The following is a 206,983-nucleotide window of genomic DNA, read 5'->3' on the forward strand; positions in this document are numbered from 1 at the left end:
CCCGTCGAGCTGGAGGACCGGCACGGGCCGGTCGCCGTGTACGGCATCCCGTTCCTGGAGCCGGAGCCCGCGCGGCACGTGCTCGGGGTGCCGGAGAAGGGGCACGCGCCCGTGCTCGGCGAGGCGATGCGGCGCATTCGCGCCGACCTGGCATCGAGGGACTCGCGTTCCGTGGTGCTGGCGCACGCCTTCGTGACGGGCGGGGCACCGTCGGAGTCCGAGCGCACCATCGCCGTGGGCGGCGTTCAGGACGTGTCGATGCAGGTGTTCGCGGGCGTCGACTACGTGGCCCTCGGGCATCTGCACGGGCCGCAGACCCTGGCGGAGAACCTGCGGTACTCGGGAAGTCCGCTGGCGTACTCGTTCTCCGAGGCGCGGCACCGCAAGTCGGTGTGGCTGGTCGAGCTGGACGAGGGCGGGCTGGTCGGGGTGGAGCGGCGTGACCTGCCGGTGCCGCGGCAGCTGGCCGTGGTGAGCGGGACGCTGGCCGAGGTGCTGGAGGACCCGGCGCACACGCCGCTGGAGGACCACTTCCTGTCGGTCGTGCTGACGGACCACGTGCGGCCGATGGACGCGTTGCGGCAGTTGCAGAAGCGGTTCGAGCACGCGGTGCACGTGGAGTGGCGGCCCGAAAAGGGCCTGCAGCACGACATGACCTACGCGGACCGGGTGCGCGGCCGTTCCGACGAGGAAGTGGCGTGCTGCTTCGTGTCGGACGCCCGCGGCTCCGAGCCTTCCGAAGCGGAGAAGGCGTTGCTGCGCGAGGCGTTCGCGTCGGTGGCGAGGGAGCAGGAGCAATGAGACTGCACCGCCTGGAACTGACGGCGTTCGGGCCCTACCCGAAGCCCGAGGCCGTCGACTTCGACGAGCTGGGCGCGGACGGGCTGTTCCTGCTGCACGGCGACACGGGCGCGGGCAAGACGACGTTGCTCGACGCGGTGGCGTTCGCGTTGTTCGGGCGTGTGCCGGGTGCGCGCGGCGATGTGAAGAAGCTGCGGTGCGAGTACGCCGATCCCGAGGTGCCGACGGAGGTGTCGCTGGAGCTCACGGTGCAGTCGCGGCGCTTCCGGATCGTGCGCTCGCCGGAGTTCGACCGCCCCAAGAAGCGCGGTGGCGGTTTCACCACGCAACCCGCGAAGTGCACGCTGACCTGGCTCGAGGGCTGGGACGGCGAGGGCATCACCCGCATCGACGACGTGGCGCGCGCGGTCGAGGACATGCTGGGCATGTCGTACGAGCAGTTCTTCCAGGTCGTGCTGCTGCCGCAGGGCGAGTTCGCGAAGTTCCTGCGCTCGGACACGGCCGAACGCGAGGTGTTGCTGGAGAAGCTCTTCGGCACCGAGCGGTTCCTCGACGTGGAGAAGTGGTTCCGCGACCGGCGCGTCGTCGCGGGCCGGGTGCTGGAGGAGCGCCGCAAGGGTGCGAACGAGCTCATGCACCGCGTGGCGGAAGCCGCCGGTGGCGAGCCGTCCAGCGAGCCTGGCTGGCTGGAATCCGTGCTGGAGCGCCTTTCCGCCGCCGTGGCCGCGGCCGGTGCGCTGTCGGAGGAGACGGCGGGCCTGGCCGACGGCGCGGACGCGATGCTGGCCCAGGCCCGCGTGCAGGCCGAGCAGATCCGCCGCGTGCGCGAGGCCCGCGAGTTGCTGGCCCGCGTGGAGGCCGCCGACTCGGCGTCGTGGTTCGCCGAACGCGACGCAGCCCGCCGTGCGAGCCCGGTCGTGCCGGCGTTCGGTGAGATCGCGAAGCTCCAGCAGTCCTTCGAGTTCGCCGTCCGCGACGAGGCTCGCGCGCTGGAGTCGTTGGAGCGCTTGGGTTACACGGGGTCTTCGCTGCGGGAGGACGCCGAGCGCTACCGCGAGGAGGCGGGCGGCCTGGGCGAGCTGGCCGCCGAGGCCGAGCGCCAGCAGGCCGACGTGCGCCGGCTGTCGGTGCTGAAGAACTCCTCGCACCAGGTGGAACGCCGCCTGCTGGCGTTGAACGCCGAACTGGAGGTGCTGCCGGAACGCGTGGCCCAGTGCCGCCTCCAGCTGGACGCGGCCGCCGAAGCCTCGGCGCGCCTGGAGTCGCTGAAGACCCGCGCCGATGCCGCCCTGGCGTTGCCGGACGCTGTGGAAGCGTTGGAGCGCAGCAAGAAGGCGCTGCACGAGGCCATCGACGTCCACCAGAAGACGAAGGACGTCCTCCAGCAGGTCCGCCAGCAGCGCCTGGAGAACATGGCGATCGAACTGGCGGCCGCCCTGAAGCGCGGCAAGCCCTGTGCCGTCTGCGGTTCGCCCTCGCACCCGGCCCCCGCCCAGCCCATGCTCGGCGGCGTCGACGCGACCGCCGAGGAAGACGCGGCCCAGGAGGAACAGGTCGCCCTGAACCGCCGCAACGAGGCCGAGCGCGCCGCCCACGCCGCCGAACTGCGCATCCAGGCCTGCTGGGAAGCCCTGGGCTCGGACGAACCCGCCGCCGCCATCGCCGAGTACCGCACCGCGCTGGAACTGGCCCGCACCCGTTCGCAACGGCAGACCGAGTTCGTCGGCCTGGAGGCCAAGACCCGGGAGCTGGGCGCGGAGAAGGCCCAGGTGGAGCAGGACCTGGTGGGCCTGCGCACCGAGCACGCGTCGCTGGTCGGGGTCGTGGAGGAGCGCGGTGCCCGGCTGGACAAGGCCCGCGGCGAGCACGAGGACGTCCTGACCCGCCGCGACCACCTGCTGAGGCTGGCGAAAGCGTTGGTGGAGCTGGCCGACCGCCGTTCCGCCCGCGATGCAGCACGAGCCCGGGTCGAGGAACAGCAGGCCCAGGTCGCGGCGCTCGCCGCCGAGGCCGGCTTCGCCGACGTCGACTCCGCGCTGGCCGCGGCACGTCCCGCAGTCAAGTTGCAGGCCCTGGACGAACGCATCGCGACCTGGGAACGGGCCCGGGCCTCCGCGCTGGCGACGCTGGAGGAGCTGGCCGGGGTCGACCCGGACTCCGAGGTGGACCTGGGCGAGGTGACGGCGGCGGCGTCCTCCGCCCGTGCCGCGGCGTCCTCCGCCGCCACCGGCCTGGCACGTGCCCAGGCGGCGCTGGACCGGGTCGGCGAGCTGGCCGCGCGGCTGCGTGCCGAGTGGAAGTCGCTGGAGCCGCTGGAGGCCACCTACGCCGAGCTGGACGCGCTGACCGACGTGATCAACGGGCGAGGGCAGAACTCCAAGAAGATGACCCTGCGGTCCTACGTGCTGGCCGCGCGGCTGGAAGAGGTCGCGGTGGCCGCCTCCGCCCGGCTGCACCGGATGAGCCAGGGGCGGTACAGCTTCGTGCACTCCGACTCGGCCGGGGCTCGCGGGACCCGCGGCGGGCTGAACCTCGACGTGCTGGACGACTACTCGGGGCGGGCCCGGCCGGCCAAGACGTTGTCCGGCGGGGAGTCGTTCCTCGCTTCGCTGTCGCTCGCGCTGGGGCTGGCCGATGTGGTGGCCAACGAGACCGGTGGGGCGTTGCTGGACACCCTGTTCGTCGACGAGGGGTTCGGGACGTTGGACTCGGACACGCTGGACATCGTCATGAACACGTTGGACGAGTTGCGGGCTGGGGGACGGGTGGTGGGGTTGGTGTCGCATGTCGAGGAGTTGCGGCAGCGGATTCCCACTCGGTTGAGGGTGCGGAAGGCTCGGACGGGGTCGACGTTGGAGATGTCGCTGGGGTGACGGGTGCCGGGCGGCTGGCGCTGGGCGGGTTGGCGACGCGCGGGTCGGTTTGCGGGCGTTTGTCGCGTTCCAGCGGGGTGGTCGCCTGCCGTGCGGGCTGTCGCCTTGCGAGAGTTAGCGGGTTGGCACTGCGCGGGCCGGCTTGCGTTGGCCTGTCACGTCCCAGCGGGGTGGTCACCTGCCGTGCGAACGGTCGCCTTGCGAGGGGAGCCGGGCGGGCAGGACCGGGCCGGTGCCGGTCATCGCCGCTTCGCGACGATAGCGATTGGGGCTTGACCTTGAGCCTCTGGCGGGATGCTTCAACGGCCGGAAAAGGGCCGGGCTGAAAAGCGCCCGGCCGTGCCCATGAGGGGAGCATCCCGCCCACTCAAGGTCAAGCCCCAATCGCAGTGCGGTGGTCGCTTCATTACCGCTTGACCAGCAGGCCTAGGTTCACACGCCTCGGCTTCGCCATTGCGTTGAGCGGCAGGGTGGGCGGCAGGGTGGCTCGGCTTCGCCGTTGCCCTGTTGGCGCGCTGTCCTGTGTGGACGAGGTCGGCTGGCAGCTCTAACCTCGGCTCGTGCTGTCCCACGTGGAAGTCACCGCCCGTGTCACCGTCACCCCGGCTGCCCACTTCGTGTGGTCCAACCGGCTCGACTTCGTGCACGACTGCCTTGTCTGCCTGCGGGTCGGGCGCGTTGTGCAGTTGCAGCACGGCATGCCGTACGGGCTGTGCACCGGCAACGAGCATCCGGCTCCGGTGCGCGTCAGCGCGTTCGATGCCGCCGAGCACGGTGCCGAGCGGAGTTTGCGGTGCCGGATCACGTCGTGGTGGGCGCCGTTCAGCGATCCGACGGAGCCTGAGGTCCGGGCTTCGGAGCTGACCGCTGTGCCGTGGGTGCGGCTCAACTACCGCGTCGGGTGCCACACCTGCCGTGACGACGGGGTTGGCGAGTGGCTTGGCATCGAGGGGTACCTGGAGTCCGGCGCGGCTCCGGTGGCCAGTTCGTGTCCCAGGTGCGGGACCGAGCTGGTGTCCGCGGCGGCCGTGCCGGAGATCGATCTCGTCGGTTAGTTCTCGTGGGCCAGGAGCCAGCGCTTGACGTCGAGGCCCCAGCGGAAGCCGCCCAGGTTGCCGCCGATCCGGATCACGCGGTGGCAGGGGACGAAGAGGGCCACCGAGTTGCGGGCGCAGGCCGAGGCCGCTGCCCTGATCGCGGCCGGGCGGCCGGAGAGTTCGGCGTACTCGGAGTAGGTGACCGGTTCGCCTGCCTTGACCATGCGCAGGACGTCCCAGGCGTGCTGGAGGAACGGGCCCGACTTCTGGCGGACCTCGATCGTGTCGATCGCCGTCAGGTCGCCCTCGTGGTAGGCGATGGTCGCCTTGGTGACGTCGCCCAGGTCCGGGCGCGGGGTGATCTCGGACGGCATCAGGGTGGCGTGGATCTGGGGCGTCAGCAGGGCCAGGTCGGCGGTCCAGCCACTGGCGAGCACTGCTCCGTCCGGCGCGACGATCGCGGTGAACGGCCCCGCCGGGGTGTCCACAGTGGACGTGTGCGCGACGGTCATGATGTTGCTGCCTTCCTCGTCAGGTGTGCTCCGGCGTAGGAGCGCCACGGCCGCCAGTCGGGGCCGTGGGAAGCCAGGTGTCGTGAGGCTCGGGGGAGCACCAGTACGTCCGGTGCGCCCAGCACTCGCATGGCCACCTCGTCGGCCACCGCTGCGCCGGCCAAGGGGGTCAGTTCTTCGGTCAGGTCCTCGATCGAGCGGCCCACGTCCACGACGAGTCTGCCGCTCGCCAGCGCCTCGGTGACGGGGTGGTCCCCGGCCGCGTAGAGGTGGGTCAGGTTGCCGTCCGGGATCTGCAGCGGGACGCCGGTGAACGGGGCCACCAGCCGCAGCAGCGTCTCGGCGCCGTCGACGCTGCCCGCCACGCGGATGCCGGGCACCTCGCGGACCAGGGGACCGATGATCGGGTCGGCGCCCAGGAACTCGTCGACGGCCATCGGGTCGGCGTCGAGGTCCAGGAGGCGGCGGACGCGGGAGACGGCCGCGCCCAGGTCCCGCACGTCGGCGAGGCGCAGAGAGCACAGGACGTGGTCGGCCGGGAACGTCAGGCGGACCGTCGCCTCGCCGTGCGGGAGCGCCAGCGTCCGGGCGTAGGAGTCGGCCGTCACCTCCTCGACGCCGGGCAGCGCGTGCGCCCGGAAGTGGGCGAGCAGACCCGTGGCGTCGAACGGCGCCCGGTACGGCAGGCGCAGGACGATGCGGCCTGGAGTGCCGACGGGGGCCTTGCCGCGGCCTCGCATGTCGGACGGGGTCGAGGCGAACACCATGCGGATCGTGTCGTTGAACTGGCGCACCGACGCGAAGCCCGCGGCGAACGCGATGTCGGCGAACGGCAGTTCGGTCGTCTCGATCAGCAGCCGGGCGGCGTGGGCGCGGTGGGCGCGGGCCAGGGCCAGCGGACCGGCGCCCAGTTCGGCGGTCAGCACGCGGGTGAGGTGGCGTTCCGAGTAGCCGAGCTTGGAGGCCAGGCCCGTCACGCCGTCGCGTTCCACGATGCCGTCGCTGATCAGGCGCATCGCCCGGCCCGCCAGGTCCGCGCGGAGGTTCCACTCGGGGGAGCCGGGCACGGCGTCGGGCAGGCAGCGGCGGCAGGCGCGGAAGCCTGCCGACTGGGCCGCGGCGGCCGTGAGGAAGAACTGGCTGTTGCGGCGCTTCGGGGTCACCGCGGGGCACGACGGCCGGCAGTAGATGCCGGTCGTGCGGACCGCGTGGATGAAGCACCCGTCGAAGCGGGCGTCACGTGCGGAGCACACCCGGTACGCGTGTTCTTCGTCAATGACCATGCCATCGATCCTGCCAGCGGGAACGAGCAATGGCTCGCGGAAATCGGACACGACCGTCCCCTGCCGTAGACTCGCTCCCCGTGAGTTTGACCCTCGGTATCGTCGGCCTGCCCAACGTTGGCAAGTCCACCCTGTTCAACGCGCTCACGCGCAACGACGTGCTCGCCGCGAACTACCCGTTCGCGACGATCGAGCCGAACGTGGGCGTCGTGCCGCTGCCGGACGCGCGTCTCTCCAAGCTCGCCGAGATCTTCGGTTCCGAGCGCGAGGTGCCCGCCGTGGTGTCGTTCGTCGACATCGCCGGCATCGTCAAGGGCGCGTCGGAGGGAGAAGGCCTCGGCAACAAGTTCCTCGCGAACATCCGCGAAGCGAACGCGATCTGCCAGGTCATCCGCGTCTTCGACGACCCGGACGTCGTCCACGTCGACGGCCGCGTCGACCCGTCCAGCGACATCGAGACGATCAACACCGAGCTGATCCTCGCCGACCTCCAGACCCTCGAGAAGGCCATTCCGAGGATCGAGAAGGAGGCGCGGATGCAGAAGGACCGCCGCGCCGTCCTGGAGAACGCGAAGAAGGCCAAGGACATCCTCGACGCGGGCCGCACGCTGTTCGCGGCGCAGTCCGAAGTGGACGGTGAACTGCTGCGTGAGCTCTCCCTGCTCACCACCAAGCCGTTCCTCTACGTCTTCAACGCCGACGAGGGCGTGCTGACCGACGAGGCCCGCTTGAAGGAACTGCGCGAGATGGTCGCCCCGGCCGACGCCGTGTTCCTCGACGCCAAGGTCGAGTCGGAGCTGCTCGAGCTCGACGAGGAGTCGGCCCGCGAGCTGCTCGAGTCCATCGGCCAGCACGAGCCCGGCCTGCACTCGCTGGCCCGCGCCGGCTTCCACACCCTCGGCCTGCAGACCTACCTCACGGCGGGCCCGAAGGAGGCGCGCGCCTGGACGATCCCGCAGGGCGCCACCGCCCCGCAGGCCGCCGGCGTGATCCACACCGACTTCGAGAAGGGCTTCATCAAGGCCGAGGTCGTGTCGTTCGACGACCTGGTGGCCTCGGGCTCGAAGGCCGACGCGAAGGCGGCGGGCAAGGTCCGCATGGAGGGCAAGGACTACGTCATGAACGACGGCGACGTGGTGGAGTTCCGCTTCAACGTCTGATCGTCGCAGGTGCCGGACCTCTGGTGGTTCGGCACCTGCCGTGACGCATCGACGTGATGATCGCGATGAGACGCTCGCCCACCAGCGGATGACGACCTGCATCCAGACCTCGCGCGACGCCGCGCGTTCCAGTCCGCGCACCTAGACTCTCACCGTGTGAGAGTTGAGTACCGGGTTCTGGGGCCCCTCGAGGTACTGCTCGACGGGGAACCCGTGGCTGTCCCGGCGGGTCGCGGCCGGGTCCTGCTGGCCACGCTGTTGTTGCGCGCCAACCGCTTCGTCTCGGTGGACGAGCTGGTCGAACGGGTCTGGGAGGGCGCGCCGCCCGACCTCGACCGCGCGCACAAGACGCTGCAGACCGTGGTGATGCGGCTGCGTCAGGCACTGGGTGAGGCCAACTGCGTGCGGCACGAGCGCGGTGGGTACCTGGCCGAGATCGAGCCGGAGCAGCTCGACCTCAACAGGTTCCGCTCGCTGATCGAGCTGGGGGAGTTCGCTGGGGCGCTGGGGCTGTGGCGGGGGCCGGTGCTGGCGAACGTGGCTTCGGAGTCGTTGCACCGCGACGAGGTGCCGCTGATCGAGGAAGAGCGCCTCGCGGCGGTCGAGAAGCGGATCGAGGCCGATCTCGCGGACGGGCGGTCGGTGGAGCTCGTGCCGGAGTTGCAGGAGCTCACGCGGACGCACCCGTTGCGCGACCGGTTCTGGCACCAGCTCATGCTCGCGTTGTACCGCTCAGGGCGGCAGGCTGGGGCGCTGGCGGCCTATCGCCAGGTCAGCGAGATGCTCGCGGACGAGCTGGGGATCGATCCGGCGCCGGAGCTGAGCGCGCTGCACGACCAGATCCTGCGCGGTGAGGTGGCGCCGCAGGAGAAGCGGGTCACGCCCCGGCAGCTGCCGCCGGACCTCGCCACCTTCGCCGGGCGGGAGAAGGACGTCGAACGGCTGGCCGCGAGCGATGCGCGCGTCATCGTCATCTCCGGTACGGGCGGGGTCGGCAAGACTTCGCTCGCGGTGCACTGGGCGCACCGGGTCGCCGGGCGGTTCGAGGACGGGCAGATCTTCGTCAACCTGCGCGGGCAGGACGAGGTGCGCGCGATGACGCCGCAGGAAGCGTTGATGCTCGTGCTGAAGGGGCTGGGCGCCGAGAACGCCTCTGGCAGCCTGGACGAGCAGGTGGCGTTGTACCGGTCGCTCGTCGCGGACCGGAAGTTGTTGCTGCTGCTGGACAACGCGGCCAGCGCCGAGCAGGTGCGGCCCTTGCTGCCCGCGTCGGCCGGGGCGCTCACCGTCGTCACGAGCCGGGGTGACCTGCGCGGGCTGGCGCTCAACGACGCTGATCTCGTGCGGCTGCCGACGCTCACCGACGAGGGCGGCATGCGACTGCTGGAACGTGTGCTCGGCGCCGCGAGGGTGCGTGCGGTGAAGGAGGCCGCGGCGGCTCTGGTGCGGTTGTGCGGCGGGTTGCCGCTGGCGTTGCGCATCGCGGCCGCCGACCTGCGCGCCCAGGACGACATGAGCATCGCGGGCAAGGTCGCCCGGCTCGGCGAGGACCGGCTGGGCGAGCTGGAGGTGCCCGGTGATCCGGCGGCCGCGGTCGGCGTGGTGTTCGACCAGAGCTACGCCGCGCTGCCGGAGGACGTGCGGCTGGTGCTGCGCCGGCTCGGAGTGCTGCCCGGTGCCGACTTCACCGCGCACGACGCGGCCGCGATCTCCGGCCTGCCGGACGCGGGACGTCACCTGGACCAGCTCGTCTCCGTCCACCTCGTGGAACGCCGGGGCGACCGCTTCGGCCTGCACGACCTGCTGCGCGTGTACGCCAGGGAGAGGTGCGCGGGAGAAGAGGTCGACGAGGCCCTGGAAAGGCTCTACGACTTCTACCGCCGCATGACCGACGACGCGGGCGAGCTGCTGTTCCCCGACCAGCGCCGCTTCCCGCTCAGGACCACGACGACCCAGCTGCCCGACGTCGTGCTGAAGACGTCCGAAGAGGCGTTCGCGTGGATGGCCGCCGAGTACCCGAACCTGTTCTCGACGGTGGTGCTCGCGGCCGACCGCGGCGAGCACTGGCCCGCCCACCAGATCGGTGCCGTGCTCAGCGCGTACTGCTACGAGCTCAGCGACCTGACGAACTGGCAGCCGCTGTGCGAGATCCGGGATCGTTCCGCCCAGGCCTCCGGCGAAGACGACCTGATCGCCGACGCGAACCTGTCCCACGCGATCTTCCACATGTACCAGAGCAATCTCGAGCGGGCGCGGGAACTCACGGACGTGGCGCTCGAACTGAGCATCCGGACCGGCGGTCTGAAGGCGCAGGCGACCGCGCACACGCTCCTGGGCGGACTGGCCGGCAGGACCGGCGGCGACGGACTCCCCCACCAGCAACAGGCGCTGGCGATCCGCGAGCGGATGGGCGATCGGGAAGGTCAGGCGGTCGGCCTGCTCAACATCGCTGCGGCGCTGTTCCGGCGGCCCGACCTCCCCGGCACGGAGCAGGCGTTGCGCAGGGCTCTGGAGCTCGCCGGTTCGGCTGTCGTGAGGTTGCACGTGCACGCGTCGCTGGCCGGTGTCCTGACCGAGCTGGGCCGCTTACCGGAAGTGATCGAGAACCACGAGGCCCAGCAGGCGCTGCAGGCGGAACTGGGGAACCCCCAGCCGCTCACGATCGGCATCATCGCCGTGGCGAGGGCGAAGCTGTTGCTCGGGTTCGCGGACGAGGCGTTCGACATCGTGCTCGACGTGCTCGAAGGACTGCGGGCGCGGTCCAGCTTCGAGGAGCGGTGGGATGCCTGGGAGATGATGGCCGACCTGTTCGACCACAGCGGTGACCACGACGACGCGCTGGCCGCCGCGCGCATCCTGCTCGAAGCCGCCTCCCAGGCCGACGTTCCCCAGGACGTGGCCGAGGCCAATCACGTGGCCGCGCGGGCCTACCGCAACCTCGGCGACCTCGACCGGGCGGCGCACCACCTGGGCGAGATGCGCTCGGATTCCGGCGCCTCGATCGCGTTGTGCCTGGGTGACGAGCATGCGGAGCGCGCGTTGCTGCACCTCGCTCTGGGGGAGACGGAGGAGGCGTTGCGCCACGCGGAAGACGCCGTCGCCACGTGTCGTCGCTACCACCAGCGCTTCTACGAAGCACGGTCGCTCGAGGTGCTGGCCGCCGTGCGACGCGCTGCGGGAGACGTGGACGGTGCAGGGGAGGCGGAGACGCAGGCGGCCATCCTCTATCGGGAGTGTGGTGTGGCCGAACGCCAGCTGACCGCGCAGTGAGACCATCGCGCCGTACCGGAGCTGTGGCGGAGCCCCGCGCTCGAGGCGGTGGACATCTTCGAGGAGATGAAGGACTCGCGGGCCGCCGTGATGAGCGAGCTGGTTGCATCGGTGACGAATGTATGAAGCGAGGTTTGTACCGACCTCGGTGGGGTAGCCCTAGAACAGGATTCCCCACCTGGAGGTGTCATGATCGTCCTCGGACTGATCCTGCTCGTCGTCGGCTGGCTTGCTGGCATCAGCATCCTGACGACGCTTGGCGTGGTGTTGCTGGTGATCGGCGCGATTCTCGCCGTGTTGGGCGCGGTCGGCAAGCCGATCGGTGGCCGGGCGCACTACTTCTAATCGCCGTACCAAGACACCGTTCCTCCCCCTCGGAGACGGTAACGAAGAAGGGGCAACCTCCACATGGGAGGTTGCCCCTTCTTCATGTCTCACAACGGCTTTACACGTTGTTCTTGGCGCGTGCGGCAGCGGCGAACACTCCGAACGCGACCCCCAGCATGGCCAGAGCGGCGACAGCGGCAACTACAAGATCAACAGACATGATCAGAAAAACTCCCTCTTGCGATCTCTCCCGTCCTAATGACGCCGGGGTACCCCGTTTCGTTGCCTCGGGTAACGTTTTCGGGGTGAAACTCCGTGCTGTGGAAGCGCGTGTGCTCTCCGTAGCACCGTGGCTGCTCGCGTTGTCGGTCGCCGGGCACATGTTCATGGTCGCCTTCCAGGCGAAGATGACCATGATCGACCTGCTGGTGTACCGCAACGGATCGCCGCACCTGTTCTCCGGCGACCTCTACGAGTGGCGGCTCGACCAGTACGCGGACGTGTTCCCGCTCCCGTTCACCTACCCGCCGTTCGCGGCCGCGATCTTCACGCCGATGAGCTGGGTGCCGTGGGAGGCGTCACGCTGGATCTGGCAGCTGATCTGCCTGGGCTGCCTGTACTTCATCGTGCGCACCAGCCTGAAACTGCTGAAGCTGCAGGACCCGCGCCGCGCCATGATGTGGACCGCGCTGACGCTGTGGATCGAGCCGGTCCGCACCACGCTCAACTACGGCCAGATCAACCTGGTGCTGGTCGCGATCCTGATCGGCACGCTTGCCAGCGCGCGCAACTGGGTCGGAGGTGCCGGTGTGGGTTTCGCCGCCGGCATCAAGCTCACGCCCGCGATTTCGGGGCTGTACTTCCTGATCCAGCGGCGGTGGATGGCCGCTGTGTGGTCGTTCGTCGCTTTTGTCGCGGTGTACGGCATCGGCTGGGCCATCTCACCGTCCCAGTCGGACAAGTTCTGGTTCCAGCTGCTCGGTGACGCGAGTCGCGTCGGGCCCGTGGGCAGCGCGATCAACCAGTCACTGCGCGGTGCGCTGAGCCGCACGGTCGGTTACGACGTCAAGACGGGGCCGATCTACATCGTCGCCGTGCTCGTCGTGGCCGCGCTCACGTGGTTCGCGGTCAGCAGGACCAAGGACGCGCTGGCGTTGATCGTCAGCGTCCAGATGCTCGGCCTGCTGGTCTCGCCGATCTCGTGGAGCCACCACTGGGTGTGGATGGTGCCCGCCCTCCTGTGGTTGATCTACGAGGGCGGTCACCTGCTCTGCAAGATCACCGCCGGCCTGTGGGTCCTGCTGACCGGCGGCTACCTGATCTCTTTCCTGCTGCTCGCCCAGCCGAACATCTGGGACTTCCCGCGGCCCTGGTACTTCGTGCTGCTCGGCTGGGGCTATCCGGCCGCGGGCATGCTCACGCTGGTCGCGATCGGGCTGGAAGCCAGGCGTCAGGGCAACGAGCCGCGCCCGGCGGTCCAGCAGGTCCGTGAGCAGCGCATGTCTTGACCGAATCAGCTCATCGCGTCCAGGACCCCGTCGATCTCCTCGGCGAGGGACACGTCGAGCGCGGTGATTCCTCCCTTGTAGTGCGTGCTCAGGCGAAATGTCAGTGTCTTGTACCGGATGTCGATGTCCGGGTGGTGGTTGTCGTTCTCCGCGATCTCCGCGATCCGGTTCACGACCATGATCGCGTGGGAGAAGCTCGGCAGCTCCACGGTCCGGACCAGCGCCGCGTCCTGGGGGCACCAGGCGGGCAGCTTGGGCAGGATGTGGTCCAACTGATCGTCGCTCAACAGCTCGGCCATGTCCTGATCGTCCCACCACGTCACGTAGGCTGCGCGTTTACCACGGGAGTCCGGTGAAGCGCCGGGCTGAGAGGAGGGCTCGCAAGCCCTCGACCGTCCACCTGATCCGGGTCATACCGGCGTAGGGAGAGATCGCTGTGAGAAGGATTTGTGCTGTTTTCGCTGCTCTGGCGCTGACCGGTTGTTCGGCCGGCACGTCGACCGTGCCGCAGTCGCACGAGGTCACGCTGGTGACCCACGACTCGTTCGCGGTGAAGCCGGAGGTGCTGGAGGAGTTCCAGAAGTCCTCGGGCATCACCGTGAAGCAGGTCGCGAGCGGTGACGCGGGCGAACTGACGAACAAGCTGGTGCTCACCAAGGCCAACCCGATCGGCGACGTCGCCTTCGGCGTCGACTCGACGTTCGCCTCGCGGGCGCTCTCGGAAGGCGTGTTCGCCGAGTACGCCTCGCCGGAGGCCTCGAAGGGTGCCCAGCGCTACAAGGCCGACGACTCGAACCGCCTGCAGGCCGTCGACGTCGGTGACGTGTGCCTGAACATCGACCCGGCCAAGCTCGGCGGCGTCGAGCCCAAGTCGTACGACGACCTGATCGACCCGAAGTTCAAGGACAAGCTGGTCGTCGAGAACCCGGCCACGTCCTCGCCCGGTCTCGCGTTCCTGCTCGGCACGATCGCCGAGTACGGCGAGAACGGCTGGCAGGAGTACTGGACCAAGCTCAGGGCCAACGGCGTCAAGGTCGTGAGCGGCTGGGAAGAGGCCTACAACCAGGAGTTCTCCGCCACCAAGGGCGACCGGCCGATCGTCGTGTCCTACGCGTCGTCGCCGTCGGCCGAGGGCGGCAAGACCAAGGCGGTGCTGGACACCTGCTACCGCCAGGTCGAGTACGCGGGCGTGCTGTCCGGTGCCAAGAACCCCGAGGACGCGAAGAAGGTCCTCGACTTCCTGCTGGGCGAGAAGTTCCAGGCCCAGGTGGCCGAGCAGATGTACGTCTACCCGTCGCGTGAGGGTGTCGCGCTGCCCGAGTCGTGGGCCAAGGACGCGCCGTTGCCGCCGAACCCGCAGGCCCTGCCCGCGGACAAGGTGAAGGACAACCGCGAAGCGTGGGTCGAGCAGTGGCGCAAGCTCGTGCAGGGCTGAGTTCCCGCACGGGCTGGTCGGCGGCGGCACTGCTGCCGCTCGCCTTCCTCGCCCTCTTCTTCGCCTGGCCCGTGCTGGCGATCGTCTCGCTCGGGCTGCGCGAAGGTGGTGTGCTGCCGGCGCTCGCCGACAGCGACACCTGGGAACTGGTCGGCTTCACGCTGGGGCAGGCGCTGGCGTCGACGGTCGTGGCGGTCCTCGCCGGGATGCCGCTGGCGTTCGTGCTGGCGCGGTGCCGGATTCGCGGCCTCGGGCTGATCAGGGCCGCCGTGATGGTGCCGTTCGTGCTGCCGACCGTCGTGGTGGGCCTGGCCTTCCGGACGTTCTGGCCCGACGGCGGGGTGCTGCCGATCGTGCTGGCGAACGCGTTCTTCAACGTCGCCGTGGTCGCGCGGACCGTCGGCGGGCTGTGGGCGCACACGGATCGACGTGCCGAGGACGCGGCCCGGGCTCTGGGTGCTTCGCGGCCGCGGGCGTTCCTGTCGGTGGTGCTGCCCGCGCTGGCGCCGGCGATCGGGTCGGCCGCGGCGGTCGTGTTCCTGTTCTGCGCCACCAGTTTCGGTGTCGTGCTGGTGCTGGGCGGGTCGCGGTACCGGACGCTCGAGACCGAGATCTACCTGCGCACGGTCGAGCTGTTCGACCTGTCCGGGGCGGCGGCGTTGTCGTTGCTGCAGTTCGCCGCCGTGCTGGCGGTGCTGGTGCTGGGCGCGCTGGCCCGGCGCCGGCGGGAGACCGCGCTGGCGTTGCGGGACAGGGAAGAGCTGGCCCGACGGCCGTCCGGCGGAGAGTGGTACGTGGTGCTCGCCGCGTTCGCCGTCGTGGTGGCGTTGCTGACACCGGTCGTCGGGCTGGTGACGCGCTCACTGTCCACAAGGGACGGCTGGAGCTTCGCCGGGTACGTGGCGCTGAACACGCGCGGAGACCGCGGCACGTTGGCGGTCACCGGCATCGACGCCGCGGTGAACTCGCTGCGCACGGCCTTCGACGCGACCCTGGTGGCGCTGGTGGTCGGGGTGTTCTCGGCCGTCGTGCTGGTCGGGTTGCGGCGGTCGGGGGCCCGCTTCGCCGAGGTGCTGGACACCGCGCTGATGCTGCCGCTCGGCGTGTCCGCGGTGACGGTCGGCTTCGGGTACCTGATCACGATGGACGCCCTGCCGGGTGACTTCCGGACCTCGCCGCTGCTGGTGCCGCTGGCGCAGGCGCTGGTGGTGACGCCGTTGATCGTGCGGATGGTGCTGCCGGTGCTGAGGGCCGTCGACGAACGGCTGCGGCAGGCGGCGGCGACGCTGGGCGCCTCGCCGGTCCGGGTGTGGCGCGAGGTGGACCTGCCGCTGGTCGGGCGGTCCCTGGTGGCGGCGGCCGGGTTCGGGTTCGTCGTCGCGCTGGGGGAGTTCGGGGCCACGAGCTTCCTGGCCCGGCCGGACTCGCCGACGTTGCCGGTGGTGATCGCGCGGCTGATGTCGCGGCCGGGAGAGTTGAACAGCCAGATGGCCTACGCGGCTTGCGCGCTGCTGATGGTCGTGACGGTCGGGTGCGTGCTGCTGATCGAGCGGTTGCGCGTGCCGAGCAGCGGGGAGTTCTGATGGCGCTGGAACTGGACTCGATCACCGTCCGGTATGGACGGACGGCCGCGGTGTCGGACGTGTCGCTTTCGGTGGCGGACGGCGAGGTCGTGGCGCTGCTCGGACCGTCGGGGTGCGGCAAGTCGACGTTGCTGCGCACGGTGGCCGGGCTGGAGAAGCCCACGTCGGGGTCTGTCCGCTGGGACACGACCGATCTGGCCGGCGTCCCGGTGCACCGGCGCGAGTTCGGGCTGGTCTTCCAGGACGGGCAGCTGTTCCCGCACCGGACGGTCGCCGGGAACGTGGCGTTCGGCCTGCGGATGAAGAAGGTCGAGCGCGAGGCGCGAAACAAGCGCGTGCTGTCGCTGCTGGAACTGGTCGGGCTCGAGGGCTATGCCGATCGCCGGGTGACGCAGCTGTCCGGCGGCGAGCAGCAACGGGTGGCGCTCGCGCGGGCGTTGGCGCCGTCACCGCGGTTGTTGCTGCTGGACGAGCCGTTGTCGGCGCTGGACAGGGCGTTGCGCGAACAGCTCGCGGTCGACCTGGCGCGGCTGCTGCGGGAGGCCGCGACGACGGCTCTCGTCGTGACGCACGACCACGACGAGGCCTTCACGCTGGCCGACCGGGTGGCGATCATGTCGCGCGGCCGGATCGTGCAGGTCGGTCCGCCGGCCGAGGTGTGGTCCTCGCCGGTCGACGTGGAGACCGCGAAGTTCCTGGGCTGCAACAAGTTCGTGCCCGGCTCGTTCGTGGGGCTGGACGTCGAGCGGGTCGGGTTGCGGGCCACGGCGCTGCGGGTCGACTCCGACGGGCTGATCGAGGGCACCGTGGTGGAGCGGGTCCATCGGCGCGATCACGTGCGGCTGCTCGTGGAGATCGGTGGCGAGGAGTACGAGGCCGTGGGGCCGGTGTCCGTGGGAGACCGCGTGCGGCTCGCAATTGACTTGGACGGCGTCGCCCGCGTCGGGTAGTCATTGAGTCCTATGGGACTTCTCGAGGGGCGCGTCGCACTGGTCACCGGTGTGAGCAGGCGGCAGGGAATCGGTTACGCGATCGCGCAGCGGCTGGCCGGGCTGGGCGCGGATCTGTTCGTGCAGCACCACGTCGCACATGACGCCGAGCAACCGTGGGGCGCGGACTCGATCGAGGACGTGATCGCGGGCATCGGCGGTCGCGTCGAGCACCTCGGTGCCGATCTCGCTCTGCCCGATGCGCCCGACCAGCTGATGGCGGCCGCGGTCGAGGCTTACGGGCGCGTCGACGTGCTGGTGTGCAACCACGCGAGCAGCGGGCCCGACGGTGCGCTGGGCGAACTGGACGCGGAGAAGATCGACGCGCACTACGCGGTGAACACGCGGTCGTCGATCCTGTTGGCGCAAGCGTTTGCCCGGCAGCACGACGGGGCACCGGGCGGACGTGTCGTGTTCATGACGTCCGGGCAGAACCTCGGGCCGATGCCGGGTGAGATCGCCTACGCGGCCTCGAAGGGCGCGCTGGTGGGAGTCATGTCGACGCTGTCGCACCAGCTGATCAGGCAGGGGATCACCGTCAACGCGGTGAACCCCGGCCCGACCGACACCGGCTACGCCGGCGAGGAGACGAAGGAGTGGGTGCGCGAACGCATGCCACTCGGCCGCTGGGGTCAGCCGGACGACGCCGCCCGGCTGATCTCCTGGCTCTGCACCGACGACGCCGAGTGGATCACCGGTCAGGTGATCAACAGCGAGGGCGGGTTTCGCTAGTGGTGCGACTCGGAACGTTGGCGAGGTGATCCACGCTCAGCAGGGCGCCTCGCGGCACCACGATGCACCCGTCTGACCGCGAATTCCCCGGCAACCTTCCGAGCCACACCACTAATTAGCTGTCCTTCGTGACCAGGCGGATGGCCGCGAGGCCCGTGCCGATCAGCAGGTAGCAGCCGGCGAGCAGCGTGCTGTCGCCGATCTGCCCGAGCGGGATCGGATCGCGCATCACGTCGATCAGCCCGGGGAAGCCCGTCGTGATCAGGAACGGGTGCAGCCAGTCCAGCGACGAGAACTGCCCCAGCACCTGGAACACGATGATCGTCGTCATCGTCGCCGCCTGCACCACGAGCGGGTGCTCGGTGGTGGACGAGACGGCGAGGGCGACCGCGCCGATCGCCACCATCTGGAACGTCACCAGCAGGATGAACAAACCGATGCGCAGCATGCCCTCGGCGGTCGAGAGCGTGGTGCCGGACAGCGTCATCATGCCGTCGGTGCCGAGGAACGCCGTGCCCGCGATGATGCCGACAACGGCCATCAGCGTGACGGCGAACAGCGACATCGCGGTGAGGCCGAAGAGCTTCACGAACAGCAGCCGCACGCGTGACACCGGTGCGACCAGCAGGCCGCGCAACGTGCCGTGCTGGGCCTCGCCCGCGAGCCCGTCCGCCGCCCAGATGGACGCGACCAGCGGCAGCAACAGGTTGAGCGACAGGAACAACGTGAAGATCGGCACGACCATGCCGTTGCCCTGCAGGATCGCGCCGAGGCCCGGAGGCCCGCCGCCACCCTCACCCTCGTCGCTCGCGGTCCAGATGCCGAAGCTGATGAGGATCGGGACGAGGACCAGGCCGAACAACCCGATGAGGGTCCGCGGCCTGCGCAGCATCCAGCGCACCTCGGAGCCGAACTGGCGCGTGATCATCGGCGTCCCCCGTCCAGAGTGTCCACAGCGGACATTCCGCGCTCGGCCTCCTCGGCCTCGGTGAGCCGTGCGAACAGCTCCTCCAGACCGGTCTTCCAGCGCGTCGCCTCGAAGACGCGGGCGCCGCCCTGGACGAGCGTCTCGATGACCTGCGGCGCGCTCGTCCCGGCGAGCTCGACCCGGAGGCCCTCACCCAGCGGACGCGCGGAGATCTTGGCCTGCCGCAGGGCGCTCAGCGCCTTCTCGACGTCCGGGGTGATCACCTGGAGCGCCGAGCCGCCCGCCTGCAGCAGTTCGGTCAGCTCTCCCTGCGCCACCACGGTGCCGCGGTGCAGCACCGCGACGTGCGTGCAGGTGGCCTCGACCTCGCTCAGCAGGTGGCTGGAGACGAGGACGGTGCTGCCGGCCTCGTGCAGATCCGCGATGATCTTGCGGATCTCCCGCGTGCCGGCCGGGTCGAGGCCGTTGGTCGGCTCGTCGAGGACGACGAGCTTGCGCGGCACGAGCAACGCCGCGGCCAGGCCGAGACGTTGCTTCATGCCGAGCGAGTACCCCCGGTACCTGCGGTGGGCCGCCTGGGCGAGCCCGACGCGTTCGATGGCGTCCTCAACGGCCTGCTTGATCTCCTTGCGAGGCAGCAGAGGCTCGAACGCGGCACACCTGACGAGGTTCTCCCGTCCACTGAGGAACGGGTGGAACCCCGGACCCTCGACCAGCGCGCCCACGTGCGGCAGCGCCTGCTCGGCTCCCTCTGGCAGCGGCCTTCCGAGCAGTTCGATCTCCCCCTGCGTGGGGCGGACCAACCCGAGCAGCATCCGGATCGTGGTCGTCTTGCCGGACCCGTTGGGCCCGAGCATGCCGAGCACGGCACCTTCCGGCAGCTCGAGGTCGACGCGGTCCACGGCGACCGTGCTCCCGTACTCCTTGCGCAGCCCCTTGGTCCGCGCGGCGACAGCGGTCTTGCTGGGCGCTGTCACCGGCGCGCTGGTCGAGGTGGTCACTTCAGCTGTCCGATCGTGTCGAACAGGACCTGCTCGGGCACGGCACCCGCGGCCACACGGCCGTCGTCGGTGATCAGGATCGTGGCGACCTTCGTGGTGAAGACCTGACCGCTACCCCAGGCACCGCTGACCTTCTTGGTGAACTTGTCGACCAGGCCCTGAGCCTCGGCGGGAACCTGGGTCATGGCCTCGGCCGGAATGCGTGCGCCGACGACCGTGTCCCAGCCCGTGCCGAAGATCTGCGGGTCCTTGCCCTGCAACGCCTGCTCCAGGCCGAGCTCGTGGTCGCGGTCGCGGCCCTTCTGCTCCTTGGCCTCCGGCGTGGTGACCTTGGCCTGGGCCGGCGGCGTGAACTCGAAGAGCTTCGGGTCCTGCGCGCCGACGTTGATCTCGCGGAAGCCGACCGTGCCCGCGGGCTCGCTCGCGCCGTTGGTCAGAACGGCGACGCGCAACGGCATCTTCAGCTCGGCGTCGACCGCGATCCGCACCTCGCGGATCAGGGTCTTCTCGCTGGCCTTGGGGGTCAGCACGAGCTCGTAGGCGGCACGGTTCGCGACTCGCGCGGTGCCGTCGACGGTGATGTCGCTGAACTCCTTGGTCAGTCCGACGACCTCCTTGGCCGCGGTGGCCGGGTCGATCGCCTTGGACTTGTCCTCGTCCGGCTTCGGCTGGTCCGCCTTGTGCTCGGCCTTGGTGACCTCGTTGTCGGCGGAGTTCCAAGACCACGTGGTCTTGCCGTCGTTCACGATGGTCTGCTCGGACTGGCCGTTCGGCAGGGCGGCGCGGAACTTGCCGTTGCCGTCCGTCCAGATCCGCGCGCTGTGCTTGCCGTCGGCGAGCTGCGGGATCTCGGCGAGCGACGGCAGGCCGAGCTTGTTGTCGACCTCCACCGTTCCGCCGAACGCACCCGGCTTGCTCGTCAGCACCTGTTCGACGAGTGACTCCGCGGACACGTCCGGGAGTGACGGTGGCTGGCCCGCACCCGCTGGCATGGCGGCAAGGCTGAGCCCTGCCACACCGGTGATCACACCGGCCGCCGCAGCGGCCAGGGTCACCTTTCGCTTGTTCATCAGTGGTCCCCTCCTCCAAGGGCTTGTACCCATAGCTTGGTGGTGGGTTGCTGAGATGGTGCTGAGACTACTCCCACCTGCGGTTTTGTGCTTGTGTCGAGGTGCTTTCTGAGAGTCGGCTGAGATCTTGCGGGCAGCTGAGAGCCGCGCGCGGCATGCTGTGACCCGTGAAGCCTCGAGTGCTGGTCGTGGACGACGAAGTCGGCGTGCGCCGGGCGTTGGAGCGTGGCCTTTCGGCCGAGGGCATGGAGGTCGTCACGGCCTCCGACGGGCCCACGGCGTTGCGGGTCGCGTTGACCGGGGCCTTCGACGTGGTGCTGCTCGACATCATGCTGCCCGGGTTGTCGGGCTACCGCGTGCTGCAACGGATGCGCGCCGACGGCGTGCGCACGCCGGTGCTGATGGTGTCCGCCAAGGACGGGGAGGTCGACCAGGCGGACGGGCTGGACCTCGGCGCCGACGGGTACCTCGTCAAGCCGTTCAGCTTCGTCGTGCTGGTGGCCCAGGTCAGGGCGTTGCTGCGGCGGGGTGGCGGGGCGCGCCGGAGGCTGACGCTGGGGCACCTGGTGATCGACCGCGGACTGCGGGAGGTCAGCTGGGGCGGGCAGGACGTGTCGCTGTCGCCGCGCGAGTACGCGGTGCTCGACGTGCTGGCGTCGCGGGCGGGGTCCGTGGTCACCAAGGACGAACTGCTGCGGACCGTCTGGGGAGACGAGCAGGCCGCGACCAGGAACGCCGTCGAGGTCTACGTCGGTTATCTCCGGCGCAAGCTGGAAGCCGTGGGAGCCGGTGAGGTCGTGCGGACCATTCGCGGGCACGGGTACATCGCGTCCACTCCTGACCTGGACAACGCGCTGGGGAACAAGTGAGTCCTGGCTGGTGGTTGCGGCGCACGCTGCGCTTCCGCATCACCGTCGTGGCCACCGGGGTCGCGTTGCTGTGCCTGCTCGCGTTCACGGGTCTGGCGCCCGCGTTGATCGGACTGATCCAGATCACGGCGGTCGACCAGGCGCTGGAGAAGTCGCCGCCTCGAGTGCTCGACGTGGCCGGCGTGCCGGTGGACGGCAAGCCGCCGCTCCCGTTGACCACGCAGGACATCCGGGCCCTGCGGTCCGGGGAACCCGTGCTGCGGCTGGAGGGGGAGTCCGCGCTCCGGTTCCGGGGGCAGGTGGTGTTCTCCGGGGACGGGACACCCCGGCTGGAGGTCTACGCGAGCACGTTGCTCGGGTACGGCAAGGCCAACACGCTCGGCTCGCGCTGGCTGGCCGTCGCGGCGGTGCTGGTGGCCGGGCTGGTGGGGATCGCGACCTGGCTGTCGGTGCGCTCGTCGTTGCGGCCGGTCGAACGGATGCGGGTCGCGGCGGGGGAGCTGCCGCACGGCGAACGGCTGCCGGTGCCGCCGTCGCGCGACGAACTGCAGGCGCTGGCCGAGGCGCTGAACGCGTTGCTGGCCCGGCGCGACGAGGCCTCGGACCGGTTGCGGCGGTTCACCGGGGACGCGGCGCACGAGCTGAGGTCACCGGTCGCGTCCGTGCGGGCGCAGGCCGAGGTCGCGGTGGCGCACCCGGATCCCGACTTCTCCATCGAGGTGCTGGAGTCGGTGGTCGAGGAGTCGATCCGGCTCAGCGCGCTGGTGGAGTCGTTGCTGATCCTGGCCCGCGCGGACACGGCGGCGCCGCCGCGTGCCGAGGCCGTGGACCTGGTGCTGGAGGCCGAGGCGGCGATCTCCCGGCTGGACACGGAGCTGCTGGTGCGGCTGACCGCGCCGCCGTCGGCGTGCCTGGTGTCGGCCACGCGTTCCGAGGTCGAGCTGGTGCTGGACAACCTGCTGCGCAACGCCGCCCGGTACGCGTACTCGACGATCACGCTCACGCTGGTGCCGGTCGGCCGGGACGTGCGGTTGCTCGTGGACGACGACGGGCACGGCATCCCCGCCGAGCACCGGGCAAAGGTGTTCGACCGGTTCTACCGGGTGGAGGAGGACCGCGGTCGCCGGTCGGGCGGGTTCGGTCTCGGGCTGGCCCTGGTGTCGCACCTCGTGCAACGGCGGGGTGGAACGGTCCGTGCCGCGGAGTCACCTGCCGGTGGTGCGCGTTTGGAGATCCGCTGGCCGTCCTGGTAGCAAGCTCTGGTGCCAGAGTTGCGAGCGTCGGCGCTGGTCGACGCGCCTGTTCCCGTTGCCGCCGGTGCCCTGCTGGACACCTCGCTGATCACGGGGTTCGGAGTGCGGGCCCCAGGGCCGTTGCTGTGCCTGGGAGACGTGCTCACCGGGCCGTTCGGCGTGCGGTTGACGGTCACGCGGGCTGACCTGTCCGGCGTGTCCGCGGCCGGCGGCTTCCTGGAGCTGCACACGGACCTCGTGGCGACCGGCGCCGGGACGATGGTGGTCGACCGGGTCGCGTGGACCTCGGTGCGCGGCGTCGTCGGGCGGTTCGCGGACGTGGCGGTCGGGCGCGGGATGGCGTTGCGGGTGCTGGAGAAGCGCTCGGCGTTGCTCGCCCGGCGGTGCGAGGAGCTGCGGGCGGCCAGGGTCGTGGTGGGCGCGGCGATCGTCCGGGATGGACGGTTGCTGGCGCAGCAGCGTTCCTACCCGGAAAGCCATGCGGGGCAGTGGGAACTGCCCGGCGGACGGGTCGAGCCCGGCGAGAAGCCCGCGGACGCGCTGGTGCGCGAGTGCGTGGAAGAGCTGGGTGTTCCCGTTGTCGTCGGCGAGCAGGTCGGTCCGGACGTGCCGTTGAAGAAGGACCTGGTGCTGCGGATCTTCGCCGCGGAGCTCGCCGGCGGTGAACCGGAAGCGTTGGAGCACAACGCCGTCCGGTGGCTCACCGCCGGCGAGCTGCCCGGCCTGGACTGGCTGCCCGCCGATCGCGTGCTGGTGCCCGCCCTTCAGCAGCTCCTCAACTGAGCCCGGACAGGCGCAGGGCCGCGTTCAGCCGGTGCTGGGCGCGCTCACGGGACCGCTCCGCGCCGGCTGCCCTGATCCGGTCCAGCTCGGCGGGGTCGGCGAGGAGCTCCAGCGTGCGGTCGCGCACGGGACGGAGTTCCTCGATCACCGCTTCGGCCACGACGTTCTTGAGGTCGGAGAACCTGCTCGTGTAGTCCTCGGGCTCCTTGCCGGTGCAGGAGGCGAGGATCTCGGTCAGGTTCGCGATGCCCTCGGTGGACGAGACGGCCCTGCGCACCTTGCGCCGCACGAGGTCCGGGTCGTCGAGCACGAAGACGACCCCCGCCGAGTTCTGCGCCGACTTGTCCATCTTGCGGGCCGGGTCCGCGAGGTCCTTGATGCGCGCCCCCACCTTCGGCACCACCGCCGTCGGCACGATGAACGCGTCGCCGTAGGCGTGGTTGAACCGCCGGGCGAGTGCCCGTGCCAGTTCGACGTGCTGGAGCTGGTCCTCGCCGACCGGCACCTCCGCGGTGCCCTGCAGCAGGATGTCCGCGGCCATCAGCACCGGATAGGTGAGCAGGCTCAGCCGCACCGACTCGCGGCCGAGCGACTTCTCCTTGAACTGGATCATCCGCGCGGCCTCGCCGTACGTGCAGGTGCACTCCAGCACCCAGTTCAACGCCCCCAGCTCGCGGATCAGATCGCTCTGGACGCACACGCTCGCCGGGGCGATGCCGGACGCGATGAGCACCGCGAGCTGCTCCCGCGTCATGGATCGCAGCCGTTGCGGGTTGTGCGACGACGTCATCGCGTGCAGGTCGCTGATGAAGTAGACGTCCTCGTCGGTGCCCTCCCGGGCCCACGTGCGCAGCGCGCCGAGGTAGTTGCCCAGGTGCACCTGGCCGGAGGGCGTGATGGCCGAAAGCCGGATCATGATGTTGGTCCTCTCGTGAAGGACCGCCCGGACGACACGCACGAAAAAGCCGCCCGTCGCGGGCGGCTCGTGTGGCGTCAGTGGTGAACTCTGCGCACAGCTACTCCGGCCGCCTGAAAGCGGCCCGCCAGAAGGCGTTCATCGTGCGCACGATGGTGAGTATAGGTCTACCGTCAACGCATGTTCATCGTGCTGCTGAAGTACGCCGCGCCACTGGAACAGATCGACTACGCCCTCCCCGACCATCGAGCCTGGGTCGAGAAGCAGTACGAGCGAGGTCTCTTCCTCGCCTCGGGGCGTCAGGTGCCGAGGACGGGCGGCGTGATCATCACGCGGCCCATGCCCCGGGGCAAGCTCGAAGCGCTGCTCGCCACGGACCCGTGGGCCGAGCAGAAACTGGTGAAGTACGAGATCTGCGAGTTCGAGGCGACGCGAACGGCGCCCGAGCTCCTGAAGCTGAACGAGGCCGTGCTGCAGAGCTAGGCTCGTCCGGCCAGCCACTCGATCGCCGCGCTCAGCGCGTCCTCTGTGTCGACGAGCGTGTGCGGGGCGATCGGGGCGTTGCCGTACGTCCTTCCGGTGCGGTCCGCCATGAGCGCGGTCGTGATGGCGAGCCGCGCGCCGTCGGGCAGCCTGAACACCTCGTTCGCCGTCGCGTAGCCGGCTGTCGGTGCGCCGAAGGTCCTGGTGTCCTCCGCGCCCAGGAACGAGATCAGCACGGCCTCTCCCGAGCTCGCCGTGCCACCGTCGACGAGCACCGCCACCGGCTGGTTCCGCGCGCCTGGGACCCGGTGCCACCGGAACGCGGTCGTCCCGCCGTTGTAGACGTGGCCGCGCCTGATGCCCCAGCTCGTCTCGCCGTGCGGGCTGATGAACCGGCCCTTCTCGCCCTCGCCGAGCAGCGAGGCCACCACCGTCAGCATCGGGTGCATGTCACCGCCCTGGTTGCCACGCAGATCGACCACCCAACCGGTCGGTCGGCCCGCGATGAGCCCGCGCAGCATCTTCAGACCGGCGGTGACGTACGCCCTGCCGTTGCGCGTGTCGGTCTCCGGCAGAACCAACCATCCGGTTGCTTCGAGCAACCGACCGGTTGGTCGAAGCAACCGACCGGTTGGAACGGTGGGAGGCGGCGCAGAGGCTGCTCGCTGCGCCGTGACGAGGTGGGTGTGCGGGTTGCCAAGAGTGGCGATCACGTCACGGATCGCGTCGTAGGTGTCCTCTGGGGTGTTCGCGTCAGCAGTCGCGAGGTGAGCTTCGGCACGTAATGCGGGCCAGTCGGCCCCCGCGCTCTCGATCGAGTGACGCTGGAGGAGGCCTAGGGCCGCCTCGACGTACCCATGGACCTCGGGTGGTCTCAAGCGGCCTTCTTCAGGGCCTTCTTGGCTGCCTTCTCGGCCTTCTTCGCGGCCTTCTTCCTGGCCTTGTCACGTTCCTTGAGCAGGAACGGGACCGGGCAGCGCTTGCACTGGGGCTTCGACCGACAACACTTCTTCTTGAGCTTTTTGCCCACTGGTTGAACTCCACTCCGACACGTATCGCTAGAGTAGGTGAGGCTCACTTCACTGGCACTCTTGTGTGGTAATGGCGACGCAGCCGGTAGTATCAGCAACGGCCCTGCGCATCGAAGTGTCCGGCGCGAGCCCCTCCAACGCCTTCGAAGCTCATAGGAGTTCTGCGTGCCCACGGCCACCGCGTCTGTCCTTCAGACGCGAACTGACCTGCGAAATGTCGCGATCGTCGCGCACGTCGACCACGGTAAGACCACCTTGGTCGATGCAATGTTGCGCCAGTCCGGCGCCTTCTCCGCGCGTGCCGAGCTCGTCGACCGGGTCATGGACTCGGGCGAGCTCGAGCGGGAGAAGGGCATCACGATCCTCGCCAAGAACACGGCTGTGCGCAGGCACACGCCGGACGGCGACGTGATCATCAACGTGGTCGACACCCCCGGCCACGCCGACTTCGGCGGCGAGGTCGAGCGTGCGCTGTCGATGGTCGACGGTGTCGTCCTGCTGGTCGACGCGTCCGAGGGCCCGCTGCCCCAGACGCGCTTCGTCCTGCGCAAGACGCTCGCGGCCGGCCTGCCGGTGATCCTGCTGGTCAACAAGGTCGACCGCCCCGACGCCCGGATCTCCGAGGTCGTCGAGGAAGCCCACGACCTGCTGCTCGACCTCGCGACCGAGGTGGGCGCCGACGAGTCCGTGCTGGACCTGCCGGTCGTCTTCGCCTCGGCCCGCGCCGGTCGCGCGTCGCTGAACCAGCCCGAGGACGGCGGCCAGCCGGACGAGGAGAACCTGGACGTCCTGTTCCAGGTGCTGCTCGACCACATCCCCGCTCCTCACGTCGACGTCGACGGCCCGCTGCAGGCGCTCGTCACGAACCTCGACGCCTCGACGTTCCTCGGCCGCATCGCGCTGTGCCGCATCCACCGGGGCACGCTGCGCAAGGGCGAGACCGTCGCCTGGTGCCGTGAGGACGGCGAGCCGGTCAAGGTTCGCATCACCGAGCTCCTCATCGCCGAGGCGCTGGACCGCGTCCCGGCCGAGTTCGCCCGTGCGGGTGACCTGGTCGCCATCGCCGGCATCTCCGACATCACCATCGGCGACACGCTGGCCGACGCCGACAACCCCGAGGCGCTGCCCCGGATCACGGTCGACCAGCCGGCCATCTCGATGACCGTCGGTGTGAACACCTCGCCCCTGGCGGGTCGCAACGGCGGCACCAAGCTCACCGCCCGCGTGCTCAAGGCGCGTCTCGACGCCGAACTCGTCGGCAACGTGTCCGTGAAGGTGCTCCCGACCGAGCGCCCGGACACCTGGGAGGTGCAGGGCCGCGGCGAGCTGGCGCTGGCCATCCTGGTCGAGCAGATGCGCCGCGAGGGCTTCGAGCTGACCGTGGGCAAGCCCCAGGTCGTCACGCACACCGTCGACGGCAAGGTCCACGAGCCGTTCGAGCGCCTGTCCGTCGACTGCCCCGAGGAGCACCTCGGCGCCGTCACGCAGCTGCTGGCGAACCGCAAGGGCCGCATGGAGAACATGTCGGGCCACGGCACCGGCCGCATCAAGCTCGACTACGTGGTCCCGTCGCGAGGCCTCATCGGCTTCCGCACGGAGTTCCTCACCGAGACCCGCGGCACCGGCATCGCCAACGCCGTGTCCGAGGGCTACGGCCCGTGGGCGGGCGAGATCCGCACCCGCCACAACGGCTCCCTGGTCGCCGACCGCACCGGCTCCATCACCGCCTACGCGATGATCCAGCTGGCCGACCGCGGCACGTTCTTCGTGGAGCCGGGCGCCGACGCCTACGAGGGCATGGTCGTGGGCGAGAACCCGCGCGCCGAGGACCTCGACGTCAACATCACCCGCGAGAAGAAGCTCACGAACATGCGCTCCTCCACGGCAGACGTGATGGAGACCCTGGCCCGCCCCCGCAAGCTCTCGCTGGAGGAGGCGCTGGAGTTCTGCGCCTCCGACGAGTGCGTGGAGGTGGCCCCGGACGTCATCCGCGTCCGCAAGGTGACCCTGGACGCGAACCTGCGCGGCCGCGAGCGCTCGCGCCTCAAGCAGCGCGGCTAGTACCAGCGCTGACGTAACGCCTGACAGGGGCGGCCGGGCCGATGGGCTGGCCGCCCTTCGTCGTCTGCGGGGAACGCGCCGAGGCCCGCGACAGGCGCGCCGAAGGAGCGGTCTCAGGGGAGCTCGCCGGGGCACGGGACGGGGCATGCCGGAGGAGTGATCTCAGGGAACTCGCCGGGGCACCGGGCGAGGCGTGCCAGAGGAGTGGGTCTCAAGGGAGCTGGGCGGTGGCACGGGACAGGGTGCGCTGAAGGAGTGACCGGGGCCGGGCAGCGCGGGGCGAGGCGAGCGCCTGGCGGGCGAGGCCGAGATCGGGGGCCTCACGGATGACGGAAGCGGCAGGAGCCCAGGGTCGGTCACATTGGAATGGCGCGGAACCAGGAGCGGCCAGAAGGCGAGGCCCAGGCGTGGCGCGGCGAGACTCAAACCGCGCAGCAAGGGCAACGCCGAAGGCAAGCCACCCTGCCACCCAACGCAACGGCGGAGCCGAGGCGTCCCGCCCAGCGCACAGGGCAACGGCGAGCCGAGCCACCCTGCCACCCACGGCAATGGCGAAGCCGAGGCGTCCCTCCGTACGCGAAGGGCAATGGCGGAGCCGAGCCACCTGTCGCCAGCGGCAATGGCGAAGCCGAGGCGTGTGAACCTAGGCCTGCTGGTCAAGCGGTAATGAAGCGACCACCGCACTGCGATTGGGGCTTGACCTTGAGTGGGCGGGATGCTCCCCTCACGGGCACGGCCGGGCGCTTTTCAGCCCGGCCCTATTCCGGCCGTCTAAGCATCCCGCCAGAGGCTCAAGGTCAAGCCCCAATCGCTATCGTCGCGAAGCGGCGATGACCGGCACCGGCCCGGTACTGCCCGCCCAGCCACCCTCCCAAGGCGACCGTTCGCATGGCAGGTGACCACCCCGCTGGAACGCGACAGGCCAACGCAAGCCGACCCGCTCAGTGCCAACCCACCCACCGACGCAAGGCGACAGCCCGCAAGGCAGGCGACCACCCCGCTGGAACGCGACAAACGCCCGCAAGCCGACCCGCGCGCTGCCAACCCGCCAACTCCCGCAAGGTGACTTCTCGCACGGCAGGTGACCGCCCGCTGGAACCGCCACCAGCCAACGCAAGCCGACCCGCCCAGACACCCCAGCCGAACCCAGGCACCCAGCCCAACCCGGCCCCACCCCAGCACCAACCTGCCCCACCCCACCGAACCACTCGACCAGGTGAGCCGTACTACTCACCGGACGAGCAACCCGCCACAACCACCACACGTCTCTCAAAGTGGCGCGGGTGACAAAACCTGGGTTGCCCGAACGCCACCACCAACCTTCTGGCAATGTGAGGACCATGAGGCGACTCGGGGGAGTGCTTGCTGCTGCCGTCCTGTGCGGCACAGCTGCGGCGTGCACGAACGCGCCGCCTCCGCCCCTGGTGCCGAAGTCCGAGGCGCCCGTCATCACCACCACGGGGCCCAAGGTCACCGAGATCGTGGTCGGCGTGGACGACGTGGCCGGCGGTTACAACCCGCACGCCCTCGCCGCGCAGAGTCCCATCACGACCGCGTTGAGTTCGCTGCTGCTGCCGAGCCCGTTCAGGCCGGGCAACGACGGCGCGCCGCAGCTCGACCGGAACCTGATGGTGAGCGCGAAGGTCACCAAGGCCGAACCGTTCACCGTCACCTACACGATCCGCAAGGACGCCAGCTGGTCGGACAGCGCTCCGATCGCCGCCGAGGACTTCTACTACCTCTGGCAGCGTATGCGGGCCGAACCCGGTGTTGTGGATCCGGCGGGTTACCGGCTTGTCAACAACATCAGCGCTCGCGAGGGCGGCAAGGTCGTCGAGGTCACCTTCGGCAAGCCGTTCCCCGGGTGGCGGAGCCTCTTCTCGAACCTGTTGCCCGCGCACCTGCTCAAGGACGCGCCCGGTACGTGGTCGAACGTGCTCGCCACCGGCTTTCCCGCCACCGCGGGGCCTTTCCAGGTGCGCAGTCTCGACGAGCCGCGCGGCGAGGTCGTGCTCGAGCGCAGCGATCGGTACTGGGAGGTGCCGACCACGCTCGACCGGGTCGTCATCCGCAGGGCGACGCACAGCGCGATGGCCGAGTCACTGTCCAAAGGCGACAACCAGGCCGCGCTTCTGCGTGCGGACGCGGCGGACGTGAACCTGCTCAAGGAGATCGAGAAGGTCACCACGAAGCCCGTGCCGCGCAACGAGGTCGTGCAGGTGTTGTTGCGGCCGGCCAGCGAACGGCTCGCGGACGTCAAGACGCGCAAGGCGATCGTGGCCGCGCTCGACCGCGACGCGCTCATCGCGTCCGGGACGCAGAGCGGGCCCAGTGCCTCGTTCCGGGCCGACTCGTACGTGGTGCCGCCCAGTCGCGCCGGGTTCGTGAAGACGATCAACGGGAACACGCTCGACGCGGCGGCGAGCGAGCGGTTGCTGACCGAGGCCGGCTACTCGAAGGCCGGCACCGAGTGGCAGAAGGCGGGCAAGGCGCTCAAGCTCCGCATCGCCGCGCCGGAGAAGGTCGAGCCGTACGTCGGCATCGCGAACCGGATCAAGGTCCAGCTGAAGGAACGCGGGATCGACTCCGAGGTCGTCACGCCGACCGCCGAGGACCTCTTCAGCAAGCAGCTCACCCAGAAGGACATCGACATCGCCGTCGTGCCGCGGGTCGACGCGGGGGACACGGCGGCGGCGCTGGCGAGCGAGTTCGGGTGTGCCGGGGACGCTCCGGACGGGGCGACGCCCAGCCCGCAGAACGCCGCCGGCTTCTGCGACCCGGCGATCCAGGCCGACGTCGAGGCCGCGTTGAACGGCAAGGTCCTGGTGTCCGACGTGCTCGCCAGGGTCGAGCCGTTGATCGCCGCCCAGGCCGTTTCGGTGCCGTTGTTCCAGGTGGTCGACCTACTTGGTGTCCTTCCCACGGTTTCGGGCGTCGACACCGGGGCACCCCTGGCGGGCGTGCTCAGCGGAGCACCCGAATGGCGGCGTCTCGACAAGTAGTCGAGGGGCCTAAAACCGGTTGCGCGCTTCTTTTTCGCGTTGCTACGTTCGGCCGCCGTCGTTGACAGAATTTCGTGTGCCCGGTCAACGAACGCTTTCGCCCGGTAATCGGGCCATTGCGGCCTGCTACAACCTGTTTCCATTGGGTCACGATCCCCCTCCCAGGTAGTGACCGCCGCCTCAACGGGTTCTTACCGTGCTGCCCACGATGTGCCGGTTCGGGGCGCGTATGGCACATCACGGTTATGGGCGTGCTGGCCGACCAGGTCACGGCCGCCCAGTGCTAGGAGGGCACGTGTCGATGAGGAGAACCAAAGCACTTCCGGCGATCGCGCTGGTCGCCAGCGCGTCTCTCGTGCTGGGTGCCTGTGGTGGTGGCGGCGGTGGAGGCACCGACGCGAACGGTGGCGACTCCACCATCGCGGAGATGGCTGTCGCACGCGGCGAGTCCGCCGACGGCTACACCGCGCCGGACACCAAGCAGAGCGACCAGGTCGTGGTGTCGACGGACAAGGCGTTCACCGCGTACAACAACGCGACCGAGGACGCCAACCAGTCCTACAACACGTTCGCGCTGGTTCTCACGCAGCCGGGTGCGCACATCCTGAACGGCAACAACAAGTACAGCGTCAACAAGGACGTGATGGAGAGCGTCGAGGTCACCTCGAAGTCTCCGCAGGTCGTGACGTGGAAGCTGAAGAAGGGCGTCAGCTGGTCCGACGGCGAAGCCTGGGACTGCGACGACTTCTACATGGCGTGGTTCACGCAGAGCAACTCGTCCAAGAAGGCCGACGGCAGCAAGTACTTCAAGCCGGCCGGCAGCACCGGGTACGACCTGATGACCGGTGAATGCAAGGACGACCAGACGTTCGTCGGCACCTTCGCCGACCCGTACCCGGACTACATCGGCCTGTTCAACAACGACGTTCTCCCCGCGCACATCCTGGAGAAGAACGCCGGCATCGCCGACATCACCAAGCTCAACAAGGACAGCGCGGCCGCTGACATCCAGAAGGCAGCCGACTTCTGGAACGAGAAGTGGAACGGCTTCACCGCGGCGCTCATGCCGGGTGCGGGCCCCTACGTCCTGACGGCCTTCGAGCCGAACCAGTCGGTGACGCTGGAGCGCAACCCGAAGTGGGTCGGCAAGCCCGGTGGCCCGTCCAAGATCATCCTCAAGGCGGTCCCGGACCCCGTCGCGCAGGCGCAGGCGCTGGAGAACGGCGAGGTCGCCGTCAACTCCATGGCCCAGCCCGACGCGAACGCCGCGACGAAGCTGAAGGGTCTCAGCGCCCAGGGCGTCACGTTCGGCGCGGGCCCCGGCCTGTCGTTCGAGCACTTCGACATCCAGATGAAGAACCCGGTTCTCTCCAAGGAAGAGATCCGCAAGGCGTTCTTCATGTGCGTCAAGCGCCAGGACATCATCGACAAGCTGATCTCCGAGGTGCAGACCGACGCGAAGCCGCTCGGCAGCCTGATCTTCTTCCCGAAGGACGAGGGCTACAAGGACCTCTACGCCGAGAAGGCCAAGGGCGACCCGGCCGCGGCGAAGAAGATCCTCAGTGACGCGGGCTGGACGCAGGGTGCCGACGGCGTGTTCGCGAAGGACGGCGTGCGTGCCTCCTTCCGGATCAGCCACACCGACATCCCGCGGCGCAAGCAGACCGTCGAGCTGGTCCAGGGCCAGTGCAAGGAAGCCGGTATCGAGATCAAGGACGACACCGACCCGAACTTCCTCGACGAGCGCGTGAGCCAGGGTGACTACGACGTCGCGCTGTTCGCGTGGTCCGGTGGCCCGACCAAGAGCGACAAGAAGTCGATCTACGAGACGGGCGGCGGCCAGAACTGGCAGAACCTGACCGTCCCGGCTGCGGACGAAGCCTTCAAGTCGGCCGTGTCCCAGACGTCGATCGCGGACTCGCTCAAGTACTTCCAGAAGGCCGACGAGGAGATCTCGAACGCCTACGCATCGCTCCCGCTCTTCCAGATGCCGAACATGTGGGCCTTCAAGGGGCTCGACCGCGTGTACTTCCAGAGCTACTACGGCGCGCTTTGGAACGCCAACGAGTGGCAGACCAAGTAAATCGTCTTAGCTGAAGTGCGCAACGCCTGACCGGGCGGGGCCGGACCACGAGTCCGGCCCCGCCCGAGCCGGGTTGCCCCCTAGGAGCCCGCCGTGATCCGCTACATCATCCGACGGCTGCTGATCTCCATACCCATCCTGCTGATCGGCAGCTTCGCCTGTTACGTCCTCGTCGCCACCGCCGGAAACCCCCTCGCGGAAATGCGATTCCGGCCCGGCGTCACCGAAGCCGACCTCAAGGCCGCCGAGGTCGCCCTCGGTCTGGACAAGCCGGTCTTCGTCCGCTACTGGAACTGGCTCGCCGACTTCCTGTCCGGTGACTGGGGCCAGAGCATCGCCCTCGGTCAGGCCAAGACCGCCGTCTTCCCGGCTGTCACCGACGCGCTGTGGACCACCGGACGCCTCGTCATCGGCGCCGAGCTCCTGGCCCTCACACTGGGTGTCTCGGTCGGCGTGCTCGCCGCCGTGCGCCAGTACTCGATCTTCGACTACCTGGCCACCAGCACCGCGTTCCTCATGTTCTCGATGCCGATCTTCTGCGTCGCGGTCATCGTGAAGAACTACGGCATCCAGTTCAACAACGTCCTGGAGTCGATGGGGCTGGACCGCTGGCTCACCACCGCGGGCCCCCGGCCGGGAGGCTTCAGCGGCAGCTTCGGTGAAGTGATCTTCAAGTACACCGGCACGTTCCTGCTGCCGACGGTCGCGCTGATGCTGATCAGCTTCGCCGCCTACAGCCGGTTCGAACGCGCCTCCATGCTGGAGATCCTGCACTCGGACTTCGTGCGCACCGCGCGGGCGAAGGGCATCTCGCAGAGCCGCGTGATCTTCAAGCACGCGTTCCGCAACGCGCTCATCCCGGTGTCCACGCTGTTCTCGCTGAACTTCGGTGCCGTGCTGTCCGGCGCGATCATCACCGAGACCGTGTTCGGCTGGGCCGGCATGGGCACGCTGCTGGTCAACTCCGTGCGGCAGTTCGACCCGCCGATGCTGATGGGCTGGCTCGCCGTCACGGCGACCCTGATCGTGCTGTTCAACCTGATCGCCGACGTCGTGTACGGCATCCTCGACCCTAGGATTCGCCTTGGCTAACATCAACTTGGCGTCCGAGGGCGGCGTGGTGAACAGCGCTCCCGAGTCCGGTTCCCACGAGTTCGACGCCACCAAGACCCGCACGCAGGGCCAGCTCGTCCTGCGGCGCTTCCTGCGCCACCGGCTCGCGATGGTGAGCCTCGGCGTCTTCGTCTTCCTCGTGCTGTTCGCGTTCGTCGGCCCGTTCATCTGGACGTTCGACTACGAGGACGTGACCAGCAAGTCCTACCAGCCGATGAGCGGCACCCACCCGCTCGGCACCACCCAGGTCGGCAAGGACATGCTCGCGCTGCTCATGCGCGGCACGGCCTACTCGCTGCAGATCGCGTTGATCGTGGCCGCGCTGGCGACCGCGATCGGCGTGACCTTCGGTGCCCTGGCGGGATATCTGCGCGGCTTCATCGACACGGTGCTGATGCGCCTGGTCGACCTGCTGCTGATCATCCCGCAGATCGCGGTCGCCGCGATCGTCGTCAAGGGCTTCTCCGGCAGCTGGTACGTCGTCGCGCTGGTGCTCGCCGCGTTCGCGTGGATGTCGATCGCCCGCATCACCCGCGGTGAGACGCTTTCGCTGGCACAGCGCGAGTTCATCGAGGCGGCGCGGGCGTGTGGCGCCTCGACGCCGCGCATCATCTTCAAGCACCTCGTGCCGAACATGATCGGCAGCATCACGGTGAACGCCACGCTGGCGATCGCCGCCGCGGTGCTGACCGAGGCCGCGCTGTCGTTCCTGGGACTGGGCGTCCAGCCCCCGGACACGTCGCTCGGCGTGATCGTGCTCGAGAACTACGGGCAGTTCATGAACCGGCCGTGGCTGTTCTGGGGCCCGTTCATCGTGCTCGTGTCGCTCTCCCTGGCCGTCAACTTCATCGGTGACGGCCTGCGCGACGCGTTCGACCCGAGGCAGACGAAGGTGCGTGCCTGATGAGTGTTTCCGAACTGACGGAGGACTTCCTGCCCTCCGGCACCACCGCGCCGCTGCTCTCGGTCAAGGACCTGTCGGTCACCTTCCCGACCGACGACGGCGACGTCCGCGCCGTGCGCAACGTCTCGTTCGACCTCAACCCCGGCGACGTGCTGGGCATCGTCGGCGAGTCGGGCTCCGGCAAGTCGGTGTCCTCCATGGCGATCATGGGTCTGCTGCCCAAGAACGCGATCATCGAAGGCTCGATCCGCTACCGCGGTGAGGAGCTGAACGGTCGCACCTACAAGCAGATGCAACCGTTCCGCAGCAAGCACATCTCGATGATCTTCCAGGACCCGATGACGTCGCTGAACCCCGTCTACACCGTGGGGTGGCAGCTCGCCGAGACCTACCGCGCGCACCACGACGTCTCCAAGAAGGCGGCGTGGGCCAAGGCGGTGGAGGCGCTGGAACTGGTCGGCATCCCGCAGCCGGACAAGCGCGCGGCGCAGTACCCGCACGAGTTCTCCGGCGGCATGCGGCAGCGCGTGGTCATCGCGATGGCGATCATCAACGACCCCAGCGTGATCATCGCCGACGAGCCGACCACCGCGCTCGACGTGACGGTGCAGGCGCAGATCCTCGACACCATGCTCCGCCTGCAGGCCGAGACCGACGCGGCGATCGTGATGATCACGCACGACCTCGGCGTGGTCGCGGGCATGGTCAACCGCGTGCAGGTGATGTACGGCGGCACCGTGGTCGAGTCCGGCCCGGTCGACGACGTCTTCGAACGGCCGCGGATGCCCTACACGGTGGGACTTCTGGGATCGGTGCCGAACCCGGCCACCCTGGGCAAGCGGCTCACCCCGATCAAGGGCGCGCCGCCTTCCCTGGTGAACCTGCCGAGCGGCTGCTCGTTCTCGCCGCGCTGCCCGCTCGTCGCCGACGTGTGCCACGAGTGGGAACCGCTGCTGGAGGAGGCCGGCGCCGCGAACCACACGACGCGGTGCCACCGCTGGGAGCACCTGGCGACGATCGAGACGCCGCAGAGGCTGTTCCTGCACGACGAGATCGGCACGGTGGAGAACCCGGCCGCGTTCGCCGCGGCCAACCCCGACGAGTCGCTCGAAGTGACCGCCGTGCACGGGTCTTTGATCACCGACCTGAAAGACGAGGAGGCGAAGTGACCGCGCCACTGCTGGAGGTCACCGACCTCGTCAAGGAGTTCCCCGTGCGGGGCAAGGGGATCATCCCGCGCAACACCGGCACGGTGCAGGCCGTGTCCGGGGTGTCGTTCTCGCTGCAGGCCGGTGAGACGCTCGGCCTCGTCGGCGAGTCCGGCTGCGGCAAGTCCACCACCGGGCGCGCGATCCTGCAGCTGCACAAGCCGACCTCGGGCTCGGTGAAGTTCGAGGGTCGCGAGCTGACGTCCATGAGCAACAAGCAGTTGCGGCCGCTGCGCAAGGACATCCAGATCGTCTTCCAGGACCCGTACGCGTCGCTGAACCCCAAGTGGCAGGTCAACGACATCATCGCGGAACCCCTGGTGATCCACGGTGTCGAAGGCGGCGTGCAAAGGCGGGTCAACGAGCTGATGGAGCTCGTGGGCCTCAACCCCGAGCACCGCAGCCGTTACGCGCACGAGTTCTCCGGCGGTCAGCGGCAGCGCATCGGCATCGCCCGCGCCCTGGCGCTGAACCCGCGGTTCCTGGTGCTGGACGAGCCGGTGTCCGCTTTGGACGTCTCGGTGCAGGCCGGTGTCGTGAACCTGTTGGAGGAACTGCAGGAACGGCTCGGGCTCGCGTACCTGTTCGTCGCGCACGACCTCTCGGTGGTGCGGCACATCTCGGACCGGGTCGCGGTCATGTACCTCGGCAAGATCATCGAGATCGGCGAGCGCGAGGCCATCTACGGCAAGCCGATGCACCCGTACACGCAGGCGTTGTTGTCGGCCGTGCCGATGCCGGACCCGAAGGCGGAGCGCAAGCGCCAGCGGATCGTGCTGACCGGTGACGTGCCTTCGCCGGTCAACCCGCCGTCCGGATGCCGGTTCCGCACGCGGTGCTGGAAGGCGCAGGACATCTGCGCCACCGAGGAACCGAAGCTGGAAAGGCGTGGTGGGCCGGAAGGAACGTTGTCCGCGTGCCACTTCGCCGAGGAACGCGCGGTCGTTTAGGAGCGTGGTCTCGTGAGATGAGGGGAGCTTTCATAAACCTCAGGTTTATGAAAGCTCCCCTCATCAACCTTGGGAGGAGGGCCGCCTTACTCTTTTCCGGTGACGCTGACTGCCCCACCACGGTTGCTCTTCGTGCACGCCCACCCGGACGACGAGAGTCTCTGGACCGGCGGCACCATCGCGCGCTACGCCTCGGCCGGCGCGCACGTCACCGTCGTCACCTGCACGCTGGGCGAAGAGGGCGAGATCATCCCGCCCGCACTGGCGAACCTCGCCGCGGACGCCGCCGACCAGCTGGGTGGATATCGGGTGGGTGAGCTGAGATCAGCCTGCGCCGCACTCGGTGTGACGGACCACAGGTTCCTCGGCGGCATCGGCCGGTGGCGTGATTCCGGCATGGTCGACGTGCCGTCCAACGCCAAGCCGCGCGCGTTCGTCCAGGGATCGCTCGACGACCAGACCGCCCAGCTGGTCGAGATCCTGCGCGAGGTCAAGCCGCAGGTCGTCGTGAGCTACGACGCGTTCGGTGGTTACGGCCACCCGGACCACATCCGCGCGCACGAGATCACGGTCGCCGCGTGCGCCCAGGTCTCCGACGTCGAGCGGGTCTTCTACGCGGTGACGTCCCGCGACGCTACGAACGCCGGAGTAAAAGCTCTGGAGAACGTCCCCGAGGCGTTCCGGCTGCCCGAGCCGGGTGAGCTCCCGGTGACGCCGGATGAAGAGATCACAACGGTTGTCGACGTGTCGGAGCACCTGACGGCCAAGCGCCGCGCGTTGCGCGCACACTCGACGCAGGTCAGTGTGTGGGAGGGCGGGTACGCGCTGTCGAACAACATCGCGCAGCCGCTGGTCGGTGCCGAGTACTACGTGCTCGCCAAGGGCTCGCCGGAGGGTGCGGCCGCGGATCTGTTCGGAGGACTGGGTGACAGGTAGCTGGCGAGTCGTCTTCCTGCTGCTCCTGTGCGTCGAGGCAGCAGTGCTCGCCGTGCTCGAAACGATGTTCCTGCCCCTGCGCTTCGACGGCACGCTGCTGCCGGACCTGGGCGACTGGCCGTTCCCGATCATGATCCTCGTGGCCGGCGTCACGACGCCCCTGCTGGTCTCGTGGGCGGCCGGGATGTCCCAGCGGGTGCTGACCGCCGCGCTGCCGCTGCTGGTCTGGTTCTTCACGCTGATGGTGTTCGGCTACCTGGAGCCGGGCTCCAACAGCAGCACGCCCGTGTTGCTGTTGCAGGACTGGCGCGGGCTGTTGATGCTCGCCGCCGGCGCGTTCCCCGGCGCGGTGGCCGTGGGTGCCGTGATGGCGCGCAACGCGGCGAACCGGCCCGGCCTCTACGAGCCCGCCGGGATCCAGTAGCGGTAGCGGTGGTGCTCGGTGCAGCCGAGGTCCTCGTACAGCCTGATCGCCGGTTCGTTGTGCTCGGCCACCTGCAGCGCGCACGTCGTGGCGCCCTGCGCCAGGCCCCAGCCCGCGAGTTCGCCCATGAGCCGCCTCGCGAGGCCCTGACGGTGATGTGACGGCCGCACGGCCAGCCGGGCGACGTGCAGCACGTCCTCGACCACGGCGCCGCGCACGGCCGCGATCACGGTGCCGCCGTCGGTGATGCTCGCGAAGCAGACGCCGCTCCCGCTGCCGAGCACGTGCCGCTGTGCGGCGGACACCTCGGATCCGGCCGTCAGTTCCCACCATCCGGGAAGATCACGACTCTCGGCTTCGCCTTCCGCGAACTTCTCCAGCGGGCCGGTCATCACCAGTGACTCGGCGCCGCCCGGATGATCCAGATCGACGCGCCAGCCCGCGGCTTCGATCGCGGCCTCCGGCGGTGAGCCGTTGACCACATGCGCCGTGGGTTTGATGCCGTGCTCGCGGGCGAACGCTTGAGCGGCCCTCAACGCGTCCGGCACTGGCATGCCGGGATCGCCGCAGGTCAGCGTGCTGTTGGCGCGGCCGGTGAAGCCCGCGGCGGCACGCATCAACCAGTCTCCAAGCGGAACTTCTGCCAGGGCGGGCCATGCTCGCGCGCAGAGTGATTCCAGGTGATCCACGGTGTGCACGCGTCCATCCTGACTAGGTTGGGAAGAGATTTTCCGGGCAGGGGTTGTGACGTGGCACACCGTGCAGCTAAGGCAAGCCTGACCGGGTGATACTCGAACGTGCCGCGTACTCTCCGGCTTGCGCGGTGTGACCGATGAAGTTGGAGAGCGCAGTGACTTATGTGATCGCCCAGCCGTGCGTGGATCTGCTCGACAAGGCGTGCATCGAAGAGTGCCCCGTCGACTGCATCTACGAAGGCGACCGGATGCTCTACATCCACCCCGACGAGTGTGTGGACTGTGGCGCGTGCGAACCCGTGTGCCCGGTGGAAGCCATCTACTACGAGGACGACGTCCCCGACGAGTGGAAGGACTACACCAAGGCGAACGTCGACTTCTTCAACGAACTCGGCTCGCCCGGTGGCGCGTCGAAGGTCGGCAAGGTCAGCGCCGACCCGGAGTTCGTGAAGGCGCTCGCACCGCAGGCTGAGGGGCATTGATCATTTCACGCAGGGGCCCGGCGCTGCCGGACTTCCCGTGGGACCAGCTGGCAGGCCACGCCGCCAAGGCGCGCAAGCACCCCGGCGGCGTGGTCGACCTGTCGGTCGGCACCCCTGTCGACCCGGTTCCCGCGGTGATCCAGTCCGCGCTGTCGTCGGTCGCCGACGTTCCCGGCTACCCGACCACCCACGGCACTCCTGAGCTGCGCGCGGCCTTCGTCGCCGCGGTGGAGCGCCGGTACGGGATCGTCGGGGTCGGGGAAGCGGCGGTGCTGCCCACGATCGGCTCCAAGGAGCTCGTGGCGTGGCTGCCCACCCTGCTCGGCGTCGGACCGGGTGACGTCGTGGCCGTGCCCGCCGTCGCGTACCCCACCTACGAGGTGGGCGCGCTGATGGCGGGGGCCGAGGTCGTCCGCCTGGCCGACGGCGAACTGCCGCCCGCCGGCACGAAGCTGGTGTGGCTCAACTCGCCGTCGAACCCGACCGGGCGCGTGCTGTCGGCCGAGCAGCTGCGCGACGCGGTCGCCGCCGCCCGCGCGGTCGGCGCGGTCGTGGCGTCGGACGAGTGCTACCTGGCGCTGCCGTGGGACTCCTCGCCGGTGTCGGTGCTGCACCCGTCCGTCGTGGACTCGTTCGACGGCGTGCTCGCCGTGCACTCGCTGTCGAAGTCGTCGTCGCTCGCGGGCTACCGGGCCGGGTTCATCACCGGCGACCCGGAGCTGATCGCGGGCCTGCTGGAACTGCGCAAGCACGCCGGCATGATCGTGCCGCGGCCCGTGCAGGAAGCCATGCGCGCCGCCCTGGAGGACGACGCGCACGTGGCCGAGCAGCGGTCCCGGTACCTGGCCCGGCGGGAGATCCTCAAGCCCGCGCTGGAGGCGGCCGGGTTCACCGTGTCGCACTCGGAGGCCGGGCTCTACCTGTGGTCGTCCCGTGGCGAGGACGCCTGGGAGACGATCTCCTGGCTGGCCGACCGCGGCATCCTCGCGGCTCCGGGCACGTTCTACGGACCGGCGGGTGCGAAGCACGTGCGGGTCGCGCTCACGGCCACCGACGAACGCATCGGCGCGGCAGTCGAGCGTCTCAAGGCTTGAGAGCCGACCAGACCCTGCGGGTGAACTGGTTCGGTGGCACGGCGTCCGTGGTCAGCCGCACCGACGTGCTGATCTCCTCGCCGCTCAGGCCGAGGCCCAGCACGAGGTGCCAGTGCAGGTCCCACAGGTCGGCGAACGAGTCCAATTCCACGTCGGCGTCCGCGCTGACGTGCAGCACGGCCGGTTCCGCGACGCGCACGACGCGTTCGACCGCCCGCACGTCCCGCGTGTTGGTGCGGAAGCTGAACGCCAGGTCGACCGTCTCGCTGTCGAGCCCGTACGTCGCGTACGAGTGGCATCTGTGGTGCGGCAACGACAACGGCTGGTTCGTCTCCAGGTAGAGGTCGCCCTCGAACCGCAGCGTCGGCGAGTGCTGGCTCAGCGTCGCACGGGCGCTGACGAACTCCCAGCCGGGCATGTCCAGCTTGGGCACCAGCAGTTCCAGCACCTCGCTGCGCCGCGCGGAGCGGGTGCGCTCACCTGAGCGCCACGGGATCTCCCTGCTGTAGGGCTCTTTCTTCGTGACGAACACGTACGGCGCGTTGTCGGTCTGCAGGCTGAGGACGACGACCGTGCGGCCGCGCGCCCAGTCGAACGCGACGGTGGTCAGACCCGGTGCCACGCCGTCGAAGTGGCTCTCGACCCGGGGCCACCAGCTCGACAGCTCCTCGGCCAGCGCCCCTTTGACGTACCGGCCCTTCTCGTCGACGCCGACGATCCACATGGCCTCCGACCCGCGCGCGGCGTTGCACAGCGCCGCGATCTGGCGGGCCGCCTTGCCGTGGTCGATCGGCCACTGGGTCTTGAACTCCACGAAGGAGTCCTCGGACTGCGCCCCCTCCAGGGCACGCTCGATCGCGGCGCGAGCGTTCAACTCAAGTCGCTGTTTCAGCACGTGCACCTCCTAGAGTCGGCAAGGGCCCAGTCTGCCTGCGCAGACCGGGCCCCAGACACCGAGTTCGGCTTGCGCTCAGTCGTTGGCGTGCAGCGCCGCGTTGAGCTCGACGCCGGTGCCCTTCCGGGGCTTGACCTTCACCGCGCCGGTCACCGAGTCCCGGATGAACAGCAGGTTCGATTGTCCGCTCAGCGTGACCGCCTTGACGACCTCGCCGTCCGGCAGCGTCACCTTCGTGCCGGCGGTGACGTAGAGGCCCGCCTCGATCACGCAGTCGTCGCCGAGCGAGATGCCCAGACCGGCGTTCGCGCCGAGCAGGCAGCGCTCGCCGATGCTGATGACCTGCTTGCCACCACCGGACAGGGTGCCCATGATCGACGCGCCGCCGCCGACGTCCGAGCCGTCGCCGACCACGACGCCACCGGAGATGCGGCCCTCGACCATCGAGCTGCCGAGCGTGCCGGCGTTGAAGTTCACGAAGCCCTCGTGCATGACCGTGGTGCCGGACGCGAGGTGGGCGCCGAGGCGGACCCGGTCCGCGTCGCCGATGCGGACACCGGACGGGACGACGTAGTCGACCATGCGCGGGAACTTGTCGATGCTGAACACCGTCACCGGGCCACGGACGCGAAGGCGGGTGCGGGTCTGCTCGAAGCCGTCGACCGCGCACGGGCCGTGGTTCGTCCACACGACGTTCGTCAGCAGGCCGAACATGCCGTCGAGGTTCGCGCCGTGCGGCTTGATCAGGCGGTGGCTGAGCAGGTGCAGGCGCAGCCAGATGTCGTAGGTGGTCTCCGGGGCTGCTTCCAGGTCGATGGCGACCTTGACGCCGACGACCTCGACGCCGCGTTCCGGGTCCTCGCCGAGCAGCTTCGCGGCGGCCTCACCCAGGACCTCCGCGATCTCGGCGGAGGACACGCGGGCGACGCCCAGCTCCGCGGTCTCACCGAGGGCGGGGGACGGGTACCAGGTGTCGAGGACGGTGCCGTCCGGGGTCACAGTGGCCAGGCCGATGCCGTATGCGGTGCTCACAGGTGTCGAGCTTAGTCCGCTGGCCGGTCCGGCCACCGTCCGGCGGGGGAGGGCCGGCCGCCGCAAGATCAGTCCGGAACCTCCGCGCTGAAGTACAGCGAACCCAGGTCACCGCGGGTCGCGATGAGGGCCTCGTTGCACTTCGACTGACGCGCGTCGGTGCTGGACACGTTGTCGGCGCGGACCTCCGCGCACCGGTGCGCCTCGAAGTCGCCCACGGCCGTCATCAACCGGGGAAGGACCTCGCTGACGTCCTCCTGGACCTGCTTGCCCCGCAGCGACGTGTCGAGCGCCCGGGTCATGGTGCTGACGTCGTCGACCCACGCGGCGCAGTCGGCCGGGGTGAAGCTGTGCTGCGAGCCGCACGGCGCGGTGAACAACTCCCGGATCTGGCCGCACTGCCGGTCGCACGCGGCGGGAGCCTCGCCGCAGCCGGTGGTCATGAGCAGCAGGGAGATGACCAGGAGTGTGCGCTTGATCACGCACAGCACGGTATCGGCTGAACGGCTCAGCGCCCAAGCCGCCTGAGTAGGGTGAACCGCGTGTCCGACACCCTTGATCTGTTCGCCGACCCGATCGACCTGACGACCTCGCTGGTGGATGTGCGCAGCGTGTCCGGGGAGGAGGCGGAGATCGCGGACCTCGTGCAGCGGTCGCTGGAACTCAACGCACCCCACCTGGAGATCACCCGATCAGGGAACTCCGTGCTGGCCAGGACGACCCTCGGCCGGGGGCGCCGGGTGGTGCTCGCCGGGCACCTGGACACCGTGCCGATCAACCAGAACTTCCCGAGCCGCCGCGTGGGCGACGTCCTGCACGGCTGCGGCACCGTCGACATGAAGGGCGGCGACGCTGTCATGCTCGCGATCGCGGCCCTGAGCCACCAGGCGCGCCACGACCTCACGTTCGTCTTCTACGACTGCGAGGAGATCGAGGCCGAGCGCAACGGGCTCACCAGGATCCAGCGCGACCTCCCGGACTGGTTGCTGGGCGACCTCGCGATCGTGTGCGAGCCGTCCAACGGCACGGTCGAGGCGGGCTGCCAGGGCACGATGCGGATCGAGATCAGGACGTCCGGGAAGCGCGCCCACACCGCCAGGGCGTGGATGGGCCGCAACGCCATCCACGGCCTGGGCGAGGCGCTGCGCAGGCTGGAGGCCTACGTGCCGCGCCGGCCCGAGATCGACGGCTGCCACTACCACGAGGGCCTGCAGGCCGTGAAGGTCAGCGGCGGCGTCGCGGGCAACGTCGTGCCGGACGAGGCCGTGCTCACGGTCAACCACCGGTTCGCGCCGGACCGCACGGTGGAGCAGGCCGAGCAGCACCTCCGCGAGGTCTTCGAGGGCTTCGACGTCACCGTCACGGACCGCGCGGCCGGTGCGCTGCCGGGCCTGGGCGCCCCAGCGGCACAGGAGCTCGTGCTGGCCGCCGGTGGCACCCCGGTGGCGAAGCTGGGCTGGACGGACGTGGCGCGGTTCGCGGCGCTGGGCATGCCCGCGGTCAACTTCGGGCCGGGTGATCCGACGCTGGCGCACACCCGGGAGGAGAACGTGCCGGTCCGGCAGATCACCGAGTGTTTCGCCGTGCTTAAGCGGTTTTTGCTGGACTGATCACTAGAATCTCAGTGATGACGGAAGAGAAGAAGAACGGCGCCGTCGATGAGCGCCCGTCGGAGAAGCGTCGCGGCCCGGTCGTGGAGCGGCGTGACCGCAAGGACGACCGCACCACCACCACCGACCAGCGCCTGCTCGACTCCCGCGGCCCCTCGGACTGGGTGCACACCGACCCGTGGCGCGTGCTGCGGATCCAGGCCGAGTTCGTCGAGGGTTTCGGTGCGCTGGCCGAGGTGCCGAGCGCGGTGACGGTCTTCGGATCCGCGCGCACCGGCCGTGACCACCCGGAGTACCAGACCGGGCGCGAGCTGGGCGCGGCGCTGGCCGAGGCCGGGTTCGCGGCGATCACCGGTGGCGGTCCGGGCGCGATGGAGGCGGTCAACCGCGGTTGTTCGGAGGCCGGTGGTTTCTCGATCGGGCTCGGCATCGAGCTGCCGTTCGAGCAGGGCCTGAACCCGTGGGTCGACCTCGGCGTGAACTTCCGCTACTTCTTCGTGCGCAAGACGATGTTCATCAAGTACTCGCAGGCGTTCATCTGCCTGCCGGGTGGTTTCGGCACCCTCGACGAGCTGTTCGAGGCGCTGACCCTGGTGCAGACGAAGAAGGTCACGAAGTTCCCGGTCGTGCTGTTCGGAACCGAGTACTGGCAGGGCCTTTACGACTGGATCCAGAGCTCGGTGCTCCCAGGCGGCAAGGTCGGCGAGAAGGACCTCGCGCTGCTGCACCTCACCGACGACATCGACGACGCGGTGCGCGTGGTCAAGGACGCGCACAAGGCGTGGGCGGACTCGCACTGACGATCCGCGCCGAGCAAGGCCACGGCCCGCTGCCCCTGCGCGGTGGGCCGCGGCCACATCACCCGGCCGCGAGGTGCGCGCCGCCCAGCTCGTCCGGCACCTTCGAGCACGGAAGTGGAAATCTCAGACCGATGTACGTAGCTGTTTACTGCGGAAGCCTCGCCACCGTTCCCCAGAGTTATGTCGACCTCGCCGCGGAGGTCGGGCGCCAGATCGCGGCACGCGGCTGGCACCTCGTCTGGGGCGGCGGGCAGACGTCGATGATGGGCGCGGTGGCACGGGAGGCCAGGGCCGGCGGCGCCCACACCTACGGCGTCATCCCGAAGGGCCTCGCCACCAGGGAGATCGCCGACCGCGAGTCGACCGAGCTGCACGTCGTCGACACCATGCGCGAGCGCAAGAAGATGATGGACGACAAGGCGGACGCGTTCCTGACGCTGCCGGGCGGCATCGGCACCGCCGAGGAGTTCTTCGAGGTGTGGACGGCCGGCGTGCTCGGCATGCACGGCAAGCCCGTCGTGCTGCTCGACGTCGACGACCACTACAAGGGACTCGTCGAGTGGCTGACTCAGTTGCGGGACAAGGGTTTCGTCTCGCACGCCGCGCTGAAGTCGCTGATCGTCACGGACGACGTGTCAGTCGCCCTTGACGCTTGCGTCGTCTAGCCCCTTCGCCCGCGCCAGGAGCTGGGTCTCCGGCAGGAGGTCCGGCAGCGGGCGGTACGGCGTCGCCGTCACCTCGAACCGCTTGCCCGACACCACCCTGCCCTGCCAGGAACCCGCGATCTCGCCGTCGACCAGGATCGCCCCGCGCCGGCCGAGGATGCGGAAGATGTCCTTCTGCGCGGCCTTGTCCGGCAGCAGCAGGTCCCGGTCGCGCGCCTGGAGGTACGGGTCGGTCGGCGGCAGGAGCCTGACCTCCGGCGGTTCGGCGTCGGCGATCTCCACGTCCTCCGGCAGCCACGCCTTCTCACCCTCGACGGTCACCTCGACCAGGCCCTCCTTCGGCCACCGCTTCTTGACCTCACGGGTCGACGTGCCGAAGTAACCGGCCACTTCGGACGGTCGGGCGGGGCCGTGCAGCGTCAGGTACCGGTGCACCAGCTCGTCGAACCCCGCGGTCTTGCGCGGCACGCCCGGCCAGCCGTAGATGCGTTCGAACGTCACGGTCTTCTCCTCCGGGATGATCCGGAGACCCGCGGGCAGCGCGCCGAGGCGGAAGATCGGGTCGCTCACGTGCTCGGTCTGGCAACCCCGGCACGGTTCGATCGTCTGCTTGGGAGCCAACGGGGTCAGGGCCCTGCTCACCTCGCCCTTGGTCATCGGCTTCGTGACGATCGACCTCATCGCGGTGGCGATGTGGCGCAGCGACGCCACCATGTCGTCCACCTTCGGGCGTGCGGCGCGGGCGCGGGCGTCGGCGTCGCTCCACGGCCACAGCGCGCGGGCGAACGCCTTCAGCTCGCCGGCCCGGTGCAGGTGGGGAGCGCCCCGCACGGACCAGGTCACGGTGAAGTCTTCGGTCGACGGTGCGTCCAGCCGGGCGGCGAGACTCAGCAGGGCCGAGCCGGAGGTGTTGTCCTGGACGCCCAGGGAGAACACCGCCAGCTCGGTCGCGTCGCTGATCCGCCGGTCCAGTTCGTGCTGATGGATCCGGTGGAGGAGCACCTGTTTCCGGGTGAGGTCCACCCGGACATTCTTACGCCTTCGGAACCGTGAGGCTCGACGGTCCGAAGGTGACGGTTGAGCCACGCGTCGACTCCGTCAGATAACGCGGGTCCACCGTGTCGATCACCAGTGCGGTCCGGTTGCCCCAGCCGACGTTCCACACCGTCGGCTCCAGCTCCACGTCGAGCGTCTGCGTACGGCCCGCACCCGTCACCTTGATCGGCTTGTGCGTGATCAGCGCGCCGAGGCCCAGCGGCCCGACCTCGTACAGGTACGCGAACAACGTCGTCGTCTCCGCACTCGGTGTGACCTGGAGCTTGAGCTTCGGCGTGCCGGCGAGCGTCGCGCCCCTCGGGTACTGCGGCCCGCTCCACACGCCCGCGACGTTGCGGTCGACGAACGGCAGCGACACCCCGGTCGGGATGTTCAGGAACCCTTGCAGCGCACCGGAGAGCAGGATCGTGCCGCTGTCGGCGACGGTACCCTGGCCGGCGGCGATCTTCCTGCCGTCGAGCTGCACCGTGTCCGCGTTGCCGTTCGGCCAGGCGCCGAACTTCTTCCACTCGCCGCCGTTGTTGGGCTTGAGCTGCACCGGCTGTTCGGCGTCGATGCCGTTGGCCGTGCCCTTGACGTAGCGGTCGAACCAGCGGCCGACCGACTCCCAGATCTCGTTGGGCAGCCCCGCCGCGCCGAACAGCTCGGCGGTGGCGTGGTCGCCCGGCGAGAGCATGAGCCGCTTCGGGCCGGTCAGCTCGCCGTAGAAGTCCGCGATCTGGCCCGGCGCGAACATGCCGTCGTTCCAGGCGTTGCCGAGCATGACCGCGGTGCCGTTGGCGTTGATCTGGGCGATCTTGGACGCCGCCGAGCGTTCGGCGGAGATCGGCACGACCTCCCAGAACCTTCCGTCGCGGTAGGCGTCCTCGGCTTCGACGAGGACGGGTCCGGGACGCCCGGTGACCTTGCCCGCCGCGAGCAGGACCTCGACGGCCTGCTTGTTGACGGTGCTGTTCGGGTAGAGCGAGCGGGCCAGGTCGGTCCACGTGCTCAGCGCCGCCGCGGCCTTGATGCGCCGGTCGTTCGCCGCCGCCAGCAGGGACTGCCCGGCACCGTAGGAGATCCCGGCCGCGCCGACCTTGGTGCCGTCGGCGTGCGCGTTGGCGATCGCCCAGTCGATGACCTTGCTGACGTCACCGACGGTCTCGGGCCCGGCGACGTCGATCTGGCCGCCGGAGTCCCAGAAGCCGCGGCTGGTGTAGCTCACGACGACGTACCCGGACTGCTTGGCGAGCTTGGCGGCCGCGCCGACGTACTCGATGTTGGGGACCGCCCAGCTGGACGGCATGACGAGCAACGGGAACGGGCCGCTGCCCTGTCCGGTCGGCTCGACGACGAGGGCTTTCAGGACGGTGCCACCGACGCCGGGGATCGACCTGTACGAGATCTGGTGTCCGGGGACCACCGCGAGGGCGGCCGGAGCACCGAGCAGGGTTGAAAGGAGTACCAGGACTAAAACAAGTGACCGTCGCACTCTGGTCCTCCTTGACCATGACGTAGATCACACAGGGTTTGTTACTGCGGAGTAAAGCAGGTTCCTACTCGTGAGTAGCAAGGAGCTGTGAGCCAGCTCACTGTCTACGCTGGGTGGTGTGAACCGATTCCGCGTCACTGAGCTGCCGAAAGACCGCGTGCTGGTCGTTGCGCATCTGACCAGCGCGGACGCCCTGCAACAGGCGGTCGAGGCTGGCGCCGACGTCGTCGAGTTCGACGGCCAGCTGGCACTGCCGCCGCTGTTCGACACTGTGGACGTGGTGACGATCCCCGCCGGCGACGAGGACTTCACGCTCGCGGCTGCCACAGTGGCTGCGATGTCCGGAGCACGCGCCGTTCGTGCGTCCGACGTGCGGCAGGCGAGGAAGGTCGTGGAGATGGTCGCGAGCGTGATGGGCACCCGTCCGCCGGCCAGGGCGTTGCGGGCGCTCGCCTGATGCTGCCCTCCGTCGAAGCCTGGTTCGCCTCGCACACCTGGCAGCAGCCGTCCTGGACGCCGGCCGAGCTGGTCGCGTTGAAGCGCGGCCGGACGGTGTCGGTCGTGCTGCCCGCGCTGAACGAGGAGGAGACCGTCGGGGCCGTGGTCTCCGTGGTCCGGCCGTTGCTCGGGACGCTCGTGGACGAGCTGGTCGTGATGGACTCCGGTTCGACCGACCGGACGGTGGAGGTCGCCTCCGCCGCCGGGGCGCGGGTCGTGCTGCGCGAGGACGTCGTGCCGTGGCTTCCGCCGTTGCCGGGCAAGGGCGAGGTGCTGTGGCGGTCGCTGGCCGCGACCACCGGGGACCTGATCGTCTTCCTGGACTCCGACCTGGTCGACCCGGAGACCGCGTTCGTCACGGCGTTGCTGGGGCCGTTGCTGCTGGACGGCGGCGTGCACCTGGTGAAGGGGTTCTACCGGCGGCCGTTGCGGCTGGAGAGCTCCGGCGGCGGGCGGGTGACCGAGCTGGTGGCGCGGCCGCTGCTGAACACGTTGCGCCCCGAGCTCTCCGGTGTGGTGCAGCCACTCGGTGGCGAGTACGCGGCGACCCGGTCCTTCCTGGAGTCCGTGCCGTTCGCGGCCGGCTACGGCGTGGAGATCGGGCTGCTGCTCGACGTGCACCGGATGCACGGGCTTTCCGCGCTGGCCCAGGTGAACCTGGGCGTGCGCAAGCACCGGAACAGGTCGTTGCTGCAGCTCGGGGCGATGTCGTCGCAGATCATGCGAACGGCGCTGGCCCGCTGCGGTGTCGAGGCCGAATCCGGTCCGCTGACGCAGTTCGTGCAGGTCGGCGGCGAGTGGCTACCCGACTCGACCGACGTGCTCGTGGCCGATCGGCCCCCGATGACGCACGTGATCGAAAAGGGCTAGCTGCTCTTCGCGGTGGGTGACGACCAGGGCGGCGCCCTGGCAGTCGTCGAGGACCTTGCCGAGCACGCGGTCGGCCTGCTGCGGGTCGAGGCCCTCCGTGGGCTCGTCCAGGAGCAGGACCTCCGGGTTCGCCAGCACCGACCTGGTGAGGATCAGGCGCTGTCGCTGGCCTCCCGAGATCTCCTCACCGCGTTCGCCGACGACCCGGTCCCAGTCGAGGTCCAGTTCGGCGATCGCGGCTGCCCTGTCGAGTTCCTCCTGGGTGGCATCGGGTTTGGCCAGCAGGACGTTCGTGCGGACCGTGGTGTGGAAGACGTGGGCGTCGGCCAGCGCGCCCCTGCTCGGTTCGAGTTTTCGCGCGATGGCGTTGAGCAGCGTCGTCTTGCCCGAACCGCTCGGGCCGACGATCGCCGTTCTGCCGGTCAGTTCGAGGGCTTCGGGCTCGTGGGCCGGTTCCGGCTCGTCGGTGGGTTCCGGAGCGGGCCTGGTGAGGGCCGCGAGCGGGACGGTGATCTCGAACGTGGCGACGGCGGCCATGATCAGCCAGGCCGGTTCGTGCTGCGCGAGCATGAGCAGTGCCGCGCCGAACTGGACGGCGATCGCCAGCGGGGTCAGATCTCTCGTGCGTTCCTTCCGGGAGAGCTCCTTCGCGGTTCTGGTGGCGGCGCGGAGTCTTTCGTCGAACAGGCCGTAGGCGATGAGTTCTTCTTTGCTGTGGACCAGTTCGGTGGTTCGTTCGGTCAGCCTGGCGCGCAACGGGGTGAGGTCGCGCGGGTTGCGGACGGCGAGCCGGGGGAGCAGGGCGAGGTTGATCAGCAGACCGGCGACCAGTGGCAGCGAGAAACCCGAGGCGACCGCGACGACGGCGCCGACCAGGGCCGCGGTGATCCACGGGAGGGTGGCGCGCAGCCTGGTGTCGAGCTGCTGGTCGACGTTCGTGACGATGCGGGTCAGTGCCGTGCCGGACGGGACGTGCCTGCGGTGCGCGAGGTCGTCGTAGACCCGGCCGCGCAGTTCGACGGCCTCGCTGAGCACGGCTTTGTGGCTGGTCAGGCGTTCCAGGTAGCGCAGCGCGCCCTTGGCGAGCGCGAGCGTGCGGACCGCGACGATCGCCACGGTCAGCGCGTGCATCGGCGGGTGCTCGGCGGCGCGCATGATCAGCCAGGTCGCGGTCGCGGTGAGGCCGACGCCGGCGAGTTCGGCGAGCGTGCCGACTCCGATCGCGAGCTTCACACCTGCACCACCCTGTCGACCTCGCCGAGCAGTGCGGGCCGGTGCGCGACGATCACCGCGGTCCGGCCGCGGGTGAACTCACGGGTTGCTTGCAGCACAAGGGATTCCGTTTCCGCGTCGAGGTGTGCGGTCGGCTCGTCGAGCAGGAAGAGCCCTGCCTGACGCCGATCCAGGGCGTGGGCGAGCGCGACCCGCTGCTGCTCACCGGAGGAGAGGTTCGGCGGGACGAGCGTGGGCCGTTGCGGCACCCAGGACAGCGCTGCCAGCCACTGCCCGTGGTCGATGTCCCGCAGGTCGACGCCGCCGACGAGCACGCGGCCGTGGTCGGGCCGCACGAAACCCAGCAGCAGCCCGAGAATCGTGCTCTTGCCCGCGCCGCTCGGGCCGACCAGTGCGATCCGGTCGCCGGGGCGGATGCGCAGCGAGAAGTTCTTCAGGCTGCGGACGCTCACGTCGTCGAACACGATCTCGGCCTGAGCGAGGTCCGGCGGGACCTGGCCCGTGGCCTCCTGGTGCACCGGCACCTTGGCCAGGACCTCCCGGCCCTGAGCGCTCGCGTGGTACTGCGCTCCCGCGGCTCTGAGCGGCAGGAACGCCTCCGGGGCGAGGAAGAGCACGAGGAGCGCGGTGTGCAGCGCCACCCCGCCGCCGAGCAGCCTGAGGCCGACCGGCACGGCGACGAGCGCGACCGACATCGTGGCCACGAGTTCCAGCACGAACGCCGACAGGAACGCGACCCTGAGCGCCGACATCGTCTCGGTCAGGTGCCGCGCGGCCAGCGTGCGGACGGTCGTGGACTGCGCCTCGGCCCGCCCGAACGCCCGCAGCGTGCCGATTCCCTTGACCACGTCGAGGAAGTGCCCGCCGAGGGTGGCCAGCGCGTCCCACTGGCGGGCCGTCCGCTCACGGGTGTGGGCGCCGACCAGCGCACCGAAGATCGGGATCAACGGCAGCGTCACGAGGATCGTCAGGGCCGCGGTGAGGTCGGCGAACGCCAGCCTGATCACCACCGCGAGCGGCACGGCCACGGCCAGAACCTGTTGCGGCAGATACCCGACGACGTACGGCGTCACGTCGTGCACGCCCCGTGTGACCAGCGTGGCGACCTCACCGGCCTTGGTGCCGGGCGAGCGCAGGAACGCTTCCCGCAGCCGTGCCCGAGTCCGTTCGGCGGCCCGGTGCGCCCACTCGCGGTGCACCCACCACACCAGCACCCTTGCGCCGATGACCAGGCACAGCAGGAGAAGTCCCGTTCCTCCGCTCAGCACCGACGCCAGCAGTTCGGCCTGGGCCAGCACCAGGAACGGGATCGGGATCAGCGCGAGGAGATGGCGACGATCGACCATTGCACCAGCACCACCAGCGGGATGATCGGGATCGCGACCCACGCGAGCAGGCCGAGAGTGTCGTTGTGCGCCATCAGGCCGGTGACGTCGATCGAGCTGAACGCCAGCGGGATCGGCAGCGCGCAGAGCAGCGCGGTGACGGGGAAGAGCTTCCAGCGCCGCGTCTGGAACACCCAGCCGTGCACTGCGAACAGCACGGGCATGACGAGCGCCACCGGCCACGGGGCGTGCAGCAGGTGCGCCAGGAACAGGCCCCAGCCCACGGACACCATCAGCGCGCCCGTGAACACCAGCCACCACCAGAGCCGCAGCTGCACGGCCGCCATGAACAGCACCAGCCCGGCCAGGACCAGCGTGAAGGTGCTGTGCGCGCCGGACAGCAGTTCGCCTTCCAGCCGCGGGAAGGCCGCGAACAGGACTCCGATCGCGGCGACCAGCCACACCTCGTTGCCCAGGAAGAACGGGTTCATGCGTTGCAGAGCGACCTCGCGCCGGCGGAACGGCAGCAGCAACCCGGTGCCGTAGTCGAAGCCGGCCAACGCGAAGTAGCCGACGGTCAGCGTGCCGAGCACGACGAGCCAGAGGGTTTGCATCAGAGCGTCACCACCAACGGGGAAACAGGAGCGGGCGCCACGTCCGGACCGCGACGGACCGCGCGTGCGATCAACGCCCAGTCCACGCAGGCCAGCACCACGAACAGGGACGTGAACACGATGAGGGACAGCAGGATCTGGGAAGCGTCCACATGCGACACCGCGTCCTCGGTGCGCAACAGGCCGTAGACGATCCACGGCTGCCGCCCGATCTCCCGGAACATCCAGCCGAAGATGGCCGCGACGAAGGGGAACGGAATGCCGATCACCATGAGGTACAACGGAAAACGCATCCGGACCACGGCGTCCCTGATGAGCAACGGCAGCGTGAGCCAGCTGATCATCAGCAGGCCCATCCCGATGAGGATCATGAACCCGAGCGGCGCGCCGATCCACGGCGCCGCCTCGGTCTTGTCCGGCTGGTACCGGGCGATCACGGGGAACTGGGCGAACCCGGCGCCGATCAACGCCGGGGTGGCCAGCGCGGTGGTGACCACGCCCATCCGCAGCGAGCGCCGGAAGAAGTCGACCTCGGGCGTCCGCTTGATGAAGTGGTACGCCGAGATCCCGGTCATGAACACGCCGCCGGCCGTGATCGCCGCGAAGACCACGTGCGTCAGCGCCGAGGTGAAGGCCGGGTTGGTCAGCAACGCGCCGAAGTCGTCCAGCCGCAACACGTTCCCGTCGATCCGGTAGCCGACGGGGTTCTGCAGGAACCCGTTCGCCGCCATGATCCAGAACGCCGACGCGAACGCGGTCAGCGCCGTCAGGTACAGCAACGCGAGGTGCAGCCAGCGGTTGAGCCTGCCCCAGCCGAAGATCCAGAGTCCGAGGAACGTCGACTCCAGGAAGAACGCGATCAGCGTCTCCATCGCGAGCGGTGCGCCGAACACGTCACCGGCGTAGGTCGCGAGGCCGGACCAGTTCAGCCCGAACTGGAACTCCATCACGATGCCGGTGACGATCCCGAGCGCATAGTTGATCACGTAGATCCGGCCCCAGAACCGCGTCATCCGCTCGTGCACGGGCGCGCCGGTGATCGTGAACCTCGTCTGCATGATCACCAGCAGCGTCACGAGGCCCAGCGTGAGCAGCACGAACAGGAAGTGGAACGACGTGGTCGTCGCGAACTGGAGCCGGGCGAGGTCTGCTGCGCTCATGAGTAGGCACGGTATGTGTAGCGCACCTACTTATTAAGGCTCGAAAGCGCATCTCCGGGGGATCTCAGGGCTGACCCTGACCGAAGATCTCAGGGACCGTTCCCGGGGCGCACATCGGTAGAGTCGCTACGCATGAAGCCCGACGCGCTACGCGGCCACCTCGACGCGTTGCTGCTGGCCACGCTCGACGGCGAGCAGTTGCACGGCTACGCGATCATCGAAGCGTTGCAGCAGGGCAGCGGGGGTGCGCTGGACCTCCCGACGGGCACCGTCTACCCGGCGTTGCGCAGGCTCGAACGGGCCGGGCACGTCAGCAGCGACTGGAGCACCGTCGGCGGCCGCAAGCGCCGCACCTACAAGCTCACACAGGCGGGGCAGCGCGCGTTGAACGCCGAACGCGACGCGTGGCGCGAGTTCACGACGGTCATCGACGGGGTGCTGGGAGGTGGGGGCAAGTGGGCGCAGACGTGATGGACGTGGACGTGGTCGACCGGTACATGACCGAGCTCGGCTCACGGTTGCGGGGCTCGAACAAGCAGGTCCGCGAGCTGCTCACCGAGACCCGCGACAGCCTCGCCGACGCCACCGAGGCGCACCTGGACCGCGGGCTCACCGAGCGCGAGGCCCAGGAGCGCGCGGTCGAGGAGTTCGGGCCGGTGCGCGAGATCGCGAACGAGTACCAGGCGGAGCTGGCCGTCGCGTACGGCACGCGCACGCTCATCTGGCTCGCGATCGTGCTGCCGTTGATGCACATGGCGTGGGAGTACGGCCGGATGCTGCTCATCGGGCCGTGGCGGGACTTCGGCACGATGCCGCCTGACTGGTACCTGTTCATCGCCAAGGCCAACGACCTGACCAGCGGCATCGCGTCCGGTGTGGCGCTCGTGGCGTTGGTGCTCGGCCGGGTCCTCGCCCGCAAGTACGACACGAAGCTGCTGGCGAAGCTCGGCGCGACCATCGCGCTCGTGTCCGTCGGCGCCGTGCTGCTGGGCAACCTCTCGATCATCCTGGCGACCGCGCACTTCGACGCGTCACGGCTCGCGGAGTCGTTGCCGATGACCATCGCGAGCCTGATCACCTGGACCGTGATCGTCCGGCTCGGTCTGCTCGCTCGCCGCTGCCTGAGCTGTGCCACGATCGTCGTGTGACCAACGCCCTGATCTACCTGATCGTGATGATCGCCGTCGCGGCAGTGGTGTTCCTGCTCGCGGCGTTGGTGTTCGGGCGCGGCGAGGAGCTCGCGCCGCTGCCCCCCGGTGCGTCACCCACGCGGCTGCCGGCCGACGACATCACCGCGGAGAACATCCGCGAGCTGAAGTTCCAGCAGGTCTTCCGCGGCTACAAGATGACCGAGGTCGACTGGGCGTTGCAGCGGCTCGCGACCGAGGTCGAGACGCTGCGGGCGCGCGTGCGGGAGCTCGAGGAACTGGAGAGCAGTGACCACGGAGCTTGAGCTGACCGTTCAGGTCGCGGCGCCGCCGGACACGATCTTCCGGGCCGTGACCGACTGGGAACGTCAGTCGGAGTGGGTGTTCGGCACGCGCGTGTCCGTCGTCGAGGGCGACGGGAAGTCGGTCGGCAGCGAGATCGACGCCGTGACGTTCGGCGTCAGCGACCGCATGCGGATCACGCGCTGGGACCCGCCGCACGCCGTCGAGCTGCTGCACCTGGGCAAGATCGTCCGCGGCACCGCCGTGCTCGCCGTGCGCGGCAGCCGTTTCGTGTGGACCGAACGCCTCGACGTGCCGTTCTTCTACCCGTTGGTGAAGCCGCTCTTCGTGCTGATGCTGCGCCGTTCGCTGCAACGGTTCGCCCGGTTCGCGGAGGAGTACCGGTGATCACCCGCTGTCCCTGGGGTGACTCCACCCCGGACTACGCCGAGTACCACGACACCGAGTGGGGCGTGGAGCTGCACGGCACGCCCGAGCTCTACGAGCGGATGTCGCTGGAGGCGTTCCAGTCCGGCCTGTCGTGGATCACGATCCTGCGCAAGCGGCCGGCGTTCCGGGCGGCGTTCGGCGGCTTCGACCCGGTGCTGGTCGCGGAGTTCGGCCCCGCCGACGTCGAACGGCTGATGGCCGACGCGGGCATCGTCCGGAACCGGATGAAGATCGACGCCGCGATCCACAACGCGCGGGTGATCGTCTCGGAGGGCGTCGACCTGGACGCGCTGCTGTGGTCGTTCGCGCCCACCGGCCACGTGCGGCCCGCGACGTTCGCGGACGTGCCGGCGATCACGGACGAGTCCAAGGCGATGGCCAAGGAACTGAAGAAGCGCGGCTTCAAGTTCCTCGGCCCCACCACGTGCTACGCGCTGATGCAGGCGACCGGCATGGTCGACGACCACATCTCCACGTGCTTCCGCGCCGGTTGAGCGAAGGCCGTCAGCGCGACGGCCTCCACCCGCCGCTCACTTGCCGATGAACTTCGGGGCCCGCTTGTTCACGAACGCGTCGACCGCCTCGCGGTGGTCCTCGGTCGCGCCGCAGTCGGCCTGGGTGCGCCGCTCGGCCTCCAGCGCGTCCTCCAGGGTGCCGTCCGCGGCCACGGCCAGCGCTTCCTTGATCTTCGCGTAGGCCGTCGTCGGCCCGGCGGCGAGCTTCGCGGCCAGCAGGTGCGCGGTCGAGAGCAGTTCCTCGTCCGGCACGACCTGGTTGACCATGCCGACCCGCAGCGCCTCCTCGGCGCCGACGGGCTGGGCGAGCAGCATCATCTCCATCGCGCGGCCGTGGCCGATCAGCCGCGGCAACGTGTAGGACGCACCCGAGTCCGCCGTCAGGCCGACGTTCGCGAAGGCCATCAGGAACTTCGCCGACTTGCCCGCGATGCGCAGGTCCGCGGCGTAGGCGAACGACGCGCCCGCACCGGCCGCACTGCCGTTGACCGCGGCGATCACCGGCTTCGGCATGCCGATCAGCTCGCGCACGATGGGGTTGTAGTGCTTCTCGACGGTGTGCAGCGGCGCCGGATCACCGGCCTGCAGCAGGCTGATGTGCTCCTTGAGGTCCTGACCCGCGCAGAACGCCCTGCCCGCACCCGTGATCACCACCGCGCGCACCGACTCGTCCGCCGCCGCCTCCTTCAGCGCGGCGAGGAACGCCTCCTTCAGCGTGACGGTGAAGGCGTTGAACGACTCGGGGCGGTTGAACGTGAGCGTGCGCACACCATCGGCGTCGTCGACGAGGAGCTCGGACACTGGACCTCCATCAAGCAGTGGAAACGTTGCGGACCGGCCGCAGGCACTCGTCGACGAACCGACTCGTGCCCGGTGCCAGCCGCAGTGTCTGTTCGTCGAAGAACGACGCTGCCGCGTGCCCCGGCCAGTCCGGTGGCAACAGTTCAGCAGGAAGACCGGGATCGCGGAACAGGAACTTCCGCCACGCGTGCAGCAGCTGCTGCGAGGCCGCGAACGCCGCCGCGTCGTCCGTTTCGTCCACAACGGACACCTTCTCGTGCCACTGCGCGACGAACGCGGCGTAGTCACGGCCGAGTTCGGCCAGGTCCCAGGCCTTCGCCGCGAGCTCGGCGTCGCCACCGTCGTGTGAACCGTGAAAAGTTCGTGCCGCGACCTCCTCGGCGGCCAGCACGTCGGCCAGTTCCGGTGAGGGCCGGGGCGCGATCCACGTCACAGGGCCGAGCGCGCCGTAGCCGAGCAGCTGCAGCTCCGAGGCCAGGTGGTCGCGCGAGTCGCGGCCGGGCATCTCCTCCAGCACCACCACGTGCCAGCGACCGTCCCACGTGGACGGCCCGGTGCGGTAGATGCGGGCGGCGGCCTCGTCGAGCCTGCGTTCCCCGCGAGGTGTCATGGCGTATCCGGGCCCGTCAGGCAGCCGCGACGGCTGCAACCAGCCCTGCCGGACGGTGCGGGACACGGCCGTGCGGACGGCCGGCGCGGCGAAACCGAGGGGCTCGAGCAACCGGACGAGCGCGGCGATGGTGGCGGCGCCACCGCGTTCGCGGAGGTGGCCGCCGTAGACGTCGAAGAGCGCGGAACGGGCTCGCACCCGGCCCAGTCTGTCACGACACGAGCGGAGGTGCCCAAAGTGTTGCCTTGTCGTGAAAACAGGTGTTGATCAGGCACAAGTCAAGATCGACAACTGTCACCGGGACTCGCCAAAAGATCGGTTCGGTTTCGCCCCTGAGTCGCGATAGGGGAGAATGGAGCAGATCCGGCCTGGCCGGACGGGGAAGATGTTGACGGAGGGAGCACGCGATGGCGGCCATGAAGCCCCGGACCGGCGACGGTCCCCTCGAGGTCACCAAGGAGGGACGCGGCATCGTCATGCGCGTGCCGCTCGAGGGTGGTGGGCGCCTTGTCGTCGAGATGTCGGCGGACGAGGCCAGCGCCTTGGGCGACGCGCTGAGGGCCGCCGCCGGCTGAGGCACCCGGCGAGGAAGCAGTGTTGAGCCCCGGTTTCCACAGTGGAGACCGGGGCATCGCTTCGTTCTCGCACCAGGTGAGAATGAACGGTCGTTAATGCAATAGGGGAGGTCCAACCGTGGCGTCGACGGTGCCGTCAGTGCCAACCAAGCTCGTGGACGTCGAGGTGGCCACCACCACGCGCCGCAACGTTCCGGCGGTCGTGCTCGTGTCCACGGGACCTGAGCTGGGGCCGGGCGGCGACGGCATCGACGTCTCCGACCTGACCGGCAAGGCCGGCGAGGCGGTGCGGCACGACGAGACCTGGACGCTCGGTGTCGGCACCGGCACGCTCGCCGACTACCGCGCGGCGGGTGCGAGCCTCGTGCGCGCGCTGAGCGGCGAGGACGCGCCCAAGACCGCGGACGTCCTGCTCACCCCGGACTTCGACGCCGCCCAGGTGCGCGCGTTCGTGCTGGGCGCGGCGCTCGGCGGCTACCGCTTCAAGGTCACCGGCGAAGAAGCCCCGAAGCGAGTCGGCTCGTTGCGGCTGATCACGGCCGAAGACGGGTTCGAGGAGGTGCTGACGTCGGCCGCGCTGAAGGCCCACGCGCTCGCCACCGCGACGGCGCTGGCGCGTGATCTCGCCAACACGCCGTCCAACGTCAAGGACCCGCGCTGGCTCACCACGACCGCCGCCCGGCTGGCGGACAAGGTCGACGGGCTCAGCGCCACCGTGCGCGACGAGAAGTGGCTGGCGCAGCAGGGCTTCGGCGGCGTGCTGGCGGTCGGCGGCGGATCTGCCCGCCCGCCGCGGTTCCTGGAGCTCACGTACGGCACCACCGGCCCGCACCTGGTGTTCGTCGGCAAGGGCATCACGTTCGACACGGGCGGCATCTCGGTGAAGCCCGCGGACGGCATGCACCTCATGCGCACCGACATGGCGGGCGGTGGCGCGGTGATCGCCGCGCTGCTGGCCGTGGCGCGCCGGCGGCTGCCGGTCAGGGTCACCGGGCTCGTGCCGTGCGCGGAGAACCACGTGAGCGGCTCGTCGTACCGGCCGGGCGACGTCGTGCGCCACTACGGCGGCGCGACCACCGAGGTGCAGAACACCGACGCCGAGGGCCGCATGGTCCTGGCCGACGCGCTGGCGTACGCGGTGAAGAACCTGAAGCCCGACCTCGTCGTGGACGTGGCGACGCTGACCGGTGCCATGAAGGTCTCGCTCGGCCTGCGCACGGGCGGGGTGTTCAGCTCGTCCGACGAGCTCGCGGCCGAGATCGTCGAGGCCGGTGCCGGTGTCGGCGAGAAGTGGTGGCGGATGCCGCTGCTGGAGGAGCACGTGAGTGCGGTCGCCAGCGAGATCGCGGACTACAAGCAGTGCCCGCCCGGCCCCGGCGGCATCACGGCGGCGCTGTTCCTGCAGAAGTTCACGGGCGACGTGCCGTGGGCGCACCTCGACATCGCGGGCCCGGCGCGGTCGGAGAAGGTCTACGACGAGGTCGTCGCGGGAGCCACCGGCTTCGGCGCGCGAACGCTGGTCGAGCTGGCTGAAAAATATTCGCGTTAGTTCCTACGATCTGCCCATACGAGACGGCGACGTTCCACGGCATGATGTGAGCTCCTTCACACCGTCGTAGAGGAGCGCTCGTGTTACTCCGCCTGGCTCTCGCCGTCTCGTTGGTACTAACGGCCCTAAGTCCTGCCGCCGCGAGCACGCCTTGGTGGGAACCGGTGGCGCGGCCGGCGGTGGACTCGCAGATCAACGTGACCGGCGAGCCGTTCAAGGGCACCGACGGGCAGGGCAGGGTGCGCGGGTTCGTCGACGCGCACAACCACCTGATGACCCACGAGGGCTTCGGCGGCAAGCTGATCTGCGGCAAGCCGTTCTCCGAGCAGGGCATCGCGGACGCGCTCAAGGACTGCTCCGAGCACCACCCGGCGGGTCTGGGCGCGATCTTCGAGGCGATCGTGACGGGCGACTTCGACGGCCACGACCCGGTGGGCTGGCCGACGTTCAAGGACTGGCCCTCGCACACGACGGTCTCGCATCAGCAGAACTACTACGCCTGGCTGGAACGGGCGTGGCGCGGTGGTCAGCGCGTGCTGGTCCAGGACCTGACGAGCAACGCCACGCTGTGCGTCATCCACCCGTTCAAGGACAAGCCCTGCGACGAGATGCAGTCGGTCCGGTTGCAGGCCCAGCGCACCTACGAGCTGCAGGCGTTCGTCGACAGGCAGTTCGGTGGCGCGGGCAAGGGCTGGTTCCGCATCGTCACGTCGGCCGAGCAGGCCCGCGACGTGATCACGCGGGGCAAGCTCGCGGTGATCCTCGGCGTCGAGACCTCCGAGCTCTTCGGCTGCCGGACGTTCCTCGACATCCCGCTGTGCAACAGGGGTGACATCGACCGCGGCCTCGACGAGATGTACGCGCTCGGCGTGCGCAGCGCGTTCCTGTGCCACAAGTTCGACAACGCGCTGTGCGGCGTCCGGTTCGACTCGGGCACGCAGGGCGGCGTGATCAACGCCGGGCAGTTCCTGCGGACCGGCCAGTGGTGGCAGACCGAGCAGTGCAAGGGACCGCAGCAGGACAACCCGATCGGCACGGTCGGCCCGAACGCGCTGATCCCGGCTTCGGCCGTCGCGCCCGCGTACGACCCGGCGAAGCGGTGCAACGTGCGCGGCCTGACGTCGCTCGGCGAGTACGCGGTGCAGGGCATGATGCGCCGGCACATGATGATCGAGATCGACCACATGAGCGTGAAGGCCGCCGGTCGCACGCTGGACCTCGCGGCGCAGGCGAAGTTCCCCGGCATCGTCTCGAGCCACAGCTGGATGGACGCCCAGTGGACCGAGAAGGTCTACCAGCTCGGCGGGTTCGTGGCGGGCTACGAGAACAGCCCCGAGGGCTACGTCGCTCAGGCGGCCGCCGCGGAGCCGTTGCGGCGCAAGTACGACGTGGGCATCGGGTTCGGCTCCGACTACAACGGCGTCGGCTCGCACCCGGCACCGCAGACCGGCGTGACCTACCCGTTCCGCAGCTACCCGGACGGCCCGCTGGTCGACCGGCAGCGCACCGGCGAGCGCGTCTGGGACATCAACGTCGACGGCGGCGCGCACATCGGTCTCCTGCCGGACTGGGTCGAGAAGGTCCGTCAGGTCGGTGGCGACCAGCTGGTGCAGGACATGCTCAGCGGCGCCGAGTCGTACCTGCGGATGTGGTCGAGCACTCAGCGCTGGACGCCGTGAGTCCTGAGCGCGTGTTCGCGGAAGGCGCGGACGGCGGGCGGCAGCGGGTGGTCCTTCAGCCACGTCAGCCCGAAGATCCGGCCGGTGCGCGGGGTCAGCGGTAGCTCGCGCAGTCCGGGAGGTGGAGCGAACTCGGCGTGGGTCAGCAGCGCCACGCCGAGGCCCGCCGCCACCAGGCCGCGCACCGTCTCGATCTCCTGGCACTCGAAGACGTAGCGGGGCGTGAACCCGGCGGCCGCGCACATGTCGTCGGTGATCTGGCGCAGGCCGTAGCCGTGCTCCAGCGTGATCAGGTCCTCGCCCTCCAGGTCCCCGATCCGCACGGACCTCCTGGACTCCAGCCGGTGCCCTGCCGGCACCACGACGATCAGGGGCTGCTCGAACACGACCACCGACTCGAACTCGGGACCGACCGGCGGCGGGGCGACCAGCGCGAGGTCGATCTCGCCGCCGACGAGCTTGTCGATCACGGCCTGACGGGCGTTCTGGACCAGGCCGAACCGCACGTGCGGGTGCTCGGCGCGATAGCTGCGGACCAGCTCCGGCACGATCGCGCGGCCGAGCATGTGCAGGAAGCCCAGCACGACCCGGCCCTTCTCCGGGTCGAGCTCCTCCTCCACCTCGCGCAGACCCGGTTCCAGCGCGGCCAGCGACCGGGCCGCGGCCTCGGCCAGCAACCGGCCGGGGCGGGTCAGCCGGACCCGGCGGCCGGTCTTCACGAGCAGCGGCGCGCCGAGCTGGTCACCGAGCTCGGCGATCCAGCGGCTGACGGTCGGCTGGGGGAGCCCCAGGCGTTCTGCGACGCGAGTCACGTGCTCGTCGGCGGCAAGCGCTTTCAGCACCGCCAGCTTCGGTGCCAGCTCCAATTCGTCCACGGATCGATTCTGACGCATTTCCGTATTGGACGTATGGCTTAGCGTCAGTCGTGTGAACAGGTTGACCGCGGCCATCGCCGCTTCGGGGTTCGCGTGCTTCGCGTTGCTGTACACCCCGCAGCCGGTCATGCCGCAGATCGCCGCCGAGTACGGGCTGGGGCCGGGCAGCGCGTCGCTCGCCCTCTCCGCGGCGACGCTCGCGCTGGCCGTGGTGGTCGTGCCGATCGCGATGCTGTCCGAACGGCTCGGGCGTCGCCCGGTGATCGTGGTCAGCGTGCTGGTGGCGGCGTTGCTCGGGCTCGTGCTGCCGTTCGCGCCGAACTACGAGGTGTTCCTGGGCCTGCGGGTGTTGCAGGGCATTGCGGCGGCCGGGGTGCCCGCGGCGTCCATGGCCTACCTCGCGGACGCGCTGGACAAGAAGAAGCTCGGCGCCGCGATGGGCGCGATGATCGCCGGGAACAGCCTGGGCGGCATGTCGGGACGGCTCGTCACCGGGATGACCGCCGACTGGCTGGGGTGGCGCGGCTCGGTGCTGCTCGCCGGCGTGTTCGGGCTGGTCGCGGCCCTGATCGTGGTGTTCTTCCTGCCGAAGGCCCAGGCGATGCCGAAGCGCGCGCCCAGTGGCATGAAGGCGGCGTTGAAGGACCCGGTGCTGCTGTCGATGTACGCCGTCGCCGTGCTGCTCGTGGGCGCGTTCATCTCGTTCTACAACGTCGCCGGCTTCCAGCTCACCGGCCCGGCGTGGCTGGAGACGCTGGTGTTCCTCTTCTACGGCTTCGGCAGCACCGCGGCGGCGTTCGCGGGCAGGCTGGCTGACCGGTTCGGCCGCGGCAAGGTGCTGCTGCTGTGCATCGGCGTGCTGGCTCTCGGTGCCCTGGCGAGCCTGGTGTGGGTCCCGCTCGGCCTGGCGATCGTCACCGCCGGGTTCTTCGCGTCGCACACGACGGCGAGCGGCTGGGTGGCCGCCCGCGCTCCCGAACACGCCCGCGGCCAGGCGTCAGGGCTGTACCTGGCCGGGTTCTACGTGGGCAGCAGCGTCGGCGGGACGTCCGGCGCCACCGCGTACGAGGAGTGGGGCTGGGGAGGACTGGTGCTGGTGCTCCTGGGCTGGCTGGCCCTGGCGGCGATGCTGGTGGTGTGTTCGCAATCCTCGCCGGTTCATTCCGCGCCCAGTGGGGCATCTCGCGGCACCGCCCCCACGCCCCCATATGCCCGATATGAGGGCGTGGGGGCGGCACCGCGAGCTACCCGCCTGGACACGGAATGGACCGGCGAGCGTTAGCGAACACACCACCAGCTCAGAACTCCAGGGCGAGGGTGGCGCGCGAGTCGACCGGCGCGATGGTCGTCTTGCCGAGACGCGGCAGGTCCAGCAGCCCGTCGACCATGCCGACCGAGACCGAGCGGGTGTCCGCCGGGACCTCGACGACGATCGCGAACGGCAGCGGGCCGCCGTCGTAGCGCGCGCCGACCTGCCGGGCGGCCGAGCCGTCCGGCAGCGTGACGGTGATCAGGTCCTTGGTCAACAGGCCGCCCGCGGTGTCGGGCAGGTCGCCGGTCGCCTCGACCCGCACCTCCAGCAACGCCTTGTCGGGCGCGGAGATCGTGGCCACGTCGTACTGGCTCTCGCCGAGCTTGATCGGGCGCTGGCGGCCGAGCCTGATCCCGGTGATCTTCATGCCGAGCTCGCGGTCGCCGAAGCGGATCTTCTGCGTCTGCTCCGCGAACTGGGGTGGGGTGGCGGTGCGCCGCAGCACCTGCGGCGCGTTGTCGGAACGCTTGCCGGACGGGACCTCGGCGCGCTGTTCCAGCGACTTGGCGCCGAGCGTGCCGAGCGCGAGGTGCTCCGCGCCCTCCTGCGGGTCCGGCACGGTGTAGACGACGAAGACCGAGCCGGTGGCCGGCAGCCGGTCGGCCGGGAGGACCTGGCGCTTGCCCGGGACCTCCAGCGCGAGCTCGGACGGCTGCGGGGCGAACCCCTGCCAGTTGGTGCGGTGGAAACCGCTGTCCGTCTCGTTGAGCTTGTCGACCTTCATCCTCACCACGCGCAGCCGTGACCCGGCCTCGGCGCGCAGCGTGCCCTCCGAGGTGAACCAGATGTCCGGGTTCGCCCAGCCGGTCACGGCGGTGCTGAGCAGGTCGTCGCGCAGCTTGATGTCGGCGTCGCCCAGCCCGAGCTCGTGGTTCGAGCGCTTGCCGTCGTCGGGCAGCACGGCCAGGAAGTCGCGTCCGGCCGTCAGGTCCTGCTGCTTCGACGGGTCGAACTCCTTGCCGTCGGTGCGCACGAGCGTCCCGCCCGGCGTGCTGCGGTTGCCCTTCTCGGGCACCTGTGGCGACTGCACCTCGTAACGGACCTCGTCATCCGTCTTGGTGACTTCCTTGAGCGGCACGGGCACCCAGTCGGTGGTGGCGCCGGTGCCGGGGACCTGGACCGGTCCGCACCACAGCCGCTTGTCCACCTCGGACTCCAGGCCCGTCTTCGCGAACCAGCAGGTGACCGCGGCGGCGCCCGCCCGTGCCACGTAGCCGTACTCCAGCGTGTAGGCGAGCTGCGCCTCGGCGTTCGCCTGCAGTTCAGAGGCGTCGGCGAGCTTCTTGCCGTCCATGGTGAGCTGGACCGCGCCCGGTTGCGCGGCGGGAGCTGTGGCACATCCAGTCACTGCCAGGAGGACCGTCAGACCCAGCACCGCACAACGCACAGTCCTCGCGCCCCTCACCAGTTGAAACCGAAACGTCACTACTGGTTAAAGGCGGCCCTCACTCTTCCGGGTTGCCCCGGTCGAGTGTGGCTCAAATCACACTGCGATAGACCTCGACGGTTTGCTCCGCCATCGCGGACCACGAGAACTCCTGCTCAGCCCGCGTGCGCCCGGCGGCACCGAAGCGCTTCGCGCGCTCGGGGTCTGTGATCAGTTCGTTGATCGATTCCGCGAGCTGGCGTCGATATGTCGACAAATCGTGCTCGTCGTAGTGGACGAGAAGGCCCGTCTCGCCGTGCACGACGACCTCGGGGATGCCGCCGACGTCACTCGCGACGACCGCGGTGCCGCACGCCATCGCTTCCAGGTTCACGATGCCCAGCGGTTCGTAGACCGACGGGCACACGAACACCGCCGCGTGGCTCAGGATCTGCCGCACCTCGGCCGGCTGCAACATCTTCTGGATCCAGAAGACGCCCGACCGCGTCCGCGAGAGTTCGCTGACCGCCTGCTTGATCTCCTCGGCGATCTCCGGCGTGTCCGGTGCGCCCGCGCACAACACGATCTGCGCTTCGGGGTCGATCTGGTGCGCGGCGGCCACGAGGTGGCTCAAACCTTTTTGCCGGGTGATCCTTCCCACGAAGGCCACGATCGGCTTCGTGGGATCGATTCCACGGGTCGTCAGGGCGTCCGTTTCGGTGACCGGGTGGTACGCGTTGCTGTCGATTCCGTTGCGGACGACGTGCACCCGCGCCGGGTCGAGAGCGGGGTACGCGTCGAGCACGTCGGCCCTCATGCCCTCGCTCACGGCGATGACCGCGTCGGCGTGTTCGTACGCCGTCCGCTCCGCCCACGAGGAGATCCGGTACCCGCCGCCGAGCTGCTCGGCCTTCCACGGCCGGCGCGGTTCCAGCGAGTGCGCCGTCACCACGTGCGGGATGCCGTGCAGGAGTTTGCCCAGATGACCGCCCATGTTGGCGTACCACGTGTGCGAGTGGACCAGCGTGGCCGTGGAGATCGCCGAGGCCATCTCCAGGTCCACCGCGAGGGTCGAGAGAGCCGCGTTCGCCTGCTCCAGGCTGTGCGGGGCGTTGTGGGCCGTGGCGTCCGATCGGGGTGCACCGAAGCAGTGCACGTCGACGTCCACGAGTTCGCGGAGATGGGGCACGAGGAATCCCACGTGCACGCCAGCCCCGCCGTACACCTCTGGCGGATACTCCCGGGTCAACAGCGCTACTCGCACGCACCCACCGTAGATCACGGCGGTACCGGTTGGGACAAACCGCTTTGCGTCTGGTTCGGGAACGATCGCACGGATAGGGTCACATACCGTGAAGGGGCAGCCGCACGTTCTCGGAATTGTGCTTGCCGGTGGTGAAGGCAAGCGCCTGTGGCCACTGACGGCCGACCGCGCGAAACCGGCTGTGCCCTTCGGGGGCAACTACCGGCTGGTCGACTTCGTGCTGTCGAACCTGGTCAACGCCGGGCTCGCGAAGCTCTGCGTGCTGACGCAGTACAAGTCGCACTCGCTGGACCGCCACATCTCGACGACGTGGCGCCTGTCCAATGTGCTCGGTCAGTACGTGACACCGGTCCCGGCCCAGCAACGCCTGGGCCCCCGCTGGTACACGGGCTCGGCCGACGCGATCTTCCAGTCGCTCAACCTCGTCCACGACGAGAAGCCCGACCACGTGGTCATCTTCGGAGCCGACCACGTGTACCGGATGGACCCCGGCCAGATGATCTCGCAGCACGTCGAGTCGGGCGCGGCCGTGACCGTCGCCGGCATCCGCGTGCCCCGCAACGAGGCCAAGGCCTTCGGATGCATCGACTCCGACGCGTCGGGGAAGATCACCCGGTTCCTGGAGAAGCCGTCCGAGCCGCCGCACGTGCCGGACGACCCCGAGGTCACCTTCGCGTCGATGGGCAACTACGTCTTCACGACCGAGGCGTTGCTGGACGCCCTGCGCGGGGACGCGCTGAACCCCGACTCGGACCACGACATGGGTGGCGACATCATCCCCATGCTGGTGGACCGGGGGAAGGCGCACGTCTACGACTTCCAGGACAACGAGGTGCCCGGCGCCACCGACCGGGATCGCGGGTACTGGCGGGACGTCGGGACCATCGACGCCTACTACGACGCGCACATGGACTTGGTTTCGGTCCATCCGATCTTCAACCTGTACAACCAGTTGTGGCCTATTCGGACCGCCACTCCTCCCATGCCTCCGGCCAAGTTCATCGCCGGTGGGTCTGCTGAGGACTCCATGGTGGGGCCTGGGTCGATCATCTCCGGGAAGATCCACGGGTCGGTGATCTCGTCCGACGTGACCGTCGAGGTCGGGTCTGTCGTGCAGGGGTCCGTGTTGTTGCCCGGGGTTCGGATCGGCAAGGGTGCTGTGGTCCGGCGGGCTATTTTGGACAAGAACGTCGTGGTGCCTGATGGGGCATTGATCGGGGTTGACGCTCCTATGGATCGGGAGCGGTACACGGTTTCTGCTTCTGGGGTGACTGTGCTGGGGAAGGGTGTTCGGGCTTACTGATCTTGTCGGACCCTCTGAGTAGGTTGAGTTGTAGGGGGTCCCGGATCGGGGGGACGCCTGCGTCAGCGTGGTCACCTTGCGGGTGGTCGCCTTTGCCTGCCGCGACCTGGCGGGTGGGTCACCTTGCGGGCGGCCTGGTCGCGTTGCGTGCGTTTCCTGGGGGCTCTGCCCCCAGACCCCCGGCAATCTGATCGGGGGTGGCGCCGCCCGTAGGTGGATGGCACGCCTGTTGAGTTGGGCGGCTGCGCGTTGCTTTGAGGGTTGCGTTGGCGGTGGGGTCCCGTCACGAGCCGCACCAAGAGCGGGCCACATGCAGGTAGGGGTGTCAACTCGACGAAAAGCGTGTCGAGTTGACACCCCTACCTGCATGCAGCAAGAGCTGTGGCGCGACTCGTGACGGGACCCCACCGCCCTTGCCTTATGGAGAGACGGCTCGCCTGCGGCATCGCTTAAGGGTGGGCGGCTCGCCTTCGGCTTCGCGGGCTGTTCTGCTAGGGCCTGCGGGCTGCTACCAGTAGGCCGTCGCCCAGCGGGAGGATCACCGGCACCAGGCGGTCGTCCTCCTTCACGAGGCGCGCGATGTCGCGCATCGCCTGGGTCGAGTCGTCCCTCTTCGTGTGGTCCACGACGGCGCCGTGCCAGAGGACGTTGTCGAACGCGATCACGCCCCCTGGGCGCAGCATGCGGACGCCGTGTGCCAGGTACTGCGGGTACTCGGGCTTGTAGGCGTCCACGAAGACGAGGTCGTACGCCGCGTCGGTCAGGCGGGGGAGGACGTCCAGTGCCTTGCCCATGATCAGGCGAGTGCGGGACGGGGAGATGCCTGCTGCCGCGTAGGCCTCTCGGGCTGCCCGTTGGTGGTCGGAGGCCACGTCTATCGAGGTCAGGATGCCGGACTGGGGCATGCCCGCCAGGAGGTAGAGGCCGCTGGTGCCCGCTCCGGTGCCGATCTCGACCACCGCGCGGGCCTGGAGTGCGGTCGCGAGGAACCGCAGGGCGGCGCCTCCGCCCGCGCCGATGGGCACGCAGCCCAGTTCCTGGCCGCGTGCTCTTGCTGCCAGGTGCACGTCGTCCTCGGGGAGGTACTGCTCGACGTACTCCCGCAGGGCCGATTCCGTGGTCACGGTCTAGCAGGTTAGTGCCAACTGTGCCCAAAACGGGTGAACGTGGCCCGAACCGAAATTCTCAGGGTGCTCTCAGCCCACTCTCACGATCGTTTAAAGGGAGCAGGAGAAGGTACAGAGGCAAGAAGCCAGGCTCTAGTCGGGAACAAGCCGGACCCGTCGCCCGTTGAGCCGCATAAGGGTCGCCGGGCGGCCCACATGGAGGTGCCGAAACACCTGATGCGCACGCAGTCGAGTTCTCCGGAGGCCGTCGCGCCCATCGAGACGGCCGACTGGACGCCGCCCTCGTGGGACGCGATCGTCCGTGAACACGCGGACAGGGTCTACCGGCTCGCGTACCGCCTGACCGGCAACCAGCACGACGCCGAGGACCTGACGCAGGAGACGTTCATCCGCGTCTTCCGCTCCCTCGCGTCGTACAAGCCGGGCACCTTCGAGGGGTGGCTGCACCGCATCACCACCAACCTCTTCCTCGACATGGCTCGCCGGCGTAGCCGCGTGCGCATGGAGGCGCTGCCCGAGGACAACGACCGCCTCGAGGGTGACGACCTGTCCCCTGAGGAAATCTACGACGAGAACCACCTCGACCCCGACCTGCAGGCCGCGCTGGACGAGCTCCCGCCGGAGTTCCGCGCCGCGGTCGTGCTCTGTGACGTGGAAGGTCTCTCCTACGAGGAGATCGGCGCCACGCTCGGGGTGAAGATGGGTACCGTGAGGAGCAGGATCCATCGGGGCCGCCAGGCTCTGAAGGTCGCGCTCGAACGCCGTCGTCAAGAATCGTTGCTGGAGGACTCTGCATGACCGACCTCCGAGGTTGGGGCCTGCCTGAGCAGCATCTCTTGCCGGATGCCGTGGTCGCGTTCGTGGACGGGGAACTGTCCTCGACCGCGCACGAGCGCGCGTCCGCACATGTTCAGCGCTGTGGCTTCTGCGCATTCGAGACCTTCACGCAGCAGCAGGCGCGCGCGGCCGTGCGCACTGCCTCGGCGCCCACGGCGTCGGCGTCGCTGCTGGACAGGCTCGGTGCGATCCCTCAGGAGGTAGAGCTGCCGTCCGCTCCGGACGGGCTCGCGATCACCGAGGACGGTCAGTTCGTCGCGGTGCAGCGCACGGACAAGCCCGCGTTCGGTGCTGGGCCCGTGCTGGGGTCGTCCAGACCGCTGGGCAGCAACGGCTGGTTCAGCGGCCGTCGTGCCCGTCAGGGTGCCGGGGTCGTCGTCAGCGGCATGCTGCTGAGCGCACTCGCGTTCACCACGCCGGAGAACGACGCGCCCGCCCCCGCGGTGCCCGCTCCGCAGAACGCCGGCGCGGTCTTCGCGACCACCCCCTGACAGTCATTTCACTGCTCGTCAGGCACGCTGTAGTTCAGCACTCCTAGCAAAAATTCGGGGAGAGATGAGCCAGCAGTCGCCCAACGGCCAGACGTCCACACCCGTTTCCGGAGTGGACGACGGAGCGCATCGCAGGCTCCGGCCACGGCCCCTGGTGCAGCCGCCGGTCGACCCCGCGTACGCCACCGCCTTCGGCCGCCCGGACGGTGTCGCCGGGGCGTTCGCCTCGCGCGACGTGCCCGTGTCCCAGCTCCAGTCCGCGCCACCGCCTCCCGAGTCCCTCGTGACGGCGTTCGGCCGCCAGGGCTCGCAGGAGCTGTTGCAGCGGCCGCCGCAGCCCACGTCCGACCCGGATCCGGACATCGATCCGGTGTTCTGGGGCGACAAGCCCGCCGGTGACCCGTGGCGCGACCCGGCCTCCGGTGCCGTGATCGGCCCGCCCGCCGTCGGCGAGGACCCGCCGGGCGAACCCGAGCGCAAGCCGGGGCCCGGTCCCCAGCTGAGCGTTCCGGAACTCCTCTTCGGCCGCCGCGTGAAGCCGACGGCCCTGGCGCTGCTGCTCACGGTCGCGCTCGTGCTCGGTGCCGTCGGTGGCCTCGTCGGCTGGCTGATCGGCCGGGCGGGCAACCCCCTGACCGACTCGACGGTCACGCTGGCCGAGGTGTCGGAGGGCAAGGAACGCCCGGCGGGGTCGATCTCGGACATCGCCAAGCGCGTGACGCCCAGCGTCGTCTCGATCGAGTTCAAGGGCGCGAACGTCGCGGGCGTCGGCTCCGGTGTCGTCGTCGACGCCGGCGGCTACATCCTGACCAACGACCACGTCGTCGCCCCGGCCGCGCAGGACTCCTCGGCCAAGCTCAGCGCCGTCTTCACCGACGGCACTCGCGCCCAGGCCCGCGTGGTCGGCCGCGATCCGAAGACCGACCTCGCCGTCATCAAGGTCGAGGTCACCAACCCCACCGTCCTGCAGTTCGGCAACTCCGACGAACTCCAGGTCGGCGACAGCGTCATCGCCATCGGCTCGCCGTTGCAGCTGTCCAACACCGTCACCGAGGGCATCGTCTCCGCGCTGCACCGCCCGGTCACGGCGGCGGGCGAGAACGGCGGCCCCCAGGTCACCTACGACGCGATCCAGACCGACGCCGCCATCAACCCGGGCAACTCGGGCGGCGCGCTGGTCGACTCGCGCGGCGCCCTGATCGGCATCAACTCGTCGATTCGCACCGAGACCGGCGGTTCCGTCGGCCTCGGCTTCGCGATCTCCGGCAACCAGGCCCGCAAGATCAGCCAGGAGCTGATCCGCAGCGGCCAGGTCAAGCACGCGGACATGAACATCAACGTGAAGTCCGTGTCCGCCGAGACCTCCGAAGGCGCCCAGGTGCAGAACGTCCCCGCGGGAGGTGCCGCGGCTGCCGCCGGCATCCAGGAGGGCGACGTCATCACCAAGGTGGGCAACCGCATGGTCCGCAACGCCGCCGAACTGGTCGTGGCGGTCCGCGAGCACGAGATCGGCCAAACGGTGCAGGTCGTGCTGGCACGACAGGGCCGTGAGCTCAAACTAGACGTGACACTCAAGAGCGACTGACAAGTAGGCTGGGACCCGTGTTCGACAGCATCGGATGGGTAGAGATCCTCATCATCGTCATCGCGGGTCTCTTCATCCTGGGCCCCGAACGCCTGCCCTCGGCCGCGGCCTGGCTGGGCAAGACGGTGAGGCAGGTCCGCGAGTACGCGACCGGCGCGCGAGAACAGCTGAAGCAGGAGATGGGCCCGGAGTTCGAGTCACTCCGCAAGCCCCTCGAAGACCTGCGTGAACTGCGCAACTTCGACCCGAAGCGCGCGGTGACGAAGCACCTCTTCGACGACCCCGAGCCCACCACGAAGTCGAACGGCTACCCGACGCCGTCGACCCCGGCCGCGCCCGAACAGCGCCCGCTCGCACCGGGCGAGCGCCCGCCGTACGACCCGGACGCGACCTGACCTCGTTCTGAAACGCACGCGGGGCCCTTTCGTACTGACATGCAGTACGAAAGGGCCCCGCGTGCGTTCGAAGCGGGCGGTCAGCGGCCGGCTGGGGAGACGTTCAGGAGGCGGCCGGCCAGGCCGCGGGAGCGGACGGAGAGCTTCGTCGCCACCTCGGACAGGACCTTCGCGGCGGCCGAGTCCGGTACCGCCTGCACGATCGGCGTCCCGGAGTCACCGTTCTCCCGCAGCCGCGGGTCCAGCGGCACCTGACCGAGCAACGGCACGTCGGACCCGATGGCCTTGGTCAGCGACTCGGCGACGGCCTCGCCGCCACCGGTTCCGAAGACCTCCATGCGTGAACCGTCGGGCATCTCCAGCCACGACATGTTCTCGATGACCCCGGCCAGCCGCTGACGGGTCTGCAGGGCGATCGACCCGGCGCGCTCGGCCACCTCGGCGGCGGCCTGCTGCGGGGTCGTCACGACGAGGATCTCGGCGTTCGGCACGAGCTGGGCGACGGAGATCGCGATGTCGCCGGTGCCGGGCGGCAGGTCGATCAGCAGCACGTCCAGGTCGCCCCAGAACACGTCGGCCAGGAACTGCTGCAACGCGCGGTGCAGCATCGGCCCGCGCCACACGACCGGGGTGTTGCCCGGCGTGAACATGCCGATCGAGATGACCTTCACGCCGTGCGACTGCGGCGGCATGATCATCTTCTCGACCTGGGTGGGGCGGCCTTCGACGCCGAGCATGCGCGGGATGGAGTGGCCGTAGATGTCCGCGTCGACGATGCCGACCGACAGCCCGCGCGCGGCCATCGCCACGGCGAGGTTCACGGTCACGGACGACTTGCCGACGCCGCCCTTGCCGGACGCGACGCAGTACACGCGCGTCAGCGAGCCCGGCTGGGCGAACGGGATGACCGGCTCCTCGGCGCCGCCGCGCAGCGTCTTGCGGAGCTCGGTGCGCTGGGCGTCGCTCATCACGTCCAGGTCGACGCGCACGGACGAGACACCGTCCAGAGCCGTGACGGCCGCGGTGACGTCCTTGGTGATCTTGTCGCGCATCGGGCAGCCCGCGACGGTGAGGAAGATGCCGACCACGACGGCACCGTCCGCGCCGACCTCGACGTCCTTGACCATGCCGATCTCGGTGATCGGGCGGCGGATCTCGGGGTCCTGCACACCGGCGAGCGCCTTGCGGACGTCCTCGGTGGTGGGGAGGGGCTGTGTGGTGGTCACCGATCCATGCTACGTCCGGTTCGTGCCGGTCCTACCGGCCGGTCACTTTCCAGTACAGGGCCAGGTCGTAGTGGAGAGTGCGCTGTCCGTAACATCGACGCCCGTGCCGGAATCGGGTAGTTCCCGGTTGCCCACCCGTGTCGAGCTCGGGGTGTGGCGATCGTTCCTCCGCGCGCATGCACGGATCACGAGGGTCCTCGAGGCCGAACTGATTGCTGAGCAGCGCCTATCGCTCGCGGCGTACGACGTGCTGGTTCAACTGGCCGAGACGCCTTCCATGCGCATGCGCATGACTGAACTGGCCGATGCCGTCCTGCTGTCCCGGTCTGGCGTGACCCGGCTGGTGGACCGTTTGGAACGTGCCGGGCTTGTCGGGCGGGAACGCGCCGACGGTGACGGACGCGGCATCGTGGCCGTGCTCACACCGCTGGGCGCCGAACGCCTCCGCAGTGCCTCCGCAACCCACCTCGCCGGCGTCGCCGAGCACTTCGGGGAGAGCTTCGGCCCCGGTGAGCTCGAGGCGTTCGGCCGCACGTGCGACCGCCTCGCCGCGGACGACGTGTTCCCGTGACCGCATGATCACCGTGGTGGGACTCGTGCACGTCGAGGCTGGCCGCCTCCTCGTTGTGCGCTCACGCAACAAGAAGGCCTTCTACCTGCCCGGCGGCAAGATCGAGCCCGGCGAGACCCTCGAAGACGCCCTGGTGCGGGAGGTCTACGAAGAGCTCGGAGTCGAAGCCGGGCGTCCCCAGGTGCTCAAGCGCTACGTCGCCCCGGCCTACGGCGAGGGTGAGGGCGCGATGGTCGACATGACCTGCTTCACGGCCGACCTGAACGGCACACCGCGGCCGGCGGGCGAGATCGCCGAACTCACCTACGTGACGCGGGACGAGTACCGCGAGCACGCCGAGACCGCTCCCGCTATTCACGAGGTCCTGGACGACTTGGTCGCGAGCGGCCGGATCAGCGGGTGACCTGGATCAAGGACGGACCTTCTTGAGGTTGTTCTGCTCCTTCACCAGCTTCTCCAGCTCACCCCGGATGAAGTCACGCGTCGCCACCTCACCCAGGGCCAGCCGCACCGCCGCCAGCTCCCGCGCCAGGTACTCGGTGTCCGCCTTCGTCTGCGCGGCCCGCTTCCTGTCCTCCTCCAGCGACACCCGGTCCCGGTCGTCCTGCCGGTTCTGCGCGAGCAGGATCAGCGGCGCGGCGTAGGCGGCCTGCGTCGAGAACGCCAGGTTCAGCAGGATGAACGGGTACGGGTCCCACCGCAGGGACACCGCGACGAGGTTGAGCGTGATCCACGCGATCACGAGGAGCGTCTGCCAGAACAGGAACTTGCCGGTGCCGAGGAAACGCGCGAGCCGTTCGGAGAGCTGGCCGAAGGTGTCCGGGTCGATCGAGAACCGGAAGCCCCGCGGCCCGCGTGGCTGGTCGAGTCTGCGCCGAGGTGGCAGGTCAGGCATGGCTCAGTCCCGTCTCGCGCCAGTTGTCCGGCAGCAGGTGGTCCAGCACGTCGTCCACGGTGACGGCGCCGAGCAGGTGCTCGGTCTCGTCCAGCACCGGGGCGCACACCAGGTTGTAGGTCGCGAAGTAGCGCGTCACGTCGCTCAGCGAGGCGTTCGGCGACAGGTACGTCAGGTCCGTGTCGAGCACTCCGGCGACGAGGTCGAACGGTGGTTCGCGCAGCAGCCGCTGGATGTGCACGCAGCCCAGGTAGCGGCCGGTCGGTGTCGCGGAGGGGGAGCGGCAGACGAAGACCATCGACGCCAGCGCGGGCGTGAGGTCGGGATTTCGCACTCGTGCCAACGCTTCCGCGATCGTGGCGTCCGGGGTGAGGATGATCGGCTCGGGTGTCATCAGACCACCGGCCGTGTCGAACGAGTACTCCAGCAGCCGCCGGACCGGTTCGGACTCCTCGGGTTCCATCAGTTCCAGCAGGCGGTCCTTGGTGCCCTCGGACAGTTCGCTCAGCAGGTCCGCCGCGTCGTCCGGGTTCATCGCCTCCAGGATGTCCGCGGCGCGTTCCTCGTCCAGGTGCGACAGGATGTCCTTCTGGTCCTCTTCGGACAGTTCCTCGATGACGTCCGCGAGCCGTTCGTCGTCGAGCGCGTCCGCGACCTCGTGGCGGCGCTTGGCCGGCAGTTCGTGCAATGAGTGAGCCACGTCCGCCGCTCGCATGCCCTCGAAGACCGCGACGAGCTGCTGCGCGCCCTGCGGCTGGCCCGCGATCTCGTTCACGCTCAGGCCGACGACGTCCTCCCACCGCCACACCTGCACGGGGCCCTTGAGGCTGAACCGGCCGGTGCGCTCCCGGCCGGCGACGCGGACCATGCGCCAGTCGCGGGTGCGGGTCAGCTCCATCGCGGCGTCCACGACGACGGCCGTGGCGCCGTCCTCGACCGTGATCTTGGCGTCGAGCAGCTCGCCGATCACCAGCACCTCGTTGACGCGCTGGTGGAACGGCCGCAGGTTCACCGATCCGGTCGCGAGCGTCACGGCGTTCGGCTCGATCGAGGTGACGCGCAGCATCGGCACGAAGATCCGCCGGCGCGTCACCAGTTCGACGACCATGCCGAGCACGCGCGGCGGTTGCCGGTCGATGCGGAGACTGATCACGACGTCACGGGCCTTGCCTATCGGTTCACCATCGGGGCCGAAGACGGGAAGTCCGGCCAGCTGAGCGATGAAAACCCGGTTCACAGCCACCACATCACCAGGCTAGATCAGGCGCGGGCCGCCCACCCGGCGATGTGGGCGCAGATCACTGCGATGTCCTTCACGTCCTCTTCCAGGCACCAGATCCAGTTGGCGACGGCCCGGTGCAGCGTCCAGTCGCGCGCCTTCGCGACGTCCAGCTCGCCCGCGTCGCACAGCGCCAGGAACCGGTCGGTGAGCCCGCGGTGGCCGTCCAGCTCGTCATACCTGTTCCACAGCAACGGGATCATGCAGTACTCGGGATCACCGGCCAGCGGCTTCGGGTCGATCACCAGCCACGGCTCGCGGTCGCCGCGCAGCACGTTCTCGTAGTGCAGGTCCTCGTTGACCAGGGTCGTGCCCATCGGCCGGGTACCGGCCTCGCGGGCGGCGTCGAGCAGCTTCGCGGGGATCGCCGGGTGATCTCTCAACGCGCCGGAGACCCGCCGCATCCCTTCCGGCGCCTGGATTCCGCGATGGCGGCGCAGCAGTTCGCCGATCACCCCGACCGCCAGGTCGATCGGCTCGTCGTCGAGTGAGTGCTGGTCAAGGCGTTCCAGCAGCAACGCGCCGAGCTCGGCGTCGTGGTCCAGCAGCCGCACCGCGCCGTTGCCGTCGTAGAGCCGGAGCGCCACCGGTTCGTGCTGGGTCTCGTCGTCCACCCAGCTCAGTTTCAGCACCGCGGGGTGCCCGTCGGCCTGGCGGACCGGCAGCACGACGGCGCAGAACCCGTTCATCAGCGCGCCGTCCGGGGTGAGTTGCCAGCGCGCGCACGCCTTGGTGGCGAGTCTCGGCAGCTTCGCGACCCACTCGTCCGCACCGTCGCCGAGGCCTTCGCCGAAGCCGTCCGGAACGGTGATCATGCGCTGAACTCCAGCCGGTACACCGCTTCCCACTCCGGCTTGGTGTTGAGCCGGGCGGTACGCAGGGCCTGCGTCGTCTCGTCGTCGGGCTCGGTCAGGTGCGCGACGGCCTGGGCGTCGACGAGGTGCGAGTGCGTGCTGGGGGAGCGGACGGTGACCGTGACCTGCGCACCATCGGCCAGACCGGGCACGTCCTGCTCGGTGCCGCCGGTGATGACCCACAGCGCGTCGGCACGCCAATGCGCGTGCACGAGACGGGGACCGTGGCCTGGTGAGGTGATCCAGACGGCAGCGGCCTTCCGCAACGCCGCGTCAAGTACTCGAGTGATCTCCACCGGTTCAGCCTGCCAGTGTTGGATGGCCGCTGCTCCGCAGACGGCGGCGAGTTCGCCGGGAAGTCGGTCGTCCGGCCGAATCGCTCACGGCGGATTGGGCTTCGCCGAATCCGCCGTGAGCGGTTGACCGGACGACCGACGCGAACTCGCTTTGTGAAACGGGACTCAGCGAATATGCGCCCGGAGATGATGCGTGCCACTGTGGCGCTCATAGTTACCGGCCGGTACAAGGAGGTACTCCAGTGGTCGACCAGCAGCGTCCCCGTCGCTCGTGTCTGGCGGTCCCCGGCTCGAGCCAGAAGATGATCGACAAGGCGCGCACGCTGCCGGCGGACCAGGTGTTCCTGGATCTGGAAGACGCCTGCGCGCCGCTGGCCAAGCCCGATGCCCGCAAGACCATCGTCGCGTCGCTCAACGAGGGCGGCTGGGGCGACAAGGCCCGTGTCGTCCGCGTCAACGACTGGACGACGGAGTGGACCTACCGCGACGTCACCGAGGTCGTCGAAGGCGCCGGCGCGAACCTCGACTGCATCATGCTGCCGAAGGTCCAGACGCCCGAGCAGGTCGTCGCGCTCGACTTCCTGCTCACCCAGATCGAGAAGACGATGGGCTACGAGGTCGGCAAGATCGGCATCGAGGCCCAGATCGAGAACGCCCTGGGCCTCAACAACGTCAACGCGATCGCCACCGCGTCCCCGCGCGTCGAGACGATCATCTTCGGCCCGGCGGACTTCATGGCGTCGATCAACATGAAGTCGCTGGTCGTCGGCGAGCAGCCGCCCGGCTACGACGTCGGTGACGCCTACCACTACATCCTGATGCGGATCCTGATGGCCGCACGGGCCCACGACAAGCAGGCCATCGACGGTCCCTACCTGCAGATTCGCGACGTCGAGGGCTACAAGCGCGTCGCCGGCCGGTCCGCGGCGCTGGGCTTCGACGGCAAGTGGGTGCTGCACCCCGGCCAGATCGACGCGGCCAACGAGGTCTTCAGCCCGAAGCAGGACGACTACGACCACGCCGAGAACATCCTCGACGCGTACGAGTTCTACACGTCCGAGGCGGGCGGCAAGCGCGGCGCGGTGATGCTCGGCGACGAGATGATCGACGAGGCGTCGCGCAAGATGGCGTTGGTGATCTCCGGCAAGGGCCGTGCGGCGGGCATGTCCCGCGCGAACGTGTGGACGCCGCCGGAGGACTGATTCCGTTACGGATTGTGCGCTACTTCACCCCGAATGTCACTGGACGTGTTCGACCGTCACAGGTTGCATTCGAAACGGGTGAAGTGGCGCACAATCCGTCACCGAAGTTTGCGATCTTGCCCCTGGGTGGGGGCATGCTCTGGGGCATGTCACGTTCGAGTAACGGCAAGACGAGCAGACGGTTGCGACTCTTCAAACGTCGCGAGGACGACCTGCTCGAGCGCAGCTTCCGCAGCTGCCCCGGATGCGCTGCCGACGTCCACGTGTTCGCCGACGTCTGCCGCCACTGCGGCGGCACCCTGGAGATCGCCCTCGCGGGCTGAGTTCTCCCGCTAGTAGGTGCTGCTGTTCGCGGCCGCGATGATCGCGATGATGATGAACGCGAAGTAGAGCACCCATCCGACGATGACGAAGTAGCCCACGATCAGGCCGGCCATGGCCATGCCGTGCCCTTCCTCCTCGCCCCGCTTGATCTTTCCCATCGCGATGTGGCCGAAGATGACGCCGACGATCGCCGTGATGCCACACGTCACGAAACCCACGCAGGACAGGACCAGCGAGAGAATCGCGTTCTGCTGCGGCTTCGGCACGGGCGGCGGGTAGCCGTAGCCGTAGGGCTGCTGCTGGCCGTACGGGCCGGGCTGGCCGTAGGGCGGCTGCTGCTGGCCGTACGGGTCTCCCGGCTGCTTCGGGTTGTACGGGTCGTAGGTCATTGCGGGTCCCCCTAGAAGTGGTGAGGCGGGATCTTATGGTCCTGCCTCTCAGATCGTCGCGTGCGGGTACGCGAATACACCTGTCAGGGATGCTGTTTCGGTACAGCGGGCGCCCGCGTTGTTGCGGAGAGCACACCCCGGTCGCAAACGGGCGTTAACCGGTCCATACTCGCCGGTAACCAAAGCGTTGGAAGGGAAGTGCGATGGCGCGCCTCGCCCAGACCGCGGGTCTCACGGACATCCAGGAAGAAATCCTCGCGACCGTCCGCACGTTCGTGGACAAGGAGATCATTCCGCACGCCCAGACGCTGGAGCACGGCGACACGTACCCGACCGACATCGTCGAGGGCATGAAGGAGATGGGCCTCTTCGGCCTGACGATCCCCGAGGAGTACGGCGGCCTGGGCGAGTCCCTGCTGACCTACGCGCTCGTGGTCGAGCAGATCGCGCGCGGCTGGATGAGCGTCTCCGGTGTCATCAACACCCACTTCATCGTGGCGCACATGCTCAAGCAGCACGGGACGCCCGAGCAGAAGGAGAAGTACCTGCCGCGCATGGCCGCGGGCGAGGTGCGCGGGTCGTTCTCCATGTCCGAGCCCGAACTCGGCTCCGACGTCGCCGCGATCCGCACCCGCGCGGTCAAGGGCGAGTCGGGTTACACCATCAACGGCCAGAAGATGTGGCTGACGAACGGTGGCACGTCCAACCTCACCGCCGTGCTGGTGAAGACCGACGAGGGCGCCGAGAAGCCGCACCAGAACCTCACGACGTTCCTGGTCGAGAAGCCCGAGGGCTACGGCGAGGTCCTGCCGGGCCTCACCATCCCCGGCAAGATCGACAAGATGGGCTACAAGGGCGTCGACACCACCGAGATGGTGTTCGACGGCTTCGAGATCGCCGCGGACCAGGTGCTGGGCGGCGTCACCGGCCAGGGCTTCCGCCACATGATGGACGGCGTCGAGGTGGGCCGCGTGAACGTGGCCGCCCGTGCGTGCGGCATCGCGATCCGCGCCTTCGAGCTCGCGATCGAGTACTCCCAGCAGCGCAAGACGTTCGGCAAGGCCATCGCCGAGCACCAGGCCATCGCGTTCAAGCTCGCCGAGATGGCGACCAAGGTCGAGGCCGCGCACCTGATGATGGTCAACGCCGCGCGCCTCAAGGACTCGGGTCAGCGCAACGACGTCGAGGCCGGCATGGCGAAGCTCATCGCCTCCGAGTACTGCGCCGAGGTGACGCAGGAGTCGTTCCGCATTCACGGCGGTTACGGCTATTCGAAGGAATACGAAATCGAGCGCCTGATGCGCGAGGCGCCGTTCCTGCTGATCGGCGAGGGCACGTCGGAGATCCAGAAGACGATCATCTCGCGCGGCCTGCTCCGCGACTACCAGTCGCGCGGTTAGGGCGTTGACGTTCGCCCGTTAGGGGCCGATCTTTCACGGGACTGGCCCCTAACGGTTTGTGCCTGCGGGCCATAAGGTTCGCTCACTTTGAGCACAGATCTGACACTTCCCGGACCTGTGTCGCCGCCACACGTCGTCCGTCTTGAACTGGACACGTTCTCCGGCGTCGACCGTCCCGCGCTGGCCAAGTGGTTCGGCGCCCTGTTCACCGACCTGCTCGCACCCCTGTGCCCGGCCTCGGTCGAGGAGCTCGTGTCGGTGGCGCGCGACTACCACCCCTCCGACACAACGCCCTGGGGGCCGCCGGGATATGCCCGGCTGCTGCTCTCTTCGGGTGACTTCACCCTTTCGTCGTGGTCGGCCGCCCTGGCCGACCTGCCGTCGTTCCTGCGCGTGCAGCTGGTCCAGCTCGACTCCCAGGGCGTGCCCCTGGTCGATCACGGCTGGTCCGCGGAGATCCTGCTGAAGGACGACCCCGCGTTCCCGCACCAGGTCGTGGTCACGGCGTCGCGGTCGCTGTTCGGCGGCTGGATTTCCCATGCGGTGCAACAGGATTGGCTGTCCGCCCTCCGGTCGGGCGCCTCGCTGGTGCAGGCCAGCGGCGGCTGGATCACACTGGACCGCGTCGGCGTGCGGACCGCGCACGAGGTCGCCGTCGGCGTCGGCCTGGACGAATCCCTTTTCATGGCCGCGGAATTGGCGCGAGGTCCGCACTGGGCCACGTTGCTGGGGCCGCGTCAGGTCGCTGCTTTGGGTGGTGTGCAAGAGGTCTGCGGGACGGCGCCGTGTTTTTCCGTTGAGCACCTCGGCGGTGGTCGCATACTTTTGCAGCTGACGGAACACCTCGACGAGGTGCCGCCGGACGTGGTGCGCAAGCTGGCCGAGTTCCTCGGGCCGGTGCTGCACTGAGGGGGAGCCGTGCAACTCGGAGACCGGCCTCTGCCGTTCGTCGACCCGGTGCGCCGCCTCGCCATGCCTGCCGAAGCGCAACGCGCCTACCTGGAGGCCATCGGCACCGCGCCGTCGGCGGACGAGCTCGCGCTGGAGTTCGACGACGTCCTGCCCCAGCTGAGGAGCCTCGACGCCGAGGCCGTCGCGCTGGCCGAACGCATCGACGCCCTGCTCGAGGCCATGAGCGGTCCGAGTCCCGTCTGGCACGTCGACGCCCTGGCCGTCTCGCCGCGGTGGGCCTCGCTCCGCGCGCTGGCCGCCGAACTGCTGCGGCTGCTGCCGTGCGAAGGTCCGCGCCCGCTGGCGCCGTCCGAACGCGCCGTCCTCGAACGAATTCTCGCCGCGGACTTTCCCGGTGCCGCCGCTCTGCGCGCCCAGCTCGACCACCTTCGCGTCCTGAAGCCCTGGTCCGAGGCCTCGGCGAGCCTCGATCTCACGAATCAGGTGAGCTGATCGGCGAGATCCTGCTGTGGATCGCGGACGGCCGGCTGTCCGCGATCGAGTACGCCCAGGTGACCGACGAGCCGCCGACGAGGCTGCCGCGGGCGGAGCAGGTGACCGCGCGGCTCCGCTGACCAGCGGGATACGGCATCGTTTGGGACCCTGTGGCTCGTGAGGCCATCACCGAAAACCGAGGTGCTCGTCGCCGTGGACACCGCCCTGCGCCCAGCGGGCTTCGTCCGCCGCGGCCACGTCTGGCTCCAGGGACGCGGTGGCGGAGTCTCCGGCTGGCTGGGTTTCGGCATCGCGGGCGCGCTCGACCTGACCCCGCTGGCCGGTGTCTGCTTCCGCCACTACGACGAGGTCTGCCGCACCCTGGGCGTCGGAATCCCGACCACGCCGGTGGTGTCCGCGCCGCTCGGCCACCTGATGCCGGACAAGCCCGTCTGGAAGTGGACCTTCACCCCAGGCGGTGACCACGCTCCCGTCGCCGAGTCGCTGGTGGCCGCGTTCCTCAAGCACGGCAAGCCCTACATCGACAAGTACGCCAAGTGGGACACCCTGGCCCGCGAAATCGTCGCGAAGCCGGAGTCGTTGCTCGACTTCGATCGGGCGCGCAAGCTCGCGATCATCCACGTGCTCGGCGGGAACGCCGGTGCCGCCCGCGAGGCGTTGAAGAAGGAGACGGAACGGGTGGCGGACAGCCGGGACGCGTACGCGCGCTCGCACCGCGCGCTCGTGCACCGGTTCGAAATCGCGTTTCCCGGCTGACGGTCCGCGGTGATGATGTGCCGGTGAACGACTTGGTGATCGACGCGGCGCGCCGGTCCACGGCAGATCTGGTCGGGGCGCGGTGGCGGTGTGCCGGCCGTGCCTGCGATCTCGTCTGGCTGGGGTTCGGATCCGTCCTCGCACTGCCCGATCGCCGGGGCGGGACCCGCGAGATCGCCGAGTTCGCGCTGCACCTGCAGGGCCCGTGGCGGGTCTACGCCGGCGACGAACGCCTCGCCGGGGCCTCCGACATCTACCTGCCACCACCGGGCTGGACCGGTGACGGCGAGTTCGACTGGGACGTTCAGGGCGCCAACAGGTTCGACGTCCGGGCCGCGAAGCTGACCACGCACCTGGGCGGAGCAGAGGTCGTCGTGACGTCGGTCGAGCTGGACGCGGACGGAGATCTGACGGTGTTCCTCTCGGACGGTTTCCGGATCGAGGCGCGGTGCGGCGGTTCGGGAGGCGAGGACTGGCGGTTCTTCCGGCCCGGCAAAGACGACGACCACGTCGTCATGCCGCCCGAAGACTGAAACCGGCAAAACACCTGTAGGCGTATCGGCACGCCGTACGGGGCACTGGCAGGATGGAACGATCAGCGCGTCCGACAGAGGTGGTCCCCGTGACGAGTCCGTTCGCCAACCCGAACCGGCCCGGCGTCCCTCCCCGCCTGCCCACTCCGCCGACGGGGTGGCCGATCGGGTCGTACGCCACGTACGAGGAAGCACAGCGCGCGGTCGACTTCCTGGCCGTCGAGGACTTCACCGTGCAGGACGTCATGATCGTCGGTGTGGACCTGATGCTGGTCGAGCGCATCACCGGCAAGCTCACGTGGAGCCGGGTGCTCATGACCGGCGCGGCGAGCGGCGCGTGGTTCGGTCTGTTCGTCGGTCTGCTGCTGACGTTGTTCAGCCCGGAGCCCGGTGTCACCGTCGGGCCGGTGCTGACCGGTCTGATCACCGGTGTCTTCTTCGGCCTGGTGTTCGCGGCGGTCGGGTACGGGTCCGCGCGTGGCAAGCGGGACTTCCAGTCCGCGTCCCAGTTGGTCGCGAACCGGTATGACGTGCTCTGCCACCCGAAATCCGCGGAGAAGGGCCGTGACCTGCTCGCGAAGCTCGCGATGCGGCCGGTGAACCCGAGTTCTTAAGACTCCCATAAGGCCATTGGTTCTGAATCGTTGCTTCCCTTGGTTGCGGCTCGTGATCACCGGGCCTAGGTTCGGTTGACCGGTCCGCCCGGTGCGGCCGGTGGCACGACGAGGTGCCGGGCGCTGCGGTCTGGCTCCTCCGTGTAGTCGGGAAGGAGGCAGGGCCGATGGGTGCGACGAGGCGCTATCGACTCGCCGCCGGAGTGGGTGCCGCGATGCTCGCGGCAGGAACGCTCACGGCGTGCGGGTCTGGCGACCAAGGCATCACCGTCAACGTTTACAAGTATCCCCAGGAGAACTTCCAGGCCATCGTCGACAGCTGCAACGCGAAGGCCGGCGGGCGATACAACATCGTCTACAACAAGCTGCCGCGGGAGGCGGACGGTCAGCGCGAGCAGATGGTGCGCAGACTCGCGGCCGAGGACGACAGCATGGACGTCCTCGGGCTCGACGTCACGTGGACCGCGGAGCTGGCCAAGGCGGGCTGGATCAGGGAGTTCACCGGTTCGGTCAAGTCGCAGGTGGAGAGCGGCACGCTGAAGACGCCGCTCGACACGGCGACCTACGAGGGCAAGCTGTACGGGGCTCCGGACAACACCAACGTCCAGCTCCTGTGGTACCGCTCCGACCTCGTTCCCACGCCGCCGAAGACGTGGGACGAGATGATCTCCATGGCCGAGGCGCTGGTGGCGGAAGGGAAGCCCGGTCAGATCGTGGCGCAGGGAAAGCAGTACGAGGGACTCGTCGTGCTGTACAACACCCTGGTCAACTCCAACGGCGGCACCATCCTCGACGAGAACGGCACCAAGGCCATCGTCGACGCCAAGGCCGTGGAAGCGTTGGCGGCGTTGAAGAAGCTCGCCACGTCCAAGGCGATCGACCCGTCGTTCTCCAACGCGGCCGAGGACAACGCGCGCCTCGCCATGGAGGGTGGCAACGCGGCGTTCCAGCTCAACTGGCCGTACGTCTACGCGGCGGCGCAGAAGAAGCCGGACTTCGCGAAGAACTTCAAGTGGGCGCCGTACCCCACGGTCAGCGGTGAGAAGTCGAAGGTCACCGTCGGCGGGATCAACTACGCCGTCAGCAACTACACCACGCACCCGGACGAGTCGTTCGACGCGGTGTTGTGCTTGCGCGGCGCGGAAAGCCAGAAGCTCGCCGCGCTCAAGGACGGTGTGCCGCCGACCATCGAGGCCGTCTACGACGAGCCCGAGATGGCCGAGGCGTACCCGATGCGCGACGACATCAAGGAGACGTTGAAGAACGCGAGTGTGCGGCCGCGCACGCCCGCCTACCAGAACGTCTCGACGGTCATCTCCACGATCCTGTCGCCGCCCGCGAGCATCGACCCGCAGGCCACGGCGGACAGGCTGCGCAAGGAACTGCAGGACGCTCTCGACTCGAAGGGGGTGCTGCCGTGAGCCAGACGACGACAGAGGACACGGCGAAGACCGGGGCCACACCGGCTCCCGTCGCGCCCGGGAAGAAGGCGCTGAGCGAGGGCAAGAAGGCCGAGCGCAGGCTCGGCTGGCTGCTCTGCGCGCCCGCCGCGATCACCATGATCGCGGTGACCGGCTGGCCGATCCTCTACTCGCTGCTGCTGTCGATGCAGAGGTTCGACCTGAAGTTCCCGGACCGCACCGAGTGGATCTGGTTCGACAACTACGTCACCGTGCTCAGCAGCCCGTACTGGTGGAACGCGGTGTGGGTGACGGTGTTGCTCACCGTCGTCACCGTCGCGGTCGAGCTGGTGCTGGGCATGTCGCTCGCGCTGATCATGCACCGCGCGCTGGTCGGCCGCGGCATCGTCCGCACGACGACGCTGATCCCGTACGGCATCGTCACGGTCGTGGCCGCGTTCTCCTGGCGCTTCGCCTGGACGCCCGGCACCGGCTACCTCGCCGAGGCGCTCGGCGGCGATCCCGTGCTCACGGAGAAGATCCCGGCCCTGATGGTCGTGGGTCTCGCGGAGATCTGGAAGACCACGCCGTTCATGGCCCTGCTGCTGATGGCGGGCCTGGCGCTGGTGCCGGACGACCTGCTCAAGGCCGCCGCGATGGACGGCGCGAGCGGCTGGCAGCGGTTCATCAAGATCACCGTGCCGATCATGAAGCCGGCAATCCTGGTGGCGCTGCTGTTCCGCACGCTCGACGCGTTCCGCATCTTCGACAACCTCTTCGTGCTCACCGCGGGTTCGCAGGGCACGTCGTCGGTGTCGATGCTGACCTACAACAACCTCATCAAGGGCTTGAACCTCGGTATCGGATCCACGATGTCCGTGCTGATCTTCATCATGGTCGCGATCATCGCGTTCGTGTTCATCAAGCTCTTCGGCACCGCTGCCCCCGGCAGTGACGACGGGGGGAAGCGCTGATGGCTGGTATCGGAGGAGCCGAGACCACCGGCAAGAAGTGGGGCTGGGGCCTGCTCAACGCGGTGGTCGTGATCTACGCGCTGGTTCCGGTGCTGTGGATCGTGTCGTTGTCGTTCAAGTCGTCGAAGACGTTGGCGGACGGCAACTTCATCCCTCGCGAGTGGAGTCTCGAGAACTACCGGAACATCTTCTCGACGTCCGAGTTCACGCGGGCGCTGATCAACTCCATCGGCATCGCGATCATCGCGACCGCGATCGCCGTGGTGTTCGGCACGATGGCCGCCTACGCCATCGCGCGGCTCGACTTCCCCGGCAAGAACCTGCTGGTGGGCGTCTCGCTGCTGATCGCGATGTTCCCGCAGGTCTCGCTCGTGTCCCCGTTGTTCGAGATCGAGCGTTCGCTGGGTCTGTTCGACACGTGGCCGGGCCTGATCCTGCCGTACATCACGTTCGCGCTGCCGCTCGCGATCTACACCCTCTCGGCGTTCTTCCGCGAAATCCCGTGGGAGCTCGAGAAGGCGGCGAAGATGGACGGTGCGACGCCGGGGCAGGCGTTCCGCCGCGTCATCGCGCCGCTGGCCGCACCCGGTGTGTTCACGACGGCGATCCTGGTGTTCATCTTCTGCTGGAACGACTTCCTGTTCGCGATCTCGCTCACCTCGACCGAGCAGTCGCGGACCGTGCCGGTGGCGCTGTCCTTCTTCACCGGCAGTTCCCAGTTCGAGGACCCGGCCGGGTCGATCGCGGCGGCCGCCGTGGTCATCACGATCCCGATCATCCTCTTCGTGTTGTTCTTCCAGCGCCGGATCGTCGCCGGCCTGACCTCCGGCGCCGTCAAGGGGTGAGTTGACCAATGGCAGAGATCGTTCTGGACAAGGTGACCAAGCGGTATCCCGACGGCGCGTTGGCCGTGCAGGAGGTCAACCTGGAGATCGCCGACGGCGAGTTCATCATCCTGGTCGGGCCGTCCGGCTGCGGGAAGTCCACCACCCTCAACATGATCGCGGGTCTGGAGGACATCACCGACGGCGAGCTGCGCATCGGCGGGCAGCGCGTCAACGAGAAGGCGCCCAAGGACCGCGACATCGCGATGGTGTTCCAGTCCTACGCGCTCTACCCGCACATGACGGTGAAGGAGAACATGGCCTTCCCGTTGCGGCTGGCCAAGGTCGACAACGCCACGGTCGAGAAGAAGGTCAAGGAGGCCGCGGAGATCCTCGACCTCACGCAGCACCTCGACCGCAAACCGTCCAACCTGTCCGGTGGCCAGCGGCAGCGCGTGGCCATGGGGCGCGCGATCGTGCGCAACCCCAAGGCGTTCCTCATGGACGAACCGCTGTCCAACCTGGACGCCAAGCTGCGCGTGCAGATGCGCACCTCGGTGTCGCGCCTGCAGAAGCAGCTCGGCACGACCACGGTGTACGTGACGCACGACCAGACCGAGGCGATGACCCTCGGCGACAGGGTCGTCGTCATGCGCGGCGGTGTCGTGCAGCAGATCGGCGCGCCGCAGTTCCTCTACGACCAGCCGGCGAACCTGTTCGTCGCGGGGTTCATCGGCTCCCCGTCGATGAACTTCGTGCCGGCGACGCTGGAGAACGGCGCGCTGCGGTCGGTGATCGGCGACGTGACGCTGACGGACCGGGTGCGGCAGCTGGTCGAGGCCGCTGACGCGCCCCGCGAGGTGATCATGGGCATCCGCCCGGAACACTTCGAGGACGCGGCGCTGGTCGACGCGGCGGCGTTGTCGTCGGGCGGCAAGTTCACGCACCAGGTGGACGTGCTGGAGTCGATGGGCTCGGACAAGTACGCCTACTTCAACCTCACGGGCGAGCAGGCGGCCTCGGCGGAGCTCCAGGAGCTCGCGAAGGACGCGGGATCCGACGACGTGCCGGGTGACGGCATCCCGCTCGTGACCCGGTTGTCCTCCGCGTCCGAGGCGGTGGAGGGCGCGTCGGCGAACATCTGGTTCGACGCGGACAAGGTTCAGCTCTTCGATCCGTCCAACGGCAGGAACCTGACTTACACGGAACGGTGAATTCTCGTTTTACGGGCCGTCTTCCCCACTCGGGAAGGCGGCCCGTTTGTGTCACTCGATCGAGTGAGGGCGAAAGCCCTCGCGCACCTGGGACTGATTAGTCCCGCCCTATCTGCTCTGCCGAACTCGGTTCGCCATTGGGCGCTCGGCAGCGACATCTCATCGAAACGTGGTCTTCGCCTCTTCGGATCGTCCGCACGCTTGTCGAAGGCGGGTACAAGGACCACAGGGGGGTTCCCGTGAACCGCCGCCGAGTGAAAGAGAGCGTGCAATGGGGATCCTGGACGGAAAAGCGGTAGTCATCACGGGGGCGGGCCGAGGACTGGGCGAGGCCTACGCGATGCACGCTGCCCTCGCGGGCGCGTCGGTGGTGGTCAACGACAATGACAGCGACCTCGCGGAACGGGTCGCCGAGCACATCCGCGAGTTCGGCGGCCGCGCCGTGGCCTCGAACCACACGGTCGCGGACCCGAGCGAGGCGGCCAAGATCGTCGACCTGTGCGTGGACGAATTCGGCCGCGTCGACGGTCTGGTGAACAACGCGGGCCTGAACTACGAGACCGCACCGTGGGAAGACGACCCGGAGACCATCAAGCACGTGGTCGAGGTGAACGTCCTCGGCGTCATCTACACCGGAATCGCGGCGATGCGCGCGATGAGGGCCACCGGTGGCGGTTCCATCATCAACATTTCGTCCGGCGCGTCATTCGGTCAGCGCAAACTCGCCACCTATTCGGCGACCAAGGGCGCGGTGGCCTCGCTGAGCTACTCGTGGGCCCTCGACCTGGAGCCCGAAGGCATCCGCGTGAACGCCGTGTGCCCCGTCGCGCACACGCGGATGGTGTGGAAGTCGGAACGCTCCCTGCGCGCCATTCCGGCCGACCGCACGCCCGGCAAGGTGGCGCCGCTGGTGCTGTTCCTGCTCTCGGACCGCGCCGAGGGCATCACCGGCCAGGTCATCCGGTGCAACGGCAGGCAGCTGCACATCGTGGGTCAGCCGTACTTCAAGCAGCCGATCCTGGAGAGCGACAACTGGGACACCGCTTCGGTCGAGCGGGCGTTCACGGGCGTGCTGCAGGCTCACCTCGAACCGTACGGGTTGGAGAAGAGGATGCCTCCCCGGCTCCGTGAGCTGGTGGAGCCTTCGCAGACCGCCTGAGCGGGCGGGGGAGGCGTCTGGCGGCGCCTCTCCCGCCGGTCAACTGTGGACGGTCATGCTTGCCCCGCTGCCGTAGACCTCCATGAGCGCCAGGTAGCGGCGGAACCAGTGCACGCAGCCCGTCAAGATCGGCCTCCACCTGCGTCGTGGCCGGACTCCGCTTCGAGCGCGAGGCTCGGGAGAGGTTCCCGGAGTACCACCCGTTGCCGTTGTGGCCAGAGGCCGGCGGCTACCTCCCGTTCGGGGACTCGGCGTGGCTGAGCGGGCGGCTGAAGGTGGCGGGGCTGTACAGGTTCGACAAGGACGAGCCGGCGGAGGCCGCTACGTTCCGTGCGGTACGGCAGACGATCACGGACTGAGGTGTTCGGGTGACGTTTGCGCACGTCACACGGATGGCTGCCGAAATTGTCAGACCCTCCTGTCACCATCGGGACATGGCCGAGCGCAAACCCAGAGTCACCGACTGGAGACTCGTCGTGCAGTCCCGGTTGGACCGGGTCCGCGCGGATCTGGCTGCCCTCGGCCCGTCCGATCCGGTCGACCCCGAGGGGGACGTGTGGCGTCGCACCGCCGAGGCGCAGGCCGACGTGGTCGAGGCGATGCTCAACGCCCGCGAGCCGTGGTGGCGCATGCTGCCGTCGTGGTGGTCGGGCTGGCACATCGAACGTGCCTGGCGCGCCCTGCACGAGGCCGAGGTGGCCACGATCTCGGCCGAGCGCGGGTTCCTGGGGCGGCTGCCCGGGCTGCGGGCGCGGGTGGCGCAGTACCTGGACGAGGACGATCCGCGCCGCCGCGCCCTGGAGGCGTTGCGGCCGGGGGAGTTCACGCCCGCGGTCGAGCGCGCGATCGTGGTGGACGCGCTGCGGGCCGCCTACGACAACTCGGACTTCGCTCACGCCGGCTCGCGTGCGCTGCGCAACAAGCTGATCGCCGCATCGCTCGTGCTGTTCGTGATCAACACGGTTCTCGGCGTCGTCGGCATCGTGAAGCCCGGCATCATCCCGCTGTGCGTCGACCCGAAGGAGAACGCGCTGCCCATCGTCTGCCCCGGCGGCACGGTGAAGGCGTCCGGTGTGGACGTGTGGCTGGTGCAGGTGCTCGGGTCGTTCGGCGCGGTGCTGGCCGCCGTGGTGCTGCTCTTACGCCGCCGGCCATCGCTCTCGCCGTACGTGATGATCGGGTACCAGGCGCTGATCAAGATCATGCTCGGTGCGGCACTGGCGGTGGTCGGCATCCTGGCGCTGGGAGCGGGGGTCACCAGCGGGCTGATCGGCATCCCGTCCGCGGCTGCCCTGCTGCTGTGGGCGGTCATCTTCGGGTACGCGCAGCAGATCGGCACGCGGCTGCTCGACAAGTACACCGACGAGGTGCTGGACCAGGCGCGGCCGCTGCCGGACGCGGACGGGCCGAAGGTGGCGCCCCGGTGACCGTGCCGGAGCGGGTCAGCCGACCGTGCGCTGGTAGCTGATCAGCTCGTCGGTGCTCGCGCACCGGGTGAAGCCCGCCTTCTCCAGCACGCGGGCGGAGGCCGGGTTGGAAACCTCGACGTTGGCGTGGACGGTGTGCACGTCGTTCAGCCCCAGCGCGAACGCGGTCAGCGCGGCGGCCGCTTCCGAGGCGTAGCCGCGCCCCTGGCGTGAGGGCACCACGCCGTAACCGATCTCCACCCGGCCGTCGGAAGGAGGCCAGAACAGACCCAGGGACCCCACGACCTCGTCGGTCGACCGCTCGACGATCAGGCGATGGCCGAACGGCGAGAGCCAGTCCGGGTTCGAGGCGAGCAGTCCGGCGATCACCGTGTCGCCCTCCGCCGGGAAGTCGGCGGCCCACGCCGGTTGGCGTGCTTCCTCGACCACTGCCTTGACGTCGAGTTCGGACCACTGGCGCAGGATGAGACGTTCGGAGACAAGATCAGTCACGCGCGCACGCTAGCCACGCGGGCTGCGTCCGTGCGACTGACTTTCCTCCCGCACGGCGTTGATGACGTCGGCGTCCCATCGGTGCGTGCGGATCAGCCGGTACCGCTCTGCGGCGACCCACATGTACGCCTCGGTCTCGGTGCGGTCGCCGATCATGTCGGCCTGCCGCAGCATCGCCACGACCGGCTTGTACTCGTCGGCGTACCAGCGGCGCGCCACCTCGGAGCGGTCCAGGAACTGGCCGCTGTCCTGCATCAGCCGGAACCCCCACGCCTCGACGTGCTCGCCGAGCTGGGCGTAGTGCCACGGGTCGGACAGCACCACGGCGGCGCGGGCCTCGCCGCTCAGGGGGACGCGGTCGAGGAACAGGCGCCGGTAGTCCTTCACGATCAGGTCGCCGCGGTAGCGGATGCCGGACGAGTTGATCCGGGTGATCACCTGCGTCACGTACGCGTCGATCACCTCCAGGCCCATCGCGTGCGCCACCGACACGCGGTGGTGGCCGTCGATGATGAAGTGCAGCTCGCCGACCCGGTACACCTCGATCGGCGGCAGGCTCTCGCCGCGGCGCGCGGCCAGGGCCAGTCGTTGCCAGCGTTCCCGGACGCGGCCGGAGGTCGGGCGGAAGCGGCGGTCGAAGTCGCGGGTGCGGTCGACGCTGCCGACGATCGAGTCCAGGCGGATCGTCTGCAGGCCCAGGCGCTTCTCCGAGGCCATGCCCAGGGCGTCCACGACCTCGTGGAACGGCAGCATGATGTTCACGTCGTCGGGCTCGCGGCGCAGCCAGGCCGCGAGGCGCGACATCACCTGACGGCGGCGAGCGCGCAGGAAGTCGCTCTCGGCGTCGGCCACGGGGAAACCGGTGTCACGTCTCATCTCGACCTCCCGAGATCTCCAGCACCTTCTGCGGAACGACGTTGATCACGCGTGTGGCGCCCAACGAACGGTCTGGGCGCGGCACGCCGTGCGGATGAATGTGGCCGTGCAGCATGAACGAGGGCTGCAGCCGTGAGACAAGTCCGCGTAAACAGTCGAAACCGCGGTGCGGCCCGTCGGGTTCGTCGCCGCAGTCCAACGGCGGTGAGTGGGTCAGCAGCACGTCCACGCCACGTCCGTCCCGCAGCCTGCGCCACCCGGCCAGCCGGGACACCCGGCGGGCACGGCGGGCCTGCTGCCGTTCCGTCCACTGGTTCGGGCCCTTGTTGTAGCGGATCGAACCACCGAGACCGGCGATCCGCAGGCCGGCGACATCGACCACACGTTCGTCCGCGTTCACCGCACCGGCTGGTCCTGGCCACCGCACCGGCACGCCCGCCTTCGTCCACAGGCCGCGCACGTTCGAGTAGCCCGACAGGTCGGTGTCGTGGTTGCCGGGGACGAACACCAGCGGCTTGTCCAGGGCGTTGGCCAGGTGTTCCAGGTAGTCGAACGGCAGGTCACCCGCCGCGACGATCAGGTCGACGGCCGAGTGCTGGTGCACCTGATCGGTCCACAGCTGTTCGACCACCTCGTCCGCGACGGCCAGAATCCGAGCCATCCCAGCACTGTAATGAGGTCTTTCACCACATGACGGGTGGCGCGGCTGCCATTAGCGTGTTCACCGTGCTTGCCGAGCTGTTCGCCGCGGCCGCCCACGGATGCCGTGACCGCAGTCCGCTGACCCAGCGACTCCTCACCGACGCTGCCGACGACCTCCGGCAGGGCGGTGTCACGGCCAGGATCATGGCCGGTTCCGAACGCGACCGGGAGGGCACCGTGCCCGGGTTGCGGTTCGCGGGCGCCGTCCACCGGCTCGTGCTCGAAGGGCGCGCGCCCGGCCTCGCGAAGCACTACCCGTCCGTCGGCGGCCAGCCCCACCTGCCGACGCTGTGGGAGGACGCGCTGCCCGCTCTCGACGCGCACGCCGACGTCCTGAGGCAACGCGTCCTGGCCACGGTCGTGCAGACCAACGAACCCGGCCGCAGCGCGCCCCTCTACGGCGGTCTGATGGTCGCCGCGCAGGAGGCCGCGAAGGCCGCCGGGCGGCACGTGCCGTTCTGCGTGCGGCTGCTGGAGGTCGGCGCGAGCGGCGGGCTCAACCTGCGTCCGCACCACGTCGGCTACCAACTGGAGGACACGGTCCTCGGTGATCCGGACAGCCTCCTGGTCCTCGACCCGGAGTGGACCGGCAGGCCGTCCGCCGACCTGAGCCACCGGCTGCGCGTCGTCGGCAGGGCGGGCTGCGACCTCAACCCGGTCGATCTGTCCACAGAGGACGGACGGCTGCACCTGAGCTCGTTCGTCTGGCCGGATCAGCTGGAGAGGTGGAACCGACTGCGGGACGCGCTCGACCTCGCCGCCACCGACCCCGTCAGGGTCGACCGGTCGGCCGGTCCGGAGTGGCTGGCGAAACAGCTCGCCCGCGCCGAACGGGACGTGCTCACCGTCGTGTGGCATTCCGTGGTGTGGCAGTACGTCTCGCCCGCCGACCGGGCGATGGGCAGGGCCGTGCTGGCGGACGCGGCCGCGAAGGCGACACCCACGACACCGTTGGCACTGCTGGTCTTCGAGCCGCGCCGCACGGACGACGACTACCGGTTCGAGCTGCTGCTCAAGCTCTGGCCGGCCGGGATCTCGCTGAACCTCGGCCACGGCGCGGGCCACGGCACGCCGTTCACCTGGAACGTCACCCCTTGGGAGTGACGACCGGGTTCACCACGTACCGGCCGTCCCGCATCTCCACGGGCAGCCGGAACTCCGCGCGGGTGCCGTCGTGCGTGTACTCGACGACGATGGCGCCGTCGCGGTAGACGCCGCGGTCCACCTGCGCGGTCTGGAACTGGTCGGTGGTCGTCTTCGCGACGTCCTCGCCGCCGACCGCCAGCAACGGCTCCAGTTTGTGGAAGTCGTGTGCGCGCAACGCGTTCGTCACCTCGGTGGCGAGCTCGTCCGGTGACGCGGCACCCGGAGACGGCCAGATCGCGATGGACACGAAGACCATCGCGAGCCAGCCGATGGGGAACACCAGCAGCCAGAACCTGAGGTTCGTCAGCCGCGCGTACACGTCAGGGGGTTCCGCTGATCAGCACGAACACGGTGGTGATCCAGCAGAGCAGGAACGCGAGGATCCAGAAGCGGATGTTGGTGAGGATTCTGGTCATGACAGGGCCCTTCTACAACGAAAAATGCGGGCGAAACCGGGACTAGAGCCAGCGATTTCGGCGCAGTATTCGGTAGAGCGTCAGGCAGGCGATCAGGACCAGACTCATGATCAGCGGATAGCCGAACTTCCACTTCAGCTCGGGCATGTAGTCGAAGTTCATGCCGTACACACCGACGACCATGGTGGGCACGGAGATGATCGCGACCCACGAGGTGATCTTGCGCATGTCGGTGTTCTGCTGCAGCGTGATCTTCGCGAGCGTCGCGTCGACCAGCGTCGTCAGCAGTTCGTCGAACGCCGTGACGCGCTCGGACACCTCGGTGAGGTGGTCGTCGACGTCGCGGAAGAACGCGCGCACCTGCTCGGGGATGAGCGGCGTGTAGCCCTCCGCCAAGCGGCGCAACGGGTTCGCGAGCGGCATCACCGCGCGGCGCAGCTCCACGACCTCGCGCTTGAACATGTAGATCTGCTCCGCGCTCACCTCGGTGCGCGGCGCGAAGACCCGTTCCTCCATGCGGTCGATGTCGGCCTCGATGTGGTCGGTGACCTCGAGGTAGTTGTCGACGACCTGGTCGGCGATCGCGTGCATCACCGCGGACGGGCCGATCTCCAGGCGCTCCGGGTCGGCCTCCAGCACGTGCCGCAGCTTGGAGAGCCCGGAGTGGTTGCCGTGCCGCACGGTGATGACGAAGTCCTTGCCCAGGAACACCATGATCTCGCCGGACTCGACGATCTCGTTCGCGGTGTCAGGAGATTCGTTCGTCACGTAGCGGACGGTCTTGAACACCATGAAGAGCGTGTTGTCGTACCGCTCCAGCTTGGGGCGCTGGTGCGCGTGCACCGCGTCCTCGACCGCGAGTTCATGCAGGCCGAACGTCTCGGCGATGCCCTCGATCTGCTCGGCGTCCGGCTCGTGCAGTCCGATCCAGACGAACCCGTCCTTGCGCTTGCCGACCTCTTTGACGGCGTCGGTGTGCGTCCACCGGCCGGGCAAGCGCTTGCCGTCGACGTAGACCGCGCAGTCGACCACGTAGTGCGACACGGGTACGGCGATGCGCGGCGCAGGGCGCTGCTGGGCGCCGCGTCCGCGGATCGAGGGCAGGCTGGGCATGGTGAGTTCCTCCAGGGCCACACGTCGTCAAGTGCACGAAAAGCACGACGGGCGTCCTACCGGTGGGGACTCGGCGAACTAGAACGATCTAGCAGGCCACCTCGGTGAGGACGCGCTTGGTACTGGCAGGGTGGGGGTCCTTGCTCATTTAGGGGTCCTCACCTCCTCAGGGCGGAGTCTCTGGTGGTGGAAATCCTCACACACCGGTTGCCGAGGGTACTCCCTCCGCGTAAAGACTGTCTCCCCACCCAAGACAGATCTCGATCACACGTAGTTGGAGGCGCGGTGCAGTTCGGTCGGTACTACGAGGAGTTCGAGGTCGGAGCGGTCTACAAGCACTGGCCTGGCAAGACGGTGACGGAGTACGACGACCACCTGTTCTGCCTGCTCACGATGAATCACCACCCGCTCCACATGGACGTGAACTACGCGGAGAACACGACGGACTTCGGCAAGAACGTCGTCGTCGGCAACTACATCTACTCGTTGCTGCTGGGCATGTCCGTGCCCGACGTCTCCGGCAAGGCGATCGCCAACCTGGAGATCGAGTCGCTGCGGCACGTGAAGCCGACGTTCCACGGTGACACGATCTACGGTGAGACCGAGGTGCTCGACAAGACGCCGTCCAAGTCGAAGGACGACAGGGGCGTGGTCTACGTGGAGACTCGCGGCTACAAGCAGGACGGCACGGTCGTGTGCATCTTCAGGCGCAAGGTCATGGTGCCGAAGCAGTCCTACGGCGAGGCCCGCGGTGGCGAGCAGCCGGGGCGGCCGGAACCTGTGTCCAACTGATTGTGGGGTAGTGAAGTGACTTCTCTGGATCTGGCACAGCAACGCCTGCGCGCGTTCGCCGAGGAGGCCGCGGCGACCTCGCCGCTCTACGAGCACCTCGCGTCGCGTGCCGCCGCAGATCCGGAGGTCGCCGACCTGCTGACCGCCGCCAGCGAGGACAACGCCACGGGCGAGCTCCTGCTGGCGGCGGCGCACCGGCTGGTGCAGGCCGAGCCGTTCCACCAGCTCTCGAACTACTACCCGTCGCTCGGCGGGACGTACGGCGCGGACGAGAGCACCTGGCCGTTGTTCCGCGACTTCCTGCTGGAGCGCGGCGACCGAGTGCGTGCGCTGGTGTCCAGTCAGGTGATCCAGACCAACGAGGTGCGGCGCGCGGCCCTGCTCTACCCGGCCGTCGCGGCCGCGGCGAAGCAGGCGGGCGGGCCGATCGGGCTCGTCGAGGCCGCGACGACGGCCGGTCTGCTGCTCGGGCTCGACCAGTACTCGTACCGCTACCAGACCGCCGAGGCCGGCCAGCTCGTCGCCGGGCCGGCCAAGGCCGCGCTGGGACTGCACTGCTCGTTGGAGCTCGCACCCGGCGCCGCGCTGCCGAAGCTGCCCAAGACGGTCAAGGTGGCCGCGAAGGCGGGCATCGGGGTGGCGCCCGCCGATCTGGCCGACGAGGACGCCTACGCGTGGCTGGAGGCCTGCGTGTGGGCCGACCAGCCGGAGCGGCTGCGGCTGTTCGGAGTCGCGTGCGGGGTGCTGCGCAAGAACCCGCCGCGCCTGGTGACCGGTGACCCGGTCGCGGACCTCGCCAAGGTGGTCGAGCCCATCGACGCTCCGCTCGTCGTCATCACGAGCGGGTCCGGCCTCGACCTCGTGCCCGCCTTGTCGGCTTTGGGCAGACCTGTCTGGTGGGCCGCTCACGAGGCCGGTGAGCTGCGCCTCATCCGTGTCGGTGAGTCAGGCGTGGAGACGACCACCCTGGCGACCACCGAGGCCCACGGGCAACGTCTTGTTTGGCGTTGAACGCCCGCCCCTAACGCGTGAACCCTGATCAGGCCCTAGGCAGGCAGTTCCAGCCGGAGAGCGCTTCCACGAGCCCTTCGGTGGTCGGAAGTGTGTCCAAGGTCGCACGGTCGACCCAAGCGACATCCGATGCGTCGTCCCCCGCTCGGAGCACACCCGACGTGACCTGGCATTCGTAGTCGAAGATCAGGAAAACCCCGTTCGGGGCCGGTCGCTCCACGTGGCCGACGAGGCGGCCGACGGTGACGGAGAGTCCGGTCTCCTCGGCTACTTCCCTAGTCACAGCCGCCTCATCCGTCTCATCCGGCTCCACTCGCCCGCCCGGTACCGACCACAGGCCCTCACCAGGCGGATTAGCGCGTCGTACGAGCAGTAGTCGCCCGTTCGAGTCATGAACCACGGCTCCGACGCAACGGATCGTGCGCTTGCTGCTGGGCGTCACGATCACGAAGCGTAGTCACACCGGATCGGCGGTGCTGTGCGCTACCCCGGCTGCGGTACAAATCTCCCAAGGTGCCGAATCGTGCTGTACAACGGTCACGAACGGCGCCAAACGGGTGCGACGCGGACGGGGTGGACACCGTGAACTTGAAGAAGATTCTCACTTTCGCTGGAATCGCCTTGCTGTTGTTCTTCCTGATCGCGGAGCCTCAGCAGGCGGCTCAACTCGTGCAGAACATCCTCAACTCGCTGCGAACCGCGGCCGAGGCACTGATCACGTTCGTGCGCTCCGTCTTCTAGTCTGGTAGCAGTCACCTACCGGGTGGCGGGAGCAGGTCAGACAGGGCACTGCCTGGTACCAGGAAAGGCTGGTAGCGCATGTTCGCACCACGTGATCCGGACGACTACCTGCTCCCGAGCGAGCGTCGGGTCATCCGTGTGCGCAGGCACTGGTCCTACCTGATCTGGGACGTCCTGGAGGCGGCGGCGCTGCTCGCCGGCTTCATGATGATCTCGTACCTGCTCCCGGCGGACGCGGCCGTGATCCAGAACGTGCTGTGGTACGGGGCGCTGCTCGTGCTGCTGCGCGTCTCCTACTTCATCATCGAGTGGTGGGTGGAGCGCATCGTCGTCACCGACAAGCGCTTCATGCTGACGTCGGGCGTCTTCGAGACCAAGGTCGCGATGATGCCCGTCACCAAGGTCACCGACCTCACCTACGAGCGCACCGTGGGCGGACGCATGTTCGGCTACGGCACGCTCATCGTGGAGTCGGCGGGTCAGATCCAGGCGCTGAACCGCCTGGAGTACCTGCCGAACCCCGAAGAGGTCTACGACGCCATCTCGGAGCTGACCTTCGGCGACAAGAAGGCACAGGCCGAGCGGTTCTCGATGATCAAGGCCCAGCGCGCCGCGCGCGGGAAGAAGATGGTCCCGTAACACGGGTCGTTCGCCACGTCGTCCACACTGGACGACGTGGTCATCGATCTGCACACCCATTCGTCCGAGTCCGACGGCACCGACAGCCCCGCAGACCTGATGAGGGCGGCGTCCCTCGCGGGACTCGACGCGGTGGCGATCACCGACCACGACACGGCGGCCGGGTGGGCCGAGGCCGAGGCGGCGCTGCCGTCCGGCTTGAAGCTGGTGCGCGGCGCCGAGCTGTCGTGCTCCTCGGCCGACGGCTACGGCCACACCATCACCGTTCATCTGCTGGCGTACCTGTACGACCCGACGCACGCCATGCTGATGAAGGAGCAGTCGCGCCTGCGTGAGGAACGGCGGACGCGGCTGCAGAAGATGGCCGAGATGATGCAGGCCGACGGCTTCCCGATCGACCCGGTCGACCTGATGTCCCGCCTGCCGTTCGACGCGCCGGCCGGACGCCCGCACCTCGCCCAGGCGCTGATCCGCGCCGGGGTGGTGACCTCGGTCGACGAGGCGTTCGCGACGTTCCTGACCGGCGGCCAGTACTACGTCGGCCGCACCGACACCCCCGTCGAGCGCGCGATCGAGATGATCACCGAGGCCGGCGGCGTCACCGTGCTCGCCCACCCCTTCGCCCGCTCCCGCGGCCCCGTCGTGGCGCCCTCCGTCGTGCGTGCGCTGGCCGAAGCGGGCCTCTTCGGCGTCGAGGTGGACCACCCGGACCACGACCAGGAGACGCGGCGGTCGCTGCGAACGCTGGCGGACTCGCTGGGCCTGATCGTCACCGGGTCGAGTGACTACCACGGCACGAACAAGACGGTCCGGCTCGGCGCGGAGACGACGGCACCGGAGATGCTGGATGCTCTGGCCGAGAGGGCGACAGGCTGCAAGATCCTCGTCGGATAGGGCGGTGCTCCCGTGTTCAACCTGCGGCTCTTCATCGAGGCCTCGATCACGCTGCTGGTGATCATGGACCCGCCCGGGACCGTGCCGGTCTTCCTCGGGCTGGTCGGCCGCAAGTCGCGCGAGGCCCGCAAGCAGGCGGCGCGGCAGGGCGTGCTGGTGTCGTTCCTGGTGATCACGCTGTTCGCGGTGGCCGGCAACTCGATCCTGGCGTACATGCACATCGGCATTCCGGCCCTGCAGGGCGCGGGCGGACTGCTGCTGTTGCTGATCGCGCTCGACCTGCTGACGGGCAAGGGCGCGACCAACCACCCCGAGGTCGAGGACGTGAACATCGCCCTGGTGCCGCTGGGGACACCGCTGCTGGCAGGGCCCGGTGCCATCGCCGCGACGATCGTGTTCGTGCGTCAGGCGAACGGCGACTGGGGCTCCTACCTCGCGCTGGCCGCGGCGATCGTGGCCGTGCACCTCGTGCTGCTGGGGACGCTGCGGTCCGCCGGCCTGCTGATCAAGGTGTTCAAGGAGAGCGGGATCCTGCTGATGGCCAAGATCGCCGGTCTGCTGCTGGCCGCGATCGCCGTGCAGCTCGTCGCCTCGTCCGTGCAGGGCTTCATCTCGTCCGGGGTCTAGCGCTCGATGTGGGCCTTGTCCCCGTCGATGATGATCGGGCGCTCGATCAGGCTCGGGTTGGCGACCATGTGCGCGATCCACTTCGCGCGGTCGTGTTCGAGCAGCTTCGGGTAGGCGGCTTCCTTGGTGCGCGCGATCTCCCACGGCTCCTTGCCGAGCAGCGTGAGGACGTGGTCGAGCTCTTCAGCTGACGGGGCGTCGTCCAGGTAGCGGCGTTCGGTGTACTCGATGCCCTCGTCGTCGAGGCGTTGCTTGGCGGCGCGGCTCTTGGAACAGCGCGGGTTGTGCCAGATCTCCATGCGGTTCATTTTCTGTCAGGGGTGCTGAGTAACTTGGTTGGGGTGGAACAACTCGGCTTCGACTTCGGCACCGCGGCACCCCGCAAGCTCGTGCGCGTCACGCCCGCGAAGCTGTCCACTTGGACGAGCTGTCCGCGCCGCTTCCGGATGACATACCTGGACAGGCCCTCACCTCCGCGGGGTGGCGCCTGGGCGCACAACACCCTCGGCGCCGTCGTGCACAACGCCCTGAAGGCCCTGTTCGACCTGCCGCCCGACCGCCGCACCCCGGACCAGGCCGTCGCACTGCTGAACCGGCAGTGGAAGTCCGAAGGCTTCCGCGACGTCGACCAGGCCGCCGAGTACCGCACGCGAGCCCAGGGCTGGATCCACGACTACGTGACGTCGCTGGACGTCGACTTCGAACCGCTGGGCGTGGAGCGCTGGGTGTCGTCGCCGACCGACCGCATCGTGGCCGAGGGCCGGGTCGACCGCATCGACTACCGCGACGGCGAGCTCGTCATCGTCGACTACAAGACCGGCCGTCACGTCCTGACCTCGGACGACGCCCGCGGGTCGCAAGCGCTTGCCCTGTACGCCCTCGCGGCCCGGCGCACGCTGCGCAAGCCGTGCCGCCGGGTCGAGCTGCACCACCTGCCGTCGGGGTCGATCGCGGAGTGGGAGCACACGGAGGAGTCGCTGGCCCGGCACGTCCGGCGGGCGGAGGAGGCCGCGGACGAGATCGACCTGGCCACGGAGACGCTGAAGGCCGGTGGCGATCAGGAGGTCCTGTTCCCGCCGGTGACCGGGCGGCAGTGCCAGTGGTGCGACTTCCGGCGGAGCTGTCCGGAGGGCCAGGAGGCGGCGCCTTCCCTGGATCCCTGGGCGTTGCTGGCGCCGTAGCCTGTGGGACCGAAAGGATGCCTGGAGTGCAGCTTTCGCCGTACACGGCCGTCGGGGTGTCCGGGTCATGACTGCCCGCGCACCCCTGGACCCGTAGGGTGGCTGGAGTGGACGTGGAAGCAGCGAAGCGACCGTCGCGGACCTACGGATTCCTGCGCGCCGTGAGCGGAGTGCTCGCGGTGGGCATGGTGCTGCTCGCTTTGGGGAACATCGGCGTCCAGTTCTACGCGAACTCCCGTGATCTGCCTGGACCTGGGACGTTGTCCGTCGTCGCGCACGTGGTGGCGGCGTTGCTCGTGGTCGGCGCGCAGATCGTGGCGGACCGGTACGCGGACTGGAAAGCGCCGGTCGCGTCGCTGGCGGTGTTGGTCGTGAGCGCCGCGACGCTGTGGACGTTCTGGTGGGCCTGACCCGATGGGGACGGGTGGTCAGGCGGTCGCGGCGTCGCTGTGGATGAGGCCGATGCGCAGGGCCGTCATCAGGGCCTGGGAGCGGTTGGAGACGCCCAGCTTCTCGTAGAGGCGTGAGACGTAGGTCTTGGCCGTCGACGGCGAGACGAACAGGGTGCGCGCGATCGTCGTGATCGGCACGGCCGTGCACCGGCTGCCGGACGTGCTGACGCTGCCCGCGTACCCGCTGGTGCTGCTCCTGCTCACGGTGGCCGCGCTGACCGGCGGCACGTTCGGCGCGCTCGGCAGGGCGGTGCTCGGCGGGCTCGCGTTCGTCTACCGCGTGCTGGAGTTCGTCAACCCGGCCGGGATGGGCTTCGGCGACGTGAAGCTGTCCGGCGTCATCGGCATGGCGCTCGGCTGGCCGGTGCTGCTGTTCGGCGCGGCCTTCGCGTTCATCCTGTCGGCGGTCGTGTCGCTGGTGCTGTTGCTGCTGCGGAAGGTCACGCTCAAGAGCGCGTTGCCCTTCGGGCCGTTCATGTTGCTGGGCGCGTTCGCCGCGGTTCTGGTGTCCTGACGTCAGGAACTCAGCCAGGCCCGCCACGTCGGCAGCAGCGTGGCGATGAGGTCCAGCGGTGCCTCGGTGTTCGGCGAGTGCATCACGCCGGGCAGCACGGCGAAGTCCGCGTCCAGCCGCTCCGCCATGTCGCGCTGGGCGGCGGGCGTCCACGCGTCGTCAGCGTCGCCGCACACCACCAGGCAGGGCGTGCCGGACGAACGCAGTGCGCGCGCGAGCTTCGCCACCTGGTCCGGTTCGTGGCGCAGGCCGTTGCCCATGCCGAGCAACGCCGCTGCCTGCGACTTGAGGAACCTGGTGCGGTAGAAGTCCTTCAGCTCCTGCGGGAGCACCGCGTACGCCGGGTTCTGCTGCGCCCGCAGCTCGTTCAGCCGCTGGGTGCCCTCGACGCCCTGCTCGGCCAGCACGTGCTCGCCGACCTCCAGCACCGTGCGGCGATCTCCCGCGGGCAGCTCGGACGGGCCCGAGGACATCAGCGTGAGCCCCGCGATCGGGGCCCCCGCGAACACCGCCGCCCGTGCCACCAGACCGCCGTAGGAGTGGCCGAGCAGCAACACCTTGCGGCCGTCCGCCGCGATCTTCCCGATCAGCTCGGCGAGCACCGACCCCAGCGGACCCGGCCGGTACAGCGCCTCGTCGTCCGGGCCCGGTGAGTCCTGCTGGCCCGGCAGGTCGATCGCGACGACCTCGAAACCCGCGTCCGCGATCGGGTCGATCATCGGCGCGAAGTCCTCTTTGGAGCCCGTGTAGCCCGGTACGAGCAGCACGGTCGTGCGCATCGCGTCGTCGCCCATCGCGGGCGCGCGCAGCGCCGCGATCGTGCCGTAGCGGCCCGGGAGGTCGACGCGTTGCGCCCGGTGGGGGCTGATCTGCGAGTGCACGGACTGAACTATCGCAGCGCGACCAGGGTTTCGCCACGCTGCTCGAGGACGACGGGACCGGCTGTGGCGAGTTGCACGGGGCCCGTGTGGCCCTCTCGGTTCAGCCTGATCGTGCCCACGACGGCACCGGTGGCCTGCTCGTACACCCGCAGGCCCTCCTTCACCGGGATGACCGCGCGGCCCGCGAGCGTCGTACCGGCGCCCAGCGCGCCCTCGGCGGTCCACAGTGGAGTGAGCGTCTCCAGCGACAGCGCGACCGTGCGCGAACCGGTGAACCAGAAGGCGTTCGTCTTCGTCGTGAAGACGCGTGCCACGTGGTTCGGCGGGTCGGTGAAGTCGGCGTCGGGGACGTCGAGCGGCGCTTCGCCGACCTGGTTGCCGGTCTCCGCGTCGAAGATCAGCAACCGGCTCGGGCCCGGTGCGGCCACCGCGACGAGCTTCTCGGTGACGGCCACGACCTGCACGTTCTTCGCGCCGGTGAGAGGGCTGCCGAACACCTTCGGCTCGTCGGACTTGTCCGGGTTCGGCTTGAGGATCGTCACCCGGTCCGACGCGTCGTCGGGGCAGCGTTCGACCATCGCGAACCTGCCGGAGGTGACGGCGACCGACCCGTACGTGCAGCCGACCCTCGGCTGCTTGTTCGGGTTCACGATCGCGCGCAGAGCGCCGTACTCGAGCGAACGCACCAGGTCGTCGCGCCGGTAGACCTCGACGAACTTCGACCCGGTGGTGATCAGGTGCGAACCCTCGTTGAGCAGTGCCGTGCCCGGTTCCGCGTCGCCGTTGCGCTGTGCCCGCCGCTCGCCGGTGATGCCGTCGAGCGAGGTGAGCTCGGAGCAGTTCGTGCCCTTGGAGTACAGGGCCATCGCCCGGCCCCAGCCCGTGCTCACGACGCACAGCGGCAGGTCGCGCTTGTACGTCCACCGCACGTCACCCGTCAGGGGGTCGCGCCCGTTGACCTCGCCGCCGTCGCCGGTCACGACCGTCGACGGCTTCTCCTCGCCGGTGTCCTTCAACGCGGTCTGCACGACCACGGGGGACAGCGAGGCGCCGCTCTTCGCCCGCCACACCTCGGCGAGCGACGGCGGGAGCGTGGCCACTTCGGGCAGTTGCTCCCACGTCGACGGCCCGGTGACCGACGTCGTGGCGCGAGCATCGCTGAACGCCCAGGTCAGCACGGACGCCGTGACCGACACCACCGCGATCAGGGCGATCGCGATGAAGTCGGCGCGGGTGCGCCAGGACCGGGCGGGCGGACGTTCTGCGACGGGTGCGGCCTCGTGTGCGGGCTCGTCGAGAACGTCCTCGACATCCGTGACGTCGGAACCGGGGGACGACATGTGATCAGTCTGCCGAAGGAGCGGCCTGTTCGGCAGAGCTTCGGCGACGCCGACGCCTGCGCGGCTTGTCCGAGCCGGACTTCTCGGCGGCTTCGGGGCTCGCCTGCGTCTGCTCGCCCTCCTGCGTCACGCCGGCGCGGCTGCGCGTGCGCGAGCGGGACCGCTTCGGCCTGGTCTCCTCGCTCGGCTCCGGCGCCTGCTCGGCACCGGCGGGGGAGGAGCCGGTACGACGACTGCCGCTGCTGCTGGTACTGCTGCTGCGGCGCTTGCGCTTGCCCGTGTCGAGCTTCTCCTCCTCTTCGGCGTCGAGGCCCGCGCGGGTGCGGTGGCTCAGCGGCAACCGGCCCGTGGAACCGGACGGAATGCCCAGGTCGGCGTACAGGTGGTCCGACGTGGAGTACGTCTCGACCGGCAACGGCTGGCCGAGACCCAGCATGTCGTTGAGAGACTTCCAGCGGTGCGTCTCGTCCCAGTCGACGAACGTGACGGCGACACCCGTGCGGCCTGCACGGCCCGTGCGGCCGATGCGGTGCACGTACGTCTTCTCGTCCTCGGGGCACTGGTAGTTGATGACGTGCGTCACGTCGTCGATGTCGATGCCGCGCGCGGCGACGTCGGTGGCGACCAGCACGTCGACCTTGCCGGCGCGGAACGCCCGCAGCGCCTTCTCGCGCGCGCCCTGACCCAGGTCGCCGTGGACGGCGGCCGCGGCGAACCCGCGCTCGGTCAGGTCGTCGGCGACCTTCTGCGCGGTCCGCTTGGTCCGCGCGAAGACCATCGTGAGACCCCGGTCGCGGGCCTGCAGCGCGCGGGCCAGCATCTCCGGCTTGTCCATCGAGTGCGCCCGGTAGACGAACTGCGAGGTGTTCTCGTGCGTCTGGCCGGCGTCGTTCTCCTCGGCACGGATGTGCGTCGGCTGGTTCAGGAACGTGCGGGCCAGCGTGATGATCGGGCCCGGCATGGTCGCCGAGAACAGCATCGTCTGACGCTCGTCCGGAACCATGTTCAGGATGCGCTCGATGTCGGGCAGGAAGCCCAGGTCGAGCATCTCGTCGGCCTCGTCCAGCACCAGCATGCGGACCTTGCCGAGCACCAGGTGGCGCTGTTCGGCCAGGTCGAGCAGGCGGCCGGGCGTGCCGATGATGACGTCGGCGCCCTTGCGGAGCTGCGCGATCTGCCGCTCGTACGGGATGCCGCCGTAGATGGCGGCGACCTTCACACCGAGGTGGCGCGACGCGTCGGTGAGGTCGTGCGAGACCTGGAGACACAGCTCACGGGTGGGCACGACCACAAGGGCCTGCGGGGTGCCGTCGCCGGGCAGGTCGACGCGGTGCAGCAGCGGCACGCCGAAACCGAGGGTCTTGCCCATGCCGGTGCGCGCCTGGCCGATGAGGTCGTCACCGGCGAGAGCGATGGGGAGCGTCAGCTCCTGGATGGCGAACGTGCGCTCGATGCCGGCTTCGCCGAGCGCCTTGACGATCTCTTCACGCACGCCGAGCTCGGCGAACGTGGGGGATTCGGACTGCACCGGGGCGTCTGCCAGCAACGGGTGCGACGTGTCTTCCTCGGGAACTCCGGCCTCGCTGTGCTCCAGGGCAACCGGGTCCAGATGTGCTTCTACTTCAGCGGTCAGGGTGATCAGCCTCTCTCGTACCAAGCGCGTACGAGCCCTGGCCGGGCCTCTCGACCGCGCTCGATGAGCAGCTGCGGGAAAGGTGTACGCGCACCATTCTGGCGCCTGCCCAAGAAAAAATTGGGCCACTGCGTGGTCGTCACACTCGTCACGCCGGGCGTCCGCCCCCATTCTACCTGGCAAGACACTTTTGACCACCTAGCGCGCACTAGAGTTCGGTCTCATGGGTGTTGCAGAGGGTGTTGTCGATCTTCTGGGAGCGCTTGCATATGGCGAGCTCTCGGCTTTCGACCGGATGACGGAGGACTCGCGCACGGCGCCGACTTTGGCGGGACGTGCCGCTCTCGCGCAGATGGCCGCGGCCGAGATCGGCCACTTCACACTGCTGCAGAAGCACCTGGCCGCCGAGGGCATCACCGTCGAGGACGCGATGACGCCGTTCGTGAAGGGTTTCGACGCGTTCCACGAGTCGACGAGCCCCAAGTCGTGGCTCGAGTCGCTCGTGAAGGCGTACGTCGGCGACGGGCTCGCGGCCGACTTCTACCGCGAGATCGCGGAGTGGCTGGACGCGCCCACCAAGGAGCTGGTGCTCCACGTGCTCGCCGACACGGGTCACTCGGCGTTCGCTGAACGCGAAGTCCTCGCCGCCGTCGAGTCCGATCCGCGGGTGCGCGACCGGCTCGCGCTGTGGGGCCGGCGGCTGCTCGGAGAAGCGTTGACGCAGGCCCAGTACGTGGTGGCGGAGCGGGACGGCCTCTCCGAGCTCATCATCCGGGGCTCCGGCGACCTCGCCGGGATCGGTCAGCTGTTCCGCCGCCTTCAGCAGTCGCACGCGCGGCGCATGACGCAGCTGGGTCTGGGCTAGTGCGGCGACCACTAACCGCCGACAGGTGATTCCCGCTGGTCAGACGGGTGCATCGCGGTGTCGGCTCCCGCTCCTCATATCGGGCATATGGGGAGCGGGGCTCGACACCGCGAGGTGCCCTGCTGAACACCGGGAGCGCCTGTCGGTGATTGTGGTCGCCGCACTGGGTAGGCTCGGCCGTAGATTTTTCTCTTGAGCACGGAGGTCAGCGTGGAGGTCAGGATCGGCGTCGCGGACAGCGGACGCGAACTCGTCGTGACCAGTGAGCTCAACCCGTCCGAGGTCGAGACTCTGGTTTCGGACGCGGTGTCCGGCAAGTCCAGCGTGCTGTCGCTGGTGGACGTCAAGGGTGCGCGGTTCGTCGTGCCCGCTGGCCGCGTCGCGTACGTGGAGATCGGCCCGCAGGACTCGCGCAAGGTCGGGTTCGGCGCCTGAGTCGTCAGCACTGAGAAGGGCCCCGGTCATCACGACCGGGGCCCTTCTCGTTGCGCGGTCTAGTGCTCGACCGGCTCTTCGATCTTGTACGGCGGAGTGGAGATGCCACCGACCCGGTAACGGCCCCACGGGTCGGGGTCGGTGAGAGTCCCCTCCGCCTCACCGGTGGGGGTGCGCAGCAGTGCGGTCCGCGCGCCTGCCTCGACCCGGCTCGTGACGTCGTCGTTCTTCTTGATCCGGCCGTACCAGTGGTAGCGGCCGTCGATCGGCTGGAAGTAGCCCCGCAGTTCGGCCTCGACCGCGACTTCTTCTTCTCCGAAGACGAGGGTGGCGTCGCCGCGGTAGCCCTCTTCGTCGTGCTCGTGCTCGCTCATCAGTCCACCAATCGCAGAGGGGAGAGGGGCTTTGCGGGGTCTGCCTGGACGCCCGCCGAGCGCAGCAGCCCGTCGATGGCGTGCCAGATCAGCGTGGCGAGGTACTCGCTGAGGTTCGCGCGGGACATGGTCTGGCGGTCGAGCCACCAGTCACCCGCGTTCTGCACCATGCCGACGAGCGCGTGCGCCCACGGCTCGGCGCCGCCGGAGTCCATCTCGAAGGAACGCAGGTAGTCGCCCAGGATCCGGGCCAGCGTCGACGCGATGAGGTTCTTGTCCTCGGCGACGACGTCCTTCTCGACCGGGCGGTCCACGAAGGACCCCTTGACCACGAACCGGTAGAGGTTCGGGTTCTCCTCGATCACCGACAGGTAGGCGTCGACGATCCCCAGGATGCGGCCGCGGATCGGGCCGTCGGCGATCAGCGCCGGACCCATCCGGTCCATCAGCAGTTCGGTGGCCTTCTGGCCCACTGCCAGGTACAGGTCGGACTTGTCGGTGAAGTGCCGGTAGAGGACGGGCTTGCTGACGCCGGCCTCCGCGGCCACGTCGTCCATGCCGACGTCCGGGCCCTTCTTGGCCACGGCGGCGATCGTGGCCTCCACGAACTCCGCCCTGCGCTGCTCGCGATGACCCTTCCACCGCTCACGTCGCGCATCCGGCCCCTTGACAGTACGTGCCATGTGACGCACGCTACCAGAAGTAACCGTTACCTCAAGTAACACCTACCGGGGAGGGCAACCGATGAGGGTCGCCGATCGGGAGAAGACAGCGGAGCGGCTTCTCAAGTCGTCCGCCGAGAAGTTCTACGACCCCGAGGTGGACATCGACTGGTCCGCACCTCTGGTCGACGGTCTCTTCTACATCCCTGAAAAGCGCATTTCGCTCTACGGCACGCCTCTCTACGACTCGCTCTCGCAGGAGCAGCGCATCGAGCTGTCGAAGCACGAGCTGGCGTCGATCGCGTCCGTCGGCCTGTGGTTCGAGCTGCTGCTCATGCAGATGCTCGTGAAGGTCGTCTACAACACCGACCCGACCACGCGGCACGCCCAGTACGCGCTGACCGAGGTCGCCGACGAGTGCCGTCACTCGACGATGTTCGCGCGCCTGGTCGAACGGATCGGCTGCCCGGCGTACGGGCCCACTCGGCACACGCACCGCCTGGGCAAGCTGCTGCCGATCATCGGCTACGGCCCCGCCATGTACGGGTCGATCCTGGTCGCGGAGGAGATCCTCGACCGGCTGCAGCGCGAGGCGATGACCGACGACACCATCCAGCCGCTCGTGCGGATGGTGAACCGCATCCACGTGCTGGAAGAGGCCCGGCACGTGCGGTTCGCGCGTGAGGAGCTGCTGCGCGGCATGTCGGAGCTGAAGAGCTACGAGATGCCGTACCAGAAGTGGCTGGTCGGGTACGTGTCGATGATGATCACGCGCGCGATCATCAACCCCGCCGCGTACGCCGCCGTCGGGCTGGACGTGCGCGAGGCCCACCGCCAGGCGCTGGCCAACGAGCGGTTCCAGGAGATGATCCGCTGGGCCGGCGAGCGGATCATGACGTTCCTGGACGAGGCCGGGCTCGTGGGAAGGCCGGGGATGCGCTCATGGCGTCGCTCGTTCTTGATCGGCTGAACGTCGTCACGTCGGGGCCTTCGTCCTCCGACGTGACCGCGGTGCTGCTGCACGGGTGGACCATGGACCTGACCACCTGGGACCGCGTCGCCGCCGCGCTGCCCGGCCGGGTGGTCCGGTACGACGTGCGCGGTCACGGCGGGTCCTCGGGCGCGGGGACGATCTCGGAGCTGGCCGACGACCTGGCCGCCGTGCTGGAGGAATGCGTTCCGTCCGGGCGGATCGTGCTCGCCGGCCACTCGCTGGGCGGCATGACGATCATGGCGCTGGCCGAGCAGCGGCCCGAGCTGTTCGAACGGGTGTCCGGGGTGGCGTTGATCGCCACGTCGTGCGGGAACCTGCCCCAGCAGCTGTGGGTGGAGCGGCTCGCCGGGCGATGGCTGGCCGGACGGCCCAAGGTCGGGTTCGGCCGCGTGATCGCGCCGGGGCTGCGGATGACGTTCGGGCGGCGGCCCCGGTGGGCCGACGTGCGCGCGGCCGCGGCGATGGCGGGGAACACGACCGGTGAGGCGTTCGTCGGGATCCGCGAGGAACTGACGCTGCACCAGCGGCGGGAAGCGCTGGCGGTGCTGGCGGACATCCCCACGGTCGTGATGGCCGGGTCTTGGGACGTGCTCACGCCGATGCGGCACTCGCGGGTGCTGGCCGAGGCGTTGCCGGGCGCGCAGTTCGTGATCTACCCGAAGACCGGGCACATGCTGCCGCTGGAACGGTCCGAGGACGTGGCGAGACGAATAGCCGCGCTGATGTGAGATGAGGGGAGCTTTCATGAACCTGAGGTTTATGAAAGCTCCCCTCATCGAGTTCAGTGCTGGAGCGGGAAACCGCCACCGATGCCGCGCCAGGCCAGGTTGGAGATCAGCGCCACGGCGTCTTCCTTGGGCACGCGGCGGTTGTCCGCGAGCCACGACCGCGCCGTGACCTGAGACAGCCCGACCAGGCCGACGGCCAGCAGGCGAGCCCGCTCTTCGTCGAGGCCCGCGTCCGCGGTGATGGTGTCGGTGATCGCGTCCACGGAGTCGGTGGTCGCGCGTTCCACGGCCGACTGCACGGCCGGTTCGGAGCGCAGGTCCGACTCGAACACCATGCGGAACGCCTGGCCCTCGCCGTCCACGAAGTCGTAGAACGCGGCCACGGCGGCGCGGACGCGGAGCTTGTTGTCCGTGGTGGAACCGATGGCGGTGCGCACGCGGCCGACCAGCTCGTCCACATGGGACTCGAGGAGCGCCATGTAGAGCTCCAGCTTGCCCGGGAAGTGTTGGTACAGCACCGGCTTGGACACGCCTGCACGCTCGGCGATCTCGTCCATCGCCGCGGCGTGGTAGCCGTTGGCGACGAACACGTCCTGCGCCGCTGCCAGCAGTTGCGCGCGGCGGGCGGTGCGCGGCAGTCGAACGCCCCTGCCTGCGGGTGCGCTCTGCGCCGTCTCCGTCATGGTGCCTCCAGCACGAGTGATCCGGCCGTCGGACAGGGATTGCCAGACCGAGGCTGAGCGCAACCTTACTCGCTGGTAGCCGACTTCCGGGAACCATCTTGCCGTTCTTTCCCGCATCCTGGTCCGGTGAGCACCTTGATTCCCGCCCCGTTGTCCACGGTCGCGCTGCCGCCGCTGGACAAGTCTCAGACGCCGTGGCCCGGCCGGTTCCAGCAGGTCGACGACCACGAGGTGCACGTCAGGATCACGCCGGGGGACGGCCCTCCGGCCGTGTACGTGCACGGGCTCGGCGGGTCCGCGACGAACTGGACGGACCTGGCGGCCCAGCTGCGGCAACACGTCCGCGGGTACTCGATCGACCTGCCCGGATTCGGGCGGTCGGAACCGATTCCCGGCTACGACTTCAGTCTCGCCACGCACGCCCGCACGGTGATCAAGTATTTGGAAACGCTCTCACAGCCCGCGCACCTGTTCGGCAACTCCATGGGTGGCGCGATCTCGGTCATGGTGGCGGCCAGCAGGCCGGATCTGGTGAGGACGCTCACGCTCGTCTCGCCGGCCGTGCCCGATCTGCGGCCCCGCCTCGACCGCATGTCCGACCCGCGGATGGCGCTCGCCGTCCTGCCGGTCGTCGGGGCCAAGGTGCGTCGCGAGCTCGCGAAGCTGTCCGCGCACCAGCGCACGCGGCAGATGCTGGAGCTGTGCTTCGCCGACCCGAGCGTGGTGCCCGACCACCGCATCGAGGAGTCGATCAAGGAGAACGAGGAGCGCGCCCGGCAGCAGTGGGCGGGGCAGGCGCTCAACCGCAGCACGTTCGGCCTGATGCAGAGCTGGCTCACGCCCGGCCCGAAGTCGCTGTGGCGGCTGCTGCCCCTGGTCAAGGCACCCACGCTGGTGCTCTGGGGCGAGAACGACCGGCTCGTCAGCGTGCGGAAGGGGCCGCGGACGGCACGTCTGCTGCCCAAGGGGCGCCTGCTGGTGCTCCCCAAGACCGGTCATGTCGCCCAGATGGAGCGGCCGGCCACCGTGGCGAGGGCCGTTCTGGGCATGTGGGAGGCGGTCGACCGACACTCATGGTGATGAACGACGGCCATACGGGGGGTGTGGGACCCTGGAGCACGTGAATCGCGCCCCCGAGCGAGGACGTACTGCTCCGCCCGCTGACCGCTACCGTCGCGGCGAGCGCCGGACCAGCGCGGAACCGCTCGCGGCCGCCTGGGAACCGGAGGCCACCCAGGCCCTGCGAAGGCCGCGCAAGCGTCGTGGTGTGAAGAAGCTCGTCGCCAACTACGGCTGGCGGATCTACGCGATCCCGGTCCTGCTCGTGCTGACGGCTCTGGTCGTGCTCGACACGGTGCAGCCGAAGTCGTCCGTGACCGGCGACGGCGGCAGCACGAACGCCGCCGAGACGCCCGTGAGCACGCCGGAGGCGCCCGCGTCCGAGCTGCCGGCCAAGAAGCCCGACCTGAAGATCCCGACCGCCGAGCTGCCGGCCGGTCCGGACTTCTCGCAGGACGGCGTCGGCACGTTCAAGGTGATCGCGGGCAGCGGTCCGCGCGTCGGCGAGGCCAACGCGCCGAAGTTCCGCAAGTACGCGATCGCCGTCGAGGACGGCGTGAAGCCCGCCGACTTCAACGACGACCCGGCCGCGTTCGCGCGCACGATCGACGGAATCCTGTCGGACCCGCGCAGCTGGATCGGCACCAAGCAGGTCGCGCTGCAGCGGGTCGAGGCGAACCAGAACCCGGACTTCATCGTGGCGCTGACCACGACGAAGACGACCCACACGCTGTGCGGCAAGGAGATCCCGTTCGAGACCTCCTGCTGGAACCCGGGCACCAAGCGCGTGATCATCAACGTCGCCCGCTGGGTGCGCGGCGCCATGGTCTACGGGCCTGACCTGGCCGGATACCGCACGTACGTGATCAACCACGAGGTCGGTCACGCCCTGGGCAGCGGCCACGCGGCCTGCGCCGAGAACGGCGCGCCCGCCCCCGTGATGATGCAGCAGACGTTCGGCGTCTCGAACGACTTCGTCTCGCAGCTCAACGCGGGCCAGGACGTGGTGCCGGCCGACGGCAAGGTGTGCACGCCGAACGCGTTTCCCGCAGGCTGAGACGGCTTTCCAACGGGGAAGAGTCGAGGCAGGGTAGACGTTGTCTCGGACACGGAGACATTCGTCGAGGAGGACCAGCATGGCGCTTCCGCCGCTCGTTGAGCCAGCCGCGGAGCTGACCAAGGAAGAAGTCGCGCGCTACAGCCGCCACTTGATCATCCCGGACGTCGGGGTGGACGGGCAGAAGCGGCTGAAGAACGCGAAGGTGCTCGTCGTCGGCGCGGGCGGCCTCGGCAGCCCGGCACTGCTGTACCTGGCCGCGGCCGGGGTCGGCACGCTCGGCGTCGTCGACTTCGACGTCGTGGACGAGTCCAACCTGCAACGCCAGGTGATCCACGGCCAGTCCGACGTCGGCCGCCCGAAGGCGGAGTCGGCGCGCGACTCGGTCGCCGAGATCAACCCGTTCGTCAAGGTGATCCTGCACCAGACGCACCTCAACTCCGAGAACGCGCTGGAGATCTTCCGCGACTACGACCTGATCCTCGACGGCACCGACAACTTCGCCACCAGGTACCTGGTGAACGACGCCGCGGTGCTGCTGGGCAAGCCGTACGTGTGGGGTTCGATCTTCCGGTTCGAGGGCCAGGTCAGCGTCTTCTGGGAGGACGCCCCGAACGGCCAGGGCCTCAACTACCGCGACCTCTACCCGGAGCCGCCGCCTCCCGGCATGGTCCCGTCGTGCGCCGAGGGCGGCGTGCTGGGCGTGCTGTGCGCGTCGATCGGCTCGATCATGGTGACCGAGGCGATCAAGCTGCTCACGGGCATCGGCGACCCGCTGCTGGGCCGCCTGATGGTCTACGACGCGCTGGAGATGTCCTACCGGACCATCAAGATCCGCAAGGACCCGGAGTCGCCGAAGATCACCGAGCTGATCGACTACGAGGCGTTCTGCGGGGTCGTGTCCACGGACGCGCAGCAGGCCGCCGCGGGCAACACGATCACGCCTCTGGAGCTCAAGCACAAGCAGGAGTCCGGTGAGGACTTCCTGCTGGTGGACGTGCGCGAGCCGCACGAGTACGAGATCGTCAAGATCCCGGGCTCGGTGCTGATCCCCAAGGACAAGATCCTGTCCGGGGAGGCGTTCTCGGAGCTGCCGCAGGACAAGCCGCTGGTGCTGCACTGCAAGTCCGGCGCTCGTTCCGCGGAGGCGCTCGCGGCGCTGCACAAGGCGGGCTTCAAGGACGCCGTGCACGTCGGCGGCGGCGTGCTGGCCTGGGCCCGCGAGGTCGACCCGAGCCTGCCGACCTACTAGCGAGACTGGCCGTACTGGCGAGACCAGCGATTCGTAGCAGAAACCGCGGGTCTTCGTCAGGCGAGTCACGGTGACCGCGAGTTTCGCGCTCGTCGTCCGGTCGCCCCTTCGTGGTGGGTTCGGCGAAGCCCAATCCACCACGAAGCGGTGGCCGGACGACCAGCTCCTCGGCGAAACGCGCCGCGTGAGCGCAGCGAACGCCAACAAACACGGTAGCGTGCCTGACCGTGACCAGGTCCCCCGAACCGCCCCCAGCGCACGTGCGTGCGGCGTTCGGGGCACGTGACGCCGAGCCGGAGCTCATCGACGGTGGTCCCGCCTGGCATTGCGGTGACGCCACGATCAGACCGTCTCCCCGGCCCGCCGAGGCCACCTGGATCGCCAAGACCCTCGACGGCCTGGACGTGCCGCACCTGCGCATCGGCAGACCGCTGCGGTCCACGGACGGCAGATACGTCGTCGGCGGCTGGTCCGCCACGAAGTTCCTCGCCGGCCGGGCCGAGGCGCGGCACGACGAGGTCATCGCCGTCGCCCAGCGCCTGCACCAGGCCACGGCCGAGCTGCCCAAACCCCGTTTCCTGGACGCCCGCACGGACGTGTTCGCGGTCGCGGACCGCAAGGCGTGGGACGAGGAGGACGTGCCGCTCGAGGCCGACCTCGGCGGGCGGCTGTTCGACCTGCTGAAGGAACTGCGCAAGCCGATCAACCTGAAGCCGCAGGTCGTGCACGGTGACCTGTTCGGCAACGTGCTGTTCGCGGGCAACGCGCCGCCGGCCGTCATCGACTTCACCGCCTACTGGCGTCCCGCCGAGTGGGCCGCCGCCGTGATCGCGGTCGACGCCGTGGCGTGGGGTGGCGCGGACTCCGGGTTGTTCCACCGGTGGAGCCACCAGGCCGAGTGGGAGCAGGCGCTGGTGCGCGCCACGCTGTTCCGGCTGGCCGTGCACGCGCTGCACCCGTTGTCAACACCACAGTCCTTTGCGGGCTTGGAACGTGCTGCTCACCACGTCACCGCACTGCTCTGAGCGGGTCATTTTCCACCGATGAAACATTGCGGAGCATCGGGTTAACGCGAGCTTCTTAGCGTCAGCGGCGTGACCCATTGCCCCTACTGCGCGCTGCAGTGCTCCATGAGCGTCATCGACGGCCAGGTGACACCTGGTCCCGGTGGGCTGTGCCAGAAGGGCTGGACGGCAGGGGAGCTGCTGCGCCATCCCGGCCGCCTCACCACGCCTCTTCTGCACGGTCAGCCGGTGTCGTGGGACGAGGCCCTCGACTTCGTGGCCGCACGGATCACCTCCTGCGAACCCGACGAGGTCGCCGTGTTCGGCGGCGGCGGGCTGACGAACGAGAAGGCCTACGCGCTCGGCAAGTTCGCGCGCGTCGCCCTGAAGACCTCGCAGATCGACTACAACGGCCGGTTCTGCATGTCGTCGGCCGCCGCCGCGGGCAACAAGGCGTTCGGGCTGGACCGCGGCCTGCCGTTCCCCCTGACGGACCTCCGCGGCGCCGACACCGTGCTGCTGGCGGGCTCGAACCCGGCCGAGACGATGCCGCCGTTCCTGCGGCACCTCGAAGGCGCACGGCTGATCGTCATCGACCCGCGGCGCACACCGACCGCCGAGCGCGCGACGTTGCACCTGCAGCCCGCGCCGGGCACGGACCTGGCGCTGGCACTGGGACTGCTGCACACCGCGGTCATCGAGGGCGTGATCGACAAGGAGTACGTCAACTCCCGGACCACGGGTTTCGACGAGGCCTGGCGGGTGGCGGCCGCGTGGTGGCCCGAGCGCGCCGAACGCGTGACGGGCGTGTCCGCCGCCGACCAGCGCGCCGCCGTGCACATGCTGGCCGGGCGGTCGTACGTGCTGACCGGGCGCGGCACCGAGCAGCACGCGTCCGGCACCGACAACGTCTCGGCGTGGATCAACCTGGCTCTGGCGCTGGGACTTCCCGGCCGGGCGGGCTCCGGTTACGGCTGCCTGACCGGGCAGGGCAACGGTCAGGGCGGGCGGGAGCACGGCCAGAAGGCCGACCAGCTGCCCGGCTACCGCAAGATCGACGATCCCGTCGCGCGGCAGCACATCATGGACGTCTGGGACGTGTCGTGGCTGCCCGGCCCCGGGCGCAGCGCGTACGAGCTGCTGGTCGCGGAAGACATCAAGGCGATGCTGGTGTTCGGCAGCAACCCGGTGGTGTCGGCGCCGCGGGCGTCCGGGGTGGTCGACCGGTTCAAGGCGCTGGACCTGCTGGTGGTGGCGGACTTCGTGATGTCGGAGACCGCCGCGATGGCCGACGTCGTGTTCCCGGTGACGCAGTGGGCCGAGGAAGACGGCACGATGACCAACCTCGAAGGCCGGATCATCAGGCGCCGCAAGGCACTGGACCCTCCGCCCGGGGTGCGCAGCGACCTGGAGCTGTTGCAGGGCCTCGCTTCGCGGCTCGGAGTGGGCGAGAAGTTCCCGGTGGCACCGGTCGAGGTCTTCGAGGAGCTGCGGCGCGCGTCGGCCGGCGGCCTCTCCGACTACTCCGGCATCACCTACGAGCGGCTGGAGTCCGAGCAGCTGCACTGGCCGGTGCCGTCGGTGGACCATCCCGGCACCCCGAGGCTCTTCCTCGACCGGTTCGCGCACCCGGACGGCCTGGCGCGGTTCATCCCGGTCGACCACCGCGGCCCCGCCGAGCCGCCGGACGAGGAGTTCCCGTTGCAGGCCACCACCGGCCGCGTCCTGCAGCACTACCAGTCGGGAGCGCAGACGCGGCTGATCGGCGAGCTGATGAAGGCAGTCCCCGAGATGTACGTCGAGGTCCACCCCGACACGGCTTCGCGGGCGGGCCTCGCTTCCGGCGAGTCCGCACACGTCGTGTCCAGGCGGGGAACGGTGACGGCGGTCGTGCGGTGCGTGCCGAGCATGCGCGCCGACGCGGTGTTCCTGCCGTTCCACTTCCCCGGTGACGGGCGGGCGAACCTGCTCACCAACCCCGCGCTCGATCCCACGAGCCGGATGCCCGAGTTCAAGGTCTGCGCGGTTCGATTGGAGCGGGCATGAGGCGAGTCGTGATCGTCGGGTACGGCATGGCAGGTGCGCGGCTGGCGGACGAACTGCGCCGCCGGGACGCCGACATCTCCATCACCGTCGTGGGTGCGGAACCGCACGCCGCGTACAACCGCGTGCTGCTGTCGACGGTGGTGGCGGGCACGATGACGCCCCAGTCGACGCGGCTGCACGACGACAGGTGGGCGGAGGAGCACGACATCACGCTGCTCCTGAACCACGAGGTCACCGAGATCGACCAAGCCGCCCGCACTGTCACCGTCCGCACGCGGGGTCCTTTCGTACTGCATGACAGTACGAAAGGTCCCCGCGTGCGGATCCAGTACGACGCGTTGGTGCTTGCGACGGGTAGTACGCCGTGGGTGCCTCCTGCCGAAGGGCTGGTGGAGGACGGCAAGCTCGCCCCCGGCGTCGTCGCGTTCCGCACCCTGGACGACTGCGCCGAGATCGAGGCCAAGGCGGACAGGGGCATGCCCGTCGCCGTCCTCGGCGGCGGCCTGCTCGGCATCGAGGCCGCCCGCGGCCTGGCCGGACGCGGCTGCCTGGTCACCGTCGTCCACCCCGTCGGCCACCTCATGGAACGTCAGCTCGACGCCGGCGCCGGTGGCGTGCTCGCCCGCACGCTCGGCAAGCTCGGCATCGAGTTCCGCCTGAACTCGCTGGCCACCAAGTACCTGCCCGGCGACGGCCTGATCCTCGACGACGGCACGCACGTCCCCGCCGAACTCGTCGTGGTCTCCGCCGGCGTGCGCGCCGAGACCTCGCTGGCGGTGCGGGCAGGCCTGACCGTCGACCGCGGCATCGTCGTGGACGACGCGCTGCGCACCAGCGACCCGCGCATCCACGCGATCGGCGACTGCGCCCAGCACCCCGGCACGGTGTCGGGTCTGGTGCAGCCCGCGTGGGACCAGGCCACCGTGCTCGCGGACCGCCTGACCGGCGCGGACCCGGCTGCCCGGTACCTGGGCACTTCGGTCGTCACGCGGTTGAAGGCGCGCGACGTCGACCTCGCGGCGCTGGGTGACGTGCACACCGACGTGGACTGCCCGGACTCGGAGGTCCTGTGCTTCCAGGAACCTTCGCGCGGCCGGTACGCCAAGCTCGTGCTGCGCGACGACCGGGTGACGGGCGCGATCGTGCTCGGTGCGCCGGACGCGGCCGCCACGATCACCCAGCTCTACGACCGCGGCATCCCCGCGCCGACCGACCGCCTGGCGTTGCTGCTGGGGCGCGCGCTGCCCGCCGAGGCCGCGTCACCGGCCGATCTGCCGTCCAGCGCGGTGATCTGCCGCTGCAACACCGTCTCCAAGGGACAGATCGTGTCGGCCTGGCGCGCGGGCGCCGAGTCGCTGCCGCAACTCGCGGAGGCCACCCGCGCGACCACGGGCTGTGGTGGCTGCAAGGACGCGGTGTGCGGGCTGCTCGACTGGCTCGGGGCCTCACAGCCCGCCCCGGCCTGATGTGCGGCGGAGTTGCCTTCGCCGTCACCGCCCAGAACGCCTCGGTAATGCGAGGTTCCTAGTTTTTGCGGCAACGCCGACCCCGCGGAGGACTTCAAGATGAGCTGGATCGACCACTGGGAGCCGGAGAAGCCCGAGTTCTGGGAGAACAAGGGCAAGCGGATCGCTCGCAAGAACCTGGTGTTCTCCATTCTCGCGGAGAACCTCGGGTTCAGCGTCTGGGTGCTGATGAGCATCGTCGTCGTCAGCCTGGGCTCGGTCGGCTTCGACTTCACCGTCGGCCAGCAGTTCTGGCTGCTGATCGTGCCGAACCTGATCGGCGCGGTGCTGCGGGTGCCCTACACGTTCGCGGTGCCGAAGTTCGGCGGCCGTCTGTGGACGACGATCAGCGCCGGGTTGCTGCTGATCCCGTGCACGATGCTGGCCTACGCCGTGTCGACGCCGGGCACGCCGTACTGGTTCTTCCTGCTCACCTCGGCCGCGATGGGGCTGGGCGGCGGCAACTTCTCGTCCTCGATGGCGAACATCTCGTTCTTCTACCCGGAGGGCAAGAAGGGCCTGGCGCTCGGCATGAACGCCGCCGGCGGCAACCTCGGCGTCGCGAGCACTCAGCTCCTCGTGCCCGTCGTCATCACCATCGGCACCGGGATCCACCTCGCCTACGCCGCGCTGATCTGGATGCCGTTCATCGTGGTCGCCACGGCCTGCGCGTGGTTCTTCATGAACAGTCTGACGCAGGCCAAGCCGGACGGGACCTCGTACCGGCTGGCGATGTCGAACATGCACACCTGGGTCATGTCGTTCCTGTACATCGGCACGTTCGGATCGTTCATCGGGTTCTCGTTCGCGTTCCCGTCGCTGATCAAGATCAGTTTCGTCGAGCACCAGGGCTGGGTGCCGCTCGCGTTCATCGGTGCGCTGATCGGCTCGGTGGCCCGTCCGCTCGGTGGGTGGCTGGCCGACCGGATCGGCGGGGCCAAGGTGACGCTCGCGACGTTCCTGGGGCTCGGCGCCGGCACCATCGGCGTGATCGTCAGCGTGGACTCGCACAACTTCGCGCTGTTCTTCGGCTCGTTCATCGCGCTGTTCGTGCTGGGTGGTGTGGGCAACGGCTCGACGTACCGGATGATCCCGGCGATCTTCCGCACCCAGTCCGACGACGACAAGTCCGCGAAGCGCCAGGCCGCCGCCGTCGTCGGCATCGCGGGTGCGATCGGCGCCGCCGGTGGTGTGCTGGTGAACCTGGTCTTCAAGTTCTCGCTCGAGGGTTCGAAGACCTTGACGCCCGCCCTGACCGCGTTCCTGGTCTTCTACGGGCTCTGCGTGGGCACCACGTGGTGGTTCTACCTGCGGCGCAACGTGTTCGCGACGCGTCCGTCGCTCGCCTACGCGGGCGTGTGACGCACATCGCCTGAACTGCGGAGAGAGTTTCCTTTAACACCCGCGAAATACCGCGGACCTTGGGATGACACGCCGCCCGGTGAGCATACCGGGCGGAAGGAGGAATGCCCGATGACCCAGACTCTGGTCGTAGTTGGCAACGGCATGGTCGGCCACCGGCTCGTCGAGATCCTTCGTGACTCGTCCTGGCGGATCGTGGTTTTCGGCGAGGAGTCCCGTCCCGCCTACGACCGCGTCGCGCTGTCGTCCTATGTGGACAGCTGGACCTTCGCGGACCTGGAGCTGCCCGCGCTGAGCGGCTGCGAGCTCCGGCTCGGCGAGAAGGCCGTGTCCGTGGACCGCGCCCGCAAGGTCGTCGTGGGCGCCTCGGGTGTCGAGGTCTCCTACGACGCCCTGGTGCTGGCCACCGGCTCGGTGCCGTTCGTGCCGCCGGTGCCCGGCCGTGACCTGCCCGGCTGCCACGTCTACCGCACGGTCGACGACCTGGACGAGATCCGGGCGACGGTCGAGGCCGCTGACCGGCCCGGCCGGCGTTCCGGCATGGTGCTCGGCGGTGGCCTGCTCGGTCTGGAGGCCGCCAACGCGTTGCGCGGCATGGGAGTCTCGCCGCACGTCGTGGAACTGGCGCCGCGGCTGATGCCGATCCAGGTCGACGAAGGTGGTGCCGGGCTGCTGAAGCGGCTCGTCGAGAAGCTCGACCTGACCGTGCACACCGGGACGTCCGCCTCCTCGATCGAACGCGACGGGTCGCGGTTGATCGCGAAGCTGGCCAGCGGCCTCGAGCTCGACCTGGACGTCGTGGTGTTCAGCGCGGGCATCCGGCCGCGCACCGACCTGGACCTGGGGCTGGAGCTGGGGCCGCGCGGCGGTTACCTGGTCGACGCGGCCTGCCGCACCGCCGACCCGCACGTCTTCGCGATCGGTGAGTGCGCCGCCGTCGAGGGCGTCACGTACGGCCTGGTGGCCCCCGGCTACTCGATGGCCGAGGTGGTCGCCGACCAGCTCTCCGGTGGTGCGAAGGTGTTCCCCGGCGCCGACGTGTCGACGAAGCTGAAGCTGCTCGGGGTGGACGTGGCGTCGTTCGGCGACGCGCACGCCCAGACCGAGGGCGCGCTGGAAGTCGTGGTGAACAACGCCGTCGCCGGCACCTACAGCAAGCTCGTGGTGTCGGACGACGCCCGCATCCTGCTCGGTGGCGTGCTCGTCGGCGACGCGTCGTCGTACCTGTCGCTGCGGCCGTTGGTGGGCAAGGAGGTTCCGGCCGCGTTGCTGCAGCCGGGCGGGGCCGTCGACGTGGAGATGCCCGCCGACGCGCAGGTCTGCTCCTGTTACGCGGTGACCAAGCAGACGATCACCGACGCGATCCAGCACGGTGTCGCGTGCGACGTGGCCGAGCTGAAGGCGTGCACCAAGGCCGGTACCGGCTGCGGCTCGTGCGTGCCGATGCTGAAGAAGCTGCTGACCGAGTGCGGTGTCGAGCAGTCCAAGGCGCTGTGCGAGCACTTCACCTACTCCCGCGCGGAGCTCTTCGAGATCGTCCAGGCGACTCAGGTGACGACGTTCTCGGCGCTGATCGAGAAGCACGGCACCGGACGTGGTTGCGACATCTGCAAGCCCGCGGTGGCCTCGATCCTCGCGTCGCTGGGCAACGGGCACATCCTGGGCGAGACGCAGGTCTCGTTGCAGGACACCAACGACAGGTTCCTGGCGAACCTGCAGCGCAACGGCACCTACTCGGTCGTGCCGCGCATCCCCGGCGGCGAGATCACGCCGGAGAAGCTGATCGTCATCGGCGAGGTGGCCCGCGACTACGGCCTGTACACGAAGATCACCGGCGGACAGCGCATCGACATGTTCGGCGCCACCGTCGACCAGCTCCCGGAGATCTGGCGCAGATTGGTCGACGCGGGCTTCGAGTCCGGGCACGCGTACGGCAAGTCGTTGCGCACGGTGAAGTCCTGCGTCGGCACGACGTGGTGCCGTTACGGCGTGCAGGACTCCGTCGGCCTCGCCATCGAGCTGGAACTGCGCTACCGGGGCCTGCGGTCGCCGCACAAGCTCAAGTCGGCCGTCTCCGGCTGCGCCCGCGAGTGCGCCGAGGCGCGCAGCAAGGACTTCGGCATCATCGCCACGGAGAACGGCTGGAACCTCTACGTCGCGGGCAACGGCGGGTTCACGCCGCGGCACGCCGACCTGCTCGTGTCGGATGTGGACACCGAGACGCTGATCCGCGTGATCGACCGGTTCCTGATGTTCTACATCCGCACGGCTGACCGGTTGCAGCGCACCGCCGCGTGGCTGGAAGGGCTCGACGGCGGCCTCGACCACCTGCGCGAGGTGATCGTCGACGACAAGCTCGGCATCTGCGACGAACTGGAGGCCGCGATGGAGTCGCACGTCTCCGACTACGCCGACGAGTGGCGTGGAGTGCTGGAGGACCCGGAGAAGCTGGCGAGGTTCACGTCGTTCGTGAACGCGCCGGGCGTCCCCGACCCCACGATCTCGTTCCGCGCTGAACGCGGTCAGCGCGTCCCCGTGTCCCTGGGCATCCCGGAGGTCGTCAGATGATCGTCTGTGACTTTGACGTGTTGCGGCCGGAACAAGGTGTCGCCGCGTTGCGGCCCGACGGCTCGCAGGTCGCGGTGTTCCTGACCGCGGACGGCACCGTGCACGCACTCGACAACATCGACCCGTTCAGCGGCGCCGCGGTGCTGTCGCGCGGCATCGTGGGCGACCGCGGCGGCGTGCCCGTCGTGGTGTCACCTGTCTACAAGCAGGCGTTCGAGCTGGCGACCGGCAAGTGCCTGGACGAACCCTCCGTCTCCGTTGCGGTGCATCAAGTCCGCGTGCGTGACGGTGTTGTGGAGCTGACATGACAGGTCCGCTGGCGGGCTTCACGATCGGCGTCACCGCGGCCCGCCGGGCCGACGAGCTCATCGCGATGCTGGAACGCAAGGGCGCCTCGGTGCTGCACGGTCCGGCCTTGCGGATCGTGCCGCTGCCCGACGACGCGACCCTGCACGCCGCCACGCTGGAACTCGTGTCGTCACCCGTGGACGTCGTCGTCGCGACCACCGCGATCGGCTTCCGCGGGTGGTTCGAGGCCGCCGAGGGATGGGGCCTCGCCGCGCGTCTGCACCGTGCGCTGGAAGGCGCCGTGGTCCTGCCACGCGGCCCGAAGGCCAAGGGTGCGGTCCGCGCGGCCGGCCTGGTCGAGGCCTGGTCGCCTGAGTCCGAGTCGAACGCCGAGCTGCTGCAGTACCTGCTGCGGATGGGCGTGTCCGGCAAGCGGGTCGCCGTTCAGCTGCACGGCGAGCCGTTGCCGGACTTCGTGAACACCCTGGAGGCCGCCGGGGCTCTCGTCGTCGAGATCCCGGTCTACCGGTGGGAGCCGCCGGCGGATCTGGGGCCGTTGCAGCGGTTGATCGACGCCGTCCTGGCCGGGCAGGTGGACGCCCTGACGTTCACCTCGGCGCCTGCGGCTTCTTCTGTGCTGCGCACGGCTCCGGACTTCGGGGCGCTGGTTTCGTGTTTGCGGCGCGATGTTCTGGTCGTCGGTGTCGGCGCGATCACCGCGGGGCCGTTGGTGGCCGCCGGGATCCCCGTCGTGCAGCCCGCCCGGTCGCGGATCGGGTCGATGGTGCGGGAGTTGGCGGTGGAGCTGCCTTCACGGGCGTTGCGGTTGCGGATCGCCTCTCGTGACATGGAGATGCGCGCACAGGCCGTGGTGATCGACGGCGAGCTGCGCCCTGTCGCGCCGGCTCCCATGGCCGTGCTGCGGACTCTGGTGGCCGCTCGTGGCCGGGTGGTGTCGCGTCAGGACCTGTTGGCGGCTCTGCCTTCCGGTGGGGAGGAGCACGCCGTCGAGACGGCGATCGGACGGTTGCGGACCGCCCTGGGGTCGCCGCAGATGGTGTGCACGGTCGTGAAGCGTGGTTACCGGCTAGCGATGGAGCCTGCATGAAACTGGTGTTGGCGTTCCACGGGACGCGTGATCCACGTGGGGTTGTGGTGTGCTCGGAGATCGCCGCTGCGGTTCAGACGTCGGTCGACTTGCCCGTTGAGGTCGCGTATGCGGATGTGCGACAGCCGGACGTCCGGTCTGTTGTGGACGGTCCCTGTGTCGTGGTGCCGGTCTTCTTGGCCGCCGGGTATCACGTCCGGGTGGACATCCCCGAGCAGATCGGGCGCCGGTCTGATGTCGTGCTGACTTCGCCGGTCGGGTTGGACGCGGTACCGGCGGTTCGGGATCGGTTGCGGGAGGCAGGTTTCCGCCGCCGCGACGCAGTTGTGCTCGCCGCGGCGGGTTCTTCCGATGCTCGGGCTTTGGCCACCGTTCGGCAGGCTGCGGCTTTGCTCGGGGCTTCTGCCGTTGGGTATGTGGCTACCGCTACGCCTCGTGTTCCCGATGTGGTGGCTGGGTTGGTGGCGCGGGGGCGGTGGGTGGCTGTTGCTTCCTGGCTGCTGGCGCCCGGGGTGTTCCACGGGTCGCTTGCGGATTGTGGGGCGGATGTCGTGGCTGAGCCGATCGGGGCGCATCCGCTTGTTGTGGATGTGGTGCTGAGGAAGTACTTCGAGGCTCGGGCTGTGTTGTTGCGGTCTGCTTGAGGGCGTGCGGCGCGGGTCGGCTTGCTTGTGTTTGTCGCGTTCCAGCGGGGCGGGTCGCGTTCCTGGGTTCGGTCGCCTTGCGAGGGTGGTGGAGCAGGTCGTGACGAAGGGCGGGGTTGCGATTGGGGTTTGACCTTGAGCCTCTGGCGGGATGCTGGACGGCCGGAATAGGGCCGGGCTGAAAAGCGCCCGGCCGTGCCCGTGAGGGGAGCATCCCGCTCCCTCAAGGTAAAGCCCCAATCGCCGTGAGCGGGGTGCACCGCTACCCGGCAGCCCTAGGTTCGGACGGCTCGCTTCGCATCGCCACGCCAGGACTCGTACGTGGTCGCCTGCCATGCGTGCCGCTACCAGAGGCCGGGTACCTCGTCGGCCTCCTTGCGGGCGTCCTCCCAGCGGTACTCCCGCAGGTTCACCTTGCCGTCGAGGTTCGGAACACCCTCCTCGTGCAGCATCTGGAGTTGGGTGTCGCGGAGGTGCGGCGCGCAGGTGCCGTCGGCCTTGAGGACCCGTTGCCACGGCAGGTCGTTGCCGTCCTCGTTGAGGATGCGGCCGACCAGCCGTGGCGACGGGGCCTTGGCGAGATCTGCGATGTCGCCGTAGGTGGCGACTCGTCCGCGTGGGATGGCCTTGATCAAGTCGCGGACTCGCTCGTGGATCTCTTCGTCCATGCGCCGAGTCTAGCTAGATGCCCTTGGACCACTGGGCGACGGCGGCGTGGTAGTCGGGGGCGTTCGGGGCGTAGTTGATGGAGTGGCCGTAGCCGTTGAGGATGTAGGTGTCCAGGCGCGGGGCCGCGGGGAAGAACGGGGCCTCGTCCGCCTTCAGGGCGGCGGGGGAGGAGCAGTCGCTGCCCATCAGCGGGACGCCGGAGCTGCAGAAGTGGGTGTCGTTGCCCACGACGATGAAGACCGGGACGTTGATCCTGCGCGAGATCGGGATGATCACCGTGTTGAGCAGGATGGTGTCCACGGCCTCGGTCGCGGAGAAGACGTCCTTGGTGGCCTCGTCGAACGAGATCGAGCCCGGGATCAGCGGGCCCGGTTTGTGGAACGAGTTGTAGCGGGTGTTCGGCATCGTGGTGAGGTAGCCGAGGTCCAGGCCCGCCGGGATCATGTTGGCGAGCACGGGGACGACGGTTATGTAGTTCATCTTGTGCGTGAAGCCGGTGACCAGGACGCCGTCGACGTCGCGGTGGGTGCCTGCCTCGATCATCGCCATCGCGGAGCCGATGGAGTGGCCCGCGACGATCACCTTGCGGAAGCGCGGCTTCAGGGTCGTGATGACCTGGTGGACCGCGCTGGCCTGGGTCGAGGCGGTGATCAGGGCGCTCAGCGGCTTGGAACTCTTGCCGGTGCCCAGGCGGTCCAGCGCGAGGGTGGCGAAGCCCGCCTTGTTCTGGGACTGGGTGAACGAGCGGGTCGACGGCTCGAAGCCGACGTCCCAGTACGTCCTGTCGTAGGTACCGCCCGGGATCAGGACCTGCACGGTCGTCGCGCCCGTGGGGACGCACAGCCTGCCCGCCACGGTCTCCTGCGAGGTGACCAGCGGGGTCAGGCCGATGCGCACGGGATACGTGACGTCCTGGCACGCCGTGGCGGCGGAGGCCGGCGGCGGGGCTAACAGGGTTCCGGTGGCGAGCAGCGCGATGGCGCACAGCCGGCGGAAACGCATGGGGGAACTACCTCCAACTAGTTGCGGGGGACGGCTCTCATGAGCAGGCCGTTCGGGTACGGCGCGGACGTGAACTTCACGCGCGCCGGACGGGTCGGGACGAGGCGCCACTTCGCCGCGATGGTCGCGAGCGTGATGACGATCTCGGTCTGGGCGAAGGTGTTGCCGAGGCACTGGCGGTTGCCGCCGCCGAACGGGATGAACGCGCCGCGCGGCAGGCCGGCGGCGAACTCGGGCGTCCAGCGATCGGGCCGGAAACGTTCCGGTGACGGGAAGTAGCGCTCGTCGTGGTGCAGCGCGTGCGGGCTGACGATCACCTCGGCGCCGGCGGGCAGGGTGACCTCGCCCAGCTGGACCTCGGTGAGCGTCCGGCGCATCACGAACCAGATCGGGTACTTCCGCAGCGTTTCCTGCACGATCTGCGTGGTGTAGGTGAGCGACCCGACGTCGGCGAACGTCACCGGGCGGTCGCCCACGACCGAGTCGACCTCGGCGTGCAGCCGGCGTTCGACCTCCGGGTCGTTACCCGTCTCGTAGAGCGCCCAGGCCAGCGCGATCGCCGTGGTCTCGATGCCCGCGGTGAGCAGGGTCAGGACCTCGTCGTAGGTCTGCTGGTTCGTCATGCCGACGCCGTCCTCCTGCGCCAGCAGCAGCATGGACAGGACGTCGCCGTTGTCGGTGCCGTCCGCGCGCCAGCTCTCGATCACTTGCAGCACAACGGCTTTCATGCGCGCGATGGCCGCGTCGAACTCCCGGTTGCCCGGCAGCGGGAGCTTCTCCACGAACGACGGGGACAGCGCGCGGATCATGCCCTGCTGGATGACCGTGAAGATGGACCGGCGGACCTCCTCGACCGCGCGTTTGCCGATCTCCGTCGAGAAGAGCGTCTCGCCGACGATGGTGACCGCGAGCTCCTGCATGTCGTCCTCGATGACGCGGACCTCGCCGGGGCGCCACCGCGCAGCCAGCGCAGCAGCAGCACGAGCCATCGTCGAGGCATAGGCTTCAATCCGTTCCCGATGGAATGCCGGTTGCATCATCCGGCGCTGGCGCAGGTGGTACTCGCCGTTCGACAGCAGCAGCCCCGTGCCCAGGTACGGCTGGAACTTGTCGAACATGGCGCCCTTGCGGAACTTCGATCCTTGCGACACAAGCACTTCGTGAGTCAGCGAAGGACTCGTGACGAAGTGCGCGTGCAGTGGGCCGAGGTCGAGACGCACGACGTCGCCGTGTTCGTGCAGCGCGTCGGTGAACTTGGCGCGTTGCGTGAGCATCGACGGGGTGTGTCCGAGCAACGGCCAGCGGTGGGGAGCCACCGGGACGGGCATTCGGACTCCTGGGGAGTTGGGCCGAATGGGGATGGACCACCCTAGGAGCCGTTTGGGGGAAGACGACAGTGCCTGAACGGGTGGTTCCTCGTCACTCTGATGGTTCAGTGCGGGTGGCGCTCGGGTGACTAAGCTCGTGCGTCTTCCCCGAACCGCCACGAACCGAAGAGGTGTTCCCCGTGGCAGAACCCCAGAGCTGGGTGCCGCTCGGCATCGACACGAACGTGCCGAGCATGGCCCGCGTCTACGACTACATCCTGGGCGGCGCTCACAACTTCGCCGCCGACCGGCAGGTCGGATCGCAGATCGAGAAGCTGGTGCCAGGCCTGCCCAGCGTCGCCAGGCTCAACCGCCGGTTCCTCGGTCGCGCGGTGAACTTCCTGATGGACCAGGGAATTCGCCAGTTCCTCGACATCGGTTCCGGGATCCCGACCGTCGCGAACGTGCACGAGGTCGCCCAGGAACGCGACCCGGCCGCGCGCGTCGTCTACGTCGACAAGGACCCGGTCGCCGTCGCGCACAGTGAACTCATGTTGGCTGACAACAAGAACGCCGCCGTCGTGCAGGCCGACATGCGCGACCCGGAGGTCGTGCTGTCGAGTCCCGAGGTGAAGCGGCTGCTGCGCTTCGACGAACCGGTGGGGCTGTTGATGCTGCTCATGATGCACTGGGTGCCCGACGAGGACAGCCCCGGCAAGCTCGTCGCCCACTACCGCGACGCACTGCCCGCCGGCAGCTTCATCGTGATGACGCACGTGGCCAAGGACCAGATCGACGACACCGTCGACCAGGCCGCCGAGGTCGTCAACCGCAGCAAGAGCGCCGACCAGATGCACATGCGCAACCACGCGCAGGTCAGCGCGTTGTTCGACGGCTTCTCCCTGGTGGAACCCGGTCTCGTCGGGTGCGGGGAGTGGCGTCCGGACGGACCCGGCGACTTCGCCGACGAGGCGTCCATGAACATGTTCTTGTACGCTGGGGTCGGTCGTAAGGACTGAAACCACGCTGTAGTGTCGGAGGATCACACGGTTGGCGCAACGGGCACCGACTGCCGGTAGGTAAACTGCCGGGCACTCTCCAACCCATACAGGGCAACGGGAATGACGAAACCGAGCCGAAGACCCGATGCCGCTCCACCCGAGGACACCGCCGCCGTCCGTGCGCGAGAAGCCTTGTCGCGCAAGTGGAGCTACCTGCTCAGCAGCGTTGTCGTAGTCGCGCTGAGCCGAGACGAGCTGGACGCCGAACTGGGCGCTCAGCTCGACGCATTGTGCGCGGCACTGCACAGCGAACCGTTCGACCCTGCTCCGTTCGAGGAGGTCGGCGAACGGCTCGTCGCTCTCGGCTACGTCAACGAGCCCGGCCTCAAGCGCACGGTCGACGTGCTCGGCAAGGGCCTGCTGACGCTGGAGGAGTTCCGTTCGAGCGACCAGCACACGGTCCGCGTCGTGGGCGGCATCGGCGCGCTGACGTGCGGCTTCACCGCGGCACGGGCCCGCGCGATCCTGGACCAGCAGGAGAGCATGCAGCGCTCGCTGCTCAAGGCCGCCCACGACGCGCAACGGGATCAGCGGCAGAGCGAGGCGAAGTTCGAGGGCATCGCGTCCTCGTCCACCAACGGCGTCCTGATCGTCGGCCTCGACGGCCGCCTCGCCTGGGGCAACGAGTCGATCAGCGTGATCATCGGATGTCCGCCGGAGCCCGGCACCCGTCTCGTCGAGCTCATCGCACCGAACTCGATCGTGGTGTTCCGCGAGATGATGGAACGGGTGCTGTCCGAGCGCGGTGAGTTCGAGCGAGAACCGATGCAGCTCGTGCGCGCTGACGGCGAGTTCGCCAAGGTGACGCTCACGGCGTCATTGCTGCGCGACGACGAAGGCAAGGCCAGCCATGTCCTCGTGATGGTGGACGACGACACGGAACTTGCCTTGTTGCAGGGAGAACTGCGCAGGCAGTCGCTGCACGACGTGCTGACCGGGCTGCCGAACAGGCAGTTCTTCACCACCCACCTCGAAACCGTGCTGCGCAGGGCCGATCCCGAGCTCGGCGTCACCGTCTTCCACCTCGACCTCGACGCGTTCGGCCTGGTGTGCAACAGCCTCGGCGCGCGGGTCGGCGAACACCTGCTCCAGCACGTCGCGCGCAGGCTGCGGGCCGTGATGTCGCACGAGAACGCCATGATCGCGCGGTTCGACGGCGACGAGTTCGGCATCGTCGTGGAGAACACGGCGCTCACGCCGGACGTCGCGACCACGATGGCGACCATCAACGCCGACCTGGGCGAACCGACCTATGTGGACGATCACGGTCTCGCCGTGTCGGTGAGCGCGGGCGTCGTGCACAGGCCGTCGCCCGACGTCGACCCGATCGAGCTGCTGCGCACGGCCGACCTGGCGTTGCGGCAGGCCAAGCGCGACCGCCGCGGGCAGTGGGAGTTGTTCCACACCAACGAGGACACCGCCGGCCGCCGTGACGCGGCGCTGGCCGTGGTGATGCCGGGAGCGTGGGAGCAGGGCGACATCGGCGTCGTCTACCGGCCCGTCCGCGACCTGGCGACCGGCGACCTGGCCGGCGTCGAGGCGCTGCTGCACTGGGACCTGTCCGACCGCTGCGCCGCACTCGCGGACGAGAGCGGGCTCATCCTGCCGATGGGCGAGTGGCTGATCAGGATCGCCGCCGGCCAGGCGCAGTGGTGGCGGCAGCGCGGCGAGCTCGACCAGCAGTTCGGCGTGCGGCTCACGCACCACCAGTCGACGGACGCGGACCTGGTGTCACGGGTGTCCAAGGTGCTGGAGGAGACCGGGATGCCGGCCGCCCGGCTGACGTTGACCATGCCGGTCGGCGTGCTGGGCGTGGCCGACGCGGCGGGCAACCTGAGCACCCTCGCGGACATGGGCATCAGGATCGCCCTCGACGACTTCGGGCTCGGACCGCGTGATCTGGCCTGGCTCTCGGCGCTGCCGGTGGTGTCCGTGCTGGTGCCGAAGGACCTGGTGCACAGGCAAGATCCGCGCTCCGTCACGTTGATTCCGGCCGTGCACGACCTGGGCGTGAACCTCTGCGTGGACGGGATCGAGTCCGCCGAGCAGGAGAAGTGGTGGCGTGAAGCGGGCGCCGACCTCGCGATCGGCGCCCACTACGGCTCCCCGCTGGACGCGGGCGAGTTCCTGCGAAAGCTGAGCTAAAGGCCGCGCTGCCACCGGATGACGGCCGAGTGGTAGCCGGTGGCAGCCTTCGTGTCGAAGTTGAAGACGTGCCCGTACCCGTTGACGACGAAGCCGTCGACCCGCGGTGCCTTGGGGTAGAACGGTTTCTCGGAGGCGACCAGTGCCTGGGCCGAGGAGCAGTCGGCGCCGAGCGGCGGGGTTCCGCAGAAGTAGTCGGCCGAAGTCTGGACGGTCATCACCGGCACGTCGATGAGAGCGCTCACCGGCAGCACCAGGTTCGACATCAGCGCGGTGGTGACGAACTCGCCCGCCGAGACGACGTCCTTCGTGGCCTCGTCGAGGTCGATCACGGTGGGGACGTTCGGGCCGGGCGCGTGGAACATGTCGTACCGGGTGCCCGGTGCCGTCGTCAGGTAGCCGACGTCGAGGCCGCGCAGGCTCAGCTTCGGGTCGATCAGCGCGGGGATCAGGTTCGTCAGTGCCGGCACGGCCCTGATGTAGTCCCACTGGTGCGTCATGCCGGTGACCAGGACGCCGTCGACGTCGCGGTACCTGCCCGCCTCGGCCATCGCGATGGCGGAGCCGATCGAGTGCCCGCCGACGAGCACCTTGGCGAAGCGGGGGCGCAGTTTCTGGATGACCTGGTGCACCGCCTCGGCCTGGTTGGGCACGTCGACGAGGATGCTCAGCGGCTTCGTGCTCTTGCCGGAACCGATCCGGTCCACGGCCATGGTGGCGATGCCCGCCCTGTTCATCGCGCGGGTGACCGAACGGGTCTCGCCTTCCACCGGGATGTCCCAGTAACCGCTGGTGTAGGTGCCACCGGGAACGAGCACCTGGACGGTCTTCGCCCCCTGCGGGACGCACAGCCTGCCGTACATCGTCTGCCTGATGAGGCCGAACTGAACGGGCGTGTACACGTCCTCGCAGGTCGTCGCGGCAGCGCTGGCCGGCGCGGGAACCGGCAGGAGGGCAGCGAGCAGCACGGCGGCACAGAGCCGGCGGAAACGCATGGGGGAACAACCTCCAGCTAGCGGGGGACGACCTTCATCATCAGGTCGTTGGGGTAGGCCGCGTTCGTGAACTTGGTGCGCACGGGCCGGTCGGGGACCAGCCGGTAGCGCGCGCAGACCGTCGCCACCACGATGGCGATCTCGGTCAGCGCGAAGTGGTTTCCGATGCACTGGTGGATGCCGCCGCCGAACGGCACGAACGCGCCCTTCGGCAGCTGCTTGGCGCGTTCGGGCGTCCAGCGGTCCGGGTCGAAGCGCTCGGGGTCCGGGAAGTTCGCGGGGTCGTGGTGCATCGTGTGCGGGCTGAGGATCACCTCGGTGCCCGCGGGCAGGACGGCGCCGCCGAGCTCGACCTCCACGGCCGTGCGGCGCATGACGAGCCAGAGCGGGTACTTCCGCAGGACCTCGGTCGCCACCTGGCCGACGTAGGTCAGCTTCGGCACGTCGTCGATGGTCACCGCGCGGCCGGCCAGCACCTCGCTGACCTCCGCCACGACCCGCCGTTCCACCTCGGGGTTGTCGGCGATCTCGTGGAAGATCCAGGCCAGCGCCAGCGCGGTCGTCTCGATGCCCGCCGTCAGCAGCGTGATGACCTCGTCGAAGACCTGTTCGCCGGTCATCGGTTCGCCGGTCTCGGCGTCCCTGGCCATCAGCAACGTCGACAGCAGGTCGCCGTGGTCGGTGTCGTCGCCACGACGGCTCTCGATCACCTCGTGCACGATGGCGCGCATCCGGGCGATGGCCTCGTCGAACTCGCGGTTGGCCGGGATGGGCAGCTTCTCGACGAACCCCGGTGAGAGGGCCCGCAGGATGCCGTTCCTGATGATCACGAAGACGGACCGGCGTGCCTCGGCGATCGCCTTCTCGCCGATCCCGGTGGAGAAGAGGGCCTCACCGACGATCGTGACGGCGAGGCCCTGCATGTCGGCCTCCAGCTGCCGCACCTCGCCGGGCCGCCAGCTCTCCAGCAGGTCGAGCGTCGCGCGGAGCATGGTGTTCGCGTAACCGGCGATCCGGTCGCGGTGGAACGCCGGCTGCATCATGCGGCGCTGGCGCAGGTGGAAGGCTCCGCTCGACACCGCGAGCCCGTTGCCGACGAACGGCCGGAACTTGTCGTACATCCGGCCTTTGTGGAACTTCGGCGCGTCGGTGACCAGCACCTGATGGGTCAACTCCGGGCTGGCGACGAAATAGGTGCGCATCGGCCCGAGATGTACTTCGACCAGATCGCCCTGGTCGCGTAGATTCCCGGTGAATGCGAATCTTTTCCTGAGCATAGGCAACGAATGCCCGAGAAATGGCAGCCTGCCGGGTGCCACCGGGACGGACATCATCGCTCCTCGTGAGGGGAAAAGAGATCGGGTCACCCTATGAGTCGTTCAGTCGAGAGTGACAGAGCCCGATCGGGTGGAGTCCGTTCACGCTTGCGGCCTAGTCGCTCGCACTTCGTGCCTGACTAAGCTAGTGCGTCCGCAACCTGAAGAGGTGGGTAGTCGTGTCCGACGTGCAGAACTGGGTTCCGCAGAGCGTCGACGTCTCCGTGCCGAGCGCGGCGCGCGTCTACGACTACCTGCTCGGGGGTGCGCACAACTTCGCGGTCGACCGCCTGATGGGCGACAAGGCCGAGCAGATGATGCCGAACTCCCGCAGCGCGGCCAGGCTCAACAGGGCTTTCCTGCGTCGCGCGGTGCGCTTCATGACCGACCAGGGCGTGCGCCAGTTCCTGGACATCGGCTCGGGCATCCCGACCGTGGCCAACGTGCACGAGGTCGCTCAGGAGGAAGACCCGTCGTGCCGCGTCGTGTACGTGGACCGCGATCCCGTCGCCGTCGCGCACGGTGAGCTGATCGTCGCGGGCAACGACCGCGTCGGCGTGCTGCAGGCCGACATGCGCGACCCGGACAGCATCCTGGACAGCGGCGAGGTGAACCGGCTGCTGGACTTCGACCAGCCGATCGGCCTGCTGATGCTGTTCATGGTCCACTGGGTGCCGGACGAGGCGGACCCGCAGAGCCTGCTCAAGCGCTACCGCGAGGCGCTGCCCAGCGGGAGCTACCTCGCGATCTCGCACATGGCGGGCGACCACGTCAACGACGACGCCAGGTCGGTCACCGACAGGATGGCCAAGGCGGGCGGCGGCGACGTCACCTATCGCGACCGCGCCCAGGTCGAGTCGTTCTTCGGGGATTTCGAACTGGTCGAGCCCGGACTCGTCAAATTCGCCGAATGGCGGCCTTCCGGTCCCGGTGACGTCTCCGATGATCCAGCGGTGAACAAGATCGCGTTCGCCGGGGTCGGCTGGAAGTCATAATCATCGATGGTGTGATGTCGATTCACGCGACCGGTTGAGGCGGGGCCGACTCTGCGTGGGTAAACTGCCGGACCTCAGAGCCATTGCGAGGCGGCCACCCGAATGTCCGATCCGAGCCGAATACCAGACGGAACGCCTTCGCCTCAGGACAATGCGAAGGCGCGGACGACGCTCGCCCGCAAATGGTCGTATCGCCTGCTCGGAGCAGTGGCGATCCCCCTGGGCCGAGATGATCTCGACGCGGAGCTGGGCATCCGGCTGGACGCGTTGTGCGCGATGCTGCACGAGGAACCGTTCGCGACCGCCTCGATCGAGGCGGCCGGCGCCGACCTGGCGACGCTGGGTCATCTGGGCCGGATCGGGCTGCGGTGCACCACCGAGGTCCTCGGCAAGGGCCTGCTCGCGCTGCCGGAGTTCCAGCCCGTCGAGCGGTACGCGGAACGGATCGCGCTCGCGATGGGCGCGCTCGGCGCCGGTTTCACCGCGGCGAACACGGAGTCCGTGCTGGCGCAGCAGGAGAGCATGCAGCGGTCGTTGCTCAAGGCGGTCCGCGACGCGAACTGGAACCTCAGGGAGAGCCAGGCCCGCTTCGACGAGGTCGTCACGTCGTCCACCAACGGTGTGCTGATCGTCGACCTCGAGGGCCGGCTGCTCCAGGTGAACGCGGCCACCGGCCAGATCCTCGGGCGCACCTCCGAAGAACTCACCGGTGTGCCGTTGCTCGACCTGATCGAGCCCACCTACGTCGAGGTGCTGCGCGACGCGATGACCGACCTCGCCGCCGGCACCACCGAGCGCTTCCGGCAGTCGCAGCGGGTGCTGCGCGAGGACGGTGACTCCGCGCCGGTGACGCTGGCCGCGTCGCTGCTGCGCGGTGCCGACGACAAGCCCATGCACTTCGTCGTCGTGATCGAGGACGGCACCGAACTGGCGCTGCTGCAGAACGAGCTCAGGCGGCAGTCGCTGCACGACGTGCTGACCGGGCTGCCGAACCGCCAGTTCTTCACCACCCAGCTGGAGATCGCGCTGCGCAAGGCCGATCCCGAGCACGGCATCACCGTCTTCCACCTCGACCTCGACGCGTTCGGCATGCTGCGCGACAGCTTCGGCGGCCGGGTCGTCGAGCGGTACCTGCAGCACGTCACCGGCCGGCTGCAGACGTTGCTGGCGGGCGAGAAGGTCATGATCGCCCGGTTCGGCGGCGACGAGTTCGGCGTCCTGCTGGAGAACACGGCGACGACGCCGGGCATCGACGCGATCATGAAAGGCATCAACGACGACCTGATGCTCGAACCGACCTTCTTGGACGGTCACGGGGTGTCGGCGTCGATGAGCGCGGGCGTCGTGCACCGGCCGGGCCCCGACGCCGAACCGCTCGACGTGCTGCGCTCGGCGGAACGGTCGTTGCGGCGCGCCAAGAAGGGCAGGCGCGGGCAGTGGGAGCTGTACCACGCCGGTCAGGACGCCGAGGAGCTCCGGGACGACGCGCTGGCCGTGGAGATGCCGGCCGCGTGGGAGAACGGTGAGATCTCCGTGCGGTACCGGCCGGTCGTGCGGCTCGCGGACGGCGCGGTCAGCGGTGTCGAGGCGGAGTTCCACTGGGACAGCCCGGAATCCGGCGTGCTGAACCACGACCGGTGCGCGTACCTGGCCGAGCAGACCGGCCTGATCCTGCCGCTCGGCGGGTGGCTGCTGAAGGTCGCCGGTGGCCAGTCGGCGTGGTGGCGGCAGCGCGGGCAGCTGGACAGGACGCTGGCCGTGCGGCTCACCGCGCACCAGTCGTCCGACGCGGACCTGGTCTCGCGGGTGGTGGAGGTGCTCGACCAGATCGGGGTGCCCGCCGACAAGCTGATGATCAGCATGCCCGGCGGCGTGCTGTCCGTGGCCGACGCGGCGGACAACCTCGCGGTGCTGGCCCGCATGGGCGTGCTGACGGCGATCGACGACTTCGGGATGGGGCCGCTGGACTTCGGGCTGCTCGCGTCCGAACTGCCGGTGCGCGCGGTGCGGGTCGCGCCCGGCCTGGTGGCGAGCCGCTCTCCGTACGTGGCGGCGCTGCTGCCGTTGTTGCGGGAGCGGGGTGTGGCGGTCGCCGTGGAGGGGATCGACAGCGCCGAGCAGGCCGAGTGGTGGCGTGCCGCCGGAGCGGACTTCGCGACGGGCGACCACTTAGGGGTGGCGCGGGAGCCGGGCGAGTTCCTGGAGACGCTGGAACCCCGGTGACCGGGCGGGGTCGGGGTCACGTCCGGCCACCGGAGGAGTTTTCTAGCCGGTGAACTTCGCCAGGGCCTTGGTGAACTCGTAGGTCTGCTGGTTGATGCCGCTGCACGAGGAGCTCATCGCCCCGCAGTTGCCGCGGTCCCGGTTCACGGCCCAGAACGACACGCGCGCCAGGTGCTTGGAGTTGGACCAGGCCACGATGTCGCGGAAGTTCTGAGGGGTGACGGTCTCGCCGGTGTCGGTCTTGCCGTTCATCGACGACAGGCCGCTGCGCCGGTACGCCGCGTCGTCGGTGAGGCCGTACGTCGACTTGACGTGGTTCTTCAGGCCGTCGACCGCGCTCCTGGTGTACGCGAACATGTCCCCGCCGCTGCCCCAGTCGAACGGCATGACCGCCCACGTGTCGATCGGCGCGCCGAGCTCCTTGGCGCGCGTGATCAGGCGCTTGCCCCACGAGTTCGGGCCGGTGCGGTCGGTCGGCATGGTGATGACCGTCTTCACACCGGGGTTGTTCTGCTTGATGATCTTCAATGCCCCGAGGACGCGGTCCTGCGTGGTGTTGTTCTCGAACTCGGCGGCCTCGATGTCGATGTCGATCGCCTTGAGCGCGTAGGCGTCGATCACCTTCTGGTAGGCGCCGGCGAGCGCGGCCGGTGAGCTGCAGAACTGACCGAGCTTGTTGCCGGACCAGCCGCCGATCGACGGCACGGCGTCACCGCCGGCCGCGCGGATCGAGTTGATCAGGGTCTTGTCCGGCCCGGTCAGCGAGCGGGAGCCGTCCCACTTCGGGTTGCACGTGCCGTCGCTGAGGATGAACGCGAGGGTGAACGCCTTGATGCCCGTCTGCTGCATGACTGTGGCGGGGTTGGGCTGACCGCCCCACTGGTAGAGGTAGGGCGCCGCGAGCACGGGGTCGACGGCCGCCTGTGCGGTCGTGGGCAGCATGATCGCCGCGCACGTGGCAGCGACTGCGCCGACGAGGAACCGCTTCATCAGTCCTCCAAGACTGCTCGGTCCAGGGCGGCGGAGCTGGCAGTGAGGGGGCTCACATCGTCTTCAAAAGTGGACTAGACCATCGCTATCTGTCAAGAAGGTAGACGGAATCGGCAGTGATTCGCCCGGCGCCGTTTCGGCCCTGGTCCGGCGGGCTCTGACGATCTTGTCGGTGCCGCGTGGTGCAATCGAGTCGTGGCACTTGCACCCCAGCTGGTCCGCCGGAAGCCGGAGACGCGCCCGCGTCCCCGGTGGGACGCCGCTGCCCAGCGGGTCTTCGAGCTCGAAGGCTTCGTCCGCGTGCTCGGCGGACCCGGCACCGGCAAGACGACGCTGCTCGCCGAGTTGGCTGCGCACGTCGTGCTGGAGCACGGGGCCGATCCGGAGAACGTGCTCGTGCTCACGGCGAACAGGCGCGCGTCGGTGGCGTTGCGCGCGCAGATCACGCAGCTGCTGACGGGCCGGTTGTCGGCGATCCGCGAGCCGTTGGTGCGGACCGTGCACTCCTACGCGTTCGCGGTGCTGCGCAACCAGGCGGTGCTGCTCGGCGAGCCGCCGCCGCGGTTGCTGTCCGGGCCGGACCAGGACGCGATGGTCCGCGAACTGCTCGCCGGTGACGTGGAGCTGGGCGCGCTGAAGTGGCCGGAGCGGTTGCGGCCCGCGCTGGAACTGCCGGGGTTCGCGCACGAGCTGCGGGATCTGCTGCTGCGCGCGGCGGAACGCGGGCTCGGGCCGGAGGACCTGATCGAACTCGGCGAGCAGCACGGGCGCGACGAATGGGTTGCGGCCGGGCGGTTCGGGGCGCAGTACGAGGCGGTGAACCTGCTGTCCGGGATGGACTCCGCGACGGCGTACGCCCCCGCCTACGACGCGGCCGAGCTGGTGTCGTCGGCCTACGCGGCGTTCGTGAACGACGAGGACCTGCTGTTCGGCGAACGGCGGCGCGTGCGGTACCTGCTGGTCGACGACGCGCAGCACCTCGATCCCATGCAGTACTCGCTGATCCGCTCGCTCGGGTCGGGCGCGGCGCGGTTCGTGCTGGCCGGCGATCCGGACCAGGCGATCTTCACGTTCCGCGGCGCCGATCCGGAGATCCTGCGCGACGCCGGCGGCGAGACGGTCGTGCTGCGGCAGTCGCACCGGATGATGCCCGAGGTCCGCGACGCGGTGGCCAGGCTGGCGGCCCGCCTGCCCGGTGCCTCTCCTGCCCGCAAGGTCGATCCGGTCGACGGCGAGGGCTCCGTGCAGGTGCGGTTGCTCGCGTCGTCCGCGCAGGAGGCGACGTGGGTGGCCGATCAGCTGCGGCGTTCGCACCTGGCCGACGAGGTGCCGTGGTCGCAGATGGCCGTGGTGGTGCGGTCGGCGACGTTGTCCCTGCCGGTGTTGCAACGGGCCCTGCTCGCCGCCGGCGTGCCGGTGTCCGTCGCGTCGGACGAGTTGCCGTTGGCACAGCAGCCTTCCGTGCGTCCGTTGCTCGCTCTCGTTCGTGCCGCCGCCTCACCGGGTTCGCTGGACGAGGACACGGCGGCGATGCTGCTGTCCTCCTCGTACGGTGGCGCGGATCCGTTGGCGCTGCGGCGGTTGCGGCGTGGTCTGCGGCGCCTGGAGATGGCCGCGGGCGGGGACAGGCCGAGCGGCGACCTGCTGGTCGAGGTCGTGGAGACCGGGGACAGGCTGGCCGCGCTGGAGGACGCGGAGTCGTTGCCCGCGCGGCGGATCGGGCACCTGCTGGCGCTGGCGCGCAAGGCGATCGAGGCGGGGAAGTCCGTCGAGGTCGTGCTGTGGGAGCTGTGGACGGCGACAGGTCTGCAGGAGCGCTGGGTGGCGCAGTCCGCCCGGCGCGGGCTGCTCGGCATGCAGGCGGACCGCGACCTCGACGCGATCGTGGCGTTGTTCGAGGCGGCCGCGAAGTACGTCGACCGGTTGCCGGGGTCCGGGGTCGCCGGGTTCGCGGACTACCTGGAGTCGCAACGGATCGTCGGCGACACGCTGGCCGCCTCCGCCCCGACCGGTGAGGCGGTGTCCGTGCTGACGGCCCACTCGGCCGCCGGGCGCGAGTGGGAGGTCGTCGCGGTGCCGGGCGTCCAGGAGGGCAGCTGGCCGGACCTGCGGCTGCGCGGCACGGTGCTCGGCGTCGAACGCATGGTGGACGTGCTGGCCGGGCTGGAGCCCTCGGTGTCGGCGGTGGCGCCGATCCTGGCGGAGGAACGCCGGCTGCTGCTGGTCGCCGCTTCCCGCGCGCGGTCGAAGCTGCTGATCAGCGCCGTGCGGGGGGAGGACGAGCAGCCGTCGCGGTTCCTCGACGAGATCGAGTCGTCCGCTGAGGACGAACGGAAGCTGCACCGGCCGCAACGCGGTCTGGTGCTGGGCGAACTGGTCGGCGAGCTGCGCCGGGTCGTGTGCTCGGACTCCGAGGACCCGGACCGGCGTGCGCGTGCCGCCGAGCAGCTGGCCCGGCTGGCGGAGGCGGGTGTGCCCGGTGCGCACCCGGAGTCCTGGTACGGCCTCGCGGAGGTGTCCGTCGACGCTCCACTGTGGACCGAGGAGCAGAAGGTCAGCGTGACGCCGTCGACCATCGAGGTGATCACGAAGTGCCCGTTGCGCTGGGTCGTCGAGCGGCACGGCGGGCAGGACCCGGCGGAGCTCGCCTCGGTGACGGGCACGCTCGTCCACGCGCTGGCGCAGGCGGCGTCGTCCGGTGCGGACGCGGAACAGCTCAGGGCGAAACTCGACGAGGCGTGGGCCGCCGTGGACGCCGGCGCCCCGTGGTTCTCCCGCCGCGAACGCCTGCGGGTGGAGAAGATGCTCGACACGTTCCTCGCGTGGCTGGCCATGAGCCGCAGCCAGCTCACGCAGGTCGCCGTCGAGGAGGAGATGGTCGTCGACGTCCCGAAACGCGACGGCGGGCCGTGGCTGCAGGTCAGGGGCCGGGTCGACCGTCTCGAAAAGGACGAGGACGGCCGCCCGGTCGTGATCGACCTCAAGACCGGCAAGAGCCCGGTGTCGCGCGAGGCGTCGCAGGAACACCCGCAGCTGGCCGTCTACCAGCTGGCATCGTCGCTGGGCGGCTTCACCCACATCGGACTCGGAACCGAGCCAGGCGGTGCCCGCCTGCTCTACGTGGCGAAGGAGGACAAGAAGACAGGAGCCGTCGAACGCACCCAGGCGCCGCTGGACGAGCAGGGCGTGCAGGCGTGGCTGGAGGTCGTGCAGGGCGCCGCGGAGTCCGTGCTCGGGCCGAACTACACGGCGCGGGAGAACGCGGACTGCGACCGTTGCCCGGCTCGCACGACGTGCCCGGTCCACCCGTCCGGCCGGCAGGTCAGCGAGTAAGTACTGTTGACCTGCGTGTTTCATGCGCTCGAACTGTCGGCGAACACACCGTCCCGGGTGGTGCGGACGCGTCCGGCCCGGGTAGGAAGATGTACTGGTGACCGTCAGCCCGTTTGAGATCGCTGAGGCGCTCGGGCTGAACAAGCCGACCCCCGAGCAGGCCGAGGTGATCGCCGCACCAGCGCAGCCCGCGCTGGTCATCGCGGGCGCCGGAGCAGGCAAGACCGAGACCATGGCCGCGCGCGTGGTGTGGCTGGTGGCGAACGGGCTCGTGCTGCCCGACCGCGTGCTCGGCCTGACGTTCACGCGCAAGGCCGCGCGTCAGCTCGCGGACCGGGTGCGTGCCCGGCTGCGCAGGCTGGCCGGATCGTCCCTCCTGGACGATCTCGACCCCAGCGGCGAGCGCAAGATGGCTGTGCTGACCGGCGAGCCCGTGGTGCTGACGTACCACGCCTACGCGGGCCGCCTGGTGACCGAGCACGGGCTCCGGTTGCCGGTGGAGCCCGGCGTGCGGCTGCTGACGCAGACGGCGTCGTGGCAGCTCGCGCACCGGGTGGTGTCGACGTGGGCTCGCGACCTGGACACGGACAAGGTGCCGGCGACGATCACCGGATACCTGCTGTCCCTGGCCGGGGAACTGGGCGAGCACCTGGTGACACCTGAGGCGTTGGAAGCGCACGCCCTGGAGTTCTGCGCGCTGGTCGAGAACGCGCCGCGGGCACCTCGCCAGCGGGACGCGTTGCCGGAGAAGTTGCGGGAGATCGTTGCGGCGCAACGGCTGCGGATCGCGATGCTGCCGTTGCTGGACGCGTACCAGCAGCGCAAGCGCAAGGAAGCCGCGCTGGACTTCGCGGACCAGATGTCGCTGGCCGCACAGCTGGCCGCTTTCGACGAGGTGTCCACCGGGGAACGCGAGCGGTACGGCGCCGTTCTGCTGGACGAGTACCAGGACACCGGGCACGCGCAGCGCGTGCTGCTGCGGTCGTTGTTCGGCGAGGGCAAGCCGATGCCCGTGACATCCGTGGGCGACCCGGCGCAGGCCATCTACGGCTGGCGTGGAGCGTCGGCCGCGAACCTGCCGCGCTTCGCCGACGACTTCCCGCCGACGAAGAAGTTCGGGCTGCTCACCAGTTTCCGCAACCCGCCCGAGGTCCTCGAACTCGCCAACGCCGTGTCGTTGCCGTTGCGGGAAGCCGGACTGGACGTCGAGGAGCTGCGCGCGAGGCCCGGCGCCGGACCGGGTGACGTCCGGCTCGCCCTGCACACCGACATCCGCCAGGAGCTGGACTGGATGGCGGACAACGTTGCGGCGCAATGGGAAGCGCACCTCGACACCGAGGGCGTGCCGCCGACCGCGGCCGTGCTGGTGCGCCGCCGTTCGGACATGGCCGCCATCGCCGCGGCCCTGCGCGAACGCGGCCTGCCGGTCGAGGTCGTCGGCCTCGGTGGCCTGCTGGACGAACCCGAGGTGCGCGACCTGGTGTCGGCCCTGAGGGTGCTGGTCGACCCGTTGGCGGGCACCGCCGCCGCCCGCCTCCTGACCGGTTCGCGCTGGCGCCTGGCGGCCGTCGACCTGGCCGCGCTGTGGTCCCGGGCCCGCGACCTGGCGGGCGTCGCACCACGACAGTCCGTTGTGGACGACCCACTCCTCGTGCTGGCGGACGCGTTGCCCGGCGAACACGCCGAACAGGCAGGCCTCGCCGACGCCCTGGACGACCCCGGAGACCCGGACGCCTACTCCACCGACGGCTACCGGCGCATCCGGCGGCTCGGCGGCGAACTCGCGGCGTTGCGGCGCAGGCTCGACCAGCCGCTGCCCGAACTAGTGGCCGACGTCGAACGCACCCTGCTGCTGGACATCGAGTCGATGTCCCGCCCCGGCATGGTCGGCCGCGCCCACCTCGACGCCTTCGCCGACGTCGTGACCGACTTCGCCGCCGCCTCCCCGTCCGCCACGCTCCCGTCACTGCTCGACTACCTCTACACGGCCGAGCACGCCGAAGACGGCCTGGAACCCGGCGAGGTCGAGGTCTCCGAAGACCGCGTGCAGATCCTCACCGTCCACTCGGCGAAGGGCCTGGAGTGGCACATCGTCGCGCTGCCGCACCTGGTCCGCGACGTGTTCCCGGGCCGCAAGAAGTCCTCGTGCTGGCTCAAGTCCGTGACCGAACTGCCGGCCCCGCTGCGCGGCGACGCGGCCGACCTGCCCACGTTGAAGCTCTCCGCCGGCTACAACCGCAAGGAGGTAGACGAGGCCCTCACGATCCACGCCGAGGAGTTCGAGGAACGCCGCCTGGTCGAAGAACGCCGCCTCTTCTACGTGGGCGTGACCCGAGCCGAACACAGCCTGCTGATGTCGGGCCACTGGTGGGCCGAGGCAGGCGACAAGCCCAAGGGCCCGTCGATCTTCCTGCAGGAGATGCACGAGGTCCTGCAACGCGACAACCCGCCAGGCGACATCTCCTGCTGGGCGCCAGAACCGGAAGCGGACACCCCGAACCCACTGGCAGAGGACGTGAAGTCCTCGATCTGGCCGGCAGACCCCCTGGGCAAACGCCGCGATGCCGTAGTAGAGGGCGCCCAGATGGTCCTGGCCGCCCTGGATGCCCTGCGCAACGCCCCACCAGCGCCGTTGCCACTGATCTTCGAAGAGCCCCCGGCCGAGCTCATCGACGAGGACTACCCGCCCCCCACCGACGAGCCCCCGGACGACGACTTCCCGCCAGAGCCAGAACCACTCCCGGACGACGTGGTCCCAGACGACCCCGAAATGCCCCTCGACGACGACCCAGAAGGCTGGGCAAAGGACGTAGACGTCCTGCTGGCCGAACGCGCCGCCTCCCAGAACCGCCGGGAACAGGTGGCCCTCCCAGACCACCTCTCGGTCTCACAACTAGTAGAACTCGCCAAGGACCCAGACCTGCTGGCCCGCCGCCTGCGCCGCCCACTCCCGTTCCCCCCGAACCCACTGGCCCGCAGAGGCACGGCCTTCCACACATGGCTGGAAAACCGCTTCGGCGCCACCCGCCTCCTGGACATAGACGACCTCCCAGGTGCAGGCGACGCAGACGCGTCCCCGGACGCGGACCTGGACCGCCTGAAGGAGTCGTTCCTGGCCAGCGCCTGGGCAGACCGCACCCCGCACGACGTGGAGGTGCCGTTCGAGGCGGAGTTCGACGGCATCTCGGTCCGCGGCCGCATGGACGCGGTGTACCGAGACCCCGACGGCTGGACAGTCGTGGACTGGAAGACAGGCGCCGTCCCGGACGCCGAGGCCCTGCCGGCCCTGTCCGTACAGCTCGCGGCGTACCGGCTGGCGTGGGCGGCCCTGGTCGGGGCTCCGCTGGAGCAGGTGCGGGCCGCGTTCCACTACGTGCGGCACGACCACACGGTGAGGCCGGCGGACCTGCTGGACGAGCAGGGCCTGAAGGACCTGATCCGCTCGGTGCAGAGCACCTGATCTGCTCGGTGCAGTGGCGTCAGGTCCGCGCGCGAGGGCAGCAGCGGCCGTCGGCCTCGACGTGGCGGCTCTGCGGACGACTCGGCCTACGGCCCGGCTCAGCCCTGCGGCCCGGCTCAGCCCTGCGGCCCGGCTCAGCCCTACGGCCCGGCTCAGCCCTACGGCCCGACTCAGCCTGCGACCGGTTCGGCCCTGCGGGGACCAGGCTCAGCCCTGCGGGCTGCCCGCAGGCGCGTGCGAAGCCTTCAACACCCGCTCATACAGAACCTCAAGCAGCCACCGCCCGAACAACGAAGGCCCGAACTCAGGCGACCGGTCCTCCGGCGGCACCATCAGCTCGGCCACGCTGTCATCGCCCACGACGACACCGATCCCGTAGTAGTCGAGCTCGATGAACGACCAGGCCTGAGACTCATCGGTGCGGGGAAGCATCACCGCGCAAGGCGCCAGAGTCAGCAGGGTGCCGCAAGACTGGAGCGCACGGTCCGTAGTGGACTCACTCACCAGCACGCCGACCAGTTCCACGGCGGCCACGGGGAGCCGGTCGTGCACTTCCGGCTCGAACCACGAGCGGAACCACGACGGGTCGGCTCGCGGGGGCCAGCCGTTCGAGGTTCTCCACTCGTGCACGTCGGGCAGCAAACGCACTACCGCGGACACCTGCTGGCCCAGGACGGCGACGTCGGGAACGACGACTCCGCCCCAGCCGAGTGCGGTCGCGGCGCGCTGAAGGAGCGTTTGCACAGGGCGCATCCTAAGGTTCCTCGCGCAGAAAATGACAGCGTTTGCGGGATACTTGGTTAAGGATTACCCAGGGTGGTCATGGTGAGGCTTTCGCCACTTTCCAGGCCCATGCGACAAGTGGGATCTGCAGTGGCAGGCGGCCGTAGGCGATGGCGCGGGCTTTGGGCGACTTGTCCCGGAAATCCAGAGCCATTTTCACGTTCGCTGGGAACACGGCCACGAACAGCGCGGTGGCCGCGAATGCGCCCAGGCGGCGTGTTCTGGGCACCGCTACGGCCAGGGACACGGCCAGTTCGGCGGCACCTGACGCGTACGTCCACTGCCTCGGGGTGCCGGGCAGCGCGCGGGGGACGATCGCGTCGTAGTACTTCGGCCTGGTGAAGTGGGTTGCTCCGGCCAGGCCTAGCAGAGCGGCGAGCGCCAGCGCCGACCGCGCTCGGGAACGGGTTGGTTCCATGGCGTCACCCTGTCATGCCTACGCCGCGTAGGCGAGACGGGGCTGGCCTATTCTCCACGGCCGTGGCAGGTGATTCTCGTCATTCCGAACGCCCTGAACGCACCGAACGCGCCGCTGTCGCCGCGCTGACCGATTCCTTCGTGGCCGGGCTCTGCGAGTGGATCAGGATTCCGAGCATCGGGGTCGACCCCGCGCACCACGCTGACGTGCGGAGATCCGCCGAGTGGCTGGCGAACGAGCTGCGGCGGGACGGCTGGCCGGAGGTCGCGGTCTGGGGCGACGGGCCGGCGTTGCCCGCCGTGTTCGCGTGCTGGCCCGCGAGTGATCCGGACGCGCCCACCGTGCTCGTCTACGGGCATCACGACGTGCAGCCGGTCGATCCGGTGCAACGCTGGGAGCATCCGCCGTTCGAGCCCGTGATCAGCGGCGATGAGATCAGGGGGCGCGGTGCCAGTGATGACAAGGGGCAGGTCGCGATGCACCTGCTCGCGGTCAAAGCTCATCTCGCGGCCACCGGGCAGAATGCGCCGAGCGTCACGCTGAAACTCTTCGTCGAAGGCGAGGAGGAATCGGGATCACCGCATCTGCGAAAGCTGCTCGAAGATCACGAAGCCGAACTCGGTTGTGATCTTGTGGTGTTCACCGACACGGCATTGCACGAACGGGACGCGCCTACGGTCACCACTGGGCAAAGGGGTGTTCTCGGCGCGGAAATCACGTTCGAGGGCGGCACGGACGATGTGCATTCCGGACGCGCGGGCGGTGCGATTCCGAACCCGGCGACGGCGCTCGCGAAACTGATCGCCGCGCTGCACGACGACGACAACAGGGTGCGGCTCGACGGCTTCTACGACGACGTCCTGGAACCGTCCACAAAGGAGCGTGAGGACTACGCCGCGTTGCCGTTCGACGAGCAGAAGTGGCTCCAGGGCAACGGTGGTGGTGCCCAGGCGACGCACGGCGAGACCGGCTACAGCACGCTCGAACGGATCTGGGTGCGGCCCACCGCCGAGGTCAACGGCATCAGCAGCGGCTACACCGGCCCCGGCCTGAAGACGATCATCCCCGCGAGCGCCACGGCGAAGATCAGCTTCCGGCTCGTGCCCGACCAGCACCCGGAGAAGGTCGCGCAGCAGCTCAGCGAGTTCGTCGCCGCGCACACCCCGCCGGGCATCAGGGCGCGGGTCGGTTTCCGGGGCGAGGGGGTGCCGCCGTACGCGATCAGCCCCGACGATCCCGCCAACGCCGCGGTCAAGCAGGCCCTGGAACTGGCGTTCGACCAGCCCGTCAGGTTCGCGCGGGCCGGTGGATCCGGGCCCGCGGCGGTGCTCCGGCAACGACTGGGGGTGCCCCTCGTCTACCTCGGCGCGACCTTGCCGGATGATCGCGTCCACGCGCCGAACGAGCGCGTAGTGGTGCCGTTGCTCCTCAAAGGCGCGGAGGCGGCTGCTCACCTGTGGCGGATGCTCGCCCAAGCGGAGATCGCGAAGAGGTTGTCCCGATGAGCCTGTCTGATGAAGCGTCGCACTCGCTCGTCGGCGTGATCAGGATGCCGGACAAGGTCGAGAGCCCTGTCCGCGCGATCCTGAAGCGCGTCATCGGCGCGATGGCGGCGCTGCTGCTCGCGGTGATGATCGTCTACCTGGACCGCGACGGCTATCGCGACGTGAACGAGGATGGCGTCTCACTGCTCGACGCGTTCTACTACGCGACGGTGTCTCTCTCGACGACCGGCTACGGCGACATCACGCCCGCGTCGTCGTCGGCCCGTCTGGTCAACGTTCTGGTCATCACGCCGTTGCGGGTCCTGTTCCTGATCGTGCTGGTCGGCACGACACTCGAAGTTCTCACGGAGCGCTCCCGTCAGGCGTTGCGCATTCAAAAGTGGAGGCGGGTTGTGCGGGACCACGTGGTGGTCGTCGGTTACGGCACGAAGGGGCGCTCGGCGGTCGCGGCGCTGCTCGGTGACGGTGTCGACCCCGGCTCGATCGTCGTCGTCGACACCGTGCAGGAGTCGCTGGACGCGGCGTCCGCCAAGGGGCTGGTGGTCGTGCACGGGTCCGGTACGCGCAACGACGTGCTGAGGGTCGCCGGTGCGGCCCGTGCGCGCGCGATCGTCGTCGCGCCGAACCGGGACGACACAGCGGTGCTGGTGACGTTGACCGCCCGCGAACTCGCCCCCAAGGCGCAGATCGTGGCGTCGGTGCGGGAACGGGAGAACGAGCACCTGCTCAAGCAGTCCGGTGCCGACTCGGTGGTCGTGTCGTCCGAGACGGCCGGTCGCCTGCTCGGCATGGCCACCGCGACGCCGTCCGTCGTGGCGATGGTGGAGGACCTGCTCACGCCCGACGCGGGGCTCGCGATCGCCGAGCGGGACGTCGAGAAGAACGAGATCGGCGGATCGCCGCGGCACCTGCCCGACATCGTGCTGGGCGTGGTGCGGGGCGGGACGCTGTACCGGGTGGACGCTCCGGAGGCCGACGCGATCGAGCCGGGAGACCGGCTGCTCTACGTCAAGAAGGTGACTCCGCCCGGCGAGGAGTAGACATCACGGCCGGTGCGCGCAGCGGCGCGTAGCGGAAGAGGAACGCGTAGAAGCCGCCCGCCAGCGCTGCCATGCACAGCAGCAGCGCGGTGAGGCGGCGCCCGACCGGGAGTCCGACGGGCAGTGAGGCGGCGGACGACACCATCTCGCCGCCGGTGTTGACGATCTCGACGGTCTCGCCCTTGGTGTGACCGCAGCCGTCGAGTTTGGCCTGCTTCTTCTCGCCGCCGGCGTCCCACTCGACGGTGTCCATGCCCTTGCCGCAAGAGCCGCTTTCGACGACTGTCGCGGTCACGGGTCTAGGGGGTTCCTCGTCGCCCAACACCCTGGCGGGCACCAAGAGCGCGACCGCGACCCCGATCCCGACCAGTCCGACGACCAGCAGGATGAACACCCATCTGTCCGGGCTTCGCGGAACCGCCACACTGCGATGTTCGCAGACGCGGCGGCCCGCGTGGAGCCCAGGTTTACTTCGGCAGCTGACGCAGCTGCTCGACCTTGATGGTCCTGCCGTCGGTCACCGAGCCGCTCACGGTGACGAGGTCGCCGTTCTTGGGCTTCTCGGTCACCGAGGACAGGTCCAGCGGCGTCTGCAGGCCGTCGACCTGGATCAACGTGGCGTTGTCGCCGTTGACGTCCTTGACGGTGCCACGCGCCTGGGCCTTCGCCAGCGCCACGTTCAGCGCCTTGCCGTCCTTCACGCGCACGGTCACGCGCTGGTCGGCCTTGAGCCCGGCGAGATCGCCCCCGCGCAGCTTGGTGGAACCGTCGGTGGTCAACGACACCTCGCTGCCGTCGTCCTTGGTGATCGTGAGCTTGCCGGTCTCGACCGACTTGACCCGGCCGACGACGAGCGTGCTGTCCTTGAGCTTGGTCTTGTCCGGACGGCCGGGCTTGCCCGGGCCGCCCGGTGCGCCGAGATGGCGCTCCGCGAACGCCGCGTTCGGTGGGCGGTCGGGGCCCTCGGCCGCCGTCGCGACCGCGATGCCGCCGACCGTGAGGCCGACGGCCGCGACGATGGCGCCGGCCCACGCTGATTTCTTCGACATGCGCACCAGCGTGCGCGCGCATGCTGAGCGCAAGCTGAAGGCGAGTCGCCCGAAGTCCCGATGATCAGCAGAATGGTGAGGTGTCCGCCAGGGTGTTGGTGATCGAGGACGCCGAGGCGATCGGCGCCGCGGTGTCGTCCGCGCTGCGTGAGTCCGGGTACGACGTGCAGCACCGCCTGGACGGGCGCCAGCTGGAGGCCGACCTCGGTCGCTTCCGCCCCGACCTGGTCGTGCTCGACGTGATGCTGCCCGGTCGCGACGGCTTCCAGTTGCTCGAGGTCATCCGCCGCTCGTCCGGCGCCGGCGTGGTCATGCTGACCGCGCGCGACGGCGTGCCGGACCGGCTGCGCGGGCTTTCCGGCGGCGCCGACGACTACGTGGGCAAGCCGTTCGTGCTGGCGGAGCTCGTGGCACGGGTATCGGCGGTGCTGCGCCGCCTCGGCCGCACGCCGTCGACCGTGCAGGTCGGCGACCTGGTCGTGGACGCCGACGCCGGTGTCGTCATGCGCGCCGACCGGCCGATCGACCTGACCGCGACCGAACTGCGGCTGCTGGTGTACCTGGCGGCCCAGCGCGGCCGCGTCGTGTCCAAGACTCAGATCCTCACGGCCGTGTGGGGCTATGAGGACTACGACCCCAACCTGGTCGAGGTCCACGTCAGCGCCGTGCGCCGCAAGATCGAGGAGCACGGCACGAGGCTCGTCCACACCGTTCGCGGCCTTGGGTACGTGCTGCGGGCCGAGGAATGAACCTCCGCACGGTCTCGTTGCGCCGGCGGGTGGCGATGTCCGTGCTGCTCGTGCTGTTCCTGGTGCTCGTGGCACTGGTGATCTCGGTCGACCGGACGTTCGCCGGGCAGTCCTCCAAGGACGTCGACGGCGTGCTGAACAACGCCGGGGCGCGTGCGGTGGAGATGCTGAAGAACGGCAGGCGCCCGGCCGAGGTCGTCGGCGTGCTGACGAAGCGGAACATCCACGTCACCATCGAGCTGCCCAACGGCACGACCATCGGCAGCGCGCCCGAAGAGGGGCAGTTCGAGCGCCAGGTCCGCAACGTCCAGCGCAACAAGGTCACCCTCTACGCCGACACCGAGGCGATCTCGCAGGCCCAGCACAGGCTGCGGAAACTGCTGCTGATCCTGGGACTCGCGGCGATAGGCATCACCGGCGTGCTGATCTTCGTGGTGGTGCGCAAGGCGCTGGCACCGCTGGACGCCATGACGTCGCTGGCCCAGGCCATCGCCGCCGGGCACCGCGGCGGGCGGCTCAACCCGTCCAGGACCGACACCGAGCTGGGACGGACCGCCGCCGCGTTCGACGGCATGCTCGACTCGCTGGAGGGCTCTGAGCAGCGCACACGGCGGTTCGTCGCCGACGCGGCACACGAGCTGCGCACGCCGATCACCGGCGTGCAGGCCGTGGCCGAGGCGCTCGTGCAGGCCCCCGTCGACTCACCCGACCGGGACCAGATGTCGTTCCTGCTGGTCAGGGAGGCCAGAAGGGCCGGACGGCTGGTGGACGACCTGCTCGCGCTCGCCCAGCTCGACGCCGGGTACGAGATGCAGCGCGAGTCGGTGGACCTGCTGGGACTGGCCCAGGCCGAGGTCGCGCGGACCCGGTTCGTCGCGCCCGACTTCGACATCGCCGCGGAGGGCGTCCCGGTCGCCGTGGTCGGGGACGGGCAACGGCTCGCGCAGGTGCTGGCCAACCTGGTCGACAACGCCCGGCAGGCGACCGGTCCACAGGGGACCGTCCGGATCCGGGTCGACCTCACGGGGTTCACCGTGTCCGACGACGGGCCGGGCGTGCCCGAGGCCGAACGCGAGCGGATCTTCGACCGGCTGGTGCGGCTCGACGACGCCCGCGACCGGCGCTCCGGTGGATCCGGGCTGGGCCTGGCCATCGCCCGGGGCGTGGTCCGGGCGCACGGCGGAGACCTGACCTGCGAACCCTCCGACCAGGGCGCGGTGTTCCGCGTGGTGCTGCCCTCTGTGAATCCGGTCGCCGAGCCGAGCCGCGTTTGATTCCATCGGCGTGTGGACGTGGACGTGGTGGTGCAGTGGGTGAGGACCGAGTGGACCAAGCAGTCCCGCGGTGAGCCCGGCGCGACCCGGCGCAACGCCGTGCCGGTCGGGTTCGTGCTGCCGCACCTGAAGCCCGCCGTGCACGAGGTGCGCCTGCTCGAGTGGGAGGACTTCGCACCCGTGTGGTCGAAGGAGAGCGACGAGATCGACCGGCTCGTGCTCACCCTCCGCGAGGACGACGACGTGCTGTCCGTGCAGCTGCAGGACACCATGCACGCGACACCACGGCGGTGGAACCGGCCTTCCCCGGTCCGGCTGGTGCGCGGCGAGTGGGTCCGGTGGCAGCTCAACCACCGCTGGCAGCGGCCACGCGACGGCGGTTACAACTACCTGCTGACCACGCTCAACCTGGCGTACGGCTCACCGAGTGACGCGAAGGTGTTCCTCGGAACGCCCACGCGTCACGTCGACGAGCAGACCTACCTGCGTTAACCGACCTGGGCCGCAGACGCCGTGAAGGTGTTGCAGGCGTCCGTCGAGTTCGCCTTGAAGCCCGCGGCCGCCCACTGCGCCTGGTTCTTGGCGGAACCGTGCGCGTTGTTCTCGGGCTTCTCCTCGATCGCGAACTGGAAGTCCTCCTGCGCCTGCCGCGCGAGGCCCGCCGTCAGCGAACCGCGCCCCGCCGCCGAGCTCAGGAACATGCCCGCGAAGCAGTTCGCCTGCAGCTCGATCCGCCGCGACATCTCCAGGCCCGCCGGGGTCTTCTCACCCGCGTCGGTGATCTTCAGGTCCGCTGCCCGCAGCAGGCCCGTCAGCGCCTGGACGTGGTGGCCGTACTCGTGCGACAGCGTGGCCAGGTGCGTCGCCGGGGCGTCGCCACCGCCGTTGTCCCGCAGCCGTGCCGTCGGCATGTAGATCGTGCGGTTGCGGCCGCAGTAGTAGGCCACCGCGTGGTCGGACTCCGGGGCCTCGCCGCACGGGCCGTCCTTCAGCACCGGCGAGGCGTCCAGCGCCGGCTTGTCGAACGGCAGGTTCGCCGCCGTCAGCAGAGGGCCCCAGGCGGTGTCCAGGCACTCGACTCCGGCCGCGTAGTAGGCGGCCAGCTGGCCGTCGGTGGTGCCGAACGGCGGCAACGCGCAGGTCACCGGGGTCAGCGAGACCGGCTTCACCAGCAACGGGTGGTCGGCCAGGCGGAAGACGGCCCGCGGGCGGATCGCGGTCGACGGCTCCGTCGGGGGAGTCGAGGCCGGGCGCGAACCGGCCAGGGCGTGGCCGGTGACGACTCTGGGACGGCTGAGTTGACCGATTCCGAGGACGAACGCGACCACCAGCACGAACACTCCCGCGAGCAGGACCGGGTTGTTCTTGGCTGGTCGGGTCACGTTCTCCCCTTCCTAGGAGACGGCGCCTGGATCGGCTGCCCAGGTGTTGCAGTCGGACGCCTTGTTCGACTTGTAACCGCGGTCGACCCAGATCGCGTTGTTCTGCGGGGTGCCGTGGTCCTTCGTCGGGTAGATGTCGTAGTCACCCCGGTTGCCCGCGTCGGTCAGGGCCACCCGGATCACCTCGATCGGAATCGCGCCGTGCGACAACGGGGCCAGCGACATGCCTCCGAAGCACGTCGCCTGCAGCTCCATCCGGCGGTTCAGGTCGAGGCCCTTCGGAGTATCCCACCCGCCCGCGTCGTACTGCGCGCGGTCCGAGGCTTTCAGCATCCCGGTGAGCCACTGGATGTGGTGGCCGTACTCGTGGGCGAGCTGGCCCAGGTACTTGCCGGGGTGGTTCGGGTTGTTCGGGTTGCGCTCGGCGGCGTACGCGTTCGCCGTCCAGTAGATGCCGCCCTGGCAGTACCGCGCCGTCTGGTCCGGGCGGACCGTGCCGCACGGGTACTGCGCGGTCTCGGTGATGACGTGCAGCTCGACCGGCTGGTACGGCAGGTTCGCGGCGTTCAGCGCGGGCTTCCACATGCTCTCGATGCACGGCAGCGCGGCGCGCAGGAAGCGGTCCTGGCCGGCCGGGGAGTAGTCCATCGGCGGCAGCGCGCAGCCCGAGATCGTGTTCGCGCCGAAGCCCGGCTTGAGGAACGGGTGGTCCGCCAGCGCGTAGACGGCCTTCGGACCGGCCGGGGTCGCCGGGGCGGACGGGATGCGCGACGCCGAGGCGCGCGGCGCGCTGCTCGTCGTCAGCGGGGCCTCGGTCGTGGTCGGGAGGGTGAACGTCGGGCTGTACGTCGTGTAGTTCGAGTAGCCCGCGTCCTCGACCTTCTTGCTCAGGGTCGCCGCGAAGACGCCGACCGCGCCGAGGCCGAGGACCACGACACCGCCCAGGATCAGGGCGATCATCGGGCCGTTGCTCCTGCGGCGCGGCGGCATCGGCGGGTACGGGCCGTAGCCCGGAGGCGGGCCCCACGACGGCTGCGGCGGCGGCATGACCTGGCCGGGAGGCGGTGGCGGGCCGTAGTAGCCGGGCGGCGGGCCCTGCGGCGGCATTCCGTACGGAGAAGGCGGGCCCTGTGGCGGACGCTGCCCGAGCGGTGCGGGCATCGGTGGCGGGCCGACCGGGCGAGGCGGCGGCCAGTTGCCCGGTGGCGGTGGTTGCGTCATCGCCTGAGGTCCCCCCAATGGTCATCCTGGGTCGGGTACGAGCATAGGCGGACCGGGATCACGCGTCCCCCGACCGGGCTAACGCGTCCCGCCCACCTCCATGGGACGCGTGGGCCGGGGGATCGGTTCACGAGACGTCCGCGGAGCTCGCCGCCCAGGTGTTGCACGCGTTGATCTTGTTCTGCTTGTGGCCGTGCATCACCCAGCGGTCGTTGTTCGGCGCGCTGCCGTGGTCCGGCCTGCGGTTGTAGTCACCGCGCTTGCCCGCGTCGCTCAGACCGGTGTTCACGACCTCCATCGGCACGACGTTCTTGTGCGAGAACGGAGCCAGCGTCATGCCGCCGAGGCAGGTGGCCTGCAGCTCCAGCCTGCGGTTGAGCTCCAGGCCCTTCGGGGTGTCGAAGCCGCCGACGTCGTACTGGGCCTGGTCGGCGGCGCGCAGCATGCCGGTCAGCCACTGCACGTGGTGGCCGTACTCGTGGCTGAGCTGACCGAGGTAGACCCCGGGGTGCCGGACCGTCGAGCCGCCCTCGTTCGCGTAGAAGTCGCCGGGCCAGTAGATGACGCCGCGGCAGAACATCGCCGTCGTGTTGTTCTGCCGCGAACCGCACGGCGTCTGCGTGGTGCCGGTGAACACCTGCAGCTCGGCCGGCTGGTACGGCAGGTTGGCGGCCTTGAGCGCCGGCTGCCACGCCTTCTCGATGCACGGCAGCGCGGCTTCGAGGAACCGCTTCTCGCCCGCGGGGCTGTATTCCATCCGCGGCAACGGGCACGAGTCGAAGTCGTTCGCGCCGATGTTGGTGCTGAAGATCGGGTGGTCGGCGAGCTTGTAGATCGCCTTCGGGCCCACCGGGGTCTGCTGCGTGCTCGGCGCGCGGGTCGACGAGGTGCGCGTGGACGTCGTCGTGGTGGTCGTTGTCGTCGTGGTCGACGTGTAGGTGTAGGTCGGGCTGTAGGTCGTGTAGTTCGAGTAGCCCGTGTCCTTCACCTTGTTGCTCAACACCGCCGAGAAGACACCGATCGCGCCCAGGCCGAGGACGACGACACCGCCGAGGACGAGCGCCAGGACCGGCCCGCTGTTGCTCCTGCGAGGTGGCGCCATCGGGTAGGGCGGTGGTGCGAACGCGCCGGGGTGCGGGTGGCCCCACGTCGGTCGCGGGGGAGGCATCACCGGACGCGGCGGCGGCAGCGGCAGGTGGCCGGGTGGCGGGCCGTAAGGAGGAGGCGAGCCCATGGGCGGGCCGTGAGGAGTACGCGGTCCCATCGGCGGTGGCGGGCCTGCCGGAGGCCGGCTTCCCGGCGGCGGACCGTACGGAGGAGGCGGTCCCATCGGCGGGCGCGGAGGTCCCTGAACGGGGCGGGGAGGCATCGGCGGCCCGTACGGCGGTGCGGCGGGCACGGGCGGCGGGCCCACCGGGCGCGGCGGCGGCCGATTGCCTGGCGGCGGTGGTTGTGTCATCGCCGAAGATCCCCCAGATGGCGTCTGTTCGAAAGTCCGCCGGAGCATATGAGGACTCCGCTATTGTCCGCAGCCGTGTTGAAGAACTGGGGTGCGGCGATCTTCGTCGCTGTCGCGCTGACGTCCGTCACGTCTTTCGGGACGGCGGCCGGCGCGCTCGCGCAGCCGCTCCCCGGCACCGTCAGCACCGAGGTGCGGATGAAGCTGGAGCGCGACGCCCGGCTCTCCGTCACCGAGACCGTCCAGGTGCCCGACGGCAAGACCGTCAAGCGCACCGTCCCCTTGCGACTCGCGGCCGGCAACGACCTGGAGCGCCAGTACCAGGTCACCGACGCCAAGGTCGAGGGCAAGGGCAGCACCTCCACCGACGACGACAGCTTCTCCGTCACCCTCGAGGGCGGCCAGTCCACGCTGACCTACACGGTCGTCGGCGCCGTCGCCCCCGTCGGTGACGCGCTGGAGGTCCGCTGGCAGGTCGCGGGCGGCTGGGACACCGAGCTCGACAAGGTCGCCGTCTCCTTCTCCGCACCCGACTCCCCGACGTCGGTCAACTGCCTGGCGGGCCCGGTCGGTTCGTCGCAGCCGTGCACGAGCGCGGACCTCGCGGACGGCAAGGGCGTGCGCGCGCAGGAGATCAAGCTCGGCGCCGGTGAACGCGTCGACGTCGCGATCGGACTGTCCGCCGGGGTCGTGCCCCCCAACGCCGTCGTGGTCGAGCAGTCCGGTCTCGCGGCCGCGTTCGCGCTCACGCCGGCCAGCGGTGCCGCGCTCGGCGGGCTGCTGGTGCTGCTGCTCGGCGGCGTCGCGCTGCTGTGGTACCTGCGCGGCCGGGACGCGGCGGCGCTCGCCAGCGAGGTCGGCGCGGTCTCCGTGCTGGTCCGCGACCAGGACGACAGGGTCGCCTTCGCCTCTCCGGACGGCGTGCTGCCCGGCCAGGTCGGCACCGTCGTCGACGAGCACGTGGACGTCGTCGACGTGACCGCCACGGTCATCGACCTCGCCGTCCGCAACTACCTGTGGATCACGGAGACCGACAACCACGACTGGCAGATCGTGCGCCGCAACCCGCTGGACGACTCGTTGTCCGGCTACGAGAAGGCCGTCTGCGAGGCGCTGCTGCCCCAGGGCGCGGACGCGGTGAGCGTGTCGTCGCTGCGCGGCCGGCAGATCGACCTCGCGCAGGTCCGCGACCGGCTCTACGCCGACGTCGTGGAGAAGCGCTGGTTCGTGCGCCGCCCGGACGCCGAGCGGAACCTGTTCTGGTGGGCTGGAATCGTGATCGCGGTGCTCGGCGTGGCCGCCACGGTCGTGCTGGCGCTGACGATCGGCAACGCGCTGTTCGGGCTCGTCGTCGCGGCCGGCGGGGTCGCGCTGGCGTTCGGCGCGCGGTCGATGCCCGCCCGCACCAAGCGCGGCAGCGAGTTGCTGGAGCACGTCCGCGGCCTGCGCGGCTACCTCGCCGGGGTGACGCCGGACGACGTCCCCGAGGCCGACCGCGAGCTCGTGTTCTCCCGCTCACTGCCGTACGCGGTGGTGCTCGGCGAGACCGAGCGCTGGATCGGCACGTTCGGTCAGCAGGACCTCTACTGGTACGGCAACTCGGGAACCGGCTCGGACTTCCGGCGCAGCTTCCCGGCGTTCCTCGGGGCTCTCGACGGCGTGCTCGCCCAGGCGGGCCACCTGCGATCGCTCCGGACGCCGAACCCGTAGGCTTGCGCCATGGCCTCACCCGAACTGCACAGGTTCACGTTGCCCAACGGCCTGCGGGTGGTGCTCGCCCCCGACGCCAGCGCACCGGTCGTCGGCGTCAGCGTGCACTACGACGTCGGCTTCCGTTCCGAGCCGGAGGGGCGCACCGGGTTCGCGCACCTGTTCGAGCACCTGATGTTCCAGGGCAGCGAGAGCCTGGAGAAGCTCGCCCACTTCCGGCACGTGCAGTCGTCGGGCGGCACGTTCAACGGGTCCACACACCCGGACTACACCGACTACTACCAGGTGCTGCCGTCCGCGGCCCTGGAGCGGGCGCTGTTCCTCGAAGCGGACCGCATGCGCGCGCCGAAGCTCACCGAGGAGAACCTCCGCAACCAGATCGACGTGGTGAAGGAGGAGATCCGGCTCAACGTGCTGAACCGCCCGTACGGCGGGTTCCCCTGGATCCTCCTGCCCGCGGTGCTGTTCAAGACGTTCGCCAACGCGCACAACGGCTACGGCGACTTCGTCGACCTGGAGAGCGCGACGGTCGACGACTGCGCGGAGTTCTTCGACACCTACTACAGCCCGGCGAACGCGGTGCTGACGGTGGCGGGCGACCTCGACGTCGAGACCACGAAGACGTTGGTGGAGAAGCACTTCGGTGACGTGCCCGCGCGGCCGCGCCCGGAGCGCCCCTCCTTCGCCGAGCCCGCCCCGCAGGGTGAGGTGCGGCACGAGCACGGCGACGCGCTGGCCCCGTTGCCCGCGATCGCGATCGGCTACCGCGTGCCCGACCCGGTCACCGACATCGACGGCTACCTCTCGTACCTCGTCCTCGCCGGCGTGCTGGCGGACGGCGACGGCTCGCGCCTGCAGCAGCGCCTCGTGCACCGCGAGGGCATCGTGATCGACCTGAACGCCGGCTGCGGCCTGTTCGGCCCGCTCGAGGCCCGCGACCCCGACACGTTCAGCATCACCGCGATCCACGCCGCCGAGGTCTCCGCCGACCAGGTCGTCGCGGCCATCGACGAGGAACTGCAGAAGCTCGCGCAGGAGCCGCCGTCGGCCGAGGAGCTCGCGAAGGTCACCGCCCGCTGGGCGTCGACCATGCACAAGGAGCACGACCGGCTCACGAACCGCACGCTGGGCCTCGGCTCGGCGGAGCTGCTGTTCGGCCGCGCCGAGCTGATCTACGAACTGCCGGAGCGGATCGCCTCGGTGACCGTCGACGAGGTGTCGGCCGCGGCCAAGGCGCTGCGTCCCGACTCCCGCGCCCTTCTCTTCGTCAAGCCCACCGGAGGAGCTCAGTGACCGCCGCCAAGACCCATCGCTCGGCAGACGAGATCGGCCGCACCGAGGCCGGTCCCCGTCCGCTGCCGGAGCTGGGATCGCAGAAGGTGGCCGCTGAGCTGTCCACTGTGGACACCACGCTGCCGAACGGCCTGCGCGTCATCGCCGTGCGCCGCGCCACCGTGCCGATGGTCGAGGTGCGGCTGCGCGTCCCGTTCGCGGACCCGGCCGGCACCAGCGTCGGCTCCCAGCACGCCGCGGTGGCCGAGATCCTCGCGAACACCGTGCTGACGGGCACCGAGAAGCGTTCGCGCGTGCAGATCGACACCGAGCTCGCGCTGGTCGGCGGTGAGCTCGACGCCGTGGTCGACCCGGAGCGCCTGAGCTTCACCGGCAACGCCCTGGCCTCGGGCCTCGGCACGGTGCTGGAGGTGCTGGCCGACGTCCTGACGGGTGCCTCCTACCCGGCGGAGGAGCTGGAGCGCGAGGGCGCCCGCCTGGTCGAGCGCATCACGATCGCCCGCTCGCAGCCGAGCGTCATCGCGCGCGAGGCGTTGCAGAAGGTCCTGTACGGCGACCACCCGTACGCCAAGGAGATGCCGGAGGCCGACGAGGTCGCCGCCGTCACCCGCGACGACGTGGTGGCGTTGCACGCCAAGGCCCTGCTGCCGCGCGGCTCGGTCCTCGTCGTCGTCGGCGACGTCGAGCCGGCCGACGCCGTGGCCCAGATCGGCGAGGCGCTGGCGGCCTGGCAGGGCGACGGCGAGGCCGTCCAGCTGCCGCCGCTGCCGCAGGTGTCCGGTGGCGACCTGGTGCTCGTGCACCGCGCCGGTGCCGTGCAGTCGCAGATCCGCCTCGCGGCGCAGGCGATCCCGCGCACCGACGAGCGCTACCCGGCGCTGCAGCTCGCGAACCTGGTCTACGGCGGGTTCTTCTCGTCGCGCCTGGTCGAGAACATCCGCGAGGACAAGGGCTACACCTACAGCGCCCGGTCGCACCCCGAGTTCACCGTGCACGGCGCGACGTTGCTGATCGACGCCGACACGGCCTCGGACGTGACGGCGGCGGCCCTGCTGGAGACCCGCTACGAACTGGCGCGCCTCGGTCTCGTGCCGCCGTCGGAGTCCGAAGTGGACACCGCGCGCAGCTACGCCGTCGGCACGCTGCTCACCAGCACGTCCTCGCAGGGCGGCCTGGCGTCGTTCCTGGTGAACCTCGTCGCACTGGGCCTCGGCCTCGACTGGCTGGTCGCGCACCCGCAGCGCCTCGCGGCCGTCACGCCGGAGCAGGTGGCCGCGGCCGCGCTCGAGTTCTTCGCTCCCGGCAACTTCACCGGCGTGCTCGTCGGTGACGCCGACCTGCTCAAGCCGAAGCTGGCCGCGTTGGGTGGAGTCTCGTTCCAGTGACATTCGAACTAGTCGGTCTGCCCGCGTTGTCGCGGTTCTCGATCGACCGGTCCGAGCCGTTGCGCGGCGACGACGAGAAGCTCGCCGCGCTCTGGCCCAAGGCCCGGATGATCGTCGTCGACACGCGCGGCCGCACGCTGGTCGCCGATCGCGGTACGCGGCTGGCCGACCGGCCGGCCCTCGAGTTCGGCGACCAGCCGCCCGTGAACGCCGTCCTGCTCGGTGAGCAGGACGGCGTGGCCTGGTTCGCCGTGCTGATGCCCGCCGAGGACGACGAGGCCGTGCCGGCGAGCCGCGCCTGGGGCCCGCCGGAGCTCACGGACGAACCGCAGTGGCTCGACCTGCGGCAGGCCGGTGCGACCCTCGACGACATGTCGGCCGGGCTGTTCACCACGGCCGCCGCGCTGTTCCAGTGGCACCGCCTCGGCAAGTACTGCGCCAAGTGCGGGGCCAGGACGGTGCTGGAGAAGTCCGGCTGGACGTCGGTCTGTTCCGGCTGCGGCCGGGAGGAGTACCCGCGCACCGACGCGGCGGTGATCTGCCTCGTGCACGACGGTGCCGACCAGGTCCTCGTCGCCCGCGGGCCGGAGTGGCCGGAGGGCCGGTTCTCCGTGCTGGCCGGGTTCGTCGAGGCCGGCGAGTCGCTGGAAGCCTGCGTGGCGCGGGAGATCGGCGAGGAGGTCGGCGTCTCGGTGCGGGACATCCGGTACCTCGGGTCCCAGCCCTGGCCGTTCCCGCGGTCGTTGATGATCGGGTTCGAGGCCGTGGCCGATCCCGCCGAGCCGTTGCGGCTCGCCGAGGGCGAGATCGCCGAGGCCAAGTGGGTGTCGCGGGCCGACGTCCGCAAGGCGATCGAGGAGCCGGGCAGCGTTCCCGGGCTCGGCCTCGCCGGTGGTGCGTCGATCGCGTTCCGGATGCTGCAGAGCTGGTCTGGGGTCACTTCAAAGGAGTGACGGCAGCACGTGCTCCTCGGTGACCATCAGGCCCGTCGTGGCCATGGTCCCGGCGAGGTCGGGGTCCCAGCTCGCGGTCTCCGGACGGCTGTTCAGCGTCGGCAGTTCGACGCCCCGCGCGATCAGCGTGGCCACCGCCTCGCGGTAGTCGGCCGCCGACATGCGCCACGCCGTTCCGCCGGTCCAGGCGAGCACCTCGTTCACCGTGCGGATGCCGTCGGGCGTGAAGTCGTTGTGGCACCGGACGGTCCTGCCGTCGAGGTGGTGCCTGGCCTGCGGGGTCAGGCCGTCCGGGAGCACCACCAATGGGCCGGGCACACCGGATTCGAGCAGACGGGGCGACCGGACGACGGTGACCGCCGCGGCGTCGAGGGTGTCGTGGAGCGTCAGGTAGCCCTGCGACGTGAGGACGGGACCGCTGTAGGCGTCGGGCAGGACCCCGGCGCGTTCCCAGTCGGTGCCGGCCAGCCGCAGGGCCTTGCCGACGATGCGGGCCAGCGGACGGCCGTCGTCCAAGTCGTTGCCCGCCAAGGCGAACCGCGTGGTCCACTGCCTTGGCTCAGGGCTGAGTTTCGCGAGAATCGCCGCGGCCTGGTTCGCGATCATCGGCAACGCGGGCTGCGGGATCTTGCCGTACCTGCGGACGTGCTCGATCCACGCGGCGGCCCACGGCCGCGACAGCAGACCGTGCTCGCGCAACGCGAACCTGAGCACGGCGTCCGCCGTCGAGGACTCCTCGGCCGTCGACAGGCCGACCGGCTTGCCGTGCACCGATTCGAGGACCTCGGGCAGTGAGCTCCCGTGCGCGCGGATGTGTTCGTCCAGGCGCGCCAGCGAGATCTGCCGACGGGCCGGGTGGGCGATCGGCTTGCGCAGGAGTTCACCCAGGACGGTGGCGGTGCGCGCGTCCTCGACGCGGAAGCTGAACGCCGACCGGCCGCCGCCCTCCATCGTCTCGCGGGCGAGACGCCAGAACTCCGCGAGCTCGGGCTGGTCCATGTTCACGGCACCACCCTAGTTTCCTGATTCACCGTGCACCGATGCCGGTTCTCGGTACCGTGCGTGACGGGGAGGACGCGCTATGACACAGGGTATGAACCTTTTCGGGGGCGATCCGGCCGAGGTCGAGCGGGGTTTGGACGAGTGGGTGGCGGGGTTCGAGCAGAAGGCCGCGCGCTACCAGGAGCTCCAGCACGAGGTCGACGACGTGCGGATCAGCGAGACCAGTCCGAACGGCGCGGTCACGGTGACCATCGACGCGAGCGGGGTGCTGGTGGACGCCAAGTTCACCGACCGCGTCCTCAACACGTCTCCCGACGAACTCGGCCGTCAGCTGCTCATGGCCGTGAACCAGGCGAAGGCGAAGATCGCCGGCCGGGTGCGAGAGGTGGCCGGGCAGGTCGTCGGCGACGAGGCGGGCAACCGGATCACCGGGTACTACGAGCAGAAGTTCGGCGCCGCGCCCGAGCAGCAACCGCCTGCCCGCCGTGCGGACGACGACGAGGACTACGGCACGGTCTACCGCTGACGATCCGGGGGGGGGGAAAACACCATGGCCGGTTTCGAGGTCGCTCCCGCTGATCTGCGGGCGCACGCCGACAAGGTCGATCGCCACGCGGCCACCGCGGGACAGGCGATCGACGCCGCGAACAACGCGATGTCCGACGACACCTACGGAGTGCTCTGCCAGTTCCTGCCGCCGTTGTTCAACGAGCTGGAGGAGACGGCTCGTCAGGCGTTGCGGGCCTGCCAGGAGGGACTCAAGTCGACTGCCGAGAACCTGCGTGCCACCGCGACGCACTACGAGACACGTGAAAGCGACGTGGGCCAGAAGTTCAAGGGCATCCGATGACAGGCAACCCGCTGATCTCGCCGGAAGAGGACTCGACCGAGTGGTACACCGGCATCGGGATCGCCGAGTCGATCAGCGATCTGGTGCAGGGCATCACGAGCGGCAACTGGGTCGACATCGGTCTCGGCGTGGCTACTACGGGGTTGGAGGCGCTCAGCCTCTACATGGACCCGATCGGTTCGGTGGCGTCGAACCTGATCTCGTTCGTCATCGAGCACGTGGGGCCGCTGCAGGAGGTCCTCGACGAGCTGGCCGGCAATGCGGACGGCGTCGCGGCGCAGGCCCGGACGTGGAACAACGTCGCCAAGGCTGTCGGACAGGTGAAGACCGAGTACGAGCGCGAGGCCGTCCAGGACACGGCGGGCTGGACGGGCAAAGCCGGTGACGCTTACCGCAGGCGCGCCGCGGACACCGCGGCGTTGCTCGGCGGCGCGGCCGAGGCTTCCGGCGGCATCGCCGGCGCGGTCGAGATGGCGGGGGTGCTCGTCGGCGTCGTGCGGGAGACCGTGCGTGACCTGATCGCCGACCTCGTCGGACGCTGCGTGGTGTGGGCGATCGAGGCGTTGACGGTGGTCGGCGCGCCTCTGGTGGCGGCACAGGCAGCGACGGCGGCCGCGAAGTGGGCGGCCCGCATCGCCCAGATCATCAAGCAGCTCCTGCGGGCGTTCGAGAAGCTCAAGCCGTTGCTGAAGCGGCTCGGTGAACTGCTCGCGCAGATCCGGAAGAAGATGGACGAGTTCTCCGGTCGCAACGGAGGCGGGAGTGAGCCGCCGAAGAACCCGGACGACCCGCCCGGCACAGGTGGCCATCCCGACCACACGCCGCCGTCCGGCGAGCCGGATCCCGACGCCACACCGGACGGGCATCCGACGAAGATCCCGGACAAGGAGGCGCCCGAGAACAAGCGGGCGCTGCAGCGCGAGAACGAGTCGGCCACCACGCTCGCCCAGGCCGGGTACAAGGTGGAGCAGAATCCGTCCGTGCCGGGTGACAAGAACCCCGACTACCGCATCGAGGGCAGGGTCTTCGACAACGTCGCCCCGAACACCGACAGGCCGCGCAACGTCGCCGACCGGATCCTGCGCAAGGTGGAGGAGGGGCAGACAGAACGGGTCGTGGTCAACCTGGCCGACAGCAACGTCAGCGTCGACGCGTTGCGCGCCCAGCTGCGCGACTGGCCGATCGAACGGCTGAAGGAAGCCATCGTGATCGACAAGAATGGCAACGTGATCCACATCTACCCGTAGCGAGGAAGAACAGATGGCCCTCTCGTACAGCCTCGACATCGCGACCACGCTGCCGGCGGACCAGGTCGCGCGCCGGCTGCCGGTGTTGCCGGGCGATCCGGAGGTCACGCTGGGGCAGCTCCTCGAGGGCGTGGCCGTTGCCGAGGGCACGTGGGTCCGGGTCGGCCGGACCGAACCCCGTCCGGGGAGCGTCATCGAGTCCGACCTCGGGTTCACGCCGACGGTCTGGGTCGCGTTCCGGTTGTCCAAGGAGAACGACATCACCCGGCAGCTCGACGACGTGGTCCGGCGGACGGTCGAGGTGCTCGACCAAGTTCCCGGCGACGCGGTGCTGCACTTCGACTACGAGGTCGTGTGGCTGGTCCGCCGCGGCGGCGAGCTGCGCCTGAACGACCGCGACGACATCTGGACGCCGCCGCGGCTCGCCTCGGTGGGGCAGCGTCCTCACCGCCGTGGCACACCATCGTTCAGCTAGTGGCCTTCTAGGGATCGACCCGGTCCAGGCCCGCGCCGTCCCACGTGGTCTGCGTGCACGCGACGCCCCGACCGTTCTTGGGCCGCAGCACGTCGAAGATGTGCATGCGCGGGATCTTGTCCGACACGCCCCAGCCGCTCGGCCAGGTGATCACCCAGTCCATGTCGAGGTCGACCAGCAGGCCCAGCATCCGCGCGATGGTCGGGTCGTCGAGACGCTCGAACGCCTCGTCGAGCAGCACCAGGCGCAGCGGGTCGAACTCGTCGCTGACCGCGTCGTAGAAGCTCGCCGCGGCCGCGAACAGCGTCACGTACGAGATCAGGCGGGTCTCGCCCGACGAGAGCTGCCTGAGCCGCCGTTCGCGCGGGTTGCCGTCCGGGCCAGTGTCGGCGACGGTGACGGTGAACTGGTGCCACGTGCGGTAGTCGAGGGCGCGCGACAGGATCTCGGCGTAGCCGCCGGAGTGGGTGTCGCGCTCGTTCTCGATGCGTTCGGTGAAGACGCGGCGCAGCGTGGCGTCCTGCTCGGGCGTGCGTTCGCCGAACGGCAGCCGTACCAGCGCAAGCGCTTGCCGCGTCGAGTCGTCGAGGGCGCTGGACGACTTCCAGGCCAGCTTGACGTGCACGCCCTGGCTGGACCGGGCCTGGCCGAGCACCTCGTTCATGCGCTTGGTCAGGTCCTCGGCGACGGTGATCTGGCCGCGCAGCCACTCGGCCAGGTCGCGGATCAGGTAGTCGGCGAAGATGCCCTGGTACCGCTCGTCGAGGAACCCGCGCTGCTCGGCCAGCTTCGTGGTGACCTGGCGGGCGGCGACGGCGACGGGCTTCGCGCCCTCCTCGCCGGTCACGGTGACGGTGAGCAGGCCCGCGTGCTGTTCGGCGGCGATGTCGTGGCTGCCGGCCAGTGAGGTCTGCAACGCCTGGAGCTTCGCGATCACGGTGGCTTCGGTGCCGCCGCGCCGGTCCGGGGTCTCGGCGATGGCCTGGCGCACCAGGGCTTCCTCGGGGACCTCGGGGAAGGCGGCGGCCAGCAGGCCGGGGGCGCGGACGGTCGCCCGGAAGTTCCCCGCAGCCCGTTCGAGCGCCTCGGAGGCGTCGATCACCTGCGCGGAGTTGTTCTCCAGCAACGCTTCCAGCTTCGCGGCCTGCTCGCGCGCGGTGGTGATGCCCTCCCGCACGCCCTTGAGGTCCGTGCGCATCTTCTTGCGCGACTTCTCCAGCTGCGTGAGCTGCTCGCTGATCTCCTTGGCCTCACCGCCGACCGCGTCGGTCAGCTCGGCCAGCGTTCCGGCCTGGGCCGCGTGGTCGACGCAGCGGGCGTCGGCGTCGGCCTCCGCGGTCTGCCGGTCGGCGACGGCCTCGTGGTAGCGGTGCGAGGCGTCGGTGAGGTCGGAGATCGTGCCCTGGCAGCGCCTCTTCACCGCGTCACCGAGCAGGTCGGCGGTCCGCCGGGCCTCCGCGGCCGCGGCCTGGGCCTGGCGCAGCGCCTCGGTGTCGGACGGCAGGTCGGCGTCGCCCGCCTGCCGGGTCAGCTCGCTGCGCGCGGCCTCCAGCCGGGAGTTGGCGTTCTCCAGGGCCTCCCGCAGTTCGAACGTGCGCTGCTGGGCCCGTGCGGCCGACTCCTCGGCGGCCTGGACGCGGGTGTGCTTCGCGATCAGCTCGCCGTCGCCGGGGAACGCCGCGAGGTGCGCCTCCCAGGTGGCGACGTGCTCGTGGGCGCGGGCCAGTTCGTCCTCGGCGGTGCCGAGGCGGGCGCGGAGGTCGGCGAGCTCCTCCTCCAGGGCGGCGATGCGGCGGCCGCGGGCGGCTTCCCGCGCGCCCGCGCCGATGAACTCGGCCTCGGGCTTGGTCCAGCGGCCGGTCAGCACGCCCGTGCGCCAGTCGCCGGTGGTGGTCATGTCGTCCAGCGACACCGCTTTCAGCAGGTCGGCGACGAAGGACTCCGGCACCGGCGAGCCCTCGACGGCCGGCACGAGGTAGTCGGCCAGCGAACGGCCGTCGACGGCGGGCCTCGGGACGGCCAGGACGTCGCTCAGGTCGGCGTCGGCCGGGGTCACCCAGGCGTCCAGCAGGCCACTCGCCTGCAACGCCGCTTCGAGTCCGGCCCGTTCGTCGTCGGTCAGCGCCGGCACGAAGTCGACCAGCCGGTAGAAGGGCGCTCCAGCAGCGGAATCGCGGTTCGCCGACGTGTACTGGCCGGGCACCGGCACGCGCTCGTTGCCCGAACGCAGGCCGACGAGCTCCTCGTCGAGCGTGTCGAGCCTCGCCCGCAGTTCGGCGCGCTGCTGGGTGAACGCGTGCGCGGCGTCGCGAGCCGCCTGCACGAGCGGTGCCGCCCACTCGCGGGCGGTCGTGCTCAGCGTCCTCGCGGCGGCCGGATCGGCGGTCTGCGGCAGCTTCAGGGCCTCGGCGGGGCGTTCGTCGAGCAACGGGCCGCTCGACGTCCACACCTCGACCTGCTCCAGCCAGGCCTGCACGACCTCGGCCAGCTCCTGCATCTCCTGGTTGCGCAACGAGGTCGCTTCGGTCGCGCCGAGCTGGGCGTCGCGGGCCTTCTGCCGCAACGACTCCACCTCGCGCTGCTGCGCGTCCAGGGCCAGCGCCTGCTCGTGCAGGGCCAGGGCGAGCGCACCCCGTTGACGCGCAAGGGAAGCGATGCCCGAAGTCTGGTCGATCACGGACGTCAGCGCGGCCAGCACGTCCTCGGTCGCGGCGGCCGGGGGGACGCGGCGTTCGATCGGCAGCGGCCCGGCCTCGGGGTCAGGCTTGGCCCGCACCGAAGCCGTGGTCACGCCTGCCTCGGCGGCCGGGACCTGCGGCACGTCCGGCGCGAGGTCCGGGTCCATGCCCGCGAGACGCAGGTTCTCGCGCAACGGCTCGCTCAGCGCGTCGGCGGCCTGGAGGTCCTCCGCGAGGCGGCGCAGCAGACGCAGCACGTTGTCGACGGCCGCCTCTTCCTGGGCGCGCTGGCGGTGGGCCGTCTCGAGGGCGGCGACGGCGGAGGAACGCTTCTCCGCCACCAGGTTCTCGCGCGTCTTGAGGTCCTGCAGATCGCGGAACGCCGGCAGTTCCTTCAGCGCCGCGATGGTCTCCTCGGCCTGCTGCTCGCCGGTCTCCATGTCGGCCAGCGCCTGCTCGGCCGCCGCGCGCTCCATCCGCGTGAGGTCCAGCTCCTGCGTGAGCTTCGCCTGCTCGCGCCGCAGCTTCGCCACCGACTTCTCGGCGGCCTCCAGCCGTTCGGCGGCGGACCGCAGCCCACCGAACGCGTAGTCGCTGTAGGTCTTGAGGAACGTGCCGAGCGCACTGTCCGCGGAGGACAGTCGCACGATGTTCTCGCGGATCGACTCCAGGTCGTCGAACGACGTTGCGAGCTGCTCGACCATCGCCTGGTCCAGCGGCGGCAGGGCGTCGCTCAGGATCTGTTCGAGCTGGCCCTCCAGCACCTTCAGGCCGACGTCCGGGTTGCGCAGCGTCCGTTGCAGGTGCAGCAGGTCGCCATAACGCGCGGCCGGCACGCCGTAGACGGTCTCGGCGATCTTCGCGCGGAACGCCGGCTCCTCGAACATGCAGTCCGCGCCGATGAGGTCCCGCAGCTGCGCCGGGCCGTGCGGAACGCGTTCCGGGCCCGCGAGCTGCAGTTCCGTGCCGACGCGCAACGGCGTGACGAACCGCCACGAGTCCGTGATGGCCTGCGAGGTCTTGGACGCCTTCACGCCCAGGCCGCACGTCAGGTACTCGTTGCCCGAGTGGTCGGCGGCCTCGCGGATCAGCTCCACCCACGTGTAGCCGATGCGGTTCGGGCCGCCGTCGTAGTCGTCCAGCATGAGGCGCCGCAGGCTGACCGTGTCGAAGCCCTTGGAACCGACCTGGCGCAGGTCGCCGTCCAGGCACAGCGGGAGCAGCAGCTCCAGCGTGCGGGACTTGCCGGACCCGTTGGTGCCCTGGAAGATCGCGCGGCCACCGGAGAAGTCGAACGTCTGCTCGGTGTACTGCCAGATGTTGACCACGCCGCCGCGGTGCAGCCGCCACCTGCTCATGAAACGTTCTCCTCGTCGAACAGGGACCAGCTCGGTACTTCGGGCACCACAACGGGTTCCGGTTGTCGTTCTCGTTCCGGGTCGCCGTCGGGGGACGGCAGCCAGCGGTGCGCGGCCGCGCTGATCGACCACGAGCCGTCGTCCGTCCGCGCCGCCAAGCCCATGCGGCGCAGGAGTTCCGTCACCTCGGCGACCAGCCGGTCGAGGTCGTCGGTGAACTGCTTCGACCACGCCGCGGGGTAGTCCTCGACCAGACCGGCGCAGACCTCGCGGAGGCGTTCGACGGTGACGACGTGCCGTGCGGGCGCGTCCTCCTCCTCGCCGTCGAGCAACTCGGGCAGCGCCAGCAGCGTGATGCGCGCGACCGTGGAAACTCCGGGGAACGACAGGTCGGTCAGGAAGTCCTCGGGGTCGGCGGCGAGCACGCCCTCGACCCGGCACTCGGTGTGCAGGCCGAAAGCCTGCTCCAGCAACGCGGTCTCCTTGCGCTGGTTGCGGCGCAGCCACTCCGCCTGCTCGGGCGGCAGGTCCGCGTAGAGCACCAGCGGCGTCTCGACCAGCCTGCGCCGCACCGCGTGCTCGACGCCGCGCGGACCGGGGCGTGCCGCCAGTTCGACGAGGTGGGCGGGGCTCTGGGCCTCGCCGACCGGGCCCGTCACGAGCTGGCCGAGCAGGTCGGTGTCGATCGTGATCAACGCTTCCTGGGGCAGGACGTCCTGGGCGACCGAACCCTCGGTCTCGTGCAGCACGCCGAGCGAGACGAGGTGGCGCAGGGCCGCGGTGAGCGCACGTCGTTCGGTGACGTCGTCCGGTGCGTCGATGCCCGCTTCGGCCGCGGCGGAACGGATGTCGGCGACCAGGCGGGACAGCAACGTCTGCCGGCCGATGCCGGTGAGGACCGCGAGCGTCAGCGCCAGGTAGGCGTAACCGCGGGGGGACATGCTGAGCACGCCGCGCGTGTCGTCGTTGCCGGGACCGGACTTGTACAGGCGCGCGAACCGGCGTTCCACGACCAGCCGGTAGCCGAGCAGCCCCGCGAACAGGTCCTGGAGGGTCGCGCGGTGCCGGTAGACGAGGCTGAGCAGCTCGCCGTCCGGGCCGTCGGTGCGCAGCATTGGCCGGCGCAGCAACGTTCGCGCGCACCGCACCACGTTCGCGGCGTCGATGTCGGAGAGGTTGTCCAAGTGGTTCATCGCTTCAGTGCCACCGTCGCGTCGTGCAGGGTGAGCGTCCCGGCGGCCGACCGGATCTGGGTCGTCGTACCCCGGGCGATCTCCAGTTTGAGGCCGCGCACGGGGTCGCTGGCCGAGCCGCTGTCGTTCGGGGAGTCGCGCTGGGCCATCGCGAGCGTCAGCAGCTCGCAGAAGACCTCCAACGCGCCGTGCGTGAGCGTGGTGTTCTCCAGGTTTCCGGCGGCGTTGGTGAGCTCGGCGACGTGCCTCGCGCGGATCTCGTCCGCCTCGCGTGCCTCCGCCAGCAGCGACTGCTCGGTCATCGGGTCGTCGAGGATCCTGGACGGCCTGCCGCGCCCGCCCCGGTCACCCCGGGTCCGGACGCTCACGGTGACGTCGCAGACCGGGCCGTCGCGCCACGGCGTGCGCTCGTTGTCCGAGTCGTGCTCGGGCGCGGGGGAGAGGTGGCGGGCGCTGTAGAGACCGAACGCGGAGGCGTAGATCTCGTGGGCCTCCTCCCTGGTCGCGTTGTCGAACCAGCTCGCGAGCTTGAGCAGTTCGGCGCGGCGGCCGGGCAGCAGTCCTCCACCGGACGTCGCGCGCTTCACGCTGGCCAGGAGACTGCCGATGGCGCGCGCCGTGGCCTCGCGCAGGGCCGTGACCTGGCTCGGGCGGCCGGGACGGTCGACGAACCAGTCCGTCAGCTCCTGCCAGTCCTCCGGTGTCCGCCCGCGGGCGCGTTCGACGTTGTGGCCGAGGTCGGTGCCGAGCAGCCGCAGCAGTTCGGTGCGGGCCTTCGTGAGCCCGGCCAGGGCCTCCGCGATCGGGGGCGTGTACTTCAGGACGTCCTCGACGACCCGCTGGATGTACTCGACGAGCAGGTTCCGGAAGCCCGCGATCTCCTCGGGCGCCAGGTGGTTCCTCGTGACGACCTGGCCGAGGTAGGCGTAGAAGTCGCGGACCGTCGCGGCGAGTTCGGCGTGCTGCAGGAACAGCGTCGTGACGCGTTCGGCCAGCAGCTCCCTGGTCCTGTCGCCCTCGTTGAGCAGGGCGACGGACAGCGTTCCGCCCAGCTCGTTGAGGCCGCGTTCGATCGCGGGGAGCAGTTCGCGGGAGACCTCGCGGGCACCCTCCGGGACCCGGAGCAGCTCGTCGACGTCGCGCTGGACGCGGACGGCCAGCTTGGAGACCTGGTAGCGCACGCTGCCGTGCTGGAACTCGGCGATGCTGGCCGCGACGACCTCACGCCGGCCCTGGACCAGGTTGCCCCACTCGACGAGCTGCTTGAGGCGGTTGATGACGTTCTCGATGCGGCTCTCGCCCTGCTCGACGCGGCCCTCGCGCTCCTGCCCGGCCAGCGCCCCCGCGACCTCGCCCGCGCTCAGATCCGCCAGCAGCGTGGAGGTGAACAGCCGCATGATCGCCAGGTACGTGCGCTGGTGATCGCGCGCGTCCAGATAGGCGTACAGCTTCAACCGCTTGTGCTCCACGACCGGCCACCCTAATGCGCGCGCTCGTCCGACGCGGCGCTACCGTGCCTTCGACGAGCTGGGGAGGATGCCTTGGGTGCGGGGCGCGCGTTGGGGTTGTTGCTGGGCGTGGCCGCGGACGCGGTGTTCGGTGATCCACGCCGATTTCACCCGGTAGCGGCATTCGGGTCGTCCGCCGCGGCCCTGGAAAAGCGGCTGTACGCCGACTCGCAGGCCGCCGGGACCGTCTACTCCGCCGTGCTGGTCGGCGGGACCGCGGCTCTGGGCGTGGCGGTCGAACGGGCCTCGCGCAAGCACTGGCTGCTGCAGACGGCGGCCACGGCGCTGGCGACCTGGACGGTGCTCGGCGGCAACTCGCTGGCCACCGAGGGCACGTCGATGGGCCGGGAACTGGCCGACGGAGACCTCGACGCGGCCCGCAAGCGGCTGCCGAGCCTGTGCGGCCGCGACGCGACCCGGCTGGACACCACGGGCCTGGCGCGCGCGACCGTGGAGTCCGTGGCCGAGAACACCTCGGACGCCGTCGTTGCGCCGCTGTTCTGGGGAGCGGTGGCCGGTGTGCCCGGCCTGCTGGGCTACCGCGCGGCCAACACCCTGGACGCCATGGTCGGCCACAAGTCCCCGCGCCACCTGCGGTTCGGCTGGGCCTCGGCCCGCCTGGACGACCTGCTGAACCTGGTGCCGTCGCGCCTCGCCGCCCTGCTGACGGTCGGCGGCGCACCGGTCGTCGGCGGCTCGGCCTCCCAGGCGCTGGAGACCTGGCGCCGCGACGCGTCAGCGCACCCGTCGCCCAACGCGGGCCAGGTGGAGGCGGCCTTCGCGGGCGCCCTGGAGATCAGGCTGGGCGGCCGCACCGTCTACTCGCACGGCGTGGAAGAGCGCCCCGTCCTCGGCCACGGCCGCAGCCCGGACTCAGGTCACGTGACGCGTGCCGTGGAGCTGTCCCGGGTCGTGGGCTTCGGCGCCGGCCTCGTCAGCGCCGTCATCGCCCTCTTCCGCAAGTAGCTCGGCGATCGACTTCTTCTTTTTCCTGCCCTCGTAGAGCACGCCACCCGGCCGCGCCTCGCGGATCGTGAAGTACAGCCAGCCGCCGACCGCCATCACGCCGAACGCGATCCACTGCAGCGCGTAGGAGAAGTACGGCCCGGACTCGAGCCGGGGCAGCGGCAGCGTGTCCAGCGCACCGGGCTGCTTCTCGATCAGCTGGTAGTAGCCGGGCTCGATGCCCGGCCCGACCGCGTTGTTGTTGATCGAGTAGATCTGCTTGCGGCCGTCCTGCTCGAACGCGGGCTGGTCGTTCGACTCGTTGGGCCTGGCGAGCCCGATGAGCGTGACCTCGCCGGTGGGAGGCGCGTCGAAGTCCGGCGGTTTGATGCCGTTGACCGGCCGCACGTACCCGCGGTCGATCAGGACCTTGTGGCCCGTGGTGGTCTCGAACGGCGTGATGACCTCGAACGCCGCCTCGCCCTGGACGGTGCGCAGCCGTGCGAGCGCTTCCAGTTCCGGCAGGTAACGGCCCTTGATCTCGACCTTCTGCCACTCGTCGTGCTTCGCGCCGAACGGGGCGGGGTCGCTCTTCAGCGACTTGGTGATGGCGGAGTTCTGCTCCTGGCGTTCGTCGTTGCGGCCGAACTGCCACGGCGACAGGAGGTAGATGCAGGCACCCGCGAACACCCAGACGGCCAGGGTCAGCGCCAGCCAGCCCGGCTTGAGGAGGAACTTGAACCGCACGTCCTCACGGTAGATGCGTGAGCTGGACCTCGTGGAACTGGGTCACGAACCCCTCGCCCTCCGGGCTCGCCGCCATGATCCCCACCTTGACCTCCACACCGGGCGGGAAGTACGCCTTGCGCAGCACGTCCACCGGCTCCTGCCCGTCGGTCCCGTACCGCACCCAGACGGCGTCACCCTTGCGTTCGGCACTGACGGTGAACCGCTCGAACGGCTCCACGAGCGCCAGGTTCCAGTCCGAGAAACCCCGCGTCACCACCGTGCTGGCCTGCAGTTTCCCGTCGAACACCTCGACCCCGGCCTTGATCCAGTTCTCACCGTCGGCCAGCAGCCCCACGCCGGCGTGGTCGTACTGCGCCGCGTACTCGCCGCTGAAGGTGGCGGTGATGGTGAAGTCGCCGGTGAGGCTCATGCCGTAGAGGTGTCCGTTGTCGCGGATCACGCCGTTTCCGGTGAGGCGCCAGAAGTCGCTGCTCGGGTCGGCGTGCACGGTCAGCGGCGTGGCCGACCACTTCTGCGGCTCGTTGAGCCACGTCCAGGCGGTGAAGTCCATGAACGTCATCCTCGCAAAGCGGCTCGTGCCGCGGCCACCGCCTGCGAGCGGTATCCGCCGCCGAACAGCACGGCGTGCACGAGCAGCGGGAACAGCTGGTGCAACGGCACGCGTGCCTGCCAGCCGTCGGTCAGGGGCGCGACCTCCTGGTAGGCGCCGAGCACGTGGTCGAGGAACGGGCAGCCGAAGAGCTGGAGCATCGCGAGGTCACTTTCCCGGTGGCCGCCGTGAGCCGCCGGGTCGATGAGCCACACCTGGCCGTCGGCGCCCCACAGCACGTTGCCGCTCCACAGGTCGCCGTGCAGCCGTGCGGGAGGTTCCGGCGGACCGGCGAGTTCGCTGATCCGCGAGCACACCTCGCCGACGTCGATGCCCGCCTGCCGCGCGTACGGTTCGATCCGCTGTGACGCGAACCACTCCGGCCACTCCGGCGCGGGCTCGTTGACCATCTCGGCCAGGCCGATCGTGGCCTCGCGCGGGCCGCCAGGAGGTGGGCAGCCGAACGCCGGGGCTCCCGCGAGGTGCAGGGCGGCCAGCCGGCGGCCGAAGGTCACGGCCGCCTGAAGATTCGGCTCACCGGCCGGGATCTCGTCGATCACCAGCGTGCCCTCGGAAGCGCTGTGCACGGAGGGGATCGGCGGGCCGCCGTCGACGCGCAGCCACCGCAGGCCGGCCGCCTCTGCGGCGGTGGCACGGGAGGACTGGTGCTTCGTCCTCAGAGCCGCTCGCGGACCCACGCGACCAGCCCCGGCATCGCCGCCTCGACCATCACCAGCACCTCGGTGAACCCGGCGTCGTCGCCGTAGTACGGATCCGGCACGTCCACGTCGTCTGCGTCCGGGTCGAACGAACGGAGCAGCCGCACGCGGCCGGGATCCACCATCCGGCGCAACGCGCGGGCGTGACCGGAGTCGAGCGCGACCAGCAGATCCGCGTCCAGGTGTTCGGCACCGACCTGCGCGGCCACGTGGTCGACGGGATATCCGTTGTCCGCCAACGTCTTCAACGAGCGCGGGTCGGCCGGGTCGCCGACGTGCCACCCGCCGGTGCCGGCACTGGACACCTGGACCTTCGAGGACAATCCTTCTCGGGACAGCCATTCTCGGAACACGAGCGCTGCCACGGGGGACCGGCATATGTTGCCGGTGCAGACGAACGAGACGTGCATGTCGCGCAGCCTATGTGGTGCCGCCGCACGGTAACGCTCAACCGCTGTCGCAAGATGTACGGACAAACGACATGGAGGCCGCCCATGCAGACAGGTACCGACGTGCCCCCGCAACGGGAGATCATCGGGTGCACCGACGCCCTCGGGCGCCGTCGTGCGTTCGAGGTGTACCTCAACGAGAAGGGTCGCGTCTGCTTCCGCACCCCGCCCGGTGAGTCCGCGCAGCTCGACGCGTTCCAGCTGGACGAGCTGATCAGCCACCTCACCGAGCTCCGCCGCTACATGCAGTGACGCGCCCGTCTGAGCCGGTCGCCTAGAATTCCGGCGATGACCAGCCCAGATCTGCGCCACCACGGTGACGTCGACGCCGCACCAGGCCTCGCCGACTTCGCCGTCAACGTGCGGGTGCCGCACCCGCCCGATTGGCTGCGCGAACGGCTGGCCGCGGCGCTCGGCGACCTCGGGCGTTACCCCTCGAAACTCGCCGAAGAACGTGCTCGTGAGGCCGTCGCACGCCGGCACGGGCGCTCTCCGGACGAGGTTCTGCTGCTCAACGGTGCCGCTGAGGGCTTCGCGCTGCTGCCGAAGCTCGCGCCGCGCCGTGCCGCGATCGTCCACCCCGGGTTCACCGAACCCGAGGTGGCCTTTCGCGATGCCGGAATTCCGGTCGACCACGTGCTGCTCGACGGCGACTTCCGCCTTCGCGACGTGACCTCGGACGCCGACCTCACCGTCATCGGCAACCCCACGAACCCGACGTCCGTGCTGCACGAGGCCGCCGCGCTCAAGGCGTTGCCCGGCCGGGTGGTCGTCGACGAGGCGTTCATGGACGCCGTCCCCGGCGAGCCCGAGTCGCTCGCGCACGACCCCGGCGTGCTGGTGCTGCGCAGCCTGACCAAGACCTGGGGTCTCGCGGGCCTGCGCGCCGGCTACTTCCTCGGTGACCCGGAGACCCTCGCAAGGCTCGCGCACGGCCGTCCGCACTGGCCGGTGGGCAGCCTCACACTGGAAGCGATCACGGCGTGCTGCGAACCGGAGGCGCTGGAGCAGTCCGCGCGGTTCGCGCTGGAGGCCCAGCAGTACGCGGCGCACGCGTTGGAGCAGCTCCAAGACCTCGTCGTCGTTGCGCCGAAGGGGCCGTTCCTGCTGATCAGGGCACCCAGGGGCGCGCGGCGGGCGTTGCGGGACAAGGGGATCGCGGTGCGCCGTTGCGACACGTTCCCGGGGCTCGATGACACGTACCTGCGCGTGGCGATCCGGCCGCCGGAGGAGTTCGCGGTGTTCGTGGACGCGTTGCGCGTCGTGATGGAGGAACTGGCGTGAAGCTCGCCGACGTGATCGCGGTCCTGGAGTCCGCGTATCCGCCGAAGACCGCCGAGAAGTGGGACGCGGTCGGCCTGGTCTGCGGTGATCCGCAGGAGGAGGTCACCAGGGTCCTGGTCTGCGTCGACCCGACGTCGTCCACTGTGGACGAGGCGGTCGAACGGGGCGCACAGCTCGTGCTCGCGCACCACCCGCTGCTCCTCAAGGGCGTCAACGGTGTTCCGGCCGACGACCCCAAGGGGGCGTTGGTGCACAAGCTGATCCGCAACGGCGCCGCCCTGTACTGCGCGCACACCAACGCCGATTCGGCGTTGCCAGGTGTCTCGGACGCGCTCGCGAAGGCCATCGGGCTGACGGTCACCGGTCCGCTCGAGGCCGCGCTGACGGAGGACACGGGCCTCGGCCGCATCGGCGAGCTCGCGCAGCCCGAGCCGCTCAGGGCGTTCGCCCAGCGGGTGGCCGCCGCGCTGCCCGCCACCGTGCAGGGCGTGCGGGCCGCGGGAGATCCGGAAGGCCTGATCAGGCGGGTCGCGGTGTGCGGCGGGGCGGGCGACAGCTTCCTGGACGCGGTCAAGCGCGCGGGCGTCGACGCCTACGTGACGGCGGACCTGCGCCACCACCCCGCGAGCGAGCACATCGAGTCGGGCGGGCCCGCGTTGGTCGACGTCGCGCACTGGGCCAGCGAGTGGCCGTGGTGCGAGCAGGCGGCGGAGATCCTGCGGGCTGCCTTCGGCGGTAGGGTCGACGTACTCGTCTCCACCCGCCGGACCGACCCGTGGACCGTCGGTGCGACGAGCACAGCAGTAGGAGGACTTGCGTGAAAGCCGATCCCGCAGTGCAGCGAAGGCTGCTCGACCTGGCCGCGGTCGACGCCGAACTGGCGCGTGTCACCCACCGCCGCCGCACGCTGCCCGAGATCGCGGAGATCGCGGAGGCCGAGCAGCAGGTGCGCGCCAAGCAGGACGCGCTGGTGGCCGTCGAGACGGCGCTCACCGACCTCGACCGCGACGTGAAGCGCCAGGAGACCGAGATCGACCAGGTCCGCGCCCGTGGTGAGCGCGACCGCAAGCTGTTGCAGTCAGGTTCGGTCGGCGCCAAGCAGCTCACCGACCTCGAACACGAGCTGGCCACCATCCAGCGCCGCCAGGGCATCCTCGAGGACGACCTGCTGGAGCTGATGGAGCGCCGCGAGGCCGTCGACGCCGACGCCTCCTTCGCCCGCGTGGAACTGGACAAGGCCCGCGCGACCCTGACAGACGCCGCGGGCCGCCGCGACCAGGCCCTCGCCGACCTGGAGGCGACCGAGACCCGCCGCACCGCCGACCGTTCGACGATGGCCAAGGGCATCCCGGACGACCTGCTGAAGCTCTACGACCGCCAGCGCGAGCAGCGCGGCATCGGCGCCGCGCCGTTCCAGTCGCGCCGGTGCGGGGCGTGCCGGATCGAGCTGGACAGCGGCGCGGTGTCGAAGCTGAAGGAAGCGGCGCCGGACGAGATCGTGCGCTGCGAGGAGTGCGGCACGATCCTGGTCCGCATCGGGGAGCCCAAGGCCTGAAGCTCAAGAGCACGAAAAAGGGGCTGCCCAGGCGGGCAGCCCCTTTCAGTTCGGCACTACTTGGGCAGTTGTTGCTTGGTCGCCTTGGCGGGGGCCGTCCTCCTCGACTTCTCCATCGAGGTCGCCGCGTCCGCGGACATGGCGAAGCTCGTGTCGGAGGAGTACGGGTCTGCGTCGATCAGGACGAACTGACCGTCACCGGTGTTGCCGAAGATCCGCTGCTCGCCGGTCGTGCTCGCCGCGAACGTCACGTCGAACGGTGACTCCCACCCCTGGTAGGCCCACATCTGCCAGGTCGTGGAGCCCGGCGCCGTCTGGCCACCTCGGTGGATCTGGCCGTTGGTGGTGCGGGCGGCGACCTCGACGATGTTGAACTTGTTCAACACAGCCTCAGGGGTGCCGGTGAACTGGAGCGCACCGCTGATGTCGGCCCAGCCCGTGAAGCCCGACGCGCCTTCCTTCTGTGTGTAGAGCTTGTTGTTGGTGGCGCGGACCACCAACTGCACCTTGCCGTCGGAGAAGACGACGGCGGCGGGAGCACCGGCGGCGGTGATGCCGGAGGCCACCCGGGCCGGGCTCAGTACACCGTTGACGAACTTCTTGACCGCGACCACGTTGGTGACGCTGGTGTAGGCGATCTCGAAGCCGTCACCGGACGGAACGATCGTCATCTCGCCGGTCATGTTGTAGGCGTTGAGTGGGGTGGCCTGAAGCCACGGCTTGAACTCACCGTTGATCCCGAACTGCTCGGAGTACCACAACTTGTTGTTGCCGTCGACGGCGAACGCGGTGAGCAGCTTGTTGTTGCCGCGCACCAAGATCGGCGACGTGTTGAGTGCGCCGTTGAGCGCCTTTGTCGACCACACGTTCGGGTTGGCCGCGGGCGGTTCGGTGAACGAGGTCACCTGGGCGTTGGTGCCCCGCGCCATGACGACAACCTTGTTGTCCTCGCGCTGGGCAAGGGTCGCGCGGCCGGTGTAACCGGTGCTGGACAGGGGGTTGAACGTGAGGTGCTCGCCGTCGGGGATCGTCTGGTAAGCGTGGTGCACCGTGCCGTTCTCGTCGGCGTAGGCGATCTCGAACCGCGACTTCTGCGCGTTGTAGATCATCTCAGCCTTGTCGACCGCCGGGGCGGGCGTCTGCGGAGGTGTGATCCTGTCGGGGTTCTTGAGCTTGCAGGAGTCCACGTCGACCATCAGCTGCTGGAGGTCGTGCCACCAAGCGATGTACTCCTTCCACGAGTTCTCCGCGCCGTTCGCCCAGGTCTTCGCGGCGTTGTCGTAGCGGTACCAGAAGACGTCGGGACCGCTGCGCCCGATGATCACGTCGCCGCCGGCCGAGAGGATCTGCTGGTAGCCGTTCCAACCGGTGCCCAGGTTGCGCCCGTACTCGATCCACCGCTTGTTCTTGTAGTCGTAGTGGAAGCGGAACAGCGTGCCGTCGCCGATGTTCGGGTCACGGGCGTAGAGCACGCCGTCACCACCGGCGAAGACCTGGTCATACTTGCCCCAGCCGTCGTCGATGACCGCCTGGGTCCAGGTCTCGGCGAGCTCGTTGTAGATGCTGTGCTCGAGCTGGCCGTTGGCGAGCGCGGCGTAGAAGTGGTTGTTGGTGTCGACCGTGATCCGGTTGATGTACCGGGGGTCGGTCCAGCCGGTCCAGCCGCTCGCGATCTGCTTGCTGACGCCGCCCTTGTCCCAGCCGATGCCTTCGATCCAGCGGTGCCGGTGGACGTTGCCGTCCGCCATGATCAGGTACTTGTAGCCGTCGGCGCCGGCGGCTTCAGCCTGCAGCTGAGCGTTCGTAACATCCCGAAGTACAAACGGTAGAGGATCATGGACAACGCAGCCGATCGCCTGACGGAGATCGTCCCGCCGCCGGCACCGGCCGGGACAGCGGTGGACTGGGAGGAGGCCGCCCGCGCACTGCGGACGGCCCTGCCCACCGACTACGTCCAACTGATCGAGCGCTACGGAGGCGGTCAGTTCGACGAGTACTTGTGGCTGTTGGAGCCCGCGTCTGACAGCGTCTACGACCTTGCCGAGATAGCGGAGGAGCGGGAGGACGCGCTCGAGTATCTCTGGAACATGGGAGAGGCGAAACCTGCACTACTCGACACGCCGGGCGTGCGAGCGATCGCGTGGGGTTCAACCGACAACGGCGAGTACCTCTACTGGCTGGCACGGCCGGACAGCACCCCTGACCAGTGGACGGTTCTGGTCAACGAGGCGCGTGGCGAGGAGTGGGAGCACTTCGAGATGGGATGCGCGGAGTTCCTCGTCGCGACGCTGTCCGGTGAGGTGCGCTCGGACCTGCTCTGGTCACGATATCCGGCTGACCCGCACACGTTCCGCCCGAGCAGGCTGATCCAACAAGACTGAGCACCACAGAATGGTGCACAGAGGCCGGTCGAAGATATTCGCAGTTAATGGCAAGTTCCAGAGTTGGAACTTGAGAAGCTAGAAGACCCTGATGAGCACTACAGTCGTCAGGTCGGTCCTCCACCTGACGACTGCTAGTGGGTGTTTCGCCGATATGTGATCGGTGATGTCGCCTCCATACATGTGAATGGTGGGTCGGGTCCTTGACCCCGACCCACCATTCTCATTCGGCGCCGCGGCGCAGCCGCAACGCCGACACCAAGAAGAAGACGCCGCCGATCGCCGCATACCCGGCGAGGTTGCTCAACGTCTCCCCTCCCGCCCCGGCCTGCAGGATGAACGACGTGCCGGCGAGGGTGGAAATACCGCCGCTGAGAATCATCGGCCACTGCCCGCCGAGGCTCCGCCGCACCACCCCAACGGCCAGCTGAGCCACCCCGGACACCGCGGCCCAAGCCCCCCACACCAGCAGAACCGCCGGAATCCCGGACGTGACAGCGAACGCCAGTCCGGCCGCCGCAAGCGTGCTGACGGCGATGTTGGCGTAGAGCGCGAGAGAAGCTCCGCCGCGCGAGGTCCGGCTGTCGACCACGATCGCGGCCACGTCGAAGAGCGGGTAGAGCACCAGCAACGTGCCGCTGACCGGCCCGATCTCCGTCGCGGTGAGGAACAGCAGCACCGCCCACACGACCGCGAACCCGAAGCGGACGAGGTAAAGCGTGCGGAGGGCGGGGGCGAGACCTGCGGGACGCTGCGTCAATGCTCACGAGGGTGTCCTTGAGATAGGGAGAACGTTCTTTCTACTTCGACACTGTCAGCCCGTCCGCGCACCTGTCAAGACCGAACGTTCTCTCTGCTAGCGTCGGAAGGGTGACCCGCACCGTGTCCGACGCCAGGAACCGCCTGCTGGGAACGGCCAGCCGGCTGTTCTACTCGGAGGGACTGCACTCCGTCGGGGTCGACCGCATCCTCGCCGAGGCGAAGGTGACCCGCGCGACGATGTACCGCCACTTCGCCGGCAAGGAGGACCTCGTCCTCGCCTACCTGGCCGAGGCCGACAAGGCGACCCGCCACAACGTCGAGGCGGGCGTGGCAGCGGCGGCGGACGACGCGGACGCCGTGCGTTCCGTCGCGAGGGGGATCGCCGCGCACATCCGCCTGGAGGAGTTCCGCGGTTGCGCGTTCCTCAACGCCGCGGCGGAGTACGCCGATCCCGAACATCCCGTGCACCAGGCGGTTCTGGCGCACCGCCAATGGTTCCTCGACACCGTCACAGCCCTGCTCGCCCGCGTCGGCGACGCTCCCGCGGAGCGCGACGGCAGGCACTTCGTGATGCTGCGCGACGGCGCGATGGCGGCGGGCTGCCTCTCGGATCCAGGCCCGATCGGCGACACGCTCCTCGAAGCGGTGGAAGGCATTCTCCGAGCACGCGGTTGAATCACTTGAGAACTGGGGAACATCGGTGACCAACTCCGTGACGCCGGCCGACTTCACGACACCCGGTCGAACCCTGGGTCGTGGTGGCGCACGACGGCGACCACTTGGTGCGGAAGCAGGTGTCGGCGCTTGAGCCGGGCGGCGTCGTACGGCGCCTCGACGCTGGTCCGGGAATCCGACGGGCGCCTTCTCGTCTGCTCGCAGCCCGAGTGAACCTGCGGCCGCGGGGCGTCAGCGGCTCATCGGGACGTTGGCCTCCAGCCAGGGCACGATCGCGGAGATGAAGCCGTCCGGGCTCGTCATGGGGCGGCCGTTCATGGTGGCGACCAGGTGCTCGACGCCGAACAGCGCGTCCCAGGTTCGGGCGCGCCGGTAGACGTCGGCAGGCACGGCGCGACGGACGTTGTCCCAGCCGTGCCAGGCCATCAGCGCCGCGTCGATGGCGGGGTCGGCGGGCATGGCCATGTCCCAGTCGAGGACACCGAGCAGCCTCCCGTCCGCCGACCAGTGCACGTTCGAACCGCTGAGATCGCCGTGCACCAACGCATCGGGCACGGGCTCGAGGGCCAGGCAGGCGTCCAGGCGCCTGGCCCTCGGACCGCCAGCGAGCGGGCAGACGGGGAAGGATCTCCTCGGCGATGATCCACGACCACGACGGACCCTGCGCCCGGTCGTCCAGGACCTCCAGCAAGGAATCCGTCAACGGCACCGAGTGCACGGCCGCGAGCACCTCGGCGATTTGTGACGGATCGCCGTCACCCCAGGGCAGGGCGGCGCCTCCGACCCACGACACGGCGACGGCGGCCTGATCGCCGAACGTGGTCACGGGCGTGAGGGGCTCCGGCACCTGGAACGGCAGGCCGGCGGAAGCCAGTCGCCGCAATACCTCCACGCTGCGGGGCATCGAGGCGGCGGCCAGCGGCCTCTTGCTGACCCGGACGGCGGCGACACCTGGGATCAGCAGCACGCGGTGGATGTTGCCGTCGGGGGCTGTGAAGGCGTCGTCCAGGCGTGTGCCGGGCAGCAGGGCGGACGCGATCTCCAGCAGGTCCGGGGCAGCCTTGATCATGTCCGGAACCTACAACCGATCGCAGAGGAGCTTCACATGGGCGAGTTCGTGGCGGCTTCCGCATTCAAGACCGAGGACACGGCCGCCGTACTGGCCGCAGCCGGTGGCTTCGCCGAGGCACACTCCTGGCCCGCTGTGCCAGTCGCGGACGCGGACCCTGCGACCGCGGACGAGGTGCGGATCTTCCCGGCGACGAACGGCTGGACCGTCGTCCTTTGGCCGAGCTACTTCACAGAAGTGGCAGCCGCGGAACACATGAGCCGTGCTTTGTCCGTCCTGGCCAGCACGGCGCGCATCTACGACGGCGACTACTGGACGCATTCGCTGCTGCGCGACGGCGTGACGCTCGACCGGTTCGCCTCGATGCCGGACTACTTCACCGACGACGCGGACGAGGTCGCCCGCCTCAGCGCCGAGTACGCAGGCCGGCCTGAGGTGATCGCCGATGCCACCGGCAGTCCGGTCGAGCAGGTCGCCCCGTACCTCCTCCGTGTCGGGGAGGACAGCGATGACGACGTCGAACCCGCCAGCGTGAAGGCCTTCCCGGAGGACGAGTTCGAGTTGGACTCGCCGTGGGTGTTCGTCGACTTCTGGCGCCGGTTCGGTCCGCACTACCCGGAAGACCTGTCGACGTGCGCGGCGCGGCTCCGCCTGGCTCCTGGATGGCTGGACAAGCTGCCGACCGGCGATCCAGAGCTCTGAACCGACGTCTGCTCGCCGATCTCGTGACCGGCTCAGCGGGTGGCCACCACGCGTGCCCGATACCTGACCGTCCGAGTTCAGGTATTTCGGCCCGGTGGTTCGGGTCGTCTGCGGCGAGCACGGTCGCCGCAGCCGTGTTCCGCTGGCTGATCGGCGATTACAGGAGGTACGTCATGTCCGGTCTGCTGGTCAAGAGTTTCAACAAGCCCGAGGAGTCCCGGCCCTTCGAGCAGAGCACGGGCCATCTCGACCTGATCAATTCCGAGGCCGGCACCGTCGGCCGCGCGGTGTTCGAGCCGGGCTGGCACTGGGCCGAGCACGTGAAGCCCATAGCCGGCACCGACAGCTGCCAGGTGGCCCACAAGGGCTACGTCGTGTCCGGCCGGATGAAGATCGTCATGGATGACGGCGAGGAGGCCGAGATCGGCTCGGGTGACTTCATGATGGCCGCGCCGGGTCATGACGCGTGGACGGTCGGTGACGAAGCCTGCGTCATCGTCGACTGGCAGGGCATGGACGACTACGCCAAGCGGTGATCCCGGGCGGAGGTGTGACGGGGAAGCGGGCTGGAACTCTCCGGCGTTGCAGCCCGCTCGACCGGATTCGGCGGCCCGGCGACCGGGCCGGGGTCTAGTACTTCGGACGGATCTGTCCTGGTGCCGGCTCTCGTACGATGACGACGTGTTCGCCCTTATGCGGTCGGTGTGGGATGAGCCCCGGCCGGTGCGTGCGGCGGCGCGGCTGTGGTGGGACTGGGCGCTGGTCGCCCTGCTCCTGCCGGTTGCGGTGCTCGAGACGGTGCTGCGGCCGGAGCTGAGCGCGCGGGTCGGCTCGCTGGTCCTGGCCGTGGGGCTGCTGCCGCTGTTGTTGCTGCGCCGGAGCAGGCCGCTGCTCGCGGTCGGTGTCGTGTTCGGCGTGACCGCGGTCGCCTCGCTGGTCTTCTGGGGCGAGCCCGGCCTCAACGTGATGATCTACCTGGTGCTCTTCCCGTTCTCGCTGTTCCGGTGGGGTTCCGGGCGTGAGGCGGTGATCGGGCTGGCGATCATGCTCGGCAAGGTCGGGCTGTCCGCGGCGCTCGGCTTCCTCAGCGCGGGAGAGGCGGTGGCCGGCAGCGCTGTTCTTGGGACGGCGTGCGCTCTCGGTGCCGCGGTGCGCTACCGGGCACGGGCGCGGGCACGCGAGCTCGACCAGGTCAAGCTGCTGGAACGGGAACGGCTGGCACGGGACCTGCACGACACGGTGGCGCACCACGTGTCGGCGATGGCGATCCGGGCCCAGGCGGGCCTCGCGACGGCGGCGTCACGGCCGGAGGCGGCGATCGAGGCGCTCGGCCTGATCGAATCGGAGGCCTCCCGGGCGCTCACCGAGATGCGCACGATGGTGCGAGCCCTGCGCCACGACGAGCCCGCGGACCTGGCACCCAGCCCGACCGTCGCCGACATCGAACGGCTCGCGAGCCCCGGCCGGCCAGGACCTGAGGTCGACGTGCGGATCGACGGGGCCGTCGAGGACCTCCCGAAATCGGTGGGAACCGCGATCTACCGGCTCACCCAGGAATCGGTCACCAACGCCCGGCGGCACGCCCGGCACGCCACCCGCATCGAGGTGCGGGTCACCGTCGGCGACTCGTCCGTCCGCCTTCGGGTGAGCGACGACGGCGACACCGGTCACCTCCGCGGCACCTCGGCGCAGGGACACGGGCTGATCGGCATGACGGAACGCGCCGGCCTGCTCGGCGGCCGTTGCGAGGCGGGCCCGAACCCCGGCCGCGGCTGGACCGTGACCGCCGTGCTGCCGCTCACCGGGTCGGCCGCATGAGCGTCCGGGTCGTGGTCGCGGACGACCAGGAGATCGTCCGCACAGGACTCTCGATGATCCTCGACGCCCAGCCGGACGTCGAGGTCGTCGGCCAGGCGCCGGACGGGACCCAGGCCGTGGAACTGGCCCGCCGGCTGCGGCCGGACGTGTGCCTCTTCGACATCCGCATGCCCGGGATCGACGGCATCGAGGCCACTCGCCTGCTCGCCGGGCCCGGCGTCGCCGACCCGCTCGCGGTCGTCGTGATCACCACGTTCGACCTGGACGAGTACGTCTACGCCGCGCTGCGTGCGGGCGCCAGGGGGTTCCTGCTCAAGGACGCCGGCACCGCCCTGCTCACCCAGGCCGTGCACGCCGCGGCCTCTGGCGACGCCCTGATCGCCCCCAGCGTCACCGCCCGGTTGATCGAGGCCTTCGCGGACACCGGGCCCGCCGGCCGCGCCGGGCAGCCGATCGATCCGCTCACCGAACGGGAGGAGCAGGTCCTCGCCGCCGTCGCGGGCGGGCGCACCAACAGTGAGATCGCCAAGGACCTCCACATCGCGCTCAGCACGGTCAAGAGCCACATCGCCAGCCTGATGGCCAAGATCGGTGCCAGGAACCGCGTCGAGATCGCGATCTGGGCCTACGAGACCAAGCGCGTCCGGAGCGGACTTCGGCGTCAGTAGCCGAAAGTACGACGAGCGAGTCGGACCATCGGCCAGGACGATCGCGGCCCTTGTGCCGATGAGGTGACACCGCCGCACGAGCCACGATCTGGTGCATGACCTCCTCCGCCAAGCTGGACAAGCTCATCCCGGCCGCGATCATCCTGTTCAGCGTCATCCCGGTGCTCGGTGGAGCCCTCCGGCTGGCCGAGCTGGGGGGCGGTGCGGAGATCACACCGGACAACGCGCGGTTCTTCGCCTCACCCGTGCCCGTGGTGCTGCACGCCATCACCGTCAGCGTGTACTCCCTCCTGGGTGCGTTCCAGTTCGCTCCCGGCTTCCGCCGCCGCAGACGGGGATGGCACCGGGCGGCAGGAAGACTTTTGGTCCTTTGTGGACTCTTCGGTGCGCTGTCCGGCCTGTGGATGACGGTGTTCTACCCCAAACCCGCTGACGTGGGCGCTCTGCTCACCGGCATCCGGCTGGTGTTCGGCTCGGCATGGGCGCTGTTCATCGTCCTCGGATTCGTCGCCATCCGCCGCCGGGACGTCGCCGGGCACCGCGCCTGGATGATCCGCGGTTTCGCGATCGGGCTCGGCGCCGCCACCCAGGCGGTGACGCTGACCGCGTGGCACGTGGCCGTCGGCGAGCCCGACCGGCTCAGCAACGCGGCGCTGATGCTCGCCGCCTGGCTCATCAACCTCGCCGTCGCGGAGTGGATCATCCGCCGCCCGGCGTCACCGACCCGTCCGGTTCGCGCCGGACTCGCTCTCGAGGAGACCCGATGAAGGCAGTCGTCCAGGACCGGTACGGATCGCCGGACGTGCTGGAGTTCCGCGACGTGGAGCCACCGGCGGCCTCCGGCAACGAGGTGCTCGTACGGGTGCACGCGGCGTCGGTCAACGCGTACGACTGGCACATGATGCGCGGAGACCCCTACCTGGCCAGGCTCACCGGGCTCGGAGTCACCGCTCCCAAAAGGAAGATCCGCGGCCGCGACTTCGCGGGCAGGGTGGAGGCGGTGGGCAGGGACGTGCGGCGTTTCCGGCCCGGTGACGAGGTGTACGGCGACCTCGGTGCCGCCGACGGGGCGTTCGCCGAGTACGTGTGCGTGTCCGAGGACCTCGTCGAGACCAAGCCCGCCACCCTGACGTTCGAGCAGGCCGCCGCGGTACCACTGGCCGGGCACACCGCGTTGAAGGGACTGCGAGACGTCGGAAACCTCCAGCCGGGACAGCACGTCCTGGTCAACGGAGCGTCCGGAGGCGTGGGCACGTTCGCCGTGCAGATCGCGAACTCCATGGGCGCCACGGTGACCGGCGTGTGCCGCACGAGGAACGTCGAGCTGGTGTCGTCGCTCGGCGCGGACCACGTCATCGACTACACGAAGGACGACTTCACCAGGAACGGCACGCGCTACGACCTCGTCCTCGACCTGGTCGGCAACCACTCGCTGACCGCGTTGCGGCGCGCGCTCACGCCCGGCGGGACGATCGTGCTGTCCGGCGGGGGAGTGTTCAGCGGCGGCAGCTTCGTCGGGCCGATGTGGCTGATGATCAGGGCGAAGCTGCTGGCCCCGTTCGTCCGGGACCGGCTGCTGGTGCTCACCACGACGGTCGACCGGGAGATCCTCACGGCGCTGCGGCACCTAGCCGAGTCGGGAGGCTTCACGCCGGTCGTCGACCGCACCTACTCCCTGGACGAGGTGCCCGACGCCGTCCGCTACGTGGAGACCGAACACGCCCGCGCGAAGGTCGTCATCACCGTGTGATCGGTGTCCGAGCACAGGCCGGCGGCGTGCGCGTCACAGGGTGAGGAGGACCTTGCCTCGGGCGTGGCCGCCCTGGACGTGGGCGTGTGCGTCGCTGGCCTTGTCCAGCGGGTACCCGCCAGCACCCGCGGGGTGTAGGCGCCGGTCTCCCCGAGCCGGGAGGCGTCCTCGACGGTGAGGACGTGCGGGTCGCCGAACTCGTGGAAACGAACTGCACGCATGGCGGTCTGCCTTTCGGCCGAAGGGATTCCCCCAGCTGAGCGGCAACCAGTGCGACCCCGGACGCGACTTCCGGCGCGTCAGCTGCGGGTCAGGCCGTGCCGCAGCCGGCGATCCACCTCGGTTCCCGTGCCACGACCGTGGAGAGGAAGGGCCGGTCCGTGCAGGGGCCTCGCCCGGCCGCGAGGACGTCCGCCCTGAGCTCCTGGAGGTAGAGGGCGCCGGGAATCAGGTCCACGAGCTCCTCCCGGCAGAGCGAGCACCTCGTGCAGTGCTGCCGGAACTCGTGGGTCTCTTCGGCGGTGAGCAGGCCGAGGAGGTAACTGCCGGCGGACAAAGCGTGCGGACAGGCGTCGGTCACGGGCCTTCCTCCACTTCTGGGCGGCGGAAAAGGGGTGGACGAGCGGCGGCGTCGGTCACAGGCCGCCGCCCGTCCGGAACGGGCGACCCGGTGAGGGGGCAGTCGGGTCGCCCGCATGTCGTGGCGCGTCAGCGGTTCGAGCGGGTGGGTTTGCCGGGCGCGTGGTCGGACTTGCCGGGCTTCTCGCCGAGCAGGTCGGCGCAGAAGCCGGGCACCCGTTCGGCGCCGCCCGCGGCCGTGATCAAGGCGCTGAACGCCGGGTTGTCGTGCGACTTGCCGTGTTCCGAGCCCGCCCCCGCCGTGTAGGCCTGGCACAGACCCTTGAGCGACGGCGAGGGAGAGGCGCTGTTGTCGGGCTTCTGCTCCGGTCCCTTCGACGTCGCGGCGGTGGTGGCGGACGTCGTGCTGACGACGGTCGTCGTACCGGCGGGCGTGGTGGGTTCCTCCCGCTGCTGACCGGGCAACGTGCCCGCCGCGGCGGCGAGCGCGATGCCGCCGGCGGTCAGCGCCGCGACACCGGCGATCTTCACAGCGAGCAGGTTCGCCAGTGCGGCCTTGAGCATCCGGGGTCTCCATCGCTGAGGGGCGGGAGCGAGACGAGCGTCGCGGAACGCCGCCATGGCGGCCTGCTCACCGGCCAGCTCCTGGTCGCGGGCAGGCGCACCCGCCGCCGCGAGCAGGTCGCTCAGCCGGTCGTGTCCGGCGACCGGCAGCTGACCGGGCGCAGTGCGCAGCAGCTGCTCCGCGGTGCGCCGGTCGATGCGACGGGATCGGTGGGTGCTCATCTCATGTCCTTCAGCGTCAGGGCCCGATTTTTTGTCACTCCGACGATGTCGGCCCTGGTGGGGGCGTTGCGGCGAGGTGCTCGGCCAAGGCGCGCAGACCGCGGTGCGCCGCGGTGCGCACAGCCCCGGCCCGCTTGCCGAGCACCTTGGCCGCGGCCTTCGCGTCCAGGCCGACGACCACCCGCAACAGCACGGCCTCGGCCTGGTCCCGCGGCAGCCCGGCGATCAGGGCCAGCGCGGCGTCGGTGGCCGCGGAGTCCAGCGCCGCCTGAGCGGTGTCCTCCGGCCCAGCGGGCTCGGCGACGTCCTCGACGGTTCCGTGCACGACCGGCCGGCGCTGCTGCCGGCGGAGGTGGTCCATCGCGCGGTTGCGGGCGATCGTGGTCGCCCACCCGCGGAACCCGTCGAGGTCCCCGCGAAACGATCCCAGGTCCCGCGCGATCTGCAGCCAGGCGTCGGACGCCACGTCCTCGGCATCAGCTCCGACCAGCACCTGGAGGTACCGCAGCAGCTTCGGCTGGATGTCCCGGTAGAGGGCGCGGAAGGCGTCCTCGTCGCCCCGTCGCGCGGCCGCGAGGACCGTTTCCCCAGAGGAGTTTCCGCGATCCGCGCGGCGCATCGACCACGCGACACCGGAGATCTCACCGCTGTCGCCGAACCTCGCCGCACTCTGCACGCGCGGCATCCTGAACGACTATTCGCCCGATGCCAAGTCTGCGCCATCCGGGCGGAGGCGTGCGCGTCCACTGTGGATCGTCCGCTCCGCGCAGGTCAGCGAGTGCACTCGGATCGAGCGGACGTACGACAAAGCAAAAGAGGCCGCCTTATCGGCGACCTCATTGCTTGATCATTTTCAGTGTCCGAGGGGGGACTTGAACCCCCACGCCCTTTCGGGCACTAGCACCTCAAGCTAGCGCGTCTGCCATTCCGCCACCCAGACTGATGTGAACAGAATACAGGGCGTCCGGAGGCACCTGAACGCGGGGCTACGATCGGCCCGTGAAGGTGATCGTCGAGGCTGATGGCGGCTCGCGGGGCAACCCCGGTCCGGCCGGGTACGGCGCGGTCGTGCGCGACAAGCTCAGCGGTGAGACGCTGGCCGAGCGCAAGGGGTTCATCGGCGTCGCGACCAACAACGTGGCCGAGTACCAGGGGCTGATCGCCGGGCTCAGGGCGGCCAGGGAGCTGAACGCCGAGACCGTCGACGTGCGGATGGACTCCAAGCTCGTCGTCGAGCAGATGTCCGGGCGCTGGAAGATCAAGCACCCCTCGATGCAGCCGCTCGCGCGGGAGGCGCAGGAGGTCGCGCGCGACTTCCAGAAAGTCGTGTACGAGTGGATCCCGCGTGAGCGCAACCGGCAGGCGGACAGGCTCGCGAACGAGGCCATGGACGACGAGGCCAAACCCCAACAGCCACAAGGCCCGCAAGAGCCCCAAGCAGCCGAAGGTGCGAAGCAGCCGCACTGGAGTGGCGCGGCGGGCGAGCCCACGCGGCTGATCCTGCTGCGGCACGGGCAGACGAGGCTGTCGGTCGACCGGCGCTACTCGGGGCGGGGCGATCACCCGTTGACGGAGCTCGGGCTGGAGCAGGCGGAGAAGGCCGCGGCACGACTGTCCAAGACGGACGGCATCGCGGGCATCATCTCGTCGCCGCTGCAGAGGGCGCAGCAGACCGCCCAGAAACTCGCGGACAAGGTCGGGCTCGAGGTCGTCACGCACCAGGGGCTCATCGAGACGGACTTCGGCACGTGGGAGGGGCTGACGTTCGCCGAGGCGAGCAAGCAGGACCCCGAGGTGCATCGCAGGTGGCTGGGCGACACGTCCGTGAAGCCGCCGAACGGCGAGAGCTTCGACGAGGTGCACGCACGGGTTCGCAAGGCGCGCACGGACATCATCGCGCGGTACGGCGGCAAGACGCTGGTGCTGGTCAGCCACGTGACGCCGATCAAGACGATGCTCCGGCAGGCGCTGGACGTGGGGCCGCAGTTCCTGTTCCGGATGCACCTCGACCTCACCGGGGTGTCGATCGCCGAGTTCTACCCGGACGGGCACGCGTCGGTGAAGCTCGTCAACGACACCTCGCACCTCGGCTGAGGTCAGCGCGACGAGGAACGGTGCGCCACCAGCAGGATCGTCAGTGCGGCGAGGCCGGCACCGCCGATCACCAGGACATCGATGCTCGGGCCGGCCGTCATGTCGTGGCCGCGGGCGTTGCGCATCTCCTCCTCGGTCCAGCCCGCGCCGGGTGAGCCGGACGGCACCGTGGTCGACCTCACCTGGGTCGAGGCCGTCTTCTCCTGGCTGCTGAACAGCAGGAACGCGCCCGCGGCCAGCGCTGCGGCCGCCACGGCCAACGCGATGTGGAGCGGTCTCATCGGTCCTCCCCGGAGCAGTGTCCCAGGGAGGAGCAAGTGTCAGCTGACCTTGCGCAGCCGCGGCGTCAGCGCCGTGGTGAACCGGTCGGTCGCGGCTTCCAGCGCCGCTGCCGCGCCGGGCGTTCCGACGTTCCGGTCCAGCACGAACTCGCCGCGCACGACCTGGTCCGCGCCCTTGGCCGCGAGCAACGGGTGCAGGGCGTAGTCCATCGCGACCAGGAAACCCTGGCTGCCGCCCGTCGCCAGCGGCAGCACCGCCCGCCCGCGCAACGCCTTCTTCGGCAGCAGGTCGAGCAACGCCTTCACCAGCCCGCTGTACGCCGCGCGGTACACCGGCGAGGCGACCACGAGGCCGTCCGCGGCCAGCACCCCGCTCACGGCCGCGGCGATCTGCGGATCCCGCAGGTCCTCGGTGAGCAGCGACAACGTGGGCAGGGAGCGCACGTCGAGCAACGACACGCGGTGCCCGGCGGCCCGCAGCTGTTCCTCCACGAACGACACGACGACACCGGTAGGCGCGGAGTGGGACGGCGCACCGGAGATGATCAGCAGATCGGACATGACAAGGCACTCCCTGAGTTCGCGGCTACGAAGAACGCACTCAGAGGCGGCAACACAGGCTTGCTGCCACGCGGCCGTAGTCGACGTGGCGACGTCGTGTCATGGCTGAAGTCAACCAACGTCCGCACCGGTGGACAACCGGTTCCAGTCGCTGGGATATCCTCGGAGAGCGGATGAGTCGGCAGGGCGGCCGCGGCAGGAGACTGTCGAGGAAAGTCCGGACTCCACAGGGCAGGGTGGTTGTTAACGGCAACCAGGGGTGACCCTCGGGACAGTGCCACAGAGAACAGACCGCCTCGGCGAAAGCCGCGGTAAGGGTGAAACGGTGGTGTAAGAGACCACCAGCGCCCCAGGTGACTGGGGCGGCTAGGTAAACCCCACCCGGAGCAAGGCCAAGAGGGCACCGGATCGCGAGTGATGGTGCTGCGCGAGCGTTCGAGGGCTGCCCGCCCGATGCTCGCGGGTAGGCCGCTAGAGCCTGTCGGCAACGGCAGGCCCAGATGGATGGCCGCCGACTGGGACCTTGGTCCCATGAACAGGATCCGGCTTACATGCCGGCTCATCCGCCTGTATGCATGAAGTCATGCTCTCGCATCTGGAATGTGCCCGTTGCGGCCGCGAACACGACGCCGACGCGGTCCAGAACCTCTGCCGCGAGTGCGCCTCGCCGCTGCTGGCCCGCTACGACCTCACGCGCGTGGCCCGCCCGACGACCGAGAACTCGCTGTGGCGCTACCGCGACGTCCTCCCGGTCCGCGACCCGGACCCGGCGTTCAGCCTCGGCGAGGGCATGACGCCGCTCGTGCCGTTGCCCGCGCTGAGCCGGGCACTGGACGCGACCGTGCTCATGAAGGACGAGTCGCTCGTCCCGACCGGCTCGTTCAAGGCCCGTGGAGCGGCCGTCGGCGTGGCGCGGGCGAAGGAACTCGGCATCGAGGGCATCAAGATGCCGACCAACGGCAACGCGGGTGCGGCCTGGGCCCTGTACGCGGCCCGCGCCGGCATCCGCAGCGTCATCGCGATGCCCGAGGACGCCCCGCTGATCACCCGCGAGGAGGTCGAGGCGAGCGGCGCCGAACTGCGGATCGTGCCGGGCACCATCGCCGACGCCGGCAAGGCCATCGCGGACGTCGACCTCTTCGACGCCTCCACGCTCCGCGAGCCGTACCGCATCGAGGGCAAGAAGACGATGGGCTACGAGATCGTCGAGCAGCTCGGCTGGCGCGTCCCCGACGTGATCGTCTACCCGACCGGCGGCGGGGTCGGCCTGATCGGGATTCACAAGGCACTGCTGGAGATGCGCGAGCTCGGCTGGATCTCCGGCGACCTGCCCCGGCTCGTCGCCGTCCAGTCCACCGGGTGCGCGCCGATCGTGAAAGCGTTCGACGAGGGCAAGGCGGAATCGACCTTCTGGGACGCCGCCTACACCAGCGCGTTCGGCATCAACGTGCCGAAACCGCTGGGGGACTTCATCATCCTGCGGGCCCTCAGGGAGACCAACGGCACGGCGGTAGCGGTGACCGACGAGCAGATCGCGGCGGACCGCGCCGAAACCGCCCGGCTCGAAGGCGTGTTCCTGTGCCCGGAAGGCGCCGCGACGATCAGCGCGGTCCGGGCGTTGCGCGAGGACGGCTGGCTCTCGGCGGACGACGAAGTGGTCGTGCTGAACACCGGAGCAGGCATCAAGTACCCAACTGTCCGCCTCTAGATCCCACACTGCCCCAAGGGTGTTACAGAACTTCGGCCGTTCGGGTGGCGCGCCCGCCGGAACTGGCCACCCTCGGTATCACCGCGAACGACGCCAGATCCTCCTGTCAGACGGCCGGCCCCTGCAGCCGGCCGTCCCCAAGGGAGGGAAGACACATGCAACGCAAGCTGACGGTGGTGCTGGCCCTGTCCAGCCTCGTCACCGCTGGAGCCGTCGGGGTCGCGACCGCGGACACCGCGGAGTTACCCGTCTACGGGGTGAAGAGCTCCGGTCTCGACCAGGAGCAGGCGCAGAAGCTGCAACGGGCGTTCGGCCTCAAGGACGTCCAGAGATCCGAGTCCGGCGCGGTGTCCTTCGCGGACGAGCAGCGCTACCAGTACCTGCCGACCGTCGACAAAGGACAGGGCAGGCCGGACGAGGACGGCAACGCCACCACGCAGACCGCGCTCGACACCGAGGCGATCAAGCGCATCAGGACCATCCCCGTCGAAGAGGCCGCCAAGCGCGCGCAGGAAGGCCTGAGGGCAGCGGGTGTGCTGCCGGGCAACGCAACGCCCAGCGCGCAGTACACGACGTTCGAACTCTCAGACGTCAACGGGCGCAACGCACTCAAGGCGAACCTCGACACGAGTGTCTCGTACACGTTCCAGCTCGACGGCCTTCCGCTGGAGGGCGAGGGCGCGAACATCCGCGTCTCGTTCGACGCGCAGGGCGTGACGGCGGTCAGCCACGCCGCACGCACCTACGACAAGGCCGGCACCGTCAAGGTGAACGACCTCGCCCACGGCGCCGAGCTGTGCCAGAAGTACCTGGGCGCCTCGGTGAAGCCCGAGGTGAGCTACGTCTACGTCGCCCCGCCGCTGGAGGACGAGGTCGACAGGATCGAGCCCTCGTTCCGCTGCGCCGGCCGCAACGACGACGGTGGTGCACCGCAGGCCATCACCCTGCCCGCCGCGGTCGGCGCCGAGCTGCCGCAGCCGGGACCGGGCCAGGAGCCGAGGCCCGAGCAGCAGTTGAAGAGCCAGGGGATCGGCACCCAGGTCGGCAGCGAGGGCACCGGCAACTGCTCCGGCCTGCCGAACACCGCCGCCAACATCGGCACGTTCAACACCGAGGCGAGCAACCACGGCATCACCCGCGACTTCAGCTGGCTCGACGGCAACGCGTGGGAGAGCGACTTCAAGGACCCGATGTTCGCCGGCGGTGACGACACCAACTGGGCCGACGACGTCGACCTCACCTACTGGCAGGGCCACGGCTCCGGCACCGGCTTCTACTTCACCGGCTGCTCCAACCACACCGACGACAAGCTCGCGAACACCGACGCGCGCTGGGGTCAGAACGACGTCGAGTGGATGAGCCTGTTCACCTGCCTGGTCCTCGAGGACAGCACCGGCGGCCAGAGCTGGGCGCAGCGCTGGGGCCAGGCCTTCCGCGGCCTGCACCAGATCAACAGCTTCACGACCGTCAGCTACAACTCGGCCAACCACGGCGGCAAGTTCGGTCACTACATGTGGCGCTCGCCGTTCCTGTGGTGGAACAACCCGATGAAGGTCCGCGACGCGTGGGCGCAGGCCAGCATCGACACCCAGCCCGCGTCCGTCCGCTGGGCGAGCATGGGTCCCGTCACCTCGACGGGTGCGCTCGGCAACTACAACGACTACTTCTGGGGCAAGGGCTCCGTCGGCTCCGACTACGCCTCGACCGGCCTGTTCTGGCGGATCTCCGGCGCCTCCTAGGAGCAGCCGAACCCTCGACGAAGCCCGGTGACCTCGCGGTCGCCGGGCTTCACCGGTTCGCCGGGCGCCCCGAAGGCATCCGCAGCACCGGCCGGAACGGCTCGCCGCCGTTGTAGAGATCCTCCAACTCGGTCACGTAGGCCAGCACCGCGGGATTCACGATGTCCGCCAGCGACCGCACCCCGGCCTGGGGTTCGTAGGAGGCGAGGTAGGTCGCCGCCGCACGCGCGCGCTCCAGCACCGACCTGTCGAAGTTGATCGTCCGTTGGACCCGGCGCCGGGATTGCGTGCTCTGCCCGGTAGGCTCGTCCACGCCTGGAGCACTAGGGGAGGCTGTGATTCCGTCCACACTTCCGTCCGGCACGAGGTCAGGTTCGAGCATGGGCGAATCTCCTCGGAGTCGTCGCTCCGGACCACGCCCGCGGTGCCAGTCAAACAGGTCGCGAACCGGCCGGTCAGGGCATTCACATGGTTGTACACGTGCGCATGTTTAAGACGCACGCACTGTGGGTGACCAGGGCGTTCGCAGTCGGGTGAACCTTGGCGGCGACGGAGAGAATCTCAAGCCCGGTGTTCCCCACTGACGTCTCCTCAGTGATGATGTGTCGGCCAGATTAGACGTAATTCCTCCCAGGGGGAACGGCCAGATGATCTACAGCCCGCAGCAACAGCCCCACACGTCGTGACGAACTCGTGTTCTACTCGTAGCGCAAGCCCCAGCGCACTCTGGAGTAAGAAATGACCGCCATGGACCTGGTGACACTCGCTCAGCAGCAGCCGACGGTGCCGGGCACAAGCAACGTCCGTGACTGGATCCTGGGCAACATCGTTCCACTGCTGCTGCTGACGGTCGCACTCCTGCTGCTCTGGCTCGGCGGAGGCAAAGGCGACAACGCGGGCGTCATGCGCCGCCTCGGTGGTGTGATCGTCGCACTGGCCATCATCGGTCTCGCGGTCACGACAGACGCGGGAGCGAACATCGGCAAGTGGCTCGCCGGCTTGTTCGTCGGAGGCTGATCCGTGCGGGTCCGCACCGACGACGAGGTCTACCGGGTCGACGCCGTCTGGCTCGGTCCGCCCAAAGCGACTTTTCCCTGGCGCGCGCGATACGTCGCGTGGGGCGTCGGGATCGTCGTCTTCCTCGTCGTACTCACGATCGAGCGCCAGATGGGCATCGGGTTCGGGTTCTTCTCGACCGCGTGGGCCCTCGTCGCGACGATCATCCTCACACGCTTCATCACCCAGCGGATCAGCCATGAACGGCCCCTCACGGCCGTCATGTCGATGTGGGTCCGCGAGCTCACCGCACCTCGAGAGCGCACGGCCAGCACCGGCGGGGCGGCCAGCGCCGCCCGGATCCGGGTCAGTCCGCAGCGGCCTCGTCCCAAGTTGACCAAGAAACAACAACGACGGGCGAGACAGCAGGCCCAGCCCCGCCGGACGTCAGACAGCCGTAAGAAGGAGGTTCGCGGTGTTCGGACGCCGGCGAGACCGTGACCGTCGCTCCGCCCAGCACATCGCCCAGCACGCCGCGGCAGACCCCCGCGACCGCGACCGGGCCGCCTATTCGAAGCGTGGCCGCCGCCTGCCCGGCGAGCAGGCCGTGCCGAGCTACACGCCGTCGATCGCAGCCAGGAGCATCGACGGTCATCTGCTGCGCACCGGCCAGGAGGTCTACGCCTGGTACCGGCTCGCGCCGCAGCGCTGGTCGTTCCGCAGCGACTCGCAGCGCCAGGACCTGATCGCCGCCATCGCCGGGCAGTACGCCGAGCTGCAGGGCCGCTGGATGCACCTGCGGGTGACCACGCGGCCGTACCCGATCCGCATGTGGGCCGAGGCGCACGTGCACAACGCCGTCAAGCGCCTGCCGGACACTCCCGGCACGCTGTCGTTCGACGACTACATGGTCGGCGAGCAGCAGCAGCTCATGGGCCGCTCGATGGCGGAGAAAGAGGTCTACCTGGGCGTTCAGGTGCAGACCCGCAACATGATGGACCGCGCGGTCGAACGCGCGGCCCCCGTGCTGCGCAAGGTCTTCCCGGACGCCGTCGACGCCGAACTCGTGGCGCTCGACTCCGAGGTCGAGCACCTCGACCAGGTCATCGGCTCCGCCGGTCTCGAAGGCCGTCCCGCGACGGCCGAGGAGATGTCCTGGCTGATGCACCGGTCGTGCTCGCTGGGCCTGCCCGCGCCGCGCAACATGCCCGCCGTGCCCGGTGCCGCGTGGGAACCGGAGGACCTGGCGTCGTTCACCGACGCCGCGGACTTCCACCAGGAGCCCTACTCGCCGACGGTGACGGTGCGTGGCCGCACCGGCTCGAACGCGGGCATCAAGCGGCACGTCGCGGTGCTGACGGTCGGCCTCATGCACGGCCTGCAGATCCCCGAGGTCGACGACCCGTGGGTGCAGCGCGCGGACCGGCTGCCGGCGTCGGTCGAGTGGTCCGCCCGCATCTACGTGCGCAAACCCGAAGAGGTCTCGGGTGAGCTGTCGCGGCAGATGAGCAAGGTGCGCTCGCAGGTCCGCCACTACACCGACGAGCACGAGCTGGAACCGCCGCAGTCGCTGGCCCGCCAGGCCGGCCGCGTGCTGGAGATCGACGACGAGATGACGTCGGGCTTCACCGCGCTGGGCACCCGGGTCCGCTCGTGGTGGCGCCTCGCCGTCTCCGGCCCGACCGAGCGCGAGGCCCTGCGCCTGGCCCAGTCGCTGCTGGAGCTGTACAAGCCGAAGATCGCGATCGAGCACCCCGAGGCCCAGTACGCGATCGCCCGCGAGTTCATCCCCGGCGAGCCGCTGTCCAGCGGCGCGTACCTGCGGCGCGGCAGCGTGCTGTGGGCCGCGTCCGCCGTCCCCACGGCCACGGCCGAGGTCGGCGACCGCCGAGGAATTCTCCTGGGCGAGACCGTCACGGCCACCCGCCGCCCGGTCGCGTGGGACCCGTGGATGGCGCAGGAGCTCCGGGACGCCTCGGGCCTGACGGCGATGGTCGCGGGCCTGGGTGCGGGTAAGTCGTTCCTCGGCGGCGGCATGGTCTACAAGACCCTGCGGGCCGGCGCGCACTGGACGCTGCTCGACCCGTCCGGTCCGCTGTCCGCGCTGTGCGAACTGCCGGAGCTGCGGCCCTACGCGCGTCCGATCAACCTGCTCAACGCCCAGCCCGGCATCCTCAACCCGTACCGGGTGGTCGCCGAGCCGCTGATCGAGCACTTCCTCGACGAGGACGACCCGGAACGGGCCTGGCGCCGGGAGAAGGCCCTCGCGGCCGCCACCCGCCGCCGTCTCGTGCTGGACGTGCTCTCCGGCCTGCTGCCGTACGAGGTCGCGCGCCTGCCCCAGACTCGCATCGTGCTGCTGCGTGCCGTCCGCACGGTCGGTGGCCGCTTCGACGCCCACCCCGGTCTCGTCTTCGAGGCGCTGCGCCGGGACGCGTCCGAACACCACGAGCACGCCGTCGTCGTCGCGGACTTCCTCGACGAGATGCGCGAGCGCATGTCGTTGCTGATCCCCGAGGAGAACCTCGACCCGTACAACGAGGTGCGCGACGACCGCCTCACCGTCCTCACCATGGCGGGCCTCAACCTGCCCAAGGACGGCGTCGGCCGCGAGCACTGGACGGACGCGGAGTCGCTCGGCGTCGAGATGCTGAACCTCGCCGCCTGGCTCACCCAGCGCTCGATCTACGAGAAGCCGAAGGACCAGCGCAAGGGCGTCTGGATCGACGAGGCGTTCTTCCTCTCCGAGGTCCCGACCGGCCGCGTGCTGATGAACCGCTTCGCGCGTGACTCGCGGAAGTGGAACGTCCGCGTGCTGCTGTCGTCGCAGATCCCCGCCGACTTCCTGAAGATCCAGGGCTTCGTGACGCTGCTCGACTCGGTCTTCGTCGGCCGGCTCGACGACGACTCGGCGCAGGCGGACGCGCTGCGGCTGCTCAAGGTGCCGATCGGCGCCGGGTACGAGCAGGTCGTCGCCTCGCTCGGCCGCCGCCCCGGTGGCGAGCGCAACGCGACCGAACGCGACCGCGCGCCGCGGCAGTTCATCTTCGGCGACGGCGCCGGTGGCGTGGAGCGGATCCGCATCGACTTCAGCGGCCCGCACCTCGAACACCTGCGCAACGCCCTCGACACGACCCCCGATGCCAAGCGCGACAACGGCAAGGGCGAACTCGTGCCGACGGACGACGACGCGGCCCCGATGTCGCCCGCCTACGTGCCCGACGAGATCGACGACGAACTGGCGGCGGACATGGAACTGGGCTTGACGGAGGAAGAGGCCCAGCTGGTGGGCCACGGTGACGGCACCAACCGCCACCGGGACGGCGGCGCATGACGGCGCTGACGATCGTGCTCGCGATCGCCGCCTTGCTCTGGGCAAGGCGGCGGTTCGCGCTGCGCGCGTCAGCACGCACCAGGTCGGTCGGCCTCGTCGCGGCCATCCTGGCGTTGCAGGTGGTCATCGGTGCCCCGATGGCGCACGCCCAGTCCTGTGGCGAGGCACCGAACCCGGAACGGCCCGGCGCCGGCATGGTCGGCGCGCTCGACCCGCCCGTCGGCAACGGCCTGCCCGGCTCGCCGTACCTCGACTACGGCTACGCGGGCATGGTCTGGCACAACTACCAGGCCAAGTGCGGTGTCCTGCCGGACGCCAACGCCACGCTCGACACGTGGGCGGGCAACGAGCTCTTCAGCATCGGCAAGAACATCGTCGGCGCCACGAACGCGTTGCACTACACGGTGATGGGCCGCGGTCTGCTGGTCCCGCTGGACGACGCCGTGAAGAACGGCGTGCAGAAGGTCTACGACAACGTCTACCTGCGCTGGTTCGGCCTGGTGGCGTTGCTCCTCGCGATCCTGATGTTCCGGCAGATCTGGACCGGCGACTTCGCCGCGATCTCCAAACGCGGGCTCTGGGCGCTCGCGGCCATGTGGCTGGCAACGTCCACATTGGCCTTGCCGCAGTTCTACAACCTCCTCGACAACACACTGGTCTCCAAGACCTCGGAGATCCAAGCCGGGTTCATCGAGGCGCCTGAAGAACAAGGCACGCTCCACGTACTACCGACGAAACTGCACGACGCCGTCGTCTACCAGAGCTGGCTGCGCGGTGCGTTCGGCACGCCGGAGGCACCGCAGGCCGCCGAGTACGGCCCGCGGATCCTCAAGGCGCAGGCGTGGACCACGGCGGAGATCGCCGAGGGCAAGGACGCCGACCAGGCCGCCCTGGACGCCAAGAAGGCCGAGTGGAAGGCCCTGGAGGCCCAGCTCGGCACCGCCAAGGGCTACTTCGACGGCACCGACGGCAGCCGCACCGGCGCCGGCTTCCTGGCGCTGCTGCAGTCCATCGCGTTCTCGCTGTTCCAGCTGTTCGCGAAGGCCGCGGTGCTGCTGGCCCAGCTGCTGCTGCGCATCCTGACGCTCGCCGGGCCGCTCATCGGCCTCGTCGCGTTGCTGCACCACGACCTGCTGCGCAAGGTCGCCCGCGCGGCCGCCGTGACGATCTTCAACGTGCTGATCCTCGCCGTCCTCGCGGGTGTGCACGCGCTGCTGCTGCAGGCGATCTTCAACGCGACCGGGCTCTCGTTGCTGACGCGCACGTTGCTCGGCCTGATGCTGACACTCGTGTGCTTCGTGATCGGCAAACCGTTGCGCCGCATGTGGCAGATGGTCGAGATGTCCGTCGGCTCGGCGAGCAACGTCCTGCCGATGAGCGGCGGAGTCTGGTCGAAGATCGCGGGTCGCAAGAAGCAGGAGGGCCCGACGCCGCAGGACGAGTTCTGGGAGTCCGTGCGGGAGAACGAGACCGGCGGCGACGAGGTGCCGCAGCGCGGTCGCGGCCGGGTGCGCCCGGAAGCGTCCAACCCGGTCATGGCGACGGCGCAGCGGCTCGACCGCGACTCCGTGCCGGGCCAGATCATCAGCGGTGGCGACTCCTCGTCGGTGCGGGCGGGCGCGTTGCCCGCGGGATCGGGTCCGGCGGCGTTGCCGGCCGCCCGGTCGCGCGTGGTGGACAGCCCCACGGTCACCGACAGGCAGTGGGACAGGGTCGACGACGCGGTGCTCGTGCCGTCGCGGTCGGGCGCCTACTCCGCGCCGGTGCAGGAACCTCGCAGAGCAGAGACGGAAGTGGTGGCAGGGCGTCCAGTGCACGTGATCTACCGGCCGTCACGCGGTTTCGAAGTCAGGGACAACTGAAGGGAGGCGTAGGTGCCGATCCGTACCAACCGCGGCCGCGCCGCGGTCTACCGCAGGCTGTGGGGATGGCCGCTGCGTTCCCCGCGGCACCTGGCCGCCTCGATCATCATCTTCGTGGTGCTCGTCGTCGCACTCGGCGTGATCATCCCGAGGGTGCTCGACCGCAAGCCCGTGGATCCGTCCGCGGCCGGTCAGCCGTCGACGTCATCGCAGGGCACCCAGGTCGGCCAGCTGCCGGGCAGCGGTGCCTCGCTGCCGACCAAGCTGCCGCCGCCGAGCAACTCCGCGAAGGCGGCGCCACCTGCCGCCGACGCGCAGCTGATCGCCGAGCTGTGGGCGGAGACCTGGGTCAAGCCGCCACCGAACAACGACATCGACAAGTGGCTCAAGCAGCTCGAGGAGTACACGACCCCCGAGTTCCTGGCGCAGATGGCCACGATCGACCCGCGGAACGTGCCGGACAAGCTCACCGACAAGGTCAAGGCGGTGAAGTCGACGACCTCGTCGATCGACTTCGAGGTCCCCACGGACCTCGGCAAGGTGCGCATCACGCTGGTCAAGGCACCGGACGGCAAGTGGCGAGTGAACAGCTACACGAAGGTGGACTGAGCCATGCGCGTGATGTTGCTGATCGGGGCGCTGGCGATGATCGTAGTGATCGCGGTCACGACCTCAGGCGTGTCGCAGGTCGTCAGCAATTCCACGAACCCCGCCGCCGGCGCGAACATGATGCGGATGAGCTGCAACGCGGCCATCGGCCCGTGGGACTCGGGCAACGGTGACAAGGGCCGCCACGACGCGTCGCGCCTCAACGAGGAGCAGCGCAACATCGTCGCGCGCATCATCTCCATCGGCCAGGAGCGCAAGCTGCCCCCGCTCGCGTGGCAGATCGCGATCCAGGCCGGCATGACCGAGTCGGGCCTGCGCCCGCTGGACTACGGCGACCGCGACTCGCTCGGCATCTTCCAGATGCGTCCGTCGATGGGCTGGGGCACCGAGGCCCAGGTGATCGACCCGACGTACGCGATCAACAAGTTCTACGACGTGCTGCTGAAGGTGCCGGACTGGGAGAACAAGCGTCCCGGTGACTCGGCGCAGGCGGTGGAGCGGTCGGCGTACCCGGACCGGTACCACAACTGGGAGTCCATGGCGGCGTTCCTGCTCGGCGAACTGGGCGCGATCACCGACCCGGCGGGCTGCGGCTCGGGCGCGGGGGAGTTCCTGCTGGCGTCGAACGCGGCGGGCATCGCGATCCAGTTCACCAAGGAACAGCTGGGCGAGCCGTACCTGTGGGGCGGCAACGGACCGGACGCGTGGGACTGCTCCGGCATCCTGGTGAAGGCGTTCGGCGCGGCCGGTGTGAAGATCCCGCGCGTCGCGAACGACCAGTACGAGAAGGGCGGCGCCCACCTCCCGGTGCGCGACGCCCAGGCAGGCGACCTGATCTTCTGGGCGACCGACAGGTCGAATCCCCGGACGGTGCACCACGTGGCCATGTACCTCGGGGGCGACGAGTACATCCACGCGCCCCAGACGGGTGATGTCGTGAAGATCAGCAAGGTCAACTGGGACTATTACGAGTTGATGCCGCTGGCCGTCCGGCCGGGCGTGTAGATCGCGGGGAGGCGCTCCATGTTCAACCACGACCCCATCCCGAGGCCCTCCGGACCGCCCGCGTCGAGCACACCAGTGCGTGACTACATGGCGGCCGGAGCACCGGGGGTCTCTGCCGACTACGTGGTGATCCCACGGGCTCTGGCCGAGGCCATGCCGCTGCCGTTCCAGCAGCACCTCGTGCACCTGCTCGCGGACTTCCACCGCACCTACGGCCACCTCAAGTGGCCGGTGTACCGGGTGGTGCCGTCGCGCTACGAGAAGCTCGCCGACCTCGACGAGGAACAGCTGGCCGAGGTCGGTGCCATCATGGAGATCGACTCCGACGGCTCTCTCGTCTACCGGGACCGTTCCGGACGCAAGATCGAGAACGCCGAGGACCGCACGGTGCTGGTCTCGTGTTTGGACCCGATCCCGTCGGAGTACGCCAACGCCAACCAGTCCACGCCGCCGCGGGGATTCCCGGTGCCTTTGGGAGGCGAACGCGTATGAGTGACAGCAGCGGTTGGTACTTCTGCCTGACCCACCAGACGGTGGAGCACGGCAAGGGATGCAAGGGCCCGGACCGGATGGGCCCGTACCCGGACGAGGCCACCGCGGCTCGTGCTCTGGAGATCGCCCGCGAACGGACCAGGGCAGCGGACGAGTCCGACAAGAAGTGGCGCGGCGACGACGAGGACTGAGTTTCGGGTCCTTAGTCTGTGCGGGTGGCTTCCCTGGTGATCCGCACGGGTCGTGCGGACGTGTCCTTCGACGGCATCCGCACCGAGTTCGGTCTGCCCGCTTCCTTCGACGCGGCCGTGCTCGCCGAGGCAGAGGCGGCGGTCTCCCGTTCCCCGGGAGACCGCCCCGACCTCACCGCGCTGCCCCTGGTGACGATCGACCCGCCCGGCGCCAAGGACCTGGACCAGGCGCTGTGCGTCCTGAAGTCCGGTGACGGCTTCGTCGTGCACTACGCGATCGCCGACCTGGGCCTGTTCGTGACGCCCGGCGGTCCGCTGGACCTGGAGGTCCGGCGTCGCGGTCAGACCCTCTACCTGCCCGACGGCAACGTTCCCCTGCACCCGACCGTGCTCTCCGAGGGCGCGGCGTCGCTGCTGCCCGGCGTCGTGCGCCCCGCGGTGCTGTGGACGTTCACCTGCGGTGCCGACGGCGTTCCGGCGGCTGTCGAGGTGCGCCGGGCGATGGTGCGGTCGACGGCCCAGTTCGACTACGAGTCGGTGCAGAAGTTGTTCGACGCGGGCGATCCGCATCCGTCGGTGGCGGCGCTGGCCGAGTTCGGGCCGTTGCGGCGGGCACTGGCCCGGCAGCGCGGCGCGATCGAGCTGCAGCTGCCCGAGCAGGAGATCGAGGCCGACGGCGAGCGCTGGCAGCTGGTCACCCGGCCACGCGCCGAGGTGGACTCGTGGAACGCGGAGATCTCGCTGATGACCGGCATGGCCGCCGCGTCGATCATGCTGGAGGCCCGCGTGGGCGTCCTGCGCACGCTGCCCGACCCGGACGCTCAGGCCGTGGCGACGCTGCGGAAGTCCGCGGCGGCGCTGAAGGTGAAGTGGCCCGCGGACCTGTCGCCGGGTGCGTTCCTGGCCGGCCTGGACGCATCCCGGCCCGAGTCGCTGGCGTTGTTCACCGACGCCACGCGGCTGCTGCGCGGTGCGGGCTACTCGGCGTTCAACGGATCCGTTCCCGAACTCGTGACGCACGCGGGTGTCGCGGCCCCGTACACCCACGTCACCGCACCCCTGCGCCGCCTGGTCGACCGCTTCGCCACCGAGGTGTGCCTGGCGGTCACGGCCGGGCAGGAGCTGCCGTCCTGGCTGGCCGAGGCCCTGCCGCAGCTGCCGTCGCTGATGGGGGCGTCCGACTCCCTCGCCTCGAAGGTCGAGCGGGCGTCATTGGACCAGGTCGAGGCGTGGGTGCTGGCCGACCGCGTCGGGCAGGAGTTCGACGCCGTCGTGCTGCGGTCCGGTGACAACGAGGGCGAGGTGTTCGTGTCCGCGCCGCCGATCCTCGCCAAGTGCGCGGGAAAGCGGCTCCCGGAAGGCGAGCGGATCCGCGTGCGCCTGACCGAGGCGGACCCGGTCGAACGCCGGGTGCGCTTCGAGCACGCGCGCTGAGAAGCGGGCGAAGGTCACGTCGGGCAGCCCGCGTCCGGCAGGTCGTGTGAAGATGCAGGGGTGACAGACATTCGTGACCTCACCGTCGGCGTCCTGGGCGGTACCGGAGCCCAGGGCAAGGGCCTCGCCATCCGCTGGGCCAAGGCGGGCCTCAAGGTGATCATCGGCTCCCGCAGCGCCGACCGGGCCGAGCTGGCGGCCAAGGAGATCGTCGAGATCGCGGGCGGCGACGTCCGGGGCGCGGACAACGCAGACTGCGCAGCCGACTCCGACGTCGTGCTGGTCGCGGTGCCGTGGGACGGGCACGGAGACCTGCTCGCCAGTCTGCGCGACCAGCTGGCCGGCAAGATCGTCATCGACTGCGTGAACCCCCTCGGCTTCGACAAGCAGGGTCCGTTCGCGCTGCCGGTCACCGAGGGCAGCGCGGCGCAGCAGGCCGAGCTGCTCCTGCCGGAGTCCAGGGTCACCGCCGCGTTCCACCACGTGTCCGCCGTGCTGCTCGCCGACCTGAGCGTGTCCGAAGTGGACATGGACGTCCTGGTGCTGGGCGACGACCGCGAGGCCACCGACACCGTCCGGGAACTGGCCGAGCTCGTGCCCGGCTTCCGCGGCGTCTACGGCGGCCGGCTGCGCAACGCCCACCAGGTCGAGGCGTTCACCGCGAACCTCATCGCGGTCAACCGCCGGTACAAGACCCACGCCGGCCTGAAGATCACGGGAGTCTGATGCTCCCCGTCGACGACCTCGGTGAGCCGGTGCCGCTGGACCAGCCTCGGCGTGTGGTCAGCCTGGTGCCGTCGATCACCGAGGCCGTCGCGGTGACCGTGCCAGGATCCCTGGTCGGCGCAACGGACTACTGCACCCACCCGGCCGATCTCGACGTGGCCCGCGTCGGCGGGTCGAAGTACCCGGACGTCGACGAGGTCCTGGCGCTGCAACCCGACCTCGTGATCGCGAACTCCGAGGAGAACCGCGCCGAGGACGTGGACCGGTTGCGCGCCAACGGCGTCAACGTCTGGGTGACCGAGGCGCCGAAGACGGTCCCGATGGCGCTGGCGTCGCTCAGGAGGTTCTTCGCGCTCGGCTGGGACCTCGTGCCCGAGTGGCTGACCGGGGCCGAAGAGCTGTGGCGCGACACGAAGCCCCCGAAGCTCACCGCGTTGATCCCGGTCTGGCGCCGCCCGTGGGTGGTCGTCGGCCGCGACACCTTCGCCACCGATGTGTTGCGGCGCCTGGGAATCGAGAACGTCTACGCGACGCACGACGAGCGCTACCCGCGTCCGAGCCTCGACGAGCTGAACGACAAGCGCCCCGACCTGGTGATCCTCCCGGACGAGCCGTACGTGTTCACCCACGAGGACGGCCCGGAGAGCTTCCCCGGCCTGCCCTACGCGCTCGTCAACGGCAGACACCTGACCTGGTACGGGCCTTCGCTCGTAGAAGCAAAGCCTGCCCTGGAGAGGGCACTGGACTACGGCCAGGGTTGACAACCGCAGGTGGATTCGCGAAACCCCGTGCACTGCCAGGATTCTCGCCCATGGGGAAACTAGCCGCGATCATCGCGACAGCCGCCGCCACCGTCACGCTCACCGCCGTCCCTGCCAGCGCCGACCCCGTCGTCGTCTACCAGCTCGCCGGCAGCACCCGCTGCCTCGCCGACGTGCGCACCGATGTCGTTCTGAAGCCGTGCAACGAACTCGCCGACGACCAGCGCTGGCTCGTCCCGATCAGCGGTGGGGTCGACTGGCCGCACAACCTCGCCACCGACAGGTGTCTCGGTGCGACCGCCGCCGGTGACGTGCTCGGCCAGGCCTGCACGTCGAGTTCCAGCCAGCGCTGGCGCCGGGTGCCGACGGGGAGCTCGTTCCAGTTCCGCAACGTCGGCACCGGCAAGTGCCTCACCGCGCAGGTGACCCTCGCGACCTGCAGCGCCTCCAGCTCGAAGTGGAACGGCCTCCGTTAGTGGCGCGACCCGGCCCGTTGGCGGCCGAGTTCACGCTCAGCAGGGCACCTCGCGGCACCGCCCCCACGCCCCCATACGGTCCAGTATGAGCAATGCCTGGAACTTAAGGCTGGGCGGCGGAGGGTGTTGATCACGGTTCGGCTGTGATCGGTGTGGTGGCCCGGACAGGCAACGAGGCTCCGGCT

General features: G+C 69.6%; 210 protein-coding genes, 1 tRNA gene, 1 other RNA gene, 1 pseudogene and 1 riboswitch (1 of these 214 only partly in view). Of the genes and pseudogenes, 135 read left to right on the forward strand and 78 right to left on the reverse strand.

The window, feature by feature from the left end; all coding sequences use genetic code 11:
- From AB0M48_RS14255 to AB0M48_RS14265, 3 genes are all read left to right on the forward strand, one after another.
- A protein-coding gene (locus AB0M48_RS14255) for an exonuclease SbcCD subunit D (protein WP_363840757.1) crosses the window boundary here: on the forward strand, positions 1 to 801 show its 3' portion. Its footprint begins 339 nt before the window's first position; only the last 801 of its 1,140 coding nucleotides appear in the window; its start codon lies beyond the left edge, outside the window; the stop codon is at positions 799 to 801.
- Positions 798 to 3,674, forward strand: coding sequence for an SMC family ATPase (locus AB0M48_RS14260; protein WP_363840759.1), 2,877 nt, complete (start codon positions 798 to 800; stop codon positions 3,672 to 3,674). The genes AB0M48_RS14255 and AB0M48_RS14260 overlap by 4 nt, the downstream gene beginning before the upstream one ends.
- A 560-nt stretch (positions 3,675 to 4,234) precedes the next feature.
- Positions 4,235 to 4,729 (forward strand): hypothetical protein, encoded by a 495-nt coding sequence (locus tag AB0M48_RS14265; RefSeq protein ID WP_363840763.1) that lies wholly within the window; start codon positions 4,235 to 4,237, stop codon positions 4,727 to 4,729.
- Here the strand turns inward: AB0M48_RS14265 and AB0M48_RS14270 are convergent.
- Both AB0M48_RS14270 and AB0M48_RS14275 read right to left on the reverse strand, forming a co-directional pair.
- Positions 4,726 to 5,223, reverse strand: coding sequence for a methylated-DNA--[protein]-cysteine S-methyltransferase (locus AB0M48_RS14270; protein ID WP_363840765.1), 498 nt, complete (start codon positions 5,221 to 5,223; stop codon positions 4,726 to 4,728). The genes AB0M48_RS14265 and AB0M48_RS14270 overlap by 4 nt on opposite strands.
- Positions 5,220 to 6,506 carry an AlkA N-terminal domain-containing protein gene (locus AB0M48_RS14275; RefSeq protein ID WP_363840768.1) on the reverse strand — a complete coding sequence of 429 codons (1,287 nt, stop codon included), beginning with the start codon at positions 6,504 to 6,506 and terminating at the stop codon, positions 5,220 to 5,222. The genes AB0M48_RS14270 and AB0M48_RS14275 overlap by 4 nt, the downstream gene beginning before the upstream one ends.
- An 80-nt stretch (positions 6,507 to 6,586) precedes the next feature.
- Between AB0M48_RS14275 and ychF the strand changes: the two genes are divergently transcribed.
- The 4 genes from ychF to AB0M48_RS14295 all read left to right on the forward strand — a co-directional run bounded on the left by ychF (position 6,587) and on the right by AB0M48_RS14295 (position 12,771).
- The gene (gene ychF, locus AB0M48_RS14280) at positions 6,587 to 7,666 is read left to right on the forward strand and encodes a redox-regulated ATPase YchF (RefSeq protein WP_363840771.1); all 1,080 of its coding nucleotides are present in this window, start codon (positions 6,587 to 6,589) and stop codon (positions 7,664 to 7,666) included.
- Positions 7,667 to 7,822: 156 nt separating this feature from the next.
- Entirely contained in the window at positions 7,823 to 10,936 is a 3,114-nt protein-coding gene (locus AB0M48_RS14285) for a BTAD domain-containing putative transcriptional regulator (RefSeq protein ID WP_363840775.1), read from the forward strand.
- Positions 10,937 to 11,125: 189 nt separating this feature from the next.
- Positions 11,126 to 11,281, forward strand: a complete 156-nt coding sequence (locus tag AB0M48_RS14290; RefSeq protein WP_090007203.1) for a DUF6131 family protein — start codon at positions 11,126 to 11,128, stop codon at positions 11,279 to 11,281.
- Between the two features lie 287 nt (positions 11,282 to 11,568).
- Positions 11,569 to 12,771, forward strand: a complete 1,203-nt coding sequence (locus tag AB0M48_RS14295; RefSeq protein WP_363840778.1) for a mannosyltransferase — start codon at positions 11,569 to 11,571, stop codon at positions 12,769 to 12,771.
- Between the two features lie 5 nt (positions 12,772 to 12,776).
- On the opposite strand, the gene AB0M48_RS14300 is transcribed toward AB0M48_RS14295, so the two are convergent.
- Positions 12,777 to 13,070 (reverse strand): 4a-hydroxytetrahydrobiopterin dehydratase, encoded by a 294-nt coding sequence (locus tag AB0M48_RS14300; protein ID WP_363840782.1) that lies wholly within the window; start codon positions 13,068 to 13,070, stop codon positions 12,777 to 12,779.
- Between the two features lie 32 nt (positions 13,071 to 13,102).
- Positions 13,103 to 13,215, forward strand: a riboswitch (TPP riboswitch).
- 22 nt (positions 13,216 to 13,237) lie between these two features.
- On the opposite strand from AB0M48_RS14300, the gene AB0M48_RS14305 reads away from it, so the two are divergent.
- The 4 genes from AB0M48_RS14305 to AB0M48_RS14320 are packed head-to-tail and all read left to right on the forward strand — an operon-like array spanning position 13,238 to position 17,510.
- Complete coding sequence (locus AB0M48_RS14305; protein ID WP_363841315.1) at positions 13,238 to 14,206, forward strand: thiamine ABC transporter substrate-binding protein; 969 nt, start codon at positions 13,238 to 13,240, stop codon at positions 14,204 to 14,206.
- 29 nt (positions 14,207 to 14,235) lie between these two features.
- Entirely contained in the window at positions 14,236 to 15,789 is a 1,554-nt protein-coding gene (locus tag AB0M48_RS14310) for an iron ABC transporter permease (RefSeq protein ID WP_363841318.1), read from the forward strand.
- Positions 15,789 to 16,739: an ABC transporter ATP-binding protein gene (locus tag AB0M48_RS14315; protein WP_363840785.1), complete on the forward strand. Its 951-nt coding sequence runs from the start codon at positions 15,789 to 15,791 to the stop codon at positions 16,737 to 16,739. The genes AB0M48_RS14310 and AB0M48_RS14315 overlap by 1 nt, the downstream gene beginning before the upstream one ends.
- Positions 16,740 to 16,751: 12 nt before the next feature.
- Entirely contained in the window at positions 16,752 to 17,510 is a 759-nt protein-coding gene (locus AB0M48_RS14320) for an SDR family oxidoreductase (RefSeq protein ID WP_363840788.1), read from the forward strand.
- 115 nt (positions 17,511 to 17,625) lie between these two features.
- On the opposite strand, the gene AB0M48_RS14325 is transcribed toward AB0M48_RS14320, so the two are convergent.
- From AB0M48_RS14325 to AB0M48_RS14335, 3 genes are read right to left on the reverse strand one after another with little or no spacing between them, the layout of a single operon-like run.
- Positions 17,626 to 18,438 carry an ABC transporter permease subunit gene (locus AB0M48_RS14325; RefSeq protein ID WP_363840791.1) on the reverse strand — a complete coding sequence of 271 codons (813 nt, stop codon included), beginning with the start codon at positions 18,436 to 18,438 and terminating at the stop codon, positions 17,626 to 17,628.
- On the reverse strand, positions 18,435 to 19,439 hold the full coding sequence (locus AB0M48_RS14330) for an ABC transporter ATP-binding protein (RefSeq protein ID WP_363840794.1): 1,005 nt from the start codon (positions 19,437 to 19,439) through the stop codon (positions 18,435 to 18,437). Before AB0M48_RS14330 ends, AB0M48_RS14325 begins: the two co-directional genes overlap by 4 nt.
- Complete coding sequence (locus AB0M48_RS14335; RefSeq protein ID WP_363840797.1) at positions 19,436 to 20,509, reverse strand: hypothetical protein; 1,074 nt, start codon at positions 20,507 to 20,509, stop codon at positions 19,436 to 19,438. The genes AB0M48_RS14330 and AB0M48_RS14335 overlap by 4 nt, the downstream gene beginning before the upstream one ends.
- A 167-nt stretch (positions 20,510 to 20,676) precedes the next feature.
- Here AB0M48_RS14335 and AB0M48_RS14340 point away from each other — a divergent pair, with 167 nt between their 5' ends.
- From AB0M48_RS14340 to AB0M48_RS14350, 3 genes are read left to right on the forward strand one after another with little or no spacing between them, the layout of a single operon-like run.
- Positions 20,677 to 21,378 (forward strand): response regulator transcription factor, encoded by a 702-nt coding sequence (locus tag AB0M48_RS14340; protein WP_319988365.1) that lies wholly within the window; start codon positions 20,677 to 20,679, stop codon positions 21,376 to 21,378.
- Positions 21,375 to 22,631 (forward strand): ATP-binding protein, encoded by a 1,257-nt coding sequence (locus tag AB0M48_RS14345; protein WP_363840801.1) that lies wholly within the window; start codon positions 21,375 to 21,377, stop codon positions 22,629 to 22,631. Before AB0M48_RS14340 ends, AB0M48_RS14345 begins: the two co-directional genes overlap by 4 nt.
- 9 nt (positions 22,632 to 22,640) lie before the next feature.
- Positions 22,641 to 23,414 carry a (deoxy)nucleoside triphosphate pyrophosphohydrolase gene (locus AB0M48_RS14350; RefSeq protein ID WP_363840804.1) on the forward strand — a complete coding sequence of 258 codons (774 nt, stop codon included), beginning with the start codon at positions 22,641 to 22,643 and terminating at the stop codon, positions 23,412 to 23,414.
- On the opposite strand, the gene trpS is transcribed toward AB0M48_RS14350, so the two are convergent.
- Positions 23,407 to 24,330 (reverse strand): tryptophan--tRNA ligase, encoded by a 924-nt coding sequence (gene trpS / locus AB0M48_RS14355; RefSeq protein ID WP_363840807.1) that lies wholly within the window; start codon positions 24,328 to 24,330, stop codon positions 23,407 to 23,409. The genes AB0M48_RS14350 and trpS overlap by 8 nt on opposite strands.
- Before the next feature lie 180 nt (positions 24,331 to 24,510).
- Between trpS and AB0M48_RS14360 the strand changes: the two genes are divergently transcribed.
- The gene (locus tag AB0M48_RS14360; RefSeq protein WP_030482187.1) at positions 24,511 to 24,813 is read left to right on the forward strand and encodes a YciI family protein; all 303 of its coding nucleotides are present in this window, start codon (positions 24,511 to 24,513) and stop codon (positions 24,811 to 24,813) included.
- Here the strand turns inward: AB0M48_RS14360 and AB0M48_RS14365 are convergent.
- Together AB0M48_RS14365 and AB0M48_RS14370 are read right to left on the reverse strand one after the other, a co-directional pair.
- The gene (locus AB0M48_RS14365; protein WP_363840811.1) at positions 24,810 to 25,394 is read right to left on the reverse strand and encodes a S41 family peptidase; all 585 of its coding nucleotides are present in this window, start codon (positions 25,392 to 25,394) and stop codon (positions 24,810 to 24,812) included. The genes AB0M48_RS14360 and AB0M48_RS14365 overlap by 4 nt on opposite strands.
- A gap of 293 nt (positions 25,395 to 25,687) precedes the next feature.
- Complete coding sequence (locus AB0M48_RS14370) at positions 25,688 to 25,843, reverse strand: hypothetical protein (protein ID WP_167974072.1); 156 nt, start codon at positions 25,841 to 25,843, stop codon at positions 25,688 to 25,690.
- Positions 25,844 to 26,009: 166 nt separating this feature from the next.
- Here AB0M48_RS14370 and typA point away from each other — a divergent pair, with 166 nt between their 5' ends.
- From typA to AB0M48_RS14415, 9 genes are all read left to right on the forward strand, one after another.
- Positions 26,010 to 27,905 carry a translational GTPase TypA gene (typA, locus tag AB0M48_RS14375; RefSeq protein ID WP_363840815.1) on the forward strand — a complete coding sequence of 632 codons (1,896 nt, stop codon included), beginning with the start codon at positions 26,010 to 26,012 and terminating at the stop codon, positions 27,903 to 27,905.
- Between the two features lie 1,340 nt (positions 27,906 to 29,245).
- Complete coding sequence (locus tag AB0M48_RS14380; RefSeq protein WP_363840818.1) at positions 29,246 to 30,907, forward strand: ABC transporter family substrate-binding protein; 1,662 nt, start codon at positions 29,246 to 29,248, stop codon at positions 30,905 to 30,907.
- A gap of 301 nt (positions 30,908 to 31,208) precedes the next feature.
- Positions 31,209 to 32,990 carry an ABC transporter family substrate-binding protein gene (locus AB0M48_RS14385; RefSeq protein ID WP_363840821.1) on the forward strand — a complete coding sequence of 594 codons (1,782 nt, stop codon included), beginning with the start codon at positions 31,209 to 31,211 and terminating at the stop codon, positions 32,988 to 32,990.
- Between the two features lie 93 nt (positions 32,991 to 33,083).
- Positions 33,084 to 34,082, forward strand: coding sequence for an ABC transporter permease (locus tag AB0M48_RS14390; RefSeq protein ID WP_319988373.1), 999 nt, complete (start codon positions 33,084 to 33,086; stop codon positions 34,080 to 34,082).
- 25 nt (positions 34,083 to 34,107) lie between these two features.
- Positions 34,108 to 35,007, forward strand: a complete 900-nt coding sequence (locus AB0M48_RS14395) for an ABC transporter permease (protein ID WP_319988454.1) — start codon at positions 34,108 to 34,110, stop codon at positions 35,005 to 35,007.
- Positions 35,007 to 36,176, forward strand: coding sequence for an ABC transporter ATP-binding protein (locus AB0M48_RS14400; protein ID WP_363840826.1), 1,170 nt, complete (start codon positions 35,007 to 35,009; stop codon positions 36,174 to 36,176). The genes AB0M48_RS14395 and AB0M48_RS14400 overlap by 1 nt, the downstream gene beginning before the upstream one ends.
- Positions 36,173 to 37,165 (forward strand): dipeptide ABC transporter ATP-binding protein, encoded by a 993-nt coding sequence (locus AB0M48_RS14405; RefSeq protein WP_363840828.1) that lies wholly within the window; start codon positions 36,173 to 36,175, stop codon positions 37,163 to 37,165. The genes AB0M48_RS14400 and AB0M48_RS14405 overlap by 4 nt, the downstream gene beginning before the upstream one ends.
- Before the next feature lie 99 nt (positions 37,166 to 37,264).
- A complete protein-coding gene (gene mshB / locus AB0M48_RS14410) occupies positions 37,265 to 38,101 on the forward strand; it encodes an N-acetyl-1-D-myo-inositol-2-amino-2-deoxy-alpha-D-glucopyranoside deacetylase (protein WP_363840831.1) in 837 nt (278 codons plus the stop codon).
- Positions 38,091 to 38,525 (forward strand): hypothetical protein, encoded by a 435-nt coding sequence (locus AB0M48_RS14415; RefSeq protein WP_363840834.1) that lies wholly within the window; start codon positions 38,091 to 38,093, stop codon positions 38,523 to 38,525. The genes mshB and AB0M48_RS14415 overlap by 11 nt, the downstream gene beginning before the upstream one ends.
- Here the strand turns inward: AB0M48_RS14415 and AB0M48_RS14420 are convergent.
- Complete coding sequence (locus tag AB0M48_RS14420) at positions 38,501 to 39,142, reverse strand: GNAT family N-acetyltransferase (RefSeq protein ID WP_363840837.1); 642 nt, start codon at positions 39,140 to 39,142, stop codon at positions 38,501 to 38,503. The genes AB0M48_RS14415 and AB0M48_RS14420 overlap by 25 nt on opposite strands.
- A gap of 233 nt (positions 39,143 to 39,375) precedes the next feature.
- Between AB0M48_RS14420 and fdxA the strand changes: the two genes are divergently transcribed.
- Both fdxA and dapC read left to right on the forward strand, forming a co-directional pair.
- Positions 39,376 to 39,702 carry a ferredoxin gene (gene fdxA / locus AB0M48_RS14425; protein ID WP_319988455.1) on the forward strand — a complete coding sequence of 109 codons (327 nt, stop codon included), beginning with the start codon at positions 39,376 to 39,378 and terminating at the stop codon, positions 39,700 to 39,702.
- Positions 39,703 to 39,704: 2 nt separating this feature from the next.
- The gene (dapC, locus tag AB0M48_RS14430; RefSeq protein ID WP_363841323.1) at positions 39,705 to 40,796 is read left to right on the forward strand and encodes a succinyldiaminopimelate transaminase; all 1,092 of its coding nucleotides are present in this window, start codon (positions 39,705 to 39,707) and stop codon (positions 40,794 to 40,796) included.
- Here dapC and AB0M48_RS14435 read toward each other — a convergent pair.
- From AB0M48_RS14435 to AB0M48_RS14445, 3 genes are all read right to left on the reverse strand, one after another.
- Positions 40,786 to 41,691: a hypothetical protein gene (locus AB0M48_RS14435; RefSeq protein ID WP_090065641.1), complete on the reverse strand. Its 906-nt coding sequence runs from the start codon at positions 41,689 to 41,691 to the stop codon at positions 40,786 to 40,788. The genes dapC and AB0M48_RS14435 overlap by 11 nt on opposite strands.
- A gap of 75 nt (positions 41,692 to 41,766) precedes the next feature.
- Positions 41,767 to 42,723: a 2,3,4,5-tetrahydropyridine-2,6-dicarboxylate N-succinyltransferase gene (dapD, locus tag AB0M48_RS14440; protein ID WP_363840841.1), complete on the reverse strand. Its 957-nt coding sequence runs from the start codon at positions 42,721 to 42,723 to the stop codon at positions 41,767 to 41,769.
- A 68-nt stretch (positions 42,724 to 42,791) separates the two neighbouring features.
- The gene (locus AB0M48_RS14445; protein ID WP_363840844.1) at positions 42,792 to 43,205 is read right to left on the reverse strand and encodes a hypothetical protein; all 414 of its coding nucleotides are present in this window, start codon (positions 43,203 to 43,205) and stop codon (positions 42,792 to 42,794) included.
- A 60-nt stretch (positions 43,206 to 43,265) separates the two neighbouring features.
- Between AB0M48_RS14445 and dapE the strand changes: the two genes are divergently transcribed.
- From dapE to AB0M48_RS14460, 3 genes are all read left to right on the forward strand, one after another.
- Positions 43,266 to 44,333, forward strand: coding sequence for a succinyl-diaminopimelate desuccinylase (gene dapE, locus AB0M48_RS14450; RefSeq protein WP_363840847.1), 1,068 nt, complete (start codon positions 43,266 to 43,268; stop codon positions 44,331 to 44,333).
- Positions 44,334 to 44,350: 17 nt separating this feature from the next.
- Entirely contained in the window at positions 44,351 to 45,133 is a 783-nt protein-coding gene (locus tag AB0M48_RS14455) for a TIGR00730 family Rossman fold protein (protein WP_319988382.1), read from the forward strand.
- A 131-nt stretch (positions 45,134 to 45,264) separates the two neighbouring features.
- Positions 45,265 to 45,798, forward strand: a complete 534-nt coding sequence (locus AB0M48_RS14460) for a TIGR00730 family Rossman fold protein (RefSeq protein WP_363840851.1) — start codon at positions 45,265 to 45,267, stop codon at positions 45,796 to 45,798.
- Here AB0M48_RS14460 and AB0M48_RS14465 read toward each other — a convergent pair.
- Positions 45,769 to 46,821 (reverse strand): winged helix DNA-binding domain-containing protein, encoded by a 1,053-nt coding sequence (locus AB0M48_RS14465; RefSeq protein WP_363840854.1) that lies wholly within the window; start codon positions 46,819 to 46,821, stop codon positions 45,769 to 45,771. The two genes, AB0M48_RS14460 and AB0M48_RS14465, sit on opposite strands and share 30 nt — an antisense overlap.
- A 10-nt stretch (positions 46,822 to 46,831) precedes the next feature.
- Positions 46,832 to 48,259 (reverse strand): CocE/NonD family hydrolase, encoded by a 1,428-nt coding sequence (locus AB0M48_RS14470; protein WP_363840857.1) that lies wholly within the window; start codon positions 48,257 to 48,259, stop codon positions 46,832 to 46,834.
- A 187-nt stretch (positions 48,260 to 48,446) separates the two neighbouring features.
- Here AB0M48_RS14470 and AB0M48_RS14475 point away from each other — a divergent pair, with 187 nt between their 5' ends.
- Both AB0M48_RS14475 and AB0M48_RS14480 read left to right on the forward strand, forming a co-directional pair.
- Positions 48,447 to 48,785, forward strand: a complete 339-nt coding sequence (locus AB0M48_RS14475; RefSeq protein ID WP_363840860.1) for a hypothetical protein — start codon at positions 48,447 to 48,449, stop codon at positions 48,783 to 48,785.
- On the forward strand, positions 48,785 to 49,696 hold the full coding sequence (locus tag AB0M48_RS14480) for a glucosyl-3-phosphoglycerate synthase (RefSeq protein WP_363840863.1): 912 nt from the start codon (positions 48,785 to 48,787) through the stop codon (positions 49,694 to 49,696). The genes AB0M48_RS14475 and AB0M48_RS14480 overlap by 1 nt, the downstream gene beginning before the upstream one ends.
- Here AB0M48_RS14480 and AB0M48_RS14485 read toward each other — a convergent pair.
- From AB0M48_RS14485 to AB0M48_RS14500, 4 genes are read right to left on the reverse strand one after another with little or no spacing between them, the layout of a single operon-like run.
- Positions 49,628 to 50,929: an ATP-binding cassette domain-containing protein gene (locus tag AB0M48_RS14485; RefSeq protein ID WP_363840865.1), complete on the reverse strand. Its 1,302-nt coding sequence runs from the start codon at positions 50,927 to 50,929 to the stop codon at positions 49,628 to 49,630. The genes AB0M48_RS14480 and AB0M48_RS14485 overlap by 69 nt on opposite strands.
- Positions 50,926 to 52,275, reverse strand: a complete 1,350-nt coding sequence (locus tag AB0M48_RS14490; protein ID WP_363840868.1) for an ATP-binding cassette domain-containing protein — start codon at positions 52,273 to 52,275, stop codon at positions 50,926 to 50,928. Before AB0M48_RS14490 ends, AB0M48_RS14485 begins: the two co-directional genes overlap by 4 nt.
- Entirely contained in the window at positions 52,245 to 52,868 is a 624-nt protein-coding gene (locus AB0M48_RS14495) for a cytochrome d ubiquinol oxidase subunit II (protein ID WP_363840871.1), read from the reverse strand. The genes AB0M48_RS14490 and AB0M48_RS14495 overlap by 31 nt, the downstream gene beginning before the upstream one ends.
- On the reverse strand, positions 52,868 to 54,028 hold the full coding sequence (locus AB0M48_RS14500; protein WP_363840874.1) for a cytochrome ubiquinol oxidase subunit I: 1,161 nt from the start codon (positions 54,026 to 54,028) through the stop codon (positions 52,868 to 52,870). Before AB0M48_RS14500 ends, AB0M48_RS14495 begins: the two co-directional genes overlap by 1 nt.
- 132 nt (positions 54,029 to 54,160) lie before the next feature.
- On the opposite strand from AB0M48_RS14500, the gene AB0M48_RS14505 reads away from it, so the two are divergent.
- Genes AB0M48_RS14505 through AB0M48_RS14525 form a run of 5 tightly spaced genes read left to right on the forward strand, consistent with a single transcriptional unit; the run spans position 54,161 to position 56,402 of the window.
- Positions 54,161 to 54,499: a helix-turn-helix transcriptional regulator gene (locus tag AB0M48_RS14505; protein WP_090065653.1), complete on the forward strand. Its 339-nt coding sequence runs from the start codon at positions 54,161 to 54,163 to the stop codon at positions 54,497 to 54,499.
- Entirely contained in the window at positions 54,484 to 55,176 is a 693-nt protein-coding gene (locus tag AB0M48_RS14510) for a permease prefix domain 1-containing protein (protein WP_363840878.1), read from the forward strand. Before AB0M48_RS14505 ends, AB0M48_RS14510 begins: the two co-directional genes overlap by 16 nt.
- A complete protein-coding gene (locus AB0M48_RS14515; protein ID WP_363840881.1) occupies positions 55,173 to 55,481 on the forward strand; it encodes a DivIVA domain-containing protein in 309 nt (102 codons plus the stop codon). Before AB0M48_RS14510 ends, AB0M48_RS14515 begins: the two co-directional genes overlap by 4 nt.
- Positions 55,465 to 55,866 (forward strand): SRPBCC family protein, encoded by a 402-nt coding sequence (locus AB0M48_RS14520; RefSeq protein ID WP_363840885.1) that lies wholly within the window; start codon positions 55,465 to 55,467, stop codon positions 55,864 to 55,866. The genes AB0M48_RS14515 and AB0M48_RS14520 overlap by 17 nt, the downstream gene beginning before the upstream one ends.
- Positions 55,863 to 56,402, forward strand: a complete 540-nt coding sequence (locus AB0M48_RS14525; RefSeq protein WP_363840888.1) for a DNA-3-methyladenine glycosylase I — start codon at positions 55,863 to 55,865, stop codon at positions 56,400 to 56,402. The genes AB0M48_RS14520 and AB0M48_RS14525 overlap by 4 nt, the downstream gene beginning before the upstream one ends.
- 36 nt (positions 56,403 to 56,438) lie before the next feature.
- Here AB0M48_RS14525 and AB0M48_RS14530 read toward each other — a convergent pair whose 3' ends face one another.
- Together AB0M48_RS14530 and AB0M48_RS14535 are read right to left on the reverse strand one after the other, a co-directional pair.
- Positions 56,439 to 57,224: an enoyl-CoA hydratase-related protein gene (locus tag AB0M48_RS14530; protein WP_363840891.1), complete on the reverse strand. Its 786-nt coding sequence runs from the start codon at positions 57,222 to 57,224 to the stop codon at positions 56,439 to 56,441.
- 10 nt (positions 57,225 to 57,234) lie between these two features.
- A complete protein-coding gene (locus AB0M48_RS14535) occupies positions 57,235 to 58,032 on the reverse strand; it encodes a PaaX family transcriptional regulator C-terminal domain-containing protein (protein ID WP_363840894.1) in 798 nt (265 codons plus the stop codon).
- Between the two features lie 209 nt (positions 58,033 to 58,241).
- Here AB0M48_RS14535 and AB0M48_RS14540 point away from each other — a divergent pair, with 209 nt between their 5' ends.
- The 3 genes from AB0M48_RS14540 to AB0M48_RS14550 all read left to right on the forward strand — a co-directional run bounded on the left by AB0M48_RS14540 (position 58,242) and on the right by AB0M48_RS14550 (position 61,637).
- Entirely contained in the window at positions 58,242 to 58,409 is a 168-nt protein-coding gene (locus AB0M48_RS14540) for a DUF3117 domain-containing protein (RefSeq protein ID WP_084402065.1), read from the forward strand.
- A gap of 139 nt (positions 58,410 to 58,548) precedes the next feature.
- Complete coding sequence (locus AB0M48_RS14545; protein ID WP_363840898.1) at positions 58,549 to 59,958, forward strand: leucyl aminopeptidase family protein; 1,410 nt, start codon at positions 58,549 to 58,551, stop codon at positions 59,956 to 59,958.
- A 164-nt stretch (positions 59,959 to 60,122) separates the two neighbouring features.
- Positions 60,123 to 61,637 (forward strand): hypothetical protein, encoded by a 1,515-nt coding sequence (locus tag AB0M48_RS14550; protein WP_363840901.1) that lies wholly within the window; start codon positions 60,123 to 60,125, stop codon positions 61,635 to 61,637.
- Here AB0M48_RS14550 and AB0M48_RS14555 read toward each other — a convergent pair.
- Positions 61,619 to 62,512, reverse strand: coding sequence for a LysR family transcriptional regulator (locus AB0M48_RS14555; RefSeq protein WP_363840904.1), 894 nt, complete (start codon positions 62,510 to 62,512; stop codon positions 61,619 to 61,621). The two genes, AB0M48_RS14550 and AB0M48_RS14555, sit on opposite strands and share 19 nt — an antisense overlap.
- Positions 62,513 to 62,564: 52 nt before the next feature.
- Here AB0M48_RS14555 and AB0M48_RS14560 point away from each other — a divergent pair, with 52 nt between their 5' ends.
- Entirely contained in the window at positions 62,565 to 63,794 is a 1,230-nt protein-coding gene (locus AB0M48_RS14560; protein WP_363840907.1) for an MFS transporter, read from the forward strand.
- A gap of 16 nt (positions 63,795 to 63,810) precedes the next feature.
- Here AB0M48_RS14560 and AB0M48_RS14565 read toward each other — a convergent pair whose 3' ends face one another.
- Both AB0M48_RS14565 and glgA read right to left on the reverse strand, forming a co-directional pair.
- Entirely contained in the window at positions 63,811 to 65,118 is a 1,308-nt protein-coding gene (locus AB0M48_RS14565; protein ID WP_363840910.1) for a hypothetical protein, read from the reverse strand.
- Positions 65,119 to 65,302: 184 nt separating this feature from the next.
- Entirely contained in the window at positions 65,303 to 66,454 is a 1,152-nt protein-coding gene (glgA, locus tag AB0M48_RS14570; protein WP_363840913.1) for a glycogen synthase, read from the reverse strand.
- An 88-nt stretch (positions 66,455 to 66,542) separates the two neighbouring features.
- Between glgA and glgC the strand changes: the two genes are divergently transcribed.
- Complete coding sequence (gene glgC, locus AB0M48_RS14575) at positions 66,543 to 67,757, forward strand: glucose-1-phosphate adenylyltransferase (protein WP_266040903.1); 1,215 nt, start codon at positions 66,543 to 66,545, stop codon at positions 67,755 to 67,757.
- A gap of 491 nt (positions 67,758 to 68,248) precedes the next feature.
- Here glgC and AB0M48_RS14580 read toward each other — a convergent pair whose 3' ends face one another.
- Positions 68,249 to 68,881 (reverse strand): O-methyltransferase, encoded by a 633-nt coding sequence (locus AB0M48_RS14580; protein ID WP_363840917.1) that lies wholly within the window; start codon positions 68,879 to 68,881, stop codon positions 68,249 to 68,251.
- A 219-nt stretch (positions 68,882 to 69,100) separates the two neighbouring features.
- Here AB0M48_RS14580 and sigE point away from each other — a divergent pair, with 219 nt between their 5' ends.
- The 4 genes from sigE to tatB all read left to right on the forward strand — a co-directional run bounded on the left by sigE (position 69,101) and on the right by tatB (position 72,192).
- A complete protein-coding gene (gene sigE, locus AB0M48_RS14585) occupies positions 69,101 to 69,682 on the forward strand; it encodes an RNA polymerase sigma factor SigE (RefSeq protein WP_082374044.1) in 582 nt (193 codons plus the stop codon).
- The gene (locus AB0M48_RS14590; RefSeq protein ID WP_363840921.1) at positions 69,679 to 70,212 is read left to right on the forward strand and encodes a zf-HC2 domain-containing protein; all 534 of its coding nucleotides are present in this window, start codon (positions 69,679 to 69,681) and stop codon (positions 70,210 to 70,212) included. The genes sigE and AB0M48_RS14590 overlap by 4 nt, the downstream gene beginning before the upstream one ends.
- A gap of 64 nt (positions 70,213 to 70,276) precedes the next feature.
- The gene (locus AB0M48_RS14595; protein WP_363840924.1) at positions 70,277 to 71,797 is read left to right on the forward strand and encodes a trypsin-like peptidase domain-containing protein; all 1,521 of its coding nucleotides are present in this window, start codon (positions 70,277 to 70,279) and stop codon (positions 71,795 to 71,797) included.
- 17 nt (positions 71,798 to 71,814) lie between these two features.
- The gene (gene tatB, locus AB0M48_RS14600; protein ID WP_363840927.1) at positions 71,815 to 72,192 is read left to right on the forward strand and encodes a Sec-independent protein translocase protein TatB; all 378 of its coding nucleotides are present in this window, start codon (positions 71,815 to 71,817) and stop codon (positions 72,190 to 72,192) included.
- 80 nt (positions 72,193 to 72,272) lie between these two features.
- On the opposite strand, the gene AB0M48_RS14605 is transcribed toward tatB, so the two are convergent.
- The gene (locus tag AB0M48_RS14605; RefSeq protein ID WP_363840930.1) at positions 72,273 to 73,418 is read right to left on the reverse strand and encodes a P-loop NTPase; all 1,146 of its coding nucleotides are present in this window, start codon (positions 73,416 to 73,418) and stop codon (positions 72,273 to 72,275) included.
- Between the two features lie 103 nt (positions 73,419 to 73,521).
- Here AB0M48_RS14605 and AB0M48_RS14610 point away from each other — a divergent pair, with 103 nt between their 5' ends.
- Together AB0M48_RS14610 and AB0M48_RS14615 are read left to right on the forward strand one after the other, a co-directional pair.
- The gene (locus AB0M48_RS14610; RefSeq protein ID WP_089909775.1) at positions 73,522 to 73,989 is read left to right on the forward strand and encodes a MarR family transcriptional regulator; all 468 of its coding nucleotides are present in this window, start codon (positions 73,522 to 73,524) and stop codon (positions 73,987 to 73,989) included.
- Between the two features lie 4 nt (positions 73,990 to 73,993).
- A complete protein-coding gene (locus AB0M48_RS14615; RefSeq protein WP_363840933.1) occupies positions 73,994 to 74,392 on the forward strand; it encodes an NUDIX domain-containing protein in 399 nt (132 codons plus the stop codon).
- A 6-nt stretch (positions 74,393 to 74,398) separates the two neighbouring features.
- On the opposite strand, the gene AB0M48_RS14620 is transcribed toward AB0M48_RS14615, so the two are convergent.
- From AB0M48_RS14620 to AB0M48_RS14635, 4 genes are read right to left on the reverse strand one after another with little or no spacing between them, the layout of a single operon-like run.
- Positions 74,399 to 74,884, reverse strand: coding sequence for a DUF1003 domain-containing protein (locus AB0M48_RS14620; protein WP_090065669.1), 486 nt, complete (start codon positions 74,882 to 74,884; stop codon positions 74,399 to 74,401).
- A complete protein-coding gene (locus tag AB0M48_RS14625) occupies positions 74,877 to 76,130 on the reverse strand; it encodes a CBS domain-containing protein (protein WP_363840937.1) in 1,254 nt (417 codons plus the stop codon). The genes AB0M48_RS14620 and AB0M48_RS14625 overlap by 8 nt, the downstream gene beginning before the upstream one ends.
- 14 nt (positions 76,131 to 76,144) lie before the next feature.
- A complete protein-coding gene (locus tag AB0M48_RS14630; protein WP_363840940.1) occupies positions 76,145 to 76,978 on the reverse strand; it encodes an aminoglycoside phosphotransferase family protein in 834 nt (277 codons plus the stop codon).
- Positions 76,975 to 77,313 carry a hypothetical protein gene (locus AB0M48_RS14635; RefSeq protein WP_363840943.1) on the reverse strand — a complete coding sequence of 113 codons (339 nt, stop codon included), beginning with the start codon at positions 77,311 to 77,313 and terminating at the stop codon, positions 76,975 to 76,977. Before AB0M48_RS14635 ends, AB0M48_RS14630 begins: the two co-directional genes overlap by 4 nt.
- A gap of 242 nt (positions 77,314 to 77,555) precedes the next feature.
- Between AB0M48_RS14635 and AB0M48_RS14640 the strand changes: the two genes are divergently transcribed.
- Both AB0M48_RS14640 and AB0M48_RS14645 read left to right on the forward strand, forming a co-directional pair.
- Positions 77,556 to 78,515, forward strand: a complete 960-nt coding sequence (locus AB0M48_RS14640; protein ID WP_363840944.1) for a CoA ester lyase — start codon at positions 77,556 to 77,558, stop codon at positions 78,513 to 78,515.
- Between the two features lie 146 nt (positions 78,516 to 78,661).
- On the forward strand, positions 78,662 to 78,838 hold the full coding sequence (locus AB0M48_RS14645; protein WP_319988414.1) for a hypothetical protein: 177 nt from the start codon (positions 78,662 to 78,664) through the stop codon (positions 78,836 to 78,838).
- Positions 78,839 to 78,847: 9 nt separating this feature from the next.
- On the opposite strand, the gene AB0M48_RS14650 is transcribed toward AB0M48_RS14645, so the two are convergent.
- Positions 78,848 to 79,228, reverse strand: a complete 381-nt coding sequence (locus AB0M48_RS14650; protein WP_363840948.1) for a DUF4190 domain-containing protein — start codon at positions 79,226 to 79,228, stop codon at positions 78,848 to 78,850.
- Between the two features lie 203 nt (positions 79,229 to 79,431).
- Between AB0M48_RS14650 and AB0M48_RS14655 the strand changes: the two genes are divergently transcribed.
- The 3 genes from AB0M48_RS14655 to AB0M48_RS14665 all read left to right on the forward strand — a co-directional run bounded on the left by AB0M48_RS14655 (position 79,432) and on the right by AB0M48_RS14665 (position 82,032).
- On the forward strand, positions 79,432 to 80,628 hold the full coding sequence (locus tag AB0M48_RS14655; protein WP_363840950.1) for an acyl-CoA dehydrogenase family protein: 1,197 nt from the start codon (positions 79,432 to 79,434) through the stop codon (positions 80,626 to 80,628).
- Between the two features lie 87 nt (positions 80,629 to 80,715).
- On the forward strand, positions 80,716 to 81,537 hold the full coding sequence (locus AB0M48_RS14660) for a hypothetical protein (protein WP_363840953.1): 822 nt from the start codon (positions 80,716 to 80,718) through the stop codon (positions 81,535 to 81,537).
- A gap of 9 nt (positions 81,538 to 81,546) precedes the next feature.
- The gene (locus tag AB0M48_RS14665) at positions 81,547 to 82,032 is read left to right on the forward strand and encodes a hypothetical protein (protein WP_363840956.1); all 486 of its coding nucleotides are present in this window, start codon (positions 81,547 to 81,549) and stop codon (positions 82,030 to 82,032) included.
- On the opposite strand, the gene AB0M48_RS14670 is transcribed toward AB0M48_RS14665, so the two are convergent.
- Positions 82,013 to 82,171 (reverse strand): hypothetical protein, encoded by a 159-nt coding sequence (locus tag AB0M48_RS14670; protein WP_363840959.1) that lies wholly within the window; start codon positions 82,169 to 82,171, stop codon positions 82,013 to 82,015. The two genes, AB0M48_RS14665 and AB0M48_RS14670, sit on opposite strands and share 20 nt — an antisense overlap.
- A 20-nt stretch (positions 82,172 to 82,191) precedes the next feature.
- On the opposite strand from AB0M48_RS14670, the gene AB0M48_RS14675 reads away from it, so the two are divergent.
- The 10 genes from AB0M48_RS14675 (at position 82,192) to AB0M48_RS14720 (ending at position 90,936) form a co-directional block, all read left to right on the forward strand.
- Positions 82,192 to 82,791: a hypothetical protein gene (locus AB0M48_RS14675; protein WP_363840961.1), complete on the forward strand. Its 600-nt coding sequence runs from the start codon at positions 82,192 to 82,194 to the stop codon at positions 82,789 to 82,791.
- A gap of 23 nt (positions 82,792 to 82,814) precedes the next feature.
- Entirely contained in the window at positions 82,815 to 83,324 is a 510-nt protein-coding gene (locus AB0M48_RS14680) for a hypothetical protein (RefSeq protein ID WP_363840964.1), read from the forward strand.
- Positions 83,325 to 83,377: 53 nt separating this feature from the next.
- The gene (locus AB0M48_RS14685) at positions 83,378 to 83,938 is read left to right on the forward strand and encodes a general stress protein (RefSeq protein ID WP_319988421.1); all 561 of its coding nucleotides are present in this window, start codon (positions 83,378 to 83,380) and stop codon (positions 83,936 to 83,938) included.
- 167 nt (positions 83,939 to 84,105) lie between these two features.
- Positions 84,106 to 85,359, forward strand: a complete 1,254-nt coding sequence (locus AB0M48_RS14690; protein WP_363840968.1) for an ABC transporter substrate-binding protein — start codon at positions 84,106 to 84,108, stop codon at positions 85,357 to 85,359.
- Complete coding sequence (locus AB0M48_RS14695) at positions 85,356 to 86,312, forward strand: sugar ABC transporter permease (RefSeq protein WP_363840971.1); 957 nt, start codon at positions 85,356 to 85,358, stop codon at positions 86,310 to 86,312. Before AB0M48_RS14690 ends, AB0M48_RS14695 begins: the two co-directional genes overlap by 4 nt.
- A complete protein-coding gene (locus AB0M48_RS14700) occupies positions 86,312 to 87,157 on the forward strand; it encodes a carbohydrate ABC transporter permease (protein WP_363840974.1) in 846 nt (281 codons plus the stop codon). The genes AB0M48_RS14695 and AB0M48_RS14700 overlap by 1 nt, the downstream gene beginning before the upstream one ends.
- 8 nt (positions 87,158 to 87,165) lie before the next feature.
- Complete coding sequence (gene ugpC / locus AB0M48_RS14705; protein WP_363840977.1) at positions 87,166 to 88,350, forward strand: sn-glycerol-3-phosphate ABC transporter ATP-binding protein UgpC; 1,185 nt, start codon at positions 87,166 to 87,168, stop codon at positions 88,348 to 88,350.
- 271 nt (positions 88,351 to 88,621) lie between these two features.
- Entirely contained in the window at positions 88,622 to 89,509 is an 888-nt protein-coding gene (locus tag AB0M48_RS14710; RefSeq protein WP_363840979.1) for an SDR family oxidoreductase, read from the forward strand.
- 146 nt (positions 89,510 to 89,655) lie between these two features.
- Positions 89,656 to 89,868 carry a hypothetical protein gene (locus AB0M48_RS14715; protein ID WP_363840982.1) on the forward strand — a complete coding sequence of 71 codons (213 nt, stop codon included), beginning with the start codon at positions 89,656 to 89,658 and terminating at the stop codon, positions 89,866 to 89,868.
- A 75-nt stretch (positions 89,869 to 89,943) separates the two neighbouring features.
- Positions 89,944 to 90,936, forward strand: coding sequence for a hypothetical protein (locus AB0M48_RS14720; RefSeq protein ID WP_363840985.1), 993 nt, complete (start codon positions 89,944 to 89,946; stop codon positions 90,934 to 90,936).
- 15 nt (positions 90,937 to 90,951) lie between these two features.
- Here the strand turns inward: AB0M48_RS14720 and AB0M48_RS14725 are convergent, their stop codons facing one another.
- Genes AB0M48_RS14725 through AB0M48_RS14735 form a run of 3 tightly spaced genes read right to left on the reverse strand, consistent with a single transcriptional unit; the run spans position 90,952 to position 92,965 of the window.
- Positions 90,952 to 91,428: a GNAT family N-acetyltransferase gene (locus AB0M48_RS14725; protein ID WP_363840988.1), complete on the reverse strand. Its 477-nt coding sequence runs from the start codon at positions 91,426 to 91,428 to the stop codon at positions 90,952 to 90,954.
- A 9-nt stretch (positions 91,429 to 91,437) separates the two neighbouring features.
- The gene (locus tag AB0M48_RS14730) at positions 91,438 to 92,304 is read right to left on the reverse strand and encodes a chromosome partitioning protein ParB (RefSeq protein ID WP_319988430.1); all 867 of its coding nucleotides are present in this window, start codon (positions 92,302 to 92,304) and stop codon (positions 91,438 to 91,440) included.
- Entirely contained in the window at positions 92,294 to 92,965 is a 672-nt protein-coding gene (locus AB0M48_RS14735) for a metallophosphoesterase (protein ID WP_319988431.1), read from the reverse strand. Before AB0M48_RS14735 ends, AB0M48_RS14730 begins: the two co-directional genes overlap by 11 nt.
- A gap of 65 nt (positions 92,966 to 93,030) precedes the next feature.
- Here AB0M48_RS14735 and AB0M48_RS14740 point away from each other — a divergent pair, with 65 nt between their 5' ends.
- On the forward strand, positions 93,031 to 94,110 hold the full coding sequence (locus tag AB0M48_RS14740; protein ID WP_363840993.1) for a DUF2332 domain-containing protein: 1,080 nt from the start codon (positions 93,031 to 93,033) through the stop codon (positions 94,108 to 94,110).
- Here AB0M48_RS14740 and AB0M48_RS14745 read toward each other — a convergent pair.
- Together AB0M48_RS14745 and corA are read right to left on the reverse strand one after the other, a co-directional pair.
- Positions 94,094 to 94,471: a hypothetical protein gene (locus AB0M48_RS14745; RefSeq protein ID WP_363840996.1), complete on the reverse strand. Its 378-nt coding sequence runs from the start codon at positions 94,469 to 94,471 to the stop codon at positions 94,094 to 94,096. The genes AB0M48_RS14740 and AB0M48_RS14745 overlap by 17 nt on opposite strands.
- A gap of 139 nt (positions 94,472 to 94,610) precedes the next feature.
- Positions 94,611 to 95,681, reverse strand: coding sequence for a magnesium/cobalt transporter CorA (gene corA / locus AB0M48_RS14750; protein WP_363840999.1), 1,071 nt, complete (start codon positions 95,679 to 95,681; stop codon positions 94,611 to 94,613).
- A 285-nt stretch (positions 95,682 to 95,966) separates the two neighbouring features.
- On the opposite strand from corA, the gene AB0M48_RS14755 reads away from it, so the two are divergent.
- On the forward strand, positions 95,967 to 96,473 hold the full coding sequence (locus AB0M48_RS14755) for a MaoC family dehydratase (RefSeq protein ID WP_090065688.1): 507 nt from the start codon (positions 95,967 to 95,969) through the stop codon (positions 96,471 to 96,473).
- A 15-nt stretch (positions 96,474 to 96,488) separates the two neighbouring features.
- Positions 96,489 to 97,484: a DUF2332 domain-containing protein gene (locus AB0M48_RS14760; protein WP_363841003.1), complete on the forward strand. Its 996-nt coding sequence runs from the start codon at positions 96,489 to 96,491 to the stop codon at positions 97,482 to 97,484.
- Between the two features lie 28 nt (positions 97,485 to 97,512).
- On the opposite strand, the gene AB0M48_RS14765 is transcribed toward AB0M48_RS14760, so the two are convergent.
- The gene (locus AB0M48_RS14765) at positions 97,513 to 97,926 is read right to left on the reverse strand and encodes an NUDIX hydrolase (protein WP_363841006.1); all 414 of its coding nucleotides are present in this window, start codon (positions 97,924 to 97,926) and stop codon (positions 97,513 to 97,515) included.
- 140 nt (positions 97,927 to 98,066) lie between these two features.
- On the opposite strand from AB0M48_RS14765, the gene AB0M48_RS14770 reads away from it, so the two are divergent.
- The 4 genes from AB0M48_RS14770 (at position 98,067) to AB0M48_RS14785 (ending at position 100,385) form a co-directional block, all read left to right on the forward strand.
- Complete coding sequence (locus tag AB0M48_RS14770; RefSeq protein ID WP_169746024.1) at positions 98,067 to 98,225, forward strand: hypothetical protein; 159 nt, start codon at positions 98,067 to 98,069, stop codon at positions 98,223 to 98,225.
- Between the two features lie 78 nt (positions 98,226 to 98,303).
- Positions 98,304 to 98,864, forward strand: coding sequence for a PH domain-containing protein (locus AB0M48_RS14775; RefSeq protein ID WP_363841010.1), 561 nt, complete (start codon positions 98,304 to 98,306; stop codon positions 98,862 to 98,864).
- Between the two features lie 27 nt (positions 98,865 to 98,891).
- Complete coding sequence (locus tag AB0M48_RS14780; RefSeq protein WP_363841328.1) at positions 98,892 to 99,758, forward strand: PHP domain-containing protein; 867 nt, start codon at positions 98,892 to 98,894, stop codon at positions 99,756 to 99,758.
- A 12-nt stretch (positions 99,759 to 99,770) separates the two neighbouring features.
- Entirely contained in the window at positions 99,771 to 100,385 is a 615-nt protein-coding gene (locus AB0M48_RS14785) for a MarC family protein (protein ID WP_030480912.1), read from the forward strand.
- On the opposite strand, the gene AB0M48_RS14790 is transcribed toward AB0M48_RS14785, so the two are convergent.
- Positions 100,382 to 100,684 carry an ArsC/Spx/MgsR family protein gene (locus AB0M48_RS14790; RefSeq protein ID WP_363841014.1) on the reverse strand — a complete coding sequence of 101 codons (303 nt, stop codon included), beginning with the start codon at positions 100,682 to 100,684 and terminating at the stop codon, positions 100,382 to 100,384. The two genes, AB0M48_RS14785 and AB0M48_RS14790, sit on opposite strands and share 4 nt — an antisense overlap.
- A gap of 42 nt (positions 100,685 to 100,726) precedes the next feature.
- Between AB0M48_RS14790 and AB0M48_RS14795 the strand changes: the two genes are divergently transcribed.
- Both AB0M48_RS14795 and AB0M48_RS14800 read left to right on the forward strand, forming a co-directional pair.
- Positions 100,727 to 101,566, forward strand: coding sequence for a PD-(D/E)XK nuclease family protein (locus AB0M48_RS14795; RefSeq protein WP_363841017.1), 840 nt, complete (start codon positions 100,727 to 100,729; stop codon positions 101,564 to 101,566).
- 107 nt (positions 101,567 to 101,673) lie between these two features.
- The gene (locus tag AB0M48_RS14800) at positions 101,674 to 101,976 is read left to right on the forward strand and encodes a hypothetical protein (protein ID WP_363841020.1); all 303 of its coding nucleotides are present in this window, start codon (positions 101,674 to 101,676) and stop codon (positions 101,974 to 101,976) included.
- 18 nt (positions 101,977 to 101,994) lie between these two features.
- Here the strand turns inward: AB0M48_RS14800 and AB0M48_RS14805 are convergent, their stop codons facing one another.
- On the reverse strand, positions 101,995 to 102,156 hold the full coding sequence (locus AB0M48_RS14805) for a LuxR C-terminal-related transcriptional regulator (RefSeq protein ID WP_363841023.1): 162 nt from the start codon (positions 102,154 to 102,156) through the stop codon (positions 101,995 to 101,997).
- Here AB0M48_RS14805 and AB0M48_RS14810 point away from each other — a divergent pair.
- Entirely contained in the window at positions 102,146 to 102,532 is a 387-nt protein-coding gene (locus AB0M48_RS14810) for an A24 family peptidase (RefSeq protein WP_363841026.1), read from the forward strand. The genes AB0M48_RS14805 and AB0M48_RS14810 overlap by 11 nt on opposite strands.
- A gap of 2 nt (positions 102,533 to 102,534) precedes the next feature.
- Here AB0M48_RS14810 and AB0M48_RS14815 read toward each other — a convergent pair whose 3' ends face one another.
- From AB0M48_RS14815 to AB0M48_RS14825, 3 genes are read right to left on the reverse strand one after another with little or no spacing between them, the layout of a single operon-like run.
- Positions 102,535 to 103,413, reverse strand: a complete 879-nt coding sequence (locus AB0M48_RS14815; RefSeq protein WP_363841029.1) for an alpha/beta hydrolase — start codon at positions 103,411 to 103,413, stop codon at positions 102,535 to 102,537.
- A gap of 8 nt (positions 103,414 to 103,421) precedes the next feature.
- The gene (locus AB0M48_RS14820) at positions 103,422 to 104,753 is read right to left on the reverse strand and encodes a hypothetical protein (RefSeq protein ID WP_363841031.1); all 1,332 of its coding nucleotides are present in this window, start codon (positions 104,751 to 104,753) and stop codon (positions 103,422 to 103,424) included.
- A gap of 4 nt (positions 104,754 to 104,757) precedes the next feature.
- Positions 104,758 to 106,410: a DEAD/DEAH box helicase gene (locus AB0M48_RS14825; protein WP_363841034.1), complete on the reverse strand. Its 1,653-nt coding sequence runs from the start codon at positions 106,408 to 106,410 to the stop codon at positions 104,758 to 104,760.
- A 199-nt stretch (positions 106,411 to 106,609) separates the two neighbouring features.
- Between AB0M48_RS14825 and AB0M48_RS14830 the strand changes: the two genes are divergently transcribed.
- Complete coding sequence (locus tag AB0M48_RS14830) at positions 106,610 to 107,251, forward strand: ferritin-like fold-containing protein (protein ID WP_266040962.1); 642 nt, start codon at positions 106,610 to 106,612, stop codon at positions 107,249 to 107,251.
- Positions 107,252 to 107,461: 210 nt separating this feature from the next.
- On the forward strand, positions 107,462 to 107,686 hold the full coding sequence (locus AB0M48_RS14835; RefSeq protein ID WP_090065851.1) for a DUF3107 domain-containing protein: 225 nt from the start codon (positions 107,462 to 107,464) through the stop codon (positions 107,684 to 107,686).
- A 59-nt stretch (positions 107,687 to 107,745) separates the two neighbouring features.
- Here AB0M48_RS14835 and AB0M48_RS14840 read toward each other — a convergent pair whose 3' ends face one another.
- Both AB0M48_RS14840 and AB0M48_RS14845 read right to left on the reverse strand, forming a co-directional pair.
- Positions 107,746 to 108,060, reverse strand: coding sequence for a DUF4873 domain-containing protein (locus AB0M48_RS14840; protein WP_363841039.1), 315 nt, complete (start codon positions 108,058 to 108,060; stop codon positions 107,746 to 107,748).
- Entirely contained in the window at positions 108,060 to 108,743 is a 684-nt protein-coding gene (locus tag AB0M48_RS14845) for a TetR/AcrR family transcriptional regulator (RefSeq protein WP_363841042.1), read from the reverse strand. Before AB0M48_RS14845 ends, AB0M48_RS14840 begins: the two co-directional genes overlap by 1 nt.
- A 61-nt stretch (positions 108,744 to 108,804) precedes the next feature.
- On the opposite strand from AB0M48_RS14845, the gene AB0M48_RS14850 reads away from it, so the two are divergent.
- Both AB0M48_RS14850 and AB0M48_RS14855 read left to right on the forward strand, forming a co-directional pair.
- Positions 108,805 to 109,692, forward strand: coding sequence for a diiron oxygenase (locus tag AB0M48_RS14850; protein ID WP_363841045.1), 888 nt, complete (start codon positions 108,805 to 108,807; stop codon positions 109,690 to 109,692).
- On the forward strand, positions 109,665 to 110,444 hold the full coding sequence (locus AB0M48_RS14855) for an alpha/beta hydrolase (protein WP_363841048.1): 780 nt from the start codon (positions 109,665 to 109,667) through the stop codon (positions 110,442 to 110,444). The genes AB0M48_RS14850 and AB0M48_RS14855 overlap by 28 nt, the downstream gene beginning before the upstream one ends.
- Positions 110,445 to 110,497: 53 nt before the next feature.
- Here AB0M48_RS14855 and AB0M48_RS14860 read toward each other — a convergent pair whose 3' ends face one another.
- The gene (locus AB0M48_RS14860; protein WP_030480925.1) at positions 110,498 to 111,127 is read right to left on the reverse strand and encodes a TetR/AcrR family transcriptional regulator; all 630 of its coding nucleotides are present in this window, start codon (positions 111,125 to 111,127) and stop codon (positions 110,498 to 110,500) included.
- Between the two features lie 126 nt (positions 111,128 to 111,253).
- Between AB0M48_RS14860 and AB0M48_RS14865 the strand changes: the two genes are divergently transcribed.
- The 11 genes from AB0M48_RS14865 to AB0M48_RS14915 all read left to right on the forward strand — a co-directional run bounded on the left by AB0M48_RS14865 (position 111,254) and on the right by AB0M48_RS14915 (position 125,020).
- A complete protein-coding gene (locus AB0M48_RS14865; RefSeq protein WP_363841052.1) occupies positions 111,254 to 112,207 on the forward strand; it encodes an alpha/beta fold hydrolase in 954 nt (317 codons plus the stop codon).
- Positions 112,208 to 112,247: 40 nt separating this feature from the next.
- Positions 112,248 to 113,243, forward strand: coding sequence for a DUF3152 domain-containing protein (locus AB0M48_RS14870; protein WP_363841055.1), 996 nt, complete (start codon positions 112,248 to 112,250; stop codon positions 113,241 to 113,243).
- Positions 113,244 to 113,322: 79 nt separating this feature from the next.
- Complete coding sequence (gene moeZ, locus AB0M48_RS14875) at positions 113,323 to 114,495, forward strand: adenylyltransferase/sulfurtransferase MoeZ (protein ID WP_090065715.1); 1,173 nt, start codon at positions 113,323 to 113,325, stop codon at positions 114,493 to 114,495.
- A 227-nt stretch (positions 114,496 to 114,722) separates the two neighbouring features.
- Positions 114,723 to 115,520, forward strand: coding sequence for a TIGR02569 family protein (locus AB0M48_RS14880; RefSeq protein WP_363841058.1), 798 nt, complete (start codon positions 114,723 to 114,725; stop codon positions 115,518 to 115,520).
- A gap of 105 nt (positions 115,521 to 115,625) precedes the next feature.
- A complete protein-coding gene (locus AB0M48_RS14885; protein WP_363841332.1) occupies positions 115,626 to 117,545 on the forward strand; it encodes a molybdopterin oxidoreductase family protein in 1,920 nt (639 codons plus the stop codon).
- Positions 117,542 to 119,011 (forward strand): FAD-dependent oxidoreductase, encoded by a 1,470-nt coding sequence (locus tag AB0M48_RS14890; protein WP_363841061.1) that lies wholly within the window; start codon positions 117,542 to 117,544, stop codon positions 119,009 to 119,011. The genes AB0M48_RS14885 and AB0M48_RS14890 overlap by 4 nt, the downstream gene beginning before the upstream one ends.
- A gap of 99 nt (positions 119,012 to 119,110) precedes the next feature.
- Complete coding sequence (locus AB0M48_RS14895; RefSeq protein ID WP_363841064.1) at positions 119,111 to 120,412, forward strand: MFS transporter; 1,302 nt, start codon at positions 119,111 to 119,113, stop codon at positions 120,410 to 120,412.
- Between the two features lie 111 nt (positions 120,413 to 120,523).
- Positions 120,524 to 122,980 carry a nitrite reductase large subunit NirB gene (gene nirB, locus AB0M48_RS14900; RefSeq protein WP_363841068.1) on the forward strand — a complete coding sequence of 819 codons (2,457 nt, stop codon included), beginning with the start codon at positions 120,524 to 120,526 and terminating at the stop codon, positions 122,978 to 122,980.
- Positions 122,977 to 123,288, forward strand: a complete 312-nt coding sequence (gene nirD, locus AB0M48_RS14905) for a nitrite reductase small subunit NirD (RefSeq protein WP_090065721.1) — start codon at positions 122,977 to 122,979, stop codon at positions 123,286 to 123,288. The genes nirB and nirD overlap by 4 nt, the downstream gene beginning before the upstream one ends.
- The gene (locus AB0M48_RS14910; protein WP_363841072.1) at positions 123,285 to 124,376 is read left to right on the forward strand and encodes a uroporphyrinogen-III synthase; all 1,092 of its coding nucleotides are present in this window, start codon (positions 123,285 to 123,287) and stop codon (positions 124,374 to 124,376) included. Before nirD ends, AB0M48_RS14910 begins: the two co-directional genes overlap by 4 nt.
- Positions 124,373 to 125,020: a CbiX/SirB N-terminal domain-containing protein gene (locus AB0M48_RS14915; protein WP_363841075.1), complete on the forward strand. Its 648-nt coding sequence runs from the start codon at positions 124,373 to 124,375 to the stop codon at positions 125,018 to 125,020. The genes AB0M48_RS14910 and AB0M48_RS14915 overlap by 4 nt, the downstream gene beginning before the upstream one ends.
- A gap of 344 nt (positions 125,021 to 125,364) precedes the next feature.
- Here AB0M48_RS14915 and AB0M48_RS14920 read toward each other — a convergent pair whose 3' ends face one another.
- The 3 genes from AB0M48_RS14920 to AB0M48_RS14930 are packed head-to-tail and all read right to left on the reverse strand — an operon-like array spanning position 125,365 to position 128,019.
- Positions 125,365 to 125,688, reverse strand: a complete 324-nt coding sequence (locus AB0M48_RS14920) for an MGMT family protein (RefSeq protein ID WP_363841078.1) — start codon at positions 125,686 to 125,688, stop codon at positions 125,365 to 125,367.
- A 13-nt stretch (positions 125,689 to 125,701) separates the two neighbouring features.
- Positions 125,702 to 126,691, reverse strand: a complete 990-nt coding sequence (locus AB0M48_RS14925) for an alpha/beta hydrolase (RefSeq protein ID WP_363841081.1) — start codon at positions 126,689 to 126,691, stop codon at positions 125,702 to 125,704.
- Positions 126,692 to 126,708: 17 nt separating this feature from the next.
- On the reverse strand, positions 126,709 to 128,019 hold the full coding sequence (locus AB0M48_RS14930; protein ID WP_363841084.1) for a cytochrome P450: 1,311 nt from the start codon (positions 128,017 to 128,019) through the stop codon (positions 126,709 to 126,711).
- Between the two features lie 179 nt (positions 128,020 to 128,198).
- Here AB0M48_RS14930 and AB0M48_RS14935 point away from each other — a divergent pair, with 179 nt between their 5' ends.
- Together AB0M48_RS14935 and AB0M48_RS14940 are read left to right on the forward strand one after the other, a co-directional pair.
- Positions 128,199 to 129,017: an SAM-dependent methyltransferase gene (locus tag AB0M48_RS14935; protein ID WP_363841087.1), complete on the forward strand. Its 819-nt coding sequence runs from the start codon at positions 128,199 to 128,201 to the stop codon at positions 129,015 to 129,017.
- Between the two features lie 102 nt (positions 129,018 to 129,119).
- Positions 129,120 to 131,204 carry a diguanylate cyclase gene (locus AB0M48_RS14940; RefSeq protein WP_363841091.1) on the forward strand — a complete coding sequence of 695 codons (2,085 nt, stop codon included), beginning with the start codon at positions 129,120 to 129,122 and terminating at the stop codon, positions 131,202 to 131,204.
- Here AB0M48_RS14940 and AB0M48_RS14945 read toward each other — a convergent pair.
- Positions 131,201 to 132,199, reverse strand: coding sequence for an alpha/beta fold hydrolase (locus AB0M48_RS14945; protein ID WP_363841094.1), 999 nt, complete (start codon positions 132,197 to 132,199; stop codon positions 131,201 to 131,203). The two genes, AB0M48_RS14940 and AB0M48_RS14945, sit on opposite strands and share 4 nt — an antisense overlap.
- Positions 132,200 to 132,216: 17 nt before the next feature.
- Positions 132,217 to 133,530, reverse strand: a complete 1,314-nt coding sequence (locus AB0M48_RS14950) for a cytochrome P450 (RefSeq protein WP_363841097.1) — start codon at positions 133,528 to 133,530, stop codon at positions 132,217 to 132,219.
- Between the two features lie 164 nt (positions 133,531 to 133,694).
- Between AB0M48_RS14950 and AB0M48_RS14955 the strand changes: the two genes are divergently transcribed.
- Both AB0M48_RS14955 and AB0M48_RS14960 read left to right on the forward strand, forming a co-directional pair.
- Positions 133,695 to 134,510: an SAM-dependent methyltransferase gene (locus AB0M48_RS14955; protein WP_363841100.1), complete on the forward strand. Its 816-nt coding sequence runs from the start codon at positions 133,695 to 133,697 to the stop codon at positions 134,508 to 134,510.
- 207 nt (positions 134,511 to 134,717) lie between these two features.
- On the forward strand, positions 134,718 to 136,733 hold the full coding sequence (locus AB0M48_RS14960) for an EAL domain-containing protein (RefSeq protein WP_363841103.1): 2,016 nt from the start codon (positions 134,718 to 134,720) through the stop codon (positions 136,731 to 136,733).
- Between the two features lie 42 nt (positions 136,734 to 136,775).
- Here the strand turns inward: AB0M48_RS14960 and AB0M48_RS14965 are convergent, their stop codons facing one another.
- Positions 136,776 to 137,723, reverse strand: a complete 948-nt coding sequence (locus tag AB0M48_RS14965; RefSeq protein WP_363841106.1) for a chitinase — start codon at positions 137,721 to 137,723, stop codon at positions 136,776 to 136,778.
- Positions 137,724 to 137,918: 195 nt separating this feature from the next.
- Here AB0M48_RS14965 and AB0M48_RS14970 point away from each other — a divergent pair, with 195 nt between their 5' ends.
- Positions 137,919 to 141,056, forward strand: coding sequence for an ATP-dependent DNA helicase (locus AB0M48_RS14970; protein ID WP_363841109.1), 3,138 nt, complete (start codon positions 137,919 to 137,921; stop codon positions 141,054 to 141,056).
- Positions 141,057 to 141,153: 97 nt separating this feature from the next.
- A complete protein-coding gene (locus AB0M48_RS14975) occupies positions 141,154 to 144,516 on the forward strand; it encodes a UvrD-helicase domain-containing protein (protein ID WP_363841112.1) in 3,363 nt (1,120 codons plus the stop codon).
- Positions 144,517 to 144,723: 207 nt separating this feature from the next.
- Here AB0M48_RS14975 and AB0M48_RS14980 read toward each other — a convergent pair whose 3' ends face one another.
- Together AB0M48_RS14980 and AB0M48_RS14985 are read right to left on the reverse strand one after the other, a co-directional pair.
- Positions 144,724 to 145,260, reverse strand: a complete 537-nt coding sequence (locus AB0M48_RS14980; protein ID WP_363841115.1) for a hypothetical protein — start codon at positions 145,258 to 145,260, stop codon at positions 144,724 to 144,726.
- A 76-nt stretch (positions 145,261 to 145,336) separates the two neighbouring features.
- Complete coding sequence (locus AB0M48_RS14985; RefSeq protein WP_363841118.1) at positions 145,337 to 145,717, reverse strand: hypothetical protein; 381 nt, start codon at positions 145,715 to 145,717, stop codon at positions 145,337 to 145,339.
- A gap of 62 nt (positions 145,718 to 145,779) precedes the next feature.
- On the opposite strand from AB0M48_RS14985, the gene AB0M48_RS14990 reads away from it, so the two are divergent.
- Positions 145,780 to 147,222 (forward strand): M20/M25/M40 family metallo-hydrolase, encoded by a 1,443-nt coding sequence (locus AB0M48_RS14990; RefSeq protein WP_363841122.1) that lies wholly within the window; start codon positions 145,780 to 145,782, stop codon positions 147,220 to 147,222.
- Positions 147,219 to 148,262 carry a potassium channel family protein gene (locus AB0M48_RS14995; RefSeq protein WP_363841125.1) on the forward strand — a complete coding sequence of 348 codons (1,044 nt, stop codon included), beginning with the start codon at positions 147,219 to 147,221 and terminating at the stop codon, positions 148,260 to 148,262. The genes AB0M48_RS14990 and AB0M48_RS14995 overlap by 4 nt, the downstream gene beginning before the upstream one ends.
- On the opposite strand, the gene AB0M48_RS15000 is transcribed toward AB0M48_RS14995, so the two are convergent.
- Together AB0M48_RS15000 and AB0M48_RS15005 are read right to left on the reverse strand one after the other, a co-directional pair.
- Positions 148,231 to 148,656 (reverse strand): hypothetical protein, encoded by a 426-nt coding sequence (locus AB0M48_RS15000; RefSeq protein ID WP_363841127.1) that lies wholly within the window; start codon positions 148,654 to 148,656, stop codon positions 148,231 to 148,233. The two genes, AB0M48_RS14995 and AB0M48_RS15000, sit on opposite strands and share 32 nt — an antisense overlap.
- Positions 148,657 to 148,729: 73 nt before the next feature.
- Entirely contained in the window at positions 148,730 to 149,311 is a 582-nt protein-coding gene (locus tag AB0M48_RS15005; RefSeq protein WP_363841130.1) for a hypothetical protein, read from the reverse strand.
- 80 nt (positions 149,312 to 149,391) lie between these two features.
- Here AB0M48_RS15005 and AB0M48_RS15010 point away from each other — a divergent pair, with 80 nt between their 5' ends.
- Genes AB0M48_RS15010 through AB0M48_RS15020 form a run of 3 tightly spaced genes read left to right on the forward strand, consistent with a single transcriptional unit; the run spans position 149,392 to position 151,826 of the window.
- On the forward strand, positions 149,392 to 150,060 hold the full coding sequence (locus AB0M48_RS15010; RefSeq protein WP_090011153.1) for a response regulator transcription factor: 669 nt from the start codon (positions 149,392 to 149,394) through the stop codon (positions 150,058 to 150,060).
- A complete protein-coding gene (locus tag AB0M48_RS15015) occupies positions 150,057 to 151,334 on the forward strand; it encodes a HAMP domain-containing sensor histidine kinase (protein ID WP_363841135.1) in 1,278 nt (425 codons plus the stop codon). The genes AB0M48_RS15010 and AB0M48_RS15015 overlap by 4 nt, the downstream gene beginning before the upstream one ends.
- A 12-nt stretch (positions 151,335 to 151,346) precedes the next feature.
- Complete coding sequence (locus AB0M48_RS15020) at positions 151,347 to 151,826, forward strand: hypothetical protein (RefSeq protein WP_363841138.1); 480 nt, start codon at positions 151,347 to 151,349, stop codon at positions 151,824 to 151,826.
- Here the strand turns inward: AB0M48_RS15020 and AB0M48_RS15025 are convergent.
- The 3 genes from AB0M48_RS15025 to AB0M48_RS15035 all read right to left on the reverse strand — a co-directional run bounded on the left by AB0M48_RS15025 (position 151,823) and on the right by AB0M48_RS15035 (position 155,171).
- Positions 151,823 to 152,716 (reverse strand): neutral zinc metallopeptidase, encoded by an 894-nt coding sequence (locus AB0M48_RS15025; protein ID WP_363841142.1) that lies wholly within the window; start codon positions 152,714 to 152,716, stop codon positions 151,823 to 151,825. The genes AB0M48_RS15020 and AB0M48_RS15025 overlap by 4 nt on opposite strands.
- 12 nt (positions 152,717 to 152,728) lie before the next feature.
- Positions 152,729 to 153,937, reverse strand: coding sequence for a neutral zinc metallopeptidase (locus AB0M48_RS15030; RefSeq protein ID WP_363841145.1), 1,209 nt, complete (start codon positions 153,935 to 153,937; stop codon positions 152,729 to 152,731).
- A 127-nt stretch (positions 153,938 to 154,064) separates the two neighbouring features.
- Positions 154,065 to 155,171: a neutral zinc metallopeptidase gene (locus AB0M48_RS15035; protein ID WP_363841148.1), complete on the reverse strand. Its 1,107-nt coding sequence runs from the start codon at positions 155,169 to 155,171 to the stop codon at positions 154,065 to 154,067.
- 300 nt (positions 155,172 to 155,471) lie between these two features.
- Here AB0M48_RS15035 and AB0M48_RS15040 point away from each other — a divergent pair, with 300 nt between their 5' ends.
- Genes AB0M48_RS15040 through nudC form a run of 4 tightly spaced genes read left to right on the forward strand, consistent with a single transcriptional unit; the run spans position 155,472 to position 160,737 of the window.
- Positions 155,472 to 157,106, forward strand: a complete 1,635-nt coding sequence (locus AB0M48_RS15040; RefSeq protein WP_363841151.1) for a DUF2207 domain-containing protein — start codon at positions 155,472 to 155,474, stop codon at positions 157,104 to 157,106.
- 9 nt (positions 157,107 to 157,115) lie between these two features.
- On the forward strand, positions 157,116 to 158,399 hold the full coding sequence (locus tag AB0M48_RS15045) for a pitrilysin family protein (RefSeq protein ID WP_266041001.1): 1,284 nt from the start codon (positions 157,116 to 157,118) through the stop codon (positions 158,397 to 158,399).
- Complete coding sequence (locus tag AB0M48_RS15050; RefSeq protein ID WP_363841155.1) at positions 158,396 to 159,784, forward strand: pitrilysin family protein; 1,389 nt, start codon at positions 158,396 to 158,398, stop codon at positions 159,782 to 159,784. Before AB0M48_RS15045 ends, AB0M48_RS15050 begins: the two co-directional genes overlap by 4 nt.
- The gene (gene nudC, locus AB0M48_RS15055; protein ID WP_363841158.1) at positions 159,781 to 160,737 is read left to right on the forward strand and encodes an NAD(+) diphosphatase; all 957 of its coding nucleotides are present in this window, start codon (positions 159,781 to 159,783) and stop codon (positions 160,735 to 160,737) included. The genes AB0M48_RS15050 and nudC overlap by 4 nt, the downstream gene beginning before the upstream one ends.
- Here the strand turns inward: nudC and AB0M48_RS15060 are convergent.
- Positions 160,726 to 161,736 (reverse strand): DUF2399 domain-containing protein, encoded by a 1,011-nt coding sequence (locus tag AB0M48_RS15060; protein WP_363841335.1) that lies wholly within the window; start codon positions 161,734 to 161,736, stop codon positions 160,726 to 160,728. The genes nudC and AB0M48_RS15060 overlap by 12 nt on opposite strands.
- A 94-nt stretch (positions 161,737 to 161,830) precedes the next feature.
- On the opposite strand from AB0M48_RS15060, the gene AB0M48_RS15065 reads away from it, so the two are divergent.
- The 4 genes from AB0M48_RS15065 to AB0M48_RS15080 are packed head-to-tail and all read left to right on the forward strand — an operon-like array spanning position 161,831 to position 164,311.
- Positions 161,831 to 162,265, forward strand: coding sequence for a YbaB/EbfC family nucleoid-associated protein (locus AB0M48_RS15065; RefSeq protein WP_363841161.1), 435 nt, complete (start codon positions 161,831 to 161,833; stop codon positions 162,263 to 162,265).
- A gap of 24 nt (positions 162,266 to 162,289) precedes the next feature.
- A complete protein-coding gene (locus AB0M48_RS15070; protein ID WP_363841164.1) occupies positions 162,290 to 162,589 on the forward strand; it encodes a type VII secretion target in 300 nt (99 codons plus the stop codon).
- Positions 162,586 to 163,836, forward strand: a complete 1,251-nt coding sequence (locus AB0M48_RS15075) for a hypothetical protein (RefSeq protein WP_363841167.1) — start codon at positions 162,586 to 162,588, stop codon at positions 163,834 to 163,836. Before AB0M48_RS15070 ends, AB0M48_RS15075 begins: the two co-directional genes overlap by 4 nt.
- 13 nt (positions 163,837 to 163,849) lie before the next feature.
- On the forward strand, positions 163,850 to 164,311 hold the full coding sequence (locus AB0M48_RS15080) for a SitI3 family protein (RefSeq protein WP_363841170.1): 462 nt from the start codon (positions 163,850 to 163,852) through the stop codon (positions 164,309 to 164,311).
- 7 nt (positions 164,312 to 164,318) lie between these two features.
- On the opposite strand, the gene AB0M48_RS15085 is transcribed toward AB0M48_RS15080, so the two are convergent.
- From AB0M48_RS15085 to AB0M48_RS15095, 3 genes are read right to left on the reverse strand one after another with little or no spacing between them, the layout of a single operon-like run.
- The gene (locus tag AB0M48_RS15085; protein WP_363841173.1) at positions 164,319 to 168,347 is read right to left on the reverse strand and encodes a TIGR02680 family protein; all 4,029 of its coding nucleotides are present in this window, start codon (positions 168,345 to 168,347) and stop codon (positions 164,319 to 164,321) included.
- Entirely contained in the window at positions 168,344 to 169,540 is a 1,197-nt protein-coding gene (locus tag AB0M48_RS15090) for a TIGR02678 family protein (protein ID WP_363841175.1), read from the reverse strand. Before AB0M48_RS15090 ends, AB0M48_RS15085 begins: the two co-directional genes overlap by 4 nt.
- Entirely contained in the window at positions 169,537 to 171,009 is a 1,473-nt protein-coding gene (locus AB0M48_RS15095; protein WP_363841178.1) for a DUF2397 domain-containing protein, read from the reverse strand. Before AB0M48_RS15095 ends, AB0M48_RS15090 begins: the two co-directional genes overlap by 4 nt.
- 72 nt (positions 171,010 to 171,081) lie before the next feature.
- Here AB0M48_RS15095 and AB0M48_RS15100 point away from each other — a divergent pair, with 72 nt between their 5' ends.
- Positions 171,082 to 172,014, forward strand: coding sequence for a cobalamin biosynthesis protein (locus AB0M48_RS15100; RefSeq protein ID WP_363841181.1), 933 nt, complete (start codon positions 171,082 to 171,084; stop codon positions 172,012 to 172,014).
- Here the strand turns inward: AB0M48_RS15100 and AB0M48_RS15105 are convergent.
- The 4 genes from AB0M48_RS15105 to AB0M48_RS15120 are packed head-to-tail and all read right to left on the reverse strand — an operon-like array spanning position 171,922 to position 174,461.
- Positions 171,922 to 172,740, reverse strand: coding sequence for an SURF1 family cytochrome oxidase biogenesis protein (locus AB0M48_RS15105; RefSeq protein ID WP_363841184.1), 819 nt, complete (start codon positions 172,738 to 172,740; stop codon positions 171,922 to 171,924). The two genes, AB0M48_RS15100 and AB0M48_RS15105, sit on opposite strands and share 93 nt — an antisense overlap.
- A 4-nt stretch (positions 172,741 to 172,744) precedes the next feature.
- Positions 172,745 to 173,293, reverse strand: a complete 549-nt coding sequence (locus tag AB0M48_RS15110; RefSeq protein ID WP_363841187.1) for a DUF1349 domain-containing protein — start codon at positions 173,291 to 173,293, stop codon at positions 172,745 to 172,747.
- A 5-nt stretch (positions 173,294 to 173,298) separates the two neighbouring features.
- Positions 173,299 to 174,030 (reverse strand): fructosamine kinase family protein, encoded by a 732-nt coding sequence (locus tag AB0M48_RS15115; protein ID WP_363841190.1) that lies wholly within the window; start codon positions 174,028 to 174,030, stop codon positions 173,299 to 173,301.
- The gene (locus AB0M48_RS15120) at positions 174,009 to 174,461 is read right to left on the reverse strand and encodes a low molecular weight protein-tyrosine-phosphatase (protein ID WP_363841193.1); all 453 of its coding nucleotides are present in this window, start codon (positions 174,459 to 174,461) and stop codon (positions 174,009 to 174,011) included. The genes AB0M48_RS15115 and AB0M48_RS15120 overlap by 22 nt, the downstream gene beginning before the upstream one ends.
- A gap of 84 nt (positions 174,462 to 174,545) precedes the next feature.
- On the opposite strand from AB0M48_RS15120, the gene AB0M48_RS15125 reads away from it, so the two are divergent.
- Genes AB0M48_RS15125 through AB0M48_RS15140 form a run of 4 tightly spaced genes read left to right on the forward strand, consistent with a single transcriptional unit; the run spans position 174,546 to position 177,339 of the window.
- On the forward strand, positions 174,546 to 174,752 hold the full coding sequence (locus AB0M48_RS15125; protein WP_030472678.1) for a hypothetical protein: 207 nt from the start codon (positions 174,546 to 174,548) through the stop codon (positions 174,750 to 174,752).
- Between the two features lie 36 nt (positions 174,753 to 174,788).
- Positions 174,789 to 175,784 carry an Rv2231c family pyridoxal phosphate-dependent protein CobC gene (gene cobC / locus AB0M48_RS15130; protein WP_363841196.1) on the forward strand — a complete coding sequence of 332 codons (996 nt, stop codon included), beginning with the start codon at positions 174,789 to 174,791 and terminating at the stop codon, positions 175,782 to 175,784.
- Entirely contained in the window at positions 175,781 to 176,605 is an 825-nt protein-coding gene (locus AB0M48_RS15135; RefSeq protein ID WP_363841200.1) for a Nif3-like dinuclear metal center hexameric protein, read from the forward strand. Before cobC ends, AB0M48_RS15135 begins: the two co-directional genes overlap by 4 nt.
- Positions 176,602 to 177,339, forward strand: a complete 738-nt coding sequence (locus tag AB0M48_RS15140; protein WP_363841203.1) for a C4-type zinc ribbon domain-containing protein — start codon at positions 176,602 to 176,604, stop codon at positions 177,337 to 177,339. Before AB0M48_RS15135 ends, AB0M48_RS15140 begins: the two co-directional genes overlap by 4 nt.
- Positions 177,340 to 177,395: 56 nt before the next feature.
- On the opposite strand, the gene AB0M48_RS15145 is transcribed toward AB0M48_RS15140, so the two are convergent.
- Positions 177,396 to 179,192: a tachylectin-related carbohydrate-binding protein gene (locus AB0M48_RS15145; protein WP_363841338.1), complete on the reverse strand. Its 1,797-nt coding sequence runs from the start codon at positions 179,190 to 179,192 to the stop codon at positions 177,396 to 177,398.
- Here AB0M48_RS15145 and AB0M48_RS15150 point away from each other — a divergent pair.
- Positions 179,175 to 179,720, forward strand: a complete 546-nt coding sequence (locus AB0M48_RS15150; RefSeq protein WP_363841206.1) for an SMI1/KNR4 family protein — start codon at positions 179,175 to 179,177, stop codon at positions 179,718 to 179,720. The genes AB0M48_RS15145 and AB0M48_RS15150 overlap by 18 nt on opposite strands.
- 223 nt (positions 179,721 to 179,943) lie before the next feature.
- Here AB0M48_RS15150 and AB0M48_RS15155 read toward each other — a convergent pair whose 3' ends face one another.
- Positions 179,944 to 180,480: a hypothetical protein gene (locus AB0M48_RS15155; RefSeq protein ID WP_363841209.1), complete on the reverse strand. Its 537-nt coding sequence runs from the start codon at positions 180,478 to 180,480 to the stop codon at positions 179,944 to 179,946.
- A 122-nt stretch (positions 180,481 to 180,602) separates the two neighbouring features.
- On the opposite strand from AB0M48_RS15155, the gene AB0M48_RS15160 reads away from it, so the two are divergent.
- Positions 180,603 to 181,157, forward strand: a complete 555-nt coding sequence (locus tag AB0M48_RS15160; RefSeq protein WP_363841341.1) for a TetR/AcrR family transcriptional regulator — start codon at positions 180,603 to 180,605, stop codon at positions 181,155 to 181,157.
- 231 nt (positions 181,158 to 181,388) lie between these two features.
- Here the strand turns inward: AB0M48_RS15160 and AB0M48_RS15165 are convergent, their stop codons facing one another.
- Positions 181,389 to 181,712 carry an aminoglycoside phosphotransferase family protein gene (locus AB0M48_RS15165; RefSeq protein ID WP_363841212.1) on the reverse strand — a complete coding sequence of 108 codons (324 nt, stop codon included), beginning with the start codon at positions 181,710 to 181,712 and terminating at the stop codon, positions 181,389 to 181,391.
- Positions 181,713 to 182,262: 550 nt separating this feature from the next.
- On the opposite strand from AB0M48_RS15165, the gene AB0M48_RS15170 reads away from it, so the two are divergent.
- The 6 genes from AB0M48_RS15170 to AB0M48_RS15195 all read left to right on the forward strand — a co-directional run bounded on the left by AB0M48_RS15170 (position 182,263) and on the right by AB0M48_RS15195 (position 187,164).
- The gene (locus tag AB0M48_RS15170; RefSeq protein WP_363841215.1) at positions 182,263 to 182,928 is read left to right on the forward strand and encodes a hypothetical protein; all 666 of its coding nucleotides are present in this window, start codon (positions 182,263 to 182,265) and stop codon (positions 182,926 to 182,928) included.
- 173 nt (positions 182,929 to 183,101) lie between these two features.
- Positions 183,102 to 183,464, forward strand: a complete 363-nt coding sequence (locus AB0M48_RS15175; RefSeq protein ID WP_363841218.1) for a cupin domain-containing protein — start codon at positions 183,102 to 183,104, stop codon at positions 183,462 to 183,464.
- A 145-nt stretch (positions 183,465 to 183,609) separates the two neighbouring features.
- On the forward strand, positions 183,610 to 184,746 hold the full coding sequence (locus tag AB0M48_RS15180) for a sensor histidine kinase (RefSeq protein WP_363841221.1): 1,137 nt from the start codon (positions 183,610 to 183,612) through the stop codon (positions 184,744 to 184,746).
- Entirely contained in the window at positions 184,743 to 185,414 is a 672-nt protein-coding gene (locus tag AB0M48_RS15185) for a response regulator transcription factor (RefSeq protein WP_363841224.1), read from the forward strand. The genes AB0M48_RS15180 and AB0M48_RS15185 overlap by 4 nt, the downstream gene beginning before the upstream one ends.
- A 95-nt stretch (positions 185,415 to 185,509) precedes the next feature.
- Positions 185,510 to 186,181 carry a DUF2306 domain-containing protein gene (locus AB0M48_RS15190; protein WP_363841227.1) on the forward strand — a complete coding sequence of 224 codons (672 nt, stop codon included), beginning with the start codon at positions 185,510 to 185,512 and terminating at the stop codon, positions 186,179 to 186,181.
- A complete protein-coding gene (locus tag AB0M48_RS15195) occupies positions 186,178 to 187,164 on the forward strand; it encodes an NAD(P)-dependent alcohol dehydrogenase (protein ID WP_363841230.1) in 987 nt (328 codons plus the stop codon). Before AB0M48_RS15190 ends, AB0M48_RS15195 begins: the two co-directional genes overlap by 4 nt.
- Positions 187,165 to 187,197: 33 nt before the next feature.
- Here AB0M48_RS15195 and AB0M48_RS15200 read toward each other — a convergent pair.
- From AB0M48_RS15200 to AB0M48_RS15220, 5 genes and pseudogenes are all read right to left on the reverse strand, one after another.
- A pseudogene (locus tag AB0M48_RS15200) lies at positions 187,198 to 187,328 on the reverse strand (zinc-binding dehydrogenase); the annotation flags it as partial.
- A 146-nt stretch (positions 187,329 to 187,474) separates the two neighbouring features.
- Entirely contained in the window at positions 187,475 to 187,744 is a 270-nt protein-coding gene (locus tag AB0M48_RS15205; protein ID WP_363841233.1) for a hypothetical protein, read from the reverse strand.
- Between the two features lie 128 nt (positions 187,745 to 187,872).
- Complete coding sequence (locus AB0M48_RS15210; RefSeq protein ID WP_363841236.1) at positions 187,873 to 188,529, reverse strand: hypothetical protein; 657 nt, start codon at positions 188,527 to 188,529, stop codon at positions 187,873 to 187,875.
- A gap of 34 nt (positions 188,530 to 188,563) precedes the next feature.
- Complete coding sequence (locus tag AB0M48_RS15215) at positions 188,564 to 189,205, reverse strand: RNA polymerase sigma factor (RefSeq protein ID WP_363841239.1); 642 nt, start codon at positions 189,203 to 189,205, stop codon at positions 188,564 to 188,566.
- A gap of 181 nt (positions 189,206 to 189,386) precedes the next feature.
- Positions 189,387 to 189,469: transfer RNA gene (locus tag AB0M48_RS15220), tRNA-Leu, on the reverse strand.
- A 65-nt stretch (positions 189,470 to 189,534) separates the two neighbouring features.
- Between AB0M48_RS15220 and AB0M48_RS15225 the strand changes: the two genes are divergently transcribed.
- On the forward strand, positions 189,535 to 190,623 hold the full coding sequence (locus tag AB0M48_RS15225; RefSeq protein WP_363841344.1) for a bifunctional RNase H/acid phosphatase: 1,089 nt from the start codon (positions 189,535 to 189,537) through the stop codon (positions 190,621 to 190,623).
- 2 nt (positions 190,624 to 190,625) lie between these two features.
- On the opposite strand, the gene AB0M48_RS15230 is transcribed toward AB0M48_RS15225, so the two are convergent.
- Entirely contained in the window at positions 190,626 to 190,904 is a 279-nt protein-coding gene (locus AB0M48_RS15230; protein WP_363841242.1) for a hypothetical protein, read from the reverse strand.
- A 39-nt stretch (positions 190,905 to 190,943) separates the two neighbouring features.
- Positions 190,944 to 191,465 carry an NAD(P)H-dependent oxidoreductase gene (locus AB0M48_RS15235; RefSeq protein WP_363841245.1) on the reverse strand — a complete coding sequence of 174 codons (522 nt, stop codon included), beginning with the start codon at positions 191,463 to 191,465 and terminating at the stop codon, positions 190,944 to 190,946.
- A gap of 174 nt (positions 191,466 to 191,639) precedes the next feature.
- Between AB0M48_RS15235 and rnpB the strand changes: the two genes are divergently transcribed.
- From rnpB to AB0M48_RS15250, 3 genes are all read left to right on the forward strand, one after another.
- An RNA gene (gene rnpB, locus AB0M48_RS15240) (RNase P RNA component class A) lies at positions 191,640 to 192,031 on the forward strand.
- A 17-nt stretch (positions 192,032 to 192,048) separates the two neighbouring features.
- On the forward strand, positions 192,049 to 193,173 hold the full coding sequence (locus AB0M48_RS15245) for a threonine synthase (protein WP_363841248.1): 1,125 nt from the start codon (positions 192,049 to 192,051) through the stop codon (positions 193,171 to 193,173).
- A gap of 155 nt (positions 193,174 to 193,328) precedes the next feature.
- Positions 193,329 to 194,912: a DUF6345 domain-containing protein gene (locus AB0M48_RS15250; protein WP_363841251.1), complete on the forward strand. Its 1,584-nt coding sequence runs from the start codon at positions 193,329 to 193,331 to the stop codon at positions 194,910 to 194,912.
- Positions 194,913 to 194,961: 49 nt separating this feature from the next.
- Here AB0M48_RS15250 and AB0M48_RS15255 read toward each other — a convergent pair whose 3' ends face one another.
- Positions 194,962 to 195,225 carry a hypothetical protein gene (locus AB0M48_RS15255; protein ID WP_363841254.1) on the reverse strand — a complete coding sequence of 88 codons (264 nt, stop codon included), beginning with the start codon at positions 195,223 to 195,225 and terminating at the stop codon, positions 194,962 to 194,964.
- A gap of 425 nt (positions 195,226 to 195,650) precedes the next feature.
- On the opposite strand from AB0M48_RS15255, the gene AB0M48_RS15260 reads away from it, so the two are divergent.
- From AB0M48_RS15260 to AB0M48_RS15315, 12 genes are read left to right on the forward strand one after another with little or no spacing between them, the layout of a single operon-like run.
- The gene (locus tag AB0M48_RS15260) at positions 195,651 to 195,929 is read left to right on the forward strand and encodes a hypothetical protein (RefSeq protein WP_053739245.1); all 279 of its coding nucleotides are present in this window, start codon (positions 195,651 to 195,653) and stop codon (positions 195,927 to 195,929) included.
- 3 nt (positions 195,930 to 195,932) lie between these two features.
- Positions 195,933 to 196,409 (forward strand): hypothetical protein, encoded by a 477-nt coding sequence (locus AB0M48_RS15265; protein WP_319989328.1) that lies wholly within the window; start codon positions 195,933 to 195,935, stop codon positions 196,407 to 196,409.
- A 19-nt stretch (positions 196,410 to 196,428) separates the two neighbouring features.
- A complete protein-coding gene (locus AB0M48_RS15270; protein WP_363841347.1) occupies positions 196,429 to 199,242 on the forward strand; it encodes an ATP-binding protein in 2,814 nt (937 codons plus the stop codon).
- Positions 199,239 to 201,104 carry a hypothetical protein gene (locus AB0M48_RS15275; RefSeq protein WP_363841258.1) on the forward strand — a complete coding sequence of 622 codons (1,866 nt, stop codon included), beginning with the start codon at positions 199,239 to 199,241 and terminating at the stop codon, positions 201,102 to 201,104. The genes AB0M48_RS15270 and AB0M48_RS15275 overlap by 4 nt, the downstream gene beginning before the upstream one ends.
- A 12-nt stretch (positions 201,105 to 201,116) precedes the next feature.
- A complete protein-coding gene (locus tag AB0M48_RS15280; protein ID WP_363841261.1) occupies positions 201,117 to 201,713 on the forward strand; it encodes a hypothetical protein in 597 nt (198 codons plus the stop codon).
- Positions 201,714 to 201,716: 3 nt separating this feature from the next.
- Positions 201,717 to 202,718 carry a C40 family peptidase gene (locus AB0M48_RS15285; protein WP_363841264.1) on the forward strand — a complete coding sequence of 334 codons (1,002 nt, stop codon included), beginning with the start codon at positions 201,717 to 201,719 and terminating at the stop codon, positions 202,716 to 202,718.
- 18 nt (positions 202,719 to 202,736) lie between these two features.
- On the forward strand, positions 202,737 to 203,210 hold the full coding sequence (locus tag AB0M48_RS15290; protein ID WP_363841267.1) for a hypothetical protein: 474 nt from the start codon (positions 202,737 to 202,739) through the stop codon (positions 203,208 to 203,210).
- Positions 203,207 to 203,401 carry a hypothetical protein gene (locus AB0M48_RS15295; protein WP_363841270.1) on the forward strand — a complete coding sequence of 65 codons (195 nt, stop codon included), beginning with the start codon at positions 203,207 to 203,209 and terminating at the stop codon, positions 203,399 to 203,401. The genes AB0M48_RS15290 and AB0M48_RS15295 overlap by 4 nt, the downstream gene beginning before the upstream one ends.
- A 24-nt stretch (positions 203,402 to 203,425) precedes the next feature.
- Positions 203,426 to 204,835, forward strand: a complete 1,410-nt coding sequence (locus AB0M48_RS15300) for an RNB domain-containing ribonuclease (protein ID WP_363841273.1) — start codon at positions 203,426 to 203,428, stop codon at positions 204,833 to 204,835.
- Positions 204,836 to 204,895: 60 nt separating this feature from the next.
- Positions 204,896 to 205,561, forward strand: a complete 666-nt coding sequence (gene npdG, locus AB0M48_RS15305; protein ID WP_363841276.1) for an NADPH-dependent F420 reductase — start codon at positions 204,896 to 204,898, stop codon at positions 205,559 to 205,561.
- Positions 205,561 to 206,322: a helical backbone metal receptor gene (locus tag AB0M48_RS15310; protein WP_363841279.1), complete on the forward strand. Its 762-nt coding sequence runs from the start codon at positions 205,561 to 205,563 to the stop codon at positions 206,320 to 206,322. The genes npdG and AB0M48_RS15310 overlap by 1 nt, the downstream gene beginning before the upstream one ends.
- 50 nt (positions 206,323 to 206,372) lie before the next feature.
- Positions 206,373 to 206,798, forward strand: a complete 426-nt coding sequence (locus tag AB0M48_RS15315) for a ricin-type beta-trefoil lectin domain protein (protein WP_363841282.1) — start codon at positions 206,373 to 206,375, stop codon at positions 206,796 to 206,798.
- Positions 206,799 to 206,983 lie beyond the last annotated feature (185 nt).

It is taken from the genome of Lentzea sp. NPDC051208 (genome assembly GCF_040682435.1).
Classification (GTDB): Bacteria; Actinomycetota; Actinomycetes; order Mycobacteriales; family Pseudonocardiaceae; genus Lentzea; species Lentzea kristufekii.

Bases quoted from the DNA above. Each gene is read 5' to 3' on its own strand.
- AB0M48_RS15175 (WP_363841218.1), top strand. From the start codon at position 183,102: ATGTCCGGTCTGCTGGTCAAGAGTTTCAACAAGCCCGAGGAGTCCCGG.
- AB0M48_RS14565 (WP_363840910.1), bottom strand. From the start codon at position 65,118: ATGGACGGCAAGAAGCTCGCCGACGCCTCTGAACTGCAGGCGAACGCC.
- AB0M48_RS14630 (WP_363840940.1), bottom strand. From the start codon at position 76,978: ATGATCACCGTTCCGGACGGCTTCGGCGAAGGCCTCGGCGACGGTGCG.
- AB0M48_RS14720 (WP_363840985.1), top strand. From the start codon at position 89,944: ATGGCCGAGCGCAAACCCAGAGTCACCGACTGGAGACTCGTCGTGCAG.
- moeZ (WP_090065715.1), top strand. From the start codon at position 113,323: ATGGCGCTTCCGCCGCTCGTTGAGCCAGCCGCGGAGCTGACCAAGGAA.
- AB0M48_RS14915 (WP_363841075.1), top strand. From the start codon at position 124,373: ATGAAACTGGTGTTGGCGTTCCACGGGACGCGTGATCCACGTGGGGTT.
- AB0M48_RS14620 (WP_090065669.1), bottom strand. From the start codon at position 74,884: ATGCCTGACCTGCCACCTCGGCGCAGACTCGACCAGCCACGCGGGCCG.
- AB0M48_RS14260 (WP_363840759.1), top strand. From the start codon at position 798: ATGAGACTGCACCGCCTGGAACTGACGGCGTTCGGGCCCTACCCGAAG.
- AB0M48_RS14820 (WP_363841031.1), bottom strand. From the start codon at position 104,753: ATGTCGTCCCCCGGTTCCGACGTCACGGATGTCGAGGACGTTCTCGAC.
- AB0M48_RS14490 (WP_363840868.1), bottom strand. From the start codon at position 52,275: ATGGTCGATCGTCGCCATCTCCTCGCGCTGATCCCGATCCCGTTCCTG.
- AB0M48_RS14840 (WP_363841039.1), bottom strand. From the start codon at position 108,060: ATGAGCGAGCACGAGCACGACGAAGAGGGCTACCGCGGCGACGCCACC.
- AB0M48_RS14930 (WP_363841084.1), bottom strand. From the start codon at position 128,019: ATGCCCGTCCCGGTGGCTCCCCACCGCTGGCCGTTGCTCGGACACACC.
- AB0M48_RS14655 (WP_363840950.1), top strand. From the start codon at position 79,432: ATGGCGCGCCTCGCCCAGACCGCGGGTCTCACGGACATCCAGGAAGAA.
- AB0M48_RS15230 (WP_363841242.1), bottom strand. From the start codon at position 190,904: ATGAGACCGCTCCACATCGCGTTGGCCGTGGCGGCCGCAGCGCTGGCC.
- AB0M48_RS15260 (WP_053739245.1), top strand. From the start codon at position 195,651: ATGACCGCCATGGACCTGGTGACACTCGCTCAGCAGCAGCCGACGGTG.
- AB0M48_RS14885 (WP_363841332.1), top strand. From the start codon at position 115,626: ATGAGCGTCATCGACGGCCAGGTGACACCTGGTCCCGGTGGGCTGTGC.
- AB0M48_RS14855 (WP_363841048.1), top strand. From the start codon at position 109,665: ATGGCGTCGCTCGTTCTTGATCGGCTGAACGTCGTCACGTCGGGGCCT.
- AB0M48_RS15035 (WP_363841148.1), bottom strand. From the start codon at position 155,171: ATGGGCTCGCCTCCTCCTTACGGCCCGCCACCCGGCCACCTGCCGCTG.
- AB0M48_RS14940 (WP_363841091.1), top strand. From the start codon at position 129,120: ATGACGAAACCGAGCCGAAGACCCGATGCCGCTCCACCCGAGGACACC.
- AB0M48_RS15065 (WP_363841161.1), top strand. From the start codon at position 161,831: ATGAACCTTTTCGGGGGCGATCCGGCCGAGGTCGAGCGGGGTTTGGAC.
- AB0M48_RS15150 (WP_363841206.1), top strand. From the start codon at position 179,175: ATGGACAACGCAGCCGATCGCCTGACGGAGATCGTCCCGCCGCCGGCA.
- AB0M48_RS15195 (WP_363841230.1), top strand. From the start codon at position 186,178: ATGAAGGCAGTCGTCCAGGACCGGTACGGATCGCCGGACGTGCTGGAG.
- AB0M48_RS15295 (WP_363841270.1), top strand. From the start codon at position 203,207: ATGAGTGACAGCAGCGGTTGGTACTTCTGCCTGACCCACCAGACGGTG.
- AB0M48_RS14290 (WP_090007203.1), top strand. From the start codon at position 11,126: ATGATCGTCCTCGGACTGATCCTGCTCGTCGTCGGCTGGCTTGCTGGC.
- AB0M48_RS15290 (WP_363841267.1), top strand. From the start codon at position 202,737: ATGTTCAACCACGACCCCATCCCGAGGCCCTCCGGACCGCCCGCGTCG.
- AB0M48_RS14860 (WP_030480925.1), bottom strand. From the start codon at position 111,127: ATGACGGAGACGGCGCAGAGCGCACCCGCAGGCAGGGGCGTTCGACTG.
- AB0M48_RS14595 (WP_363840924.1), top strand. From the start codon at position 70,277: ATGAGCCAGCAGTCGCCCAACGGCCAGACGTCCACACCCGTTTCCGGA.
- AB0M48_RS15090 (WP_363841175.1), bottom strand. From the start codon at position 169,540: ATGAACCACTTGGACAACCTCTCCGACATCGACGCCGCGAACGTGGTG.
- AB0M48_RS15250 (WP_363841251.1), top strand. From the start codon at position 193,329: ATGCAACGCAAGCTGACGGTGGTGCTGGCCCTGTCCAGCCTCGTCACC.
- AB0M48_RS15185 (WP_363841224.1), top strand. From the start codon at position 184,743: ATGAGCGTCCGGGTCGTGGTCGCGGACGACCAGGAGATCGTCCGCACA.
- AB0M48_RS15085 (WP_363841173.1), bottom strand. From the start codon at position 168,347: ATGAGCAGGTGGCGGCTGCACCGCGGCGGCGTGGTCAACATCTGGCAG.
- AB0M48_RS15285 (WP_363841264.1), top strand. From the start codon at position 201,717: ATGCGCGTGATGTTGCTGATCGGGGCGCTGGCGATGATCGTAGTGATC.
- AB0M48_RS14700 (WP_363840974.1), top strand. From the start codon at position 86,312: ATGGCTGGTATCGGAGGAGCCGAGACCACCGGCAAGAAGTGGGGCTGG.
- AB0M48_RS15005 (WP_363841130.1), bottom strand. From the start codon at position 149,311: ATGTCGAAGAAATCAGCGTGGGCCGGCGCCATCGTCGCGGCCGTCGGC.
- AB0M48_RS14965 (WP_363841106.1), bottom strand. From the start codon at position 137,723: ATGAAGCGGTTCCTCGTCGGCGCAGTCGCTGCCACGTGCGCGGCGATC.
- sigE (WP_082374044.1), top strand. From the start codon at position 69,101: ATGCGCACGCAGTCGAGTTCTCCGGAGGCCGTCGCGCCCATCGAGACG.
- AB0M48_RS14845 (WP_363841042.1), bottom strand. From the start codon at position 108,743: ATGGCACGTACTGTCAAGGGGCCGGATGCGCGACGTGAGCGGTGGAAG.
- AB0M48_RS14300 (WP_363840782.1), bottom strand. From the start codon at position 13,070: ATGGCCGAGCTGTTGAGCGACGATCAGTTGGACCACATCCTGCCCAAG.
- AB0M48_RS14380 (WP_363840818.1), top strand. From the start codon at position 29,246: ATGAGGCGACTCGGGGGAGTGCTTGCTGCTGCCGTCCTGTGCGGCACA.
- AB0M48_RS14985 (WP_363841118.1), bottom strand. From the start codon at position 145,717: ATGGAACCAACCCGTTCCCGAGCGCGGTCGGCGCTGGCGCTCGCCGCT.
- AB0M48_RS14320 (WP_363840788.1), top strand. From the start codon at position 16,752: ATGGGACTTCTCGAGGGGCGCGTCGCACTGGTCACCGGTGTGAGCAGG.
- AB0M48_RS14995 (WP_363841125.1), top strand. From the start codon at position 147,219: ATGAGCCTGTCTGATGAAGCGTCGCACTCGCTCGTCGGCGTGATCAGG.
- AB0M48_RS14540 (WP_084402065.1), top strand. From the start codon at position 58,242: ATGGCGGCCATGAAGCCCCGGACCGGCGACGGTCCCCTCGAGGTCACC.
- AB0M48_RS14890 (WP_363841061.1), top strand. From the start codon at position 117,542: ATGAGGCGAGTCGTGATCGTCGGGTACGGCATGGCAGGTGCGCGGCTG.
- AB0M48_RS14685 (WP_319988421.1), top strand. From the start codon at position 83,378: ATGGAACGATCAGCGCGTCCGACAGAGGTGGTCCCCGTGACGAGTCCG.
- AB0M48_RS15245 (WP_363841248.1), top strand. From the start codon at position 192,049: ATGCTCTCGCATCTGGAATGTGCCCGTTGCGGCCGCGAACACGACGCC.
- AB0M48_RS14590 (WP_363840921.1), top strand. From the start codon at position 69,679: ATGACCGACCTCCGAGGTTGGGGCCTGCCTGAGCAGCATCTCTTGCCG.
- AB0M48_RS14690 (WP_363840968.1), top strand. From the start codon at position 84,106: ATGGGTGCGACGAGGCGCTATCGACTCGCCGCCGGAGTGGGTGCCGCG.
- AB0M48_RS14400 (WP_363840826.1), top strand. From the start codon at position 35,007: ATGAGTGTTTCCGAACTGACGGAGGACTTCCTGCCCTCCGGCACCACC.
- AB0M48_RS15310 (WP_363841279.1), top strand. From the start codon at position 205,561: ATGCTCCCCGTCGACGACCTCGGTGAGCCGGTGCCGCTGGACCAGCCT.
- AB0M48_RS14335 (WP_363840797.1), bottom strand. From the start codon at position 20,509: ATGAACAAGCGAAAGGTGACCCTGGCCGCTGCGGCGGCCGGTGTGATC.
- AB0M48_RS14385 (WP_363840821.1), top strand. From the start codon at position 31,209: ATGAGGAGAACCAAAGCACTTCCGGCGATCGCGCTGGTCGCCAGCGCG.
- AB0M48_RS14645 (WP_319988414.1), top strand. From the start codon at position 78,662: ATGTCACGTTCGAGTAACGGCAAGACGAGCAGACGGTTGCGACTCTTC.
- AB0M48_RS15190 (WP_363841227.1), top strand. From the start codon at position 185,510: ATGACCTCCTCCGCCAAGCTGGACAAGCTCATCCCGGCCGCGATCATC.
- cobC (WP_363841196.1), top strand. From the start codon at position 174,789: ATGACCAGCCCAGATCTGCGCCACCACGGTGACGTCGACGCCGCACCA.
- AB0M48_RS14895 (WP_363841064.1), top strand. From the start codon at position 119,111: ATGAGCTGGATCGACCACTGGGAGCCGGAGAAGCCCGAGTTCTGGGAG.
- AB0M48_RS14650 (WP_363840948.1), bottom strand. From the start codon at position 79,228: ATGACCTACGACCCGTACAACCCGAAGCAGCCGGGAGACCCGTACGGC.
- AB0M48_RS14925 (WP_363841081.1), bottom strand. From the start codon at position 126,691: ATGCGTTTCCGCCGGCTGTGCGCCATCGCGCTGCTCGCCACCGGAACC.
- AB0M48_RS14730 (WP_319988430.1), bottom strand. From the start codon at position 92,304: ATGAGACGTGACACCGGTTTCCCCGTGGCCGACGCCGAGAGCGACTTC.
- AB0M48_RS14910 (WP_363841072.1), top strand. From the start codon at position 123,285: ATGACAGGTCCGCTGGCGGGCTTCACGATCGGCGTCACCGCGGCCCGC.
- AB0M48_RS14455 (WP_319988382.1), top strand. From the start codon at position 44,351: ATGACGGAAGAGAAGAAGAACGGCGCCGTCGATGAGCGCCCGTCGGAG.
- AB0M48_RS14830 (WP_266040962.1), top strand. From the start codon at position 106,610: ATGGGTGTTGCAGAGGGTGTTGTCGATCTTCTGGGAGCGCTTGCATAT.
- AB0M48_RS14500 (WP_363840874.1), bottom strand. From the start codon at position 54,028: ATGAGCGCAGCAGACCTCGCCCGGCTCCAGTTCGCGACGACCACGTCG.
- AB0M48_RS14950 (WP_363841097.1), bottom strand. From the start codon at position 133,530: ATGTCCGTCCCGGTGGCACCCGGCAGGCTGCCATTTCTCGGGCATTCG.
- AB0M48_RS14505 (WP_090065653.1), top strand. From the start codon at position 54,161: ATGAAGCCCGACGCGCTACGCGGCCACCTCGACGCGTTGCTGCTGGCC.
- AB0M48_RS15070 (WP_363841164.1), top strand. From the start codon at position 162,290: ATGGCCGGTTTCGAGGTCGCTCCCGCTGATCTGCGGGCGCACGCCGAC.
- ugpC (WP_363840977.1), top strand. From the start codon at position 87,166: ATGGCAGAGATCGTTCTGGACAAGGTGACCAAGCGGTATCCCGACGGC.
- AB0M48_RS15170 (WP_363841215.1), top strand. From the start codon at position 182,263: ATGGGCGAGTTCGTGGCGGCTTCCGCATTCAAGACCGAGGACACGGCC.
- AB0M48_RS14270 (WP_363840765.1), bottom strand. From the start codon at position 5,223: ATGACCGTCGCGCACACGTCCACTGTGGACACCCCGGCGGGGCCGTTC.
- nirD (WP_090065721.1), top strand. From the start codon at position 122,977: ATGATCGTCTGTGACTTTGACGTGTTGCGGCCGGAACAAGGTGTCGCC.
- AB0M48_RS15045 (WP_266041001.1), top strand. From the start codon at position 157,116: ATGGCCTCACCCGAACTGCACAGGTTCACGTTGCCCAACGGCCTGCGG.
- corA (WP_363840999.1), bottom strand. From the start codon at position 95,681: ATGCCCAGCCTGCCCTCGATCCGCGGACGCGGCGCCCAGCAGCGCCCT.
- AB0M48_RS14360 (WP_030482187.1), top strand. From the start codon at position 24,511: ATGTTCATCGTGCTGCTGAAGTACGCCGCGCCACTGGAACAGATCGAC.
- AB0M48_RS15015 (WP_363841135.1), top strand. From the start codon at position 150,057: ATGAACCTCCGCACGGTCTCGTTGCGCCGGCGGGTGGCGATGTCCGTG.
- AB0M48_RS14315 (WP_363840785.1), top strand. From the start codon at position 15,789: ATGGCGCTGGAACTGGACTCGATCACCGTCCGGTATGGACGGACGGCC.
- trpS (WP_363840807.1), bottom strand. From the start codon at position 24,330: ATGATCCGGCTTTCGGCCATCACGCCCTCCGGCCAGGTGCACCTGGGC.
- AB0M48_RS14710 (WP_363840979.1), top strand. From the start codon at position 88,622: ATGGGGATCCTGGACGGAAAAGCGGTAGTCATCACGGGGGCGGGCCGA.
- AB0M48_RS14670 (WP_363840959.1), bottom strand. From the start codon at position 82,171: ATGCCGTATCCCGCTGGTCAGCGGAGCCGCGCGGTCACCTGCTCCGCC.
- AB0M48_RS15210 (WP_363841236.1), bottom strand. From the start codon at position 188,529: ATGAGCACCCACCGATCCCGTCGCATCGACCGGCGCACCGCGGAGCAG.
- AB0M48_RS14920 (WP_363841078.1), bottom strand. From the start codon at position 125,688: ATGGACGAAGAGATCCACGAGCGAGTCCGCGACTTGATCAAGGCCATC.
- AB0M48_RS15060 (WP_363841335.1), bottom strand. From the start codon at position 161,736: ATGGACCAGCCCGAGCTCGCGGAGTTCTGGCGTCTCGCCCGCGAGACG.
- AB0M48_RS15080 (WP_363841170.1), top strand. From the start codon at position 163,850: ATGGCCCTCTCGTACAGCCTCGACATCGCGACCACGCTGCCGGCGGAC.
- AB0M48_RS14480 (WP_363840863.1), top strand. From the start codon at position 48,785: ATGCTGCCCTCCGTCGAAGCCTGGTTCGCCTCGCACACCTGGCAGCAG.
- AB0M48_RS14495 (WP_363840871.1), bottom strand. From the start codon at position 52,868: ATGCAAACCCTCTGGCTCGTCGTGCTCGGCACGCTGACCGTCGGCTAC.
- AB0M48_RS14275 (WP_363840768.1), bottom strand. From the start codon at position 6,506: ATGGTCATTGACGAAGAACACGCGTACCGGGTGTGCTCCGCACGTGAC.
- AB0M48_RS14790 (WP_363841014.1), bottom strand. From the start codon at position 100,684: ATGGAGATCTGGCACAACCCGCGCTGTTCCAAGAGCCGCGCCGCCAAG.
- AB0M48_RS14850 (WP_363841045.1), top strand. From the start codon at position 108,805: ATGAGGGTCGCCGATCGGGAGAAGACAGCGGAGCGGCTTCTCAAGTCG.
- AB0M48_RS15235 (WP_363841245.1), bottom strand. From the start codon at position 191,465: ATGTCCGATCTGCTGATCATCTCCGGTGCGCCGTCCCACTCCGCGCCT.
- AB0M48_RS15315 (WP_363841282.1), top strand. From the start codon at position 206,373: ATGGGGAAACTAGCCGCGATCATCGCGACAGCCGCCGCCACCGTCACG.
- nirB (WP_363841068.1), top strand. From the start codon at position 120,524: ATGACCCAGACTCTGGTCGTAGTTGGCAACGGCATGGTCGGCCACCGG.
- AB0M48_RS14775 (WP_363841010.1), top strand. From the start codon at position 98,304: ATGTTCGCACCACGTGATCCGGACGACTACCTGCTCCCGAGCGAGCGT.
- AB0M48_RS15120 (WP_363841193.1), bottom strand. From the start codon at position 174,461: ATGCACGTCTCGTTCGTCTGCACCGGCAACATATGCCGGTCCCCCGTG.
- AB0M48_RS14420 (WP_363840837.1), bottom strand. From the start codon at position 39,142: ATGCGTGCCGCCGCGGGCTTCACCGGCCGCGCCAACAGCACGCTGACC.
- AB0M48_RS15110 (WP_363841187.1), bottom strand. From the start codon at position 173,293: ATGGACTTCACCGCCTGGACGTGGCTCAACGAGCCGCAGAAGTGGTCG.
- AB0M48_RS15030 (WP_363841145.1), bottom strand. From the start codon at position 153,937: ATGACGCAACCACCGCCACCGGGCAACTGGCCGCCGCCTCGCCCGGTC.
- AB0M48_RS14945 (WP_363841094.1), bottom strand. From the start codon at position 132,199: ATGCGTTTCCGCCGGCTCTGTGCCGCCGTGCTGCTCGCTGCCCTCCTG.
- AB0M48_RS14615 (WP_363840933.1), top strand. From the start codon at position 73,994: ATGATCACCGTGGTGGGACTCGTGCACGTCGAGGCTGGCCGCCTCCTC.
- AB0M48_RS15275 (WP_363841258.1), top strand. From the start codon at position 199,239: ATGACGGCGCTGACGATCGTGCTCGCGATCGCCGCCTTGCTCTGGGCA.
- AB0M48_RS14735 (WP_319988431.1), bottom strand. From the start codon at position 92,965: ATGGCTCGGATTCTGGCCGTCGCGGACGAGGTGGTCGAACAGCTGTGG.
- AB0M48_RS15075 (WP_363841167.1), top strand. From the start codon at position 162,586: ATGACAGGCAACCCGCTGATCTCGCCGGAAGAGGACTCGACCGAGTGG.
- AB0M48_RS15125 (WP_030472678.1), top strand. From the start codon at position 174,546: ATGCAGACAGGTACCGACGTGCCCCCGCAACGGGAGATCATCGGGTGC.
- AB0M48_RS14325 (WP_363840791.1), bottom strand. From the start codon at position 18,438: ATGATCACGCGCCAGTTCGGCTCCGAGGTGCGCTGGATGCTGCGCAGG.
- AB0M48_RS14460 (WP_363840851.1), top strand. From the start codon at position 45,265: ATGTACGTAGCTGTTTACTGCGGAAGCCTCGCCACCGTTCCCCAGAGT.